At 46.0% G+C, this 230686-nt stretch carries 185 protein-coding genes and 5 tRNA genes (2 of these 190 running past the window's edge); 118 read left to right on the top strand and 72 right to left on the bottom strand.

The window, feature by feature from the left end; translation table 11 throughout:
* Positions 1-946: the 5' portion of a glycosyltransferase family 4 protein gene (locus tag ACMVP2_RS07605; RefSeq protein ID WP_416867263.1), read on the bottom strand. The gene continues 128 nt to the left of window position 1, outside the view; only the first 946 of its 1074 coding nucleotides appear in the window; its start codon is at positions 944-946; the stop codon falls past the left edge of the window.
* Positions 947-1093: 147 nt separating this feature from the next.
* Between ACMVP2_RS07605 and ACMVP2_RS07600 the strand changes: the two genes are divergently transcribed.
* The 16 genes from ACMVP2_RS07600 to ACMVP2_RS07525 all read left to right on the top strand — a co-directional run bounded on the left by ACMVP2_RS07600 (position 1094) and on the right by ACMVP2_RS07525 (position 18613).
* A complete protein-coding gene (locus ACMVP2_RS07600; RefSeq protein ID WP_416867262.1) occupies positions 1094-2410 on the top strand; it encodes a hypothetical protein in 1317 nt (438 codons plus the stop codon).
* On the top strand, positions 2410-3234 hold the full coding sequence (locus ACMVP2_RS07595) for an ABC transporter permease (RefSeq protein ID WP_416867261.1): 825 nt from the start codon (positions 2410-2412) through the stop codon (positions 3232-3234). Before ACMVP2_RS07600 ends, ACMVP2_RS07595 begins: the two co-directional genes overlap by 1 nt.
* A 6-nt stretch (positions 3235-3240) precedes the next feature.
* Positions 3241-4458, top strand: coding sequence for an ABC transporter ATP-binding protein (locus ACMVP2_RS07590; RefSeq protein WP_339787999.1), 1218 nt, complete (start codon positions 3241-3243; stop codon positions 4456-4458).
* Entirely contained in the window at positions 4440-5366 is a 927-nt protein-coding gene (locus ACMVP2_RS07585; RefSeq protein WP_416867260.1) for a class I SAM-dependent methyltransferase, read from the top strand. Before ACMVP2_RS07590 ends, ACMVP2_RS07585 begins: the two co-directional genes overlap by 19 nt.
* Position 5367: 1 nt before the next feature.
* Positions 5368-6432, top strand: a complete 1065-nt coding sequence (locus ACMVP2_RS07580) for an NAD-dependent epimerase/dehydratase family protein (RefSeq protein WP_339787993.1) — start codon at positions 5368-5370, stop codon at positions 6430-6432.
* Positions 6433-6444: 12 nt separating this feature from the next.
* A complete protein-coding gene (locus tag ACMVP2_RS07575; protein WP_339787990.1) occupies positions 6445-7515 on the top strand; it encodes an NAD-dependent epimerase/dehydratase family protein in 1071 nt (356 codons plus the stop codon).
* A 127-nt stretch (positions 7516-7642) separates the two neighbouring features.
* Complete coding sequence (locus tag ACMVP2_RS07570; protein ID WP_416867259.1) at positions 7643-8704, top strand: hypothetical protein; 1062 nt, start codon at positions 7643-7645, stop codon at positions 8702-8704.
* A 224-nt stretch (positions 8705-8928) separates the two neighbouring features.
* Positions 8929-9732 carry a glycosyltransferase family 61 protein gene (locus ACMVP2_RS07565; protein WP_339787985.1) on the top strand — a complete coding sequence of 268 codons (804 nt, stop codon included), beginning with the start codon at positions 8929-8931 and terminating at the stop codon, positions 9730-9732.
* Between the two features lie 5 nt (positions 9733-9737).
* Positions 9738-10730, top strand: a complete 993-nt coding sequence (locus tag ACMVP2_RS07560; protein ID WP_339787982.1) for a glycosyltransferase family 2 protein — start codon at positions 9738-9740, stop codon at positions 10728-10730.
* A 2-nt stretch (positions 10731-10732) separates the two neighbouring features.
* Positions 10733-11650, top strand: a complete 918-nt coding sequence (locus ACMVP2_RS07555; protein WP_339787979.1) for a glycosyltransferase family 2 protein — start codon at positions 10733-10735, stop codon at positions 11648-11650.
* A gap of 59 nt (positions 11651-11709) precedes the next feature.
* Positions 11710-12789 (top strand): glycosyltransferase family 4 protein, encoded by a 1080-nt coding sequence (locus tag ACMVP2_RS07550; RefSeq protein WP_339787976.1) that lies wholly within the window; start codon positions 11710-11712, stop codon positions 12787-12789.
* A 188-nt stretch (positions 12790-12977) separates the two neighbouring features.
* Positions 12978-13682 (top strand): FkbM family methyltransferase, encoded by a 705-nt coding sequence (locus ACMVP2_RS07545; RefSeq protein ID WP_339787973.1) that lies wholly within the window; start codon positions 12978-12980, stop codon positions 13680-13682.
* Positions 13683-14564, top strand: a complete 882-nt coding sequence (locus ACMVP2_RS07540; protein WP_416867258.1) for a glycosyltransferase family 2 protein — start codon at positions 13683-13685, stop codon at positions 14562-14564.
* 13 nt (positions 14565-14577) lie between these two features.
* A complete protein-coding gene (locus tag ACMVP2_RS07535) occupies positions 14578-15498 on the top strand; it encodes a class I SAM-dependent methyltransferase (RefSeq protein ID WP_339787967.1) in 921 nt (306 codons plus the stop codon).
* Positions 15499-15556: 58 nt separating this feature from the next.
* On the top strand, positions 15557-17410 hold the full coding sequence (gene asnB / locus ACMVP2_RS07530; protein WP_416867257.1) for an asparagine synthase (glutamine-hydrolyzing): 1854 nt from the start codon (positions 15557-15559) through the stop codon (positions 17408-17410).
* On the top strand, positions 17411-18613 hold the full coding sequence (locus tag ACMVP2_RS07525) for a glycosyltransferase (protein WP_416867256.1): 1203 nt from the start codon (positions 17411-17413) through the stop codon (positions 18611-18613).
* Positions 18614-18629: 16 nt separating this feature from the next.
* Here ACMVP2_RS07525 and ACMVP2_RS07520 read toward each other — a convergent pair whose 3' ends face one another.
* Positions 18630-19529: a class I SAM-dependent methyltransferase gene (locus ACMVP2_RS07520; RefSeq protein WP_339787959.1), complete on the bottom strand. Its 900-nt coding sequence runs from the start codon at positions 19527-19529 to the stop codon at positions 18630-18632.
* A 164-nt stretch (positions 19530-19693) separates the two neighbouring features.
* The gene (locus ACMVP2_RS07515; protein ID WP_416867255.1) at positions 19694-20410 is read right to left on the bottom strand and encodes an FkbM family methyltransferase; all 717 of its coding nucleotides are present in this window, start codon (positions 20408-20410) and stop codon (positions 19694-19696) included.
* A 456-nt stretch (positions 20411-20866) separates the two neighbouring features.
* On the opposite strand from ACMVP2_RS07515, the gene ACMVP2_RS07510 reads away from it, so the two are divergent.
* The 6 genes from ACMVP2_RS07510 (at position 20867) to ACMVP2_RS07485 (ending at position 33755) form a co-directional block, all read left to right on the top strand.
* A complete protein-coding gene (locus tag ACMVP2_RS07510; RefSeq protein ID WP_416867254.1) occupies positions 20867-22414 on the top strand; it encodes a TylF/MycF/NovP-related O-methyltransferase in 1548 nt (515 codons plus the stop codon).
* Positions 22415-22417: 3 nt separating this feature from the next.
* Positions 22418-23320, top strand: a complete 903-nt coding sequence (locus ACMVP2_RS07505; RefSeq protein WP_416867253.1) for a class I SAM-dependent methyltransferase — start codon at positions 22418-22420, stop codon at positions 23318-23320.
* Positions 23317-24504 carry a glycosyltransferase gene (locus ACMVP2_RS07500; protein ID WP_416867252.1) on the top strand — a complete coding sequence of 396 codons (1188 nt, stop codon included), beginning with the start codon at positions 23317-23319 and terminating at the stop codon, positions 24502-24504. Before ACMVP2_RS07505 ends, ACMVP2_RS07500 begins: the two co-directional genes overlap by 4 nt.
* Positions 24505-24556: 52 nt before the next feature.
* Positions 24557-32515 (top strand): PKD domain-containing protein, encoded by a 7959-nt coding sequence (locus ACMVP2_RS07495; protein WP_416867251.1) that lies wholly within the window; start codon positions 24557-24559, stop codon positions 32513-32515.
* Positions 32516-32748: 233 nt separating this feature from the next.
* On the top strand, positions 32749-33231 hold the full coding sequence (locus tag ACMVP2_RS07490; RefSeq protein WP_317488324.1) for an Lrp/AsnC family transcriptional regulator: 483 nt from the start codon (positions 32749-32751) through the stop codon (positions 33229-33231).
* 2 nt (positions 33232-33233) lie between these two features.
* Positions 33234-33755 (top strand): phosphoribosyltransferase family protein, encoded by a 522-nt coding sequence (locus tag ACMVP2_RS07485; protein ID WP_416867250.1) that lies wholly within the window; start codon positions 33234-33236, stop codon positions 33753-33755.
* Positions 33756-33800: 45 nt separating this feature from the next.
* Here the strand turns inward: ACMVP2_RS07485 and ACMVP2_RS07480 are convergent, their stop codons facing one another.
* The 5 genes from ACMVP2_RS07480 to ACMVP2_RS07460 form a co-directional block, all read right to left on the bottom strand.
* Positions 33801-34892: a glycosyltransferase family protein gene (locus tag ACMVP2_RS07480; protein WP_416867249.1), complete on the bottom strand. Its 1092-nt coding sequence runs from the start codon at positions 34890-34892 to the stop codon at positions 33801-33803.
* An 18-nt stretch (positions 34893-34910) separates the two neighbouring features.
* Entirely contained in the window at positions 34911-35741 is an 831-nt protein-coding gene (locus tag ACMVP2_RS07475) for a UDP-2,3-diacylglucosamine diphosphatase (protein WP_416867248.1), read from the bottom strand.
* Positions 35742-35805: 64 nt separating this feature from the next.
* Positions 35806-36066 (bottom strand): acyl carrier protein, encoded by a 261-nt coding sequence (gene acpP / locus ACMVP2_RS07470; protein ID WP_152001041.1) that lies wholly within the window; start codon positions 36064-36066, stop codon positions 35806-35808.
* A 69-nt stretch (positions 36067-36135) separates the two neighbouring features.
* Positions 36136-37506 carry a sensor histidine kinase gene (locus ACMVP2_RS07465; RefSeq protein WP_317488319.1) on the bottom strand — a complete coding sequence of 457 codons (1371 nt, stop codon included), beginning with the start codon at positions 37504-37506 and terminating at the stop codon, positions 36136-36138.
* Complete coding sequence (locus tag ACMVP2_RS07460; RefSeq protein WP_317488318.1) at positions 37496-38881, bottom strand: sigma-54 dependent transcriptional regulator; 1386 nt, start codon at positions 38879-38881, stop codon at positions 37496-37498. Before ACMVP2_RS07460 ends, ACMVP2_RS07465 begins: the two co-directional genes overlap by 11 nt.
* 223 nt (positions 38882-39104) lie before the next feature.
* Between ACMVP2_RS07460 and ACMVP2_RS07455 the strand changes: the two genes are divergently transcribed.
* On the top strand, positions 39105-39530 hold the full coding sequence (locus tag ACMVP2_RS07455) for a peptidylprolyl isomerase (protein ID WP_317488317.1): 426 nt from the start codon (positions 39105-39107) through the stop codon (positions 39528-39530).
* A gap of 64 nt (positions 39531-39594) precedes the next feature.
* Here ACMVP2_RS07455 and ACMVP2_RS07450 read toward each other — a convergent pair whose 3' ends face one another.
* Positions 39595-40131 (bottom strand): hypothetical protein, encoded by a 537-nt coding sequence (locus ACMVP2_RS07450; RefSeq protein ID WP_416867247.1) that lies wholly within the window; start codon positions 40129-40131, stop codon positions 39595-39597.
* A 469-nt stretch (positions 40132-40600) separates the two neighbouring features.
* Between ACMVP2_RS07450 and ACMVP2_RS07445 the strand changes: the two genes are divergently transcribed.
* The 3 genes from ACMVP2_RS07445 (at position 40601) to ACMVP2_RS07435 (ending at position 43134) form a co-directional block, all read left to right on the top strand.
* On the top strand, positions 40601-41839 hold the full coding sequence (locus ACMVP2_RS07445) for an efflux RND transporter periplasmic adaptor subunit (RefSeq protein ID WP_416867246.1): 1239 nt from the start codon (positions 40601-40603) through the stop codon (positions 41837-41839).
* Between the two features lie 38 nt (positions 41840-41877).
* Positions 41878-42591: an ABC transporter ATP-binding protein gene (locus ACMVP2_RS07440; RefSeq protein WP_152001035.1), complete on the top strand. Its 714-nt coding sequence runs from the start codon at positions 41878-41880 to the stop codon at positions 42589-42591.
* Positions 42592-42714: 123 nt separating this feature from the next.
* The gene (locus tag ACMVP2_RS07435; RefSeq protein ID WP_416867245.1) at positions 42715-43134 is read left to right on the top strand and encodes a hypothetical protein; all 420 of its coding nucleotides are present in this window, start codon (positions 42715-42717) and stop codon (positions 43132-43134) included.
* Between the two features lie 79 nt (positions 43135-43213).
* Here ACMVP2_RS07435 and ACMVP2_RS07430 read toward each other — a convergent pair whose 3' ends face one another.
* Positions 43214-43693, bottom strand: a complete 480-nt coding sequence (locus ACMVP2_RS07430; protein ID WP_339790325.1) for a hypothetical protein — start codon at positions 43691-43693, stop codon at positions 43214-43216.
* Positions 43694-44398: 705 nt separating this feature from the next.
* Here ACMVP2_RS07430 and ACMVP2_RS07425 point away from each other — a divergent pair.
* A complete protein-coding gene (locus ACMVP2_RS07425) occupies positions 44399-47521 on the top strand; it encodes a VPS10 domain-containing protein (RefSeq protein WP_416867244.1) in 3123 nt (1040 codons plus the stop codon).
* Between the two features lie 197 nt (positions 47522-47718).
* Here ACMVP2_RS07425 and ACMVP2_RS07420 read toward each other — a convergent pair whose 3' ends face one another.
* From ACMVP2_RS07420 to ACMVP2_RS07395, 6 genes are all read right to left on the bottom strand, one after another.
* Positions 47719-48285, bottom strand: coding sequence for a TIGR00645 family protein (locus ACMVP2_RS07420; RefSeq protein WP_416867243.1), 567 nt, complete (start codon positions 48283-48285; stop codon positions 47719-47721).
* A 115-nt stretch (positions 48286-48400) separates the two neighbouring features.
* The gene (locus ACMVP2_RS07415; protein ID WP_339790317.1) at positions 48401-48793 is read right to left on the bottom strand and encodes an RDD family protein; all 393 of its coding nucleotides are present in this window, start codon (positions 48791-48793) and stop codon (positions 48401-48403) included.
* 16 nt (positions 48794-48809) lie between these two features.
* Complete coding sequence (locus tag ACMVP2_RS07410) at positions 48810-49583, bottom strand: TMEM175 family protein (protein WP_416867242.1); 774 nt, start codon at positions 49581-49583, stop codon at positions 48810-48812.
* An 86-nt stretch (positions 49584-49669) separates the two neighbouring features.
* Positions 49670-49966: an SCP2 sterol-binding domain-containing protein gene (locus ACMVP2_RS07405; RefSeq protein WP_416867241.1), complete on the bottom strand. Its 297-nt coding sequence runs from the start codon at positions 49964-49966 to the stop codon at positions 49670-49672.
* 12 nt (positions 49967-49978) lie between these two features.
* Positions 49979-51070 carry a glutaminyl-peptide cyclotransferase gene (locus tag ACMVP2_RS07400; RefSeq protein WP_416867240.1) on the bottom strand — a complete coding sequence of 364 codons (1092 nt, stop codon included), beginning with the start codon at positions 51068-51070 and terminating at the stop codon, positions 49979-49981.
* A gap of 3 nt (positions 51071-51073) precedes the next feature.
* On the bottom strand, positions 51074-51634 hold the full coding sequence (locus ACMVP2_RS07395) for a DsrE family protein (RefSeq protein WP_416867239.1): 561 nt from the start codon (positions 51632-51634) through the stop codon (positions 51074-51076).
* 134 nt (positions 51635-51768) lie between these two features.
* Here ACMVP2_RS07395 and ACMVP2_RS07390 point away from each other — a divergent pair, with 134 nt between their 5' ends.
* The gene (locus ACMVP2_RS07390) at positions 51769-52614 is read left to right on the top strand and encodes a universal stress protein (RefSeq protein WP_339790303.1); all 846 of its coding nucleotides are present in this window, start codon (positions 51769-51771) and stop codon (positions 52612-52614) included.
* A 78-nt stretch (positions 52615-52692) separates the two neighbouring features.
* Here ACMVP2_RS07390 and kbl read toward each other — a convergent pair whose 3' ends face one another.
* Positions 52693-53883: a glycine C-acetyltransferase gene (kbl, locus tag ACMVP2_RS07385; RefSeq protein ID WP_416867238.1), complete on the bottom strand. Its 1191-nt coding sequence runs from the start codon at positions 53881-53883 to the stop codon at positions 52693-52695.
* Positions 53884-53889: 6 nt separating this feature from the next.
* A complete protein-coding gene (locus ACMVP2_RS07380; protein WP_416867237.1) occupies positions 53890-54150 on the bottom strand; it encodes a hypothetical protein in 261 nt (86 codons plus the stop codon).
* A gap of 166 nt (positions 54151-54316) precedes the next feature.
* Here ACMVP2_RS07380 and ACMVP2_RS07375 point away from each other — a divergent pair, with 166 nt between their 5' ends.
* Together ACMVP2_RS07375 and ACMVP2_RS07370 are read left to right on the top strand one after the other, a co-directional pair.
* Positions 54317-55255, top strand: a complete 939-nt coding sequence (locus tag ACMVP2_RS07375) for an NAD-dependent epimerase/dehydratase family protein (protein ID WP_416867236.1) — start codon at positions 54317-54319, stop codon at positions 55253-55255.
* A gap of 232 nt (positions 55256-55487) precedes the next feature.
* On the top strand, positions 55488-58346 hold the full coding sequence (locus ACMVP2_RS07370) for a T9SS type A sorting domain-containing protein (RefSeq protein ID WP_416867235.1): 2859 nt from the start codon (positions 55488-55490) through the stop codon (positions 58344-58346).
* A gap of 528 nt (positions 58347-58874) precedes the next feature.
* Here ACMVP2_RS07370 and ACMVP2_RS07365 read toward each other — a convergent pair.
* Positions 58875-60044, bottom strand: coding sequence for a T9SS type A sorting domain-containing protein (locus tag ACMVP2_RS07365; RefSeq protein WP_339790288.1), 1170 nt, complete (start codon positions 60042-60044; stop codon positions 58875-58877).
* 396 nt (positions 60045-60440) lie between these two features.
* Here ACMVP2_RS07365 and ACMVP2_RS07360 point away from each other — a divergent pair, with 396 nt between their 5' ends.
* From ACMVP2_RS07360 to ACMVP2_RS07280, 17 genes are all read left to right on the top strand, one after another.
* Positions 60441-61223, top strand: coding sequence for an enoyl-CoA hydratase/isomerase family protein (locus ACMVP2_RS07360; protein ID WP_416867234.1), 783 nt, complete (start codon positions 60441-60443; stop codon positions 61221-61223).
* 18 nt (positions 61224-61241) lie between these two features.
* Positions 61242-62750 carry a lipopolysaccharide biosynthesis protein gene (locus ACMVP2_RS07355; RefSeq protein WP_416867233.1) on the top strand — a complete coding sequence of 503 codons (1509 nt, stop codon included), beginning with the start codon at positions 61242-61244 and terminating at the stop codon, positions 62748-62750.
* 21 nt (positions 62751-62771) lie between these two features.
* Positions 62772-63206, top strand: a complete 435-nt coding sequence (dut, locus tag ACMVP2_RS07350) for a dUTP diphosphatase (protein ID WP_416867232.1) — start codon at positions 62772-62774, stop codon at positions 63204-63206.
* Between the two features lie 92 nt (positions 63207-63298).
* The gene (locus ACMVP2_RS07345; protein ID WP_416867231.1) at positions 63299-65062 is read left to right on the top strand and encodes a tetratricopeptide repeat protein; all 1764 of its coding nucleotides are present in this window, start codon (positions 63299-63301) and stop codon (positions 65060-65062) included.
* Positions 65052-65819: a DUF4292 domain-containing protein gene (locus ACMVP2_RS07340; RefSeq protein ID WP_416867230.1), complete on the top strand. Its 768-nt coding sequence runs from the start codon at positions 65052-65054 to the stop codon at positions 65817-65819. The genes ACMVP2_RS07345 and ACMVP2_RS07340 overlap by 11 nt, the downstream gene beginning before the upstream one ends.
* Complete coding sequence (locus ACMVP2_RS07335; RefSeq protein ID WP_416867229.1) at positions 65806-66999, top strand: murein hydrolase activator EnvC family protein; 1194 nt, start codon at positions 65806-65808, stop codon at positions 66997-66999. Before ACMVP2_RS07340 ends, ACMVP2_RS07335 begins: the two co-directional genes overlap by 14 nt.
* A 95-nt stretch (positions 67000-67094) precedes the next feature.
* Positions 67095-67307 carry a Sec-independent protein translocase subunit TatA/TatB gene (locus ACMVP2_RS07330; RefSeq protein ID WP_152001014.1) on the top strand — a complete coding sequence of 71 codons (213 nt, stop codon included), beginning with the start codon at positions 67095-67097 and terminating at the stop codon, positions 67305-67307.
* Positions 67304-68737 carry an Asp-tRNA(Asn)/Glu-tRNA(Gln) amidotransferase subunit GatA gene (gene gatA, locus ACMVP2_RS07325; RefSeq protein WP_317488294.1) on the top strand — a complete coding sequence of 478 codons (1434 nt, stop codon included), beginning with the start codon at positions 67304-67306 and terminating at the stop codon, positions 68735-68737. Before ACMVP2_RS07330 ends, gatA begins: the two co-directional genes overlap by 4 nt.
* A gap of 10 nt (positions 68738-68747) precedes the next feature.
* On the top strand, positions 68748-70184 hold the full coding sequence (locus tag ACMVP2_RS07320; RefSeq protein WP_416867228.1) for a LysM peptidoglycan-binding domain-containing protein: 1437 nt from the start codon (positions 68748-68750) through the stop codon (positions 70182-70184).
* 78 nt (positions 70185-70262) lie between these two features.
* On the top strand, positions 70263-71360 hold the full coding sequence (locus ACMVP2_RS07315; protein WP_416867227.1) for a DUF4837 family protein: 1098 nt from the start codon (positions 70263-70265) through the stop codon (positions 71358-71360).
* A 63-nt stretch (positions 71361-71423) separates the two neighbouring features.
* Positions 71424-73703 (top strand): NADP-dependent malic enzyme, encoded by a 2280-nt coding sequence (locus tag ACMVP2_RS07310; protein WP_339790260.1) that lies wholly within the window; start codon positions 71424-71426, stop codon positions 73701-73703.
* A 1-nt stretch (position 73704) separates the two neighbouring features.
* On the top strand, positions 73705-74301 hold the full coding sequence (ruvA, locus tag ACMVP2_RS07305) for a Holliday junction branch migration protein RuvA (protein WP_416867226.1): 597 nt from the start codon (positions 73705-73707) through the stop codon (positions 74299-74301).
* Positions 74302-74414: 113 nt separating this feature from the next.
* Complete coding sequence (gene sprA / locus ACMVP2_RS07300) at positions 74415-81503, top strand: cell surface protein SprA (protein WP_416867225.1); 7089 nt, start codon at positions 74415-74417, stop codon at positions 81501-81503.
* A gap of 58 nt (positions 81504-81561) precedes the next feature.
* A complete protein-coding gene (gcvH, locus tag ACMVP2_RS07295; RefSeq protein WP_339790253.1) occupies positions 81562-81942 on the top strand; it encodes a glycine cleavage system protein GcvH in 381 nt (126 codons plus the stop codon).
* A gap of 1 nt (position 81943) precedes the next feature.
* Positions 81944-82333 carry a VanZ family protein gene (locus tag ACMVP2_RS07290; protein ID WP_416867224.1) on the top strand — a complete coding sequence of 130 codons (390 nt, stop codon included), beginning with the start codon at positions 81944-81946 and terminating at the stop codon, positions 82331-82333.
* 64 nt (positions 82334-82397) lie between these two features.
* A complete protein-coding gene (locus tag ACMVP2_RS07285) occupies positions 82398-83072 on the top strand; it encodes an energy transducer TonB (protein ID WP_317488287.1) in 675 nt (224 codons plus the stop codon).
* 160 nt (positions 83073-83232) lie between these two features.
* On the top strand, positions 83233-84075 hold the full coding sequence (locus ACMVP2_RS07280) for an energy transducer TonB (protein ID WP_416867223.1): 843 nt from the start codon (positions 83233-83235) through the stop codon (positions 84073-84075).
* A gap of 15 nt (positions 84076-84090) precedes the next feature.
* Here the strand turns inward: ACMVP2_RS07280 and ACMVP2_RS07275 are convergent, their stop codons facing one another.
* The 3 genes from ACMVP2_RS07275 to ACMVP2_RS07265 are packed head-to-tail and all read right to left on the bottom strand — an operon-like array spanning position 84091 to position 89336.
* Positions 84091-84969: a YicC/YloC family endoribonuclease gene (locus ACMVP2_RS07275; RefSeq protein ID WP_416867222.1), complete on the bottom strand. Its 879-nt coding sequence runs from the start codon at positions 84967-84969 to the stop codon at positions 84091-84093.
* Between the two features lie 45 nt (positions 84970-85014).
* Positions 85015-88269, bottom strand: a complete 3255-nt coding sequence (locus tag ACMVP2_RS07270) for a translocation protein TolB (protein ID WP_339790241.1) — start codon at positions 88267-88269, stop codon at positions 85015-85017.
* Positions 88266-89336, bottom strand: a complete 1071-nt coding sequence (locus tag ACMVP2_RS07265) for an NAD(P)/FAD-dependent oxidoreductase (protein ID WP_416867221.1) — start codon at positions 89334-89336, stop codon at positions 88266-88268. Before ACMVP2_RS07265 ends, ACMVP2_RS07270 begins: the two co-directional genes overlap by 4 nt.
* A gap of 56 nt (positions 89337-89392) precedes the next feature.
* Here ACMVP2_RS07265 and ACMVP2_RS07260 point away from each other — a divergent pair, with 56 nt between their 5' ends.
* The 8 genes from ACMVP2_RS07260 to ACMVP2_RS07225 all read left to right on the top strand — a co-directional run bounded on the left by ACMVP2_RS07260 (position 89393) and on the right by ACMVP2_RS07225 (position 98842).
* Positions 89393-90040, top strand: a complete 648-nt coding sequence (locus ACMVP2_RS07260) for an MBL fold metallo-hydrolase (RefSeq protein WP_416867220.1) — start codon at positions 89393-89395, stop codon at positions 90038-90040.
* Entirely contained in the window at positions 90037-90729 is a 693-nt protein-coding gene (gene pssA, locus ACMVP2_RS07255) for a CDP-diacylglycerol--serine O-phosphatidyltransferase (RefSeq protein ID WP_416867219.1), read from the top strand. The genes ACMVP2_RS07260 and pssA overlap by 4 nt, the downstream gene beginning before the upstream one ends.
* A 74-nt stretch (positions 90730-90803) precedes the next feature.
* Positions 90804-94193: a type IX secretion system sortase PorU gene (gene porU / locus ACMVP2_RS07250; protein ID WP_416867218.1), complete on the top strand. Its 3390-nt coding sequence runs from the start codon at positions 90804-90806 to the stop codon at positions 94191-94193.
* Positions 94194-94203: 10 nt separating this feature from the next.
* On the top strand, positions 94204-95475 hold the full coding sequence (gene porV / locus ACMVP2_RS07245) for a type IX secretion system outer membrane channel protein PorV (protein ID WP_416867217.1): 1272 nt from the start codon (positions 94204-94206) through the stop codon (positions 95473-95475).
* A 15-nt stretch (positions 95476-95490) separates the two neighbouring features.
* Positions 95491-96759 (top strand): M16 family metallopeptidase, encoded by a 1269-nt coding sequence (locus ACMVP2_RS07240; RefSeq protein ID WP_416867216.1) that lies wholly within the window; start codon positions 95491-95493, stop codon positions 96757-96759.
* 101 nt (positions 96760-96860) lie between these two features.
* A complete protein-coding gene (locus tag ACMVP2_RS07235) occupies positions 96861-97562 on the top strand; it encodes an HAD hydrolase-like protein (protein WP_416867215.1) in 702 nt (233 codons plus the stop codon).
* Positions 97559-98122 (top strand): phosphonate degradation HD-domain oxygenase, encoded by a 564-nt coding sequence (locus tag ACMVP2_RS07230; RefSeq protein ID WP_416867214.1) that lies wholly within the window; start codon positions 97559-97561, stop codon positions 98120-98122. Before ACMVP2_RS07235 ends, ACMVP2_RS07230 begins: the two co-directional genes overlap by 4 nt.
* A 63-nt stretch (positions 98123-98185) precedes the next feature.
* Positions 98186-98842: a hypothetical protein gene (locus tag ACMVP2_RS07225; RefSeq protein ID WP_416867213.1), complete on the top strand. Its 657-nt coding sequence runs from the start codon at positions 98186-98188 to the stop codon at positions 98840-98842.
* On the opposite strand, the gene ACMVP2_RS07220 is transcribed toward ACMVP2_RS07225, so the two are convergent.
* The 3 genes from ACMVP2_RS07220 to ACMVP2_RS07210 all read right to left on the bottom strand — a co-directional run bounded on the left by ACMVP2_RS07220 (position 98831) and on the right by ACMVP2_RS07210 (position 101957).
* Complete coding sequence (locus ACMVP2_RS07220; RefSeq protein ID WP_416867212.1) at positions 98831-100153, bottom strand: DUF5690 family protein; 1323 nt, start codon at positions 100151-100153, stop codon at positions 98831-98833. The two genes, ACMVP2_RS07225 and ACMVP2_RS07220, sit on opposite strands and share 12 nt — an antisense overlap.
* Before the next feature lie 3 nt (positions 100154-100156).
* The gene (locus tag ACMVP2_RS07215; RefSeq protein WP_416867211.1) at positions 100157-101287 is read right to left on the bottom strand and encodes a TIGR03364 family FAD-dependent oxidoreductase; all 1131 of its coding nucleotides are present in this window, start codon (positions 101285-101287) and stop codon (positions 100157-100159) included.
* A gap of 85 nt (positions 101288-101372) precedes the next feature.
* On the bottom strand, positions 101373-101957 hold the full coding sequence (locus ACMVP2_RS07210) for a helix-turn-helix domain-containing protein (protein WP_416867210.1): 585 nt from the start codon (positions 101955-101957) through the stop codon (positions 101373-101375).
* Between the two features lie 457 nt (positions 101958-102414).
* Between ACMVP2_RS07210 and ACMVP2_RS07205 the strand changes: the two genes are divergently transcribed.
* The 6 genes from ACMVP2_RS07205 (at position 102415) to ACMVP2_RS07180 (ending at position 119062) form a co-directional block, all read left to right on the top strand.
* The gene (locus tag ACMVP2_RS07205; RefSeq protein WP_416867209.1) at positions 102415-105660 is read left to right on the top strand and encodes a SusC/RagA family TonB-linked outer membrane protein; all 3246 of its coding nucleotides are present in this window, start codon (positions 102415-102417) and stop codon (positions 105658-105660) included.
* 37 nt (positions 105661-105697) lie between these two features.
* Positions 105698-107254: a SusD/RagB family nutrient-binding outer membrane lipoprotein gene (locus ACMVP2_RS07200; RefSeq protein ID WP_416867208.1), complete on the top strand. Its 1557-nt coding sequence runs from the start codon at positions 105698-105700 to the stop codon at positions 107252-107254.
* Between the two features lie 84 nt (positions 107255-107338).
* Positions 107339-108436: an alkaline phosphatase family protein gene (locus ACMVP2_RS07195; RefSeq protein ID WP_416867207.1), complete on the top strand. Its 1098-nt coding sequence runs from the start codon at positions 107339-107341 to the stop codon at positions 108434-108436.
* A gap of 492 nt (positions 108437-108928) precedes the next feature.
* Positions 108929-109672, top strand: coding sequence for a hypothetical protein (locus ACMVP2_RS07190; RefSeq protein WP_339792197.1), 744 nt, complete (start codon positions 108929-108931; stop codon positions 109670-109672).
* Between the two features lie 4 nt (positions 109673-109676).
* Positions 109677-117890: a fibronectin type III domain-containing protein gene (locus tag ACMVP2_RS07185; RefSeq protein WP_416867206.1), complete on the top strand. Its 8214-nt coding sequence runs from the start codon at positions 109677-109679 to the stop codon at positions 117888-117890.
* Complete coding sequence (locus ACMVP2_RS07180; RefSeq protein ID WP_416867205.1) at positions 117887-119062, top strand: caspase family protein; 1176 nt, start codon at positions 117887-117889, stop codon at positions 119060-119062. Before ACMVP2_RS07185 ends, ACMVP2_RS07180 begins: the two co-directional genes overlap by 4 nt.
* A gap of 181 nt (positions 119063-119243) precedes the next feature.
* On the opposite strand, the gene ACMVP2_RS07175 is transcribed toward ACMVP2_RS07180, so the two are convergent.
* From ACMVP2_RS07175 to ACMVP2_RS07145, 7 genes are all read right to left on the bottom strand, one after another.
* Positions 119244-121955, bottom strand: coding sequence for a formylglycine-generating enzyme family protein (locus tag ACMVP2_RS07175; RefSeq protein WP_416867204.1), 2712 nt, complete (start codon positions 121953-121955; stop codon positions 119244-119246).
* 79 nt (positions 121956-122034) lie between these two features.
* Positions 122035-123123 (bottom strand): hypothetical protein, encoded by a 1089-nt coding sequence (locus ACMVP2_RS07170; RefSeq protein WP_416867203.1) that lies wholly within the window; start codon positions 123121-123123, stop codon positions 122035-122037.
* 195 nt (positions 123124-123318) lie between these two features.
* Positions 123319-124659 carry an IS4 family transposase gene (locus ACMVP2_RS07165; RefSeq protein WP_416864363.1) on the bottom strand — a complete coding sequence of 447 codons (1341 nt, stop codon included), beginning with the start codon at positions 124657-124659 and terminating at the stop codon, positions 123319-123321.
* 166 nt (positions 124660-124825) lie between these two features.
* Positions 124826-125281, bottom strand: coding sequence for an RES family NAD+ phosphorylase (locus tag ACMVP2_RS07160; protein ID WP_416867202.1), 456 nt, complete (start codon positions 125279-125281; stop codon positions 124826-124828).
* The gene (locus tag ACMVP2_RS07155; RefSeq protein WP_416867201.1) at positions 125281-125775 is read right to left on the bottom strand and encodes an antitoxin Xre/MbcA/ParS toxin-binding domain-containing protein; all 495 of its coding nucleotides are present in this window, start codon (positions 125773-125775) and stop codon (positions 125281-125283) included. The genes ACMVP2_RS07160 and ACMVP2_RS07155 overlap by 1 nt, the downstream gene beginning before the upstream one ends.
* A gap of 106 nt (positions 125776-125881) precedes the next feature.
* On the bottom strand, positions 125882-126352 hold the full coding sequence (locus ACMVP2_RS07150; RefSeq protein ID WP_416867200.1) for a DUF1456 family protein: 471 nt from the start codon (positions 126350-126352) through the stop codon (positions 125882-125884).
* A 54-nt stretch (positions 126353-126406) separates the two neighbouring features.
* Positions 126407-126820 carry a DUF6157 family protein gene (locus tag ACMVP2_RS07145; protein ID WP_416867199.1) on the bottom strand — a complete coding sequence of 138 codons (414 nt, stop codon included), beginning with the start codon at positions 126818-126820 and terminating at the stop codon, positions 126407-126409.
* Between the two features lie 263 nt (positions 126821-127083).
* Between ACMVP2_RS07145 and ACMVP2_RS07140 the strand changes: the two genes are divergently transcribed.
* The 8 genes from ACMVP2_RS07140 (at position 127084) to ACMVP2_RS07105 (ending at position 133120) form a co-directional block, all read left to right on the top strand.
* Complete coding sequence (locus ACMVP2_RS07140) at positions 127084-128469, top strand: sulfatase (RefSeq protein ID WP_416867198.1); 1386 nt, start codon at positions 127084-127086, stop codon at positions 128467-128469.
* Positions 128470-128973: 504 nt separating this feature from the next.
* Positions 128974-129056, top strand: a tRNA-Tyr gene (locus tag ACMVP2_RS07135).
* Between the two features lie 169 nt (positions 129057-129225).
* Positions 129226-129297, top strand: a tRNA-Phe gene (locus ACMVP2_RS07130).
* Between the two features lie 5 nt (positions 129298-129302).
* Positions 129303-129375 (top strand) — tRNA-Lys (locus tag ACMVP2_RS07125).
* A gap of 233 nt (positions 129376-129608) precedes the next feature.
* Entirely contained in the window at positions 129609-129755 is a 147-nt protein-coding gene (locus tag ACMVP2_RS07120; protein WP_416867197.1) for a hypothetical protein, read from the top strand.
* Between the two features lie 294 nt (positions 129756-130049).
* The gene (locus ACMVP2_RS07115; protein WP_416867196.1) at positions 130050-131150 is read left to right on the top strand and encodes a slipin family protein; all 1101 of its coding nucleotides are present in this window, start codon (positions 130050-130052) and stop codon (positions 131148-131150) included.
* A gap of 42 nt (positions 131151-131192) precedes the next feature.
* Positions 131193-131717 carry a tetratricopeptide repeat protein gene (locus tag ACMVP2_RS07110; protein WP_416867195.1) on the top strand — a complete coding sequence of 175 codons (525 nt, stop codon included), beginning with the start codon at positions 131193-131195 and terminating at the stop codon, positions 131715-131717.
* Positions 131699-133120 (top strand): RtcB family protein, encoded by a 1422-nt coding sequence (locus ACMVP2_RS07105; protein ID WP_416867194.1) that lies wholly within the window; start codon positions 131699-131701, stop codon positions 133118-133120. The genes ACMVP2_RS07110 and ACMVP2_RS07105 overlap by 19 nt, the downstream gene beginning before the upstream one ends.
* A gap of 27 nt (positions 133121-133147) precedes the next feature.
* Here the strand turns inward: ACMVP2_RS07105 and ACMVP2_RS07100 are convergent, their stop codons facing one another.
* The 8 genes from ACMVP2_RS07100 to ACMVP2_RS07065 form a co-directional block, all read right to left on the bottom strand.
* Positions 133148-133810 (bottom strand): hypothetical protein, encoded by a 663-nt coding sequence (locus ACMVP2_RS07100; protein ID WP_416867193.1) that lies wholly within the window; start codon positions 133808-133810, stop codon positions 133148-133150.
* Between the two features lie 83 nt (positions 133811-133893).
* On the bottom strand, positions 133894-135171 hold the full coding sequence (locus ACMVP2_RS07095; RefSeq protein ID WP_339792170.1) for a Xaa-Pro peptidase family protein: 1278 nt from the start codon (positions 135169-135171) through the stop codon (positions 133894-133896).
* 273 nt (positions 135172-135444) lie between these two features.
* Entirely contained in the window at positions 135445-135660 is a 216-nt protein-coding gene (locus tag ACMVP2_RS07090; RefSeq protein ID WP_416867192.1) for a hypothetical protein, read from the bottom strand.
* Between the two features lie 104 nt (positions 135661-135764).
* Complete coding sequence (locus tag ACMVP2_RS07085; protein WP_416867191.1) at positions 135765-136022, bottom strand: hypothetical protein; 258 nt, start codon at positions 136020-136022, stop codon at positions 135765-135767.
* A 444-nt stretch (positions 136023-136466) separates the two neighbouring features.
* On the bottom strand, positions 136467-137207 hold the full coding sequence (locus tag ACMVP2_RS07080) for a 3-keto-disaccharide hydrolase (RefSeq protein ID WP_416867190.1): 741 nt from the start codon (positions 137205-137207) through the stop codon (positions 136467-136469).
* 123 nt (positions 137208-137330) lie between these two features.
* A complete protein-coding gene (locus ACMVP2_RS07075) occupies positions 137331-138098 on the bottom strand; it encodes a 3-keto-disaccharide hydrolase (protein WP_416867189.1) in 768 nt (255 codons plus the stop codon).
* Positions 138099-138260: 162 nt separating this feature from the next.
* Positions 138261-140261 (bottom strand): cation:proton antiporter, encoded by a 2001-nt coding sequence (locus tag ACMVP2_RS07070; RefSeq protein WP_416867188.1) that lies wholly within the window; start codon positions 140259-140261, stop codon positions 138261-138263.
* Between the two features lie 147 nt (positions 140262-140408).
* The gene (locus ACMVP2_RS07065; RefSeq protein ID WP_416867187.1) at positions 140409-143123 is read right to left on the bottom strand and encodes an MGH1-like glycoside hydrolase domain-containing protein; all 2715 of its coding nucleotides are present in this window, start codon (positions 143121-143123) and stop codon (positions 140409-140411) included.
* A 57-nt stretch (positions 143124-143180) separates the two neighbouring features.
* Between ACMVP2_RS07065 and ACMVP2_RS07060 the strand changes: the two genes are divergently transcribed.
* Together ACMVP2_RS07060 and ACMVP2_RS07055 are read left to right on the top strand one after the other, a co-directional pair.
* Positions 143181-144611: an ATP-binding protein gene (locus ACMVP2_RS07060; RefSeq protein WP_416867186.1), complete on the top strand. Its 1431-nt coding sequence runs from the start codon at positions 143181-143183 to the stop codon at positions 144609-144611.
* Between the two features lie 3 nt (positions 144612-144614).
* A complete protein-coding gene (locus ACMVP2_RS07055; RefSeq protein WP_416867185.1) occupies positions 144615-146279 on the top strand; it encodes an FAD-dependent oxidoreductase in 1665 nt (554 codons plus the stop codon).
* Positions 146280-146295: 16 nt separating this feature from the next.
* Here the strand turns inward: ACMVP2_RS07055 and ACMVP2_RS07050 are convergent, their stop codons facing one another.
* The 9 genes from ACMVP2_RS07050 to egtB all read right to left on the bottom strand — a co-directional run bounded on the left by ACMVP2_RS07050 (position 146296) and on the right by egtB (position 153309).
* On the bottom strand, positions 146296-146904 hold the full coding sequence (locus tag ACMVP2_RS07050; protein ID WP_152000068.1) for a hypothetical protein: 609 nt from the start codon (positions 146902-146904) through the stop codon (positions 146296-146298).
* Positions 146905-146908: 4 nt separating this feature from the next.
* Positions 146909-147397 carry an RNA polymerase sigma factor gene (locus ACMVP2_RS07045; protein WP_152000067.1) on the bottom strand — a complete coding sequence of 163 codons (489 nt, stop codon included), beginning with the start codon at positions 147395-147397 and terminating at the stop codon, positions 146909-146911.
* Between the two features lie 145 nt (positions 147398-147542).
* Positions 147543-148421: a kelch repeat-containing protein gene (locus tag ACMVP2_RS07040; RefSeq protein ID WP_416867184.1), complete on the bottom strand. Its 879-nt coding sequence runs from the start codon at positions 148419-148421 to the stop codon at positions 147543-147545.
* A 191-nt stretch (positions 148422-148612) separates the two neighbouring features.
* Positions 148613-149065 (bottom strand): arsenic resistance N-acetyltransferase ArsN2, encoded by a 453-nt coding sequence (gene arsN2 / locus ACMVP2_RS07035; RefSeq protein ID WP_339792865.1) that lies wholly within the window; start codon positions 149063-149065, stop codon positions 148613-148615.
* 87 nt (positions 149066-149152) lie between these two features.
* Positions 149153-149758, bottom strand: a complete 606-nt coding sequence (locus tag ACMVP2_RS07030) for a carboxypeptidase-like regulatory domain-containing protein (protein WP_416867183.1) — start codon at positions 149756-149758, stop codon at positions 149153-149155.
* A 2-nt stretch (positions 149759-149760) separates the two neighbouring features.
* Entirely contained in the window at positions 149761-150813 is a 1053-nt protein-coding gene (locus ACMVP2_RS07025; RefSeq protein WP_416867182.1) for a M42 family metallopeptidase, read from the bottom strand.
* Positions 150814-150898: 85 nt separating this feature from the next.
* Positions 150899-150982 (bottom strand) — tRNA-Leu (locus tag ACMVP2_RS07020).
* A 73-nt stretch (positions 150983-151055) separates the two neighbouring features.
* Positions 151056-152036 carry an L-histidine N(alpha)-methyltransferase gene (locus ACMVP2_RS07015; protein WP_416867181.1) on the bottom strand — a complete coding sequence of 327 codons (981 nt, stop codon included), beginning with the start codon at positions 152034-152036 and terminating at the stop codon, positions 151056-151058.
* 7 nt (positions 152037-152043) lie between these two features.
* On the bottom strand, positions 152044-153309 hold the full coding sequence (gene egtB / locus ACMVP2_RS07010) for an ergothioneine biosynthesis protein EgtB (protein WP_416867180.1): 1266 nt from the start codon (positions 153307-153309) through the stop codon (positions 152044-152046).
* Between the two features lie 181 nt (positions 153310-153490).
* Between egtB and ACMVP2_RS07005 the strand changes: the two genes are divergently transcribed.
* From ACMVP2_RS07005 to ACMVP2_RS06990, 4 genes are read left to right on the top strand one after another with little or no spacing between them, the layout of a single operon-like run.
* On the top strand, positions 153491-154174 hold the full coding sequence (locus tag ACMVP2_RS07005; RefSeq protein ID WP_339792857.1) for a TetR/AcrR family transcriptional regulator: 684 nt from the start codon (positions 153491-153493) through the stop codon (positions 154172-154174).
* 12 nt (positions 154175-154186) lie between these two features.
* Positions 154187-155932 (top strand): peptidase domain-containing ABC transporter, encoded by a 1746-nt coding sequence (locus ACMVP2_RS07000; protein WP_339792855.1) that lies wholly within the window; start codon positions 154187-154189, stop codon positions 155930-155932.
* Between the two features lie 4 nt (positions 155933-155936).
* Positions 155937-157292: an HlyD family secretion protein gene (locus ACMVP2_RS06995; protein WP_339792853.1), complete on the top strand. Its 1356-nt coding sequence runs from the start codon at positions 155937-155939 to the stop codon at positions 157290-157292.
* A complete protein-coding gene (locus ACMVP2_RS06990; RefSeq protein WP_416867179.1) occupies positions 157289-158689 on the top strand; it encodes a TolC family protein in 1401 nt (466 codons plus the stop codon). Before ACMVP2_RS06995 ends, ACMVP2_RS06990 begins: the two co-directional genes overlap by 4 nt.
* Positions 158690-158789: 100 nt before the next feature.
* On the opposite strand, the gene ACMVP2_RS06985 is transcribed toward ACMVP2_RS06990, so the two are convergent.
* Positions 158790-159329 (bottom strand): dihydrofolate reductase family protein, encoded by a 540-nt coding sequence (locus ACMVP2_RS06985; RefSeq protein ID WP_416867178.1) that lies wholly within the window; start codon positions 159327-159329, stop codon positions 158790-158792.
* Positions 159330-159721: 392 nt separating this feature from the next.
* On the opposite strand from ACMVP2_RS06985, the gene ACMVP2_RS06980 reads away from it, so the two are divergent.
* The 5 genes from ACMVP2_RS06980 (at position 159722) to ACMVP2_RS06960 (ending at position 164702) form a co-directional block, all read left to right on the top strand.
* Positions 159722-159943, top strand: a complete 222-nt coding sequence (locus ACMVP2_RS06980) for a hypothetical protein (protein WP_416867177.1) — start codon at positions 159722-159724, stop codon at positions 159941-159943.
* 107 nt (positions 159944-160050) lie between these two features.
* Positions 160051-160614, top strand: a complete 564-nt coding sequence (locus tag ACMVP2_RS06975; RefSeq protein WP_339792845.1) for a TetR/AcrR family transcriptional regulator — start codon at positions 160051-160053, stop codon at positions 160612-160614.
* Between the two features lie 57 nt (positions 160615-160671).
* On the top strand, positions 160672-161238 hold the full coding sequence (locus ACMVP2_RS06970) for a carboxymuconolactone decarboxylase family protein (protein WP_416867176.1): 567 nt from the start codon (positions 160672-160674) through the stop codon (positions 161236-161238).
* Between the two features lie 214 nt (positions 161239-161452).
* On the top strand, positions 161453-162208 hold the full coding sequence (locus ACMVP2_RS06965) for a haloacid dehalogenase type II (protein WP_416867175.1): 756 nt from the start codon (positions 161453-161455) through the stop codon (positions 162206-162208).
* A 307-nt stretch (positions 162209-162515) separates the two neighbouring features.
* Positions 162516-164702: a hypothetical protein gene (locus ACMVP2_RS06960; RefSeq protein ID WP_416867174.1), complete on the top strand. Its 2187-nt coding sequence runs from the start codon at positions 162516-162518 to the stop codon at positions 164700-164702.
* A gap of 72 nt (positions 164703-164774) precedes the next feature.
* Here the strand turns inward: ACMVP2_RS06960 and rapA are convergent, their stop codons facing one another.
* On the bottom strand, positions 164775-167606 hold the full coding sequence (rapA, locus tag ACMVP2_RS06955) for an RNA polymerase-associated protein RapA (protein WP_416867173.1): 2832 nt from the start codon (positions 167604-167606) through the stop codon (positions 164775-164777).
* 527 nt (positions 167607-168133) lie between these two features.
* On the opposite strand from rapA, the gene ACMVP2_RS06950 reads away from it, so the two are divergent.
* The 7 genes from ACMVP2_RS06950 (at position 168134) to ACMVP2_RS06920 (ending at position 174021) form a co-directional block, all read left to right on the top strand.
* A complete protein-coding gene (locus tag ACMVP2_RS06950; RefSeq protein ID WP_416867172.1) occupies positions 168134-168928 on the top strand; it encodes a DUF2971 domain-containing protein in 795 nt (264 codons plus the stop codon).
* 106 nt (positions 168929-169034) lie between these two features.
* The gene (locus tag ACMVP2_RS06945; RefSeq protein WP_416867171.1) at positions 169035-169565 is read left to right on the top strand and encodes a hypothetical protein; all 531 of its coding nucleotides are present in this window, start codon (positions 169035-169037) and stop codon (positions 169563-169565) included.
* 495 nt (positions 169566-170060) lie between these two features.
* On the top strand, positions 170061-170522 hold the full coding sequence (locus ACMVP2_RS06940) for a hypothetical protein (RefSeq protein WP_416867170.1): 462 nt from the start codon (positions 170061-170063) through the stop codon (positions 170520-170522).
* A gap of 255 nt (positions 170523-170777) precedes the next feature.
* A complete protein-coding gene (locus ACMVP2_RS06935; protein ID WP_416867169.1) occupies positions 170778-171227 on the top strand; it encodes a helix-turn-helix domain-containing protein in 450 nt (149 codons plus the stop codon).
* Complete coding sequence (locus ACMVP2_RS06930) at positions 171227-171796, top strand: PIN domain-containing protein (RefSeq protein WP_416867168.1); 570 nt, start codon at positions 171227-171229, stop codon at positions 171794-171796. The genes ACMVP2_RS06935 and ACMVP2_RS06930 overlap by 1 nt, the downstream gene beginning before the upstream one ends.
* 214 nt (positions 171797-172010) lie before the next feature.
* Complete coding sequence (locus tag ACMVP2_RS06925; protein ID WP_416867167.1) at positions 172011-172580, top strand: class I SAM-dependent methyltransferase; 570 nt, start codon at positions 172011-172013, stop codon at positions 172578-172580.
* A gap of 322 nt (positions 172581-172902) precedes the next feature.
* On the top strand, positions 172903-174021 hold the full coding sequence (locus ACMVP2_RS06920; protein ID WP_416867166.1) for a fatty acid desaturase family protein: 1119 nt from the start codon (positions 172903-172905) through the stop codon (positions 174019-174021).
* A 63-nt stretch (positions 174022-174084) separates the two neighbouring features.
* Here ACMVP2_RS06920 and glgP read toward each other — a convergent pair whose 3' ends face one another.
* On the bottom strand, positions 174085-175737 hold the full coding sequence (gene glgP / locus ACMVP2_RS06915; RefSeq protein WP_416867165.1) for an alpha-glucan family phosphorylase: 1653 nt from the start codon (positions 175735-175737) through the stop codon (positions 174085-174087).
* Positions 175738-175869: 132 nt separating this feature from the next.
* On the bottom strand, positions 175870-176496 hold the full coding sequence (locus tag ACMVP2_RS06910; RefSeq protein ID WP_416867164.1) for a redoxin domain-containing protein: 627 nt from the start codon (positions 176494-176496) through the stop codon (positions 175870-175872).
* Positions 176497-176630: 134 nt separating this feature from the next.
* Between ACMVP2_RS06910 and ACMVP2_RS06905 the strand changes: the two genes are divergently transcribed.
* From ACMVP2_RS06905 to ACMVP2_RS06880, 6 genes are read left to right on the top strand one after another with little or no spacing between them, the layout of a single operon-like run.
* The gene (locus ACMVP2_RS06905; protein WP_416867163.1) at positions 176631-178616 is read left to right on the top strand and encodes a vWA domain-containing protein; all 1986 of its coding nucleotides are present in this window, start codon (positions 176631-176633) and stop codon (positions 178614-178616) included.
* The gene (locus ACMVP2_RS06900) at positions 178613-179887 is read left to right on the top strand and encodes a dihydroorotase (RefSeq protein WP_416867162.1); all 1275 of its coding nucleotides are present in this window, start codon (positions 178613-178615) and stop codon (positions 179885-179887) included. The genes ACMVP2_RS06905 and ACMVP2_RS06900 overlap by 4 nt, the downstream gene beginning before the upstream one ends.
* 6 nt (positions 179888-179893) lie before the next feature.
* Positions 179894-180415 carry a DUF4199 domain-containing protein gene (locus ACMVP2_RS06895; protein WP_317488225.1) on the top strand — a complete coding sequence of 174 codons (522 nt, stop codon included), beginning with the start codon at positions 179894-179896 and terminating at the stop codon, positions 180413-180415.
* 4 nt (positions 180416-180419) lie between these two features.
* Positions 180420-180938, top strand: a complete 519-nt coding sequence (locus tag ACMVP2_RS06890) for a DUF4199 domain-containing protein (RefSeq protein ID WP_317488223.1) — start codon at positions 180420-180422, stop codon at positions 180936-180938.
* Positions 180938-181906 carry a glycosyltransferase family 2 protein gene (locus ACMVP2_RS06885; RefSeq protein WP_416867161.1) on the top strand — a complete coding sequence of 323 codons (969 nt, stop codon included), beginning with the start codon at positions 180938-180940 and terminating at the stop codon, positions 181904-181906. The genes ACMVP2_RS06890 and ACMVP2_RS06885 overlap by 1 nt, the downstream gene beginning before the upstream one ends.
* A gap of 9 nt (positions 181907-181915) precedes the next feature.
* On the top strand, positions 181916-182908 hold the full coding sequence (locus ACMVP2_RS06880) for a glycosyltransferase (protein WP_416867160.1): 993 nt from the start codon (positions 181916-181918) through the stop codon (positions 182906-182908).
* A 1-nt stretch (position 182909) separates the two neighbouring features.
* On the opposite strand, the gene ACMVP2_RS06875 is transcribed toward ACMVP2_RS06880, so the two are convergent.
* On the bottom strand, positions 182910-183677 hold the full coding sequence (locus tag ACMVP2_RS06875) for a class I SAM-dependent methyltransferase (RefSeq protein ID WP_416867159.1): 768 nt from the start codon (positions 183675-183677) through the stop codon (positions 182910-182912).
* Between the two features lie 147 nt (positions 183678-183824).
* Here ACMVP2_RS06875 and ACMVP2_RS06870 point away from each other — a divergent pair, with 147 nt between their 5' ends.
* Both ACMVP2_RS06870 and ACMVP2_RS06865 read left to right on the top strand, forming a co-directional pair.
* Complete coding sequence (locus ACMVP2_RS06870) at positions 183825-184274, top strand: hypothetical protein (RefSeq protein WP_416867158.1); 450 nt, start codon at positions 183825-183827, stop codon at positions 184272-184274.
* A gap of 153 nt (positions 184275-184427) precedes the next feature.
* Positions 184428-185108 (top strand): 3-keto-disaccharide hydrolase, encoded by a 681-nt coding sequence (locus ACMVP2_RS06865; protein WP_416868195.1) that lies wholly within the window; start codon positions 184428-184430, stop codon positions 185106-185108.
* Positions 185109-185359: 251 nt separating this feature from the next.
* Here the strand turns inward: ACMVP2_RS06865 and purB are convergent, their stop codons facing one another.
* The 3 genes from purB to ACMVP2_RS06850 all read right to left on the bottom strand — a co-directional run bounded on the left by purB (position 185360) and on the right by ACMVP2_RS06850 (position 187745).
* The gene (gene purB, locus ACMVP2_RS06860) at positions 185360-186703 is read right to left on the bottom strand and encodes an adenylosuccinate lyase (protein WP_416867157.1); all 1344 of its coding nucleotides are present in this window, start codon (positions 186701-186703) and stop codon (positions 185360-185362) included.
* 107 nt (positions 186704-186810) lie between these two features.
* Positions 186811-187209: an SRPBCC domain-containing protein gene (locus ACMVP2_RS06855; protein WP_416867156.1), complete on the bottom strand. Its 399-nt coding sequence runs from the start codon at positions 187207-187209 to the stop codon at positions 186811-186813.
* A 224-nt stretch (positions 187210-187433) separates the two neighbouring features.
* Positions 187434-187745, bottom strand: a complete 312-nt coding sequence (locus ACMVP2_RS06850; RefSeq protein ID WP_339792432.1) for a hypothetical protein — start codon at positions 187743-187745, stop codon at positions 187434-187436.
* A 157-nt stretch (positions 187746-187902) separates the two neighbouring features.
* Here ACMVP2_RS06850 and ACMVP2_RS06845 point away from each other — a divergent pair, with 157 nt between their 5' ends.
* The 7 genes from ACMVP2_RS06845 to ACMVP2_RS06815 are packed head-to-tail and all read left to right on the top strand — an operon-like array spanning position 187903 to position 194638.
* Positions 187903-188523, top strand: coding sequence for a TetR/AcrR family transcriptional regulator (locus ACMVP2_RS06845; RefSeq protein WP_339792434.1), 621 nt, complete (start codon positions 187903-187905; stop codon positions 188521-188523).
* A 1-nt stretch (position 188524) separates the two neighbouring features.
* A complete protein-coding gene (locus ACMVP2_RS06840; RefSeq protein WP_416867155.1) occupies positions 188525-189796 on the top strand; it encodes a TolC family protein in 1272 nt (423 codons plus the stop codon).
* 12 nt (positions 189797-189808) lie between these two features.
* Complete coding sequence (locus ACMVP2_RS06835) at positions 189809-190705, top strand: HlyD family secretion protein (RefSeq protein WP_416867154.1); 897 nt, start codon at positions 189809-189811, stop codon at positions 190703-190705.
* Between the two features lie 4 nt (positions 190706-190709).
* Positions 190710-191639, top strand: a complete 930-nt coding sequence (locus ACMVP2_RS06830) for an ABC transporter ATP-binding protein (RefSeq protein ID WP_416867153.1) — start codon at positions 190710-190712, stop codon at positions 191637-191639.
* On the top strand, positions 191636-192361 hold the full coding sequence (locus ACMVP2_RS06825; RefSeq protein ID WP_416867152.1) for an ABC transporter ATP-binding protein: 726 nt from the start codon (positions 191636-191638) through the stop codon (positions 192359-192361). Before ACMVP2_RS06830 ends, ACMVP2_RS06825 begins: the two co-directional genes overlap by 4 nt.
* 27 nt (positions 192362-192388) lie before the next feature.
* A complete protein-coding gene (locus ACMVP2_RS06820; RefSeq protein ID WP_416867151.1) occupies positions 192389-193495 on the top strand; it encodes an ABC transporter permease in 1107 nt (368 codons plus the stop codon).
* Between the two features lie 12 nt (positions 193496-193507).
* Positions 193508-194638 carry an ABC transporter permease gene (locus ACMVP2_RS06815; protein ID WP_416867150.1) on the top strand — a complete coding sequence of 377 codons (1131 nt, stop codon included), beginning with the start codon at positions 193508-193510 and terminating at the stop codon, positions 194636-194638.
* Positions 194639-194667: 29 nt separating this feature from the next.
* Here ACMVP2_RS06815 and ACMVP2_RS06810 read toward each other — a convergent pair whose 3' ends face one another.
* The 7 genes from ACMVP2_RS06810 to ACMVP2_RS06780 all read right to left on the bottom strand — a co-directional run bounded on the left by ACMVP2_RS06810 (position 194668) and on the right by ACMVP2_RS06780 (position 199552).
* A complete protein-coding gene (locus ACMVP2_RS06810) occupies positions 194668-195285 on the bottom strand; it encodes a nucleotidyltransferase family protein (protein ID WP_416867149.1) in 618 nt (205 codons plus the stop codon).
* Complete coding sequence (locus ACMVP2_RS06805; protein ID WP_416867148.1) at positions 195242-196444, bottom strand: XdhC family protein; 1203 nt, start codon at positions 196442-196444, stop codon at positions 195242-195244. The genes ACMVP2_RS06810 and ACMVP2_RS06805 overlap by 44 nt, the downstream gene beginning before the upstream one ends.
* Positions 196445-196547: 103 nt before the next feature.
* Positions 196548-197012, bottom strand: a complete 465-nt coding sequence (locus ACMVP2_RS06800) for a CBS domain-containing protein (protein WP_317488206.1) — start codon at positions 197010-197012, stop codon at positions 196548-196550.
* A 159-nt stretch (positions 197013-197171) separates the two neighbouring features.
* Positions 197172-197564 carry a (deoxy)nucleoside triphosphate pyrophosphohydrolase gene (locus ACMVP2_RS06795; protein WP_416867147.1) on the bottom strand — a complete coding sequence of 131 codons (393 nt, stop codon included), beginning with the start codon at positions 197562-197564 and terminating at the stop codon, positions 197172-197174.
* A gap of 3 nt (positions 197565-197567) precedes the next feature.
* Complete coding sequence (locus ACMVP2_RS06790; protein WP_416867146.1) at positions 197568-198005, bottom strand: hypothetical protein; 438 nt, start codon at positions 198003-198005, stop codon at positions 197568-197570.
* Between the two features lie 153 nt (positions 198006-198158).
* Positions 198159-198683 carry a DUF2911 domain-containing protein gene (locus ACMVP2_RS06785; RefSeq protein ID WP_416867145.1) on the bottom strand — a complete coding sequence of 175 codons (525 nt, stop codon included), beginning with the start codon at positions 198681-198683 and terminating at the stop codon, positions 198159-198161.
* 74 nt (positions 198684-198757) lie between these two features.
* Positions 198758-199552: a hypothetical protein gene (locus tag ACMVP2_RS06780; protein WP_339792453.1), complete on the bottom strand. Its 795-nt coding sequence runs from the start codon at positions 199550-199552 to the stop codon at positions 198758-198760.
* 220 nt (positions 199553-199772) lie between these two features.
* Here ACMVP2_RS06780 and lepA point away from each other — a divergent pair, with 220 nt between their 5' ends.
* Genes lepA through ACMVP2_RS06765 form a run of 3 tightly spaced genes read left to right on the top strand, consistent with a single transcriptional unit; the run spans position 199773 to position 203068 of the window.
* A complete protein-coding gene (lepA, locus tag ACMVP2_RS06775; RefSeq protein WP_416867144.1) occupies positions 199773-201560 on the top strand; it encodes a translation elongation factor 4 in 1788 nt (595 codons plus the stop codon).
* Between the two features lie 10 nt (positions 201561-201570).
* Positions 201571-202449, top strand: a complete 879-nt coding sequence (locus tag ACMVP2_RS06770; RefSeq protein WP_416867143.1) for a bifunctional 5,10-methylenetetrahydrofolate dehydrogenase/5,10-methenyltetrahydrofolate cyclohydrolase — start codon at positions 201571-201573, stop codon at positions 202447-202449.
* A gap of 37 nt (positions 202450-202486) precedes the next feature.
* Positions 202487-203068: a 7-carboxy-7-deazaguanine synthase QueE gene (locus ACMVP2_RS06765; RefSeq protein ID WP_416867142.1), complete on the top strand. Its 582-nt coding sequence runs from the start codon at positions 202487-202489 to the stop codon at positions 203066-203068.
* A gap of 11 nt (positions 203069-203079) precedes the next feature.
* On the opposite strand, the gene ACMVP2_RS06760 is transcribed toward ACMVP2_RS06765, so the two are convergent.
* Both ACMVP2_RS06760 and ACMVP2_RS06755 read right to left on the bottom strand, forming a co-directional pair.
* Entirely contained in the window at positions 203080-203766 is a 687-nt protein-coding gene (locus tag ACMVP2_RS06760) for a hypothetical protein (RefSeq protein WP_317488198.1), read from the bottom strand.
* 175 nt (positions 203767-203941) lie between these two features.
* Positions 203942-204625 (bottom strand): hypothetical protein, encoded by a 684-nt coding sequence (locus ACMVP2_RS06755; protein WP_339792457.1) that lies wholly within the window; start codon positions 204623-204625, stop codon positions 203942-203944.
* 90 nt (positions 204626-204715) lie between these two features.
* Here ACMVP2_RS06755 and ACMVP2_RS06750 point away from each other — a divergent pair, with 90 nt between their 5' ends.
* From ACMVP2_RS06750 to ACMVP2_RS06725, 6 genes are all read left to right on the top strand, one after another.
* The gene (locus tag ACMVP2_RS06750) at positions 204716-206641 is read left to right on the top strand and encodes an OmpA family protein (protein WP_416867141.1); all 1926 of its coding nucleotides are present in this window, start codon (positions 204716-204718) and stop codon (positions 206639-206641) included.
* A 27-nt stretch (positions 206642-206668) separates the two neighbouring features.
* On the top strand, positions 206669-210733 hold the full coding sequence (locus tag ACMVP2_RS06745; RefSeq protein WP_416867140.1) for a VPS10 domain-containing protein: 4065 nt from the start codon (positions 206669-206671) through the stop codon (positions 210731-210733).
* A gap of 262 nt (positions 210734-210995) precedes the next feature.
* Positions 210996-214328 (top strand): SusC/RagA family TonB-linked outer membrane protein, encoded by a 3333-nt coding sequence (locus ACMVP2_RS06740; RefSeq protein ID WP_339793289.1) that lies wholly within the window; start codon positions 210996-210998, stop codon positions 214326-214328.
* 28 nt (positions 214329-214356) lie between these two features.
* Entirely contained in the window at positions 214357-216090 is a 1734-nt protein-coding gene (locus tag ACMVP2_RS06735; protein WP_339793288.1) for a SusD/RagB family nutrient-binding outer membrane lipoprotein, read from the top strand.
* 18 nt (positions 216091-216108) lie between these two features.
* Entirely contained in the window at positions 216109-217068 is a 960-nt protein-coding gene (locus tag ACMVP2_RS06730) for a hypothetical protein (protein WP_339793287.1), read from the top strand.
* 224 nt (positions 217069-217292) lie between these two features.
* On the top strand, positions 217293-218594 hold the full coding sequence (locus ACMVP2_RS06725) for an aryl-sulfate sulfotransferase (RefSeq protein WP_339793286.1): 1302 nt from the start codon (positions 217293-217295) through the stop codon (positions 218592-218594).
* 54 nt (positions 218595-218648) lie between these two features.
* Here the strand turns inward: ACMVP2_RS06725 and ACMVP2_RS06720 are convergent, their stop codons facing one another.
* Positions 218649-219716 carry a hypothetical protein gene (locus tag ACMVP2_RS06720; protein ID WP_339793285.1) on the bottom strand — a complete coding sequence of 356 codons (1068 nt, stop codon included), beginning with the start codon at positions 219714-219716 and terminating at the stop codon, positions 218649-218651.
* 320 nt (positions 219717-220036) lie between these two features.
* Here ACMVP2_RS06720 and ACMVP2_RS06715 point away from each other — a divergent pair, with 320 nt between their 5' ends.
* Positions 220037-221038, top strand: coding sequence for a sulfotransferase (locus tag ACMVP2_RS06715; protein ID WP_339793284.1), 1002 nt, complete (start codon positions 220037-220039; stop codon positions 221036-221038).
* Here the strand turns inward: ACMVP2_RS06715 and rfaD are convergent.
* Positions 221035-222000 carry an ADP-glyceromanno-heptose 6-epimerase gene (rfaD, locus tag ACMVP2_RS06710; RefSeq protein WP_416867139.1) on the bottom strand — a complete coding sequence of 322 codons (966 nt, stop codon included), beginning with the start codon at positions 221998-222000 and terminating at the stop codon, positions 221035-221037. The two genes, ACMVP2_RS06715 and rfaD, sit on opposite strands and share 4 nt — an antisense overlap.
* A gap of 114 nt (positions 222001-222114) precedes the next feature.
* Here rfaD and ACMVP2_RS06705 point away from each other — a divergent pair, with 114 nt between their 5' ends.
* Together ACMVP2_RS06705 and lpxB are read left to right on the top strand one after the other, a co-directional pair.
* Complete coding sequence (locus ACMVP2_RS06705; RefSeq protein ID WP_416867138.1) at positions 222115-222534, top strand: 6-pyruvoyl trahydropterin synthase family protein; 420 nt, start codon at positions 222115-222117, stop codon at positions 222532-222534.
* Between the two features lie 47 nt (positions 222535-222581).
* A complete protein-coding gene (lpxB, locus tag ACMVP2_RS06700) occupies positions 222582-223700 on the top strand; it encodes a lipid-A-disaccharide synthase (protein ID WP_416867137.1) in 1119 nt (372 codons plus the stop codon).
* Here the strand turns inward: lpxB and clpX are convergent.
* The 4 genes from clpX to ACMVP2_RS06680 form a co-directional block, all read right to left on the bottom strand.
* Entirely contained in the window at positions 223697-224929 is a 1233-nt protein-coding gene (gene clpX / locus ACMVP2_RS06695; RefSeq protein WP_152000686.1) for an ATP-dependent Clp protease ATP-binding subunit ClpX, read from the bottom strand. The genes lpxB and clpX overlap by 4 nt on opposite strands.
* Before the next feature lie 19 nt (positions 224930-224948).
* A complete protein-coding gene (locus ACMVP2_RS06690; RefSeq protein ID WP_317488187.1) occupies positions 224949-225635 on the bottom strand; it encodes an ATP-dependent Clp protease proteolytic subunit in 687 nt (228 codons plus the stop codon).
* A gap of 85 nt (positions 225636-225720) precedes the next feature.
* A complete protein-coding gene (gene tig, locus ACMVP2_RS06685) occupies positions 225721-227055 on the bottom strand; it encodes a trigger factor (protein ID WP_416867136.1) in 1335 nt (444 codons plus the stop codon).
* Between the two features lie 76 nt (positions 227056-227131).
* Positions 227132-227213 (bottom strand) — tRNA-Leu (locus ACMVP2_RS06680).
* A 95-nt stretch (positions 227214-227308) separates the two neighbouring features.
* Between ACMVP2_RS06680 and ACMVP2_RS06675 the strand changes: the two genes are divergently transcribed.
* The 4 genes from ACMVP2_RS06675 to ACMVP2_RS06660 form a co-directional block, all read left to right on the top strand.
* Positions 227309-229534: a bifunctional (p)ppGpp synthetase/guanosine-3',5'-bis(diphosphate) 3'-pyrophosphohydrolase gene (locus tag ACMVP2_RS06675; RefSeq protein ID WP_339793279.1), complete on the top strand. Its 2226-nt coding sequence runs from the start codon at positions 227309-227311 to the stop codon at positions 229532-229534.
* A 33-nt stretch (positions 229535-229567) separates the two neighbouring features.
* On the top strand, positions 229568-230044 hold the full coding sequence (locus tag ACMVP2_RS06670; protein WP_317488184.1) for a transcriptional repressor: 477 nt from the start codon (positions 229568-229570) through the stop codon (positions 230042-230044).
* A gap of 62 nt (positions 230045-230106) precedes the next feature.
* Positions 230107-230451, top strand: a complete 345-nt coding sequence (locus ACMVP2_RS06665; protein WP_339793278.1) for an STAS domain-containing protein — start codon at positions 230107-230109, stop codon at positions 230449-230451.
* Positions 230452-230455: 4 nt separating this feature from the next.
* Positions 230456-230686, top strand: partial view of an adenylosuccinate synthase gene (locus ACMVP2_RS06660; RefSeq protein ID WP_416867135.1) — the 5' portion only. It continues 1044 nt past the right edge of the window; 231 of the gene's 1275 nt are visible here — the first part of the coding sequence; it begins with the start codon at positions 230456-230458; the stop codon falls past the right edge of the window.

Here is a 230686-nt window from a genome sequence, read left to right as displayed (position 1 = left end):
CAAACACCCATTCTTCTGTATTGGTAGCCATCAGTCCATTGATTCCGTCCTTTATGATATCCGTATTCACCCCAACAGGCGAAGCGACGGTGGAGATTTCCAATGCCATGTATTGCAAAGCCTTGAAACCGCACTTACCCTTGCTCCATTTGTCGTCTGTAAGTGGCATCACTCCAATGTCCATGGCAGCCAGATCGTCTATTTCTGTTTTTTTGTTCCAGGCTAAAAACTCCAGCCACGGGTAGTTAGCCAACGGTGGCTGGTTGGAGATTACCCTGAAAGAGAATTTTTCATCTTTGGCAAGCTGCTCAAGCACTGGCCAAAGCATATCGAGGTAAGGGAGAGTGGAGTGGCTGCCCGTCCAGCCAATAAGGATAGGATCGTTGTTGGGCTTTGTTTTTTTGTTAACCTGGTGGTGATGCTCTGTGTCGATGGTAGTAGGGTTGATCACGACGTTGTCATTGAACTGCTTCGCATAGTGGGCCAGGTAAGAGTTTCCTGCAGAAACTTTCCACGACCATCGGCATATGCTCTCTGTTTTTGAATGCCATTTTAGCCATCCAGCGATTTTGTTGCTTTCGCTCGTATTGGGCAGCCAAATGGCATCATCGAAGTCAAAAATGACCTTCTTACTGAAAACTTTGGTTATTAGCCATTCAAAGATGGGAGGGCCTAGCGGCGTAAGTTCCCGGTGGATAAAAACGAAATCGGCGGAAGACACTCTGCCAAGCACTTTGAACCGTCGGGCAAACCCATTGAGTAGCCCCCATGCTTTTTGCAGTGTATTGCCTTTTTTGTAGAGCACCTTCCAGTAGTATTCCCCCCAAAACGATTGGCTGTCTATAGAATATCCCTGTTTGAGCAGTGCAGCAAAGTACTGTTCGAACCGAAAGCGTTGCGACGGTGCTTGCTCTAAAGGGTAGGGAAAGAGGAAAAGAATTTTCACCCGGTGAAATTAGTGCAAGATTGCCTTATGATAAAACCTCGCTTATCCCCAATTGATGGTTATTCGTCGAAATGCTGACTTAAGAGGAGGGTACGAAGCGCAGGTGTTCCGATATAATTAGTAATTTGCGACCTGTATTTAACCTTTATGGGCCTCCAAGACCTTATAGTCACACCTATTTACCTCCTCCTCTTGTATGCTCTGGCCTACTGGATCAGGCCCAAAGTGACCAATCGAGACACCCGCAAGTATTTCATTCCCGGGTTGACTGTGAAGTTCGTCGGAGCTATTTCGCTGGGACTGATTTATCAATTTTATTACGGTGGAGGAGATACCCTGAATTATTATAACTGGGGTGCCAAAATTGTTTGGGAGGCATTTCTCGATTCGCCGACAAAAGCGATTAGCTTGATAACTGCAGGTGCAGAGTACCCGGCGGACGCTTTTCAATATGCATCAAGGATTATCTTTTTTGGTGATTTGCCGTCATACAGCATTGTAAGAGTGGCCGGTTTGCTGGCCATTTTTACGCTTAACTCCTATTATGCGATTTCAGTGTGTTTTGCGGCTATCAGCTTTTCTGGCACATGGGCACTTTTTTTTGCACTCTATAAATATTGCTCACCTATTGTTCACAGGACAGCCCTTGCCGTACTATTTATTCCATCAGTATTTTTCTGGGGATCTGGCATTCTCAAGGATACAATTACATTTTCGGCTTTGGGTTTTTTCATTTTCTCGTTGCTCGAAATAGTGAGATGGAGAAGAGTAATCCCGCTAAATTTTTTCATTTTATTTATTTCATCTTACTTACTCTACCATATCAAGATTTATATTGCATTAAGTCTCATCCCAGGAGCCGTGCTATTTATGTACATTTTTTATTTTTCACGAGCTGTGAAAAACACGGTTTTGAAAATTCTTTTGACCCCAATTCTTCTGGTGGGGGTGCTTTACAGTATGTATTTTGCCGCGCTGAAACTTGGTGAAGATAATAGGAAATATTCTCTCGATTCAATGATTGAAACCGCCAGGGTGTCGGCAGAGTGGCTTTACCATGTGAGCCGTGTCGAAGGTGGGTCAGGGTATAGCCTGGGTGACGACGACTTTAGTCCTCCGGGCCTCGTAAGGAAATTTGTTCCGGGTGTTTGGGTGTCTCTTTTTCGTCCTTATATATGGGAAGTGCGAAATCCTGTAATGCTTTTGACTTCGCTCGAAAGTATCGCATTGTTTGGACTGTTTAGCTATGTTGTTTTGAGGGTTGGTGCACTTCAGTTTTTACAAGGGCTATTGAAAGATCCTCTGATTTCTTTCTTCATTATTTTCACCGTCGTTTTTTGCTTTGCAATCGGCGTGTCGACATTTAATTTTGGTTCTTTAGCCAGGTACCGGATACCGGTGATCCCGTTGTTCGCTTACAGCCTCTTTTTTATTCATTTCAAACGAAGGGAACTGAAACGCTGATGAATAAAAAGCATTTTACTTTAATCTCAAGTAGCAGGCCCTGGTGGAGGATTGACCTGAAAGAATTGCTCGATTATCGAGATCTTTTCCTTGTGTTGACATACAAAGATATCAGAGTGCGTTATGCACAAACTTTCCTTGGACTTGCCTGGGTTATTGTGCAGCCAGTAGTAACACTCATAATTTTCACTCTTATCTTTGGGAAAGCCATACAGGTGGATACTGGAGGAGTGCCTTACCCGATTTTTGCTTTGGCGGGCATGAGCGCCTGGAATTACTTCGCTTTTGTGATGTCACAGAGTGGCGGTTCCATTATCGGAGCTCAGGACATGGTAAAGAAAATTTACTTCCCCAGGCTTGTGCTCCCACTAAGTAAGGCGTTGGTTGGTCTTGTAGATTTTGTAGTTGCGCTGGTTTTGCTTGCCGTTTTGATGGTTTATTATCGGCAACCGATGGGTGACAACTTCGGTTATGTGTTTGTATTTATTCTCCTCAACTTGTTTTGCTCACTCGCTGTCGGCATCTGGTTGAGTGCACTTACCATCAGATTTCGTGATTTTCAGCATGTGGTTCCATTTATGGTGCAGATTGGATTGTATGCCACTCCTATTGCCTACCCCTCATCTATGATTCCGGACAAATGGCAGCTATTATATCATTTGAACCCGATGGCGGGAATTGTAGAAGGAATGAGGTGGAGTTTGCTGGGAGCTGGAGAGCTGAATGAGTACACCTTCCTTTCTTTCATTGTAACCTTTGTCCTGTTTCTTACCGGGGTATTTTATTTTCATCGGACTGAAAGAATTATTGCCGACATCGTCTAAAGAGATATGAGCAGAGCTATCGAAGTCGAGGGAATTTCAAAAAGATACGAGCTTGGTCATCAAAAAGCCGGTTCGCTCAGCGAAAGTCTCAAAAGTAAGTTTAAGAGGAGTAGTTTGAAGGTGCAGCGTGAGTTTTGGGCCCTTAAGGAGGTGAGTTTTCAGGTAAATGAAGGAGAGGCAGTAGGCATAATTGGTAGAAATGGTGCTGGAAAAAGTACTCTGCTTAAGATACTCAGCCGCATCACGTATCCTACTAGTGGAAATATCAAAGTATTCGGTCGGGTATCATCTCTATTGGAAGTTGGTACCGGATTTCATCCAGAGCTGTCGGGGAGGGAGAACATCTACCTTAATGGCACCATCCTGGGGATGCGTCGCTCAGAAGTGAAAGCCAAGTTCGAAGAGATTGTTGAATTTAGTGGCGTAAGTAAATTCATTGACACTCCTATCAAGCACTACAGCAGCGGCATGAAGGTTAGGCTTGCATTTGCTGTGGCTGCTCACCTGGAGCCGGAGATATTGATTATTGATGAGGTGTTGGCAGTTGGCGATGCCGAGTTTCAAAAGAAGTGTTTGGGTAAAATGGAGGAGGTGGCAGGGCAGGGGAGAACCGTGTTGTTTGTTAGTCACAACATGCTTCAGGTGCAGGCACTCTGCCAAAAAGGGATACTACTTGACAACGGTGAAATTTCTTTTGAAGGAACCGCCAACGCAGCTGTTAATTATTACTTGAAAGGTTTAGGCAAAACCGGGGACGACATTGACGTGACTACTATGGCACGAGCGGGAACAAAACATCATGCGATGACAATCAAATCCGTATCGTTACAGGATGGTAATGCAGATGGCACCTTTAACGAAGGGGAGACTGTAACCCTTTTGATTAAATTTGAGTTGCTGGAACCGATAGAAAATTTGATTATTGGTTTTTCTTTATCTACCTCTACAAATGGCGACTTGGTAGAATGCAGGTCTACGGCTTCTTTTCCTAACTTATCTTTGAACACCGGGCAATTTAGTGTCAGGGTAACGTCCAAACTTTCGCTCAAAGCTGGATCTTACATGCTAAACTTGGGTGCCAGAAGCTTAAAGGGGCACCTTGAATACATTCCTTCTGTGACAGTGCTAAATATTGTTCCAAATCAGCCGACTGAAACTGCCGAATGGAGCAACTCGTCAGCGGGTGTTTTAATCACTTCATCTCATTGGAAATTGTTAGAGTAACTATGGTTTCAAGATTTGCAACTAAGGAGGAGATATTTGAAGAAGATTTCTGGAAGATTAACCAGGAGCTTTTGACAATCAATGAAAAATATTTGCTGCCTGATCATCATGAAATCAACTTGGCAAGATTCGGTTGGTGGAAGGATGCTGGCATCGCACCAAGCTACTATGGAGCACGGTTTTGGGAATATCCCTTTGCGCTAATTGCTGCCGACTTGGAGCAAGGGCTAAAGTGTGCAGATGTTGGTTGCGGTACTACACCTTTTACTGCGTTTTTGGCCGACAAGGTGGGGGCCAAAAACGTGACAGGATATGACCCCGATCTTGTAGAAAGTAGTAGTGATGAAAGACATTCAGCCTTTGGCGTCAGAAGGCAGTTTTTAGATAAAATTGGAATTAACTTCGCTCAGGATGACTTATTAAATTTATCAGCCCCTAATGATTATTTTGACAGGGTATTTTGCATAAGTGTTTTGGAGCACATTGACGACTTTGAAACTCAGGTTAGGGGATTGAATGAGATGGTAAGGGTGCTCAAACCTGGGGGAAGGCTAATATTGACAATGGACGTGGGAATTGACACGATCCTTACTCATCCGCTGGATATGGTGCGGTACTCTGGATTATCTCCTCTTGGCTTGATAGACTACCGATGGCCGGAACAAAGATTTGTAAAATATGGTGATGCTACCATGGACGTTTTTGGACTTGTTCTAGAAAAATCCTCGAAATTGATTAACGATGACTATGAAGGGAGCAAAACCAGGGAGTTATACCAGGCAAACAAAAAGTATAAGGTATTACATGACCACTATTTGATGAAGTATAATGAGGCACTTTTTATAAAAGAGAAAAGGAAAAATTCGATAAAAGCGATAGCCAAACTACTTTTGGGTAAGTACAAGTGATATGAAGATAGTAGTGACAGGAGGTGCGGGGTTTGTTGGGTCAAATCTCGCCATTTTTTTAAATGAGAAAATCTCAAATTGCGAGATTGTTTGTATGGACAACCTGAAAAGAAGAGGTAGTGAGTTAAACATTCCTGTCTTGAAAAGTAGTGGCATAGAGTTTATTCACGGAGATATAAGAAATCCAGAGGATTTATCGACTATTGAGTCTGCTGATTTTATCATTGATGCGTCGGCAGAGGCGTCGGTACTTGCAGGCATACAATCACCTGTCTATCCATTGATAAATACCAACTTTAACGGCACGATTCATTTACTGGAGTTAGCCAAAAAGCTGAATTCAAGATTTATTTTTCTTTCTACTAGCCGGGTTTACCCTGTTCAAGCCCTCAACAATATTAATTGGAAGGAAGAATCTACCCGGTTTAGTATCGAAGAAAAGCAGTCAATTGGAGGGGTATCTGCAAAAGGCATAAGTGAGGAGTTCCCACTGAAGGGTAGTCGTTCTTTTTACGGATCCAGTAAACTTGCTTCCGAACTTTTTATTGAAGAATATACAGCTTATGGCGGTTTGAAGGCAATTGTCAACCGCTGTGGAGTAATAGCGGGGCCAGGCCAAATGGGTAAAGTTGACCAGGGAGTATTGACTCTTTGGGTGGCGAGACACTTCTGGAAAAAGGAATTGTCGTATATCGGCTTCTCTGGGTCTGGTAAACAGGTGCGAGATATTCTTCATATTGATGATTTGAAAGAATTGATCTTACGGCAAATTGTCAATTTTGAAAAATGCAGCGGCCAACTTTTTAATATCGGGGGAGGTAAGGAAAATTCTATATCACTTGCCGAGTTAACATCTATTTGCCAATCGGTCACAGGCAATAAAACAGTCATTGCAAAGATTGAGGAAAACAGAGAAGCGGACATCAGAACGTATATTACTGACAATAGTAGAATTTCAGATCGACTTGACTGGAATCCCGCCAAGTCTGTGCAGGCCACCGTCGAAGACATATTCTCTTGGTTAGCAGCGAACGAATCGACTCTTAAACCTATTCTAGGGCAATAGTATTTTAAGCAAATGAAAATAGCAATTGTAACGGGCTCGGCAGGATTGGTAGGAAGCGAAGCTATAGGATTTCTGGCAGACAAATTCGATAAGGTAATAGGAATTGATAATAATTACCGAGAAGTACTTTTTGGTAAGGACGCTTCGGTTTCCTGGAATATGGCAAGGCTAAAGAACAACTATGCGAATTATATACACTATTCCATTGATATTAGAGATAGGCCCGCTTTGGAAAGGCTTTTTGATAAATACCGGTCAGATATTCACTTAATTATACATGCAGCAGCTCAGCCAAGCCACGACTGGGCTGCGAAGGATCCCTTCACTGACTTTTCGATCAATGCAACGGGCACGCTAAACTTGCTTGAGTTGTGCCGTTTGAATTGCCCTGAGGCTGTTTTTATCTTTACGTCCACGAACAAGGTTTATGGGGACAGGCCAAATCATTTGCCACTTGTGGAGTTGGAAGAACGTTGGGAAGTGAAAGAAGACCATCTTTACTTCGAAAAGGGCATTGACGAAATGATGAGCATTGATCAATCGACACATTCTTTGTTTGGAGCATCCAAAGTAGCTGCTGATGTGCTTTGCCAGGAGTATGGAAGGTATTTTGGGCTCAAGGTTGGTGTGTTTCGAGGTGGGTGCCTTACCGGGCCCAATCACTCCGGCACCCAGTTTCATGGGTTTTTATCGTACTTGATGAAGTGTGCAATTAGTGGCGAACACTACACTGTTTTTGGGTATAATGGAAAGCAAGTCCGGGACAATATTCATAGTTTTGATTTGATCAATATGTTCTGGCATTTCTACCAAAACCCGAAGCACGGAGAGGTTTATAACGCCGGCGGTGGGCGCCATTCCAATTGCTCTATGAAGGAAGCCGTCGCACTGTGTGAAAATATCACAGGTAAGAAAATGAATATCTCCTACTCAGATAAAAATCGGGTAGGAGATCACATTTGGTACATTAGCGATGTGTCAAAATTCAAAAGCCATTATCCCGATTGGGACTGGAACTACGACGTGCCGGACATTCTGACGCAAATTTTCCAACAGTTTTCAACCAGAAACAGCTTTGCATAACAGGATAATTGCTGTTGTAGATCCTTTGAAGGGTGGGCATCATGAGGCTTTCCTTGAACTCTTTTGCAAGGCTTTCCTGGAAATGGGCTTTGAGGTTTGGGTTTTTTCACCTATGAATACCGGATCTTTGTTGAAAAATGAGCGATTGAAAGCATCGCATGCGAATGGGCTAATTAAGTTTGAATTCTACGAAGACAATTTGAAAACGACAAAAAGCTTTGGCAGGGCAAGCAGAGCTTTGGACACACTTCAAAAATGGCGACACTTGAATCGTTCGATAAAGGCAATGGAAGCGACTTCAAACACAAAAGTGGGTCTGGTTTATTTTGCATGGTTGGACTCATACCTGAATAATTATTTGCCCGGGTTTTTTGTTGATGCTTTCTTCAGTTATCGTTGGTCAGGGCTATATTTCCACCCTAGACATATGCGACTTGAAGTGCAACCGCAAAAGGCCAGCTTTTCATCAGTCGACGGTGTTTTGCTGGCTCGAAACTGCGTAAATGTGGCAGTACACGACCCAGCCATTTGCGACAACTACAAAATACGACTTGGAGGAAAGGCAGTGTATGACCTTCCGGAACTATCAGACAATTCAAAACCAACTGAAAACCATCCAGTTGCTGTTGATATTGGGAAAAGGGCGGGGGGTAGGACGGTGGTAGGTATGATAGGCCTGGCGCCGCATCAAGGACTTCAGCTTTTCTGTAATTTGGCTGTTGCATGCCCAAGTGATGAATTTTTCTTCGCATTTATTGGCAGTGATCCAACTGACACACTTGGTGCTGAAAAGTCCGATTGGCTCAAGGTGCGTTACAGCGATAGAGAAAATTGTTTTTTCCACCTGCGTGCACTTCAGGAAGGCCCTGAGTATAACGCCGTGTTTAATGCCATGGATATCATATGGCTGGTCTATCCCAATTTCACGAGCACAAGTAATCGGCTCACTAAAGCTGCCTACTTTCGGAAACCCGTACTTGCAAGTGGTGGGTTTATTCTTGGTGAGTTGGTTGAAAAATTTGGCCTCGGGATAACTCTGGATGATCAAAATCTGGAAAATGCAGTTGCTGCGCTAACACTACTGAGCAAAGATCAACTTTTGGAGCGTGAAGCAGATTATGAGGGATACCTAGCTTTAAACAGCTACCGACGATTTGTGGAACAACTTACATTGAGTACTACAAGATGAATTCTTTGGAACGAAATGGCGATAGGGCACTGGCAAATAGCATTAAGCTTGCAAGAAAGCCCCCTGTCAATATTGTTCCCGAGGACGAACACCTGTTTCAGGGGGAGTACACCAGGGACATTCCTGCCTTTACAATTGATTCTTTGGGTGCGTGCTATATTGACGAAAGTCTTTTCATTTTTGAAAGACTCAAAATTCATCATATATCGCTAGAATTGAATCGGATGAATAAATTGAGCCTATTGGGCTGCGTCAGCTTCTTGGTAAGATCATTTTTGTTTAAGAAAGCGATCCATGTTGGCGGTCGAGCCTTCGTAGTCACTGATAACTGGAGTGCAGGCTTTTTCCATTGGATGCTTGATGTGATCCCCAAGATTGCATCACTTTACAAGATGCATCCGGAATCTGTGTTTGTGGTCTCTGAAGACACCTACCGTCTTGCATATGTGAAAGAGTCTATGCATCTCATGGGGATAATGAATTTATGCATACTAAAAAAAGGCCGTATCTATTATTTTGACCAATTGGAGGTAATTTCTCCAGTTGCGTATACCGGGAATTTTCACCCGAAAATGATTGAAATTTCTCGGGGCTTTTTCAATGAGATACTGAATTTTAAGCCCGAAAGGTTCTTATATGTCAGTAGAAAAAAGGCGTCTCGCCGAAGAATTGTGAATGAAAACGAGGTTATCAACTGCTTGGCCAATAAAAATTTTGAGGTTATATGCCTAGAGGACTACAGCCTCGAAGAACAAATTAAATTTATTTCCATGGCCAGAATGGTTATTTCAGTTCATGGAGCGGCACTTTCTCATTTGATGTTTATGCATTCAACATCAAGAGTACTGGAAATTCGATGTGCCAGTGATGCAATTCGGAATTGTTATTTCTCCCTGGCATCTGTGTCATCGGTAGACTATTACTACTACTTGGCCAAAGAGGCTGACGAAGGAGGCGACGGAGACTTGGTAGTTGACTTAAGTGCGTTTGAGGTTTGTCTCGATACCTTTGTGAAGGGTGGAGAATGATAAGTATGAAAGGATCGAAAGCCAGAATTTCTATTGTTACTCCTTCTTTCAACCAGGGCCAATACCTCGAGCAAACTATTTGCTCTGTGCTCGATCAAAATTATCCACAACTGGAATACATGATTTTCGATGGCGGTAGCACTGACGGTTCGGTAGCTATAATTAAAAAATATCAGAAGTATTTGAGCTATTGGGAAAGTTCGCCAGATCGGGGACAAAGTCATGCTATCAACAAAGGCCTGAGCCGTGCCACCGGCGAGGTCTTCAACTGGCTTAATTCAGATGACCATTTGGAGCCTGGTGCATTAAAGTCAATTGAAAGGTGCTTCGAAAATCCTGCGACCAAAGTCGTTTGTGGCCGCTCTCGTATTTTTCGTGACTCAGACCAGACAATAAAGTATTCTTCTGGTACCGATGTGTATCTGAACAATCTTGCAAAAACAATCGGTTGGGCAAGAATTGACCAACCCGAAACATTTTTTAGACTCCAAAGCTACAGGACAGTTGGCCCATTGAACGAGTCTCTACACTACCTTATGGACAAGGAATGGTGGATGCGGTACCTTTGCGAATTTGGGCTTGACGGCATCGTTTCAATTCCTGACACGCTTGTTAATTTCAGACACCATTCACTATCAAAAACAGTTAGTCAACAAAACGGTTTTGAAGAGGAGGTGCTACTTGTTATCAGTTCGTTTGCCAACTCTTGCAATTATCCGAATACCTTTAAGTTTTTTGAAGATCAAAAACCATCGATAAATTACTCATTCAAAACAGTCGATCAAAAATTGCTAGAGGCTTCCGTTTCTTATATGCTACTTTTATTATCTGATTACTATTACTATCAGAAAATGGACAACTCCCGGGCTAAGCTTTTCTTGCAGGGTGTGATCGAAAAGCACCTTGAAACTGAAGATACGTTGCTCTTTCGAAGGCTCAAGGTCAGGACAAGATTTCTTCCTCCATTTCTGAGAAAAATTTATCGCACCTTGAAATGACCATGTCTGTAATAATTGCCACGTACAACGGCCGACATAAAATTGAAAATATTCTTTCATCGCTTGAAAGCCAAAGCGTGAAGGATTTTGAACTTGTCGTCGTTGTAGACGGCTCATCAGATGGTACGGCGGCATTTCTACAAGAGCGTATGTCCTTGTTAAAAGACTTAAAGGTAATTGAGCAAGTAAATAAAGGCCGGGCAGGAGCAAGAAACGCTGGGGCAAAAATGGCAAATGGTGACCTCCTGATTTTTTTTGATGATGATCTGATTTTGGAGCCCAATTGTATGGAAGAGCACCTAGGCCATCATAAAAGTTCTCCCGAATCGATAGGTGGAGGGAGGCCAGTGATGGTATCAGAACCCGAGAGTAGTTATTTCCATAAGTACCGCTCCGATTTGTCGAGCAAGTGGGAGAAGCCTTTGCTTGAAGCTGTTGGGCCTGTGAATAAGTTGCAGCCTTTTTTTACTGCGGCTAATTTTTCCATTCCTCGGCTACTTTTCGAACAACTCGGGGGGTTCAATGAGTCGTTGACCGATGCTGAAGACCAGGAAATGGCCATTAGGGCCGACCAGTCAGGCGTACCGATATATTACCTTTCCAAAGCGGTGGCATATCACGTCGACGAACTTTCTATCACAAACTATATAAAAAGGCTGCGCCAGTACCGGGAAGCCCACCTGGAATTGTTGACTCGGCTTGATGGAAAAAATGAGAACTATCTCGCCAGAGCAGTCCCATTTTCACAGCCGGTCAGTCTCTTGAGAAAAATAGTTTATCGTTTTTTTGGGCAGGCTATTTTTTTGCGGTTATCAGAGAACGACAGGCTGATGGGAGTTCTGCCGGAATCTATACGGCATAAATTTTTTGATTGGGTTACGACGGCCTATGGCATTTACCACATGAGGTTACCATTGTGAAAAGGTATCGCATCATCTATATTTTGTCTAAAATTGACTCAGCTAAACAATTCGAGTTGGTGGCGGAAGGCCTTAGGGCTGATGGACTAGAGATTGAATTTATTCTCCTAAATAGCAGAAAAAGCCCTATTGAGGGATTTCTTAAAAGCAAAAAATTTAGTGTTGTAAGACTTTACCTTACCGGTAAGCTGTCTCTATTACTTAGTTTTGTTTCCTTGTTAGGTATTTTTCTCACAAGAAGGCCCAGAATCGTGCACACCCACTTGATGGAGGCCAATTTGGCAGGTCTTGCCGCTGCCTGGCTCACATGTGTCCCCATGAGAGTTTATACCCGTCATCACTCCATCATTCACCATCAGTTATTCCCTGAAGCAGTCAAGTGGGACAGATTTTGCAACTGGCTTTCAACTCATATTGTCGCACCGTCGGAGACGATCGCCAACGTATTGAAAATTAGAGAGAGAGTAGATGACAAAAAAATCTTCCTTATCCATCATGGGTTTGATCTGAGCTCTTTCAGAGATGTAGCAGATACTCGAATAAGCACTGTTAGGGAGAAATATGGTATATTCGAAGAAAAGGGGCCAGTAATCGGCTGTGTTGCCAGATATACGGAATGGAAAGGAGTCCAATTTATCGTTAAGGCGTTTCAGAAAATTTTACAAAAGTATCCTAATGCACTGCTTGTGCTATGTAATGCTCAGGGTGATTATAGGGCTACAATAAAGGAGCTGCTTGCCAAGCTCCCTTCACACTCTTTTTTGGAAATTCCTTTCGAAGAAGATATGCCTGCTCTTTATAAGTCTTTCAATATTTTTGTACATGCGCCCACGGGTCCGGAAGATGAGGCTTTTGGCCAAATTTATGTTGAGGCTATGGCAGCTGGGGTTCCAACAGTATTTACGATGTCGGGGGTGGCGAATGAGATTGCCAGGGATCGATATAATACCATGGTAGTTGACTACAAAGATGCTGAAGGAATAGCGAGATCTATTGATTTTCTGTTGAGTAACCTGAAAGACACCAATGGGTTAACATTTAACGCAGCAAATACAATTGACGACATTTTTTCAATGAGTAGAATGCGGGCTAAGTTAATAAGTTTATATAGCAATACGCCGAAGGGCGGACAGGATTGAAAAAAGTATTAATCACTTTAATACATCAAATAGTTCACAGGCTTTCCCTTGAGAATTTAATTTATCATATGGGTGGGACTAGGGCAATTTTTTGGAAATTTATTCCACCGCCTTCATTTTATCGGGGAAAAAAAAAGCATTTGATCTCGAGGAACGGGGCTCGTTTCCTTATAAATCGAGCCGACTATATGCAATGGCATATATTTACTGGTTTACCAGATAATTCGTGGAAGCCTGCCACTGCACGCCTTCAAAAGTCGAACGCTCAAAACCACCTTCATGTTTTTGATGTTGGGGCGAACTGCGGAGCGTTTACGTTGAAGCTCGCCGCTTGGTGTTATAAAAAGGGACTGAGTCATGTAACTATCCACGCATTTGAACCTAACCCAAATGTGGTACAAGTTTTGACTGAAAACATTGAGCTAAATCCTACCCTAAAGAGTATAATACAGATTCATCCATTTGGATTGGGGGCAGCAAATGAAATGATTCCTTTTCACAGTAATGAAGAAAACTCAGGAGCAGGTACATTCAGCGGCTTTGGAAAAGCGGTGCTGGGCGAGTTAATGATACGTAGGATGGATGATGTAGTTTCAGATATCAAATCTGGGGTGGTGTTTTTTCTAAAAATTGATGTAGAAGGCTTTGAGCCAGATGTGCTGATGGGTGCGCAGCAGACCATTTCTAAGTTCAAGCCAGGAATTTATATCGAAATGACTGATCAGTGGTTTAGGGAAAAAGGCAGCTCTAGCCTCAAAATTTTGAACTATTTTTGGGAGCTGGGTTATGACGTGTTTTTGGACGCTGACCGACATTTTGAGCCAATTGGGAAGGACAATCATGATCGACTAAATACCTTATTTCAGTACAATGTGTTGGCCGAATTGAATTAAATGAATCATACCCCCTTTTTCTCTATTATCATCCCCACCTACAACAGGGCAGCCTTCATAGAAAGTACGATCAGAAAGCTTCAAAAGCAGAAGTTTCCCGACTTTGAAATTGTGATCGTTGATGATGGTTCGGCTGATGACACAAAATCTATCGTTGAAAAGATAGAGGACAGTCGAATCGTTTACACGTATATCAAAAATGGCGAGAGAGGGGCCGCCAGGAACAAGGGGGTTAATCTATCCAGAGGCAACTATATCACTTTTCTGGATTCTGATGATGAGCTTCTACCACATTTCTTGCAGACTGCTTATGATTTCATCTGCGAAAACGAGGAAATCCCTATTTTTCATATTGCATACGAGGTCAGGGATTCGAATGGTAAGGTTCTGTCAAAGGTTATATTGCCGAGAACTGTCAATCACCTTTTGGTTGAAGGCAACCCGTTAAGCTGTATAGGTATTTTACTTCGCAGAGACGTTGCAGTGGACAACCCTTTTTCTGAGCAAAGGCAATTGGCTGGGTCAGAAGACTGGGTGCTTTGGCTCAAGCTGGCTTCCCGCTTTGCCTTTCCTCATATCCCGACTATTTCAGCGTACCTGATACAACATGACCAAAGAAGCGTCATGCAGACCGATGTGGAAGCACTTGAGAAAAGAATTCGACTTGCCGGCGAGTTAGTGATGAAAGATAGTTTTGTAACACAGAAGTTTTCTGGAAAGGAAGGTGTCATTTGGGCCCATCTGTACTTGTATGTGGCGCTTCACGGAGTTCTTGCCGGGAGTAGAAAGACTGGCTTGCGTTATGTTTGGAAAGCTACGCAAAAGCACTGGCCATCCTTATTCACAACCAAGGTACTTGTTATATTTGCAAAACTGTTTTAACGCTAGTGATTCAATGAGTGTTGACATCAAATTACCAAAGGGGCAGAAAGAAAATTTTGTTAACGGAATTTACAGGTATGCTGATGATGCGAACTACTCAGAGTCATTTGGCTTTCAATGGAATAAATTTCAACGCACACAAATTGATCAGTTTGAAAAGGGGCTGGTTCAAAGTCGGCTGAGATTGTTTGCTGAAACTGCCTGGAAACCTTCCGAATTAGCGAATTTGAACATCCTTGAAGTAGGCAGCGGAGCCGGAAGGTTTACCAGAGCGCTGCTCGAAAGTACAGAGTCAAACGTTTATAGCGTCGATTATTCGACGGCAGTGGATGCCAATCTGGCCAATAACTCCCGCTTCGGGAGTCGCTTAAAAATCTTTCAGGCAAGTATCTACGACCTCCCATTTGCTCCGGAACAATTCGACAAAGTAATATGCATTGGCGTGCTGCAACATACTCCTGATTTCAAGAAGTCTGTTGCCTGCCTGGCTGCAATGCTGAAAAAGAATGGTGAGCTTGTTATTGACTTCTATCCAGTCACTGGCTGGTGGACAAAGATCCATGCCAAGTATATACTGCGACCAATTACGAGGCGTATGCCACATGCTCGACTTCTGGCCATAATTGAAGCAAATGCTGGTTGGCTTATTAAGACCTACTTTTTTTTCGAAAGAATAGGTCTCGGTCGAATTTTGAATAGGTTCTTGCCAATATGTGATATCAAGAATACTTTACCCGAAGGTCTTTCTTCTGAAGAACTCAAGGAATGGGTTGTGCTGGATACTTTCGATATGTTTTCGCCAAGATATGACCAACCTCAGAAACCCGAAGTAGTTAGAAAGTGGGCTGAAGAGTCTGGTCTTGAGGCTAGTTTTTGTGGGTATGTGCCACTCGAAAAGGGTAGTGCGGCAGTGGTTCGGGCCATAAAAAAATGATAATTGCTGGTAGTTTATTTTTGGCAGGTCGTTAAGTTGATGCTTAAAACAATCTGATATGTGTGGCATTTTTGGTGCAGCGGTAGACGGAAGGCCACTTGATCGGGTGTTATTTCAAACTGTGTCAGGTGTTTTGGCGCACCGTGGGCCTGATGCCGAAGGCTTATTTTTCTCCCCCGACGGTAATCTGGGGCTGGGGCACAGGAGACTTAGCGTGATTGACTTGAGGGACATTGCCAACCAACCCATGTCGACTCCTGATGGAAGGTGGACCATTGTTTACAACGGCGAAGTATACAACTACAGGGAAGTTAGGCAAGAACTCGCACTCGAAGGAGCTGGGCCTTTCCTGACGGATTCTGACACTGAGGTAATTCTTCTGGCCTGGAGGCAGTGGGGACCACAAGCCGTCAATCGATTCAATGGCATGTTTGCCTTTTCCATTTGGGACCAGCAGGAAGAAGAACTTTGGCTTTGTCGGGATCGTTTGGGTATCAAGCCGTTGTTTTATTCGATAACTAATGGGCTGGCATTTGCTTCCGAGCTGAAGGGAGTTCTTCCTTTGTTATCCCGGAAGCCTACAGTGTCAAAACATGCCGTAAAAACGTTTCTTCATTTAGGATTTATACCTGAGCCGGGAACAATTTTTGAGGAGATAAGCAAGTTTCCCTCAGGACACTACGGCCGATACAAGAACGGACATTTGGAGCTGACTGCTTATTGGCATCCGGATCGCCTTATCCAAGAACTATCCAGTGCTAGTGAGGAGGAAGCTATCCAATCCTTTCAGGAAGGACTATATTCTTCAGTAAGGTACAGAATGATAGCCGATGTGCCTTTTGGTACGTTTCTTAGTGGTGGAACAGACTCTTCACTGGTTACGGCGATTGCCTCAGATTTATCTTCTCAACAATTAAAGACATTTTCGATTGGATTCAAGGAAGCTAAGTTTGATGAGAGTCAATTTGCAGCAAAAGTAGCCAGTTGCTTAGGAACAGATCATACTTCCGTTATGCTGGAGGAGAAAGATGCTATGCCCTTGCTTTTAGAAATGATGGCTACTTTTGATGAACCTTTTGCCGATACCTCTGCCATTCCCACGATGCTTGTGTCACAGCTGGCCCGGGAAAAAGTTACCGTTATTTTGACAGGCGACGGTGGTGACGAGCTGTTTTTGGGCTACGGAGCACATGATTGGGCGAAACGGCTAAGTGCAAGCCTGGCCAGGCCAGTCGCCACTCCTGTGAGTAAGTTACTGGCTCACGGAAACTCTCGGTTCAAAAGAATAGGACATCTGTTCGAAGGAGCCGGTTTTGAGTCCATAAGAGACCATATCTTCTCCCAGGAGCAATATTTCTTTTCGAACGCAGAGTTGGCCAGATTGCTCAAAGACGCTTACCAAACAGAGCCTTATTCGTACAGCGACCCAGTGGACCTGGCGAGGCAGCTGACGGCAGCTGAAAAACAGGCGCTGTTTGACTTAAAGGTATACCTCAAAGATGATCTTTTAACGAAAGTAGATAGAAGCTCTATGAAATACGGCCTCGAGTGCCGTGTGCCCTTGCTGGACTACAGGCTCGTGGAGACGGCGCTGAATATGCCAGTTTCTTTAAAAAGACGAAATGGTGAGAGAAAATGGATACTAAAAAAAATATTGGAAGATTACCTTCCAAAGGAGCTTGTTTACCGCCCCAAGTGGGGGTTTTCAGTGCCGTTGGCCAGCTGGCTCAGGGGAGAGATGTTTTTCCTTATAGAAACTTATCTGGATGACGACCTTGTTGATGCTATTAGCGTGGTGAATAAACAAGTTGTTAATGACTTGATTAAGAGATTCCTTAAAGGAGAGGATTATTTGTACCAGCGTCTTTGGGCGTTGATTGTAGTGCATCGTTGGATGAAGGAAAACCAATAAATGGCGAAAAAGATACTATATGTCACATACGATGGGTTAACAGATCCCCTTGGCCAGAGCCAGGTGTTGCCGTATCTGTTGGCTTTGTCAAGAAGTGGAACCGAATTTCATATTCTGAGTTTCGAAAAGAAGGAGCATTACAAAAGCCAAAAGGTTTTAATAACGTCTGCCATTAAGGATAGTCCTATTGTTTGGCATCCACAGGTCTACCATCGGCATCCTCCAATAATTTCGACTATGTTTGATTTATGGTGGATGACGTACCAGGCTAGGACTTTGCACCGGAGGCATGTTTTCGACGGAACCTGGTGCCGAAGTTATATTCCTGCGCTGGTTGGCTTGGCGTTGAAAAGGAAATCTAACCTTTCTTTTATTTTTGATATGCGAGGTTTTTGGCCAGACGAAAGGGTAGAAGGAGGGTCGTGGCCGCAAGCTAACCCGGTGTTTCGGGTAGTATATAACTACTTTAAAAATAAAGAAAGGCAACTTTTAGCGGAAGCAGATCACGTCGTGGTGTTGACGAACAAGGCCAAGGAGCTTTTAAAAGCCAGATCGCTGCATAATAATCCAATCCCAAAACACATTTCTATAATACCCTGCTGTGTAGACATGAATTTGTTTGATCCTGCGAAAGTAACTATAGCCCAAAAAAACAAGGCAAGGCACGAACTAGGGGTAATGCCGTCAGACAATGTCTTGGTCTATGCAGGTTCCTTGGGTACTTGGTATATGATGCGAGAAATGTTGCAATACTTTGGGGAGCTAAAAAAAACGAAACAAGGATGGAAATTTTTGTTTCTGACCAAAGATAGCCCCGTGTCGTTGCTGCAAGATGCCAGGCTGACAGGGCTTACCGAAAGCGACGTACTTATCAAATCCTGTAGCAGAAGTGAGATGCCTGTTTATTTATCGATTGCAAATATGGCCATTTCGTTTATCCAGCCGGTTTTTAGCAAGCAAGCATCGTCGCCTACCAAACTAGCGGAATATATGTCGATGGGACTGGCAACCGTGTGCAATAGTGGCGTAGGGGATGTCGATCTTTTGATGCATGATGCTTATTCCGGTGTTGTTGATCCAGCATCCTTTTCAACCTCTAATTTGGATAAACTAGCAAAGGAAGGTATTCGCTCCGTTGCTGAGAGAAATTTCTCTCTGGCCAGTGGGGTGAAAATTTATGCTGGAGTGGTAAATTCCCTTTAAGCGATTGCTGGCAAGGTCATACAAATGGGTTTCGTGGCAGAGAATCTACCCTAAAGCCATAAGCCTCTAAGGCTTTTTTTGTTTCTGTATCGATTTCTACTTTGAATATAATGGCAATCAACAACCCGTAATTTTTCACCCCCCTTTTGGATAAAGACTCGGCCTTAGAGATGCTATTTTTTACTTTTTTGAATAGAGGGCCATTGTCCGCCACTTTCTCATATTCAACCCCTTCGAGATAATGGTCATCCATGCCCTTAAAGGCCACGGCCGGTAAATTGATACCCAACGCAATTTTTTCGACCTCCCTTTCGGAAATAGAATATACGTAGTTGCCATCCGGCTCGTAGTTACCATACTCATAGTAAATGTGGCGACCTGTAGCTAACTTAAATTCATTTTTGAGTGCTTGCCAAAGATTAACCATCGAAGAGATTAATCTATGCTTCGTGTTGCGAATGGCATTGTCGTTGGGCTCAATTAGAATCAATCCTTTTTTTGCTATTCTTAACATCTCATACATAGCGATGCCAGGACGTGGAAAGTGATGATAAGCTTCTTTACACAAAACAAAATCGAACGCTTGGTCTCCAAAACTTAGGCATTCTGCGTTTTCAACGCTGTATTTGTCAATATACCCGTCTTCCAGAGCAGCTTTTAGAGTATTTTCAGAAATATCCGTAGCCAGCGCATCAATCCCGTATGTTTTAAGGTAGTGCGCATCAGTTCCGTATCTCCCGTCTCCGATGGTGACCCATTTTGAGCGGGGATGTCGACGAATTAAAGGTTGGATATTATCATATATTCTAGAATGTCTCCAATAATCGACAGTACCGTTTTCTTTCCAAGTGCCAAGTTTGTTTTTGTCGGGGATTTTTTGAGCGTGCTTTCGGTAACTGGAATTATGAAAAGCCATATCTAAATGCTGTTTTGTAAAGAGTATTAAAAGAACATTGTACTGAGAGTTTCCAGAGCGAAAAACAGGCGATCCACGACAATTGTTCTAGCCGAAAATAGCTCCAAATTAATTCCAATTACCGATTTTGAAGCATTAAAAAGCGAACAAAATAAAGACATTCCTTAGATTACTTTTTGTTGAGAAGTCAGATTTTTATTCACAAACAGAGCGTTTCCGTAATTTCCGATTCCGTAGCCCCTGTAGTCATAAAGTGCGTGAAAAAAGTATCCGAACTTTTCTAAATATTTAACAATGTCAAAAAGGTGGGAATGCCTTTTGTCTTCGGCATACAATCCGATTTCGACATAAATAAGACTTATTCTATTTTCACTCAAAGTCCTTTGCGCTCCTTTCAATACTGCCAGATCAAACCCCTCAGTGTCGGTTTTTAAGATGCTAATTGAGCGTATGTCTTTCTCGAAAACGTAGCTGTCAATGGTACTTAATTCGATCGTCTCTGTTTTGGTGGAGTTCTCGGTCGGAATTATTGAATTCCATGTGCTATGGTCTTCAATAAAAATTTGTGCAGTTTCTTTTTTGCTGCCAAATCCGATATTCTCAAAAAAAACGTTTTTGAAATTTTGATTCATCCGATATAACAGATCGAATGTGGATTTTACCGGTTCGAAGGAGTAAACTGTTGCAGTTGGAAAATGTTTTTTGAAATACTTTAAAGACTGCCCCTCATTTGCCCCTACGTCAAAAATCACATCAATCTTGAAATCCATTTTTTCAAGGTCGATAATTAGGTCAATCCCATTTGGAAGATGCCTCCTTTTGTATATCCAATATCCTGTGATAGATTCAACTATTTTTTTTAGGTTATGAATAATGTTCATTATTAATCACGACATTTTGATGCGCCATTTTTAGTATCACAAGAAATAGGTAAAAACTATTATCGAGTCTGACTTACTCGTTTTTTGTAAATATATGGTTTTTGCCCATCTGCGAGAAATCCCAAAACAATGAACACTTAAGTGAGGTTGGGCGTGGGTAACAAGTTTTTCTCACCGGACTTTTTGCAGGATTAAGAGCCGAAGTATTCGTACTGTCATCGTTTCGGGAAAAAAAGCCAGCATCGAAAATGCGTAACCAATGCCTGTTCGGTGCACAGTATTTTGTTTAAATGAATTTTTTTTGAGGTATTGGCCAAATTTAAAACCTTGTGAGCTTAAGAGATAGCCGAATATGTTAGTCTAGCTTTTTGCCATTACTATCGAAAAATTCGAACTGCTAACGCTCCGAGGGTTATCTTTGAGATGAATTTTCATAAGCCAGTACCAAACCAGCGCATGTTTAACACTCCAGTACTATATCTCATTTTTAATCGGCCGGATTTGGTGAGAGTTACCTTTGAAAAAATCAGAGAGGTTAAGCCCAGGCAGTTATTTGTTGGCGCTGATGGGCCCAGAATAACGCATCCGGACGACAATAGAAAATGTGAGGAATGCAGGGAGCTGGTATTGAGTTTGGTTGATTGGGAATGTGAGATTCACACGCTGTTCAGAGACTCGAACTTAGGATGTGGAAAGGCTGTGAGTGAGGCCATTACATGGTTCTTTGATCAAGTAGAAATGGGGATAGTTTTGGAAGACGATTGTGTACCGCATAAGAGTTTTTTTACTTTCTGCGAAGAATTATTGCTGCATTTCAAAGATGATGATTCAGTGATGCACATCAGTGGTAACAATTTTCAAAATGGGCATCAAAGAGGTGATGGTTCATACTATTTTAGCAAGTATTCCCATTCATGGGGATGGGCCACTTGGTCGAACGCTTGGAGAAATTTTGAAAAGGAGATTGATTTGGCTTGGCTGAAAAAGCACTTACAGGGACATTTTTCACGAGATGAACGTAAATACTGGAATCAAGTTGCTGAAGGATTATTAACAAAACGATATGACGCATGGGACTATCAATGGATGTTTTCAATTTGGAAGAACCTCGGAGTTTGTATTTTACCCAACACAAACTTGGTTAATAACATTGGGTTTGGGAGAGACGCAACTCACACAAAACAAGTTGGAGGTCTTGGAGATCTTAATGAGAGCAGGAGCATTGATCAAATGATATTTTTATCAGGCGAGAAGGATATCAACACACAAGCTGATGAGTTTACATTTTCCAACCATTTCCATCAAAGCCCTAATATGACGAAACAGCTAAAACAAACTTTGTTTCCCTATCTTGGCTGGGTAAAACGTCTTTACCGAAAATCCGTTTTCATAAGGTATTTTGGCCAGTTTAAAGAGTTTAGCATGATTCCAAAGGAATTTTATTTGGCAAACTTGGAACTTTGTTACTCTGTCGGCAGCACCAAGGGAGATGTCGTTGAGTGTGGTACCTGGAAGGGTGGGATGATTGCAGGTATTGGCAAAGTATTGGGCAATAGTCGAAAATATCACCTATTTGATAGCTTTGAAGGTCTCCCAAATGCCAAGAGTATTGATGGTGAAAGCGCCTTAAAATGGCAGAAGGACACAGACGGAGATACATATTTTGACAATTGCTACGCAAAAAGGGAAGATGCCGAAATGGCAATGAATAAGGCAAGTTTAACCAACTATACAATTTACAAAGGTTGGTTTAATGATACATTAAGTAACTTTCCGGCAACTCAAAGCATAGCAATTCTAAGACTTGATGGTGACTGGTATGATTCAACGATTACATGTCTTCGTGCATTTTTCCCAAAGGTAAACCCAGGAGGAATAGTAATAATTGATGATTACAATACCTGGGATGGCTGTTCAAAAGCAGTCCATGACTATTTGTCGGAAACTAAGTCAAATGCTCGAATTAATGTCTATAAGGGAGTGTTTTACCTCATAAAACGATAATAAATGCAAGAGATAAAATGTCCTTTGGATGGGAAAAGCAAGACCAGGTTGATCAAAACCATTTCTACAAGTACAATTTATTCCCAGTACCAGGCTCTCCTTGACATAAATCTCGATAGAAAGTTACTTCAACAAGAATTTATTTCTCTTTACGAATCTATTGATACAGGATATAAGTTCTTTCATCCTTTTCAGGTGGCTGGCGACGCTGATTTTTATTATCAGCTAAGTAAAATTGATTGGTACTACCTTTCCTGGAAGTGGGAGTATGTAGTGGCGTTGGAAATTATCGAAAAGGGAACCTCCGTTTTGGAGATTGGGTGTGGAGAAGGAGACTTTTTGTTCCACCTTGACCAAAGCGTGCAAAGTTTGGGCTTGGAGATCAATTCAAAAGCAGTCGAAACTGCAAATAGTAGAGGAATATTAGCTTACAAATCAACCATTGAAGACTTTGCGTTGAAGGGCGAACGATTTGACTATGTATGTTTTTTCCAGGTACTTGAGCACATCTCTGATGTCAATAGATTCATCAGCTCATCTCTTCGGTGCCTTAGGACAGACGGTAGCCTGATTTTGTGCGTGCCAAATAATGATTCATTTATAAAATTCGACCGTGACTACCTTCTCAATATGCCTCCCCACCACATGGGTTTATGGAATGAAAAGGCTTTAAAGAGTTTGGAGAAGGTTTTTAACCTACAATTGATTCAGCTAAAAAAAGAACCGCTGCAAGAATATCATCTTGATTGGTTCGTCAGGGTTTGGCTAATTAAATTATTTGGGGGGCGGATATTTTGGAGCCTAATAGCTCCATTGAGGCTCCATTATTTGGTGAAACGGGTTGTTCGACAAAGAATGGACAAAATCGATGGGCACTCTATTTTTGCTGTTTACAGGAAATTATGAAGGTTTTACACGTATGTACACACGATCAGGGCGGTGCTGCCGTTGCTGCCCTTCGTCTTCATGAAGCGCTAAAGCAAAACGGTGTTACCTCCAAATTTTTGGTTTTGTATAGGAGTGATTTTACCAATGATTCAATTGAATTCAAGCCCTCAAGATTTGGCTTTTTTTTTAGGAAGGTGAAAGCCAAGGTTTTTAGGCTATTTGGTAAAAAAAAACAAGACCTATCAGGTTTTGAGATATTTTCCTCACCCAATACTATTTACGATGTTAGAAAGTCTACCGAATATCAGCAGGCTGACATCATACACCTGCATTGGATCGCAAATTTTGTCGATTTTTCAACCTTTTTTCCGCAGGTTAATAAACCAATTGTATGGACTTTTCACGATTTGAACCCAATATTAGGAGGTTTTCACTACCTTATTGACAAGAATAATGCTGATACTCACTTGAGTGAAATGGAACATCAGTACTCATTAGTTAAAAGTGAATACCTAAATAATCGTTCCGTCCATGTGATTGCCCCGTGCGAATGGATGAAGCGAATGGCTGTTGAGTCTGGGATTCAGTTTGCCAGTGTTCGCAAAATCAACTATTGTGTGAATACTTCAATTTTCAGGTTCCTGTCAAAAACCGAAGCCAGAATAAATCTTGGTCTGCCGCAGGACAAGCACCTTTTTCTTTGCGTTGCTTCGGATATCAATGTTGAAAGGAAAGGATTTAGGCATATTTTGTATTTAGCGGATGAGTTTGAGGAAAATCAGGGGGTTACTTTCTTAGTAGTTGGTAAATCTGCTACCGAATTCAATCGTAAGAATATTGATTTTATTGGTGTTGTAAGCGAACCAGAGTTATTGCGAGCATACTATGCGGCCGCTGATGTGCTATTATTACCCAGTGAAGAAGATAATTTACCAAATGTTATGCTTGAAGCACAGTGCGTGGGGTGCCCGGTAATTGGTTTCAAAGTTGGTGGAATTATAGACGTAATAACTCCTGGCGTGAATGGTCTTCTTGCCAATCAAGTTTCAAGTGAAGGCTTTTTATCAGCGTTAGCAAGTTTTTTAGAAGGTAAATATTTGCCCAACAGGGAATTGATTGCGAAAACGGCGCAAACCCTGTTTTCTGAAAAGAAAATCTCCGAGGAGGTTACCAACCTCTATAAAACTATAATAAAGGTATAGCTACAATAACTTTATGAGATTGTTAAAGCTTAAACTTTTTCCGTTGGTGATAATGCCTTTTCTATTAGGGTCAATAGATGGTGTATCCCAAACCGTATCCTTTTCAGTCCCCTCGGATCCATGCATAGACCAAAGTATTTATCCGGTTAATAATTCTGTGGGAATTGACTCCTACACCTGGGACTTTTGTAGTTCGGACTTAACGTCAAGCCCGGAGGCGACGACTGTGGGGTCGATAGTGTCTTCTGTTACGTTGATCAGCATGACGATGGTTAGCACTACAGATGGGTTATGGTATGGCTTTGGAGTGAGCCGAGATAATAATAATGTATATCAATTTTCGTATGGAGGGAGCCTTTTGTTTGAGCCGACGGCAGCAGTTGAATTAGTGGTGGGTGGAGCGAGTTTTTCAAGTCCTTACGACATGTCTGTGGTGGAGCAGGGAGGCAATTACTATGGATTTGTAATCAATGGTTCTGGCAGTTTGGTAAAGCTTGACTTTGGGAGCGATTTGGGCAATACCGCCGTTACTGGCACCAGCTTTAGTGGTTTGGGGCTATCGACGCCGAGAAGCATCGAAGTGAGGCAGGAAGGAGGGAGTTTCTATGGTGTGGTGAGTAATTTTGGTGACTCTAAGCTGACGATCATTAATTTGGGTAGTGACCTGAGCTCGGTTAGTCCTACGGTGCTTGATATTGTGATTACAGGAGGTTCAGGGCTTTTGGGATTAAGTATAGAGAAAGAAGGATCTACCTGGTATGGCCTTGTATCGTCGTTTTCCAATTCGAAGTTATTCAGGGTAGACTTTGGGAATGTGTTGAATGATGCAGTGACATCAGATAATGTCACCGATCTGAGTGCTCATGTTCCTGGTTTGTCACAGCCAACGGACGTAGAAATACTTGGATCGGAGGGGATAGCTTTTCTGCAGCAGGATGGAGTGAACGGGCTTCGCAAGTTGAGCTTCGCTAGTGGGCTATCGGGTGATCCGACAGCCAGCCTGGTAGGAGGTCTGCCGTTAGGGTATACCAATGTTTATGGGATTGATTTTTCGTTTCAGGGGACAGACTGGGTGGGGATTGGAGCCAACTATTCGAGCAAGGATTTTTATCGCATAAGTTTTCCCAGGATTTGTGAAGGTAGCTTGGGGAGTGTTGATGTAACAGCCTCCGAGCCGACTGGGGTTAGTTACACGAGTTCAGGAACGAAGTATATCAGGCTTACTGGTGAGCATAGCGGTGGGAGTAAATCATCGATTGTGAAGAGTTTGGAGGTGGGCAGTGGAGTTTCTCCTGATATTGATTTTAGTTATGACAACATATGCGTTGATAATCCTGTAAATTTTATTTCGATCAACGAGTCAGATGATATCGTGTCCTATGACTGGTTTTTTGATGGAGTAGCAGGCCCCTCGACGCAAGACGCCAGCACGAGTTTTTCGTCTACTGGGGTTCACACCATTCGGTTGGAGGTGAGCAATGGTTCGTGTACCAATGAATTAGAGAAAGAGATTACTATTTATCCAGCGGTTACTGCTCCCTCGTTTACCTCGTCAGGAAGTTTATGTACCAATAATCAAATCAACTTTACCAACACAAGTGATGATAGTGGTTATCCTGCCGGAGTAGTGAGCTATAAATGGTATGTGAACGATGAGCAGGTTTCAATAGAGGCTTCTCCCATGCTAACTTTTTCATCGGCAGGTGATTATACAGTAAAAGTAGAACGAATAATTCCTGGTTGTCAGTCTGAGTATAGCGAATTATTTAGTATTGCTGAAGGGCCAACAGTTTCGTTTAGTTACAATGGGGGCTGTTGGGATACAGCCACCAGTCAAGCACTTGTTCAATTCAGTAGCGCAGTCAGTTCAGCAGATGTAGTGTATGATTGGGATTTTGGGGACGGTCAAAGCTCTGGATTAGCTAGCCCCGAGCACACATATACATTGGCTGGTGATTATGAAGTATTCCTCGAAGTCACAGATAATGTAAGTGGTTGTATCATCACTACTACAGGGCAAACTGTCACGATTACAGACCAACCATTGGCCGATTTTACACCCACAACAGGGGTCGAAAATATAGCAGTACAATTTATTGGAGTTGACCAAACAGGTGAGGGTGATGCGATAAGTAGTTGGGCCTGGGATTTTGGAGGTCAGGGTTCTTCGACAGATCAATCACCTGCTTTTGCATTTTCTTCTCCCTCTACCTATGATGTAGCATTGACAGTGTCTACAGCGAATGGTTGTGGTTATACCCTGCACAAAGACGTTGAGATAGGGGCATCCACCAAGGCAGAGCTGAATATTACTGTTCCTGCCGAGATTTGTATCGGGGAGGGCTTGCTTATTGAGAACAACTCAGTCAATGCAGTCAGCTACACCTGGGATTTTTGTAGTTCGGACTTAGCGTCAAGCCCTGAAGTGGCGATTTTAGGATCTATGGCGTCGTCTGTCACCTTGATCGGTATGACAACTGCTAGCAGTACAGATGGGTTATGGTATGGCTTTGGAGTGAGCCGAGATAATAATAATGTATATCAATTTTCGTATGGAGGGAGCCTTTTGTTTGAGCCGACGGCAGCAGTTGAATTAGTGGTGGGTGGAGCGAGTTTTTCAAGTCCTTACGACATGTCTGTGGTGGAGCAGGGAGGCAATTACTATGGATTTGTAATCAATGGTTCAGGCAGTTTGGTAAAGCTTGACTTTGGGAGCGATTTGGGCAATACCTCTGTGATAGGCACCAGCTTTAGTGATTTGGGGCTATCGACGCCGAGAAGCATAGAGGTCATGCAGGAAGGAGGGAGCTTCTATGGTGTGGTGAGTAATTTTGGCGACTCTAAGCTGACGATCATTAATTTGGGTAGTGACCTGAGCTCGGTTAGTCCTACAGTGCTTGATGTTTTGATTACAGGAGGTTCAGGGCTTTTGGGATTAAGTATAGAGAAAGAAGGATCGACCTGGTATGGCCTTGTATCGTCGTTTTCCAATTCGAAGTTGTTCAGGGTAGACTTTGGGAATGTGTTGAATGATGCAGTGACATCAGATAATGTCACCGATCTGAGTGCTCATGTTCCTGGTTTGTCACAGCCAACGGACGTAGAAATACTTGGATCGGAGGGGATAGCTTTTCTGCAGCAGGATGGAGTGAACGGGCTTCGCAAGTTGAGCTTCGCTAGTGGGCTATCGGGTGATCCGACAGCCAGCCTGGTAGGAGGTCTGCCGTTAGGGTATACCAATGTTTATGGGATTGATTTTTCGTTTCAGGGGACAGACTGGGTGGGGATTGGAGCCAACTATTCGAGCAAGGATTTTTATCGCATAAGTTTTCCCAGGATTTGTGAAGGTAGCTTGGGGAGTGTTGATGTAACAGCCTCCGAGCCGACTGGGGTTAGTTACACGAGTTCAGGAACGAAGTATATCAGGCTTACTGGTGAGCATAGCGGTGGGAGTAAATCATCGATTGTGAAGAGTTTGGAGGTGGGCAGTGGAGTTTCTCCTGATATTGATTTTAGTTATGACAACATATGCGTTGATAATCCTGTAAATTTTATTTCGATCAACGAGTCAGATGATATCGTGTCCTATGACTGGTTTTTTGATGGAGTAGCAGGCCCCTCGACGCAAGACGCCAGCACGAGTTTTTCGTCTACTGGGGTTCACACCATTCGGTTGGAGGTGAGCAATGGTTCGTGTACCAATGAATTAGAGAAAGAGATTACTATTTATCCAGCGGTTACTGCTCCCTCGTTTACCTCGTCAGGAAGTTTATGTACCAATAATCAAATCAACTTTACCAACACAAGTGATGATAGTGGTTATCCTGCCGGAGTAGTGAGCTATAAATGGTATGTGAACGATGAGCAGGTTTCAATAGAGGCTTCTCCCATGCTAACTTTTTCATCGGCAGGTGATTATACAGTAAAAGTAGAACGAATAATTCCTGGTTGTCAGTCTGAGTATAGCGAATTATTTAGTATTGCTGAAGGGCCAACAGTTTCGTTTAGTTACAATGGGGGCTGTTGGGATACAGCCACCAGTCAAGCACTTGTTCAATTCAGTAGCGCAGTCAGTTCAGCAGATGTAGTGTATGATTGGGATTTTGGGGACGGTCAAAGCTCTGGATTAGCTAGCCCCGAGCACACATATACATTGGCTGGTGATTATGAAGTATTCCTCGAAGTCACAGATAATGTAAGTGGTTGTATCATCACTACTACAGGGCAAACTGTCACGATTACAGACCAACCATTGGCCGATTTTACACCCACAACAGGGGTCGAAAATATAGCAGTACAATTTATTGGAGTTGACCAAACAGGTGAGGGTGATGCGATAAGTAGTTGGGCCTGGGATTTTGGAGGTCAGGGTTCTTCGACAGATCAATCACCTGCTTTTGCATTTTCTTCTCCCTCTACCTATGATGTAGCATTGACAGTGTCTACAGCGAATGGTTGTGGTTATACCCTGCACAAAGACGTTGAGATAGGGGCATCCACCAAGGCAGAGCTGAATATTACTGTTCCTGCCGAGATTTGTATCGGGGAGGGCTTGCTTATTGAGAACAACTCAGTCAATGCAGTCAGCTACACCTGGGATTTTTGTAGTTCGGACTTAGCGTCAAGCCCTGAAGTGGCGATTTTAGGATCTATGGCGTCGTCTGTCACCTTGATCGGTATGACAACTGCTAGCAGTACAGATGGGTTATGGTATGGCTTTGGAGTGAGCCGAGATAATAATAATGTATATCAATTTTCGTATGGAGGGAGCCTTTTGTTTGAGCCGACGGCAGCAGTTGAATTAGTGGTGGGTGGAGCGAGTTTTTCAAGTCCTTACGACATGTCTGTGGTGGAGCAGGGAGGCAATTACTATGGATTTGTAATCAATGGTTCAGGCAGTTTGGTAAAGCTTGACTTTGGGAGCGATTTGGGCAATACCTCTGTGATAGGCACCAGCTTTAGTGATTTGGGGCTATCGACGCCGAGAAGCATAGAGGTCATGCAGGAAGGAGGGAGCTTCTATGGTGTGGTGAGTAATTTTGGCGACTCTAAGCTGACGATCATTAATTTGGGTAGTGACCTGAGCTCGGTTAGTCCTACAGTGCTTGATGTTTTGATTACAGGAGGTTCAGGGCTTTTGGGATTAAGTATAGAGAAAGAAGGATCGACCTGGTATGGCCTTGTATCGTCGTTTTCCAATTCGAAGTTGTTCAGGGTAGACTTTGGGAATGTGTTGAATGATGCAGTGACATCAGATAATGTCACCGACCTGAGTGCTCATGTTCCTGGTTTATCACTTCCCACGGACGTAGAAATACTTGGATCGGAGGGGATAGCTTTTCTGCAGCAGGATGGAGTGAACGGGCTTCGCAAGTTGAGCTTCGCAAGTGGGCTATCGGGTGATCCGACAGCCAGCCTGGTAGGAGGTCTGCCGTTAGGGTATACCAATGTTTATGGGATAGATTTTTCGTTTCAGGGGACAGACTGGGTGGGGATTGGTGCCAACTACTCGAGCAAGGATTTTTATCGCATAAGTTTTCCCAGGATTTGTGAAGGGAGCTTGGGGAGTGTTGATGTAACAGCTTCAGAGCCTGCAGGTGTCAGTTATACCAGCTCAGGAACGAAGTATATCAGACTTACAGGTACGCATAGCGGCGGTAGTAAAGCGTCCATTGTGAAGAGTTTGGAGGTGGGTAGTGGAGTTTCTCCTGATATTGATTTTAGTTATGACAACATTTGTCTCTCAGCCCCCACCACCTTCACCTCCACAAACCTATCCGGCGACATCACCACCTACTCCTGGGACTTCGACGGCGATGGGATAGAAGATTCCACCGATCCTAATCCGACTTACCAATTCTCATCAGCCGGAGAATATGAAGTAATTCTCACCGTACAAAATGACGGTGGGTGCTCCAACACGGCCAGGCAAACCATAGGCATTTACGACATCAGCGAACCTGATTTTAGCCTCACCTACAATGGAGGCCTTTGCAGCAACAACACACTTTCCTTGAAAGACGGAACTCCCGATCTCCCGCCCGACAGCCTCGTCACCTGGACGTGGGACTTTAATGGTGAGGCCACCATCCTGGGAAAAGACACCACCTATGCGTTTGCTACAGCTGGAGAAAAAATCATTACGCTAACCGTTGGCATACCGGGCTGCGAAGCGTCGGTGAGCAAGACAATAAACCTATTAGAGGGACCGACAGTAGGATTTACCGTGGGCAGCAACTGCATTAGCCCCACAACGCAGTTCAATAACACAACCACCGGTGACGGAATAACCGGCTACACTTGGGATTTCGGGAATGGCTACACAAGCTCAACAAAGAGCCCTGAAACATTCTTTAAAACTATCGGTGACTACCAGGTAAGTCTCACGGTACGCAATGATTTAGGCTGCGAAACTACCCTTACCAAGAAAGTGGCGATAAGTGCAATACCCAAACCTGACTTCAAACATGATCTTGCTTGCAGCGGTGCAGCGGTGCAGTTCACTGATCAAAGCACTGCCGAGAATGCCAACATCACAGAGTGGAGCTGGGATTTTGCAGGTCTTGGTACGTCCAATGAGCGAAATCCGATATTTGAATTCCCAACTGCGGGAAAATATACTATTAAACTGTCTGCTAGCTCGAATTACGGCTGTTCCAAAATACTTACCAGAGAAATAGATGTGCTGCCATCACCAACTGTCGCATTTTTAATCAACACTGGTTGCGAGGGACAGGCCACAACATTTGTTGATCAGTCTGCCGGCAGCGCCAACAATCCAATTGTTGACCGCTTGTGGAGTATCAATAATCAGTTCTATAGCGCCCCAACCGTCAATGAGGTTTTCAAAAATCCGGGGAGCTACGACGTTACGCTGCAGATAACTACGAAAAATCTCTGCACCATTTCATTGACAAAAACTTTGCAGGTCAATGAATTGCCATCAGTTGACTTCGGATTCATTTCTGCTTGTGTCAACGAATTAACAGAATTCAGCGATTTAAGCACCAGTCCAGATGATCCTATTATCAGCAGGAAATGGGATTTTGCCGGACAGGCCTCTGCAAACGGCCCCAAGGCCTACTACCAGTTTAAGCAAGCAGGAAACTATAACGTAAGCTTGTTTCTCAAGACTGAGAAAGGATGTGAAATATCCATCAGCAAGAATGTGACGATTAATAACTCACCAGTGGCGGCCTTCAGTCATTCATTGTCTGTAGGTCAACTGCCGGTGAAAGTTAATTTCACGAATGAATCAAATGGAGCGACGGCTTATTCCTGGTTCGTCGGTGACGGTGTCGCTTCTGTAAGCAACGAGCAGGATATCAGTCAGGTGTTTGATAAGGAGGGCGACTATTTAGTAAGCCTGGTCGCCTATAATGAGTTTGGTTGCTCCGACACAACCAGCACGGTTGTCACTGTTGCTCTTCCAAAAGTAGACCTGCAACTTCGGTCGGTTAACTACACCGACACAGAAGGGAAACTGAAGTTTATTTTGAATATCGCCAATCGGGGTAGTATTGCGCAGACGAACTTCCCCATCGAAATTGTAGTTGATGACCGGGTCACCATTTCAGAAAAATACAGCGGAACAGTAGCGCCAGGTAAGTCGGTTTCTCATTCTTTGCAGTTTGAGTTGGTAACAACCAACAATCCCGTGGAAAAGGTATGCATCAAACTTGTACCCATCCTGAAGGACACCGAGTTTGAGTTTTCACCTCATGACAACACAAATTGCCTTTCATTTACTGAAGGGTTTCTCGTTAACAACCCATACCCTAACCCAGTCGATGACCGTCTTACATTTGAGCTGATTCTCCCGGAAGCTGGGGATGCCGAAATTACGGTGTTAAGCATGACGGGCCAGCCGATGTTTTCCGAAAAATACTATACGCTAAAGGCCGGCTTAACGGCTGTGTCACTTCAAATGGCTCACTACACGAAAGGTATCTACCTGCTTAGAGTGCAAAGCAAGGGAAATGAAGCAGTTAGGAGAGTCGTAAAAAGGTAAAGTGCAGATTGCCTTTCCATCCATAGTGGTATTCAACCTTTCAGTAGTTTAAGGAATATTATTTGGAATAGGTCAAATTGACAGAAGTTCCTTTTGGTGACAATTTATTGCAAAATTTTATACGCAATGCCAAATTCCTTTAATAAATTACTGGTAAATGACAGATAACAAGAAAATTTTAGAATAAAGTATATTATACTTAGCTTTGTAGCAAATTTTATTTGGCAACCCATATGATGAGTAACCTGAATGTTAAACTGGATAAGACTGATCGAAAGATTTTGGAAATTCTTCAGTCTAATGCCAAAATTACTAACGCCCAACTCTCCAAGGAAATTGGACTTTCTCCCGCTCCGACACTTGAAAGAGTAAAGAAGCTCGAAACTTCCGGGCTTATCAAAAGCTATCACGCAAAGCTTGATACAGAAAAAATTGGTTTAGGGGTTAGCACTTTTGTGCAAGTAACTTTAAAAGGCCACAACAAGAGAAATATAGATAAATTTCTCGACGAAATAAACAGGATTGAAGATGTGATTGAGTGCCATCACATTACTGGAAGCGGCGACTTTATTTTGAAAGTAATCGCCAAAGACATTGCCTCCTATCAAAAGCTCATGCTGGAGAAGGTGAGCGAAATTGAAGTAGTCGACAGCCTCCAATCCATGGTAATTCTTGCTACCTTTAAGGACAGTAAAGTTCTACCAATTCCTCAGTAAGAATGCCTAAGATTCAGCAGACGGCTACCCGCCGTAACATGATATTGGACAAGCCACAAGTGCTTCAAAAGCTTCGAAGAATGGCTTTTGAGATTGTTGAGTTCAATCTTGACGAAAAAGAAATAGTGCTTGTTGGCATATATGACAAGGGGTTTGAGATTGCCAAAAAGCTGCTTGAGGAAATGGAAGGCATAGCAAAAATGAAGTTAAGCCTGGTCAGGCTCGACATAAATAAGGACGATCCTTCCGCAGGTGAGATAAAACTCAACTGTACGCCAGAGAGCCTCAAAAACAAGTGCGTGGTGCTGGTGGATGATGTGCTTAACAGCGGGCGCACCATGGCCTACGGAATGAGTGTTTTACTAAATGCTGAAATCAAAAGGCTTGAAACTGCCACGTTAGTTGATCGTAGCCACAAAAGATTTCCCATTAGTGCCAATTACAAGGGCTTCGAACTCTCCACCACAATAGACGAACATGTAGAGGTGGTGCTGGGCAAAGGGATGGGTGTTTATCTTTACTAAAATTTTTGCCCAGCGGCTACCAAAGACAGCGGGAATCAAAAAAATCTAGCCCAGGAGCTCCTGTAAAATAAGCTCTTCACAACGATCCGTCCACTCTCTGAACTTGCCCACTATCGGTTGATGATTAGGTAGATAGTCGATGACCTTGGTCAGGTTAAACGACTCCGAACTTACGCCAGCTCCTGCCTGAACGGCATCCAGCGCATTGCAGGCTTGCTCATAATGGCCCTGCACAGGCACCATCATTACGGGCTTGCCAAGGTACATGGCCTCGCAAATAGACTCGAAACCTGCCGTGCTGACATATGCTTTGCACTGGCTCATAAGCTGGAGAAACATGGTATCGCTCAATTGATGGAAAGTGAGCGTGTCGTCTACACGATGAGGATTTGGCATTCCTTTTTTGTCCCAAAACGACTGAACCTTTACCGACGGGTTGCTGGCATGCCATGACTCTATTTCTTTGCTATAGCCATCATTTACCATATAGGTGAGAATGAAATCGCCTTCAGTTGGTTCAAGCTTCATTACCTCTTTCCTGAGCAACGGCGGAACCACCACCACACCACTTTTTTTGTCTTCCGGGTAGGCGGCAAATGACAAAGCCAGCAGCTTTTTAGCTCCCCAGGCGGTCAGCTTGTTGTTGTTAAGCAACAAGTTTTTGTTGAAGCCCTGTTTATTTGGAAACGGAAAGTGATTATGGTAGGCCAGATACTGATGGCCAATGCATATGTATTCGGCCTTTGGCTTGTAGAGTCCATTATACAGGCCACCAAGGAAATCGTAAAAGTTTATAATTACGTCTGGCTTTGTCTCTTTAACTATGTTGTTGAGCATTTTTAGGCTCTGCACATAGTTGGAAAAATGAACGAGGTTGTGAGTAATGGTTGGGCCTATTTTTACCGATTTGTTGTTTTTGTCTGCTACAAAATTTGGGCTGGAGATACCGGTGAGCGGGCAGGTAATTCTGTTTTGAAAAAATGAGGGCATTTCTCGCCGGGAGCTTCTCCCAACTACTACATGCACAACTTCTTGGCCAGCGGCGGTTAGCATTTCAAACAATGAAATGGCCTGCGTCATATGACCACGCCCTTCACCCTGGACAATAAAAAGAAACCTTTTCGGACTGGTTGGCATTCAGGAAGTGATCTAAAATTACAGATTCAGAAATCCACTCCTCAAAGAAGGATAAATGTTTAAGTATTTCAAGCCTTTTTCTTCATTTTCCAGTTCTTCATACAAGGCTCTTTGAGATTCGGTGTAGAACACATGTTTCCATTCACCGTTGGGATATTCAACCAGCGCAGATCCAGATGAAAGCCAGTCGCCTGAATTCATGTAAACCATCCCATCTATCGTCTTGATAGCGGGTATATGCAAATGCCCACAAATAATACCGTCGTAGCCGCCGTTTTTTGCGAGCTGACAAAGCGATTGCTCGTAAATTTCAATAAACCTGCTCGCTATTGGCAATCTGCTATTCACCTTTTCGGAGAAGGGCATGTTTCTCATACCAATCGCAGCTTTTAGCTTGTGCACCTGATGGTGAAACCAAAAGAGCATGCCATGGGCTTTTTTGCCAAGGCTGGCAAGCCACCTGAATTGCCCCTTATAGGTGTCGAAAATGTCGCCGTGAACGACAAGAAATTTCTTGCCATTTGACTCGTACTCCAATCTATCGACCAGTTTCAAAGCTCCCATTTCGAGTGGAAGCAGGTCGTTCGGCAACTCGTCGCTATTGCCTTTAACAAATGTGATGGCGGTGTTATGCTCGGCTACCTTTTGAGAAAGCGCTTTTATAAACCTCCAGTGTCTTTTTTTCCAAAGCTCTGGTTTATTATAGCTGAAGCGGTCTACAATGTCGCCGTTTAAAATCAGGTTCTCACAAATGCTCTGTTTCAAAAAACTGATCACATCTTTGTGTCTGGAACCTCTGCGCCCCAGGTGAATATCAGAAAGAACAATGGTTTTATAATAATCCTTCACACTCCCACCTTTCCTCAAAGGTAGGATTGGGCAATTACTGCACCTTTATGTGCACTTTATCAAATCAATAATTTGAGAGCCCTTTGCAGGCCTTGATCCGGCGGTTGATGTAGTCAATTACCTGGCTAACTGTGGTAATTCTTGAGGCTTCTGAACTGGGAATGGTAATATCAAACTCTCTTTCCAGCTCCATTACCAGCTCCGCATAGTCCAGCGAGTCTATCCCAAGGTCTTTATAGAAAGACGCATCAGGCGTTACTTTCGACAACGGGCAGGCCAGCTTGTCAGCTAAAATAGAACGTACGGTCTCCAGAGTGCTTCCCATTTCAATTAGGGTGAATAGTAAATCTATCCATTATGGAGCAAAAACGAAACTGAAAATGAGATTTTTGGATTAGCTAAACCTCAGCACAAACTCAGTGCCCTGGTTGATGACGGACTTCACTGAGATCGACCCCTTGTGCTGCCTCATGATCTGTTTTGACAAGCTTAAACCAATGCCGGAGCCACTTTTCTTGGTGGTAAAGAAGGGGATAAAAATCTTTTTGAGCGCATCTTCTTCAATGCCGGGGCCATTGTCGGTAATGGAAATTGACACGCTGTTGTTTTCAAGTCCGTTGGCCGAAATGATCAAAAGTTTTTCCTTGTCCATTTCATCGTTTTCCTCAAGCGCTTGAATAGCATTTTTCACCAGGTTGATCAATACCTGCTCAATTTGCTCTTTGTCCACCAGCACTTCAAGGTTCTTGGGTTCTACCTTGTAAGTGAGTTTTATTTCTCCCCGTTCTATTTCATATTTTAAAAGCATGAGTACATGGTCGAGCAGGTCACGCACCTTGGTTTGGGCCAGCTTGGGCATGGTGAGCCTCGTCAGGTTTCGGAAATCAGAAACGAACTTAATCAAGCTGTCACTTCTCCGGTGAATAGTTTGCACAGCCAGGTACAAGTCCTGAATTTCTTCATTGGTGATCCTGTTCACGTCATCACCATTTTTCAGCTGGTGGCCAAGCTCCGACTCGACAGTGCCTGCAAGCGAGGAAATAGGTGTCACGCTGTTCATTATTTCGTGCGTCAGCACCCTGATCAGGTTCTGCCAGGCCTCCATTTCCTTTTCTTCCAACTCACTTTTGATGTTCTGAAGCGAAATAAGCTTGAACTCCTCTCCCCGCATGGTCAGCTCTATGGCATAAATAGCCAACTGCACTTCCTCTCCATTGCGCTCGATTTTTATCAGATCTCTGCCACCTGTTTTTAACATAAAAAACCCGTCAACAAGTACCTGGCTAATACTTTTCAGGTTCGAAATATTTTTTATTTGCCCAATCTGGAGCAGGTTTTTGGCGGCGGTATTGAGCATTTGAATTTCGCCATGTTTGTCAAACGTGATGATGCCAATGCCCACGTGCTGAACGATGGTTTTATAATAGGTATACTGCGCTTCCTTTTCGGCTCTGATGTCCCTGAACTTCTTCATTACATTATTGAATTGCTCATAAAGCAAGTCAATTGAGCCACCGGTATTTCTGTATGTATAGGTGTTGGAGAAGTCGTCGTATTGGATGGAACTGAGAAAGTTGGCAATCTCCCTGTTTGACTTATCCAGATAGTGGAAAAGAGCATATACCTGATAGCCAATCATTCCGATAACCAACGCTTTGGTCAGGTCGTAGGAATCGTTGTAATACAAGTGTGTAAGCAGGAAGATTGAGCCAATCAGCAGCACAACCCTAATAATCAAAGCAGCTTTGAAGCTTTTAAAGGCCATGCTTCTCCATTCTTCTGTAAAGGGAAGCCCTTGTTAATCCAAGTTCCTTGGCTGCCTTTGAAATATTGCCTCCGTGCCGGTTGATGGCCTTTTGAATCACCGACTTTTCTACATCGTCCAAATTGAACGTTTCGGGCTCACTTTCTGCTTTGCTCTCGGCTTTCTGATTCAAAAAGAAAAAATCGTCAGGCGACAACATATTGGAGTCGCTCATGATAATGGCTCTTTCCAGCGCATGTTGCAGCTCCCTGATATTACCTGGCCACTGGTATTTTTGCAGCTTCTTGAGAGCGATCGGCGACATTTTTTTGATTGGCTTTCTGTACTTGCCGCAATACATCTTAATAAAGTGGTCGCAAAGCAGCGGAATATCGTCCATTCTTTCTCTCAGCGACGGCAGGTGTATTTCAACAGTATTGATCCGATAAAGCAGATCTTGACGAAATGTGCTCTCTTCCACCATTTCGTAAATAGGCATATTCGTGGCACTGATCAGGCGGATGTCCACAGGAATGGACTTGTTGGTGCCAAGCCGAACTACCTCTCTTTTTTGCAACACAGTCAGCAGCTTGCTCTGAAGCTGCATACTCAGGTTTCCAATTTCATCCAGGAACAACGAGCCTCCGTTCGCAGCCTCAAACCTCCCAGCCCTGTCGTCTTTGGCATCAGTGAAAGCACCTTTTTTGTGACCAAAAAGCTCGCTCTCAAACAGTGTTTCCGTAATAGCGCCCATGTCAACCCCGATAAACACCTTGTCTTTTCTCAGCGACTTTTGGTGGAGTGCCCGGGCTATAAGCTCTTTCCCGGTTCCGTTCTCGCCGAGGATAAGGACATTGGCATCCGTTTGGGCCACTTTGTCAATGATGTTAAATACCTGCTTAATTGCATCGCTTTCCCCGATTATGTCCTTAAAAGGCTGATTGATTCCTTCTTCTAGCGCCTGCTTTGCCTGTTTTAGCTGCGTAACCTCATTTCTTGATTTCTTCAGCTTTGCTGCCGAAGAAAGTGTAGCAATCAGCTTCTCATTTTGCCATGGCTTCAACACAAAATCAGTGGCCCCTTCCTTAAGTGCCTTCACAGCCATTTCTACATCGCCAAAAGCAGTGATAAGAATAACCACCGCCGTTGGCTCCCGTTCAAGTATTTGTTCCAGCCAATAAAAGCCTTCTTTTCCACTGGTTATGTCCTTGCTGAAATTCATGTCCAGAAGGATCACGTCGTAGGTGTCGTTGTTGAGCAGAAACGGTATTTTCTTTGGGTTTTTTTCTATGATCACGTTTTCCGCATGCTTCCTGAGCAGCATTTTGGCCGCAAGCAGCACATCTTCGTCGTCATCAATGATTAATATCTTTCCAAGTTCTTTATCTGATTCCATAAGTTGTAGTTATCCGCTCTGTTAAATACATAACCAGTACTGTGCCAAAGGTAAAAGTGCTGATTATTAAAATGTTAGGAAGTTTTAAAGGGGTTTTTATGTACGAATATGAACATTTTCTGTCCATAATCATAACATTACCCGGCATAGATTTTCATCAAAACCATATTTCCATACCTTTGAATTAAATCATAAAGAATTAGCAAACAGAAAAAAGGAAGACATGTCAGTAGCAAAAAATGGACATCCGGTAAAAGTACATTATACAGGAAAGTTGGAAGACGGGTCGGTGTTCGACTCTTCGGAAGGTCGTGATCCTCTTGCCTTTACTTTAGGGCAGGGGCAAATGATCCCAGGTTTTGAACAAGCCGTGCTCGGAATGGCTTTGGGCGAAGTAAGGGAAGCAAACATCCCCAGCAAAGAGGCCTATGGTGAAAGGAGTGACGAGCTTTTGGTGGAAGTTCCAATAGCCCAGGTGCCTGCTGACATAAAGCCGGAAATTGGAATGCAACTCGCTATCAACGATGGAGATAAATCACGGCCTGTGGTTGTTACCGCTGTTGAGCCAGATAAGATAGTGTTGGATGCTAACCACCCTCTGGCTGGCAAAGACCTTACTTTTCAGATAGAATTGGTCGAGATAGGCTGAGTGGCCTGTTTAACTTGAATCATTAATACGAATAAAAGCCCTGTAGAAATACGGGGCTTACTTTTTATATGGTGGTTACCTTCTTGGTAAGGTTGTGCTTCTGGTTGCCCACCTCAACAACAAACAGCCTCATTTTCTCGTCAGAAAAATTATACTTTTTGGTAAACGAAGCCCCTGGTTTTGCTTCTTCTTCGGCTATGAGATTGCCTATGATATTGTAAATCTTGATCTTCACAGGGTATTTGTAGGGGTTTTCGAATGCCAATTCGAATTCACTTCTGCCGGTAGGGGTAAGCGAAAAGTCAAGCCTTGAATCAGTAATCAGCCCCTTATGGCTGACGGCCTGCTCCACAATTTGCGAACGAACTTTGTTAGAAACCCGACCGGAATCTAAACTGGCTGCACCATTTTGGTCCTGCATTGGTTGTGCCGTCACCAGGCCACCTGAATAAATGGCCAGCAGTGCCAGGACAAATCCCAGTAGTAAAATGAATCGTTTTGATATCCGTAGCTTCATATAAGTAGTGTGCTTTCGCAGTACAGTTGCAAAAATACTGCCAGTATCGTCAACAACCTTCAGTTTCTGTACCTTTTTTAGCATCACAGCCTCAGAGAGTCTAATGGAGCTTTTTTGAGAGGATGTCTGGAGATGTACATTTCGGCAGCAGGCCACTTTTCAATACTGAGTCAGGCCTTAGGGGTATTTGGGCGACAAAGACTATTTGGCAAATGACCAAAGCCACACGACTAAAAATTCAAAATTTAGGGGGAAGGAATTTTATTTTAGAGCCGATTGTTTTATATTCGTGTGTTGTTGTGGATTAAGATTTGATTAGTCCTTTTTATTTTGAGTTTTTGACCTTGAGATTCAGGCGAATGCCTGAATCTTTTTTTTTGCCTGTTCTTTAATCCTCACCTTTTGCTCAATAGCGAACACCCACTGCCCCTAAGTGTACATAATCGAACTATTTCGTAAAACCAATCAAATCGTAATTTATTGATAATCAGTATTTTATAATTTGTGGCATTTTTGTTGGAGATACTGGCACGGACTTGAAATATCTTAGCAAATGGATCGTGTAATTAAAAAGAAAACGTTTACTCTTAAGAAAGTCGCCATTTATGGGCTTAGTGGCGCATTTGTACTTTTCGTTATTTACAGTTTTGTTTTTGCCGACCGGAGCTCCAAGCTCAATGTGTCTGTTGATAAAATAAACGTAGCTGAAGTACAGAACGGAGAATTCAGGGAGTTTATTCCTGTCGATGGGCAGGTCATGCCTATCAAGACTATCCGATTGGATGCGATAGAGGGTGGTATTATTGAGAAGAAATACTACGAAGGTGGTATTCAGGTAGACAAGGGTGATACTATTTTAAAGCTGACCAACAATAATTTGTTGCAAAGCTTCATAAGGGAGGAAACTCAGGCGTTCATATTGATGAACCAGCTTCAAAACACAAGGTTGCAGATGCAGCAGAGTTTGTTCCAGCTACAGCGCACACTGATTACGCTCGACTACCAGATTGCTCAGGCGAAGGATCTATATGAGAGAAGCGAGCAGCTTTTCAAGGAGAAGGTAATTTCAGAACAAGAGTTTTTGAGGGCTAAGCTTGACTATGAAAGGCTGATTAAAACAAGGGTTGTTGAAGTTAAGTCTCAAAAGGTAGACTCTTTGAACGCTGAAAACACTATCAACAACTCCCAGGCATTGTTGCAGAGAACAAACAACAACCTTAACATGATTCGCCAGAACCTGGAGAATTTGTACATAAGGGCCCCTATTTCGGGACGTTTGTCAACAGTAAATGGTGAAGTGGGTGAGTCAATTTCTCCTGGCCAAAACATTGGCCAGATTGATGACACGAATGGGTTTAAGGTAAGGGCGCAAATTGATGAGCACTACCTGGCCAGAATATACGAAGGGTTGAAAGGCACATTCGACTTTGCGGGAGGGACTTATGAGCTCACAATCATGAAGAACTACGGCGAAGTAAGAAATGGCCTGTTTGAGGTGGATATGTATTTTGAAGGAGACGTGCCAGACGGCATTAGAAGAGGGCAAACCCTTCAGATTCGCTTGCAGTTGAGCGAGAACATTCAGGCGATACAGATTCCAAGAGGAAGTTTTTATCAGACCACAGGTGGCAATTGGATATTTGTAGTGGATGCGAGCGGCGATTTTGCGACACGCAGGAACATTAGATTGGGACGTCAGAACCCACGGTTTTACGAGGTGTTAGAAGGGTTGCAACCAGAGAGAAAGTTGTTGTCTCTTCCTACGAGGGTTATCAGGATAAGGATCGATTAGTTTTTAAATAAATAAACCAATATTCTAACCATATACATATGGAAAATGCTAAAACTGTCATTAAAACAGTAGGACTGAAAAAGTTCTACTACACAGATGAGATTGAAACAACTGCCTTAGCTGGAGTTAATCTTGAAGTACGTGAGAGCGAATTTGTAGCTATCATGGGCCCGTCTGGTTGCGGTAAGTCAACTTTGCTTAACATCATTGGCCTGCTTGACAACCCGTCTGAAGGCGATTTCCACTTCATGGGTCAGGAGATTTCGAAACACTCGGAACGCCAGAGAGCGGATTTGAGAAAAGCTAATATTGGATTTGTGTTCCAAAGCTTCAACCTGATCGACGAACTCACAGTGTATGAAAACATCGAACTTCCGCTTATCTACCTGAAATATTCTGCAGCTGAGCGCAAGAAGAGAGTAGAGGAAGTAATGGAGTCGATGAAGATCATGCACAGAAAGAACCACTTCCCTCAGCAGCTTTCTGGTGGTCAGCAGCAGCGTGTGGCGATTTCGAGAGCGGTGGTGGCAAAGCCTAAGCTGATTCTTGCGGATGAGCCCACTGGAAACCTTGACTCTGCCAATGGCCAGGAAGTTATGAACTTGCTGAGCGATTTGAACGAGGGAGGAACTACAGTAATTATGGTGACTCACTCTCCTATAGACGCAGAATATGCTCACAGAATCATTCACTTGTTCGATGGTCAGATCGTTTCTGAAAACATCAATGCCAAGGACAAGGCAATGGTATAAATCAAAGTTAAAGGACTAATACGAACTAGGCAGGATGGTTTTTACCTTCCTGCCTTTTTATTTTAGTGGGGCAAGCACCACGTAGTTGATGCCTATCTTTGTCGGAGGAACTATATTACTCGTATGTTGCAGCTATTTTTGGGTGTTGCTCTTTTTGTATCGCCGCTTCAGAACCCAAACCTCTGGAAAGTCTTCGAAGGGGTGAGATTTGAGAGTAAGTATATTGATGAAGAGAAAGCGGTGTTCTATGTGCCTCAATTTGGTGACGAGCTACTTAGAATGGAGGGGCAGAAGTATGTTATCAAAGGCTTTTACCTTCCAATCGATCTGTCGTCTGAAGGGATTGTGTTGTCCAGGTATCCTATGGCAACCTGTTATTTTTGTGGCGAAGCAGGGCCTGAGTCGGTGATGATGGTATTCCCAGCGAAGAAGTTGGAGGGAATAAAAATGGATGATGAACTTACTTTTGAGGGCACACTTGAGCTAAACGACGATGATGTGTACCAGCTTACCTTCATCCTCACAGACGCAAAACGGCTGTAAATGAACAAAGGGGCATTCACCCCTTTGTCTACGATTGATCGATAGTAGTAAAACCCTCTTACAGGTTATCTTGAATGTCTTAGAACTCTAATTTAACCTTCTTGGTGTAAAGTAAAGCAATCTCTGATTCTTCTTTTAGTTCTCTAAGCTTGTCTTCGAAAGCAGCAGTTTCCTGATATCTGATAAACAGTGCAATATCAAGTGCCTTCACAAATTCTTCTCTAGCGGCTTCCTCTGTTACATTACCCTTCTTAATCGCCTTTTTGTAGTACTTATCCAGCTTTTTAAGAGAGTAATATATCGCTGGTTTTTCAACAACAGTTTTTGTGGTTGGGCTATTTGGAGTGCCTTCTTCTTTCCATGTATATGAATCTTTCAGAAGCTCTAACTTAACTGCGATGTCAGATCCCATATAGTGGCTGCCAACTGCTGCCATATTTACACTGCTGTCGTCAAGTTTGTCCTCCACAAAATTAAAGGAAAATACATCCGATTCCTGTGAATACCCGGAAAAAGACATTCCGATGAACATCGTGGCGAGAAGTAGTCCTCTTTTCATAAAGTTTTTAGTTTACGGTTTAACATCAATAACAACCGGCTAAATATGATTTTCGCCTGAAGTCTTTTACAAATATCGTTAACCAAATCTTAAATAAAAAATATTGGCAGTAAATTGCATATAAGAAAAGTATTATTTCAGTCATTTTTGAAGACTTCAAAACGAAAACGTTTGTTGTGAAGCCTGTTTTATATATTGTCTAATATTCCTGACGTTCTATTGATTTTTTGATACTAATCCAGATAATTAATTAAAACTGGCAACAATGAGTACTCTGGTTTGTTGACGATGAAAGCAAATTCCCATCTTCCGTTTGTTGAACGATATAATATGAAAAATACAATTTTTTACCCTGTAACCATTCCCGCTTGTTGTAGAGGGCTTCTTCCTCACTGTGACCTGATTCAGAATATGTTTCTGCGTTTTGTTGGCATTTCCTTGCCTGGATAGTAGAATACAGGCATTCTTAACAACGCTGCAAAATTATATTCTTCGTGATTAGGCAACTTCCTGAGCACTGGCTTTGAGCTTCCTTCTTCGAATGTTTAAATTTTCAATTAGCACTCCCCGCCGTAAGTAACTGGCGAACAGAAAAATACAGTGTGCAGCGGTAGCATGTCCGACGCACCACTCGTATAAATACTTTTTTTATAGGCAGGGGATTGGTATTTACTTGGCCGTATATCAACTAACTCAATCAATATTATGCGGGATAGAATTTTCTTTAGGTTAAGCCTGATGCTACTTTTTTTGCCAGGGCTAATTAGTGCGCAGGCTATCAATAGTGAGTTGTTCCAGGATTTGTCGGCACGAAGCATCGGCCCTTCTGGAATGAGTGGGAGAGTAACGGCCTTCGATGTGGACTTATCCAATCCAGACATTATCTATGTTGGGTCGGCCTCTGGTGGTCTGTGGAAATCAGAGAACGGAGGCTATAAATGGACACCGATCTTTGATGGTCAGCCGGTAACCAGCATCGGTGCAATTAGCATCTACCAGCGAAATCCAAATATTATTTGGGTTGGCACGGGAGAGGGGAATCCCAGAAACAGCCATAACTCGGGAAATGGGGTATACATGTCGAATGACGGTGGCACCACCTGGAAGCACATGGGGTTGGAAAACACCCGCAATATTCACCGGATTTTTGTTGATCCTTTCAACCCCGACGTGGTGATCGTCGGTGTGCAGGGGTCTGCCTGGCAAGACACACCCGACCGAGGTGTGTACAAGACGACGGATGGGGGCAAGACTTGGAGTAAAATTTTGTACGTAAATGAAAGAGTGGGAATAGGTGAGATGGTACGTGATCCAACCAATCCCAATAAATTCATTGCCAATATGTGGGAGTTTCGCAGGTGGCCCTGGTTCTTTAAGTCTGGCGGTGCCGGCTCAGGAATGTATGTAACGATGGATGCAGGAACAACTTGGAAAAAGATTACCAGTGAGGATGGACTGCCTGAAGGCGAGCTGGGCAAAATGGGATTGGCAATAGCACCGGGAAAGCCGCAGGTTGTTTACGCAATTGTTGAGGCAAAAAAGAACGGGTTCTACAAGTCGGAGGATGGTGGGTTTACCTGGAAGCTGGTAACCACCAAAAATATCGGAGACAGGCCGTTTTATTATGCGGAGATTTATGTGGATCCATCAAATGAGAACAGGATATACAATATTTTTAGTGGCACGACAGTAAGCGAGGATGGCGGAAAGACTTTCAAGACCTTCACAAATGTTGGTCGGCTCCATGGCGACAATCACGCCTTTTGGATTCACCCCGACGACCCAAGCTTCATGCTTATCGGAAATGACGGTGGAATGGGTGTGACCAGAGACAAAGGTGTTACCTGGTATTATCCTGAGAATCTGCCTTTAGGACAGTTTTATCACATCAGCGTGGATAACGACATTCCGTTCAATATATATGGTGGTTTGCAGGACAATGGATCGTGGACGGGGCCGAGCAGTGTGTATGTCAGAGGGAGGGGTGACAATAATAACCTCATATATAACTCTGAGTGGACCCGCATCGGCGGAGGCGACGGTTTTGATGTGATTCCGGACCTGGAAAACTCACGGTACGGATTTGCTCAATCGCAAAAAGGAAATATTCAGCTATATGACAAGGTAACAGGCGACTCTGAGTTTAGGCAGCCTGTGCATCCTGAAGGCACCTTTCTCAGATTTAACTGGAATGCCGGTGTAGCAAGGGATCCGCACAACGCCAACGGCGTTTATATGGGAAGTCAGTTTCTGCATTATTCGGCAGATAAGGGGAAGACCTGGGAGATTATCTCGCCCGACCTCACCACCAATGATCCTGCAAAGCAAAAGCAACTCGAAAGTGGGGGCATCACCTATGACGTGACAGGCGCAGAAAACCACACAACGATTTTGGCGGTGTCGCCAAGTAGCCTCAGCAAGGACATAATATGGGTGGGAACCGACGACGGCAATGTTCAGCTAACGAGAGACAAGGGAAAAACCTGGACTAACGTTGCGACGAACATTAAAGGAGTTCCTGCTGGTTCCTGGGTCAATCAGGTGCACGCATCCAGCTACAATGAAGGGGAAGCTTTCGTGGTGATTAACAACTACCGGAGAAACGATTGGACGCCATGGGTGTTTCAAACGAAAGACTTTGGAAAGACCTGGAAGCGCCTGGTAAATGAAAACTCCGTAAGAGGGTTTGTTCATTCCTTTGTACAGGATCCGATTGAGCCCAGGCTTATGTTCGTCGGAACTGAATTTGGGCTGTATATGACGGTTGATGGCGCCGCCAATTGGGTTGAGTGGAAAAATGGCTACCCAACGGCATCGACAATGGATTTGGTCATTCATCCGAGGGATCATGACCTGGTGATTGGCACGTACGGGCGTTCAGTATATGTGCTCGACGATATTCGTCCGATGAGAGCGCTGGCCACGCAGGGAAAGCAACTGCTCGACAAGCCGTTAGCGTTATTTGATGTGCCCGATGCCTATGCAGCAAGCACCACGAGAGGGGCTAAGGGATACAGCGCCACTGGTGACGGGCTTTTTGCTGGTGAGAACAGACCTTACGGAGCCCTGATTTCCTTTTATGTGAAAGAGGCGGCCGGAAAAAAAGATAGTGTTAGGATAGAAATACTCCAGGAGGGGCAGGTTGTTCGTACGCTGTATGCCGATGCCAAAAAAGGATTCAACCGAACCTCGTGGGATCTTCGGTACAAAGAGGTAAGGGAACCAGACTCATCAAAGCCAAAGCCGGGAGCTGCCGATGGTGGTGGCTTTACCGCTGTGCCCGGCACTTATACTGTAAAAGTTGTTCATGGTGAAGACATAGCGACAACAGAGGTAAAAGTTCTTAGCGACCCAAGAGTAACACCAATAAATCCTCAGGAACGGGAGAGAAAGCTGGCTATGATCAAGCGGTGGGAGGCTTCCGTGACCCAGCTAACAATTGCCGTGGATAACCTCAGGGAGGCGTTGGCTGCCGTTGAAAGAGTTGATAAGCTACTGGCGGATAGAGAAGATGATGCGTCTAAAGCGCTTAAAAGTGCCGGGAAAGACATCAAAGCAAAGGTGAAAGCATTAAGGGAGTCTATTTTTGGTAAAGAGGACATGCAGGGAATCTATAGAGATCCCACAACTGTGGAGGCGATCATCAACCTGGCGGCCAACCACCTTGGAGACACCTATATGATTGCCACCCCGACGCAGGAGACGATTTTGAGCCAGGCCGAAGAGGCCGTGAAAGCGCCGATAGCCAACATTGGTAAGTTTGTGCAGACTGATTGGAGCACCTATAAAGAAAAAGTAAAAGAGGCACAGATTCAGCTGATAGAATGAGGATACAGCCTCCTGGTTGAGTAATAACCCGAGAGGAAAACGAGTTGGGTTATTTCGGATATTCAATAATTTACCTAAATTGAATAGGTATTTAACCAACCTAATCTAAATGAGAGCCACCGAAAGGTGGCTTTTTTTGTGAAAAAGAAAGGGCGCTGAAGAATTCAGCGCACTGACAAATATTTTACAATGAGTTCTTATTGGTGGCTGTCACCACCCTCAGCAGCGCCATGACCGTGGTATGAGTGCTGGATTTTCTCAGTGTAGGCTAAAAGCAAAGCGGAAACGATGAAAGTTAGGTGGATAGCGATTTCGACTATGATACCTTCATTGCCTTCCATGTCTCTCGCACCTCTCACATCAATAAAAGTTTTGAGCAGGTGAACACCCGAAATGGATGCCAGCGAAGAAGCCAGCTTAATTTTCAACTTGCCAGCATCAAGGTCTTCAAGCCACTGAGGCTTATCTTCGTGGTGATCAACGTCAATTTTACTGGTAAAAATGGAGTAGCCACCGACAATGACCATCACAATTAGGTTCATTACCATGCTAATGTCAACCAAACCCAAGATGCCAAGCATCACCTGAGCCTCTGTATAGCTAACCACCCCGTCGTAAAGGTGATAGAGTTCTTCGAAGAACTTATAAAGGTACATGAAAGAACCGAAGATAAGCCCCAAATACATAGGTGCCTGTACCCAGCGCCCCCAGAAAATGATCTTTTCAAAAAACTCTTCAAATTGCTTAACGCCTGATCTCGCCATGGTGAATAGATTTATTCCTTATATAGGTGGGTCGTTTAAACCACACCGAAACTACGTTGTTTTATTAAATTTATCCAACTAATTATTTTACTTTTTGATTTGGCTGTTTGGGCGGTTAATTGGAACCAGACACCACTTTGCTTTTGGAGATGATGTCGTGAAATGACCTGGCATCACGCCGTAGGTAGATCATAAAAAAGCCAGCTGAAATAGGCAACAGCGAAATCCATTTGCACAAATTTCTCACAACTGCATTTTTAAGGCCAACAGGTCTTTCGTCGTCCATTCGTACGCTCAATCCCGCCATTTTTTTGCCTACTGTGGCCTTGAGCGCCGATGCCTCCATTCCCACGGCATAGCCATGGTACAATAAAATGCAAACTGCCCAAAACCAGTTAGAGTCCGTCTCCCAAAGCCCGTCGAGTATGAATAGAAAAGGGAGCAGGAAGGTGATATCGATGGACTGAGCAAGCAGCCTTTGATCAAATGTGGCGGGGACAATAGACATAGTGAGAGGTACCCACCTAATTACTTGTGGTGCCTGAAGGAGGCTTATCATATTTACGTCCTATGAAATAGGAGACGGGCCCAATCAAAGCGTAGATAACCCCGGCAAAGAGCCCGGAGAACTTCCAGTCGATCAGGAAGCCGAGTAAGGCAATGAACAATGAAATGAGGCCGATAGCGACTATACCGGTGTAATGAGCGATAATGGATTTAGTGGCATGCACCTCCGCTTCATTCAAGTTCAGCGGATGGCTATTTTTGATAGCATGCCGATACATTAGAACGAAGGTTATGTATATCGACAGAAAGCCGCAGTCATAGATAATCATCAGCTCGGGCATATCACTCCAGGGGATCATCTGTGTCCCCATTTGGTTCAGCTCTCTGAAGTATTCATTGCTTATCAGCAACGCTTTGACAAGAAAGGTGAAGTAGGAAACCAGCCAGGTGCTGAGGAATTTGAGGGGATATATAAAGAACAGTACAATGAGCATCATAAAGGTGTTCAGTACAATGATTCTCATGTCTCTTAGCCCATAACGCATAAAGAACTGGTAATGGCCATGCCAAATCCACATGACCGCTACCATACTCAACGTAAACGGAACTACGTCTGAAATAAACAGCGTCAACTCGTCGAAGTTTCGGGGCGCCTGGGTAGACAAAAGAGACATAGTAATAGCCAGGGCAAACACGCAGTCGCTTAGCTGCTCCAGCCGGGAGGCATCACGACCTCTTGCCGTGAAAATACCGTACATCGGTTCTCCTTTTTTCTTGACTAATTGTCTCATTTAACTATTGGGTTGGTTATTCTTCAAAATACAACGCCCCGTCCACTTTGTGCCGAAAGCTTTCAAGCAAACTTTTCGGCCAATTCTTAAAAAAGTGAGGTCAATTTCATGGCAATGGTCATATCGCCTTCAATTTTCATCATACCTCCCATAAATGCACCCATCGGATCCAGGTCTCCGTCAAGTAGCTTCACAAAGTCTTTAAGTTCCATTTTAATGGTACACTGCGCATCAGTGTCGTCATTTGAAACTTTTGTTGGGCTCACAGTATCATCCAAAAGAATGACTCCTTCTTGAAAAACAAATTTTACTGAATTACCAATGGCTCCCCCATTTTCTTTTGCCATTTCCACTACCCTGGCAGTTGCTGTGTCTAGACTCATAATTTAGTTAATTTATGATTGAATTTTGAACAGTTCAATTTGATACAATTTGGGCCACCATTTGCCGGTAACAAAGAGTCTTTTCTCTTTTTCATCCCAGGCAATTCCGTTCAGCACGTCGAGCCTTCTGCTGTACCCTTGCTTGTTGAAGATTCCTTCGAGGGAAACGTCGCCTACCACCGCACCGCTGGCCGGATCAATCATCACGATCACATCTGTTTGGTACACATTGGCGTAAATTAAGCCTCCCACTACCTCAAGTTCATTCAGGTACAATATCTTTTCCTGGTGATTGTATACCTGAATCCGCCTTGTTTCTGCCAGCGTTACCGGATCAAGAAAATAGAGGTACTCCGTGCCATCGCTCATCACGAGCTCGGTGTCGGTCGATGCGAGCCCCCAGCCTTCAGTAGGGTAGTTGAAGGTTCTCTTTTGTTCGAAGGTTTCTATGTCGTACACAAAACCGATGTTTGATGTCCAGGTAAGCTGGATCAGGCTGTTGTCCCAAAAAGCAAGCCCTTCGCCAAAGTATCTGCTATCCAGCGGTGTTTGCTGCAGCACTTTCCCTGTTAAAATGTCGACTTTTCGAAGCGTGCTCTCACCCCTTGTCCCTGTGCTTTCATAAAGAAAGCCTCCATGATAAAGGAGACCTTGTGTGTAAGCATCGGGGTCGTGTGTGTATGTTTCCAGCTTTCTGAAATCAAATTTTTCCGGTGGCGTTTCTGCAAGCAAGGTCAGGGGAAGGGCGTGCTGCTCCGTTCCGCCATTGTTCAGAAATAGCTTCGCTGTTAGTGTTTGTTTACCCAAAGGAAGCGGTGCCAACGGCGCAGAAAGGCTCGTTGCTTGCGAAGAAGCAAGACGGACAGATTCAAAAAAAATGACGACGGAATCAAGTTGTACCGAGTCACCCGTGATTGACACGGAGACTTCAAGGGTGCTTTGGGGTGTTAATGGCCCCTGTGAAGTAGAGATAGACGTGAGTGGGGTTGGTTTGGCGGCGACTGGTTGGCTAGCTGATTCCTCGCTGGATTTATTAGGGCCACATGAGCCCAGCATTGCTACCAGTGCCGGAATGAGCGTAGTGGTTAAAAAAAACTTCCGCATAGGCTAGTAACTAAGCACAGCATAGCCTTTCAGCTGATAGGTCGTCACCAAAGTTACGGCAGAAAGGCTGACGGCTATGCCTGGAGTTAGCTCTCTGGCATCAATTTTCCTTGCTTTCAGCGATTGCCCGCACACAAATAGCTTAACTCCGCCTTCTAAAAGAGAACGAATAAGGTCGGTGTTTGGATTGGGCGTTCCGTATCTGTTTTCGTGAGAAATATCAGACAGAATAGATATGGTCGCCTCTCCGTGTATAACTGCCACAATATCAATATTCTCTTTCGGCACTCCCCCCATTCCGTGCAGGTTGGCAATTCTGGCCAGGTTGTTCAGCGATGCGTTGATCGATTTGTGGCCACCGGCTCCCTCTTTGATATCTACGACAATTTTGTACTGTAGAGTAGGGTCAGGAAACTCTGTTGCTTCCTGAATGTCAAAGATTCCGCCGTGACCTTTCACAATGGGATAGTGCGCTTCTTGAGCAAAAGCAGCAATAGACAGTAGATTGGCAATTAAAAAGCAAACAAAAGATTCCAGGTAATAGCTTTTTACAAAATTCTTCATTTGCCAAAAATAACTATCTTAAGATATTTTCAACCCCGATTAAATGATAAAGTTCAGGAGGTCAGCCGGGTGAATGTCATAAATGCGAAATATTACGTTATTTAGCTTTATGCTTTGCAATAATTGACACTATCATGAAAAAGATACTCATCCCAACTGATTTTTCTAAAGAAGCAACCTTTGCCTTAGAGTCGGCCTATCCCTTGGCACAAAAAAAAGGCGCTGAGATAGTCCTTGTCAATGTAATAGAAGATCCGCACGACTATAGTTTTAACACAATGGGTATTGCCGGGTACTCCCCTGAGGAGAACATCTATATTGTTCAGCTGATAAGAAAAACCGAGGAACGTTTGAAGGCATTGGTGGCCGACCCTGCCTACGCCGGGGTTTCTATGAGCTTCGAGGTTAAAATTGGGAAGACTTTTGACAAGATTTTTGAGGTGATTGAGCGCCTGAAGCCTGATTTGGTAGTGATGGGCTCCTCAGGTGCCTCCGGCCTCGACGAGGTTTTTGTGGGCTCTAATGCAGAGAAGCTAAGCCGGTTTTCCAGTGTGCCGGTGATAACCGTGAAGGCCAGGCGTGATTTGGTAAATATCAAGAATATTGTTTATGCATCCGATTTGCGGGAAGAGCAGGGCGTTATCATGAATGACCTGAAAGCACTACAGAAGTTGTACGGAGCAAAACTTCATATATTAAAGGTGTTTGAGCCTGTTTGGGTCAACGACCAAGAGGTGAAAGAACGAATTCAGAAGTTTGCCGATCACTTTCAACTTGAAAATTACACAGTTAATACGTTTCATGATCCCGACGAAGCGGAGGGTATTCTGTTATTTGCTGGTCAAAACAATGCCGATTTGATTGCCATGTCCACTCACCCCCGCAAAGGGCTTGGGGTGCTACTTGGAGGAATGATCTCCAAAAATGTAATCAACCATACGCAGATTCCTGTATGGACAAAGGCTATAAAGAAAAAATAGCCAAGGCTAGTGTAAAACCAAGAAAGCCGACCGTTCCAACGATCGGCTTTCTCAGTTATGAAGTTTTCGAAAAAGGCCTTACTTCAAAACACCCAATTCTTTTCCAACTTCGGTGAAAGCGGCAATGGCTTTGTCGAGGTGATGTTTTTCGTGAACGGCAGAAATTTGCACCCGTATTCTTGCCTTTCCTTTGGGCACCACGGGAAAATAGAACCCAATAACATAGATGCCTTTTTCGAGCAGCTTTTGGGCAAATTGTTGTGAAAGCACAGCATCATAAAGCATAATGGGCACAATGGGGTGCTCGCCAGGCTTGATGTCAAAACCGACGGCGGTCATTTTCTCACGGAAATATTTGGTGTTGGCCTCCAGCTTGTCTCTCAGCTGAGTGGTTTCAGAAAGCAAGTCGATAACTGCGATGGAGGCACCGGTAATGCTTGGCGCCAGCGTGTTAGAGAACAAGTAGGGCCTGGAGCGTTGCTTCAGTAGCTCAATAATCTCTTTTTTCCCACTGGTGAAGCCGCCCGATGCTCCGCCAAGAGCTTTGCCTAAGGTGCCGGTAATAATTTCGATGCGGCCCATCACTCCTCTGAATTCATGTGTGCCACGCCCTGTTTTTCCCATAAAGCCGGTTGAGTGGCATTCGTCGATCATCGTGGTTGCCCCGTACTTGTCGGCCAGGTCGCAAATTTCATCCAATTTGGCAATGGTGCCATCCATTGAGAAAACACCATCGGTCACAATAATTTTGTTTTTGCATTCCGCTGCCGCTTTCAGTTGCTCCTCGAGATCGGCCATGTCGTTGTTCTTGTAGCGAAACCTTTGCGCTTTGCACAGTCTCACTCCGTCAATAATAGAGGCATGATTGAGTTCATCCGATATAATGGCATCTTCCGGCCCAAACAAGGGCTCAAAAACACCACCGTTGGCATCGAAAGCAGCGGCATAGAGAATAGTGTCTTCAGTGCCCAGGAATTCCGATATCTTTTTCTCCAGCGTTTTATGGATGTCTTGTGTGCCGCAGATAAATCTGACTGAAGACATGCCAAAGCCATGCGAGTCGATGCTTTTTTTGGCCGCTTCCAGTACTTTTGGGTGCGCTGACAGCCCCAGGTAGTTGTTGGCGCAAAAGTTGATCACCTCCCGGCCGTCTTGTGTTTTGATATCGGCTCCCTGAGGAGTGGTGATGATTCTTTCTGTTTTGTAAAGACCAGCCTTTTTGATCTCTTCAAGTTCGGCAGTCAGTTTTTCTTTCAATGAATCGTACATAGTTTCTTATTCCTTATTTTTTGGGGTAATGCTAAGTTTGGGCTTCATCATTTTTGCTTTGGGCACTTCTTTCTTTGCTTCCTCAGCCGTTTCCACAATGGGATATTTTCTTCTTATTCCATTGATAAGAAATATTTTTTGTGCAGTAAAGCTATCCGGATGAACCTGATCAAAGATATTTTTGAGTTCCATGAAACGCTCCGATTCGCCCAGAGCGAATCCTTTGGCGTCTATTTTTTTTGAAGTCAGGTACTCTTTGAAAGTCATGGTTTTTCCTTTGGGCAAATATAAGTGCTTTCGGTGGCTACAGGAAACTTTTCAGCAAAGGCGGCAGGTAATTGACAATGGTTAAATGTGTTTGTTGAAAGCGCTTTTGCTTGTACTCAATATTACTAATTTTGCCGACAGAACATTAACCCTTCAAAATCTACGAATGAGTACGATCCTTATTATAGGTGCCTGCGGCCAGCTTGGCACGGAGCTGACGGAATCGCTGAGAGCCAGGCATGGAAACGACAAGGTTATCGCAACCGATGTTTCGGCACCAAAGGAAAGCCTGCTATCGGGGCCTTTTGAACACCTGGATGCCATGGACGGCAAAAGGCTTGAGGAGCTGATAGCGAAATACAGGGTCGACCAGATTTATCACCTGGCGGCAGTGTTGTCGGCAAAAGGTGAAGCCGATCCCATGTTTGCCTGGAACCTTAATATGACCAGCCTGCTCACAGTGTTGGAAATAGCGAAAGAACGAAAGCTGGAGCGGATATATTGGCCAAGTTCAATTGCCGTTTTTGGCCCCAATTCTCCCATTAATCATACACCCCAAAACACCATCATGAACCCGAATACGGTTTATGGGATCAGCAAGCTGGCGGGCGAAAGGTGGTGCGAGTACTACTTTTTAAAATACGGGGTCGATGTTAGAAGTATCCGTTACCCGGGTCTTATCGGCTACAAGGCCAAGCCAGGCGGTGGCACCACCGACTATGCAGTTGACATTTACTACAAGGCCAAGGAAGGCAAAGACTTCAATTGCTTTTTGAGGGAGGACACGTTGCTGCCTATGATGTACATGACGGACGCTGTGGATGGCACCATTCAGCTAATGGAGGAGGAGTCTTCAAAGATCAAAATCAGGTCCAGCTACAACCTGCATGCCATGAGCTTCGCCCCAAAAGACATCTACGAAGCTATAAAATCAGAAGTGCCTGGGTTCAGCATTTCGTACGAACCTGATTTCAGGCAGAAAATTGCTGACTCCTGGCCCAACAGCATTGATGATAGTCATGCAAGGGCTGACTGGGGATGGGAGCCGAAATATGATCTGCAGCGAATGACCAAAGAGATTCTTGCTAACCTCGTTTTGTATTAGTTATTACGTTTGACAGAGAGGTGCGAGGATTGGGGGTCAGCTTTTGATGCCCATGACATCCTTGTGGAGAGATTTTGTGCGAAATCTCCAGAATTAGTTAATAATAGGACTTTTCATCGAAGGAATTGTGTGCTTCGTAGAAAGAAGTGGCGTTTTTTGCCAAAATTCACATGATTTCTTCTTCATGTGTGCTATCTTCCAAATTGTTAACTTTTCAAAAAAGCGCTTAACAATGAGGATTTTGACCTGCTTCAGCCTTTTGGGAATCTTTTTCACGTCGGCTACATACGCTCAAACTGCCATCAACGCCTACGGAAAGGTAACTAGTGTTTCAGGAGGCAGTACACTCACTCTTTCGAATGTCAACGAAATTTACGATAAATTTGAGGCCGGTGAGAACGTCATCATTATGCAGATGCAGGACGATGTGTTGGGGGCCAACACTGCTGATGATGAGTCATTTGGAGACATAGGCGATATAGGTAGTGCTGGTCTTTTTGAGCCAGCGACCATCCAAAGTGTAAGCGAAGCCTCCCAGACAGTCGACATTTGGTGCGAGACCTTCGAGGATCTGAGCGAGGGAGATGCTGACGACGCTGGGTTGACAGCCTGGAGCGCTTCCTGTGGAAACTGCGGTGGATTCAGGTACTTTCAGGTACGCCAGGATGCCACGCTGGGCGGTGGCTATTTGTTTGGGGGGCGTCAAATGACTTCCGGAGGTACCTGGACATCTGACCCAATTTCAATATCGGGGTACACGAATGTAAGCCTGTCGGTCGACGTGGCTCAAAGCGGGTTTGATGATGGAAACGACAACATCACAGTAAGTTACAGACTCGACGGGGTTGGTGGATTTACCACTGTGGGTTCCATGCAGTCAGGCGCTTTCGCATCAACGACGCTTTCGGTTAGTAGCCTGTCTGGCACCTCCATTGAGGTAAGGGTGGTCATCAATAGCAATCAATTTGGAGATACAGGGTTGTTTGATAATGTAAAAGTGAGTGGTGACACGCCCCTGCCTATCTCAATTACCCTGACCGAACCTTTGGAAAATAGCTATAGCACCGGATCCAATGCAAGCCTGCAAATTATTTCATTCCCTGAGTTCGCCAATTACACCACTGCCTCCGACTTGACAGCTCTACCCTGGGACGGAAATGTGGGGGGCGTTTTTGCCATCGATGTGACCAATACCCTTACGCTACAAAATGACATCACTGTAGATGGGACAGGCTTTAGAGGGGGGATTAACGACATTCCCGAAGGCAACAACTACAATACTTGTAATAACGCTGTGTACCGTACCAACAATACCAATTTTGCACTTAAGGGTGAGGGCACCTATAAGATAACTGACTCAAACTATGAACGGGGTAAAGGCCATGTAGCCAATGGAGGCGGAGCCCCAAATACTTACAAAGAGGGAGGGGCCGGTGGAGGCAACTTCACCGCTGGTGGGTATGGTAGCATCGGTGAGTGCTACGACATCAACGTGATTTGGCAGGAGGATTTCGAAACAGGTTACGGAGGTGGAGAAACCTCAGGGGCTAATAACAACACGGCGAATGGTGCAAACGATTGGACGACGTCGATTGGCGGCGGCACCTTTCAGGTTCAGAATGCTGCTATCGCAGACAATGGAAACGTGTCCGGCTACTACTTCTATTCCGACCAGACAACGGGTAGTACCTGGACTTCTGAATTGATCAATATTTCCGGTTATACCGACGTAGCACTTTTGATTGATTTTGACAACAATGGAAATCTCGATGGAGCCGATGTAATGGATTTTGAGTATAACCTGGACGCTGCGGGATGGGTAAGCTTTGCCAACTACGGGAGTCTGAGCGACGATGGTCTTTTTGAAATTGACGGATCAGGCACGGCAGAACAGTTTGGCCTCAGCGGAACAAACGTGCAAATAAGGGTGACCGTTACTGTTGCCAACGCAAACGACAACTGGCTTTTTGACAATATAAGAGTGGGTGAGGTTATCCTTGAAGACAATGCCCCTCGTGGAGGAGCCGACCTTAGTAACTATATAAGTCCCTCGAGAGTGTTCATGGGGGGCGGAGGTGGTGCCAGTGGTGATGATCAGGACAACGGAGGAGGAGGAAATGGTGGAGGCATCGTTTTGATCAGAGCTTCCATGATCGACTATGTTTGTGGCAGCTATACGATCTCTGCCGACGGAGAGCCAGGCTATTCCGCTGCCGGGGTTTTAAGGGACTCAGGATCCGGCGCCGGAGCCGGCGGTTCGGTAGTGTTTCAGGTCGATAACTGGACGACAGAAACCTGCATGGTGGTTTCAGCAAGTGGGGGCGACGGAGGCGACGTAACCTATTTGAACAACCCCAGCGGCATGGCTGGTGGCGGTGGTCGGGGAGTGGTTATCTTTTCCTCCGCAGTGCCGGGCATTACCATAGATACTAGCCAGGGAGCTCAAGGTACTAATAATAACGGTGCCAGCGGGAGTGCCTCGGAGGGATCAACAACTCCCGAGAACCCCAGTGCACCAGCAAACGGCGTTTTTGAGTCTTCGCCAGGCGTTTTGCCGGTTTCGCTTTTATACTGGAATGCTAAAGCTGAAGGAAGCAAGGTTGTATTAAGCTGGGCGACGGGCAAAGAATTGAATAACGACTATTTTACTATTGAGCGTTCCAGCGATGCTGACAACTGGCAACTGCTGGCAACAGTAAAAGGAGCCGGCACTACCAACAGCAAAAAGTACTATGACATGGATGACAGGCAACCCCTGCCTGCAGTCAACTACTACCGACTATCTCAAACCGACTATGACGGAACTAAAGAGGTGTTCGACATCATTGCGGTGGAAATGGAATCTTTTGGAGGGGATTTGGTAGCCTACCCCAATCCCAATAGAGGACGATTTAGAGTGAAGCTACCCAATCAGGATTGGGGAAGCCTAAATCTTACAATGCTGGACATTACAGGACGGGCGGTCAGTGCCGAATTTAGGGTGGAGGGAAATGAAATAATTGTTTCCTGCAGGTCACTTCAGCCGGGAAGCTACTTCGTAAAAATTGTTGCGGGTAATGTTCACCAAACCCTGAAAGTAATCATCGACTAAGCCAATTATTTCGCTATAGCACCATAGCAGGTTACCACATATGTGTTATACAACGCCAGCTTTCACTTGAGTTTGATAGTGATTGGCCGAGTCGATACCTTGTCATTTTTCAGTTGGGAGAACGAATAGGTTAGCTCTTTGATAGCTTGGAGCCGGGGGCTTTATGCGAGACACATCTATTGTCTTATTTCGTTCCCCTGTCGTGAAAACTCCGATGGGCGTCAGAGTTTTGATTAATTCTTTTGAAAATCTCCGCTGCCATAGCCTGGCGGAAAGTTGCAGTCTTACAGCCTAATGGTGCCAATGATAAATAGTACGAGGGTAAATAGGAGTCGGACACAAAAAGGAGGCATGAAAAGAATGACGACTTGGAACAGGCGGTTGACTTCATACAAGTGTGAGTTGTATAAGGAAAGAAGCAAATAGGCCTGGCGTCGCAGCAGGTAGTCCGCCAGAAATAGTCAATTCCCCTACCTTAATTGCAGGGGAATATTTTCGGGCTAACGATAATCTTAAATCGAACACAGATTAATTAACCAACAGTCTGTATGAAGACGAGTATTTGCCGGCCTGGATGGTTACCAAATAGATTCCCGTGGACAAGGCTTGGTCAAAGGTGGTAGAAACATGAGCCGAAGTGATTTCGCTGGCTGTTACTACCCTGCCCTGAAGATCTGATACAGTCATTGTCACACTATAAGCTGTGTAAAGAAGCTCCTCAGGGATGTTGAGCTGCAATTCGGTTCCGTTGTTAGGATTGGGGTACATGGTCACAGCGCTGAAGTCAGGAGCAACCTCTACAGCGATTGTTTCAAATATTTCTGAAGAACCATCAAAGTCAATGGCATTCAAACGATAATAGTTGATGCCCATCTCAGGATCATTGTCAGTAAATGAATATTGGTGTTTTTCAGAAGTAAAACCATTTCCTTTTTCAGTAGCAATTACTTCAAACTCTTTTCCGTCAAATGATCTTTGTATTTCGAAGTGGTCGAAGTTTTCTTCTGACAGCGTTTCCCACGAAAGCTTAACCGCATTTTTCAGGTTTACACCTTTGAAGTAGCTAAGTACGATAGGTAGGGGAGTAGAGCCACCGCCATTAACGAAATTTTGGATTGATTGGGGCTTAGAACTTAGCGAAGAATTATCTGCTGAAGCAGCCGCAGTATCTCCATTTCCGCTGATTGTGCCGGTTACTACCAGATTGCCAACTCCACCGTTGTTGTCAGTATATTCCTGATTTCCGCCAGTCAGTGTCATGTTGCCGTCAATGATCAAAAGTCCTCCGTTGTCCAGTGTAACTTTGTTGGCTGCCGAAAAATCTCCAAAAACGATCAGTACTGCTCCTGATAGAAGTTTTAGACTATAGCTGTTTGTGTCAAAAGTCATATTGCCATAAACCACCAGCGTGTCCTTGATAACTATTTCCTTGCTGTTATTTCCGATATTGCGGAAAGAAAGAGATCCATTTCTTGTAATATATTTTTCAATTCTTATTTGCTCATCGCCCCCTGAATTATATGTATTTCCAATATTGGAAACAGGAACGGCCACATTGTCTGTCCAGTTGGCATTGGTTGTCCAAAGGTAGAAGCCATTGGTTTTAGTTTGAGCTCTCGTTACTTTTTGAGCGGTGGCCAACGAACAACTCGTGGTTATGATGATCAGAGATAAAACGATTTTTAGTGTGTTTTTCATAGCTGTTAATTCTTCTTCCTTTCGGACAATACAAAGGTCAATCATTGCTTTCAGATCACAAAATTTCTTGTGTGAGGTATAAAGGCGTTTATCGACTTTTTGGGAGCATTCATAGAAAGGCCTATTTTCTGAACCTCATTTTAACATACGCAGAAAGGTGTTTGGCCGGATTTAGCTGCCCTTTGCCTGATGTAAGATTTATGGAGAAATTGAATAAAAACCAACTTTTTGTTTGGGTGGCGCAACTGTTTGGTACACGGTGTTTTTGCAGTACCCAATGAGCCTGTGGGAGTGTCGCTTAGCAGTGCAGATTTTGAACTTTGGCAAAAAAGTAAATTATTTGATGTCCGATACAGCCGGAAATGCTTCGGAATTTGAAGCCTAAAATGGAAACCTATGAGTAGTTATAAAAATATACTAGTTGAGCAGAGCGGATCAGTAAAGACCATCACTATTAACAGGCCCGACAAACTGAATGCACTTAATCAGCAAACCATGGAGGAGCTGAAACAAGCTTTTCAGGAGATTAATGATGCCAAAGATTTGAGAGGTGTTATTGTCACAGGTGCGGGAGAGAAGGCATTTGTGGCGGGTGCCGACATCAAAGAGTTTTCGGAAATAAACGAACTTAATGCCCGTAAATTCGCTGAAAATGGTCAGGAAACCTTCGACCTCATACAGAATTGCCATATTCCGGTCATTGCAGCCGTTAATGGTTTTGCCCTTGGGGGTGGCTGCGAACTGGCCATGGCATGCCATATGCGAGTCGCTTCAGAAAACGCCAGGTTTGGACAGCCGGAAATCAACCTTGGCATCATACCGGGCTACGGCGGCACCCAACGGCTGACCCAACTCATTGGCAAAGCAAAAGCAGTCGAACTCATGCTAACCGGCGATATGATCTCTGCAGCTGAGGCGCTCACTTTGGGTCTTGTAAATTATGTGGTTCCTGCCGATAAGGTGATGGAAAAGACCAACAGCCTGATGGCGAAAATTCTTGAAAAGGCGCCTTTGGCAGTCGGAATGGTTATCGACTGCGTTAATGCCGTTTACAATGCTGATGAGGATGGCTATCAGACAGAGGCTAATTCTTTTGCCAGGTGCTGCGGCACTGAGGACTTCGTTGAAGGGACAACTGCCTTTCTTGAAAAGCGCAAGCCTGCTTTTAAAGGCGAATAAGGTAACTTCGGGCTTTATATGGGCCAATTGAAAAAACTTGCAGGCCAAACTGCGATATACGGAGTCAGTAGTATTGTAGGCCGCCTGCTTAACTGGCTGCTGACGCCATTTTACACAGGTATTTTTGAACCAGGCGAGTATGGGCAAATGACCATACTCTACGGTTACTCTGCATTCCTGCTTGTTATTTATACTTATGGTCTGGAAACAACCTTCTTTAGGTTTTCCACGAGAGACATTACTAACGGGCAGAACACATATGGTCAGGTAATGACCATGATAGTGCTGACTACCTTGATTTTCACAATTGCGCTTTGGGCCTTTGCTCAGCCAATAGCTTCATTTATTGAATACCCGAATCATTCGTCATGGATAAGGTGGTTTGCTGCGATACTGGCGGTAGAAGCTGTTATGTCCATTCCCTTTGCCAAGCTTCGGCTGGAGAACCGGCCAATCAAGTTTGCCAGTATTAAGATTCTCGTCATCCTGGTCACTATCCTGCTAAATATCTTTTTGCTTGTGGTCGCTCCGGCAGTCATTTCGGGTGAGTCTTTCGTTTTCATGAAACCCCTAGTAACGCCATGGTACGATTCCTCTCTTGGCATCGAATACATTTTTATTGCCAACTTCCTGGGTACGTTCTTACTGGTGCCGTTGCTGGCAAAGGAGCTTATGGTTGCCAGGTTCAACTGGAACCGTAAATTGATCAGACAAATATTGGCGTACAGCCTGCCAGTGGGAGTAATGGGCTTGGCGGGCACGGTCAACGAAACCTTTGGCCGGTTGATGATCAAATACCTGTTACCAGATGGTTTCTACGGTAGCGGCGGCGCTGATTATGCCACAGGGGTTTATGGCGCCTGCTTTAAGTTGAGTGTGTTTATGAACCTGGGTATCCAGGCCTTTCGGTACGCCGCCGAACCCTTCTTCTTTTCAAGTGCCGCCGATAAAAACTCTCCTGAGCTGTTCAGCAAAGTGATGAAGTGGTTTGTCATTTTCGGGGCGTTGGTGTTTTTGGGCATTTCCGTCAATTTAAATTGGCTGGGGCTTCTTCTTCGCCAGTCGGAGTATCGTGAAGCGCTATTTATTGTGCCCTTTTTGCTTATGGGTTACCTGTTTCTGGGTATTTATTATAATCTTTCTGTGTGGTATAAACTCACCGACCAGACATACTATGGTGCCTATATTGCGTTGCTTGGGGCTTTAATTACTGTCGTCGGAAATGTATTATTGATCCCTGTTATTGGGTATTTGGGCAGTGCAGTCGTTACCACCCTCACGTTTCTGGTAATGGCGGTAGTTAGTTTCTATTTGGGGGAAAAATACTACCCTGTTCCCTATAAAGTATCCAACGCATTTTTCTATCTGATTCTTTCATCTGGCCTGGTTTTGGGTGTAAGCCAACTGCACTTAGGCTCATTTTTGCTCCAGGTGCTTGCCAACAATCTGGCTGTGCTGTGCTTTATTGTTGTCGTTGTAATCAAGGAAAGAGCGGATTTGCCTCGACCTAAGCGTTTTATTTCTTAATTTTGCAGCCTTGTTTTACTTATGAAGGTAAAAATAGTTAACAAATCGCCATTTTCACTTCCTGAATATCAGACTGAGTTATCGGCTGGGCTCGACTTGAGAGCTGTTTTAGAAGACGGTGTCAGGCTTGCTCCTTTGGAACGAAAATTGGTGGCAACCGGTCTTTATATAGAGTTGCCTGCTGGGTTTGAGGCGCAGATTCGCCCCCGAAGCGGCATGGCATTTAAGCAGGGAATTACCGTTCTCAACTCGCCTGGTACCATAGATGCAGATTACAGAGGGGAGTTAAAGGTGCTTTTGGTAAATTTGTCGAATCAGGAGGTTGTCGTTGAGCATGGAGACCGTGTGGCTCAAATGGTTATAGCAAAGCACGAAAAAATAGAATGGGTTGAAAGCGAGGCCTTAACTGAGACAAAAAGGGGTGAGGGCGGATACGGAAGTACAGGTAAAAAGTAATAGATGCCTGCGAAAAATATAAAGATCAAGATACCCAAAGATCAAATTTCGACGTATTACAGATTCCCGGCGTCCGTTTTGAAGCAAAGAATATGGTAAATGCAGATCACATAGTTAAAAGAGTTATCGCCACAGGGGCCCTTGCGCTTCTTTTGGCATCGCTTTCCTTTGATTTGCAAGCTCAGGGAAAAAAGAAAAAGTCGAGAGACGGTGTGCCCAATGAGATTTCTGAAAACGACAGGTTTCAGGCAGAGTATTACTTCGTAGAAGGGGAAAAATTTTTTATGCTGGAGGACTACGCCAAAGCCTATGAGCTGTTCAGTCTCTCCAACGACATTGACCCGAAAAGCTCCGGTGTTCACTACAAGATGGCACAAATTCTGGCCGAGTCCGGCGACTTTGAAAAAGCGCTTACCCATGCCAATGAGGCCATTAAGCTCGACGGTGATAACAAATACTACTTCCTTTTAGCAGCCGAGATTTACACCAACATGTCCAACTTTCAGGAGGCAGCCAGCCTTTACGAAAGAATGATAAGCACGCTGCCTAACAACGAGTCGTATCTTTTCGATTTGGCGGCATTGTATATCTATCAGGATAAACTTGATAAGGCCCTCGATGTATACAACAGGGCCGAAGATTTCTTTGGTGTACTAGAGGAAATTACCTATCAAAAGCAGCAGATTTTTATTCAGCAGGGGAAGATAGATTTGGCCATCGCAGAAGGTCAAAAGCTGATCGAAACCTACCCCGACGAGTCGGACTATAAGCTTACGCTCGCTGAAGTGCTTATTTCAAATCAAAAAGAAAAGGAGGCAATCCCGTATCTGGAAGCAGTGCTGAGAGACAACCCGTCCAATGCGCAGGCAAGTGTCCGGTTATCCGAAATTTACAGAAAGAGCGGGCAGACGGAGAAGGCCATGGAGTCGCTGCACAATGCGTTTTCTAACCCGTCGCTTAATGTAAATGCCAAGGTACAGCTGTTGGCTGGTTACATCGCTCAGCTTCCTAATCCCGAACTTGAAACCGCTGCCAAGGAGCTGGCTGTAGATTTAATTGAGGCCCATCCCGACAATGTAGATGCGCAGGCCATTTCGGGTGACCTGGAGTTCAGGCTGGGAAATAAGGAGAAAGCCAGAGGTTTCTACCTGAAAGCCCTCGAGCTCGACAACACCAATTACAACCTTTGGCAAAATGTGATTTCCATTGAAATGGAACTGGAGGACTATCTGGGTGCTGCACAGCATGCTGAGCAGGCTATCGAGATCTTCCCCAATCAGGCGCTGCTTTATTATTTTGGGGGCACAGCCTACCTTGTGAAAAAGGACTATAGAAAGGCTGTTAATAACCTTGAAGCAGGAAAAAAGTTGGCAATGTCCGACCCCGACCTTTCAGGCTTCATTATCGGCCAGCTTGGCGATGCTTACAATGGCCTGGAGGATTATCCTAAGTCTGACGCAGCCTATGAAGAAGCATTGAAAATCAATTCTGACAACGACTATGTTCTCAATAACTACAGCTACTATCTTTCTTTGAGAAAAGAAAAACTGGACAGGGCTCTTGAACTATCGAAGCGTTTGGTAGAGAAGAATCCTGATAATGGGACTTATCTTGACACTCATGCCTGGGTACTGTACGTGAGAGGTGATTACAAGGAATCGAAATTTTACCTTGAAAAGGCCCTGGCTGACAGTGAGAATGTTAGTGGCACAATCGTTGAACACTATGGTGATGTACTTTTTCGATTGGGTAAGATTGATGATGCGGTGGAGCAATGGAAAAAAGCAAAATCAATGAAGGACACCACCAAACTAATTGATAAGAAAATTGCCGACCGGAAACTATATGAAGAATAGACTGCTGCCCCAAGCAGGTTTAATTGCCCTGATCCTTTTCGTTTCCTGCAATAAAAAGCTGGCCTACTTTGACTTTTTGGAGAGGAACAAGCTGGACGTCCAGGAAATAAACTTTGATTACTTCTCCACTAAAACTAAGATCAACTACACAGAGGGTGACAATAAAATCAACGCCAGCGCCAATATCAGGATAAGAAAAGACAGCATTATTTGGTTTTCGCTTACTCCTGCATTGGGGATAGAAGCTGCCCGGGGCATTATCACCAAAGATTCACTTGTGGTGGTGGACAGGCTCAATAAGGTGTATTTTGTGTACACCTATGCAGCACTCAGTGAGAAATATAATTTCAATATTGACTACGAGTTGCTGGAGTCGATTTTTTTGGGTAATCCACCCAGAAATATCAAGGAAAATGAAAGGGTGGTGAGAGAGACCGATTATGCCATGGTGGAGCAAAAGGAGGGAGAGGTTACGTTTAACAACTACATTTCTACCAAAACCTCCAAGCTGGAGAAGCTGTCTATTGTTGACCTGCCTACCACCAACACGTTGAATATTACTTACTCTGATTTTCAAGTAGTTGGTGAATTTCATATTTTTCCGTTCCAATCGTTGATTTCATTGGTGTACAATAAGCCAGGCACGTCGGAGGCTTTCAATACACAAATAGAAATTGAGCACAATAAAGCGGACGTTGAAGACGGTAAAAAAATGAAGTTCCCGTTTAATATTCCCCAAAAGTATGAGCGGAAGTAGTCGCTTGTCAATCCTGTTGCTCCTGGCGCTGATTTTCTCAGTGCAGGTCTCATTTTCTCAAAAATCGAAGAGCCAGTTAGAAAAAGAGAAGCAGGAAAACCTCAAGCGAATCGAAGAAGCTCACTCTATTCTACAGGAAACAGAAACGCAGAAAAAGAGCACATTTGGCCAGTTGAGCGCTATTTCAAGGCAAATAGAAGCCAGGGAAATGCTGATTGGCTCGATATCGGAGGAGGTTAACCTGCTGGGCTCTGACATAGACGAATTGAATCAGGTTGTCAAATCACTGGACGCTGACCTCAAAGCACTTAAACAAGAGTATGCTTCCATGATCTATGCCGCCTCCAAATCACGGCATGGGTTCGACCGGATCACTTTCCTGTTTTCCGCCCAAACCTTTAGTCAGTTTTTACGTCGGCTTAGCTACCTTTCTCAGTATGCCGAGGCACGAAAAACACAGGCGGTTCAGATAAAAAGGGTGACCGAGGCACTAAATGGCCAGAAAAGAGAGTTTGAAGCTAAGCGAACCGAACAACAGAAATTGCTGGCCAGTCAGGTGGCTGAAAACAAGAGCTTACTTGCCTTAAAAGACAAGCAGAGCTCGGTAATAAAGGACTTGAGTAGCCGGGAAAAGCAGCTAAAAAACGAGCTGGCGCAGAGGAAGCAGGCCATCGACAAACTGGATAACCTTATTGCGGAGCTGATCAAAGCAGAGCTGGAGAAGGAGAGGGCAGCCAAAAGCCCGGTTACTTCCCCGCTGATTTCCTCAAATTTTGAGGGCAGCAAAACCAAATTGCCATGGCCTGTCTCGTCGGGGTTCGTTTCCTCACGGTTTGGCAGGCACCCACATCCCGTGCTGAAAGGCGTGGAGGTTGACAATCAGGGCATTGACATCCAAACCGGCCAAAACGAAATCGTAAAATCGGTTTTTGATGGAACTGTAGCCACCGTTGCTTTTGTTCCAGGAATGAACAGTGTGGTGATCATTAAGCATGGAGATTACTATACCTTGTATGCCCGGCTGAAAAAAGTAAATGTCAAAAAGGGACAAGAAGTCAAAATTGGTGACATAGTCGGGGAGGTGTTCACCGATACCGATGGGATCTCCGAGATACAATTTCAGGTTTGGAAGAACAACCAGAAGCTAGACCCTGAAAAATGGCTCATGACCAAAAAGTGAGGGGTGCGGTTCTTTAAATATTTCTAGTATGAACCCTTGATCCCAAATTATTCTCTTTAACTTTACGTTATTACAATACACTAAAAAATAATATTATGAACACAATTTTTGCCTTTGGGATGCCTGGTGGCTGGGAGTTGATAGTTATAGTGTTCATCGTCCTGATTTTCTTCGGAGCTAAGAAGATTCCTGAACTTGCGAGAGGCCTTGGAAAGGGAATTCGTGAATTTAAAGATGCGACAAAGGAGATCAAAGATGAGATTCAAGAAGGAGTAAAAGAAGTAAAGGAAGATAAGCCTAAGTCTTGAAAACATATAGATCGCTAGCCGAGATTCAGAAGGCGATAGCATCTGGAAACATCACCTGCAAGCAGCTGGTAGAACAGTACTTGCAGGTAATCAACGAAAAAAGTCACCTCAACGTCTTTCTTGAAGTTTTTGCTGAAGAAGCACTAGCCAAAGCAGATGTCGTCGATGAAAAAATCCGTGCCGGAAGGCAGGGTCGCCTGGCAGGTATGGTTATCAGCCTAAAGGACGTGCTGTGCTATAAGGGGCATAAGCTCCAGGCAGGTAGCCGTATCCTTGAAGGGTTTGTTTCTCAGTTTACCGGCACTGCCGTGCAGAGGTTGCTCGATGAAGATGCAATTATCATTGGCAGAACCAACTGTGACGAGTTTGCTATGGGTTCTTCCTCGGAAAACTCCGCATATGGCCCGGTTGTGAATGCTGCCGGCGAAAAGCGGGTGCCAGGAGGTTCTTCCGGAGGTTCGGCCGTTTCTGTGCAGTCCGACATGTGCCTGCTGTCACTTGGCACTGATACAGGCGGCTCGGTGAGGCAGCCGGCGTCTTTTTGCGGCATTGTAGGCTATAAGCCCACCTATTCCAGAATTTCCCGGTATGGGCTTTTGGCATATGCCAGTTCCTTTGATACCATCGGTACCTTCGCCCACACCATTGAAGATACAGCACTTGTGTTGGAAATAATGGCTGGCCACGATGACTATGACAGCACAGTGTCGCATGAACCGGTGCTGCCCTATTCCACACTGCTTTCCAACAATAAAAAATACAAAATAGCCTATTTAAAGGAGCCGTTGGCTTCGCCGGAAATAAGTGCACCGGTAAAAGGTGCTGTGGAGGACGCTATTACCTGGCTGAAGAAGGATGGTCACACAGTGGAGCCTGTCGAGTTCAATTACCTCGACTATGTGTTGCCCACCTATTACATCCTTACCACGGCCGAAGCAAGCTCTAACCTATCCAGGTACGACGGTGTAAAATATGGCTACCGGAGCAAATCGCATGTGAACCTCGAGACGATGTACAAGAAATCGAGGTCAGAGGCTTTTGGCAAAGAAGTGCAGCGAAGAATTTTATTAGGTACCTTTGTGCTAAGCGCCAGTTACTACGATGCCTTTTATACAAAAGCATTGAAGGCACGAAAATTGATTCAACAAGCAACTAGAGATATACTTAAGGAGTACGATTTTATTATTTTACCTACATCCCCGACCGTTGCATTCAAATTGGGTGAGCATACAAAAAATCCGTTGGAAATGTACCTTGCCGACCTCTTCACCGTGCAGGCATCGGTAGCTGGAGTGCCAGCTATTTCGATTCCGTATGGCGACGACGATGAGGGAATGCCCATTGGCTTGCAACTAATCGCTGACGCTTTTCAAGAAGAAAAGCTTTTGGCGTTTTCCCGGCACATTCTTGATGCCAGGAACAAGGGATAAAAAAATTTGTATGAAAAAGCTATTGACCATTGTTTGTGGACTTTCTATCAGTCTGTTGGGCTACGCCCGGCAGGGTGATGTTGAATTTGGAGTAGTTGAGGCTGATACCCTGTCTTTGGATGTGGTCGACACAAGAACTATTCTCCCCTACGATTACTCTCCTGATTTCACCTACGAAATGGTGGAAGAAAGACTTGCCGGTCTGAATTCAGGAGTGCCAATTCAGTTGAATGAAAGGGTCTTTTCTTTTATCGATTATTTCACTGTTCGCAACCGGGACTACATCAGATCGGTACAGCAAAGAGCAGAGGTTTATTTCCCTATTTTTGAAAAATACCTCAAAGAATACGACCTCCCTGAAGAGCTTAAATATCTTTCCATTGTAGAATCGGGATTGAGGACCAACGCCATCTCAAGGGTTGGTGCAGGCGGTTTGTGGCAGTTTATGCCCGCCACAGGTCGTTTTTACAAGCTGCATCAAGACTGGTACATTGACGAGAGAATGGATCCCGAGAAGGCCACAGAGGCGGCTTGTAAGTACTTGAAGCAGTTGTATGGGATGTTTGGGGATTGGGATTTGGCACTTGCTGCCTACAATTCGGGTCCCGGAAACGTAAGAAAGGCCATCAGAAGATCGGGCTACAAGAAGACGTTTTGGGAAGTGTACCGCTATCTGCCAAGAGAAACACGTTCTTATGTGCCTCAGTTCGTAGCCATTCTCTACACAATGAACTTCAATGAGTTTCATAACCTGTATCCTGAAGAAAAGGAATATATGATGGCTTATGACACTGTCATGATCGATCAGTATTTGCACATTGAAACTTTTGCCAACCTCACAGGTTTGTGCGCCGACGATATTCTTAAGCTGAATCCACATTTGATCAGGGGTGTTATTCCTGAGACAGTCAGCAACTATCCGTTGAGAATCCCATCCGATAAAATGGAATTTGTCTATGAAAACATGGACTTCCTGCTTGATTCGGCCGGTAAAGTTGGAAAAGAACACTTAGAAAAACTGGCGCAGAATATGCCCGGCAGCACCTATGGAAGAGAAAATGTCCGGTACCGGGTGCAATCTGGTGACGTATTGGGCACTATTGCACAACGATATCACGTTAGAGTTTCTGACTTGAGGGAGTGGAACAGGATTTCAGGGAATATGATCAGGGTGGGACAAACCCTCAACATTTGGGTGCTGCCCAACTATCAATCGAAGCCCAACCTTTATACGCCATCTTCCACAATCGCCAAAGTACCTACGCAGTCCACAGTTATATCGGCATCGGTGGGCGCCGACGGGTCAAAGTACCACATGGTGCAATCGGGTGATACTTTGTGGGACATCTCAAAGAAGTATGGGAATGTGTCCATTGAAAAAATTAAGCAACTCAACAATTTGAGTTCAAGTAAAATACATGTTGGACAAAAACTATTGATTGAGTAGTCCTGGGTAGCGACGAAAAGTTTATAATTGTTAATTTAGAGGGCCGCAAGGCCCTTACGAATTTTAATAGAATATCTCATGACTCGTACAGTTCCATTTATATTCACTTGTTTTCTGTTTTCAGTCCTGTTGTCTTCCTGTGGTTCAAAAGACAAGTCTGATAACGGCAACTCTCTTCTTCCGGTAGCTCGTGGCGATGCAGCAGAAATCATTCTCGTGATGGATAGTGCTCAGTGGAACGGGCCGCTGGGATCGGAGATGAGGCGAACCTTTGAATTGATTATTCCGGGGTTGAATAGAGCGGAACCACTTTTTGATCTAAAGCAGGTAGCGCCAAAATCGCTCAATGGGGTACTAAAGAGTGCTAAGAACATGATTTTTGTCACCACGCTCAATAATAATACAAGGGCAGGAAAGATCATGAAAGGTTATTACACAGCAGAGTCGCTGTCGAAAATAAATGAGGATCCGAACCTGTTCTATTTTACGAGGAAAGACAATTACGCCCGGGGCCAGGAAATACTCTACTTGTTCGGCAAAGACGATGAATCACTGATCCGTAAGCTCAGGGAAAATGGCGACATTTTGAGGCAGTACTTTGAGGACGTAGAGAACAAAAGGCTGCAAGCCAATCTTTTCAAGATTCAGGAGAGGGATCTGGCGGATGTGCTTTATGATCGCCATAATTTTAAGCTCAAAATCCCTTATGGTTACGAGTTAGCACAAGATAAAGGAAACTTCGTTTGGCTGAGGGCGCTGGATTTAGAAGTGGACAAGACGATCTTCGTTTACTATGAGCCTTACACTAATCAGGAAGTGTTTAAAGATATCACTGCGTTGAGATCGAGAATTACAGAGAAGTATTTGCGTGACATTGAGAAAGACAATATCTACATTACCTACCAGGATGTACTCCCATTTATTACCAAGGACATCAATTTTAAAGGGAGCTACGCCGTGGAGACCAGGGGCCTGTGGAAGACGAGCGATTCGACCAATGGGGGGCCTTTTATCAGCTATACGTTCGTGGACGAGGTACTGAATAGGCTCTATTATATCGAAGGGTATGTGTATGCACCTTCCAAGGACAGAAAAAGGGACTATATCAATGAATTTCAGGCGATATTGCAGTCTTTTCAACCCGCCCAATCAGCGGCACCTGCTGCTGGTCGTTAATTGTTTATGTAGATAGCCCCTATTAGCTTTGTTTTTTACCCATTAACCTGACACCTAACTTTTATGGCCATTAAAATTCGCAAGGAAGACGCCCTTGAATACCATTCTTCCAGCCCCGCCGGAAAAATTGAAATACGTCCAACAAAGATGATGAGCAGCCAGGTTGACCTGGCTTTGGCTTATTCGCCCGGCGTAGCAGAGCCGTGCAAAGAAATAGCAAAAAATAAAGAGGATGTTTATAAGTACACCGCCAAAGGCAACCTTGTAGGGGTTATTTCCAACGGAACGGCTGTGCTTGGACTCGGCAATATTGGCCCGGAGGCTTCAAAGCCCGTGATGGAGGGCAAGGGGGTTCTGTTCAAGAAATTTGCCGGCATTGATGTCTTTGATATTGAAGTGGACGAAGAAGACCCCGACAAGTTTATTCAAATTGTGAAGGCACTGGAACCGACCTTTGGTGGCATCAACCTGGAAGATATAAAGGCACCCGAAAGCTTCAAAATAGAAAGAGTGCTGAGGGAACAAATGAAGATTCCTGTCATGCACGACGATCAGCATGGCACAGCCATTATCTCAAGTGCAGCCTTGCTCAATGCGCTGATTGTTGTAGGCAAAAAGATTGAAGAGCTAAAAATAGTAGTCAACGGAGCAGGTGGAGCTGCAATGGCATGTACCGATTTGTACGTGGGGCTAGGTGCTCGCAAGGAAAACATCGTGATGCTCGACAGTAAGGGCGTTCTCAGGAAGGACAAAATCGACCCTGAGTCAATGAAAGCCAGGTACGCTACTGACAAGAAAATTGACACCCTGGATGAGGCGATTGTTGGGGCGGACATGTTTTTGGGTCTTTCCACCGCCGACGTGTTCACGCCAGACATGCTGAAGAAAATGGCCAATAAGCCTATTGTTTTCGCTTTGGCTAATCCCGATCCGGAGATTCCCTACCAACTGGCCATGGACACCAGAGATGATGTTGTGATGGCTACAGGTCGTTCCGACCACCCTAACCAGGTAAACAATGTGTTGGGCTTCCCCTATATTTTTAGAGGAGCACTTGATGTAAGGGCTACGGCCATTAATGAGGAAATGAAACTGGCAGCCGTGAAGGCGCTGGCGGAGCTGACCAAAGAAGCCGTGCCTGAAATGGTCATCAAAGCTTATGGCAATAAGCCAATCACCTTTGGCAGCGACTACCTGATTCCGAAACCGTTGGATCCAAGGCTCATCACTACGATTTCTCCGGCTGTGGCAAAGGCCGCCATGGACTCAGGCGTAGCGAGAGTGAAGATTGACGACTGGGAAGCTTATAAGGTGGAGCTTCAGAGCCGCATAGGTATTGACAATCGTTTAATGGCGAGAGTGATCGCCAGGGCTAGGAGAGCTCCCAAGCGGGTTGTGTTTGCAGAGGCCGACCATCCCAAGATATTGAAAGCTGCTCAAATGGTGATTGACGAAGGAATAGGCTACCCAATTTTGCTGGGTAACAAAGCCAGAATAGAAGCTTTGGTGCTAGAGAACAAACTTGACCTTCGTGACACGCCAATCATTGATCCTTATCATGAAGCCGATACAAGGCACGAATATGCGGCCATGCTTTTTGAGAAAAGAAAGCGAAAAGGCATCACCATGGTCAATGCCAGGCAGCTGATGTACGACCGCAACTATTACGGCGCTATGATGGTTGAAACCGGGGCTGCGGATGCGCTTATCTCTGGCCTAACGAACGATTATCCGAAGACCATTCTTCCGGCACTTCACATCCTGGGCGTTGAGGAGGGTATTAACCGGGTGGCGGGCATGTACATTATCAGCAATGCCAAAGGCACCTATTTCTTTGCTGACACCACAGTGAATCTTAACCCTACGGCTGAGGAATTGGTTGAAATCGTTGGTCTGGCAGCGAGGGCTGTGAAGTATTTTGACTACGAGCCCAAAGTGGCCGTATTATCATATTCTAATTTTGGATCGTCGAGAGGTGGTGTGCCTGAAAAAACCAGGAAGGCAGTTGAGTTGGCGAAGAAAAAATACCCGGACCTTATCATCGATGGGGAGCTTCAGGCCAATGTGGCGTTGAATGCAGAGCTGCTTAGCGAGGTGTATCCATTCTCTTCTCTGAATGGGCACTCGGCAAACACACTTATTTTCCCCGACCTGGCATCAGGTAATATTGCCTATAAACTGTTGATGGAATTGGGTGGAGCAGAGGCGATAGGGCCGATTCTGGTAGGTATGAACAAAGCCGTCCATGTATTGCAGGTGGGTAGCTCTATCAGAGAGATATTTAATATGGTGGCTATTGCCGTCATAGATGCCCAGTCGCAAAGCGCAAAAGCCCAACAATAGGATGATTACATACCTTAAAGGCAAGTACATCGAAAAGGAGCCGAATCACACTGTGATGGAGGTGAACGGCATTGGTTATGAAGTAAGAATCTCATTGAACACCTTCAGCCAGATCAAGAACCTGGACAGCGGCATCTTACAAACCCATCTCCAGGTGAAGGAAGACGCCCACATTCTCTTTGGGTTTGCCGAAATGCAGGAAAAGCAACGGTTTCTGGATTTGATCTCTATCAACGGCGTGGGGCCTGGCACGGCATTAATGATTCTGTCTTCCCTTACGCCGTCCGAAATTCACGAGGCGATTGTGAGTGAGGACGTGAATTTGATCCAGAGAGTGAAGGGTGTTGGGGCCAAAACTGCACAACGTATCATCCTGGAACTTAAAGATAAACTCAAGAAGGAGGACGTCTTTGAAAAATCTCCTTCCGGCATGGGTGTGCGAAGCAATAGTTTGCGAAATGAAGCGTTATCAGCTTTGCTGGTTTTAGGTTTTCCTAAAGCACAGGCAGAGAAAAATATCGATCTGATCATCAAAGAAAAGGGAGGAGGAGTTACTTTAGAGGAGTTGATCAGATTGGCCTTAAAAAATTCCAGATAGGTTTTACCATTTTACCGTTTGAGGAGGAGATTTTTAAATACTACTCTAGTACTCTTGTGTATTTCGCTTGTGCTCAGCGCTTTACTTGCTAATGCTGAGCGCTCTTTTTTTTATTGGAGGACGCCGACAAGTATTTTCTCTTCAAGCAGGACACCATACCAGACTCACTCAAAGGGCCCTACCAACCATCAAAGACGCCTACATTCGAACCTATTGACCGATTTGGTGACCCTTTTTCTAACAAAATAAGCCCTTCCCCCCTTCAGTTAAAAAACCCCGCAAGCCTCACACTCGATGCAGAAATTGACACGTCGATGAATTACACCATCTATGAAAGGATAGGGGATGTGAATTATCGGCCAACCACCACCATGACGTTCGAGGAATTCAGCAAGTGGAAGGAAGAAGAAATGCTGCGGGAGTATTGGAGAAGCCGGTCAAGGGGCCTCGATGGAGAAAGTGCAGTGAGTGGCAGGAGGCTTATACCTAAGCTGTATACCAGCCCTCTGATTGACCGGATTTTTGGTGGGAGCTACGTCGATATTCAGCCCAATGGTTTCGTAACGCTGGATTTTGGTGGCAGGTGGCAGAGGATCGACAATCCGCAAATACCAATCAGACAGCAACGAAACGGCGGGTTTGAATTCAATCAGCAGATAAGCCTTAACCTGGTCGGCAAGGTTGGCGACAAGCTCGCTATCACAGCCAACTTCGACAACAACAACTCTTTTGATTTCCAGAATAACCTAAAGATGGAGTACACTGGTTATGAGGAAGATATCATCAAGAAGATCGAGGTGGGTAACGTGAGCATGCCCATCAGCAACAGTCTTATTTCCGGCGGGCAAAGCTTATTCGGTGTGAAGACGCAGTTGCAGTTTGGGAAGCTGTTCGTAACAAGTGTTGTTTCCCGCCAGCAAGGACGAAATGATGTCATTACCCTGGAAAGCGGGTTTCAGGGACGGGAATTTGAAGTACGAGGCTCCGACTATGATGACAACAGGCACTTTTTTCTAGGGCATTTTTTTAGAGACAATTATGAAAAGTGGCTGGGCAGCTTGCCTCAGGTAATATCGGGCGTGAATGTAACCAGGGTCGAGATTTATGTGCTGAAAAGAAACGGAGATACCCAAACATTGAGGAGTTTGCTAGCCTTTCAGGATCTTGGAGAAAGCGATAAAGCCTTCCGCAAAGACAATCCTAATTTGAGTCCCGTTCAAACCAGTTATCCGGCGAGCAACGATGCCAACGGCTTATTCAAGTCCCTGAAGGCGAACAGCGCAATAAGGGACGCCAATCAGGTCGATGGCATTCTGGAGTCGAGTTACAACTTTATGAACTCTGTCGACTATGTAAAAATCACCTCTGCCAGAAGACTTGATGAAAAGGAATTTGTGCTGAACAAACAGCTTGGTTATATCTCCCTTCTTAGAAAGCTGACAAATGACGAAGTGCTGGCAGTAGCCTACGAATACACCTACAACGGCCGAACCTTTAAGGTAGGTGAATTGATGGAAGACTACCAGAATTTGTCGGAAAATGAGCTGTTGCTACTGAAAATGCTCCGCCCTAATAAGATCAACACATCAACTCCAACCTGGGACTTGATGATGAAAAACATCTACAACCTGAACGCCAGCCAGGTGGATAGGGAGGGGTTTACACTGAGAATCCATTATCGTGATGACTTGACGGGTATCGACAATCCAAGTTTGCATGAGGGGGCCCTTACGAAGGACCAGCCGCTTATCCACCTTCTCAAGCTTGACCAGCTCAACCCCAACAACGACCCGCAGAGAGACGGCAACTTCGACTATATCGAAGGAGTTACCATCGACTCGAGGAACGGAACCATTATCTTTCCTGTGCTTGAGCCATTTGGAAAAACCCTAAAAACATACTTCGACAAGGACAACGAGCAAAACCTTATCCAGAAGTATGCTTACGACACCCTTTACCGAACAACAAAAGCTGATGCTGAGCAGGTATCGTCCAAAAACAAATTTTTCATTTTGGGTAAGTTTCAGGCGGGAGCATCCAACGAAATCGTGTTGCCGGGCATTAGCATTTCACCCAATTCTGTTGTAGTCACTGCTGGCAACACACTGCTGACCGAAGGTTTGGATTATACGGTCGACTATAACCTGGGAAGGGTGAGGATCATTAACGAAGGCATACTTAACTCCGGGAAGCAGATCAATATTTCATACGAAAAAGCTGATGTTTTCAACTTTCAAACCAGGTGGCTTACCGGAACACGGTTTGACTATAAGCTCACTGAAAACTTAAACCTGGGGGCTACATGGCTCCACCTGAACGAACGTCCTGGCGGCATTACCAGGTATAGCGTCGGCAACGAGCCGACAAAAAACTCGCTGTACGGCTTCGATTTAAACTGGAGCAAGGAGTCGAGGTTCCTGACCAAAATGGTCGACGCACTCCCGTTCGTAGATACAAAGGAACCTTCCCGAATTACCTTCACTGGCGAGGTGGCCCAAATCAACCCCGGCACTTCCAATGAGGTAGGGGGCGAAGGCACATCCTACATCGACGACTTTGAGTCGGCGGTAACACCCTACAACATGGGTAATTTCCAGGCCTGGAAGCTTGGGGCCACTCCGCAAACACCCGGGAACCGGTTTGACCTAAGCAACCAAACTGGTGACAAGCTTGGCTCCGCTTTCAAAAGAGCAAAAATTGCCTGGTATATCATCGATAACGTTTTTTATCGGAACGGAGGGCCGAACTCTCCCCCTAACATTACAGAGAATGACAAGGACAACCACTACGTCGCTGGCATTATCCCTCAGGAAATCTACTCGCAGAGAAGCCGGAATATAGTTAACACCAATGAACCGATATTTGACATCGCCTATTTCCCTTCAGAAAGAGGACAATACAATTACAACCCCGACCTGGACACCGATGGCTTGCTCAAAAACCCGGAATCAAACTGGGGAGGTATTACCAGGGCAATTACCTCTGATGTGGACTTTGACAAGACAAACGTCGAATACATTGAATTCTGGATGCTGGATCCATTTATCGACGACAATGACGGAAGAGGCAGGGTACTCGACGGGTTGTTTAACCAGCCTAATACTACCGGTGGCGAACTGATCTTCAACCTGGGTAGCATCTCAGAAGATATAATCAAAGATGGACTCCATGGGTTTGAAAATGGAATGCCTGCCGATGGCGGAACGGAAAAATTGACAACAACTGAGTGGGGAAGAGTAACGCAGCAGCAATACCTCACTGACTATTTTGACAATCGTGCTTCGGCAAGACCCAATCAGGATGTTGGTCTCGATGGTCTTAAAAATAGTGAAGAAGCCAGTTTTTTTAACGACCGTTTTATAAGTAAACTACAAGTTTCGGGCACCGCAAGAAACAAGATCCTTGAAGACCCCTCGGGTGACAATTTTCAGTATTACTTAGGTGCCGAGCAGGACGCCCGGGACGCAAAGATCCTGGAACGCTACAAAAACTACAATGGCATGGATGGCAACACCCCCGTCCAAACTGCCAGCGGAGAGAACTTTACACCATTGGGCAGCGCCCTGCCTGAGAACGAGGACTTGAACAAAGACAACACTATCAACGAGTTGGAGGAGTATTACGAATACAAAATCCCACTAAAAAAAGGACAGCTTGAAGTAGGTAAAGGATATATAGTTGACCGGGTAGTGGGTGGTGAAGGTGGCGAACGTACCTGGTATCTTTTCAGAATCCCTGTTCGAAACCCCAGTAGAATTCAGGGCGATATCTCAGGGTTTAAAAGTATTAAATACATGAGGATGTATTTGACGGGCTGGAGGCAACCAGTCGTATTGAGGATGTCCAAATTTCAACTGGTGGGAAGCCAGTGGCGGAAGTTTACTGAGAGCCTTTATGACAGAAGCTACAACGAAGTTCCCGAGCAGTACACTTCGGATTTTACCATTTCAGTGGTGAGCATCGAGGAAAACAGCAAAGCCAGCGAGGGCAAGTCGCCTTACACTTTGCCTCCCGGAATCAATCGTGACCGAGACAACACCACTGTTATTCAGCGCCAAAATAATGAGCAGTCAATTCAGGTTTGCGTGGATAACCTTGAGGACAGGGACGCCAGGGCTATATTCAAGAACGTCAATTTTGACCTGATCAACTACGGTAAAATCAAAATGTTCCTGCACGCAGAAGGAGATGGGCTGAACGATGATGATGTTTCCGGCTTCATTAGGTTCGGAACGGATTTTGACCAGAATTACTATGAGATTGAGGTGCCCTTGAAGGTAACACCTTCAAATGTGGAGGGCTCTTCCGGCGAAGCACTACAACGACTTGTTTGGCCAGCCGAAAATGAAATAGATATTGAATTTAATCAGCTTTATGCTGTCAAGTCGGCCAGAAACCGTTCGAAGTTCAACGTGGAACTGCCCTATACCGAGCAGGTTGGGAACTACAAAGTGACCATTGTAGGAAGACCGGATATGAGTTCTGTGCTTACCATGATGATTGGTGTGAAAAACCCGGAGTCGCCCGACCAGCAGCCTAAATCGGTCTGTATATGGGCCAACGAGCTGCGGGTAACCGACTTTGATAATACCAAGGGGTGGGCAGCCAACACCAGGTTGAATGCCCAGCTCGCTGATTTTGCCACCGTCTCAGGTTCAGCCAGAATCACGACGGTAGGCTTTGGAGGGATTCAGCAGCGGATTTCGGAAAGAACAAGGGAAGAAACAATCAGCTATGATGTTTCAGCCAATGTGAATGTGGATAAGTTGCTGCCGGGCAACACAGGCATCAAAATTCCTATGTTTGCCAGTTACGAAAACACCGTGGCCACACCCAAATGGGATCCGCTCGATCCGGACATTCCTCTGGAAGCCTCACTTCTTAGCATTGACACCCAGGAAGGGCAGGACAATTACAGGCAAATAGTGGTGGAGCAAGCTACACGACGAAGCTTGAATTTTACAAATGTGAGAAAGGAGAGGGTAAACCCTGACGCCAGGCAGGACTTTTACGACATAGAAAATTTCTCCGTTAACTACTCCTATAGCGACGTGACGAGCAGTAACGTGAATACGGAGAGTTATTTATTGAAGAACTATAGGGGAGGCGTTGGGTATAACTACTCGACGCAGGGGCTGGTGCTGGAGCCGTTCAAGGACTCGGAGGCTTTAAAAAGCCCTTACCTGAAATTCATAAAAGACATTAACGTATCTCCGCTGCCTAACAATATTTCCATCAGGGGTGATTTAGACAGACGGTTTGCCAGAACGCAGCTAAGAAATGCCAACCTAACCACGGTAGGCCTCGATCCATTTTATGAAAAATACTTCACCTTCAACAGATCATATAGTGTTCGATGGAGTGTTTTCAAAAGTCTTACGCTCGACTATAATGCCAGAGCAAGGGCCATTATTGATGAGCCCGAGGGTGATATAAGCACACAGGCTGCGAAGGATTCCATTTGGACCAATTTGAAGAACCTTGGCCGGATGAAGAATTTTGACCAGAATGCCAGTGCCAACTACAGGCTGCCCTTCGACAAGTTTCCTGTCACCGACTGGGTAAGTGCCGATTTGCGTTATGCTGTTGGCTACACATGGACGGCCGGTTCTGTCACGCAAGCCGATACGCTGGGTAACCTCATCCAAAATACAAGGGAAAGGGCTCTGAATGGAAAGGTTGACCTGGTAGGCTTGTATAATAAAGTACCGTATTTCAAGACGATAAATGCTCCACCAAGACGACGACCGACAGGTCCTGCTCCCAAAGGACCAAGGACAAAAGTTGACACTACTGAGGCAAAGAAATCTGAAAATAAAGCTTTTAAGGGGCTTTTGAGGCTCTTGATGTCGGTCAGGTCAATCAATGGTACCTACAGCATTAGGGAGGGTACCATGCTGCCGGGCTTCAGGCCAAGGGCATATTTATTTGGCCTGGACAGCGGCTTTAATGCGCCTGGTACCGACTTCATTTTCGGTAGCCAGGATCCCTCCATCAGATACAGAGCAGCGGAAAACGGCTGGATCGCCAAGAGCACATCGCTTTCGGCGCCTTTTACTCAGAACAACACCACAGATTTGCAGCTAAGAGCTAATATTGAGCCATTCACGGACCTCAAAATTCAGCTTGACGCAAAGAAGACTGTCACGGGTAATTTTCAGGAAATATACCGATACGACGATGAATTGGAGAGCTTCCGTTCGCTGACACCATCCCGATCGGGTAGTTACAATATTTCTATTTTAACTATCAACACTGCCTTTATAAAAGACGACACCGCCAATATTTCGTCTGTTTTCAAGCAGTTCGAAAACAATAGGGGCATTATAAAAAGCAGACTCGACGCTTCAAACAGTGCAGGAGAGTATGCCCTCAATTCCCAGGATGTATTGATTCCTGCGTTTTTAGCTGCCTATACGGGTCATTCCGCCAACGATGCCTCGCTGTCACCTTTCCCGAGGATTCCAATACCTAACTGGCGGGTGGATTATGCCGGCCTGTCACGAATACCGAAACTTGCGCAGGTATTTTCATCCATTAACCTTACCCATGCCTACACCTCAAGTTTGAGTATCAACAACTTCAGCAACACACTGGCTTACACTGATTCGCTATCGCCACTTAATGCAGATAATTTTGACCTTACTAATCAGATAGAGAATTATCCGATGGCCTCTCTGAACGGAGAGAATGGGCTGATCCCTATATATGTGCTTGGCCAGGTGTTGGTGTCCGAGCGGTTTGCCCCCTTTTTGGGGATTAACTTAAGAACTAAATCGAGGGTAACGGCCAGGATAGAGTACAAGAAAGAGCGGAACCTCGCACTCAACCTCTCCAACAGCCAGGTAACGGAGCTCAAAAGCAACGACGTAACACTGGATTATGGAGTCACGAAGTCGGACTACGAATTGCCGTTTAAGGTACAGGGAAGGACAGTGACCCTTAAAAACGATATTACTTTCAGGGTGGCAGTGACCGTCAGAGATACGAAGACATTACAAAGAAAAATTGACGATGAGCCGACCATAACGGCGGGAAATATCAACTATCAGGTACGACCAACCGTGAGTTATATGCTCAATGACCAACTCAATCTTCAGTTCTATTTTGAACGAAATCTTAACCAGCCCAGGATTTCGAGCTCCTTTAAGAGGGTGACAACTGCCTTCGGGGTGCAGCTCAGATTTAGTTTGGCGCAATAATTTTTCACTTAAAACAGAAGAGTGTACTTTTGCTCACTTTAAAATAAAAGAGATATCCATGAACATTCCCGAGAATTTACTTTACACCAAAGACCACGAGTGGGTTAAAGTTGACGGAGATATAGCCACTGTTGGCGTCACTGATTTTGCTCAAAGCGAACTTGGTGATATCGTGTACGTCGAAATAGAAAAAGAAGGAGAAGAGGTAGCCATTTCTGAAGTATTTGGCACCGTTGAGGCTGTAAAAACTGTTTCTGACCTGTTTATGCCATTGAGTGGAGAAGTGACCGAAGTAAATGCGGCATTGGAAGCGCAGCCAGAGCTTGTAAACAGCGATCCGTATGGCGAGGGCTGGATGATCAAAGTAAAAGTGTCGAATATTTCGGAGAAAGAAGAGCTTTTGTCAGCGGCTGCTTATAAGGAGCTTATCGGGCAGTAAGGTGTTAAGACTTTTTCAAAGCCTTAAGTATATATGGGTGGCTTTGATCCTCTACCTGACCTTAAGCCAGGGCGGCGGCAGTGGGTGGTTTGAGTTTCTTAAATACCCAGGGGTTGATAAGATTGGCCATTTTGGTCTGTTCTTTGTTTGGGCCCTGCTTTATTTCCCGGAACTTGTTGTGCCGGAGACATTGTTGATAAATGAAAAGCCAGTAAGATTTTGGATTGTTGCAACTAATTCCTTAGTTTTAGGAATACTGATTGAGATTGCTCAAAGCTTCATCCCATACAGGAGTTCAGAATGGCTTGACTTGCTTGCGGATGTTTTGGGCTCGGCGACTGCTTTGTTGGCAGTAAATTTTGTGCGGCGAAAGAAATCTAATTTGAATTAAATTTCTTAATCGCTACATTTGAAATTACTACGAATAGATTAACTAACTACTAAATTGATTTTCAATGGAGGCCAAAAAGAGCGAGAAAGCAGATCTTGAGAGAAAGACCGGACTGTTTTTCAACATAGGCCTGGCTGTGAGTTTACTTCTTGTCATTACCGCTTTCGAGTGGAAGTTTTATGACGATGGTAACTTGGTTGACCTTGGTCAGGTGGATGATAACTTTGAAGACTTAATGGAGATACCTCCAACCGAGCAGCCACCACCACCACCACCGGTGATTCAGCAGCCTGAGATTATTGAGGTGCCTGACGAGGAGGAAATCGAAGAGGAAATTGAGGTAAACCTTGACGTTGAAATCACTGAAAACACAGTGATAGAAGACGTGGTGTTCGAAGAAGCACCTGAAGAAGAGGTTGCTGACGAAATATTCACGATTGTGGAAGACCAGCCAGAGCCTAACGGCGGTATGGCAGCATTCTACGCCTACGTTGGAAAGAACATGAAATACCCCAACCAGGCAAGAAGAATGGGTGTTGAGGGTAAAGTGTTTGTTCAGTTTGTTGTTGACAAAGATGGATCAATCACTGAAGTTCAGGCGATAAAAGGTATTGGAGCTGGTTGCGATGAAGAAGCCGTAAGGGTGATTCAGGAAGCGGCTAAGTGGAAACCTGGTAAGCAGCGTGGACGCCCCGTGAAAGTAAGAATGATTCTTCCTATTACCTTCAAGCTTGGATAATTGAGGACATAAGCTATAGAAGAAAAGCCCCAATATTGGGGCTTTTTTTATGACTAAAATCAGAGGACGGGGCTCTTATAGATCATATCTATTTAGCTGAAAATGGAGGACTTTGGTATTGAAGTTTGGCGGATGGCCAATCAATTTAATACCCAAAGCCATGAAAATTTCACAACCCATACCCGCAGAAAGCCGTGATTCAAGCAGCAACATTCGAGGCACGGTAGATACCCCCGAAAACTATTTCCTCAAGTCACCAAAGGCAGATGCCCTTGTCAGGAAGCAGAGGCAGGCAAATCTGATCGGTGAGCTATTGGACCACAAAAGGAGTAAAGCATTAAGAGACCACGATTTGAGCAATCTTTTCTTTGTGCTGGGGCTCGCTATTTCGCTATTGCTTGTTATAGTAGCATTTGAATGGAAATTCTACGACTCAGGCGATCAAATTGAGTTGACAGGTCTTACGGGAGATGAATTTGAGGATTTGATAGAAATTCCACCAACTGACCAACCTCCTCCACCTCCCCCGCTACAAAACCAGCCGGTAGTTATCACAGAGATCAGCGATGAAATTGAGCTTGAGGATATTGATCTCGACCTGGATGTGGAGATCACCCAGGATATGCGGATTAGTGACCCTCTGCCTACAGTGATGGACGAGCTGCCCGAAGAGGAGGCTGAAGAAATATTTGTCATTGTGGAAAACAAGCCTGAGCCAAAGGGTGGCATGCAGGCGTTTTATAAGTATTTGGGGGAAAATCTGGTTTATCCCCAAAATGCCAGGAAAATGAACATTTCAGGGAGAGTTTATCTCCAATTTATTGTGGAAAAGGACGGCTCGATCAGCAATATTGAGGTGGCTAAGGGGATTGGCGGCGGTTGCGATGAAGAGGCTGTTAGGGTATTGTCAGGAGCGCCATCATGGAATCCTGGAAAGCAGCGAGGCTTGCCGGTGAAGGTAAGGATGACTATACCCATCTTTTTTAGCCTTGGAGAGGAATAGTAAACCTAAAAGGAGCTAGAGAATGTTAAGGAGTTGTTCTTTGATTTTCTCCAGCTCTTCCTTCATTTCTATTACAAGCCGTTGCACGATGGCATCGTTGGCTTTGGAACCGATAGTATTTATCTCTCTGCCGATCTCCTGTGAAATGAAAGCCAGCTTTTTGCCGTTCGAATCGGGACTACCGAGTGCTTCAATAAAAAAGTTGAGGTGACTCTCCAGCCTGACTTTTTCCTCGGCTATATCGAGCTTTTCTATGTAGTAGATCAATTCCTGCTCGAAACGATTTTGATCCACCTTTTCCTTGCCCACCACATCAGTGAGGTTCTTTTCAATTCTTTCCTTGATCCCCTTGATTCGTTCAGGGTCTCTTTTAGCTACTTCGGCAAGGTTGTGACGGATGATGCCGATGTAGGATTCGAAGTTGCCATAAAGTACCTCACCCTCCTTGTCTCTGAATTTATCGCAAGCCTCAAGCGCCTTTCTCATCGTTTGAAGAACTTCTTCCAGTGAAATTCTCGCATCTTCTGTGTCTTCCTTTTGCTGCAGCACCTCGGGCATCTGCATAGTTTGTCTGAAAAGTGACTCATCAGAAACAGCCAGATTTGCTGAAATGCTCTTTAACTGCTGGAAGTATTGTTCGAAGAAAACGCTGTTGACCGTGTACCGAACCTCTTCCTTTTTATTCTCTTCGTACTCAAAGTTGATGTTGACTTTCCCTCTGATGAGGATTTCTGAAATCAAGGTCTTCACCTCCATCTCGTACTCCTGAATGGCCTTTGGAAGCTTCAGCGATAAATCCAGAAATTTAGAATTAAGGGTTTTTACTTCGATGGATAGCTTACACTCACTGTTTTCAAAGGAGGCACTTCCGTACCCGGTCATGGATTTTATCATCCCGAAATTTATGACAATTATCTAAAATGATAAGCTTTTAACTTCTTAAAAGTCGAATCCGAGTGTCAGGTAAAATCTCTTTTTCTGAACCTCGTAGTCTTCAATAGGGTAAGCCATGTCAAGTTTAATGTAGTATCCCAGCAGGTAGGTTCTCACACCAAATCCGTAGCTGGCCAGCCATGCCGATTTCGAATTGCGGATTACAGCCTGGAACGGAGATCCGGGAACCTTGTACGTAATGGTGTTTACGTTATTGTTTTCGTTAAAAGGAGAAGCGCCAGTCCAGGCCGAGCCAAGGTCGTAGAAAGAAGTAAATTGGAGGTTTCTGAGAAAGTTAGATGAAATCGGTCCCCGGTGAAAAAAACGGACGACGGGGAATCTAAGCTCTGCGTTGAACAGCAATACATTGTTCCCATTTAGCTTGTTGTAATTAAAACCTCTCAAGTTAGTGACGTAGCGCAAAAAGAGAATATCGCTATTGTCTACTCCGTACATGGGTAGTATAGGGTCACGCTGACCGGTGGTATCGGTTCTGTTGAACAGCCAGTTGTCCATACCGCCCAAAACGTATGTTTTGGCATCGTTGCCAAAAAATCTTCCATACATGAAACGGGTAGCAAAGATCAGCTCCCGGTAAATCTTCTGGTAGTGCCTTACATCTACCTCAATGTTGTTGAAACTTTGCGCCGTAGAGCCCAGGTTTTGCGAGAGGTTAAATGCAACTTTTGCTCTTGTCCCCTCAATGATATTTGTGCCATGCGAAATCGTGTTATCAAACACTATTTCCGACTTGAAGCCGGCATAGGATGTGCTTATGTCGGTGGGGAAGCTAGGTGGAGAGGTGCTGAGCGTCCGGTAGTCCAGCTCCAGAAATCTTGTGGTAGAAAAGAAGGGTTGAAACGCTATCCGTGTATATACACTCAGCGGCAGACTTGCACCAACCGTGTATGTGTTAAGTACATATTTTTGGTTGGCGGCTTCCAGCTGATTATTTCCATTGGATTCTCTGCGAATGACTTTTCTGTCATAGCGCATCTTAAAGTCGACTCTGTATTTCAGGAACTGGTACTCGCCAAAAATGTCGCCTTGCCTCAGGTTGGCAATGGCCAGTGCACCGCCATAGAAATGATGATCCTCGGTCATGTCATTCATGCGGGTTTCGAGCAGCATGCCAAACTTTCTCAATGGATCAATGACAAACGAAGTTGTCACGTTGTTGGCGCTGAAACGTGGCTCGTATGGAACTGGCCCCAGAATCTTACTTTTTCGTTCGACTCCCCTGAAGTTGGAAAGGAAGGAGCTCGACTCACTCCTTTGCTTAATCACATCGTTGTCGAATTGGTAATTTTCAGTATCTATGAGGTCTGACCTTCCGGCCAGGGCTGGGTCATTCAAAACGCTTTTTTTCTCAGCCTCTTTTTGGATTTGTTCTGCTTTTTCAGTCTTGACGCTATCCACTATTTGTTGCTGAGCTGCCCTTCGTTCGCCCAGTCGTTGCGTTAAAAAGCGAGCCTGCTGAACATCTTGCCGCAGTGTTTGCCTGGTAAAGGTTGGGGTTCGGTAGTCGAAGCCTTCAGCCTTATAAATTTTGTCTACACCATCATTCAGCATGATGGCCGTCAAAGTTTTGCTTGCTGGATCAACGTCGTACGACTTAATGCTTGTGTTGAAATTTGACACCTGGCTATAAATACTGTCCTCCCTGTTGTATCTGTAAAGGTTAACTATCCCTTTTTGATCACTTAGGTACAGGATGTTGTAAGTATCAAGCGGCTTGGGAAGGTAGTTGCTGCTAATGTTGTTTGTCAGCCTCACCACCACATTTTTGGTAGTGTCAAGGTCGTACAGGAACAGGTTGTAGTGGCTTGGAAGGTCTTTTAAAGTTTTAGATGCCGACTTCAGAGAATCTGTTGGTCGGTTGCTGCTGAACACAATGGCATCCGTGCCAGGCAGAAAGCTCGGCGTTATGTCGTCCCACACGTCGTTGGTAAGGCGCCTTAGGGCGTTTCTGGTGAGCGACACCAGGTAGAGGTCGTTTTGTCCGTTAATGTCGCCGCTGATGACAGCCAGCTTGCCGTTGCTGTTGAAGGCAATATTGTGAACCTGCGAGAACCTCTCCAGCGGTCTTCTGATCAATGACTTGCCGAGGATATCGTACTGCACGTACTCATAAAGGCCAAACTTGACATCCACAATTCCCAGCGTCACATTGTCCACCCAGTTGAGCATCGGCACTTTCAGGTCCACATCCTGATTGATCATTCTGTAGCCACCGGTCATTACTCTTGTGGATTTTCCAGTCTCCAAATTTTTGACAAAAACCCGATACTTGCCATTGTCATTAATCACATAAGACAGGTGCTTGCCGTCGGGGCTGATTGAAACGGTGGTAAAGTCTTTGTCTTTTTTGCGGTGAGTGATAAAACTGTCTTCCTCGGGCGACCGGTACTCACCCTCAATGGTGGTGTTAGCATTCAGGTAATAATTCTGCCAGTCGGAGAGAAAGGTTTTGAAAGGCACGCCTAATGTGCTGGCAATACTGTTTTCCTCATTCCGAATGATTCTGGTGAGGTTCAGGATGTTGGAGATATTGCTTCGGCCGTATTTTACTACTATGTAGTTCCAAATCGACTGCCCAATGAGGCCCGCCTGGTCGTAAGAGTACTTGTTCAGCTTTTTGAATCGTCCGTTTTTCTGCTGGAAGTCACGCATGAAGTCGTCCATTTCGATGGACCAGCCATTGGTCACATACATGGCGGCACCTTCGATAAACCACTCGGGCAAGCTGAGCAGATAGGTGTTTTGGAACATGTCGGTAAGGCTCCCGCCAAACATCATGTCTTTGATGAGCATGCGGGAAATTTGATGCAGCAGCTCTTCTTTAAAGCCCAGCATGGTGCCGGGGTAAGCGACCTCCACCTGTAGCTTGATGAAATTGGTTTTGCCGCCGACTGCAAAGGTCTCGTCATTGACGCCAATATTGCTTTGCTGAAGGTCGGCTACTGAGTTGTAAAGGAAAATTTTTGTTTTGGCATAAGGCGCATAGCCCAGAATGTCGGTAAGCTTGTCGAACTCAACTTCGAGAAACTCCGCAGCTGCTTTGGCGTAGTCTTCACCACCCTGGTAGAAATAAATATCAAAATTTTCGGCGCTGTAAAAAAACCACTCGAAATTTTTGTACTGAACCCTGTTTTTCCCGAATCCACCCGAAATATTCTGGGCTGAGAGATCAGAACAAAAAAGAATAAAGCCAATTAATAAGCCAATTTTCCAATAGCGCTCCAGTTGCCTGTTCATCATCCTACATTTCTCTCAAAATATAAAGAAAAATATCTTTCAATACTGACTTCCCTGCTCAATGGTTTTTGGCCGACAAGGTAGTCTGCCATTTCCCTGGCAAAAAAGGGACTTAAAGATACGCCTTTTGTTCCTAACCCATTGAAAATATGAATGTTTTCATGAGCAGGATGTTTCCCTAAAAAAGGACGCCTGTCTTTGGTAGAGGGCCTTATCCCTACCATGTGGTTGGTTAACTCAACATTCCCTTTGTATAAGTGGTTCAACTTTTCCAATATCTCCTTTTTTCCTTGTTCAGTTGGCAAATAATCCGGTTGCCGCCAATTGTAAGTCGACCCCACTCTCCAACGTTCATTACCTGCTGGTAGCATGAAACAACCCCGGTTAAAAATGGTGTTGCTGCCAAGGGAGGTGCTGACTTCGAGAATTTCCCCCTTTAGCTCATGTAGTGGCAACCATGAGAACAAATTTCCACGTTGCGCCCCAACTCCCTGCGCCAAAACCAAATTGCCCGCCTTCAGGTCTTTATAACTTATACCTGTGTTTGTGATAGAAAGGTTGTCTTCATGAAACATTTCTTCTGTGAAACACCCTTTAGCTTGCAGGTATTTTTTTGAAGCTTCCAAAAATATTGTGGTATCGATAAATCCAGCCTTCCTGAGATGAACCCCGCCGTATGGATCGTGAAACAGCTGAGAGTCGTGAGGTTGGCTGGTCACTTTGACAACGTAGGCTGAGAACTGTGGATCGGCTGACTTGGCCATCCAGTCATTTTGCTCATCGATGGAGGTAAAAGGCCGGTAGATGCCGATTGGGTGAACAAACTTTACGTCGAGCATGGACTCCAGGCTTTGATAGTAGGACTCAACAATGTCAAAAAGTGAATCTGCCTTCCAGGTTTTTACCAGCCTGTTGCCTGTTATGGGATTGTAAAGTCCCGCTGCAACTTTGGAAGCACATGGCTGCTTTGAGTCTGCCATCACCATTACTTTCTTACCTTTGCCCAGCAGTTCAAATGCCAGCGTAGTGCCCGCCAGCCCCTGGCCAATAATAAGAAAATCAACTTCCATCAATTTTGTATTTTGAGCCTCAAACCTACAAATTTGCCACCTAAAGCAAACCTCGCATGCTCAAAATAAAAGCCTTTGCCTTCAACCCGTTTCAGGAAAACACTTATGTGTTACACGACGAGACAAAGGAATGTGTAATCATCGATCCGGGCTGCTTCGACACATCCGAAAAACTCGAGCTGACCGATTTTATTGCTTCTAATGGACTAAGACCAGTTAAGCTACTCAATACCCATTGCCATATTGACCACGTGTTGGGTAATGCTTATTGTAAAAGAAATTTTGGCATTGAGCTGTATGCCCACAAAAAGGACGAGCCTGTGCTCAGGGCCGTAAAGGCATATGCCTCCAATTATGGGTTTGCTGGCTACGAGGAAAGTGAGATCGACCACTATATTGATGAAGGCGATGTTGTGGAATTTGGCTCGACTAGCCTGGATGTTCTTTTTGTGCCTGGCCATGCACCTGGCCATGTGGCATTTTACCACGCCGATACCAAGCAGCTCATGGGAGGGGATGTACTTTTTCGTCAGAGCATAGGAAGAACCGATCTTCCCGGAGGCGACCATAATACGCTCATCAAAAGCATTCATGAAAAGTTATTTACCTTGAGTGACGATGTGGAGGTTTTTCCCGGCCACGGCGAAACGACCACTATCGGATATGAGAAAGTTTATAACCCTTTTTGTGGCTTGAAAAGATGAAGATAAAAGCCCAGGTACCTAATATTCTCACCGCCGGCAACCTGGTTTGCGGCTGTATAGGCATTGTGATGGTGCTGTCAGGTAAAGTGGAAATGGCACCCGTTGCCGTGGTGCTGGCTGCGGTATTTGATTTTTTCGACGGCTTTGCTGCAAGAGCACTAAAAGTGTCGAGTGCCATTGGCAAGGAGCTGGATTCTCTGGCGGATATGGTAAGTTTTGGTGTATTGCCCGCCGTCACTGTTTACCAACTGCTTAAAACAAGTCAGACCAACGAGTTTCTCCCCTACATCGCATTCTTAATTGCCGTTTTTTCGGCCTTTAGGCTGGCTCAATTTAACATTGACACCCGGCAGTCGGACAAGTTCATTGGTGTGCCCACGCCGGCAAATGCGCTTTTTTTCACTTGCCTGGTTTGGACGGCTAGTGCCTTCCCAATCGTTGTTAATACATATGTGCTCGTTGGGCTGACACTGCTTTTTTCCTGGTTGCTGGTATCACCTTTTGAGATGATAGCACTCAAGTTCAAAAGCTTTGGCTGGGCTGGCAATCAACCGAAATACCTTGTCATTCTAATGGCCATGCTGGTGATTGTTATTGGTGGCTATACGCTACTTCCGCTGGCCATTTTGCTGTATGTTCTAACATCCATCCTGAGCCATTTATTTCAAACTAAGTCGCCTGCAGGCTAATTTCTTAGCTGAATGCTTTTATTTTTGGAGAATAATTTCGCTGAGCCAGCGTTTCTCCATGGCCTAAACGCCCAATGAAAAAACCGATCATCCTTATTGCCTCACTGATTACTATCCTTGCCTGCCATGTAGGCTTTGGGCAAAGTGTGCTCAGCGAGGGGCAGTGGCTAAAAATTGGTGTGACGGAGAAAGGGGTCTATAAGTTCGACCGTGACTTCCTTCAAAAGGCAGGTGTTGATGTGTCGGCGATTGACCCGAGGAAACTTGCGATGTACGGCAATGGAGGCGGGGGTATGTTGCCCCAAAGGAATGCTACTCCCCGACCTTTCGATTTGATCGAAAACGGTATTCAGGTGATAGGCGAGGGGGACGGGCGTTTCGATGCCTCTGACTACCTGCTGTTTTATGGCAACTCTCCCCACGAATATTCTTTTGAAACTGGATGTGCCTGTTTTCAATATGAAAGAAATCTATATTCAGACACCACCTACTACTTTCTCAGGATTGATGGCGCTGTAGGAAAACGAATGCTCACCCGGGAGTCGCTCGAATCTCCTGGAGTGAAAGTTGATGCCTACGACGACCTGTTTGCGCATGAGGTTGACATCAATAAACTTGGGAAGTCGGGCAGGCATTGGCAGGGTGAAATTTTTAGCTCATCGGGCAACGCCACCTTAACCTTTGAGGGAGGAAAGGGCGCTTACCTGCCAGGCACTGAGGTAACGATGATTTCCTCAGTTGTCACGCAAAGTTTTGGAGCCAGCTCTTTCGATATCAGGGTAAACGGAAATGCCATTTTCAATCAGGCTGTTGGCGCCAGGGGAGAAGGCGACTATGACCCATTGGGGGTTCAGAGGGTTGATACAATCCGGCTGCCTGTTTCTGCTATTGGTTTGGCGGAGAATACCTCAGTTGAATATACTTACAATCGTTTTTTTGGTAAGACGTCGCTGGGATACCTCGACTACTTCTTTTTGCAGGGGAAAAAGAAGCTCAATTACCGTCAGGGTGGGCTGGTATTCAGAAATAAAGACTCTCAGAGCACTGCTTCTTACAACCTTGGCAATGCTGCGGCGGTGGACAGAATTTGGGATGTGACCGATCCTACGCAGCCAATCAATCAGCAGTTCAGCAAGGAGAATGGCGTGGCCAGCTTTACAGTTGATCAAACTAAACCGCTTGAGTTCATAGCAGTTGATCCGGCCTCGCTGAAATCACCTGCCTCTGCCAAAAAACTATTGAATCAGGAGCTGAAAAACGGGCAGGTTCCGGATCTGGTAATTGTCGCACACAAGAACTTTTTGTCGGAGGCGAACCGGCTGGCCAACTTCCGGCGGTCGAATGATGGTTTGGATGTGAGGGTTGTTACTGTCCAGCAAGTCTACAATGAGTTTTCATCGGGTATGCAGGATATTTCAGCCATCAGGGACTATATGAAGTACTTGTATGATGCGGTGCCGGGAAAGCTGAAGTATCTATTGCTTTTTGGAGACGCTTCTTTTGATTACAAAGCAAGAACCGAAAATCACAACTTTGTGCCTGTGTACGAATCCAGGGAATCGCTGGATCAGATTCTGAGCTTTTCTTCTGACGACTACTTTGCATTTCTGGACGACCATGAGGGTGAATGGGTTGAGCAAACCAGCGGAGACCATATAGCCGATATAGGCGTGGGGAGGCTGCCAGTGTGGACGGCGAAGCAGGCTGCGGAGGTGGTTGATAAAATTATTGGCTACAGCACCGATCCCGCCGGGGTAGGCAGCTGGCGGAATGACCTCTACTTTGTGGCAGACGATGGCGACTTCAATATCCATCTTCGGGATGCAGACAGGTTGGCGGACTATGTGGACACTGCCTATGTTCAGTTCAACATAAAAAAGATTTACCTGGATGCCTTTAAGCAGGTATTGATAGAAAGCAAACCCCGCTCCCCGGAGACTTACGAGGCTATCAGACAGGCCGTGGACAACGGGGCTTTTATCATCAACTACAGTGGCCATGGCAATGCAACGGTGCTGACAGATGAGAGAATAGTTGTCTACGATTCGCTGGTCAAATGGAAGAACGGCTCAAGATTAGCTTTGTTCGTGACCGCCACCTGTGAGTTTGGCAGGTACGACGACCCAACAGTTGCCAGCGGGGCTGAGGAGTTGCTACTCAATCCGCAGGGAGGAGCGATTGCTTTGCTTACTACCACCCGGCCAGTGTATGCTCACACCAACTATGTGCTGAACCAGGCTTTTTACCTTTCCATATTCTCAAAAATAAATGGAGAGTATCCACGCCTGGGCGACGTTATCAGGGAGACCAAGAATAACAGTCTCCGGGGGCCGGTCAATCGCAACTTTGCGCTCTTGGGTGACCCGTCTATGAGGCTCAACTATCCGGCCTATAACCTAAAAATAACCGAACTGAACGGTGTGCCAATAGATGGCGTGCCCGATACTGTGTCGGCAATGAACAAAGTAGTGGTAAAAGGAATTGTGGAGGATGGATTTGATCAGAAGGTAACCGATTTTAATGGGAAGCTGACGGTCAATATGTACGACAAGCCGACCACGTTTGCCACCCTGGGCGACGAAAGCCAGCCGACGAATTATGAGCTATGGAACAATGTAGTGTACAGAGGAAAGGTGTCAGTCACGCAGGGGGAGTTTTCATACGAATTTGTTGTACCTAAAAATATTTCATACCAGCAGACAAGGGGAAAAATTACTATGTATGCCCAACCCGAAAGCGGCCTTTTGGATGCGAACGGTGCTACAATTGACTTTTACCTTGGAGGGTCGAAGCCCCCAGCTTTTGCCGACACTAAAAGTCCGGTAATACAGGCTTTTATCAATGACGATTCGTTTCGGTCCGGCGACAGGGTAAATGCTAATCCGTTGCTGATGGTAAAATTGGCAGATGAGAGCGGAATTAATATTTCAGGGAAGGCCATAGGGCAGAACATCACTTATCAAATAGACGAACAGGAGCCAGTTATCCTGAACGACTATTATGTTTCAAATCTGGATGATTTCACCAGTGGAACAGTCCTCTATCCTCTTGGAACACTAACCAAAGGAAAGCATCGCCTCAAGGTGAGAGCTTTTGATACTTTTTCCAATGTTGCTGAAAATATCATAGATTTTGTAGTTTCGGAGGACACTAAAGTGAGGATAAAGAACGTTCTGAGTTTTCCTAATCCGGCCACAGAATCCATTACCTTTAGGCTGGAACATGACCGGGGCGATCATTTGTTGAGCATAAGCATGGAGTTGGTGGATCAACGTGGTGCGGTAGTCGACAAAATGGAGTGGCAGGCCAACAATTCAGGGGGTTTTGTCGAAAGCCCGGAGTGGAACAGGAACTATAATGGCCGAAGAATCGAAAATGGTATTTATATTTACCGACTGATTGTGGTTGACGAGGAAGATTTAAATCAAAATATTGCTTTTGGCAAACTAATACTCACCAATTGATTTTTATACATTGAAGATACATACAATAAAAAAGCCTTCCCTGAATTCTTCCAGGCACGTGAATGCAGGTGTATTTGTTGCTTTTGGCTTAATGTTTTTGAGTTTTTATAGCTATGCACAGCCTGGTGCAGTCATTTCTGGGCAGGATACCAGCCGTCGTGTCATTTCTACGGCCGTACCCTTTCTTGGGTTTGCGCCTGATGCAAGAGGAGCTGCCATGGGTGATGTTGGGGTAGCCACTTCCGCAGACGCCAACTCAGTACACTGGAACAACGGTAAGCTTGCCTTCATTGAGCAGGACATGGGTTTTGCCATTTCTTACACTCCCTGGTTGGCCAAAATTGTGAACGATATGTCGCTGTCGTACCTGTCGGGTTATAAAAAAATAGACCGGGTGCAGACTGTGGCGGTAAGCATGCGGTATTTTGATCTTGGGGAGATACAGTTGACTGACAATACAGGCGCCCCTCTTAATACCTTCAATCCGAGAGAGTTTGCAGTAGATGCCACCTATTCAAGGAAGCTGAGTGAAGAGCTGGGGCTGGGTGTCACAGGCCGTTTTATTCACTCTAATCTATCAGGAAGCTTTTCTTCGTCACAAGATGCCAAAGCAGGTACCAGTGTGGCTGTGGATGTAGGTTCCTATTATACAAAGGATCTGGTGCTAAGCGGCCGTAACTCCAACATATCGGCAGGTGCTCACATCTCGAATATCGGACAGAAGCTGACCTACAGCAGTGTCGACAACGAAGATTTCATTCCTATCAATTTCCGTTTGGGTGCGGCCTTTAAAACCGATTTGGATGCCTTTAATACGATTACCATTGCTTTGGATTTCAACAAACTGATGGTTCCTTCTCCGCCGATTTATGAAACCGATGGCGATGGCAACTTCATTGCCGATCCCAATGACCCTAGTAAGTACAAGATCAAAAGTGGTAAAGACCCCTACCGCCCCCTGTTGAGCGGCATGTTTGGGTCGTTTAGCGACGCCCCTGATGGTTTCTCAGAGGAAGTAAATGAGATTATCTCTTCAATAGGAGTGGAATACTGGTACAAGGATGTGTTTGCCGCAAGGGCAGGTTACCACTACGAAACCCCGCAAAAAGGCGACAGGAAGTATTTCACAATGGGTATTGGCTTCCGCTATCAGGTGTTCGGAATCGACTTTGCCTATCTGGTGCCCCAGGTGCAAAATCACCCGTTGGCTGAAACTCTTAGGTTTAGCTTGCTGTTTAATTTCGACAAAGCAGCACCCACTTCCACCACTCCTGACTCCTGATTCTCCAAGTTTTTGATGTTAGACAGAACCGCAGCGCCCGAATTTCATATTCCTACCCGCACCGATTTAAAGCATGTTACAAGCAGTACGCTTCGTAACGGTATTCAGTTCCACGATCTGGTTCTGGGAGACCAGGAAGTTTGCAGAATAGAGCTAGTCCTCCAGTCGGGCAGCTGGTTGGAGGAAAAGGAGGGTGTTTCCTATTTCACAACCAAAATGCTGCTTGAGGGAACAGAGAAGCTCTCAGGTCGGCAAATTGCGGACAGGCTTGACTACTACGGAGCGTATTGGGAAGTAACCTCGGGAATGGACTTTGTGACCCTTACAGTTTATTCCCTAACCAAGTACCTCCAGGAGGTGGTTCCCTTCTTTTTGAGCGTCGTTGTTGATGCCTCGTTTCCGGAGAAGGAACTTGAGACCCTTAAAAAGGTGCGAATACAACAGATAAGGGTAAACAAGCAAAAAACATCTGCGCTTGCATCGTCAGGGTTAAGGCACCTTCTTTTCGGTCGGAACCATCCTTATGGTAAGGAGCTTTCGGAGGAAGAGGTTGGCAAAGTGACCTCCGCTGATTTGAAGGAATACCACAAGAACAGGTTGTTGAGCCGGGCAGAAGTGTTTGTGTCTGGCAAGCTTTCCGGTGAGGAGCTTTCGAAGCTAAAAGGTTTTTTTGGAGACTTCCCCTCAAGAGCTGTTTCGTTGCCAAACTATCCGGTGGTTACCGCCCCTGCGGTGAGGGAGATACTGCCGGTGGATGAGTCGGTGCAGGCTTCGCTTCGGCTGGGAAAAATGGCTCATGACAAACATCATCCTGACCACTACCATCTGATGCTTCTCAATGAGGTTTTTGGCGGATACTTTGGTTCACGGCTAATGAAAAACATCAGAGAGGACAAAGGATATACATACGGTATTTATTCTTCGCTTTCCTACCTCCAAAATGCTGCTTTTTGGGTGGTTGGAACCGACGTGAAACGAGAAGTGGCTATTGCTTCCATCGACGAAATTCTGAAGGAGATGAGGCTGCTCAGGACTGTGCCCATACCCTTTGAAGAACTTGAAACAGTGAAGAACTACATGATAGGTACCTTCTTGTCAAGTATCAGCACCTCGTTCAGCCTGATGGACAAATTCAGGTCCATTCATTTCGCCGGATTAGATTATGAGCACTACAACAGGCTGCTTACCTCCATTCGGACTGCCACTTCTGAAGACCTGTTGAGAGTAGCCAATGATTCTTTTAAGGAAGAAGATTGGCTTCAGGTGGTTGCTGGAGGTATATAGCCTTCAGATGCCATGCTGCCTCCATTACAAAACTTAACCATATCTTAATCCCCAGCTTACTTTGAAACGGGTGTTCGGTTGTAAAATTGACGCTTGAATCAATGCAAAGGATGGGATCAATTCAGCTAGTAGTTTTTGACCTGGCCGGCACCACCGTTCAGGACAATCAGGATGTACAAAAGGTGCTCAGAAAAACGTTGCAGCGCCAGGGTGTTTCAATTACCATGGCGGAGGCCGCAAGGGTGATGGGCATTCCAAAGCCGGTGGCATTGCGACAACTTCTTGAGTACCACTTGCCTGAGAGCATCAAAGTAACTGATGACATGATTGATGAGCTCCACGAAGCCTTCGTCTCGGATATGGTTAGCTTTTATGAAGAAGATCCGTCGGTGCGGGAGATGGCCGGAGCCTCTGATGTATTTAAAGCGCTGAAGGAATCAGGTATCAGTGTGTACGTTGACACGGGGTTTGACCGGAAAACGACAAATGCGTTGATTGAACGACTTGGATGGTTGAAAAAGGAACTGTTGGATGGCAGCGTGACCAGCGATGAGGTGGAGAGCGGCCGACCCTATCCTGATATGATTTTCAAGGCCATGAAGCTAAGCAAGGTGACAGAAGCTTCTTTCGTAGCAAAAGTGGGAGACACCGCATCCGACCTGGGTGAGGGCACCGCTGCGGGCTGCGGGCTGGTAATTGGAGTGACAACCGGCGCCTACAGCAGAGAGGATTTGGAGAAGGAGCCACACACGCATATCGCTGACAGTCTACCTGAAGCTTTACAAATAATTCTTGAAAAATGAGTGCCCAACAAATAGCGAAAGAGATTTTTGATTTGTACCGGACTTACGGAGACGAAGACTATATAGGAGAACCTGTTTCCCAGGTTGAGCACATGGTACAAGCTGCTTTGCTGGCAGAAAAGGCCGGCTACGATGAAGAAGTCATTCTCGCTGCATTTTTTCACGACATCGGACATATATGCGAAATGGATGGTCAGATCGAAAAAATGGGGCTTTACGGTGTCAAAAGCCACGAAGAGATTGGGTCGAAGTTCCTCAGAGGAAAAGGCTTTTCCCGAAAAATCTGCCAGCTGGTAGAAAACCACGTGGCGGCCAAGCGGTACCTCACTTTCGCTGATGAGTCTTACTACAACAAACTTTCTGAGGCCAGCAAAAAAACACTTGAGTACCAGGGCGGTCGAATGACCGCCGATGAGGCTGCTGCCTTTAAGAGTGATCCACTATTCGAGCCAAGCATAGCGCTCCGCCACTGGGACGAAGAGGCTAAACTCGAAAACCAGCCTATGCCTCCGTTGAGCCATTTCGAGGAAATGGCGGTTCGGCACCTCCTGAAAACTTAACATTGGAAATGACAATGGTGTGTTAAATTAATGTTAACTTAGTTAACGCTTATTTAACACCCAATGAAAATACTGGCAACAGTATTTATTGTAGTATTTTCCTGCTTACACTCTTTTGCAGACCAGAAATGGTCTCAGGGGGTTGTTGTATTAACGTCAGGAGAAGTGAAGGTGGGACTGCTCCAGTACCACCCGAGGTGGGATGCTGTGTCATTCAAGGGAGAAGAGAAGGCGGGTGCAGTTGAGACTTTCCCCGCTAACAAGCTATCTCAATTCAGTTTTTTTGATGACCATATTGAGGTATGGAGAAAGTTCTACACTTATATCGCCAATAAAAGGGGATTTAATCAGCCGGTTTTCTACGAAGTTGTCATCAAGGGCGACTATGGCTTACTGAGGAAAGAGAAATCCATTGAGCCTGTTTATGATGATATAGCATCATCTGCCAGTTCAATCAACGATCGAATGCTAAAGGAGCAGGTAGCAGGCTTTGACTTCTTTTTCTGTCACAACAATAACATAGTGCCTCTTGGTAGTTTCAAAAAATACATGAAAGGGCATGGTCTGTTTGAAGATTTGGACAATTTTGCAGATACACACCGACTAAGCTGGAGGGACAGCTACGACATAGTAATGATGATTAACTTCCTAAATTGCTCTTCAGGAAGCACCGGATGTCAGGAAGGCCTTGAACTGACTCGGTTGGCCTCATCTAACTGAAAGAACGGCAACACCATCCCTGCTCTCATATTTCCTTCTGAAATAGACCATACAAATTCCCATCAGTACGGTTCCCGAAATGGAGACTACATAAATCGACTGTGTGAAAAACTCAAGCCAGCTCAAATTGGCAAAGCCGAAGTTCTTGTAGAACAGAATAACCACGCTGCCCAGGTAACCGAACGAATCGGCCAGGTAAATAAGAAACCCGACATTTCCAGTCACCTTAAAAGCTGCGATGAGCCTGTCAAAAAGGATGCTGTTGAAAGGGACATAGCCAAGGTAAAGGCCGAACCCTACCAAAATCATCCAAAGAGGAGGGGAAATCAGATGGTTTTGGAAAAGCAGCGTGCTGATGCCACTAACCGCAAAACCACCGATGATGATCAGGTAGTTCGCATTTAAAGCCTTATAGTTTTGCTTGATCCCCATCATAAGACCAAGTAGCACAAGCACAGCTATGGAGACTGGAATTTCTGTTAGCGTAAAAATTTCTGCGTTGTCGCCATAGCCAAGCACCTGCCATATTTCAGCAGAAAAGTTATCTCTGAAGTCACGGAAAGCTGTGAGCAGGATGTAAACCAGTGTGAGTAGAAACATACCGCCGCCAAAGTGTACTAAAAACTGGCGCCGCTGACTCTTACTCATGGGCTCCCGTTTGGTTCTCATTGCCACATCCTCGGGACTTGGCTCGGGAATTCGATCAAGCAGCCAGACAAATCCGAGCAAAGGGATAAGAAACAGACTTCCGGTAACAAAAGGCATCCAGTCTTCACTCACGCCCCAGCTAAGCATTACCACCTTGCCGACAGTTTTTACAAAACCGGAAGAGAAGATAAAGCTTACCGAAAGACCCGCACCGAGCACCTCGGTAGTTTGCCTGCCCTCAAGAAAGCTGAAGACCAGGCCCCACACCATGCCTAGTGGCAGGCCGTTGAGAAAAAGAAAGAGGATGCCCCATGGGGCAGGAGCCAGAGCAAAGCCAAGGAGAGCCAGTGCAGCGGAAACGATCAAAAGAAGAATGAAAATGGATCTTCGGTTATTTTTCATCTCCGAGATTACCCGTATGCCTATGAACTTCGATAGTGTATAACCAATCACTTGTGCGGTAATCAATAGTATTTTATAGTCAATCCCCCAGAAGGCTTCATCTTCGAAGGTGGCTACCGCAAAGGGCTTTCGGAAAGCATACATGCAGGAGTATGTGCAGAACGCCGCCAATATACAGAAGACAGAAAATGCAATCTTATTGGTCGACTGGAGCCAGGTCGTCACTTTGGCTTCAAGATGCTTGTTGGTGGAGGAGGTCATTGGCTACAGGGTGTTTGTAAGCTCCTCTGCAAGACCAAACGACAATGTCATTCCGGCTCCACTCAGCCCGTTAACTATGGTGGTGTGGTCGCTCACCGTGGCAACGAATTCAGTTTTGCCCGCCAGTTTTGGGTAAATCCCGTGCCACCTTTCGTTAATAGCCATATTGGGTGCTTCAAAGAATGTGCTCAGGTAAGACATGATAAGCTCGTTGATTTCTTCCCTGTCGAAAGGAGAAAGGGATAAACCGTATTCGTGGGAGTCGCCCAGCACCAGCTCCCCGTTTCCGTTTTGAGACACCAACACATGGATGCCCCACTTGATCAGGTCGGGCAGATCCGTTTGAGCTCTGGCTTGCAAAGCAGGGAGGCTCTTGCAATCTTTGAAAGCACCGTAATGCAGAAGAGTGAGCCCGGCACACAGCGAAGGTCCTATTTTCCAGGCATGAGGTTGAAAGCCTGTGCGCATCATTTGCAGTTTGCATTTGGTGATGCCGCTTTGCTGGAAGGTTTCCGGAAAGAGCGTTTCAAAGTCGGCGCCGCTGCATACAAATATTTGCTCAGCCCGCCAGGTAATTTCAGCCGTCGCAACCCGGTCTTTTTCTATCTGTGTCACGGCGGTGCCGAACACCATTTCAATTCCGTATTTCTTCTCAAGGTAGCCGGGCAATTTGCTGATTGCTTCTCTTGGGTCAACTGTGCACTCAGTGGAACTGAGCAACCCGCCTTTTAGCCCCGCAGTCTTAGTCCCCGGGCTTAGCTGCTTTGCTTTGTCAGCGGCAACTACCTCTATCTGGAAACCTTCGTTGGAATTTGTGCTGTAAAATTCGTTGATGACATCCCATTCGTCCTGATGATGGGCCAGCTGGAGGGAGCCATTTTGATGGAGCCATATCCCTGCTTCCCCGGCTACTTCCAGCCAGGTGCTTCGGCTTCGCAAAGCCCGGTCGAGCAGTTGTCCGCTCGGCTGACCAATTGGCCAGATCAGACCGAAGTTTCTGATGCTGGCTCCCTGGGCCTGTTGCGACCGTTCAATAACGACAACTTTCTTCCCTTTTTTGGCTGAGTGAAAGGCCATCGCCAGGCCTACAATGCCAGCGCCCACCACAATTACGTCCGCACTTTTCTCCTTCATTCTCTGAGTTCGTTAGAACTTCTAAAATGAAAGTCAGCAGTGAAGACATGATGAAGCTGCCTTTATCTGTTTATTACGAAGTGCCCTATGATGTTAGCTCATCATTAAAGAAAAAGTAGACCACCAGCATTGTGCATGGCAAGTCTGAGGGATTGGATGGAGCATGTGGAGTCTTCCCGTTGAAGTAAAGACTATTGCCTTCTTCCAGCACCACAGCCTCATTCCCAATATGATAAAGAGCAGACCCACTGATCATGTATTTAAATTCAAAAGCATCGGTAGTGATCATTTCTCTTTCGGCCCCAGGCTCCAGGGTGAGTAGGACGGTCTCGACCGTGATAGCGGGGATGGTGCGTGTTAGAATATGGTGGTACTTGAAGCCCTTGGTGCCTTCTTTTTCAAATTCATTGTACTCATCTTTTTTGAGCAGTAGGTAAGGCTTTTCCTGCATTCTGTAGATGTCGTGAAAGAATGTGCCCACTTCTTCCTTAAGGGCATGAACTATTGAGATAAGGACAGGCAGCGATGGGATGGTACGTCCGTTTTCAATCCTCGATAGCAAACCCTTGCTCACATGGGCTTCGGCCGCTACCTCGTAAAGCTTCAGTGCTTTTGATAGGCGGGTCTGCTTCAGCTTGCGTCCGAGCCGCCCAATAATGTTATCTGTCATGATTCAAGCGGTTGAAGGGTCAAAAAAACATGCACCGTTTTTAAAAGCAATAAATCGGTGGGGGATGAAGGAAAGATAACGATGAGGTTAACATTTGATAACCAGCAAGAATTGCACTTTGTGCTGCATTTCTGAAATTTAGTCCAACAATTCCACTCCCCGATCTATTCAGCCAGCAATTTTGCTATTTGTTTACTATGTGTAAACTACTTGGTAATAGATGCTAATATTTAACAATGAATTAAATATTAGTTTAATATAGGTAAATATCGCCCACCTACCTTTGAAGGATCGAAAAAGGCAATTCGATTGCCTGAGGCCGATAAAAAAAGTAAGCCGGAAATGCGCCAACATTCCCGGCCAATAACCTCTTCCTAACGTCCGCAAAGACTTTCCCGAAAGGGAAGGGAGTTGAGGCATTGTGCTAAAACGAAAATCGTCTTAACCATTTAAAACTATGAAAAAACCATTACCAGAAAAAAGACCTAATCAAAAAGCTTTAGGGAGCGCTTTTCTTTCCCTGCTTTTGTTGATGGCTTTTTCTTTCAATGCACTGGCACAGTCACGTACTGTAAGCGGTGTTGTGAAAGATGAAGCTGGAGAGCCGCTTATTGGGCTCACCGTATTAGAAAAGGGTACCTCCAACGGAACCATTACAGGGGTAACTGGCGACTATCGCCTCGACCTGATTACTCAGGAGCCAACCTTAGTTTTTTCATTTGTAGGTTACACCTCACAAGAAGTTGCCATTGGCAGCCGGTCGGTGATCGACGTAGCCATGCAACTCGATGTAAAAAGCTTGTCAGAGGTTGTTGTAACCGCACTTGGCGTCGAAAGAGAGACCAAGGCGCTTGGCTACTCGGTGCAGCAGGTAAACGGCGAGGACATTACCGAAGCTCGTGAGACTAACGTGGTTAATTCTCTCTCAGGCAAAGTAGCCGGTGTGCAGGTGTCTAACGCTGCTGCTGGTGTGGGTGGTTCCGCCAGGATCACTATCCGTGGCGAGTCTTCTTTGAATATCAATGCCAACCAGCCTTTGTTCGTGGTCGATGGTATTCCAATCTCCAACCAGGTGAATGGCGCTTCAGGTTCAGGTAACCTCGAAGTCGATTATGGTAATGCAGCCGGCGAAATCAACCCCGACGACATTGCTTCAATGACCGTATTGAAAGGGCCTGCAGCAGCGGCGCTTTATGGCTCTAGAGCCGCTAACGGAGCTATCCTGATCACTACTAAATCAGGTAAAAGCCAAAAAGGAATCGGAATAGCGGTTAACAGCAATTTAACTTTCGAAAACCCGCTTGTAATGCCCGACTGGCAAGACAAATATGGCCAGGGTAACAACGGTCAGTTTTCATTTGTTGATGGAGCTGGTGCGGGCATTGCCGACGGTGTGGATGAGAGCTGGGGTCCCGAATTGAATGGCCAGCTTATTCCTCAGTTCGATTCCCCAAGAAATGTTCCCGGCTTTCGTGGTGGTGATCTCAATGCTCCTGCGGGAAGCACTATTACACCCACTGCCTGGTCACCACATCCTGACAACATCAATGATTTCTTCGAAACTGGTGTAACTCGTACAAACAATATTGAATTCAGTACTTCCAATGACTGGGGCAATGTTCGTTTGTCGTACACCAATCTGGATCAGAAGGGTATGGTGCCTAATACCGACCTGACAAGAAACTCTGTATCGCTAAAAGGCGGACTGAACCTGACAGACAAACTTTCCATCAATTCCACAATTAACTATATCAAAAGCCAGAGCGACAACAGACCAGCGATCAGCTACGGAACTGAAAGCTTAATGTACCTGTGGATTTGGTATGGTCGTGGAATTGATACCAAAAACCTCGCTAACTACTGGATGCCAGGGCTTGAGGGAATTCAGCAGTTCAACTACAACTACAACTACCACGATAACCCTTATTTCACGACTTACGAGAACACCAACGGACAGGACAAGGACAGGATTTTTGGCAACCTCTCTGCTACCTATAAGTTTACGAAGGAGTTGAGCCTGTTGGTACGTACCGGTAACGACCTGTATAACGACCTGAGAGATCGCCGCAGGGCATTCTCTACTCAGAGATTCCCATTGGGGATGTACAGAGAAGATGCGGTGTATTTTCAGGAAAGAAATACTGACTTCCTTTTGTCTTACAACAAAAATGTGAATGACGACTGGGCCTTTACCGTGTCAGTGGGTGGTAACCAAATGCGTCAGAACAACAGGTTTCAGTCAACAGTGGCACCTCAGCTACTGATCCCTGGCATCTACAACTTCTCTAACTCCGCCGTGCAGCTTCAGGTAAGTCAAAGCAGGTCGGAGAAGAGAATCAACAGCCTCTACGGCTACGGTCAGGTGGCCTTCAAAAACATGATCTTCCTGGACGTTACCGGCCGTAACGACTGGTCCAGTACGCTGCCTGTTGACAACAACAGCTATTTCTATCCTTCAGTAACATTGAGTGGGGTAGTAAGTGATATGTTCACTATGCCCAATTTCCTTTCTTTTGCCAAAGTAAGAGCGGCTTATGCTGAGGTGGGTAACGACACCGACCCATATAGCCTTTCTAATGTATATGGCTCTGGAACTGCCTGGGGATCGGTGCAAACCAAGTCAGAATCTTCTGTGCTGAGAAATGCTGAGCTGAAGCCTGAAAGGACTTCGTCTTACGAAGTGGGTGTTGACTTACGGTTCTTTGAAGGACGCTTAGGAGTCGATTTCACTCATTACGACAACAAAACGAGAGACCAGATTATCCCGATTACTTTGGACATTGCCACTGGGTATTCCAGCAGGATTATCAACGCCGGTGAAATCCAAAATTACGGACAGGAATTGATGTTGATGGGAACACCTATTAAGAAGGATAATGGCTTCAAATGGGACGTAAGTGTAAACTTTACCAGCAACCGCAGCAAAGTGATCAAGCTGGCTGAGGGTATCGAGGCTTATACTTTAACAGAGAGAAATGGTGCTTATATCCAGGCTCGTGAAGGAGAAAGAATGGGCAACATTTACGGTGTTGGCTTTGCCAGGGTAGAAGACAAAAACAGCCCCTATTATGGCCAGATCATCCACTCGGCTGAAGGTACTCCTTTGAGAGATCCGGAATTGAAGCTACAAGGCAATTACAACCCAGACTTTATGGTGGGTATCAACAACAATTTCTCTTACAAAGGCATTTACGCTGGCTTCCTGTTCGATATCCGTCGGGGTGGCATTGTGGTGTCAAGAACCAAAACAATTGGTAGTACTTCAGGCCAGCTGGAGGAAACACTGTACGGACGTGCCAATGGTTATGACCTTTCTTTGGAAGGCAACGGCATTGTTAGCCCGGGTGTGATTGATACTGGAGATGGAAACTACATCCCTAATAAGATCAAAATACCAAGCCGTGACTGGCATAACCGTTACTACGAGCGTAACAACGTTGAAGCTGCCAAGTACGATGCGTCTTTTGTGAAGCTTCGTGAAGTGAGAGTGGGATACAGCTTCCCTAACACTATGATGGGTCGTCTTCCTTTCAGAGATGTTCGCTTCTCTGTGGTAGGCAGAAACCTGATGCTTTGGACTGAAAACCCTCACTTCGACCCGGAAACACTTTCCATGTCAGGTGGTACACTTCAGCCAGGTGTTGAAAACATGGCTTATCCTTCGGCCAGAAGCTTTGGCTTTAACCTGAGCTTCAAACTTTAAGATGGTTCATCTTTTAAAACTTCAAAGGAAAACAGAAATGAAAATCAATAGCAATTCTATAAAATCAATAGCACTGCTGACAGGTCTTTTTGTGGCTACATCATGCGACAAGGACTTCCAGGAGGTGAACACCAACCCGAATGACCCTGAGTCAGTGCCAACAGCACTCCTTCTGCCTACCATCATCAGAAACCCGGTGAACGAAGTAGCCGGACTGGCGTGGGGATATGGTAACGTGGTGATGCAGTATTCGGCAAAAATTCAGTTCACCAGCGAGGACAGATATCTGTGGGGTCCCGAAGGTGACCCTTACAACAGCTTCTATAATGCCATGCGTGATGTGAATAACATCATCATTCTGTCAGAAGAAGCCGGGCAGCCGCAATACATTGGCATCGCCAAAATCATGAGATCATGGATGTATTCTTTCATGACAGATGCTTACGGCGATATTCCTTATTTTGAAGCAACAAGCGCAAAAGAAGGTACCAACCTTCCAGTATTTGATACACAGGAGTCTGTTTATCAGGGAGTGCTGGCTGAGCTGGCGGAAGCCAATACCATTCTGGCCAGTGCTACTGGTTCGGTAAGTGGCGACATCCTTTTTGGTGGTGACTTGATGAAGTGGAGAAAATTTGCCAATTCACTGCGCCTCAGAATCTACATGCGTTTGTCTGATAGAACGGATCCATCGTCAGGCATGCAGGCTATCCTTAGTAACCTTGATGCCAACCCGATTCTTGAAGGCAACGACGACAACGTAGCGTTGGAGTACCTGTCAGATGCGCCTAATCAGCAGCCGCAGTATACCAATCGTTCAGGCTCTTTTGATGAGTACAGACTAAGTGTTAACATGGAGACCATTCTGAAAGACTTGAATGATCCAAGATTATTTGTGTATGCTCAGCCTACCAACGACTCAGGTGCAGGTGTTGTGGGCAGCCATGCTGACTATGCAGGCGTGCCTAACGGCTTAGCTGATGCCCAGGCTTTGGCCTATTCACCAAGTGGTGACCCTGAAAAAGTTGGTTCCAATTTTATTTCAAGAATTGGTTTAATGTTCGCATGTCGGGCCTGTAACCCTGACAGAGCATCGCCAACGGCCGCTGAAGCGATACTAATGAGCTATTCTGAGCTTCAGTTCATTTTAGCGGAAGCCAGGGAACGGGGCTTTATCTCAACAGGTACTGCTGAAACCTACTACCTCAACGGCATAAATGCCTCTTTTGACTACTACCTCGAGAGGCTTGCAGTAGGTAGCTATCCTGAAATTATTGACGTGGCTTCACCTGATGCGGCTTATTTCGCTCAGGCTGAAGTTGCTTACACTGGCACGACAGCTGAAAAATTGCAGAAGATTGGCACGCAAAAATGGGTCGCTCTTTTCTTCAATGGCATGGAGGCCTGGTTTGACTGGAGAAGGACAGGCATACCAACAATTACACCTGGCCCTGGTGCTGTGCAGCCAACTGTACCGGTTCGCTTTATGTACCCAGGCGACGCCCAGGCACTGAATGCCGACAATTACAAGGCCGCTGTTGCCCGCCAGGGCGTTGATGCAATTACCACCCGTGTTTGGTGGGATGTAAACTAAATAAGAAGTAATTTTTGCCTCAAACCTATCTGGAAGTCAGGGGGACGTTTGTCCCCCTCAACTTTTGGAGCAACCCGATTGACAATGAAAAACACCTTACTTCTTATTGCCGGTTTAGCGGCTTCCCTGGGCACTTTTGCTCAAAAGAAAGACCTGAAAACAGAGAATGTCTTCATTATTACCTTTGATGGCCTTCGCTGGCAGGAGCTCTATGGAGGAGCCGACGCAGAACTGATTGGCGATAAAGACTATGTGGAGAATGTAGAAGGTCTGAAGAAAGAATTTTGGGCAGAAGATGCGAAGACACGAAGAGAAAAGTTATTCCCTTTTTTCTGGTCTGAGATTGCCACAAAGGGGCAGATGTATGGCAACCGCAATGAGGGAAGCAAAGTAAACTGCGCTAATGGCATGTGGTTCTCTTATCCCGGCTACAACGAAATTTTATCCGGATTTGCTGATGACAATAGGATTAGCAGCAACGACAAGATTCCCAACCCTAACAAAACTGTGCTGGAGTTCGTCAACAACCAGCCTCAATACAAGGGCAAAGTTGCTGGCTTCGGATCATGGGATGTTTTTCCCTACATCATCAATGCTGAGAGAAGCGGTATTCCAGTGAATGCAGGATTTATGAAAGCAACCGGAAGCACCCTGACAGACAGAGAAAAGTTTTTGAACCAACTACAGGACGAAATCCCCGGCCCCTGGGGAGGAGTGAGGCTTGACGCCTTTACCCATCATTTTATGATGGAATATGTAAAAAAGAACAACCCAAGACTTGTGTACATCAGCTATGGTGAGACTGACGACTGGGCCCATGATGGCGAGTATGATGAATATCTACATTCAGCCCGCCGCACCGACCAGTTTATTAAAGAGCTTTGGCAGTACATCCAATCCAGCCCCAAATACACAGACAAAACCACCCTGCTGATCACAACCGATCACGGAAGAGGCACAGTGCCGAAAGACACATGGAGAAGTCATGGTAGCCAGGTCGAAGGTGGCGGAGAAATTTGGATGATGGCGATTGGTCCGGATACGCCAGCATTGGGCGAGGTGAAGCAGGATGGGCAGCTGTACCAGAATCAGGTAGCAGCCACTGCAGCTACCTTACTGGGGCTTAAATATGTTAATACTCCTGAGCCAGGAGCAGTTGTTGGCTCAATGATCACTAAGTGATGGATTTCAAAAGGGTAATTGTGCTCCTGTTGCTGGTTATTGCCTGGCTGTGCCGGGAGATGATTGCAAAAGCTATGATACCTTCATGAACCCGATGCCCCGGCTATGAAATATAACTACAAAACCCCGGTTTCATTTTGAACACAATAAAGTGTCAATTGTAGAACAGATTGAGCATTATTGTGCCGGGGAGCACCTTGCAAAGGTCGCATGCATGTAGCTTAGCTCTGGTTATACGGGTCAAGCCTGTCAGGCAAGGTCATCTTTTACCGCCCTGCAGTCTCCCTACGATCAAATGCACTGCCAGGCAAACTGGGCTATCCCCTTCAAAAATATACCTGCTGGTAAGTATTGCTTTTTGAGTTACTTATGGCGAATTTTCGTCAATTTCAGTCACGCCGTTTCGTCAGCTGTTGTTCATTTTTTGTTGCACTATTTTTTTGCAAAACAGACGGGACAGGAGGATCATTTGACTTTCTTTTGGATAAACGTATGGCTAAAGTGTTTCGCAGTTTTGTGGGATTCGTCATGCTACAGTGCGCTACCACTGATTATTTGAGCGCTCAGGAGGTAGTAATCACCAAAATTCAGCTAAAAGATCATGAGGCGATTATCAGCTATGATTTGAAGGACGACATTCTTGAAAGAAGATATGCACTTTTTCTTTACTCCTCTCATGATAACTTCATTCAGCCGCTGGAAAAGGTGTCGGGTGATGTTGGGGTGAACCTGTCGGTCGGCGGCAACAAAAAGATTGTCTGGAGGCCAAAGGAGGAGTTTGGTGATGACTTTATCGGAAACCTTTCATTTGAGTTAAAGGGAAGTGTATATGTGCCATTCATTTTTCTCGATGGGTTTGAAGATTACAAGGAGCTGAAGAGAGGAAAGCCTTACGACCTAGTATGGTCTGGGGGGCGGGGCGATAACGTGCTCAACTTTGAGTTGTACAAAGGAGAAAACAAAATAGCGGTTTTCGAAGAGCGTCCTAACGTAGGCAATACCAAGCTGACGTTGCCCGTAAAAGTGAAGCCCGGCAAAGACTACCGCCTGAAGATCAGCGACAAGCGAAACCGGGACGAGGTGGTTTTCACCAGTGAATTCACCGTAAGGAGGAAGATTCCGCTGGCCCTTAAGCTTGGCGCATTTTTCACGGTTGGCGTAGCCACAGGGCTGTTAATTAACCAGCTGACTCAGGAAGATCCCATTATCCCTGCCCCTGGTCTCCCCACCCGCTAGCGCCATGAAGAAGACAGCATTATGCCTTATTAGCTTCGCTCTTGGCCATGCTTTGGCGGCCCAAAATGCCCTGTACAAGTGGGCGAGTGGAGATTCGCAACCCTCCAGGGGGTCAGTGGTACAAACAACCGGAATTGGCGCCCGGGAAAACGGCACCTCGTGGGTCGATGAGGAGGGTAACCTTTGGATTTTCGGTGGCTACGGGTACGATAAAAATGGAGACGAAGGTTACTTCAACGACATGTGGCGGTATTCTATCAGGGACAAAGAGTGGACCTGGATGCATGGCGCCAACTATGCGGGCGCTATTGCTGACTACGAAGCTGATCTTTCGCTTCGTTTTGATGGTCTGGACGATGTAGTTGAAATGGTTGGGTTCAAGGATTACCATATGGACTTTACCTGGGAAATATGGATAAAAACAGAAGCGGAAGAAGGCACGGTGCTGGAATATGCGGAATCGACTAAAACGGGAGAATGTTGCTCTGGGGTAGGTAATATTTCACTTGCGATCAACGACGGATATGCAAAGGCTTTTACTGAGGTCGTTAGCGACACCTACGCCCAGTCGTTCACAAGGATTAACGATGGGCAATGGCATCATCTTGCGCTTACCTTTAAGGCCAACCAGTCGGGCAATCAGGAGCTGGTTACGCTTTTCGTTGATGGAACAGAAGAAGCGTCCTTTCTGAAGAATTTTGACCAGGTGATTCCACATGGTGTCGGCAGTGCCTATGTTACCAAGCTGGGCAACGGTTTCAATGGCCCGCTTAATGCCGCTTTTGATAATTTCAGGGTGTGGAAGTCGGCGAGAACATCAGAGGAAATACGCATCAACCTTGTGGAGAGGTTATCAGGTAGCGAAGATGATCTGATTGTTTACTACGCATTTGATCAGGGGATTGCCAACGGCGACAACCAGACTGAAGTCGACGTATTTGACCAGACACCCAATGGGAACAATGGTACGCTCGACGAGTTCATCAAGTATCCCAATCTCGACGGTGAGGTCACCTTTTCGAAAATATGGAGTATCGCTAAGTCAGCCGCTGCTATAGAGGCCGAGATGGCCACGGCGGATCCGGGAGACCCAGGCCTCTTAATGTACTACGACTTCCGACACGGCAGCGCCGGGGGAGACAATACCTTCCATACATCTGTTAATGATCATTCAAGCAATGGCAACCACGGTACGCTGAACAATTTCGATTTGATAGGTGACGCATCCAATTATCTGGAAGACGCAATTTCTCCCTTTTTTACAAATAACCTTTCCATCATTTATTCTGACGATTTTGAGTTGGGAGGTGGGGACTGGACGCCCGACGGACCCTCCGACGGATTTGAGTGGGGAGTGCCGACCTATGGCATTCCCGCCGATTATGACAATTCCTGGGTGACCGATCTTGATGGTGATGCCACCGAGCTTAGCGGCACTTTCTATCTCACCTCTCAGCTATTCGACTTTAGCACGACTGCTTATGCCTATATCTCTTTTGACCTGTATCTTGAACTGTGGGGGCACGACGACGTATTGTGGCTGGAGGGAAGCCTGGATGGCACTAACTGGGAGAGGATTGGCAACTCGGAGACAGGGGTTAATTGGTACGACGGCGTTAGTGGCCTGTTTGGTGAGGAAGGGTGGCATTATAGCAATGGTTGGAGAACCGCCTATCATGAGCTCAGTAGATATAACTATGAGTCCCAGGTCTACTTCCGATTTGTTTTTTTAACGGACGGATGTTGCGCAGAAGAACTTGCAGGGATTGCCATTGACAATATTTCTGTTTTTACCAACAGCGAATATATACTATCCTTTGATGGTATTGACGACTATGTCTCCGTTCCCAACGTCAACCAGTATAACTCAGACTTCACGTGGGAAACCTGGGTAAAAACCGATGATGACGCTACTATTTTCTCGTACTCCAACCCTACATATTCCGAACCAGCAGAGGCCGGCGCTATTGCGCTTTACATCCTCGACGGCCAGTTGATTTTTGAACAGCATTCAAACGCAGCTGTCGGAGCGTACTCTCTGCGACTTGATGATGATTTTTGGCACCACGTTGCCGTGACGGTTGCTCATGATGCAGACGGATCCCTCGACCAAATAAGCTTATACGTTGATGGCGAGCTGGCTGGCAGCGACCTGGTAGAGTTGCAGGCGATACCAGTATCTGGCATGGCCACCCATATCGGGCAAAGTAATTTTGACTTCCCTCTTGTTTCAGGAGGGCTTGGTGTCGGCGACTATTCTAACTGGATTGACGATACGGTGCTGCCCAAATCAAGTATCGGGGGGCGGGCTCAGGCCCTTGGACTTACCAACTCAGATGGCGATTTCTTTATGTTTGGGGGCTACGGCCTCAATGAATTTGCCACAGCCGGGCAGCTCAATGCGATTCATCAATATGACAGAGAGAACAACAGGTGGATTTTGGTGGCCGGTTTGGAGAGTATTGACGAGCCTGGTGTGTATGGAGTTATGGGAGTGGCAAATGTCAGCAACTACCCCGGAGGCCGCTCTTACCCAAGCGGGTGGATAGACTCAGACGACAATATCTGGATTTTTGGAGGGTATGGCTACGATGCTTATGGCACACTTGGACACCTGAATGATCTTTGGAAGTACAATTCACAGACCGGGAATTGGACGTGGATGGGAGGGGAAGATTACAAGGGTGTCGGCGGCACCTATGGTACCCTGGGTGAGGGCAGCACCAGCAATATGCCTGGTTCAAGAGCCAACGCAGTTACCTGGACTGATAGCAATGGAGACTTTTGGTTGTTTGGGGGGTATTCTGAAGATTATGACCAGTACTTCAATGACCTTTGGAGGTACAATATTGAGTCGGGCGAATGGACCTGGGTAGCGGGCAACGACTTTCTCGGCGAAGATCCGGTGTACGGCACGCTCGGTGAGCCCTCAGATGAATCCCTTCCCGGAGGACGAAGTGGTGCTGCCGCATGGTATGGCGACGACGGTAAGCTATGGCTTTTTGGTGGCCATGGCAAAGACAACTACAATTTCCGCTGGTGGATGAACGACCTTTGGAGCTTTAATCCCACGACGGGACAGTGGGCCTGGGAGGGGGGGCCTACTTACGGTGGCAACTCAGGCATCTATGGGTCACTCGGTGAAGCCAACATCGACAACAATCCGGGATCAAGAAGAGACGCCGCCGTATTCAAGTCGTCCGACGGAAGCTTCTGGCTGTTTGGCGGCTCCGAACTCGGCTATTACAACGATCTGTTCCAGCTCAACCCCTCATCGCTGGAATGGACCTGGTGGGGTGGCAATGACAAGCCGATAAAAGAAAAAAGTGGCGACTACGGCGTGCCTGGGAATGGCCATGTGCCAACTCCTGGTGGTAGAATGGGCGCTATCGAATGGGTTGACAACGACGGGGACTTATGGCTGCTGGGTGGTACAAACGACCCGAATGAAAAGCTTGGCGGTACGGATGACCCCTACAAAAAAATAAATGGTTTTTTCAATGATCTGTGGACTTACGACCAGTCCACCCAAAGCTGGAAATACCTGGGAGGCAGCCTGCTGCTCGACAAAACCTCGGGTAACTATGGGGCCAAGGGCATCAGCAGCTCATCCAATATACCCCCGCCACGACTCAATGCATCCTCATGGTATGGTAGCGATGGAAATCTCTGGTTCTTTGGGGGTAAATCGCCGTCATCAGCACGGAACGACCTCTGGAAATATGATCCGGACGAAAACACATATACCTGGATAGGCGGCAGTAGTGTGGAGGGACAGCGGGGTGTTTATGGCACTAAAGGTGTTGAGGGCACATCTTCGCCGGGCGCCCGGTATGGAGCGGCCTCCTGGGTCGACAACGAAGGGATGTTTTGGCTATTCGGCGGAGCGGAGCGGGGCAACTGGTGGGATAAAACGTTCAATGACCTGTGGAGGTACAATCCTGCCACCAATAAATGGACGTGGTTTTCAGGCTTCAAAAGCTCGGAGCTACCGGGAATTTTCGGCCAAAAGGGCGTTCCTGCAGGCAAAAATGCCATTGGCTCTAAAGCATACGCAAAGGCATGGATGGATAGCGCTGGCAATATTTGGGTGTTTGGAGGCTTTGGGTGGGATATAGCAGGCAATATCGGAGCCATGAACGATCTATGGATGTATAATATTGAATCAGGCGTTTGGACGTGGGTGAGTGGAAGTGAGGGGGTGTATGATTATGGATATTACGGAACCCCTGGAGTGGCCGACCCGGCAAATGTGCCACCTGCAAGGTATGATTTCGAAGCATGGACAGACGATGCGGGAGATTTCTGGCTTTTTGGTGGCACCGACGGCTTTAATCCCTACAACGATCTCTGGAAGTACGACCTGCAAGTGGGCGGATGGGCGTGGATGGGCGGCGCCGACTTTACCGGAGCGCCTGATGAGTACGGCAGCAAGGGAGAGCCGGATCAGCTAAACGTGATTGGTGCCAGACACGGGCATAACGCTTTTAAAGGCGTGGACAAAAATTTATGGGTTTATGGAGGAAAAACACTGGAAGGGTTCAAAAACGACCTTTGGGAAATAAGTTTTGTGCCAGGCACGCCAAGAGTAGACGATGCCACAGCGATTGAACAAAGCGGATTTGATGTTGCGTATGAGGAGGCGTGGGCGCTCACGTTTGACGTCGAAATATCAGAAAGCGAGGATTTTCTTCCATTGAAGGCTTCGTTCAGCGAATCGGCAAGGATACTCAAAGTATCGGCACTTGAAGCAGGCACCAGGTACTTTTTTAGGGTAAAAGCATATAGCGACAACGGAGAATCGGACTATTCTGCAACAAAGCAGGTACTTACATTACCGGTGACGCCGATCTTTCCGGATCAGGCGGAAGATAAGTTGAGCAACATATCTCAATCGGCTTTTACAGCCCACTGGATAGCGCCGCCGGGAATTTTTGAGGGTTACTACCTCGACGTTTCCACGGAAGGCAGCTTCGAGAGCGAGGAAGCTTTCGTGCCTGGACATAATGCCCAACTGGTTGACGCAGAGGCGACATCGATTGAGGTTGGCGGGCTCTCATCCGGCACCGAGTATTTTCTTCGCCTGCGGACTTTCAATGAGTCGGGTCAGTCTCCATCTTCGGAGGTAATTCGGATAGTAACCACTCCCGATACGCCGGGTTTGGCCGATAACAAGGGTATCTCGGAGCTATTGCAGACGTCGGCCAGCATCGGGTGGGAGCCTGTCCAGGGAATCTTCGATGGATTCATTTTTGATGTTTCTACTGACGGAAGCTTTGCCAGCGAAGAAGCATTTCTCGAAGGATATCATAACAAATTGTTGTCAAAAACCACTGCGGTGGAGTCACTCGCCGGGCTTCAGCCTGGCAGCCGGTACTATGCAAGGGTTTTTGCCTACAATGAGTCGGGAAGCTCGAACCCTACCGAGACAATCACCATATTGACATTGCCGGCGACACCAATTTTCACGGGCAGCGATTTCCTAACCGATATTTCGCAGACCTCGGCCCGGCTCAAGTGGTCGGTAGTACCGGAAGTATTGAACGGATACCACCTTGAGGTTTCGACTGACTTTAATTTTACTAACTCTGCATTTGCTCTGGCCGGTTACGGATCGGGCGGTGTGTTGAAAAGTATTCATAAGGATACAGTGTTCCATCAGCTAACCATTTTGGAGGCCGGCAAGACTTATTTTGCCAGGGTGCGGGCGTACAACTCATCAGGAAATTCACCCTATTCAAACGTAATCACCATTCGCTCGATACCCAGGGCACCAGTACTCAATGCGGTCAGCAACATTACTCAGGTGTCGGCTATTTTAAGCTGGTCGGTGCCCGATGAAGCAACTTCCTACCTGGTCGACCTCAACACAAATCAGGAGTTCGAAAGCTCCGGAAGTGTTTTAAAAGACTTCCCCTCCGCCGTCCCTTTTTACTCGCTTGAAAAACTGCTTCCCGGCCAGGATTACTATGTAAAAGTGCAGTCGGTGAATACCAGCGGCAGAAGCGGACAAGGTTCAACGCCGGACTTCGGAGTTACTTCGTTCATCACTATTCCCAATGCGCCCCAGCTGCGCCCCGCAGCAAATATTGGGCAGTCGGTAGCAACCTTGTCGTGGCCGCCGGTGAAAGGCGCACAAGGGTACGAAGTAGACGTGTCAAACAATGGATTTCAAACGCTGGTGTCGGAATTCAACGGACTACCTGTAGCAGATACAATGCTGGTTCTTTCAGGGCTTGAAGCAGGCAGGGTATTTCAGGCTAGGGTGAGGTCGGCCAACGGGTCGGGCAAGTCACCCGTGTCGAATATTCAAAACGTGCTGATGGTACCTCCAACTCCGATTGCAAGAGATGCTTCGTCTATTACTCCCACGTCGTTCCGGGCCAACTGGGATCCAGTGACTGGTGCTACAGGTTATCTGCTGGAGGTATCCGGCGATGGCTTCGCAACCTTCGTGTTCCAACAAAGTTTGCTGAATGCTAACCCGGTCGATATTATAGGTTTAAGCCAAGCAAATGTGCTTACTTACCGGGTGAGTTCGTCCAATGAGTCCGGTGTTTCTCCGTATTCCAATGTAGTAACTGTTTCTCTTAGCCCGCCCCCATTGCCGGTGGCTATCAATAGCCTATCGTTTAGCGCTACGTATAAAAAGGGCCAGCAGCAATCTTTGGTAAAGGTGGCTGCCACGGGAGGTAGTGGCGAGCTCACGTCGAGGCTGACATACAGGGGCATCGCACAAAATCAGTGGTCCGAGGCGCAGAGCATGTTGCGTGACTCAAATGACGACTTTGTATTTGCCATTACTGCCGAACTACTTGATGCACTGGGACTGGAATTTGAAATAGAGGTTTCGGACGGGTCTACAAGCATATTCAGGCGGGAAAACTTTATTTTTTGGGAGTTTGACGACACACAAAGCGATACGATCCCTTTCTCTGTTTTTGGAGGCAAAAAGTCGGACTGGCAGATGTTCTCGATTCCTTACGTGCTGAAAGATAATTTTATAGAAACCATATTCAACGAAACTGGCCCGTTGCGATACAAAGTAGACTGGCGGATTTTGCACTACGAAAGCGACGGAAAGGGCAGTGGGAAGTACTTGGACAAAGGCGAGGGTATCAACAAAATAGAGCTGGGAAAAGGCTACTGGTTCAATGCGGTAAAGCCGATTAAGATCAATATCGGTTCGGGACAGGTGAATGCGGAAATTCCATTCCAAATCAGTCTTACCAAAGGTTGGAATCAGATTGGCAACCCATTCAACGTACCCATTTCCTGGGACGAAACAATAGCGTCCAACAATTTGTCGGGGACGGTAGAAACACTCAAAGTGTTCGACAACACCAGTTTGACCTTTATCGATGGCGATTTGGTGGCACCATTCTCTGGCGGCTTTGTGTGGGCGGAGGAAAACTCGGTGGCTCAGGTCTCGCCGTTCACCAGCCCTCCTGGCGGTCGGCAGTTGGCTCAGAAAGAGATCAAAACAGCCAATCTGAACATCGACGGCCCCGATTGGGCTATACCGTTCAGCCTGCAGGGTGGTTTGTATTCTATCGGTGGTTTTGGGATGCACCCAGATGCTTCCCATGGAAAGGATGCGCTTGACAAAATGCTGCTGCCCCGATTTGTTTTCTACAATGAGCTATACACGAGGCATGAAGACTACTTTTATGCCTGGTTTGCCACGGATATAGCCACTACCGCTCAGGCACACGTTTGGGAGTTCAATTTCAGGTCTAACACCAACTCTCGGGTGGCGGATCTCACCTGGGACAACACTGGCATTCAAAGCCGGACTGCCTCGCTTTATCTTCTCGATAGGTCGTCAGGCAGCCTGATCGACATGAAAAAGCACAGCGGTTTTACGGCGAAACTAACTGACGGGGCTGCCAGTTTCGAAGTCTACTATCAGGCCGATGGCAGCCTACCTGCATTCAACCAACTGATTCTAGGAACAGCCTACCCAAATCCGGCAACCTACCGCACCACCATTCCCGTTTTGCTGCCGACAGGCCCGCAGCGGGATATGCATATCGACGTTTTCGATTTGAACGGCAGTCGTGTGAAAAGAGTGGTGGAAGGTTCCTTTGGCCCGGGCTTTTATGAATTTGACTGGGAGATTGCCCGACAGGATATTCCACAAGGTTTATACATTTATCAACTAGTGATTGAAAATAGTGATATGGCGCCACTTCAAAAGAAACTATTACTCCGATGAAAGCATCTACACAATTTATTTGCCTCCTGCTAGTGTTTCTTGCCAGCCCGCAGGTGCATGGGCAAGTGGTAGCCACCCGCACCAATCAGGTTCATTTTGATGTTACCAAATCATCGAGCCCAACTACGCTACCCCGAATAGTCTGGGAGCTTCCACGTCTTGAGTACACAAACAGTCAGGAAAACAGGGTCGATGTAAAGGCCACGGTAGTTAGCTCCGAGCCTTTAAAGTCGGTGAGACTGGCCCTGAAGAGCTCAAACGATGGGGAGCCGTCGGCGACAAAAAACGTTGAGCTTGAGAGCCCGCTTATGACCACCGTTCAGCAAAATCTCTACCTACCCGACGGACAAAGCTATATCGAAATTATAGCCGAAACAGAACATGGAGGTGTTGTATCCGATTTCCGGTCGGTGGTGGTAGGGATGAATGCGTTGAAGGATGCAGTGGCCATCGACCGAAAGGACTATGCCCTCTTTTTTGCTACCGACCAATACGACAACTGGGGGGATCTGGTGAATCCAATCTACGATTCAAAGGCCATTGGTAAAGAACTGGAGGAGCGATATGGATTTGAAGTGAGGATTGTGGAAAATATTGATCAAAACGACGTTTTCACCATCTTGAGGGAGTATGCACTTCGCAATTACAAGCCACAGGATCAGCTGTTTATTTTTTTTGCCGGGCATGGTCAGTATGACGAAACTTTCGGGGAGGGCTATGTCGTAGCACGAAATTCAATAGCCAACGATCCGGGAAAAAACACCTACATCTCGCACAACCGGCTAAGGAATAATATTGATAATATTAAATGCGATCATATATTCCTCGTGATGGACGTCTGTTTTGGTGGGACATTTGACCCGGTACTTGCGAGCTCCCGCAGCGTATATTCAGAAATAGACAACGTTGAGTTTATGGTTAAGAAGCTGGCAGTGCGCACCAGAAAGTACCTTACCAGCGGCGGCAAGGAATATGTTTCGGACGGCATTGCAGGGAAGCACTCTCCCTTTGCCTCACGTTTTTTGGAAGCACTAAAGACCAATGGAGGCGAAGACAGGCTCCTTACCCTGACAGAGCTTAATTCTTTTATGGAGCGACTGCAAACCACTCCACGATTTGGCGCTTTCGGCTCTGACCAGGAGGCCAGCGACTTCTTGTTCATTGCTAAATAAGGTCAATCCAGAGCGTTTACGCCAATGTTTAAGACCTAAGTTTTTAGGCAACTTTTGACAGTATGAGACATATTCTTCGTTTCCTGTTTTCAATAGGATTGTCGTTGTTACTCGCTCGTGCTCAAATCAATGACCATAACGTTAATATTTACGTTTCTTAATAAGATTTTTCGGCGAATCACTACTGACTTTTCTCCTCCACCACACACCTAAAACCAACCGTAGCGCTCCTCTCAAATCCCGGCGAAACACGTAGCAGCATTTGCCGCCAGGGAAGGGGCTGGGGGCCTCCTTTTACGTACCACCAGCTGGAGGTGGGGTTGAAATAGCTGCCGCCTTTCAGGATCACAAATTCGCTGGTACCATTGAAGTAGACGTCGTTGGTTAGTTGCCACACATTGCCTACCAAATCTTCAAGACCCAGCGTATTCTTTCCTTCCGGGTATTGCCCTACAGCATAAGGCTTGCCATCACCACGACTGGTTTTGGTGCTGTCCATGTCAGCGCCCCACGGCCAGGTATTGGAAGGGTCTCCGGCTTGTGCGGCATACTGCCATTCCAGCTCCGTTGGAAGCCGGGAGCCTTTCCATTCTGCATAGGCCCGGGCATCTTCAATGTTGACGTAGACTACCGGAAAGTCTTCCTCTCCCTTTTTTGGCTTGCCCCCAGGCCAGTGTTTGAGAAAATTGGTGTCGTCGTTGGGTCGGTAGCAGGTGGCGACCAGGAAGTCGTAGTACTGCGCATTCGTCACCGGATAGCGATCCATCCAGAAACCGGCCATCAGTGTGTCCTTCTCAGCTTGTTTGGGATAGGGGATAAATTCTCCTTCTCTGGAATCCACTTTGTAGTGATAGTTGCTGCCGGGCACCCGTACCGAGGTAGGATCGACGTTGTTGCCCGCTGTGTTGGTGGAGCTGGAGATCAGCCAGGGATCCGAAGCTTTTAGCTCAAATACCACTTCATCCATCAGCTCGCCATTGGTGAGATATTGGATGACCACACTACCTTCCTGCCAGCCAAACGTCTTTCTAAGTGACAGGCTATGCTTTCCTCCTTCCAACTCATAGGGCTTTTTGTCATAGCTGGGGCCGTTGATCGACAAGGTGATCTTTCCAGGCGGGCTTTCTATAGATAGTTCGTCGCCTCGTCGGCTGATCTGCAACACTTTGGGAAATACCGCTACCACGCTCACAGTGCCCTCGTTGTTGGTGCCCAAGTCTCCCGGGACAAAACCGTCGATGGAAACAAGCGCTTTTCCACCGTCCACAATTGCCGGTTGGTGCGTCCACAAGTTGACAGCGTGATGGGTGTCGGGCAGTTCCAGGTCAAACAGGGGCCCCGTGTAGCCTTCAGGGTTGGCGTTGTAAATAGTGTAAATAGTTTTGGTGTCGCTTTTCCACTCGTTCACATACACGCTGTCCCGAAGAGTTGGAACTAGCGGAGTGAGGGCGCTGTAATTGAAAGCATTGCTGTTGCTGCGGAGCACCATCAGTATCCTGCCCAGGTGTTTATACTGCTCATCTACCCATTCAGGCCGGCCAGGTTGAAACTGGTTGATCTCTACGCCGTGACCATTTAACAGGCTGAGGTTGTATTCCCGCAAAATGGGCTCATAGGCCAGCTCTGCCACTCGGAAAATGGAGAAGTCGGGCTTGATGAATTTGTTGAGGTTGAGCAGGGGAGGGTATACCAGCGCATTGTGCACCCGTCCGGATATAATGCCTGGCATGTCTTTGGGAATGGCCATGCCTTCGCTGTACATGATCACGCCTTCTTTCGCTGCATCTCCTGCCCCCTGTATCTCGGCACTGCTACTGCCCCGGGTGTCGAGCACCACGCCGTCGGTGTCTGTGGCTTTAAGCATGTCTGTCATACCGGCCATTTGCTCTGCGAAGGTGGTGGCTGTGGTACTTTCATCCCATGGATTGTAGCACAAAAAGATTTTGGTCCCGGCTTTGTGCGCATCGGCGGTGATTCGCTTCAGCTCTTTCAGGCCTCCCGGGAGATTGCGAAACATGTCCCACTGGTTACGCTGGTCGAGGCCCAGGGCTGGCCAGGTAGGCCAGAAGCCGATGACGTCCCAGCCGCCGAGCAGAGGCTTTGCCTTTTCGATGGTTTTGGGCAGGTAGTAAATGCCGTATCGTGGGTTGTAAAAGTCCTTATCCCAGGCCATCATCAGGTTGATGGCATAGGCCTTTCTGATCCAGGCCAGGTCGGGGCGGTCGAAGAGGCTGTTGTCGAACTGCTCCAGGTCAAACAGGAAATGCTTTTGTAACATGAGGCGCAGGCCTTCCTGCCAGTTGCCAGTGAAAGGCTCGTACCAAAGCTCGTAAGTGACCTCACCACCTGGGTAAATAACTGTTTCGAATCGTTTGCGTTGTGCCTTCTCCCAGCTTTTGCGGCGAGCCAGGCCAGCGACAGCATTCCCGTCTGGCAGTGGCAGAATGCCAAAGCCCAATTCCCAGGCATTGTCGGGCAGGATGACGCCGATGGGGCCAAATCCCGGCCGGTAAATCACACTGCGTGACAGCCGGTGCTCGCCCAGGCCTGTTATGTACACATGGTCAGGATTCTCCCCAAAAGGCACCACGTTTTCGATGGTGAGGGTGTCGGACGAGGTGGCGTTTTTGAGGGTGAAAGTGACCTTGTAAGGCAGGTAAGACTTGGACAGCGGATGCGTGTAAACAGTTTCAAATCTTTTGTCGTCGCTTTCCTGTGTGGCACTGCTGATTACCTCACCATTGACCCGAAAAGAGATAAAGGGATGTTGTACCTGGTACTTGGTGCCGGACGACAAAGACACTCGTTGAATACCATTATTGTTGTATTCAAACAGCTGGCCTTTGGCAGAAAAAGTAGCCAGCAACAAAAAAAGAATGAGCAGTTTTCGCATGCTGTAATATCGGGAAGATTTAAGAAATGAGGAGGGTAATATGGTAAGCGCAAACACTAATCAGAGAAGGGTAATTAACTTATTGTATCAAATTTTGCGAATCTTTACCAAAAAGGTCGCCTATAATCTCTTTGACGGTCTCCTGATCTAGGAGTTTATCGATTCCTAGCCGTATGAGCCTGCCGACAACCATGTCTTTGAACGTTTTTTTTGGCATTGTACCCAGATACTCCTTCAAAGGCTGAATCTCGTCGTAGATTATTTCTTGCCCAAACTCTAACCTTTCAAGTTTGAAAATTATGTGGTCAAACTTTTCGGCTAATTCGTCGATTTCCTGTTGAGATGATGCCTCCTTACTCCCTTTTTGGTGATCATCACGCTTCCTGAGATTCTTAATGTGGCCATGATAAACCTTTAGTGCTTTGGCGTAGACAAGCCCACGATGGAGATAAATCTGCTTGCCAATTTTGTTTTTTTGATTTGGATTAATTATCACATCGTAGTTGTATTCACCTTTTACCATTTGCGAATAGAATGCCCTAATGTTTTTTGATAACTCTGAATCAAATTCGATTTTGCCAATGCTGTAACGTTTGGCAAGTTGGGAATTTGTCTCCAGCAGTCTGTCGATAGTGACCGATTCACTTTCAATAAATTTTTCAGGATCAATAGAGCTTTTCAGTCCAGACTCGAGTCCTTCGATAAGAAGTGAGGTTTTGATTTTAGACTCCTCTTCAAATATACGTTGTTGGTGCTCGGCTATTTTTGCGAGGTCATTTTTCGGCAGGTTAAGGTACATACTAGGCCGCCCTGGCAGTTTACCCTCTTTCCAATCTTCATAGCTTTTTGTCGGAAACGACTTTTGATAGTCTGATCCGGTAAAATAACTGAGAGTGTCAGTATATATTACATAAGGATCATCTTTTGAATTTATTATATCCTCTCTTAAATCGATTTGCGTTGCAGGGTTGGATAAAAGGGCTTCCATATTGCCATCGCTAAGGGAAGATCCCGTAATACGGATTTGCTTATTGCAAACCCCCTTACATAAGTAATCATAGCAATCTTGGCCAGAGTCTCCAAGAAGCGGAGTTATATCTGAGCTGCACGCAACGCAACGAGTCGTTGGCAGTTGTCCTTCAAATTGATGGAGGTTATATAATCCCATTATAGAACAGTATTTTTTGGCAATATTTAAATCAAAAACCAGAGCCTAAAAACCCCTGTTCGTGAAGACACCATAGCCGTCAACCTAAGAAATAATTGGTGGATATGGCAAGGCCATTCCGCATGGCCGAGTTTTATTTTCCATGTTTTTTGAAAGCCATTTATCGGAATGGCCGACCGTTTTTGTTGATCTAATTTACTGGTTTAAGACTACATTTAAGTATGTTTTGGTAAGAATATCTGATACTTTTTTTTGCCCTTTTTTATACTCTTTTTCATGAAATGCGTTGCTGATTCGATACAAATCCGTCAGCCATTCGATGAGTCGGTGACTGTTTTGCAGCACAGGTAATGTTAACACTTTAGATCGCCCTTGTAGCGTACTGACTAGCTTATGAAAGCTCAAATCCTTTTGGGTTAAATTCTTTAAGTGATTAAGAAAAGTCCAGTTTAACATTACCCACAGCAGCTTGATGAGAATGATGCATTCTAAACGGGTCGCATTCACTGGGTGTATTTTATGTAATCTCATCACACTTTTCCAGGTTTTAAAGACAAGTTCTACCTGCCATCTCAATGTGTAGAGATCATAAATCTGAGAGGCGGTACATTTTTCCCTTTCCACGTTGGTTACAAATAGATTCAAGCCAATGGCCTCTAACACGTCAGTCCCTAATTTTCTATTCGCTGATTTCTTCCTTAAGCGTTTCTGCTTTTGTTCTTTTGTGAGCAAATTAGCCACAAGCCGTACCTTAGTACGAGTTTTTTCGCCAACATATACATCCATGTCCAGATACCTTTCTTTCTTTTCCTTTAATAAGCTGATAATAGAGGCTGTTGGAAGTAATGAGTATTCTCCCTCCTTGAGGATATAGAAATTCCATTGTGACTTTGCCCTGCTGATAAAGTAGATGTCTTTGCTGCTTAGCTCTTTAAATGCCTTAGGAGAAAAATACCCTAAATCTCTTAGCAATAATGTTTTGGGAGGTACCTTCTCAATATTCTTCATCCCCTCAATGCTATCAGAATCTCGTGATGAGCCAATGGAAATCTCGGTTACCTTAGAGCCTAGCAACTGATACTCAAATTGGATTTGAACACTGGCTTCCCTTCCCTCTCCTCCATACCCAGGAAAAGTATCTGCTACCTTTTTGGATACTTTAAATTCTGAACTATCCATGATACGGATATCAGTAAACCAACTGGAGGGAATGCTTTCTTCTGAATTATGGGCCATTTGCTGTGTCAATACCTCTTGGAGAAGTCCTGCAAGCATCTGTTTTGTGTTTTTATTGAAACGCTTATCAAGAGCTTGTTTAGAAACACTCACGCCATGATGATGTGCAAGATCTATACTGTATTCAGATAGAGAAGGGCATTTGCCATTATTGCTAAAAAAAACCACGTCCAGAAATGCCTTTGGCGAAATGACCGACTTACGCTTTTTGAATGACGATGCTTTTGCAATGGCCTCAATACGCTCATCAGAAACAAATTTTGAGAGGTATTTTGAGAAATTCCTGATTTTTCGGCACAAAATCGAGTTCAGTTTCTTTTCCTAGCCCTTTTTCGCTTAGGTTGACGGCTATGGTGGGACACGAACCAAGGAGATATGTTTTGAATGGCTGTGGCCTATTATCGTGAAGATTTGGGAAAATTGAGAAGCTGTTTACCGATGTGGATTTCGAAACAAACTGTGAGGCCTATTTTAATCGTGGATCAAAGTATTCGTCTGTTTCATCCAATTTGGACACATACCTCCCGAACTCCGGATGTTCGGGAAATAATAGGATATTTTTCTCTCTGGGTGATTGGATCGATGGAACAACCACACCAACATACAATTGGCTATCCATTATATCTTTCACTATCTCCGCTAGTTGTTTTGGGTAGGGGTAATCGTGCCAGTTTTGAGGCAGGTCATTAACGGTTATTTCTGCCAGTGGAGTGTCATCGTCTATTTCAAGCGTCAATACGAACCTGTTCTGAGGTATTCTCGACCCGCTGTTAGCCAGTGTTTCCAATTTGGCAAGGGCGATGTTTTCTGAGGTATACACCACCCACATATCTCTGGTGCTCCAGCGGCCGTTTGCAAAACGAGAACCAAGAGGAGGGTAAGTAGACTGGTATTTCTTCTTTTCTATTCTAAAAACCAGCATTAGCCATACACTCCATACTCTACCCGGTCAATAGCTTCCAAAACAGCTGTTCTACCACTCTCGGTCATCAAAAGGTCAATCGGATGCTGATCCCCCAGGTTGGCTATCTTCGATTGAAGCCACTCTTCAAACGGCTCCAGCCCTTCAAAGGCTTCCATTCCTCGCTGGTAAATTTTGAACAAGCTTGAAAGTCGATCCACCGTGCCCATGTCAAGTTCCGGCTCATCTTTGGCCCTGTAAAAAGTAGTTTTGCTCATGTCAAGCAGCTCTGCCACTCTGGCCACGGGCAGGTTTGTTAAGCCGGGAACCTCACCAAGAAATGAGCCTTGCAACCGAAGCGTGCCTACACCTCCATAGCCCAGGAGTTGATCAATTCCGGCTTGTACGTCATTGCGGCTGGCCCGCCATTTGTTCGGCTGAACATGCTGATGCTTTCGTTGAACGGCACCATACCTAGTGACGTTTTTTAATACCGACCGCTCTTTTTGTTTCATTTGGTACTTTCAACTTCCTATTTGAAACTCAATTTAAGAACAATCATTGATTATTTAAGGTTCGGGTGTACAATTTTGTGGTCAGATAGCTGCTTATTCAGCCCTCTCACTCTTCTTCCGCTGCCCTATACTTTATCTGCATGCCACTCAAAAAGTACCGCAGATATTGATCATTGCATGGCCGGTACTGGCTTTGCTTGGGGTTGCGAAAAAAGGCGCTCAGCTCGTGGGGGCCAATGCTTTTGCCTTTTAGCTTGAAAATAGCCTGGATGTCTTCTGAGCTAAGGCTGAAGGCAATCTTGAGTTTTCTTAGGATGATGTTATTATTAAGCTGCTGCTCTGGTGCCGGTTGATCGCCCTCTCTTGTGCCTCGTTTCTCGTTGATGAGTCCGTTGAGAAAAATCGCCAGTTTTATGTCAGGCATTTCCTGATAAGTTTCCTCATCTTCTCTTTTCATGTAGTCGCTCACTTCAGCCCGTGTTACATGATGACCAGCCTGTGCGAACAGATTGATCATTTGCGAGTCATCGGCATCGAGGAGGTAGCGCAATCGGCGGAGAATATCATTGTTGGTCATATCGACTACAAATCTAAAAGAAAACCATTGCCAATAGGACTGTCACTGGAAAACTCAGGCCCTCTTTGACCTCATGGCCTTCACTTTTTTGATAGCATCGTCTGCCAGGAATTTTTTGTACTGTTCGGTTTCAGCTCCGTAAATGGCAATCTTTCCTTCAGCATTGGCGTGCACTCCCCAGCCATACTGTTTGGTAAGTGGAGAGGCCCGAAAGCAGGGCTGCCCTTTCGAAAAATAGTGCTCACGTTGCTCGTCCAGCTCGCTGGGTTCGAACTCCTTTCTCAGGGCAAATACACCAAACAGCACCTCGTCGGAGGTGTACTTGTAGGGATTGTCATACACCATGTCGAATTGCATATTGGCAACCGACTTTTTTTCTCCTTTCAATGGCGGCACGGCAGCTTGCTCGCTGGGGCTGTCCTCGGCAATTTCTATAAACGTATTGTAGTAGTTGGTGGTGTGCTTCATCGTTCTCTGTCGCAATTTGTCCTTTTGAATTTAAATGTAGCGAGCGGGAGTGTCAACCCTATGTCATTGGTTTTAAAAAAATGTCTGAGACTCAATCCGAATGAACCCGTCTTCAATTGGTTTGTGGATAGTTTTTATTGGAAATGTAGAAGCCCTTTCATAGCCCATGGATTAAACCCGGGTCTATGATAGGCGCTTGAGCTGCGGCAGCCGTTGGGCAAGCTATTCCTTCCTAAAGTGAAATAGGATGGATATATTTAGTCATGACTTACCAATTCAGATCTCTCGTTATTCCATTCCTGGGTGCTTCTTTGGTTTTTTCTTGCACACCAAAAGAAGCACCAACCGGCCCCTCCAACGTCCTTTTCATAGTAGTTGACGACTTGCGGCCGGAGCTTGGGTGCTATGGTCATCCCCTTGTGCAGTCACCCAATATGGATCAGCTGGCAGGAGAGGGAGTACTCTTCAAGAATGCTTTTTGCAATATTCCGGTTTGTGGTGCGTCAAGGGCCAGCTTTCTTACCGGGCTGAGGCCAATGCAAAACCGCTTTCTCACCTACCTGACCTATGCCCAGGATGATGCGCCGGGAGCAATTTCGCTGCCTCAGTATTTCAAAGACAATGGCTACACTACCGTGTCCAATGGCAAGGTGTTTCACAATGAAGACGACCATGCCGCTGCCTGGGACATCAACTGGCGGCCAACCGACCTGCTGGACTATCAGACCGAAGCGAACAGCGGCACAGATTTGGCCAACAGGGGAAGGCCTTACGAGAGGGGTAATGTGCCGGACAGCGTTTACAATGATGCAAAGATTGCGGCTAAGAGCATTATCGACCTAAGGACACTGGCGGCGGCCGGTAATCCCTTCTTCATGGCGGTTGGTTTCCTTAAGCCACACCTGCCGTTCAATGCACCCGAGAAGTATTGGCAGCTATATGATGGCAAAGTAACCCTGCCAGATAATAACTATGTGCCGACAGGTGCTCCGGCACGCTCCGTTCACAACTCAGGTGAGCTGAGAAATTATGCTGAAGTGCCAAAAGAAGGTCCGGTGAGCGACTCACTGGCGCTAACGTTGATTCAAGGTTATTATGCCAGCGTGAGTTACGTCGATGCCCAGATAGGAAGGGTGCTCGACGAGTTGAAAGCACTGGGTCTTGATGAAAAAACACACATCGTGCTGATTGGTGACCATGGCTACAACCTGCTGGAACATACTATGTGGTGTAAGCATTGTAACTACCGCAACTCCCTCAGGTCTACCATGATTTGGAAATCGCCAAAGGCAAAGGCTGGAAGCATCTCCAATGCCATCGTTGAGTACGTCGACATTTTCCCCACCCTGGCTGACCTCGCTGGACTTCCAAAACCAGCACAGTTACAGGGGGAAAGTCTGGCAGCCGAACTGGCAGCACCTTCGCTGTCTCCCGCTGGCTTTGCCATTTCCCGATGGACGAACGGCTACACCATCACCACGCCAGACTATGCTTACACGGAGTGGGTGAACGACAGCCTGCAATGGGAGGACGAAATGCTGTATGATCACCGAAGCGACCTGGAGGAAAATGAAAACATTGCCGCAGGCCAGTCGGCAATCGCTGATAGTCTTAGCAATATGCTTAGGCAGCATTGGGGGTTGCAATGAAGGAGAGGGGGGTACACTCAGCACCAGAGCGTGATTTAGACTCATAATAAATAATGTCGTTTCAAAAATTATTTTAGTATTGTATTTTGTATAGACAAAATTTATTCAGATCATTGCAAACCAAAATTAAAAGCAAGTGAAGAAACGCATATTACATATCTCAATACCGAGCAAAAACGATTGGTTTTGCCTCTATGAGGATGTTATGCTATGGCCTGAAAAAGACAATTGACTGGATAGTTCCCAGCAGTGTTTTGACCCAGGCCGTAAAGTCTGGGTTTTTTGTTGTGAAAAAATGTAAAAGACGCATATGATAAAGTGCTTGAATATACATATGGGGCCGACAGGACAGGAGCGGGATAGCTATCTCAGCTTCGTGGGAAACCTACGTCATCGGCGAAGGATCGGGAGGATATTTTTGTGACTATTCGTTAAGAGTATTTCATGAGAAACCCGGTTCCGCAAGGCCGGGTTTTTTTGTGCCCAAAAAGAAAAACAGGAAAAGGGGATACGCCAGAGTTGGAGATCTGGGCCGGTCTGTAAAACCGGGGCTGACAGCTTTGAAAGTTCGAATCTTTCTATCCCCACAAGGCTGAAGGAGGGGCAAAATGGGTGCCTCCGAACGGAAGAATGGTTAAAGGCCATAAGCAGGATTCCATTTGTTCTGTGATGTGCGAAAAAGCTTTCGTTCTGTCAGCAGTGGTCGCCTGGCGTAGGGGTTTTCAGGCCTGATGTCCCGATGCAGGTGGCCAGTTAGGAAGGGTAGCTCCAATGGTAGAGCAGCGGTTTGAAGCACCGCCAGTGTTGGTTCGATTCCAGCCCCTTCCACATATGTGTCTGTAGCTTAACTGGTAAAGCTCCGCACTCTTAATGCGGACAATGGGAGTTCAAGTCTCTTCGGGCACACAAACCCAGCAAAGGCTGGTAAAGATCTTCGGGGCTGGGAGTATCCCGCCCTGAGGCAGGGAAGGTAGAAGAATAAAGGACCTGACGAGAGTTTCTGTATAGCTCCGTAGTGGTGAGCCGGTAGGCCACGCCATGCTGCCTTGTTCATTGAGGGTTCCCTCAAGCTGTGGGTAGGGGGTTCGATTCCCTCATGCGGTTTACCGCTTTAGCTCATTGGTAGAGCAACAGTAAGGATGCGCAGGTTCGAATCCTGCTCCGTCAATTGGCGGATAGCTCAGTGGTTAGAGCACTACGCTGTTAACGTAGAGTATGGAATGAAAATCCATGACCTGGAGATGCCAACTCCCAAAATGGCACTTGTGAAGGCAGTGAGGGGCTGAGCCCCACATATCACCCCTCGGGGAATATGTGGTAGCGCCAGCGCATGGCTTTGAAAGAGAGAGGATACCGCTGAACACGTTCAGCTACTTTGCTAAAAGCACTTGGTCGGAAAAATGGCAGGCAATGAGCTGCCGGCTTCCAGGCAGGCACTTTTGACGAACTGGCAGGGCATTGTTCCGCTCAACATCTCTTCCGCTGTGAGTTGAAGGCGACGCCCTCACCGCCTTCTTTTTAGATGAAATTATTGGGCCGATAATGATAAATGATGGTTGAACAAACAAATTTTTAAACCAATGCTAACAGTTAGAATTAATACTGGCAAAGTGGGTTTGGTCTTTCGGAGAGGTGACTTCAAGGACGTCATCAGCGAGGGTAACTACTGGTTGATGCCTTACGAGGCGGTGATGCAGTATGACCTGGCCAAGCCATTTTTTCCTCCTGTCGAGCTCAATATTCTCCTGCGAAACGAAAAACTGGCGAATATGCTGAGTGTGGTGGAGGTCAAAGACAATGAGATTGTGTTGCAGCACGAAAACGGTAACCTAAAAAACGTGCTGACTCCCGGTAGGTATGTCTACTGGAAGGGTTTAGTAGTGTACAGCTTCGTTACAGTAGACCTTGGCAAGTACGAGGTCACAGAGGCAATCGATAAAACGACCCTCCAAAGGCGAGACGTGCTGCCGTATGTGAGGGTATTTGTCGTGGAATCGTACGAAAAGGGCATCCTCTTCGTCGATGGGGAATTCACCAGGGTGCTTGGCACAGGGGTGTACTACTTCTGGAAGACGCCAACGGCTATTTCGGTAGCTAAGGCCGATACCAGGTTACTACAGCTGGAAGTATCCGGTCAGGAAATGCTGACAAAAGACAAGGCAGCACTGCGGGTGAACTTCTATGCACAGTACAAGGTAGTGGATATCATCAAGGCATTGATTGAAAGCAAGGACTATGAGAAGCAACTCTATGTATTGCTGCAGTTGGCCCTGAGAGAATACATTGGTACACTGACCCTGGATGAATTGCTTGAAAAAAAGGAATCGATTGCCAACTATGTGATGGCAACTGTTTCCGGCAAGGCAGCCGAGTTGGGTGTTGCCATTAAAGACAGCGGTGTAAAGGACATCATCCTTCCTGGTGAGGTGAAAGAAATCATGAACCAGGTGTTGGTGGCACAGAAGAAAGCGCAAGCCAATATCATTACCAGGCGGGAAGAAACTGCTTCCACAAGAAGCTTGCTGAATACTGCCAAATTGATGGAAGACAACGAGATGTTGTTTAAGCTGAAAGAGATGGAATATGTCGAAAAAATTGCTGAAAAGATCAACAGTATTACGCTTTCGGGTGGTAGCCTGGTGGTCGATCAGTTGAGAGACATTTTTTCTCCCAGGAAGTAAATTGAGGCTGTCGGGAGTGGCAGCCTCTTAAAAACTACAGACATGAAAATGATTGACATTTACCTGGAGAAGGTAATTACGCAAGCCGAAAATATGATATGGGACGGTGACCACTTTGAAGGCAAAGACATGCTGGAAAATGTGCTTACCTACGAGCCTGGTTATGCCAAAGTGCACAACCTATTGGGCTGGTTACACCTTTATTATATCGAGGACGACGAGTTAGCTGAGAAGCACCTGAAGTTGGCGGTCAAGTTTGAACCCAACTGGAAGGTGCCTTACATTCACCTGACGACGCTTTATATGCGTAATGAAAATTTCGACAAACTTGGCGAGGTGATGATGAAAGCCAGAGAGATCGAAGGGATCAGCAAGGCGCTGGTCTTTGAAAGGCTGGCCATGGTGGAGGAAGCGAAAGGAAGATACACGGCGGCCATCAGGCTTTACAAGACTGCGATCTTCCACTCAATGGACAATGATGCCATTGAAGAGATGCGCAGTAATATCAAAAGATGCAGATTTAAGAGACTAAGATTTGTAAGACAAAAATGGCAACGACAAAAATAACAGGAAAAGAGCTGAGAGCGCTGGGATACCCTGAGGGTCGTGCAATTGGTTCGGCCATGGAGGTGATGGAAGCCCATTACAAAGGGAAATCTAAAAGGCAGAAGCTTGAGTTATTGGCCAGGGTGTTGCAAACTCCGGGCCTCTACGCAAAGCACGAGACGCTTGGGCCGGTGGCAACGAGTCTGATTATCAAAACAGAGCACAATCAAGCCATTGAGCTAAATACCAGGCGACTGGAGTACAGCATTTATGGTGCGGAGGCTATTGAGCAGGGCGCAATCCATCAAATGGAAATCGCCATGAAGTTGCCCGTGACGGTGGCGGGTGCTCTAATGCCAGATGCGCATCAGGGTTATGGCTTGCCAATAGGTGGTGTTCTGGCGACAAACAATTCGGTGATCCCCTACGGCGTGGGTGTCGATATTGGCTGCCGGATGTGTATGACACTTTATGATATCCCTGCTTCATATGCCAGTCACCGAGCCGACGAGCTGAAAATGTTGTTGATGGAGCACACGAGGTTTGGGAATGCCGGCTTTAAGCGGCCTGAGGACGATGCGGTGCTTAGCCGGAGGGAATTTGGCGAGATCAATATCCTGAAGGCAATGAAGGACCGTGCTCACAAACAACTGGGCACTTCGGGAGGAGGTAATCATTTCGTGGAGTTTGGAGTGGCGGAATTGCTGGATGAAAACAATGAGTTTGGCCTACCCATTGGTAAATATCTCTCAGTACTCTCGCACTCCGGCTCGAGAGGGTTGGGAGCCAATATCGCTCGCCACTACACCAAATTGGCGATGGATAAGTGCAAGCTTCCTGGAGAAGCCAAGCACCTTGCCTGGCTCGATTTGGACACAGAGGATGGGCAGGAGTACTGGTTGGCAATGAATTTGGCTGGTGACTACGCTTCAGCATGCCATCACCAAATTCATCAAAGGCTGGCAAAAGCCCTGGGCGAGCAACCGTTGGTTATGATTGAAAACCATCACAATTTCGCATGGAAGGAGAAGGATGCGGCAGGAAATGACATTATTGTCCACAGAAAAGGTGCAACACCAGCTGGAAAAGGAGTCCTTGGAATTATCCCCGGATCCATGACCTCTCCGGGCTTTATCGTGAGGGGAAAAGGAGAAATGGCTGCCATCAACTCAGCTTCTCATGGAGCGGGCAGGTTGATGTCCAGGACGAAGGCCAAGCAGACACTTTCGAAGCAAGAAGTGAGAAAACACTTAAAAAAAGCTGGTATTGAGCTGATTGGCTCCGGGCTGGATGAAGCACCTATGGTGTACAAAGACATCCACAAGGTGATGGCCTTTCAGCAAGAGCTGGTCGATGTCGTTGGGTCGTTTACTCCTAAAGTGGTGCGTATGTGTGGCGATGAAAGGTTCGCCGAAGTAGACTAAAAACCTCCCAATGGGGAGGTTTTTTTCTTACATGCCGAGTAGTTCTGGAGAAAACCGGAGAATGAAGGCAATAGGAAAGGTGATTGAACCGATTATAAGCATGTTTCGACCATGTTTTCTGTCACTTTCTGAATAGGTACTTACCTTCTCTCCATTAGGCAACACCTTGGTAGCTTTCCACATATACCAACCTATAAAAACGCCTAAAAGGCCACCAAAGACTGAGGTAAAGTACCCTGTGTAAATCCATATCTTCTGGCTCTGTTCAGGTTTGCTGAGGTCGTCAATCCGCTGTCTCCGCAGACTGTTGATGAGTTCAAGGTTAATGGTCTCTCCTCGATCTTTTAGAATTTTTTGGGTTAGTAAATAATCGAACTCTCCCCATTCATCTGGTTTTAGCAGAATATCGTAGAGTTCGTGGTTAGTAAAATCGAACAGGTAATGATCCTTCGGGATGCTTTCCAAATTGTCTTGAACAGAAGCCGTAATTAAGGAAGCTACCTTTTCGAAGTCTTTGCTTTGCAAATGAATCTCATATTTTGGGAACACCTCCCCTCCACCAAAATTTGTATCAAGCGAGCTTTTGAATTTTATCAGCTCATACTCAATATTATAGACACCGAGTAGTTCAGTCAGAGACTCGGCTTGCTCTTTTGTAAGGCTTTTCCGAAAGGGCAGAAATTCGCTCATACTGGTGTAGGATAAATTGGAGGTGTGTCTTTGCGTATCCTCAACTCTTGGGTGTTGCAGTGTATGTCTTCAAACCCATCCAATTAAACCCCAAACGGCTCTTCAATACTAATACTTTGCGGCGTGAACAGCTGGCCTCCGTCTTCGGTCACATAGAAGCAGTCTTCCAGGCGCACACCAATCTCTCCGTAGATGTAGATGCCGGGCTCGTCGCTAAAGCACATGCCGGGTTGCAGTTTCAATTCGTTGCCTTTCACAAGGTAAGGCCATTCGTGTCCATCCATGCCAATGCCGTGGCCCAGGCGGTGGAAGAAGTTTTTGTAGCCTGGCCCGAAGCCGGCATCCTCAATTACTTTGCGGCCTACATCGTCGATGGAACCACAAGTAGCACCAGGCTTCACAGCTGCCATGGCGGCTGTTTGTGATTCTTTTACTTTGTTCCAGATGTCAGTTTGCCGCTGTGTGGGCTTGCCGAAGATCGTGGTTCGGGTAATGTCCGATGAGTAGTCGTGCAGATTGCAGCCCCCGTCCATTAATACGATGTCGCCTTCTTTCATGCTTTGAGCCGTTTGGCTGCCATGGGGGTAGGCCGCCCACTCTCCAAACATCACGCTGGCACCGCCGGACACTCCCAGCTTTTTGAATGCCGCAGAGATGTTTCCGCTGAACTCGTATTGTGACATGCCATCTTTCATGACAGCAATCGCAGCTCTATAGGCTTCAATAGTGATTTCATTGGCTCTTTTCATCAACGCCAACTCAGTCGGAGATTTAATCATGCGGCAGCCAGCTGCTACCGGAAAGGCATCTACAAACTGAATCTGCGGCAGCTCTTTTCTTAATCCGTCGAAAAGGAAAAACCGCACAGATTCTTCAACACCAATTTTGCCAGTACTAATGCCATTGTCTTTTAGAATGCTGCCTACAAGTTTGTAAGGGCTTTCGTGCTCCTGCCATACCCTCAGGTCGTTGCCAAACAGAATTCTTTCTTTCAGTCTCTCCTCTTCAAACGCTGGACACACATAGGCCAGTTCTCCCTTGGCAGGGATAATGGCGGCCATCATCCGTTCGCTACGTCCCCACTTAATGCCTGTGAAGTACACCATCGTAGAGCCTGACTCCAGGTATAGAGCGTCGATTTTATTCTCCACCATCAGCCGCTGCGCTTTTTCTATTCGCTGCTTCCTTTCTTCATTGCTGATCGGCTTCATGTCGTCCACCATCGACTTCAGGTAGTCAAACGGCCCTGCTTCTGATGCTGTTTCTTTGGGCTTGTCTTCAGTTGCGCAGGCAGTGAGGCCAACGGCGGCTACGGCACCAGTTGCTTTAATGGATTGGTCGAAGAATTTACGTCTATTCATGGATGGTTGGGTTAGATGAAGCGTTAAGATACTTCGAAATAGAATCTGGAAGGAAAAAATTTATACAGAGGGCTGAAGAAGTGGTTTGCCGTCTTCTTATAGGTAGATCGAAGAACGTGAAAGGGTTGTTTTCAGTACAATGCAACAGTAAGCTACTCTGTCGTGCGAAAAAGGAATGTCTTAATAGAGAATCGAAGGGTTCGCACGAGCGCTTTTTGCCATTGTCAAGCACAACAGATTGACCTATGGGTTAACATCTGAGAAGTGGATTTACTATGTGCTTCTGGCAGCCATCGTTTTAACATCTTTCTCCGTCGGAAAAAAATCAGTAACGTACACTTTCGTCTCATTTTCCTGGATGTAATAGATAATCTTGATGTCTGTTCTTTTTGTTCGATTGAAAAGAAGGAATCGATATTCGTGTTTCAGGCCAGCCAGCCACATTTCTTTAGCTCCACGATGTGGATAATAGGCTAAACTCTGGGCCATTCTCTCTAGTTCATCTGCTAATTGCTCTGCTCGTTCCAGTGAGTAGTGTTCGTATAAGTATTCCAGAACTTCGTAAAAATGAGACTGTGATGTGAGCGTAAATTCTACTTGGTACTCAGACGTTTCTCTTTTTTCCACTGCTGAAAGTCTGTATTAAATTGTTCGGCACTAATCGTTTTTCCTTCGGCGATTTCTTTCTCAGATTGCTCTGCCCTTCTGTTCATCTCGAGCTTCTGTAAATTCTCCGATTGGCTTCTGTTTTTTTTCTCTGCCTGAACCATGCTGTGTACTAAAGCCAAAAACCTTTCGTCTGCACGATCTACATACTCGTGGATTTCCTTGCGTACTGTCGAAGATTTCATTCTAAATGACATTTAAATCAAACTACAAAGTAACGATTTTTAGTTATTGTTCTGCCCATTAAGGCATGGTTTAACTTAAGTAAAGTAAATTGAATCAGTACTTCTTTGATGCAGTCAAGCCTTGGGCTCAAAAAGCCCTGGGCCGGGGGGCTGCGGCGAGATAAGCCTTTGTGTGCTCGCTACTGGCCGACGCTGCGGCCCTGGCTAGAAGGACAAAAACTCACATGTTAACTGCCATTGTGGAGTTTGCTTGGTCAGATAGGTAGGTAAGAAAAAAACATACTAAGGGCTGAAGAAATGGTTTGCGGTGGCTCGGCCGACGAGCCATTAAAAATGAACGTCACCTCGATTCACGTAGAAGGAATGGTTCTCCCAAACATAGACTGAGTCCAGTTTGGGAGATCGTCACTTCGCTTGCGCTGCGGATCGGGGTGACGTTTTTAACTACATCTCCCGAATCCAGATATTCCTGAAGCTCACCGGATTGCCATGATCCTGCAGCATGATCGGGCCTTTGCCATGGGCTTTGTAGGTTGGCGACCCGATATAGGCCGTGTTTCCCCAGATGCGGGTATGGTTTTGAGTGACCACGCCGTTGTGCAGCACCGTTACAGTTGCTTCGTGCACTACTTCCCCCTTGTCGTTGAAAACAGGAGCAGTGTAGATGATATCATAGGTTTGCCATTCGCCTGGCGCCTTTGTGGCGTTTACGAGCGGAGGCGATTGCTTGTAAATACTGCTCGCCTGACCATTTGAATAGGTGCGGCTTTCGTAGCTATCGAGCACCTGCACTTCGTAAATGCCCTGCATGAACACACCGCTATTGCCCCGGCCCTGGCCTTCGCCTTTTATTTCGGAGGGAGCACGCCACTCAATGTGAAGCTGATAGTTGTCAAATTTCTGTTTAGTTTGGATTACTCCTTTGCCGGCCGCTACGGTCACAGCGCCGTCGGCTACCGTCCACTCTGCCGGGCCGCCTTTTCCAGATTCCCATTTATCGAGGCTTTTCCCATCAAAAAGGACGATGGCATCTGACGGCGGGGCACCGTACTCTTTGCCGGGAGTTATTTTCTTCACGGCTGGCTCCCAAACTTCTGTTGTTTTTGGGTCTTCACCCTCTTTCACCTGTGCGCAAGCCCCAAAGGCTACCAGAAAGGCTAAAGCGCTGACTAATATGTTTTTCATAGTTAAAATATTTTTTGTGTTGATCAAAAATTGCGCTGCGTGGCGTCTTGCAAAATTCAGTGGTGCCGCCAACTAGTGCTATGGGCACCATTTCAACCTTCCGCCTCCGGTCTTCTGTGCTTTTTACAACTCTCTTATCCAAATGTTTCTGAAACTGATCGGCTTGCTTGGGTCGCCATGGGCCTGAAGTTTGATAGGCGAAGCACCATGCTTTTTGTAAGAAGGCTGTCCGATGTAAACAGTACCACCTTTTAGCTCAAAATTATTTTGAACTAACACACCGTTGTGAAAAGCAGTCACTCTTGCAGGGCTTTTCAGTGAACCGTCACTATTAAAGCGGGGAGCCGTCCATACCACGTCATAAACCTGCCACTCCCCGGGCTTCTTACACGCATTGGCAAGTGGCACGCCCTGTTTGTAAATACTGGCAGTTTGGCCATTTACGTAAGTCGCATTATTGTAGCAGTCAAGAATTTGGATTTCGTAGCCATCGTCGCCAGGGCCGGTGCTGGCCAGGAAAAGACCACTATTGCCTCTGGCTTGTCCGGTTTCGGTGATGCCCACTGGCTGATACCATTCCAGGTGCAATTGGTAATCCATAAAGCTTCTCTTGGTCTGGATATTGCCCTGGCTTTTGTCCACAGTGATTACACCACCTAAGCTCGCCCAGCCAGCGGGCTTCGAAGGGTCATTGGTGCTTACCCATTCGCTCAAGTCGCTCCCGTTATAAAGAACTATGGCATCAGACGGAGCATCGGATGGAGCATCGCCAGGAGTGACCACCGGTGGCACTGGCTCATAAAATTCTGTGAGCTTTGGATCACCTTTTTGTTGGGCGTAAGCCGACATGGCAACGAAGGCAGCAAGGGCGCTGAAAAGTATCTTTTTCATGTGTCTATCTTTTAAAATCGATGTTTAAGTAGTTTTTTGGGAATATAAGGAATTCTGAAATAAACCGTTAGCTGAAAGTGATGAAGGTGGGCGTCGAATACCTTGCTAAACAGGTTTTCAAAGGGTTAGCTAAAGTCATTTTTAGCGATAACTTTTGTGGAATTACTGTGCGGGATAAACGATAATAATATTGGTTGATGAAAACTGCGTGGTGATCATCTCTGGCAGCGAATCAAATTCTTTCTCGTAAGAGATTGAGCCTTCTCTGGCGCCTATCAAAACGACCATGTCCTGTGGAGTAATTAGCTGAAAAAAAGACTGCGTATCAAGGCGACCTTCGGGGACACTCCAGTTTATCGAAACCTTGGTTTTGTTTTTTTGCAACAGTGACTCAATGGAGGCTTTGCAGGCGTGGCTGCCTGAGATAAGCAAACTCGCTTCGGTATGCTTCGCCATACGAATGATTTTTAGCATGATATCTTCAAACCCTTTCTCAAGCTCAGCATTTTCCGGTATAAAGAGCTTTAGCCGTTTAAAAACATTGAGCGGCGCCACCAATCGGCAGACGAAGAGCGTCTGACCGGTTTGTTTCAGCAGGCGGTCAAGCGTGGTTCCAAATATTTTGTCCGCTGTTCTTTGCTTCGAATGCCAGCCGATCACAATGTCGGTGATGCCAAGCTCCCTGGAGGCCCTGCTGATGGCACTTGATGCGTTGACGTCGATTCTGGTGACCAAATTCACCAGGCTGTTGCTGGCCATTGCGTGTTTCGCTGCCCTGTCAAGTATTTTTCGGCTGTTTTCCAGATTAGTGTGGGCCTCGTCATTATCATGCACAACTGCAAAGGGCACTACCGGCTCTATCGAAGTCGGAGTTTTGACCATCAAGGCGAAATCTATCAGGTATTCAATGGTAGCGGGATTTGAAATTGGTACTAGTATTCGCTCCGTCAAGGGCGCTGTGGATGTAGCGCTGGGTAAATTTTTGATGGCAATTTTTTTTCCTGCTCGGGCAGTAACCAATGATGCCAAAAGGCAGGTGATAAAAATGAGGAGTATGGTTGCGTCCAATACATTTTCACCAATGATACCAAGGCGAAACCCAACTAAAATCACAGCAATAGTAGCTGCGGCGTGGGAGCTGCTTAGCCCAAAAACCAGGTTTCGTTGGTCTTTTTGCAGGTCGAGTATTTTTTGTGTAAACAAAGAGGCTATCCACTTGCCGAGTAGCGCCACCAATGTCAGCGTGACAGCGATGGTAACAGTCTCCATGCTCGAGGTAATGGCGGGTATATTGATCAGCAGGCCTACGCTGATCAGGAAAAAGGGAATAAAGAGTGCATTTCCCATAAAATCAATCCGGCTCATTAAAGGTGAGCTTTTGGGAATTAGCCGATTGAGGGAAAGGCCAGCCAGAAAGGCGCCTATGATGGGTTCTACGCCAGACAACTCAAAGAGCAAAGCGGCGATAAAAACCAGGGTAAGCACAAAAATATAGTGTGAGACTTTCTCTCCTTCTATTCGATGAAAAAACCACCTGGCCAACGCAGGAAAGCCCATCAAAACGATAAGAGACGACGCAATGAAAAGCCCGCCGAACTTTACCCAGGCCATGACGTCTGATTCACCACTGGCAGTGGCGGAGATTACCGCCAGCAGAACGAGCACCATAACGTCGGTGATGATGGTGCCTCCGATGGCAATGATCACCGCTTCATTTTTAGTGATGCCCAATTTCTGAACGATCGGGTAGGAGATCAGCGTGTGGGTGGAGAACATACTAGCGATGAGCAAAGAGCCAAGAAAATTGTATTCCAGGAGGTAGTAGCAAACCGGGAAGCCAATGGCCAACGGAATGGTGAACGTGAGCAGACCAAATGTGAGGCTCTTCATCCTGCTTTGTCTGAATTGGTTCATGTCCATCTCCAGCCCAGCCACGAACATTAAATAGAGAAGGCCGACTGTGCCAAAAAGCCGAAAGGCCGCATTGTTCTCAAGCACATTGAGCCCATAAGGGCCAAATATCACTCCGGCAAGTATCATCCCGACGATTCCGGGCATGCGAAGCTTTTCCATGACCATTGGTGCAAGGAGAATAATCAGCAGCACAATGGTAAAGACCAGCACTGGATTGTAGCCTGAGGGCAATAACTCCGCTAAGATCATGGGATCTGGTTAATTACTACTAGTTAGAAGTAATTAACCAGACTTGGAATAGCACGACACCGATTTAATGGCTTTTTAATATGAGCGCTGTTCACTGATAGTTCCTATCAAGCTTGGGGTCGTGATGTTCGGGGCTGGGCTTACTCTTCACTTGTGCACATCCCACATCATTCGGTTCACAATGCCCGCCCAAATATAAGTGCGGTGATAACCTGCCCAGGGCTCGTCTGGGCTGTAAAACTCCCACAGGTTGTGGTTCTCCTTTAGCTGATAGATCATACTCGCCGAAACCCTATCTACTAATTCCCTTGCTTCAGCGTCATACCCGTAGTTCTGCAATCCACGCTGGATCAGATAGTCCCACTCTACCCACACTGGCCCGTTCCAGTAACCTTTGTCGTTGTAAAAAGGGTCATCTGCCGCAAGGCTCGGCACGCCATAAGGCCGCCAGAACTTTTCTGGATTGGTCAGATGTTCGAGGAGTCGGGCAGCCTGTTCTTTTGAAGCAATGCCAGCCCACATTGGCAAAAAGCCAATAATTTCCATGCGCTTCAGGTCGTCGGTTTTTTCAAAAGTAAAGTCCTTATCCACTTTGTCGGCATTGTAGTAAAAGCCAGTGGTCTCATCCCAGAAAGTAGCATTGATGAGTACGGTTCTTTGTTCGTGGTCAGCTTTCCATCGGGCTGCCTCGTCTGTTTTTCCCAAAGCGGCTGCCATTTGCTCCAGCGACTTCGCTTCCATCACAAGCATGGAGTTGAGGTCAACGGCTTCGAAGTTCGCAGGCCAGCCCACTTCGTCCCATACGGCCACATCGGCATCCCGCACCGACTCCAATATGGCGTGCCCGCCCCACTCGCAAAGCCCATCGCGGTCTTTGTCACGGTTGGAAACATAGAACTCGTAAAACCTTTTGCTCGACTCATACATTTCCGCCAAAAATGCTTTGTCCTGCGTGATTTTATATACTTCCCAGTTGATCCAGGCATACCACGGCGCCGAGGAGGTGAGCTCACCCTCGTGCTCGATGATTTCATCCAGATAGCCACCCGTCCGGTAGTTGATATAACCGTTCTCATACTGCCGTTCTTTAAACACCCTTTGGGAATTCATGGCCAGTTCCGGATCCTGTAGTGCCAGCGCCAGCATGGTCAGGCTTTCGTGAAACACCTGCCCTCCATGGCCCCAGCCCCACACGGGCTCCCGGCTGAAGACGTAGTACGGATAACTGCTTTTTCCCTCCGCCGGATAAAACACCTGCTGCATCATGTTCCAGCCCGACAGGTATAGCAACTGTTGGTCGGCTGAAAGGCCTGGCAACTCCGGCATGCTTTCCAGGTAGGCCAGCCTGCCTCCCATGGCTAGGGTGAAGTCTTTGTTCAGGAGCATTTCGGCCTCTTTCCAGGCCGTTTTTTCCTTCAAAGGCGCCACTGACCTTGCTACCCGAATGCTGGTCGATTCGCCGGGATTTAGTGTAATGCTTTTGCTGTACGCCGCTATTTTGAAGTATTTCAGGCTGTCATCTTTCCAGTCATTGGCCACAATTGCCTGTTTGAGCGAATGGCCAGACAGGGTATTCCGTTCCAGGGTGTGCATCCCAATTTCTCCACCTGTGCCAGCACCCACCGCCACGAAGCAATAGATATCATCGGTAGGCAGCTGCACCATCAGGTTGGTGGTAGATAGCGGCCTGGTAAATTGCGTGTAGTAGCTGTCGTTTTCCTTTTTCCTATAGATGATAACCTGGCTGCCATCCGATGGTTTGGTCCAGCTGAGCGCCGCTCTGTTTTTTTCCGGCATGACCACATCGAATCTTTGAGGCGAAGCCGGTAGTTTGATATTAGTAGGACGCAGACTACTTGAAAACTGGGTACGTGCCGACGGGATGGAGTCGGTTCGCTGCGCAACGATGCCCAATGTTTCGTCGACAGCGGTAAGTGTGTATTGTGAAGCCCCGCCAGCGCCCGGTAGTTGACTGAGCTCCATGCGAAAATAGCCGTCTGAATTCAGTGCGCCCTGCAGGCTCCCAAAGACGGGGCTGCTTTCCGTCAAAAGATGTTTTGTGTCATTGTCAACATACGCCTGGAGTCTCACCTCAGGAAGTTGCGTCATTACCCGTTGGCCACCCTCGTTGTACAGCCTGCCGTTTACTTCTGTCACGGGCTTTTTGCCCGGTAAAACTTTCCAGGGTAAATAGCTGGCTTCCCCTGAAAAAGAGCTGAAAGCACCAAGCTGATCAGGCCCTGCCGACATTTTGAAAAAATTTTGCAGCGAATCGGTAAATGGTACTTTATGACCAACCGTCCAGGTGTCTGGGAATTCCTCGTGGTTAAAGTGTAGTGCTCCGTCCACGACCCTATAGCCATTGAAAAGTCTGCTATTTCCCTGAACAAAAGGGATGTAGTCAAAAGAAATGGTAGAATCGGTATTGTTGGTAAATGTGCTTTCCAGTACAGCAGACGCAGAGCTGTACACTAGAAACTTACTCTTTACTTGAATTCCATTAACAGGCGAAAATGAAAAGTTCACTTCATCAGGAAACGACGAATCGATGACTGGTTTTTGTGCGTAGTCACCCGTTTTATAAATCCAACTGTCCTTTGTTGCGAAAGAAAACCCAATTTCTCCACCTGTGTCTGAAGTAAAAACAGGGGATGTTTCGTCATCATTAAAAACGAACTCATAGCCTTCATCGAGGACAAAGGCGGAGCGATCTCTGGCGGCAGCGTAGGTGGTGTAGATTGGTGAGGAGGCATCTGCATTAATTCCGGGTATGTTTTCGCTGACAGGCTTTGGGGTTTCGCAGCTGTGGAGGAAACAGACAGAAAATATAAGAAATGGAACTAAAGAATCTCTTTTTAGCATTTTGGTGATATCTTTTGTGAAAGATACCAAATTGAAAGAAGCCGCAAACCTTGTTCAATGCCAAAGGTGTCTTTCGAACCATCATTTATCAATATGGATTTATTAAAAGCACTACAGGAGAACCCCAGCCTCCAGGGGGTGTCGGATGACCAGTTGCAGTGGCTGATCGACAATTCTGAACGCAGGGATTTTCGGGAAGGCGAGTTTTTGTTCAAAAAGGGAGAACCTACAGATCATATGATGATTGTCCTTTCTGGAAAGGCAAGGGCTTATTCTACACAAAATAACCAGAAGCGGGAGCTTTTTGAGCTTGAGCCACCAGATATCAGTGGTCTTCTACCATTCTCAAGGCTAAAGACTGCTATTGGTTCGGCAGAGGTGATGCAGCCAACCACTGTGCTTTTTACTTCCAGAGAAAAGTTGAAAGAGCTTGTTTGTACACACTATGATTTGACCGAGAAGCTCGTGCAGCAAATGACCTCCAGGGTACGTGAGTTTACTTCTATGCAGCGGCAAAATGAAAAGATGATGGCCCTTGGTAAGCTTTCTGCGGGCCTCGCCCACGAGCTGAACAACCCTGCCGCAGCAATTGTCAGAAGTTCCGATGAACTCAAAAAGCACCTGGCCTACACCCCGGAAAGGTTCAAACAGGTGATATCGATGAAGCTTGAAGAGGAGCAAGTAGATGCCGTGAATGCTATTCTTTATGAAAAAGCCAAAGCGGGGCGTCAAAACCTGGGCTTGAGAGAGAGAAATAAACAAGAAGAAGACATTCTGGACTGGTTCGACGACAATGACCTGGAAGGGGGAGACGACCTTGCAGAAAACTTTATCGAATATGGAATAGGGCCTAAAGAACTGGATATGGTTCGGGAGTATATTCCGGAAAAAGAGCTTCTGCCTGTGCTGTTCTGGCTCGACAATGTATTGACTACCGAACGCATGGTTGGCGATATCAACGAGGCCTCCACCCGCATTTCCAAACTGGTACAGTCGGTGAAATCGTACTCTCACATGGATAGAGGGCACGACAAAGCGCCAACCAATATCCACATTGGCATCAAGGATACGCTCACGATGCTTGACCACAAAATCAGGAAAGCCAATATTTCGTTGGCCATCGACGTGGCTTCAGGAATTCCTCCCATTAATCTGCTGGCTGGAGAAATGAATCAGGTGTGGACAAATATTATCGACAACGCCATTGATGCGCTGGAGGGAGTGCCTTCGCCGATGCTAACAGTGAAGTCAGTAAAGGATGGAGAATTTGTGAAGGTGCATATCATCGATAACGGCCCTGGTATCCCTGTTGATCTGCTAGGTAAAATTTTCGACCCATTTTTCACGACCAAAGAGGTGGGAAAGGGCTCAGGACTCGGGCTTGAAATAGCCAAAAATATTGTAGAACAACACAATGGCACACTAAAGGCCACCTCCCGTCCGGGTGAAACTATTTTTACCGTATGTATCCCATTGAAAGACAAGTAACCAATGAAGAAGCCAGTTATTTTTTCAGTTGATGACGACCCACAAGTGCTAAAAGCGATACGCAGAGATTTGCGCAACGAGTTTCGTGACGACTACAGGATTATGAATACCGAGTCGGCCAATGAAGGGCTGGAAGTACTGCTGGATATAAAAAAGGCAGGGGAGGAGGTGGCCCTGTTTATTTCCGACCAGCGCATGCCCGAAATGGAGGGTGTAGCTTTTCTTGAAAAGGCCAGGGTAATTTTTCCTGAAGCAAAACGGGTGTTGTTAACCGCCTATTCTGACACCGACGCCGCCATCAAGGCCATCAATGATGTGCAGCTCGACTACTACCTGATGAAGCCCTGGGATCCACCTGAAGAAAAGCTTTTTCCGATCCTCAACGACCTTCTGGACGAGTGGCAAGCGGGCTATATCCCGGATTTTGACGGATTGAGGATCCTTGGTTACCAATTCAGCCCTAAAACCCACTCACTGAAGGATTTTCTTTCCGGCAACCTGTTTCCCTTCCAATGGCTGGATGTGGAAACCAATGAGAAAGCCAAAGAGCTTATTGCCCTGCATGCTTTGGTGGCGCAGGATTTCCCCGCTGTGGTTTTGGACAATGGCACGGTGCTGAAGGGAGTAACAGCCGAAACTTTGGCTGAAAGTATAGGCCTGAATCCCCGGGCTAAGGAAGAGCTGTACGATGTGGTGATCATCGGTGCCGGACCGGCTGGCCTCGCAGCCGGGGTTTACGGAGGCTCGGAGGGCTTGAAAACCCTGCTGGTGGAGAGACGTGCCCCGGGCGGACAGGCGGGTACCAGCTCGAGAATAGAGAACTATCTCGGCTTCCCAAGCGGGCTGAGCGGAGCTGACCTGTCGAGGCGAGCAATCACACAGGCCACCCGGTTTGGGGTGGAATTTTTATCACCCCAGGCAGTGAATAAGGTGGAGGTGAAAGATCCCTACAAAATTATCACGCTGGCCAATGGAAGCGTCATCCATGCGAAGAGCATAGTGATTACTACCGGTGTAGACTACCGTAAGCTGGATACCAAAGGGCTGGAGCAATTCACCGGAGCGGGGGTCTATTACGGAGCTGCCACCACCGAAGCTGCGGCCTGCAAAGACGGCGATGTGTTTGTGGTAGGCGGAGGCAACTCTGCCGGGCAGGGCGCCATGTATCTTTCAAGGTTCGCAAGAAAAGTATTCATTGTTGTTCGGAAGGAAGACCTTACTTCCACCATGTCATCTTACCTCATCGATCAGATCAACGCAACACCAAACATCGAGTTGGTGCCATGCACTGAGGTTACAGAAGCTTTCGGTGAGAATGAGCGGCTTACCCACCTTGAGCTATCCAATATTTCGAATGGCCAGAAAAACAAAGTCGAAGCAAGGGCGATCTTTATTTTCATCGGTGCCAAGCCTTACACAGAATGGTTGGGCGATCTTATCATCAAAAATGACAAGGGATTTATTGCCACAGGTCGTGATTTGGTGCAGTTTCCTGATTTTAAAAAGAAGTGGAAACAATCAAGAGAGCCATTTGCGCTGGAAACTTGCCAACCGGGCATTTTTGCTGCCGGCGATGTGCGGATGAATGCGATGAACAGGGTGGCGTCAGCCGTAGGAGAGGGGGCTATGGCCATCAGCTTTGTGCACAGGTACCTGGAGGAGATCTAGTGTGCGATGAGGAGTGCTACTCTTTTTCGAGCTCGGCAATATGTGACTCCAGCTCATTCAGGTATTTACCGAATGATACCTTGTTCATCCACCGGGCCAGCAGGTGGCTGAGTGGGGTGAGCACGATCCAGCAAGCGATAAGCAGAATAATAGCCGTGCGACTTTCGAAAAACTCATCAAGCGTTGCCTGAGTCGTAAAGCCCAGAAGAAAGCCTGCTGTAAGAGCGACGGGATAGATAAAGAGTGCAATCCGTTCCTCCTGTCGCAGCACTTTACTCACAAATGCATGGTAGTTTTTCAGGTTGGTCAGCAGACCTTCGTCCATGGGAATGCCCGCCTTAATTCGTTTGTTCTGGCTTAAGAATAGGAAGAAGGCAGTGAAATAAACGCCCGCCATAAAAAACTGCAGGCCACTCACCAGAGGCTCTTTTATTTTGATGCCGATGTAAAGGAAAATAAATGTAAATACAACAATAAAGGCCAGTTTGATCGTAAATCCGGTTTGTATTTTCTGGACAGGGCCGTGCGATTTTTTGTGCATGGCTTCCAGAATATCCTTGTCGTCCAGTATCCCCATGGAGAACTGATCCATTTGCATTTTATCCCATGTTTTTTTCAAGTCCATACCCTTAGCCGTTTAATTTTTTGGTCAATTGCTGCTTGATCCTGTGGAGTTTGACCGCCACATGATTCTTAGTCAAACCGGTGATCTCGGCTATTTCCTCATTTTCATAACCATCCAGATGGAGAGAAACGATTGCCCGATCCGTTTCTCCAAGCGATTTGATGGCCATCATGAGCATTTCTGTATCATCATTTTTGTCACCAGGCAATGCGTAGCCTGACGCCTTTTCTAAATCATCAGTAGGTATTCTGCTGTTTTTTCTCCTGAATGTGAGCACTGTATTGAGGCTCACCTTGTACAGCCAGGTAGAAAATTTTGAACGCCCGTCGAACCTCGTAAAGGAATGCCATGCCTGGAGAACGATCTCCTGGTACAGGTCCTTTTGGTCTTCAGTATTATCAATATAAAGTCGTATGACCTTATAGATAATGCCGGCATTCTCTTTTACCAGCGACATATATTGCGCCTGAAGATCCGACTGAAGGTGGGGCATTAGGTTGATTTGGTTTGGGTAATAGGTATTGGCTCTTGAGCTATAATTACAGGGTTCCTTAATTTTTACGCAGAAGGTAAGCTTATTTGCGCTGAGAGAGCATAGAGGACAGAATTGTTTTATAGACTAGGGTAGTTGTTTACAATTACTCCTCCACCATCAGCTCCGTCAAAGGTATTTTGAAGGTTTTGTTGCTGGCAGTTCGTCCGTCGTCCCAGCTTCCTCCGAAGATGTATAAATAATCACCTACTACTGCTGATCCTGGCGAGACGATTGTCATCCAGGTTTCAAACTCTTTGAACGAGCCATCTCTGATGTCTACCCGGCCGATAATGTTGTTTTCTTGGCCTACGTTAGAAAGGAATATGTATGGGTACTTTGCAGCGACGGAGAAATGGCTGGCAGCATAAGGCAAGTATCCCACGGTTTCCCAAAAGTCTCCTTCAAAATCGTAGCGCCATATGTCTGCGTATGTGTGTTCGTTATCAAAACCACCGAAAGTATACAGGCTATTGCCAACGACGGCTCCGTAGGTGACTCGTGTGGAAGGCATCGGTGCCAGGTCTTCCCATTCACCGGATGCGGGATTGTAGCTTAGCATGCGATTTGAGAAATGGGTGGATCCGTCTTCCTCGAAGGCTATTCCTCCAAAAACATAGGCTTTCCTATTCCAGTGAACTATCTGGCTTCCCTGAGCCCAGTGGGGGTTGCTTCGCAGGTAGTCGATATGATAGTCTCTAAGGTCAAGGATTTCCAGGGGAAAAGTGTAAAAATCACCTTTCTGAATGTCAGTGAAGCCGGTAGAAACTATAATATTGAAATCTGGCAGGTACACGCTGTTGGTATGCCCTTTTACCAGCGGTTTGTCGTTGAAATGAGCCTTTTCCCACCCTCCTGCAAATGGTGAAAACAAATAGACTTCCCCGACCGATTGCCTTCCTCTGCCTAAAAAAGTGGTTCCCCCAATAGAAAAGATAATTTTTCCATCGGTGGCATAGCCCATCTCAAATATGCCCGTTGGCATGCTCGGGCCTCTCAGAATTTTAACGGAAGATGGTAAGCGAAGGCTTTTGCAACCGCAAGCAAATATGAGAAGAAAGATGAGTAGGCTTTTGGGCAATTGGCTCAACATAGAAAGAATGGGAAATCAATATGCTTATTTAGCTAATTTCGGCGGATTCCCCATGAGAAATACGATTAGTTATCGTCTTCAGACTACAAACGAAGTGTTTTATGCATAAAAACAGCTGAGGAGGGGCATAAACCTGAAAATTCTGAAGTATTTTTTATAGCATCGGATGCAGTATTCCTATCGGCCACTTTATATCCTATTCTCTCAAAAAATTTGCTGGCTGTGGTGGTAAGCAAGTACAGCTCAGTGATTCCGTTCCCGCCTGCATCATTTTCGAGGGCCTTTATTATCTGCCGTCCATAGCCTTTCCCTTTTTCTTTTGCAGACACACAAACTGAGCGCAGCAGTGCCTCGTTCTCAAATACCTCAAGACCTGCCAGTGCCAGTAGGTTATTGTCACTAAAAAGGCCAAATAGCTTCACTTTTTCCGAAATGTCGGAAACAATAAGTGAGGCCTGTTCCAGTAGCGCTGTGGCTACTGCCAGCTCACTTGGTTTAACTAGCCGGAACTGAATGGAGGATTGTGTAGTATTCACAGCAAAGCCATTTTTTACGCACAATGTACCAGCATTTGGCGAATGAATCCAGATTTACCGTCGGTGTTTCGCCTATCTGCGCTTCAATTATTTTCTATTTTTCGCTCGCAGCTCCTCTATAAAGTCCAGCCATCTTACCGGGTCAAGAAAATGATTAGGGGGGATTTGGCCTGTCAGCTGATAGATTTGCCGGTTCCTAAGCTGCTCGTCGTAGTATTTTTCCGACTCATAGGAGTTTCTCATCGTGGCCTCGAGCTCTTTCTGCATCTTATTGGTTTTGTCCTGCTCGGTTGGTGGGAGGGTAACACCAAGGAAGGCGGAATGGAATTGTGATGCAGAGGGCCACGGATACACTTTAAGCTCTTTGAGCACTACAGTCGACTTTTCCATTAACTCCAGCATGGCATAGCGGCTTTCGGTCATGCCTGCGGGAATGACAAGCTCCGAGGTTTTGTAACCTACCATCGAAAACTGCACCGTGTCGGTGGGGTGGACGAGCAAGGTAAAGAGGCCCTGAGAACTGGTGATAGTGCCGTGGAAAGAGCCTTTCACCAGCACTGTCGCAAAAGGAAGCGGCTCCAGGCTTTCTTTATCGAGCAGGCTACCGGTAATTTGCACGGTGGCGGGCTGCTGGGCAAAGCCGCCAGACATAGCGCTGCTTACTAAAAACAGCAAGAGAAATAGTCTTTTCATAGTTAGTGGCTCCAGTTGTACTGGTCTAACTCTGATAACGCAGAAGAGAGCAAATTAATGCACGATTGTACGTCTTCTTTGTGGGCCATTTCAATTACTTGATGCAAATGGCGGGTAGGGATGGAAATAGCACCTGAAATAGCGCCGTTTTTACCCATTCTCTGCACGTAGGCCGTATCGGTGCCGCCTGCGGTAAGAATTTCAGGCTGCCATTTTATTTTATTTTTATCAGCTGTCTTTTTCAGGTAGTCCACCATTCGGTAGTCGCAGATAGCTGATGAATCCATGATTTTGATGGCGGCACCTTTCGAAAGTTCCGTCACCTTTTCATGGGCTTGCGCTCCTGGCACATCGAAGGCAATGGTGGTGTCGAGCGCCAGGCCAAAATCGGGATTGATGGAGTGCGCCGCTATCTGGGCACCTCTGAGGCCAACTTCCTCCTGAACTGTAAACACCCCATAAATGTCGTGAGGAAAATTTTTGATGTTTCGGAGTGTCTCAATCAAAATGAAGACGGAAATTCGGTTGTCAATCGACTTACAGTTGACGCAGTTTCCCATTTCAATCAATTCCCTCTCCCGGGTAACGGAGTCGCCAATGCTGATATATTTTACCACTTCGTCTTTGTCCATTCCCATGTCGATGAAGAAATCGGTGGTCTCCGGGAGCTTCTTTTTTTCTTCAGCGCTCATTACGTGCACCGGCTTGGTGCCCATTACTCCAATCAGGTCTTTCTTGCCGTGAACGATGACTCTTTGGGCAGTCAGTGTCTTTGGATCGAAGCCGCCGAGCGTATGAAAACGAAGGAAGCCGGCATCGTCAATATGCTTCACAATGAAGCCTATTTCGTCCATGTGTGCGGCAACCATTACCTTTTTATTATCCTTGTTATTTTTAGCCTTTTTTACACAGACGATATTGCCGATGTTGTCAACCTCCACCGTGTCCACCAAAGGAGTGACCTCTTTGATAACCAAGTCTCTGATCCTTTTTTCGTATCCTGGAGCACCGGGAGTTTCACATATTTTTTTTAGAAGGGGAATATCTATGCTCATTTCACAAAGAATCTGCGTGTTATTTATCGCACAAATATGCGTGAAAATAGTGAATAATAAAAGTTTTGGGAAGATAGAAAAGAAGTGCGCAAAGGGGGATTCGAACCCCCACGGGCTAACGCCCACTACCCCCTCAAAGTAGCGTGTATACCAATTTCACCACTTGCGCATTAAAACTTCAATTGGGAGTGCAAAGATAGACGAGCGTTAATTAATCACAAAGGATTTTCTCCGGTAAACTATCAGGTAGCCACCCACAGGGAATCAGTGAAATATTCATCCGTGTCCCGGAGGTTTTTTACAACACCAAACCCACTGCTGGCAGCCAATTCATCGATTGTTTCGAAATCAAACTTCCTGGAGATCTCCACATGAATGGGCTCCCATTTTTTGAAGTAATAAGTGGCCTCTGTCGCCTGAACGGTCACTTCTTGTTCGGCAAGGCTAATTAAATAGCTCTTGCACTCACCTGACTGCGGGTCGTACGACTGATAGTGCTTGAATTTTGTCAAATCAAAATTGGCACCCAGCTCTTTGTTGAGCCGATTTAGCAGGTTCATATTGAAATCTCTCGTCACACCCCAGGGGTCGTCGTATGCGTCCCTGATTACATGCGGATCCTTTTTCATATCGAAGCCGATAAGTACCATGTCGCCTTCGTTCAGGCTTGCCCTGAGTGAGGAGAGGAAACTGATGGCTTGGTGCTGCCTGAAGTTGCCAATATTTGACCCCAGAAACAGCACCACCTTTCGCTGCCCGTCGGTCTTTTGCATTTGGTTCAGCACTTCGAAATATTCGCCTTCCATGCCTTGTACCTGCAAAGCCGGGAGCTCTGTTTGGAGAGAGCTTTCCAATTCCTGAAGCACATTGCCTGATATGTCGATGGGCCGGTAGTCGAATTTTGCGTGTTGCTCTGTGAAGTGACGCAGCAGCACCTTGGTTTTCCAACCATCCCCAGCACCAAATTCCATTAAATGAAAGGCAGTTCCCTGGTCGGCAAAATATTGAAGAAGCAGCTCCTTGTGTTCTTCAAATATGGCATACTCAGCCCTGGAGAGATAATACTCATCCAGTTGCATGATTTTTTGAAACAGCCTGTCTCCTTCTGCATCGTAGAAATACCGGGAAGAAATGGCTTTGGGGCTTGCTGAAAGGCCCGAATCTATTTCGGACGCAAAGGTGTCGGTTGGAAGCAATACTTCCTCATTAAGTTCTTTTTCCATAGATGGTTTAGATGTGTTTGGCGAGCCTGATGCCAGTGAACTGCCAGCGCAAATTGGGCTGAAAGAAATTACGATAGGTGGCTCTGATGTGGTTGGCAGGTGTGGCGCATGACCCACCCCGCAGCACCATTTGGTTGACCATAAATTTCCCGTTGTATTCCCCCACAGCGCCTTCTTCAGTTTTAAAATACGGGTAGGGCAGGTAGGCACTTTGAGTCCACTCCCAGGCATCCCCAAAGAGTTGTAAGTTGCCCGGCTTTTGGGCTACCGGGTGGTAGCGCTCGCTTTCCACAAAATTGGAAGTGGAGGGAGCCGAAGGACTTAGCTGACGAGATGCGGCCTCCCACTCAAACTCAGTAGGTAGCCTTAGTCCAGCCCAGCGGGCAAAAGCTTCTGCTTCATAATAATTTATGTGCGTGACAGGAAGGGAGGGGTCGATTGGCTGAAGGCCGCCGAGTGTGTATTGGTGCCAAACGCCATCGATTTTGTGCCAGTACATAGGCGCCTCTGCCTTTTCAGTATTCACCCAGGCCCATCCGTCCGACAGCCAGAACCGGAAGTCCTGATAGCCGCCTGCTCTGATGAACTCCAGGTATTCGCCGCAGGTAACAAGGCTGTTGCGAATGGCAAAGGGGTGAAGGAAAACCTTGTGCACGCCTTTTTCATTGTCGAAGTGGAAGCCCTCTCCCTGGTAGCCAATGGTGTGCATGCCCTCCTGTACCTCAGAAAAAGAGACGTCATTGGCAGCAGTCGATTTTTCAGCCACCGATGGCCTGTAGAGTGGTTGCAGTGGATTGTTACCCAGAATGTACTTAATATCCGTTAAGAGCAGCTCCTGGTGCTGCTGCTCATGATTGAGGCCAAGCGCCAGAAGGGTGGCAGCCCGCTCCGGTATGCTTTCGCTGTTTTCCAGCCAGGCCAGCATGTGCGCATCCACATGTTTTCTGTAGGCGAATACGTCGGCCACCGTTGGCCTTGAGAGATTCCCTCTGTCGGTTCGCACCACCCGCTTCCCAACGGACTCATAGTAGCTATTGAAAACAAAATTATAGCTATCGTTGAAGAGCTGGTAGCCTTTTACATAGGGTTGCAAGATAAAGGTTTCGAAAAACCAGGTGGTGTGACCCAGGTGCCATTTGGGTGGGCTCACGTCCACAACCGGCTGAACGACAAAGTCTTCCGTTTGGAGTGGCTCGCAAAGTTTTTCCGACTGTGTTCTTACCTGCTGAAATGAATCTATTAGTTGAATGGATGGGCTTTCTATCAGTTCCATAGATGAATTTTGGTATTGCTTTAAAGTAAAACCATTTTAATCAGCTATGGTTCCTGCGAAATAGAAGCGTCACGACATTTTACCGAAAAAGTGCCAAAGATTTTTTTCGCAAATAATTAAACAATTCGGAGTTTTATACGTAATAGTAATACTATCGTTACGGATACTCTTACTTTTGCACATGTCAGTGATTACTATCCAAATTGGAGAGAGGTATTACAGTAAAGATCCCCAGTCTACTGAGCTCGGGAGAAAAATCATTTCAGCGAGCATCGAATTGCTTGACCAGTTGGGATTTGAAGAGTTTACCTTCAAAAAGCTGGCAGAAAGCATTGGGTCGACCGAAGCATCGATTTACCGGTATTTTGAAAACAAATTGAAGCTGTTGGTATACCTCACTTCCTGGTATTGGGCTTGGCTGGAATATATGATCGACTACAAAACCCATCATATTCAGGACAAAGCACTCAAGCTCAAAGAAATCATCAAAATTCTTTGCCATGCCGACCAGAGTAACCTGAGCATGGATTTGCCAGGCGTAAACACAGTTAGCCTGCGGCATGTGGTGGTGAGCGAGGCAGACAAAACCTACCTCACTAAAAAAGTGGATGAGATCAACAACCAGGGGCTCTTCATGGGATTCAAATCGCTCTGCCACAAAATTGCCTTGACTATTTCGGCCATTAGCCCGTCATTCGAGTATCCCCATGCTGTTGCCACCACAATTCTCGAAGCGTCACATCAGCAAGCTTTTTTTGCGTTGCATTTGCCTTCTCTCACCGAGATAAGGAGAGACGGCGAAGAAAGTGTGGAAAATCAGGTGTACCGCTTTATTGATGTATTGATTTCTAAATTGCTGAAGTAAAAAATTTCCAAAATGAAAGGTGACGGCCTCAAGATAGAAAATAAGAGTATAGGTGATGAATCAAAATTATCACCTGTCAAGCGTTTGTTCAGAATGCTGTCGCTCGACAAGCGGGAGATTTTCGTTATTTATGCGTATGCGATTTTCTATGGCCTGATCAACCTTTCTCTGCCCCTTGGCGTTCAGGCGATCATCGGTTTTGTCACCAGTGCTGAATTTTCATCGTCCTGGGGGCTGCTGATATTTATCGTTGTGCTGGGCGTGGCTACCGCCGGCATCATACAGATTCTTCAATTGTCGCTTACTGAATTGCTTCAGCGCCGCATTTTCACACGGGCGTCTTTCGAGTTTGCTTACCGGATTCCCAGGTTCAAAATGGAAGCCATCTCCGGCTTTTACCCACCGGAACTGATGAACCGTTTTTTTGATACACTGAACGTTCAAAAGGGACTTCCCAAGATCCTGATAGACGCATCCACGTCGGTACTACAGATTTTCTTCGGGTTGATTCTCTTGTCTTTTTACCACCCTTTCTTCGTTTTCTTTGGTATTGTACTCATTGGCCTGATGTCCCTCATTTTTCTTGTCACAGGATCCAGAGGGCTAAAGACCAGCATTATGGAATCGAAGTACAAGTACCAGGTGGCCCATTGGCTTGAAGAGTTGGCCAGGGTGATGGGCACTTTCAAGCTGGCCGGAAAGACGAGCCTGCCCATCGATAAAATGAACTACTATGTGAGCAACTACCTCAAGTTCAGAAAGCAGCATTTCAACATCCTCATCCTGCAGTTTTCGAATATTGTAGCCTTCAAAACGATTGTTACTTGCGGCATTCTAATTCTGGGCAGTATTCTCGTCATCAATCAGGAGATCAACCTGGGGCAATTTGTTGCTTCTGAGATCATCATTCTTTTGGTGCTTAACTCATCTGAGAAGCTGATTCTCAGTATGGAAACGGTGTATGACGTGCTTACGGGATTGGAAAAGCTAGGGCAGGTAACTGATATCGAATTGGAGAGTGACGAGGGCATTGATTTAAATGAAATCGCCAAAGGGAAAGGTATTTCTCTGGAAGTGACTGGGCTTACTTACCAATTTCCGGGTACTGACAGACCTGCTGTGAATGGCGTAGACCTAAAGGTCGGCGTGGGCGAAAAAGTGTGCATTACAGGAGTCAATCAATCGGGTAAGTCCACATTACTGGCGTTGCTCTCAGGTTTGTACAATGACTATAGCGGTTCGATCCACTTCAACGGCATACCACTGGGCGACATCAACATTATGAGTTTTCGTTCTTTTATTGGCGACAACCTGGGTATGCAGGATCTTTTCTACGGCACATTGGAGGAAAATATTACTGTTGGAAAGGAAGGCATCAACCTTGACGATATGCTTTGGGCCATAGAAGAGGTTGGCCTCGGGGAGTATTTCAGGTCACTTCCCAAAGGGCTCAATACCATGATTCAACCCGAAGGCCAGGGGCTGTCGACGAGCACCCGACAGAAAATCATCTTGGCTCGGACCATTTCAGAGAAACCTAAGCTGATTGTGATGGATCACACAATGCATGGACTGGACTTTGAAGACCGAAAGCACATTAGTTCAATACTGACGGATCCGGAGGCTAAATGGACATTATTGGCAGTTACCAGTGACCCACTCATGCTCTCAAAATGTGATAAAGTAGTTACCATGGAGTACGGGAAAATAGTGGACATAGAAACCAGGGCTAAAGCGACGAAGCCTAAAAAGAAGTAGACCAATGTTAAACATTTCAAATAATTCGATCAACCGTGATGAGGTGCTTAAGGACCAATCGGCCTATCAGGATGTGATGGAAACATCTGCTTCCCGGAGGTTGGTCTACCTGTTGTCGGCGCTTCTCTTTATTTTTCTGGTGATATTGTTTTTCCCCTGGACACAAAACATCAGGGCCCGGGGCAAACTCACTACGCTGCGCCCCGAAAACAGGGAACAAAACATCCATTCGATGATTACCGGACGAATAGAAAACTGGTTTGTTCGTGAGGGGCAACTCGTGACCAAAGGGGACACCATCGTATTTATTTCGGAAGTGAAATCAGAATATTTGGATCCCATGCTTATTGAGCGATCGACTAATCAAACGGATGCGAAAAAGGCGTCTATCGATACTTATGTGAGCAAAGCCCAGGCGCTGGCTGAGCAAATTGCGGCCCTGGAGAAAAACCAAATATTGAAAACAGAGCAGGCAGAAAACTACTTCAATCAGTCGAGACTGAAAGTGCTATCGGACAGCATCGATTTTGAAACGGCACTGGTAAATTATGAAATAGCGCAAAGGCAGTTCGACCGTCAGCAGACGCTATACGACCAGGGCCTGAAGTCTTTGACGGAGCTGGAACAGAGAAAGCAGAAGCTCCAGGAGGCTTTGTACAAAAAGATTTCGATAGAGAACAAGTGGCTGGCCAGCAAGAATGAGTTCATCAACGCAAAGCTTAATTTAAGTGTAGTGCGAAATGAGTTTTCGGAGAAAATTGCGAAAGCAAAATCCGACCGCATGTCGGCGCTCTCCGACGCTTTGCAAGCTGAAGGCGACTTCAATAAGCTCTCGATACAGCAGTCCAGTTACACAAAGAGGTCCGGTTTTTATTACATCACCGCTCCTCAGGATGGTTATGTAACGAAGGCAAGGATTACCGGTATTGGGGAAACAGTGAAAGAAGGAGAGGCTGTTTTTAGTTTCATTCCCGTCAACTACGACCTCGCAGTAGAAATGTATGTGCGGCCAATTGACCTGCCATTGATTGAAGAGGGGCGTAAGGTGCAGCTGCAGTTCGACGGATGGCCGGCCCTTGTTTTCAACGGGTGGCCAGGTATGTCTTTTGGTACCTATTCTGGCCGCATTGTGGCTTACGACAGGGCCGCCAGCCCCAACGGGCAGTTTCGGGTGCTTGTTGCTCCCGATCCCAATACCGCAGAGTGGCCGCAGTTGCTGAGGCTTGGTTCTGGCACCTATGGCATAGCCCTGCTTAAAAAAGTGCCGGTTTGGTACGAGCTATGGAGGAATTTGAATGGGTTCCCTCCCGATTTCTACAAAGAGGAAGAAGCCTACAATCCCGACAAAAAATCAAAATGAGACAACTGAGGTTATTTATCATATTAGCGCTTTTGTCTGTTGCACACCTGGTGTGGTCTCAGCCTGCGGATGGAGGCTGGCTGAGCCTGGAGGAGTTTTATGACCTGGTGAATAAGTACCATCCCATTGCCAGGCAGGCCACACTGCTCAACACACGGGGAAGCCTGGCCGTCAATCAGGCCAGGGGAGCTTTCGATCCGAAGCTTGTGTCCGACTTTAGCCGAAAAAACTTTGACGGGAAAAACTACTACGACATTTGGAACACCTACGTGCAGGTGCCCACCTTGCTCAACGTAGACCTCAAGGCGGGTTACGAACGAAACAAGGGCTTGTACCTCAGTCCCGAAAACACTGTGCCCACGGACGGGCTCTACTATGCGGGCGTTTCGGTGCCTGTGGGGCAGGGGCTGATCCGAAACGAGCGAACCATTGGGCTACAGAGAGGCAAGTATGAAGCGCTGGCGTTTGAGAACGAGGCGAACAATGTGCTCAATAATCTTTTTCTGGATGCCAACTATGCCTACTGGTGGTGGTACGAAAACCACAAAAAGAGGGAGGCCATGCAAACCAACCTGAGGCTGATCAGGCAGAGGTTTGAGGGGATCAGGCAGGGAGCAATCAGTGGAGAAAATGCCACGATCGATAGTGTGGAAATGCTGATACAAGTGCAGCAATGGACCAACGAACTCCGGGAGGCGGAGCTTAACCTGCAAAACAGCACCCTGCTCATGCAAAACTTTGTTTGGGCCGATAGCCTCGACGTGGTGGCACTGCGCCCTTTTCATGAGGATAGCACCACTGCTCCGGACCTCGACAGCTACCTCGACTGGGCTTTGGCCAACCACCCTGACCTCAAGAAGCTGAACATAGAAAGCAGCGTGCTTGAGCTGGACAGGAAATTGAGCAGCGACCAGCTGAAGCCTGTGATTGATGTCAATTACAATATGTTGTTTGCCGGCCAGAACGATTTGGAAATTGCCAACTACGACAACAACTACAAGCTAGGGGTAGATTTTGTCTTTCCGCTGCTTTTAAGAAAGGAAAGGGCAAAGCTGAAAATAGTCAAGATCAAGCAGCAGGAGTATGACCTGAAGATCACACAAAAAAATAGGGAAGTCATCAACAAGATTCAGCAGAGCTACAACAAGGTATATACGCTGGACGACATGATTGATCAACAGCGGCAGATCCAGGTTAACTACGAGCGCATGCTGCAGGCCGAGCTCACCAAATTCGAGAATGGGGAGAGCTCCATTTTTCTTGTCAACAGTCGGGAAAACAAAAAGCTACAGGGCCAGATCAAGCTGATCGAGCTGGAGGCGAAATACAACCGCTCCCTGGGAGAGCTCAAGTGGGCGACAGGCAAGCTGTATGAGGAGATTGGAGGAGTGGAATAGGTAGGTGAAGCATGCCTGGTTTTTAGCAAAAAGAAACACCACGGCATAAACAGGTTAAAATGCTGCCGTGGTGCTGACTTCGGTGGTGTTTAACAATTGCTTACAGGTAGTCTATTTCATAGTTCAAAAGAAAAACCCCGCCCTCATAGGCAATTGAATTAAGCTCACGCAAGCGATATGTTTCCTCACAGCCTTCGAATAGCTTGATGCCCTCCCCAAAAAGCACCGGATTCAGCTTGACCTTAACCTCATCTATGAGCTTGTGGCCGAGCAGAAAACCAGCAAACTGCCCACCGCCACAGAGGTAAATCGGCGACCCGACTGTCTCCTTAAGTTCCTGCAGAAAGTCGATTGGGTTATCGCTTATTACTTTCACTTGATCGTGGGCCTGCTCAAAATGCAGCGAACTGGAGAAAATGTAGTGCATCATATGAGGGTAGGCTGGTTGCCCGGGGTTCAGGCCGTAGTTGTAGCCATATTCGTAAGTGTGCCTGCCCATGATGACAGTGTCGTACTCCTTCAGGCTTTCCAGATAGTCGGAAACATGTTCTCCTTCTTCAAGGAAACCCTGAGTGGTGCCGTCTTTGTGGGCAATGTAGCCATCGAGCGTTGAGGCTACGTGGTATATTATTCTTCGCATGGAATGTCAGTTTGAATGAAAAAATAGTTGAGCTGCCGATATTGAAACTGGCGCATCAGATTTTAATAGTTTCCGGGTTGCCCTATGCCCTGTAAATGACTATGCTACACGCTGAAGCAAAGTGGATATATTTCGTCGTAATAGGAACAACCCCGATCGGAAACCTGATGTAATGGGAGTGGCGGGAATGTGCTTTCTGAGCAAATTCAGGAAGCAATGTGTGCCACGGGAAGATGTGAAAAAATTATCTGATCATGTTTGAAAGTCCCTCAGTTTGCACCGAAGCCATGGCAAATATAATGTGATAGTTCCAAAATTTAAAAATCGCTCATTCAACACTAACCCCGATTCTGATCTCAGTATCACATATTTCATCTTAGGTTTGGTATTTTTTGTCAAACGACATTGTGCAGCAACGCTCCTCATCGAATGCAATCTTCAGTTTTCGTGATCAGAATATTGTTGAGAAAGCCGGAGAAACAAGCGCCACGATTTTTGAACGAGACATCGACGAGCTTATGGAGGCAGAGCGCCGCCATAATGAACGGGAAGACAAAGTCTTTTCGCAACCATCAAGGCGATACCAACAGGTAAAAAAGAGAAGTGGGGGCTAAAATAAGCAGCACATCGGGCGCCGCATTTTTGGTGACCCGAGAATAAATTACAGATAATCCATTTATTTCTAAACGATTGTTTAGTTTTGTCGTATACACCCTAAAATATGGCAAGGAAAAAGGCATATACAGAAGAAGAAGTTATTGAAAAGGCGATGAACCTATTTTGGCGCAATGGGTATGAAACGACATCCATGCAAATGCTGGAAAAAGAAATGGGAATTAACAAATTTTCAATTTATGCGAGCTTTGGAAGCAAGAATGGCGTATTCCTTGAAAGTATAAAGTGCTATAGGGAGCGGCTGGGGCAAATTACGAGCAAACTGAAGGCCTCCTCCAATGGTATTGAAGGATTAAAGCAATACTTCTACGATTTTATCGATTTTTCCAGAGAAACGACGGTCGGCAGGGGTTGCCTCATTACTAACACAGCAAATGAATTAAGCCAGGATGCTGACCCCAAAATCCGAAAGGAAGTGTCAAAATTTACTGAGGAAATACGGCAACTGTTCATTAATAACCTGGCGCAAGACCTCACAAAAGACGCAGCAACCGTGAATGAGCAAGGAGACTATTTGATTATTGCCATGGTTGGACTGTCCTCTGCCTCAAGGTTATTCGACAAACCACAATTGAGAAACTACATAGAAAACACGTTTAAGAATCTTTAATTTTTTTAACCAATTTCTAAACAATCGTTTAGAAATAACTCAAATAAACAGAAAATAATGAGTACACTGAAAATTCACAACTTAGAAACGGCACCGGAAGAGAGCGTCCCTTTTTTAGAGCGTTCGCTAAAAGCCAATGGAAGAATACCTGGCCTACATGGTGTATTAGCTGGTGCCCCCGGCCTGCTTGAGGCTTATCAGACACTACACAGGCTTTTCACATCATCGTCATTTAACAAGGAAGAGCTCACAGTGGTGTGGCAAACCATTAATGTGGAACACGAATGTCATTATTGTGTGCCAGCCCATACTGGTATCGCCAACATGATGAAAGTTGACCCGACGATAACTGAGGCCTTGAGGAACGGCCAACCAATGCCAACCGAAAAACTACAAGCTCTGCACGCACTGACACTCTCAATTGTCCGCAACCGGGGTCATGTGTCTGACATGGAACTGGAAGCATTTTATGCCAACGGATATGAAGAACGTCAGTTGCTGGAAATAATTCTGGGGTTGTCTCAAAAAGTGATCAGCAACTATGTAAATCATATTGCCGGAACCCCTGTTGACACTGTGTTCGAAAAATACAAGTGGGATGCTGCAACAGCCCAAACCAACTAATCAGGCGGCATACACAGTACGTGGAGGATAAATGCGGTGAGTAAGACGATGTAGCCAAAAAGGTAGTATTTGATTGGCGTATTGCTCGGTAGGTCTGATTTCTTCCCTTTGCCATGCCAGCAGAAATTTTACCCTTTGAATTACGGGCTCCCCTCATGGCTATAGTATGATGGCTATGGTCAGCCTGAATATTTACTTTTTAAGAAATAAATAGATGACGAATAATAGAAGAATGTTTATGAAAAAGGCCGCTATGGCTGGAATAGCCGGATTGACAGCTGCAAAGGCGACGGCAAGTTCAAACACAAGGCCGGAAGAAGCAAACCCGGTGATGATATCCCTTGCAAGGCCCAAAGTACTGTTCTTTGATGTAAACGAAACATTACTCGATCTCACAGCCATGAAAAAGCACGTAGGCGATGTATTAGACGGGAGAGAAGATTTACTTCCGCTTTGGTTTACGACGATGCTACAATACTCGTTGGTGACAACAGCTGGCAGACAATATGAACATTTTGGTTTCATTGGTGCGGCAGCATTGCAAATGGTGGCTGCTAACAATGGCATTTCAATATCGCAAAAATCCGCCAGGGAGACTATTGCCGAATCGATGAGCGCATTGCCTGCTCATCCGGAAGTAAAGGCCGCATTATCTCAATTAAAAGGAGATGGGTACAAATTGGTGTCATTTACTAATTCATCAAATGCTGGAGTAAAAAAACAATTTGAGTTTGCAGGCTTGCTCGACTTCTTCGAAGACCGGCTAAGTGTGGAAGATATTGGGAAATTCAAGCCTTTTGCAGATACGTATGACTGGGCTGCAAGAAAAATGGGAGTAGCTCCTGCCGACAGTATGCTCATTGCAGCGCATTGCAGCGCATGGCTGGGGCACTTTGGGCCGGTTGGCGGGCAGCTTTTATTGGCAGACCCGGGCAGCAGCCATTCCCGCTTGCGCCGGTTTCTGAAATAGTGGCTCCTGATTTGCAAAAAGCTGCCGATATACTGGTTAGTTACAGGTAAGCAGTTTGCGTTTGATCACCCGGTTGTGCCCTTAACTGGCGCCCGGTTAAAGGTTTAACAGGTACCCAGTTAAGCGCTTAACTGGAAAGGCCCTGCTTCATAGGGTAAAAAGACAAAGATTAGACGGACGAAAATTGTTAGATTAGGGGGGGTAATTCCAATTGGTTGGGGTTATTGTATAGCACTGCAAATAGAAACAGATTAGAATGAACCCTACACTATATCAAATTTCTTGTCAACCAAGACATTTACGATACATGTATTTCGTAGATGAAGAATATGATTATGAGGAACTATTAAAACTTATACATGTAAACCAGTCCATTTGGGGTGGTAGGTATAATCCTATTGTTCCTGTACAGAAAAACAAGATTTCTACAGAATATCAACAATTAATTAAGCACTACGATCCTGATTACATTTTCTATTCGAAAGGCGTTGATCCCAAAACTATTCGTGAATTGCGACTATTTAATCCAGCGGGTTACTATTGCCTAGATGATAAGCCAAGAAAGGAAGATATTTCGGGAGTAAGTTCAATTTACTTCATCTCAAGCTTTGACCCCAATACCAAAATAATATTGGTCGGGGACTTGTGGAGAAGCAGAAGTCAGCTTCTTTCTTTTTACGAAACTAATTTCGGACTAAGTAAGAATGGGTATCGCTTTGAATTTGAGTTAGCCAAGCATTACCCGCAGACAATAATTGACTCAAAGAACGTTGGTGAATTAAACAAAATTATTCACCATGATAAACCGATCAATCAAGCCAGTCTGTCAAAAAAGAACCTCAACACCCGGATTGTCAGAAATCTTGAAGAAGCATCTTACGACTCGGTCGAAATCGTTGTATCCAAAGACAAATCCTCAAATCAAGACTTACTATATTTCTGGAATCGGCATCTGTTCGAATGCTCAAACATTCTATATGTAACTTTGGATGAACTTGAAGAACTATGTAATGATAAGTTCTTCGGTGGAGTGCTATACGATCAAAGCACTAAGAATACAATTGAAATTATTTCCTTTTCACTAACAGAGGATGAACTAAAATCTCTAATAGAAACCAAATTCAAACCAATTGCTTTTAATACAAGGTTCATTCACAAGCCAATAGAATCATTTCCATTTGAAGTCTTAGATGCAAATGGGCTTTTCGAGAGAAATTATGGTGAATCAACATCTACACAAACCTTGGTTTCTGACGAAGGGCTTATTCAACTCCCCAAGTTGAGCTTCACAGATAAGATCGGGTTCTTCCCTCAAAAATGGGCATTAGATGTGATAATAAAAAAAGGGTCTACGAATCATCTTGCGTATAAGCAGTTTCCATTGACAACGCAGACCCATAACATCATAAAAGGTGTAGTGGGGCGAGTGAACCTAAGGAGAAACATTTCTGTCTTTATCCATGACCAAACAAATATCGAAAGCACATTAGAAATTATTGTTCCGAAATTCCCTGACCTTATAAGGCAACTAATACAAAGACCAGTTATTCATGGAGAACCTAGGAATTCGAAATTTCTTACCGTTGGTTCACATGATGACAGCAATAGACTTGCAGCGTTTATCAAAACTTTCAATAGTAGATTCGATACCATTGATGACTTTTTTACTGATAAATTTTGGGTTGATTTAATCGAAGATTTATGCGTTACAAAAAGCCCAGCAGGCCCAACAATAACTTTTAAAAAGTTGGTATCCAGATGCGAAGAAATACTGAAAGAGAATGGAGTAACGCTTGGTGAAAGAGAAAAGACCTTTCAAAATATAGAGAACCTTGAAATTGGTTTGAAAATAACCCTTAGCGAATTGTGTAACTACAAAGTCTTTCTGAAAGGGTTCACCATTAAGTGTACCAACTGTTCCTCTCATTTCTGGTATCCGTTGACGGAGATTGATCATGCTATTAATTGCAAAGGGTGTTTAGAAAGTTTTGACTTTCCGGTCGAACCTGAGTTTTCCTACAGGCTGAACGATTTGATTAAGAACAATATTTTCCAATCGCCAACGCAAAGAGATGGGAATTTGGCAGTTATTAGATCCTTAGTCAGTATTCGAATAAGAAGTCACAGTAGTTTCGAATATAATCCTCAGCTGAATTTATATAGTGATTATAATTCAAATAAGCCTTGTTCTGAAATTGATTTGTTGGCACTTTCTGACGGGAATTTTATAATCGGAGAGGTAAAACACAACAGTAAGGGGTTTTCGGAAGACAAAAACAAGGCATTGGAAGGCTTAGTTGAAATTGCAAAAGAAATTTACCCTGACAAAATAATCCTGGCCTGTTATGAAGACTCAAATGACAAATTAGAAAAGGCTAAAACAGGATTAATTCACCTATTTAGAAAATGGGAATATCAACCAGAAATAGAAACATTACAGCTTTTTATACCGGATTATTTCCCTATTGAAGGGTATAGATATTTCTATTATTAATTGAGAAAAAATGGAGACCCCTGGATACTGGGAGCGACTGGCGCTTGAACTATTGACCGATTCTGAGCAAAATCAATCGCCCTCTCTCACAAGCTGCACGGCATCCATTCTGATGCGGGCATCTTTGATGAGCGACGAAAGTTTGGCCCGTTCTTCGAGGGCCAGCTCAATTTCTTCGGGCCTGACATTCTCGTTTTTGGCATGAAGTGCCGTCAGTCGCCCGATTTCATGGTCCATGGTCAGCCTCATTTGCTGCAGGCCGTTTAAGATTTCGTCGGCTCTGAGCTCTTCTGCCAGGGCTGTTGCGGCCTTGATCATGTTCGGGAGAATGACATCCACCAACGTGTCATTTTCCAGCATGTCGTCAATTTGGCCGGGCCTCAGCTGCTGATCGAACAGTTCAGTAGGGTAGTCATCCGTTACATCCTCACCACTATGGTCAACCACTACCCTCAGCGGAGTGGCAGGAAGAAAACGGTCGACATGGATGCTTTTTCCACCCGACGTTTCCAGCACAAAGAGCACTTCCAAAAGAATGGCTGACTCTCCGGTTCCCCGAAGCACGCCGTAGCTGGCCGCTCCTGCACCATCGCTGAGCACCAGGTCCATGGCGCCTGTGGCCATGGGATGGTCCCAGCTAATGAAGCTCATGTCTTCCCTGGCCAGTGCCCGTTTCCGGTCGAACGTAACGGAGATGCCCTCATCGGGTAGCGATGGGAACTTGTATTTGTTGGCCTGGGTAGGGTGCAGCAAATAGGTGCGGGGGCCGAGGTCTTCCATGTCGATAGAAAAATGATGAAAAACCTGCACCATGTACTTCTCCAGACTTGTATCGAGGTCTGCCTCACCGATTTGCTCCACCAGTTTTTTCGCCACGGCCGGCCGAAATGAGTTCATTTCGAGCAATCGATCCCGGCCATTGGCGAGCATCTTTTTGAGGTCTTGCTGAAAAGCAGCCGTGTCAGCAATGAGCGACGCCAGGTGCCTGTCCGCCTCGGGTGACCCAACCGACTGTGTGGCCTCCTTCAACCGCTCGCCAAACAACTGCGCCAGCTGGTTGCCACCTTCCAGGTTTTCTTCAAAAGCATTGAGGCCTTCATGAAACCACCTGACAAGCACTTCCTGAGGGCTTCCCGTTAGGTAAGGCACATGAATCTGGATGTCTTCCGTTTGCCCTATCCGATCCAATCGCCCGATCCTTTGTTCCAACAATTCTGGGTGCGCTGGTAAATCGAACAAAATGAGGTGGTGGGCAAATTGAAAATTCCTGCCCTCGCTGCCTATTTCCGAGCAAAGGAGCAAGCGGGCACCATCTGGTTCGGCAAACCAGGCCGCATTCCTGTCTCGCTGCACAATGGTGAGGTCTTCGTGGAAAACGCCCACTTTGATGCCGCTGAGCTTCCCAATAGCTTCCTCCAGGGCCAGTACTTTTTCTTTGCTCCGGCAAATCAGCACTGCTTTTGCTGGCTTCAGCTTCTTCATCAGCTTCACCAGCCAGCTCACCCTTGGGTCTTCTTCAAACCAAAACTTTTGCAATGGGCCATCAGTCGCTGATTTCTCTGAGTCGAGGGCATACTCCTGCGACAACCGCTGTGCCCACAAGTCAGGCTGCTCAGCCGCCTTGATAGGCACAAGATGGGCTATTCTCTTTGGGAACCCAGTCATTGCCGACCGGGTATTTCTAAAGACCACCCGGCCCGGGCCATGCTGATCGAGCAAATCTTCGATAAGGTTGTTCTTTGCCACCTCTCCGCCTTTGGCAAGTGCTGCTATCCTTTCCTTGCCAAACATCGATTCCAGCAACTGGGTATTGGCCGCCTGCAAGGGTTTTCCTGAAGAGAGTGCTTCCACCACATTGGCAATCGCTTTATAGTCCTGCGATTCATTTTTGAAGGTGTCATAGTCGGCGTACCTATCCGGATCCAGCAGCCGAAGCCTGGCAAAATGGCTTTCTACGCCCAGTTGCTCCGGGGTGGCCGTCAAAAGCAGTAGTCCTTTTGCTACCCGGCTCAAAAGCTCCACAATGCCATATTCAGGGCTGACTTTGTCCACCGACCATTCCAAATGGTGGGCTTCATCTACCACCAGCATGTCCCAACCGGCAGAAAGCGCCTGACTGGCCCGCACTTGCGAACCAGCTAAGAAAGAAGTGCTGCAAATAATCAGCTGGTCGTCGAGAAACGGGTTGCCATCGGGGGCACCGCCATCGAGTGAAGCACAGCGCACCTCGTCGTAAATATGGAACCATAGATTAAACCGCCTGAGCATTTCCACAAACCACTGGTGAACCAGTGAATCAGGCACGAGAATCAGCACCCTTGAAATACGCCCGGTCAACAGCAGCCGGTGCAAGATCAAACAGGCTTCGATGGTTTTCCCGAGCCCTACCTGGTCCGACAGCAGCACCCGGGGGGCGTGCCGTGCGCTCACCTCATGGGCGATGTACAATTGATGAGGTATCAGGTCAATCCGGCCCCCGACAAACCCATTGATGGGCGAAATTCTTCTATTGTGGTCATAGTAAAGCGTCTTCCTGCGCAAGGCAAATAGTTCGGGTGTATCGACATCCCCCATAAAAAGCCGGTCGTCCACACCGTGCTTTACTGTTACATCACCAAGGTCAGCCTCCGACAGCTGCCTGCCCTGACCGATATAGATAAATAGGTGCCCGTCCGCTTCCACACGCTCCACCACCAATGGACGCTTGTCCTTGTCGGCAATGGCATCGCCGGGTTTGAAAACCACCCTGCGCAGAGGAGCATTCTCCACGGTGTATTGCCTTACTTCGTCAGCGAGGGGAAAGTGTAGCTTTACACGGCCTTTACTGGTCTCAGTCACGATGCCCACGCCCAATTCGGGCTCGCCTGCACTTGTCCATCGTTGATCGGGGAAGAAGTTTTCCAAAGGTTACTAATTGTTCGGTGAATAGAGCGCTGCCCCCGGGTGAGGGCGCCTCATGGTATTAAGACTGCAAAGGTCTTCAATTTTTGGTTATGATGGTATATGTATATTGAGTACCCAGGAATACTGGTCTTTTTGCCGTTGTTTTTGTGCGATTAATTAACGCAGGCCGCTTCGGTTGTTCAAATGCCCTTTTTTCCAGCAGCCCAGCGCCAACTCGTTTGCTTCGTAGCAACCACCCCATTTGCTGTGTAGCAGACCTGAGAAACACAGCTATCTTTTCGGTCAAACATAGCGATGTTTTGACATAGGGCCGCTTTCAATGGGAACTGAGCTTTCGTATACCAGGCAGAGCAGGAAGGGTCAGTGGTATATAAGATTCATAGTATGCAGATGTAAGCGGGTATGCTGGCTTCGCTTGGGTTATTCAGCTATTTTGATCATTGAAGCGGAAAAATTGTTATAATTGGTATATGGCTATTGGGCATACGGAATTGTTGTGTGTAATGTCGCATTTGAGACTCTAGCAAATGGAAAAGAACATCGTAGACTTACCCGACTTAGATCAAAAGATCTATAGAATCTTTAAGTTAGAGACGTTTATAAAAATTCTGACCAACAAAAAGCTGCGCCTTGTAAGACCGAAAGAATGGGATGACCCATTTGAGGATATTTTTTATAAATCCAACCTGGTAAATAATCATGGAGAGGTTATAAGCCAAATTTATGAAAGAGACAGACTATACGGACAATGTTGGACACTTAGGTACGAATCAGACGCTCTTTGGCGAATATATTCTGACAAAGATTTATTAGATGGAATAAAAGTTCAGACTACTGTTCGAAAACTATTCAGTTGCTTTTACAATAGCTTGATTGAATATCAAGACAAGAGATTTTTTATCGGCCGTATCCAGTATTTAACAATCGATCAAATAAAAGAGAAGCTTGAGGACGAAAAATATGTTCATAACATTCAATTTGACAGTACAAACCTAGAGGGAGCAAAAACACTTTTAATTAAGCGAAAAGAATTCGACCACGAGGAGGAAGTCAGGCTGATTTATTTCGAACATCAACGACATGAAATTGGAAAATATCCTAGTTACTATGAATTTAATTTTGACCCAGCCGACATTTTTGAAGCCTTTGAACTAGATCCTCGACTAGATGCAGATTCCTTTGAGGAATTGCGGGCTGGGCTAGCAAAGTATTATCATGGAAAGATTTCAAGGTCACGACTTTATGAAAATCCTACAATTACCCCAAGAATAAACATAGGACCGAAAAGTTTGAGAGAATTGCAGAACTCCATAGTAAAGTAGATTAAAAGCACCACACACAACACGACGATGTGTGAAGAACTATCGTAATCACCTATTGGTCCTCTTTTAGTTATGTGTGGATTTTTTTCACCATCGTAAATGCCCCATGAATCTTAAATCTTTTTGTGCTATTCATAAAATTGGAGTTGTGAAGCTTGATCCAGATGGCAAATTTTATACTACGTATTTTTCCAAGGATGAAATTAATCGCCTTCATGGTCTTAAAGCTTTGTTTTATGTTGATAGCGGGGCACTCGTATTAGGCAATTCTCACGCAGATGGCGGCATTCAACTACTCCAGCCGTACAAGAAAGAATTTTATGTGTCTGGAGAAATGGAAGGTTATGAGTATCTGTCGAATCCCTTTTATAAAAACTCATATATACAGAAGGCGTCATCAATAAACAGCAATAGAACTGCCGGTTGGACTCAAATACCAACAGTACCGGCCCGATGTTCCGTAATAGATACGAGGGGTTCAAATTGTCCTTTTTTGATGCTTTCGAATCCTAATTTTGGACGCTACATTTATAACAGATATGCAACTTTTGAGTACTTGAACGAAATCCTTGACTTAGACGAACTGCTTAGTAAACAACGACCGTCAATGTTTGGTAGACTTTTCAGACGAAATTGAAAAACACACAACACAGGCCTACGAATGCATGGGGTGTCAGCTGTTATACGGTATGATCGTGGGGTTGCAATCCCCGCCACAAGAGTTATCTTTATCATCGGTGTGGCTACTTTGCGAGGAGACGATTGCGCATTGCAATCCCCACGCATCATAGCCAGTCGTTGAGCGCAATTGCACTGCATGAGAAAACTTTGGCTGATATTTCTAGCGACGTGTACTTTTTCCAGTCTTTATTCTCAGGAGTGGAAAATCGGAGTCATCAACGACCCGGACGGATATACCAACATTCGAGCTGGCAAGACAACCAAGTCTGAAGTTATCGGTAAGCTTCTTGCCAACGAACTCTTTCGTTTTGCGGATTCAACAGCTGAGCAATGGCTGATGATTAAGATGACAAAGTGTAATTGTGAGACCTCCCAGCACGAGAGTAGGCAGATTACAGGGTTCGTCCATAAGATTAGAATTCGAGATGTGAATAACCTTGGCAACCAAGAGATGACAAACTTGTTAGACGGGATATTTCGAACCGAGCTTGATTTATACAACCAAATGCTGAAGGTGGTGGATCGAACTTCAGAAGAATTCAAACGACTGAATAGGAAATGGACAGTATTTCATGAAGAACAGTTTGATTTATCTCTCGGGCAATTCACAAACTATGTCTGCGGATCGCAAGATGTATCTCTTACCAATAAATTCCTGAACATCATGGAAGTAGAGGACGGATCTGCAGACGAAGCACCTACATTTGCTCTGGGTAGACTATTTATTTGTCGTCCCGAGTGGACATTCGAACAAATCCGACAACATTTAACTCTAATGGATCAACTTGAGTGGGGGCTAGTGAACGTGGTATTTAATATGACAGACGACGAGGCCGATGTCTACAAGACAAAGTACAACGAGCTTCGGAAGTCTGCAGGAATGGCCGAAGTTGACCTTTCCAAGTACGAATAAATGCGCTCAACACAACCTTCCACGCAGGGGGCCAGGCTTGATGCAATCAGAAGCTCGCCGGAATCTCCGCCACAAAAGTTAATTTAATATCGGCCAGTCTCCGCTAAAGCTGCGGTTAATAATGCGTGGCTAGTTGGCTAGCGAAGTCTATTAAACAACTCTAATCGCCAATGGTTAGCAGCAATCGCCATACTGTTTCGTATAAAACATTTGTTTCGAATATTTCGTTTGTATATTTGTAGCAAACTGTTAGGCATGAGCACGGTTAAAAAACAGATTACTAAAAAGGAGCAACAGATGGCTTCGGAGTCGGTTGCAAGGCTTTCTCAATTTGCAGGGAGGAGAAAATCTTCTAAGTCGAATGAGGTAAGGATAACCCTTCAGGGAGAGGATATAATGATCCCAGAAAAGGCATTAATCCATCTTATAGAAGTGCTTTCTAATATGTCGGATGGCAAATCGGTAGATATAGTAGCGGAGGATGCTGAATTGTCTACCCAAAGGGCAGCTGACATACTGAATGTTTCCAGGCCTTTCATCATCAAGTTATTGGAACAAGGACGGATTCCTTTCAAAAAAGTGGGCAAACATCGACGGATACTGCTTCACGATGTTTTACGTGTAAAGGAACAGCAGAATAAGGTTAGGGAATCACAGCTTGGAAAACTTGTGAAGGATTCTCAAATCCTGGGATTAGGTTATTGATGGCCAAACAGAGAATTGTCAAAGCAATATTGGATGCTTGCGTCTTGTATCCGGCACCCGTAAGAGACATCCTATTGTCATTTGCTGGGGAAGGATTATACCAACCAAAATGGACAGGACAAATTCAGGAGGAGTGGATACGTAACCTGCTGATCAACAGACCCGACCTGACCCGCATTCAACTCGAGGGGTTGGTTCGAACGATGAATGCGGCTTTCCCCGATGCAGATGTTCGTGGATATGAAGATCGGATAGCGGTAATTGAACTTCCAGATGAGGACGACCGGCATGTGGTTGCGGCTTCATTGGTGTCAGAATCGGAACTGATCATCACATTTAATCTAAAGGATTTCCCTCCGGGAAGGCTAAAGGCATTTGGAGTAGAAGCTCAGCATCCGGATGACTTTCTTGTGGAGTTATATAAACTTGACAGACGCAGGGGATATCAAGCTTATATAAAACAATTGAAGAGATTGAAAAACCCACCTATCGAATCGGACGAATTACTGAGGATTTTGACAAAAGCAGGGCTTCCCAAAACGGCCGCACTCCTACAAGACGGCCGTTAACACTTCGGTGCTATGAAAGTCGGCTTCGCTTGCTATGAGGGGCAACTCGCTTGGATTGTCCGCCACATCGGTTAATTTTATCATTGGTCAGCCTTCGCAAAAGCTACGGTTCGCAAAGCTTGGCTATTGTGGAGAAAGGCGGTAGTTCTTATCAATCCCGATGCTGCATGACCTGTCGAGCGCTGAACGCCAGTCCAAATCAGGAAATCAATAAATGGCTGACAACGACAAATACAACGAGACTGAAAATCTATTTGGAGGACCATATACCGAGTTGGTTGAGTTTTTCAAAAACCACGAACCCAAAGGAAACCTACTCGACTTAGGTTGTGGACAAGGCCGGGATGCCATAGCCCTGGCAAGACTCGGATATGAGGTAACCGGAGTCGATAATTCAAAAGTCGGCATTGACCAGATGATTGGCATATCCAACGCAGAAAACCTGAAAACCACTGGGTTGGTCAGTGATATATATGATTTTGATAACTACGGGGATTTTGACATTGTATTGCTCGACTCCATGTTTCATTTTGAACAACGAGACAGGCAAAAAGAAATTTCTCTGATCAATAAAATTGCCAACGACCTAAAGACCAATGGCTTGATTTGCGTATGTGTACAGGATACCGGTTCCAAAGTCAGGATTTTAAAGGGAGCAATAAGCAATTCAAAACCAGATTTTGAGACGGTAAATGATTCATCCCTGGTTTACAGGTACGAAGATGACGAATCAGGCCATAAGTCAACCACTAAGTATTGTATGTATATTGTGAGAAAGAAATGAGAAATGCATGATTGCCCAACATGTTCGGGCAAAGTTGGCGCTATTGAAATCGAAAATTGGAGCATGTTGCACCCCTGCCACATCTGTCGGAAGTTCAGCATAAGGTAACACCGACGGCATTTTTAATTCTTTAAGTAATTTTCCGCCTGCCAGATATATCAGATTTGTGTAGCTATGCAGGGTTATAAGGGCTATATTGCAGATGCCGTCCCGCATTATTTTCATTCTTACCAGCAATTTTCCATTTATCTAGTCTAACATCGCTGCTCTTCATTGGATCACTCATTCTAGCGAAGGTCACTTAAACACCAATAAAAGCTACATGAGCCAATCCATTAAATTTGTGTCGAAGGAGTACGACTTTTTCACTACTCTGAATCACCGAGTCAACCAGTACTTCAAAACGAAAAACATTAGCCGCAATGCCAACTCTGCCATGGTCTTCAAGACTATTGCCATGTTTACGCTGTATTTCGGCCCCTACGCACTCATTGTAGCAGGCTCTTTTTCAAGCCTCTACGTGTTTTATGCCTTGAGTGCCATTATGGGGTTTGGCCTTGCGGGCATTGGCATGTCGGTGATGCACGACGCCAACCATAGTGCCTATTCAAAAAAGAAATGGGTAAATACGCTGCTCGGCTACTCCCTGAACATGGTAGGCGGAAATGCATTCAACTGGAAGGTGCAGCACAATGTGCTCCACCACACGTTCACTAACGTGGACGGAACCGACGAAGACATTGAACCACGGGGTGTGCTTCGTTTTTGTCCCCACACCGACTGGAAGCCCTTCCACAAGTTCCAGTTTATCTATGCATGGTTTTTCTATGGTCTTCTGTCGTTTATCTGGATTGTGTTCAAAGACTTTGAGCGCCTGACCAGGTACAAAAGAGCCTGCCAGATAAAAAAACAAAAGACGACTGAGCTGAAGGAATGGTCAGTATTGATATTTACCAAAATTGCCTACTACGCCTACATCATCGTAATACCCATGTTGGTATTGCCCTTCGCCTGGTGGCATGTGCTGATAGGCTTCTTTGTGATGCACTACATCGCCGGCTTCATTTTGGCGGTAGTTTTTCAGCTGGCGCATGTGGTGGAGGGCACCGAATATCCTGTGCCTGACGAAACCGGCAATATCTACAATACCTGGGCGGTCCACCAGCTGCACACCACGGCCAATTTTGCTCAGCACAACAAGTTACTCTCCTGGTATGTAGGAGGGTTGAACTATCAGGTGGAACACCACCTGTTCTCCAATATCTGTCATGTGCACTACCACAAACTTTCCGAGATTGTGAAAGAGACTTCGGAGGAGTTTGGGCATCCGTATAAGTCGAAGCGCAGGCTTCGGGACGCAGTGGCGAGCCATTTCAAAGTACTGAAGGCCCTTGGCAAAAAGGACGCCTCACCCGTGCTGGAGGCTGTATTTGTGCCCTAAAGCCTTTTTAAGTTCAGTTGAAAAAAATAAAGGCAGTTGATCCAATCAACTGCCCCAATTGCTTTATGAGTAAAGCTTTTCGTAGTACTCGTCGGCCATTCTGTGGCTGCTGAAATACGGCACCACATCCCTCATACTGTTTTTCATCACTTCCAGCCACTTTTCGGGCTTGTCGTAGTAAGTAGGAAGAATCTCCTTTTCAAGGATTTTGTACATCCCCTCAAAGTCCTCCTGGTCCAGCTTTGGATGGTCGTTGAAGTCGGTGCCATCAGGAATCAGGTAGCTGTTTACGCCATGTTTGCCGAACTCCGGAATCCAGCCATCCTGAATCGATAAATTCACGCTGCCATTCATGCTGGCTGTCATGCCGCTGGTGCCCGAAGCTTCTCTGGGCTTTCTGGGCGTGTTCAGCCAAATGTCGCTGCCGTTTTTCAGGGAGCGGCTCAGTGCCAGCTCATATCCAGTTAGCACCGTGCAGTTAGCAAACTCTTTGGACACCCTCACGAGGTGGTTAAAGATGTCGATGGCGCCGTAGTCTTTGGGGTAGGGCTTGCCTGCCCAAATGATTTGCACGGGTCGTTTGGTGTTGGTGACCAGCTTTCGGAACCTGTCGAAGTCTTTGAGCAGCAGGTCGGGCCTTTTGTAGGCAGCAAACCTTCTGGCCCACACGATGGTGAGCACTTCGGGGTCAAACAGCTTGCCCGATTGGTCGGCCACGATTTTGAAAAGCTCGCTTTTCATCTCCTTCTTTCTGGCCATCAAAGCCTTGTCATTATTCTTCTCCAGGGCGACGTTCAGCTCTTTGTCGGCCCAGTAGCTCACATTTTGAGAGTTGGTAATGGGGATGATTTCACACGTATCTTTAAATGTGCCCCACATTTCTTTCGACACCTTGGCGTGGATTTTTGACACCGCATTGGCTTTTTTTGCCAGCCGCAACGCAGCCACTGTGTAGCTCACTTTGCCCGATTTGTCCGTGATCCAATCTACTTCTTCCTGCTTCCAGCCAGTAGGGAAAAAGCCAATTTTGTTCAGCAGCTCAAGGGAATGTTCTTCATTGCCGGCTTTTTCCGGTGTATGCGTAGTGAATACGCATTTGCTCTTCAGCTTCTTTTTATCGGCTGCCTGCGCATACATGTGAGTGAAGGCCGGCAATCCGTGGCCTTCGTTGAGGTGGTAAATGTCGGCACCGCCCAGGGCTTCAATCACCTTGTAGCCACCCACGCCCAACACCATGCTTTGCGCAACCCTTGTCAGCTCGTTGTCTTCGTAAAGCCTGTGGGTAATCGTGCGTGACAGGTAGTCATTCTCTGGAATATCGGTGCTCAGCAGATAGATGGGCGCACTGCCAAAGGTGTCAGCCTTGAGGGCATACGCCTTGGCCTTTACACTGCCATTGTCGAAAATGGGAACATCGACAATGATTCCCGTGTCTTCCAGAAAGCTGTAGTTTTTCTCTGTCCAAACAGCGCCCAGCGACTGATCCATGTTGCGGGTTTGGTCGTAGTAGCCGTATTGCCACAGTATGCCGACTCCGACCAGATTTTGCTTGAGCTCATAAGCACTGCGCATATGCGAACCTGCCAGAAACCCAAGGCCTCCGGAGTAAATTTTCAGTGCCTGGTCAATGGCAAATTCCATGCTAAAGTAGGCTACCTTTTTCTTGTATTTAGCATCGTATTTATAGGGGTGAAACCACTTACTATATTGACTCATAATTGATTGTACTTGTTTTGGTGAGCGAAAATAGGCAAAACAAATTTAGGACGGCAAGAATGAAACTGCCGATTTCGCCGAACTGGTTTGTGCAAAGGGTAGCGGGGAAATTAGGGGCTATTTCCCAGCCGATTAGTGATGTTTCATACTCATGTTGAGCATGCAGCCAATTGGCTCCGTTTTGTTTGGGTTGATGGCTTTGCCGGCAAAAGCGGCGGCAATGGCATCATCAAGGTAGTGCTCGGTGACGACGTTTCGGTACTTGCCCAGCTCATAAAACCAATTGTCTATTTTGCCCCTGTAGAGCAGGTCGCCCGTTTGATTGAAAAGAAAAACTTCAGGAGTTACTTTGGCTTTCAGAATATGAGTGACCACCTGGTGGCTGTCGAGCAGAATGGGGAAGTCGAATTTGTATTTGGCAGCAAAAGCCGCAGCGGTTTCTTTGGTTTCTCCTTCGCTGGGAGCAATGCCTATCACGCTAAGCCCCTCTACTTGCGCCAGCTCCCTGAACTTGCCGGTGTACTGCTGGCAGATGGGGCAGTCGTGTGCCATAAGGATCAAAAGAGTGAGCTTCTGGTGCTCAAATGTTGAAAGGGAATAGGGCTGGCCGTCGTAGTTTTCCAATTCAATTTTCCTGAGCGACTCACTGAAATTGCCAAGGTCGGTGGGAATAGTTTGCGCCAGCACACCAATGCCTACTAGCTGACTAGTAATCAGCCAAATGAGGGTTAAGAAGCTTACGTACCGCCGATTGTTCATACCTTAAAGTTAGGGCTTAATACCCTTGATAGAAAAAATATGACAAAGCTTTCCATTATCTTTCCAAATCATCGGCAATCCTTCTACTTTGGATTCCGTTTAGAGATTAACAAAAAGAAGAAGACAGTCATTTCATGAATTTTCTATTTCCTCAATTCCTTTGGGCTCTTCTTGCACTTTCTATTCCGATCCTCATCCACCTGTTTAATTTTCGCAGGGCGAAAAAAATATATTTCTCCAATGTGAACATGCTCAGGCATGTGAAGCAAACGAGCAGCTCCAAGCTAAAGCTGAAACATTGGCTGGTGCTGTTTTCGAGACTGGCGGCCGTGTTTTTCCTTGTCATGGCCTTTGCGCAGCCTTTCCTGCCTTCCAACGACGGCAAGCAGCTGAGCGGCGACGTGGTGCTGTACCTCGACAACTCGCAGAGCATGAGCAACCTTACGGGCACCGAAGCGCCCGGGCTGGACATAAGCATTGGCATGATCAGTGAAGTGCTCAAGGCTTACCCAAGAGAAACACGCTTTCAGCTTATCACCAACGATTTTGCACCGTTTTCCAATCATGCCAAAAGCAAGGTGGATGTGGAGGAGTTGCTTACCGAGCTGAGCTACTCATCTATCGTGCGATCGCCCGATGAGATCATTGGCCGAATGGAGCTGGGCGCCACTGAAAAAGACATTTACTGGATCAGCGACTTTGCCTACAGTCCTGAGCAGCCGGTATCGGATGGCGACTCTGTCAATAATTTTAAGCTGCTGCCAATTGCCTTTCCTGTTTCCGCCAATATTTTCATCGACACGGTGTACCTCGAAAGCCCTTTCCTGATCGAGGGTCAAACCAACACCCTTTTCGTTTCGCTGCGCAATACGGGTGAGGAAATAAAAACCGATATGCCGGTGAAGTTTTTCGTCAACGATATTCAGGTGGGGGCGCTCACCACCGACCTGGTACCCAATGGGCAAACCACCCTTTCATTTGAACTCAACATGGCGCTTGAGGACTTCAACCGGTGTCATCTCAGTATCGACGATTTTCCTATTCTTTTCGACAATGAGTTCTACCTGACGCTGAACCAGTCGCCCAGGGTGCGCATCATGGAGATTCGGGGCAGGACAGCTTCTTCTGCCATTGGCAGGGTGTTTGCCAACGAGCTTTTGTTCGATTTGCAGTCCTTCGACGCTGGCAATATTGACTACGGGAGCTTTGAGGATGCCGAGCTGCTGGTGATCAACGAGGTGGATCAGCTAAACAGCGGCCTGGAAGCTTTTATCAAGAGCTCGCTCGATAATGGGAGAACGGTCTTGATCATTCCATCATCCCAAAGTTTTGATAGCGGGTGGGCGAATATCTACAGTGGGCTCAGGCAAAGTGTGCAAACCAACCTGCAGGAGATTGCTCAACCCGATCTCAATAACCCATTCTTTAAAAACATTTTTGAGGCCTCTTCCGAAAAAATGGAAATGCCGGCCGCTGCCATGCAAATGAGCTGGGGCAACAATGGCGATCATTTGCTGAAATACAGGTCAGGAGCCCCCTATTTGACCCGAGCAAATGCCTCTTCGGGGGTTTTGTACCTGCTGGCTTCTTCTCTGGCGCCCACCAGCAGCACGTTCTCCAACAACGCTTTGTTTGTGCCCATCATGTACAAAATGGCTATCGGTGCCCGAAGCACAAAGGGCCGGCTTTACTATACGCTTGACGAAATACTGCTCACCGTCAATGGGTCGGAAGTAACTGATACCGACCTGTACAAGCTCAGCGGCAATGGGCAGGAAATTGTGCCGGGTCAGCAGTCGGTGGGGGCCAATGTAAGGCTGGAACTGCCCAGGTTTATGATGCAGGCTGGCTACTACGACGTGAAGTTCAGAGACGAACTGGTGGATGCCCTGGCGTTCAATCTGGAGAAAGGCGAATCGCAACTCAAACCTTTGCCGGAAGAGTCGGTGTTGGAGTTGTTCAACACGGTGGAGAAAAAAGAGATTATCAATGTGCTCTCACCGGAAGATCTCGAAAAGAATTTGAACGAACGCTTCAATGGAAAGGAATTGTGGAAATATGCCTTAATTTTGGCGTTAGCATTTTTACTTATTGAGGTCTTATTACTTCGTTTCCTATGAGTAGCCTATACCTGAAAGGTGTAAAACTGATCAACCCCTCCTCGGAATTCCATCTGAAAAAAGTCCACCTTTCCATAAAGAATGGAAAAATCGACTACCTGGGCTTGAAGGAAACCACTGCTGCGGGAAAGGTTGTAGAAGGCAAAGACCTGATCGTAACGCCAGGCTGGTTCGATCTGCGGGCTAATTTTTGCGACCCGGGCATGGAGCACAAAGAAGACCTCAACTCCGGATTGAAAGCTGCCGCTGCAGGAGGTTTCTCCGATGTATGCCTGCTGCCGGATACACACCCCACCATACAGTCGAAGAACGATATCGAGTACCTAAAGTCAAAGGGACGAGGCAAAGTGACCACGGTTCATCCCATGGCTGCCGTTACACTTGGGCGCAAAGGGGAGGAGCTGAGTGAAATGATCGATCTGCACCATGCGGGTGCTGTCGCTTTTACCGATGGCCACGACCCCATCTGGAACACGGATATTCTGTTGAAAACCCTGCAATATCTACAGCCGCTCAATGGTTTGCTGATGAACAGGCCGGAAGACAAGTGGCTCGCAAAATTTGGTGTGATGCATGAAGGAGTGCAAAGCACCAGATTGGGCATGAGAGGAGTGCCGGTGGCTGGCGAAACCATCATGGTGGAGCGGGACCTGAGAATACTGGAGTACGCTGGTGGAAAGATCCATTTTTCGCAGGTGTCATCCGCTGAGGCTGTCGACATGATCAAAAAAGCCAAAAAACGTGGCCTGGCAGTAACTTGCGATGTGTCGGTACACCACCTTTGTTTCAACGACACCTACCTCAGCACTTTCGATACCAACTACAAAGTGTCACCTCCCTTCCGCACCGAAAAGGACAGAAAGGCGCTGATTGCCGGCGTGAAGGATGGCACCATCGATACCATTGTGTCGGCGCATGAGCCGCAGGATGAGGAAAGCAAAAAGCTGGAGTTTGACCTGGCCGAATTCGGCATCACAGGGCTTCAAACACTCTGGCCTGTGCTCAACCAACTGGACCTCAAAGGCGAGCTTTCGCTGGAGCAGTCGCTGCCGGCTGTTTTCGACGGGCCGAGAAAGGTGCTGGGCTTGCCAGCTATTGCTCTGAACGTGGGCGCTGACGCCTGCCTGACAGTGGCCAGCACGTCCACCAGGTGGATACTCGATAAAAAAACCAACCTTAGCAAATCTGTCAACAATCCATTTTTTGGAAAAGAACTGACTGGCATGGTGGCAGCGGTAGCCAATAATGGCCTTGTTCAAATCATCAACTAAGCAGGCATGAAGAATCCGTTGATCAAGGTACCCCTGAAGTACGGGATAGCTGGAGGCTTGCTGGTGGTGCTGGTTTTTGTGGTGCTTTTCCTGCTGGGCGAAAACCCTCTTTTAATGCTGCAGCCCTTCGATTTTATGCTGTTGCCATTGTTTCTGTTTGTGAGCATCCGTGAATTCAGAGATGTGCACAATGGCCGTTTGATGTTTTTTTGGCAGGGAATGACAGTTGGTTTTTTCTGCTATATAATCATTGCGCTGGTGTCCAGTGTCTTTATCATTTTGTTTCTCGAGTTTTGTGACTGTAATCTTTTGGCAGAATTCATTACCAATAAGGTAGAGATACTTGAAAGCGGCAAAGCAAGGGTAATTGAAGAAATGGGGCAGGCTACCTACGACAAAACAGTAACAGACGTAGAAGCTACCACTGCCTTTATTGTCTCCTTAGACAATCTATTGAAGAAATGCATCCTTGGCCTTTTGTTTACTATCATGTTATCTATGATATTAAGAACGAAACCTAAAAACTAAAACCATGGAACAACAAGTAACAACAAGAGGAGTAGGTTTGCAATACGGCGTTATTGCTGGTGTGGTAATGATTATTTATGGCCTTGTCCTTCAATTGACGGGGCTGGTATTTGAATCATGGGCATCATGGATCAACTACATTTTTTTAGCAGTTGTCATCTTTCTTGCTCATAAGAAATACAAAGAGGACGGAGACGGATTCCTTTCATTTGGCCAGGGCCTCGGAATCGGGTTTTGGATATCACTGGTTGGCGGGGTGATTAGCTCCGTTTTCAGCTTTATATACATAACCTTTGTTGATCCAACGTTTGTGGAAACTATGATGGAAAAGGCAAGGTACAATATGGAAGAGCAAGGCACGCCAGATGCACAGATTGATCAGGCGATGGCCATTACGGAAAAATTCATGAATCCGGGAATGATGTTTGTCTTTGGTATAGTGGGCGTTTTGTTTTTCGGCTTTATATTGAGCCTGATTGTGTCTGCCATTACAAAAAAGACCGATCCACAACTTGAAGTTTAATGACCGAAAATAAGCCAGATATTTCTGTAGTGGTTCCTCTCAAAAATGAAGAGGAATCATTGCAGGAATTGTGTGAATGGATACAAAAAGTGATGCAGGAAAACCAGTTTACCTACGAGGTGATACTGGTAGATGACGGGAGCACCGATGCCAGCTGGGTAACTATCCAGGAGCTAGGCATAGGCAATAGTTGTATCAAAGGCTTACGGTTTAATAGAAATTACGGGAAATCCGCTGCCCTGCACGAAGGCTTTGCAGCAGCGGAGGGCAAAGTGGTCATCACCATGGACGCCGATCTTCAGGACAGCCCCGATGAAATTCCCGAGCTCTACCGCATGATCACGGAAGATGGCTACGACCTGGTGTCGGGCTGGAAAAAGAAGCGGCACGACCCCATTGGCAAGACCATTCCATCCAAATTTTTTAATGGTGTTACCCGCATCATGTCGGGCATTCCGCTGCACGATTTTAACTGCGGCCTGAAAGCCTACAGGTCTGTGGTGATAAAAAACATCAAGGTGTACGGCGAAATGCACCGATACATCCCGCTCATTGCCAAATGGAACGGGTTTTCTCGCATAGGTGAAAAAGAGGTGCTGCACCACGCCCGAAAATACGGCAGCACAAAGTTTGGGCTGGAACGCTTCATCTTCGGCTTTCTCGACCTGCTTTCTATTTCATTTGTTACCAGGTTCAAAAGGCGTCCAATGCACTTCTTCGGTACTTTGGGCACACTCACTTTTGTGTTTGGAGCCGGTGTTACCGGGTTTATGGCACTTGAAAAGTGGAACAACCTCCGGCTCAAACTTCCGGTCAGGGAAATTGTCGATCAGCCATTGTTTTACATCGCTCTGCTGGCCGTAGTGGTGGGCGTTCAGCTTTTTCTGGCTGGCTTCTTAGCCGAAATGATGACAATCACGAGCAATAAGAATGAAGATTATCTGGTCATTGAGAGGTCAGGTTTATAGCTTTGGCCCATGGCTAAGCCCAAATACTCATTCATAGTACCGGTTTACAATCGGCCGGACGAACTCAGGGAGCTTCTTTCCAGTTTATGCGACCAGCAGGCAACTCACTTTGAGGTGATCGTTGTTGAGGACGGCTCGGAGCAAAAGGCTGACAAAGTGGTTGAGGCCTTTGCCGGCAGGCTTGACCTCACCTACCTTTTTCAACCCAATTCCGGGCCTGGAGCTGCCCGAAACAATGGGGCTTCGCAGGCCAAGGGCCAGTGGCTGATCTTCCTGGATTCGGATGTGATAGTGCCGCCGGGCTATATAGCGGCGCTCGATGCAATGGTAAAGCTGCCATCGTTGTTTGGCGGACCCGATAAGGCTGCCTCCGATTTTTCTGCCACGCAAAAGGCCATCAACTACTCAATGACCTCTTTTCTAACCACGGGTGGCATTCGTGGAAAAAAGAAGGCGATGGAAGCGTATAAACCACGTAGCTTTAATATGGGCATCGAAGCCACACTTTTTCATAAGATTGAAGGCTTCAGGGCGATGCGATTTGGCGAGGACATTGACCTGAGTTTGAGAGCAGAAAAAGCGGGAACGAAGGGTGTGTTGGTGGAAGAGGCATGGGTGTATCACAAACGCAGAAGCAATTTCCGGCAGTTTTACAAGCAGGTGTTCAACTCGGGGGTGGCACGCATTCATCTTCACTTGCTGCACCCCGGCTCTACAAAAGCCGTGCATACTTTTCCGGCCTTGTTTGCGGTCGCAGTCATTTTTCTGGCAGTGTGGGCCCTGCTGTTCAATGCCAACCGACTCCTTCCTCTTCTGATCTATTCCACCTTCATTCTGGTTGATTCAACAATAAAAAATGGGTTGCCCGCCGGCATCTTGTCAGTGCCTGCTGCTTTTGTGCAGCTGGTGGGGTATGGCCTGGGGTTCTTAAAGGCAGGATTTGAGGTGTATGCACTCAGAAGAAAGCCTAAGTTTGGGTTTGCTGAAACCTTCTACAAGTAGCTTATGCCTTTTTACAAAAGAAAATAGTCTCGTCTTTTGGCAGCGCATACCTGGTAACTACGTCGCCCGGTAATTCCTTCACGTAGTCATTGGCATCAACAGTAAACCCGGCGCTGGCCAGCCTTTCTGCATAGTCCTTTCCGTACTTTCTCACGTGGTCGTCCTGCCCAAACCTGCGGTAGCGTTCCTTTGGGTCGGTGATGGTGATGTCTTCAACCGTTTTTTCTTCGAGCGGGTAAAAGAACGGCACCTGGATAATGGCCCACCCACCCGGCTTCAGCACTCTGTGCAACTCGCTCATAGCTTTCAGGTCGCTGTCTACATGTTCCATTACATGGTTGCAAAAGGCCACGTCGAAGGTGTTGTCGTCAAACGGCACCTGATGGATATCCATCTTCACTTTTGCCAAAGGCGATTCTATGTCGGCTGTGATGTAGTCGTCTTTATGAAGTTTTTCAAATGCCTCAATAAAGCAGATTTCCGGCGCTACGTGAAGCACTTTCAACTTATCGGTAAAAAAGTTGGTCTTGTTCTTGAGAAACAGGTACATCAGCCTGTGTCGCTCCAGTGCCAGGCAGTTGGGGCAGAGCGCATTTTCACGGGACTGCCTGCCGTAGGGCAAGAACTTTCGGAAGTGGGCGTTGCATACAGGGCATTCCACTTTGTTGCCAGTATAAAAGATGGAGACCACCTTGAGCACCCAATGGCTGAAAAGCTGCAGGTATTTTCTGGGTACGGTGCGTAGCAAAAAACTAATGATGTGCTTCAAAACTATAGCGATCTGGTTCCGAAATGCCTGCAAATATAGTAGATTCGAAACCCAAACCAGCTTGGAATCGAAATAAGGAAATATTGATTGAGGAGAATAACCAGTATATTCGAAACCATGCGTCTTAGGCTTCCTATTTTTTTAATAATGCTGACCACAGCTTTCTATCTGGGGAGCTTGTGCACAGCAGCAGCCCAGTCGAAAGAGAGGCCTATTAACAAGGATTCCCCATCGTGGGTGCTGAAGCAAAAGAAGAAGAATGACGCTAAGAAAGACTTTCCAAAGCAAGAGTACCCTCGCTATATTATCATCACAGAAACAAAAGGGGTGCTTTACGGAAACCCTTGCGCCCTCCAGGAAACGCACAAGATGGGCTTTGAGTACGTGTTGCTAAAGGAAGGACAGCCGGGCTACGAGACCATGTGGAAGAAGATGACCAACAACTTTTTTGTAAAAACGGGGCTGGTTTTTCGAAAATCTCCCTTTTGGAAACTCATACTGAAGCACAGGATCGAAGACTGCCGTGTCAATACAGGCGACTTTATTGGAGACGCTTCCACTACTGAACCCCACTATATAGCGGCCATCTCTTTTTGACCTTGCCCGCTTCACAACCAAAATTGACCATGTGCCATTCATTCGGTACATTTAGGTAGATTCACTAGGTAAAAAAATAAAATCATTTCTACTTAGGGTTTTGAAGTTGAACAACGCCTTTTGGGCACAAAACACATCAATATGAATAAAGTAATGAAAAGCTTAAGCGTCATGGCTATGGTGATGCTTTCTTTTTCCTTTGCTGCCAATGCGCAAAAAGGAAAGTGGGTTTCTCTGTTTGACGGGAAAACCATCGATCAGTGGCATATTTACAACAAATCAGGAGTTGACCCAAAATGGCAGGTGGAAGATGGCGCCATTGTGCTGACTGCCGGCGGCGCTGGCGACCTGGTTACTAACAAGGACTACGGCGATTTTGAATTAGAGCTTGAGTGGAAAATTTCTGAGGGAGGCAACAGCGGCATTATGTTCCACTGTATAGAAGATGCAAAATACAATGCTCCTTACTACACAGGCCCCGAAATGCAGGTGCTTGACAATGAGCGCCACCCGGACGCCAAGCAAGGCAAAAATGGTAACCGTCTCGCCTCGTCTCTGTACGACATGATCCCTCCAAGCGACCCCTCAGCTTACAAGCCAGCGATGGAGTGGAATAAAGTGAAGTTGGTGATTAAAGACGGCAAAGCCACTCACTACATGAATGGCAAGAAGGTAGTTGAATACCCTACCAGCGGCCCTGTTTGGGACAAAATGGTCAGCGAAAGCAAGTTCGCCAAGTGGGAAGCTTTCGGAAAGTCATCAACAGGCAAGATTGCCTTACAGGATCACGGCAACAAAGTGTGGTTCCGTAATATCAGAATCAGGGAATTGTAGAAAGTTGTTGACCGCTGGCAAAAAGCCAAGGGTCAATATCTTTTTGACGTGAGTTCGATATAAAAATGTAACAAAAACATCACCGAGGGGCGTCATTGCGGAAATTTTCTTCAGATATTTTTCTCATCTGAAGAAAATTATCCGCAATCTCCGCCACAAGACATTTGAGATTCCGGATAAATATTGGCCCATTTGAATTTTAGGCCAATATTTTCCGGAATGACGGCATTGTTATATCGAACTCACGTTTTTTAGATTCCCGTGAAACTGAAAGGGCTGATTAATCTCAGCTCTTTTTTTATGTCTTCGCTTACCTTCAGCTCATCAATAAAAGTGCTGATGCTTTCTCTGGTGATTTTGGTATTGGTGCGGGTGAGCGCTTTCAGTGTTTCGTATGGATTGGCAAAGCCTTCTCTGCGAAGCACCGTTTGAATAGCTTCAGCCACCACTGCCCAGTTGTCCTCCAGATCGGCATCAATGGCTGCCTGATTGAGCTCCAGCTTGCCAATGCCTTTTGCCAGTGAGAGCAGAGAAATATAGCTGTGCGCAATAGGCACACCAATATTTCTTAATACCGTTGAATCCGTAAGATCCCTTTGTAGCCTTGAAATGGGCAGTTTCGCTGAAAGGTGCTCGTAAATGGCATTGGCCATGCCAAGGTTGCCTTCGGCATTTTCAAAGTCGATTGGATTCACTTTGTGGGGCATGGCCGATGAACCAATCTCGCCGGCTTTGATGCGCTGCTTGAAGTAGTTCATGGAAATGTACTGCCACACGTCCCTCGAAAAGTCGATCAGGATGGTGTTGATGCGCTTCAACCCGTCAAAAAGAGCCGCCATGTGGTCGTAGTGCTCAATTTGGGTGGTGGGAGAGCTCCTTTTCAGTCCAAGACTATTGCTTACAAAACCGTTGGCAAACTCAGCCCAGTCGTAGGTGGGGAAGGCCACGTGATGGGCATTGAGGTTGCCGGTGGCGCCACCAAATTTGGCCGCAAACGGTATGTTTTTCAATCCTTTTATCTGCTCCTCCAGCCGTACCTGAAACACCCTGATTTCTTTGCCAAGACGGGTAGGCGAAGCGGGCTGCCCGTGAGTTTTTGCCAGCATAGGTATTTTCTCCCAATCTGCGGCCATAGCTGCCAGCAAGGCAATTATTTCATTCAATTTGGGCAGGTAAACCTCCTGCAAAGCCTCTTTCAGGCTTAGAGGAATGGCGGTATTGTTGATGTCCTGCGAGGTGAGACCAAAATGGATATATTCTTTATAGGCTGAAAGGCCGGCAGCATCCATCTTCTGTTTGATGAAGTATTCCACCGCCTTCACGTCATGGTTGGTCGTTTTCTCTATTTCCTTGATGGCCAGCGCATCTTTCTCTGAAAAATCTTTATAGATGGCTCTCAGCTCGGCGTACCGGGCTTTTGGGAAAGTGCCAAGGGCAGGCAGTGGGATATCACAAAGCGCTATGAAGTATTCGACTTCTACCTGAAGTCTGTAACGAATCAGTCCCCACTCAGAGAAATAGGGAGCCAATAAAGCGGTTTGTTTTCTATAGCGACCGTCGACCGGCGATATGGCCGTTAAATGTGTTAAATCCATGCGAAATGAGTTAGCTGCCAAAAGCAAGCCGCAAAATTACGGAATTATGGCCATAACTAAGGACAAGAACAGAATAAAGCTGAAAGAGGCGAGACTGCCAGGGTTACCTAGTCCTCAAAATACGCCTTCAGAGGCTCCCAGTAATAGTCGATCCAACCCTGGTCAATGCTGTCGGCCACTTCTTCGGGCACGCCGAGCTGTTTGAAAGTAAGAAGCGTGCCGCCAGGAACTGCCGTAAACTCGTAGATGACCCTGGAGAAGTGATCTTCCGGCCAGCCATCTTCATCGGCTTGCCAGGTTTGCACAATGCGCTTTCCATAAGAGAGCTCCACGTTTTCACCAAAACAGTAGCCGTCGAAAGCGCTGTGTTCTCCGCCTACTTTGCCGTCGTTTTCTGCGGGACTATCAGTAAAGTCACTATGTTTTTTGGGGTCAAGAATGGCTTCATAAGCCTGATTGGGTCCTGTTTTCAGGATCACCTTGTGGTGTATGTCACGAGTTTCCATTTTTCATTCCAGACGGGCTGGAGTGTTTTGTGTTGGTTTGGTATTACTTTAATTTTTCAGGTGGGAAAATTAGAAAAGCTTTCAAAATATCTTCTCAACCCTGTTGTTTTTTTTCACTAGTAAAATACGAAAACATTGAGAAAAAACCATGGAAACAGGTCTTTTAGATGAGCCAAAAAGAGCACTGTGAAAATCGAAATATTTTAGTGGCAACCGTAAATAGGTCAGGATTGCTTTTCTATTGACCTAAGCAGTTTCACAACATTTCCTGTTAGTTCCGATGAAAGCCGCACATCCACCAGCACCTCCTGCAGATGCTCAATAAAAATATCTCTTTCTTCCTGAGATCTGTGAAGTGGTATTTTTTCGATCAGCTCAATGAGTGAGTCGAGTCTTTCATTGGCCAGTCGGCTGTCGAGAAGAATTTCCCTCACCTGAATAAGCAGTTTGTACTCGGGGAGCACAGGCATTTTGGCGAGCTTTTGCTTGAGCTCAAATTCCGTCCACGGCCTGGTGAGTATTTTGTCTGACATCATAAATCATTAAAGGATTAATCTAATCTATTTTTGCCAGAAAATCGAAACTTTATTTAAAGTGCTGTTAGACAATGACATACGATTAAGTCTCATTTGTTAACCAAAAAATTTAACCAATTGGTTAAACCTTTCGGTTAAGGCTTCGTATATTTGCATCATGACGAAGGATGTAAGCACAGAAAGAAAGATACTGGAAGCCGCCAGGGAAGTATTCATTCAGCAGGGAATGGTGGGAGCGAGAATGCAGGAAATTGCTGACAAGGCCGGCATCAACAAAGCATTGCTGCACTACTATTTCAGATCCAAAGACTTGCTTTTCGAAAGGGTTTTCATGGAGACACTCCAGTCAAATGGCCCGGCCCTGTTTGGTATTCTTGGGAAGGAAATGCCCCTAAAAGAAAAGTTGATGCAGTTTGTCGAGCATTATGTGGAGCTGATGAAGAACAATCCCTTCATGCCTCTTTTCGTCATTAACGAAATTTCAAGGAACCCCGAGAAGCTGTTTGGCAAAATTGGTTCGCAAGTTTCGCAGGTGGCGATGGGGCTGGGTTTGCAATTGAAGGCTGAAGCGGCTAAAGGTACCATAAGACCTATAGAACCAGTGGATCTCATCAGCTCTATCATGGGGCTGTGCGTTTTTCCTGTCATTGCAAAACCTATTCTCAGGCCGGTCTTCGGACTTAGTGAAGAAGACTATAACAAATTTCTTGAGAGAAGAAAAAAGGAAGTTCCGGTGATCATTTGGAACTATTTAACTGACAAATCAACAAACGAATAATATGAAGAGGTTTGTATTAACAATGAGTGCAATGGCGATGGTGGCCGGGGTGTACGCCCAGGAAACCATCAGCCTGCAGGGCTGTTACGAGCTGGCACTTCAGCACACACCGCTTTCGGGGCAGGCAGCTCTTTATGGAGAGTTGGCAGCTTCTAAAGGGGAACGGCTGGGCCTGGCGTATCGTCCGCAAGTGAGTCTGAATGGGCAGTGGAGCTATCAGAGCGACGTGTTTTCATTGCCATTCAGTATTCCAGGCGCTGAAACGCCGGAAATTCCAAAAAGCCAGTACCAGGCTACGGTGGGCATCGAACAGAGTATTTACGACGGCGGCATGGTCAGGCAGTCGAGAGAAGCTTCCAAAAGAGAACTGGCGGCCAATCAGCAGAAAGTGGAGGTTGACCTGTACAAGGTAAAGGAGTCTCTGAACAGCTTGTATTTTGGTATCCTCAGGATTCAGGAAGCTGAAAAAAACCTTGAAGCTGCAAGGAATACTTTGCTGGAGAGAAAGAAGGTAATTGACGCCGGGTTTTCTACCGGAGTACTTTTGCAGAGCGACAAGTCCGCCTTCGAAAAGGAAATCCTCTCCATCGAACAACAGCTTGTAGCGGCGGAGGCCGAAAAAGAAGGGCTTGTAGCCATGCTGGCCGACAAACTTGGGCAGCAGCTTTCGGTAGATGCAGTATTGACCCTTCCCGGCGGCACCATTCCACTGGAGGGTGAAGCAACGATCAACCGGCCGGAACTCAGCTATTTGAGTGAGCAGAAAACTGTGCTTTCTCAGGCAGGGGAGCTCATTGCTGCGAGAACTAAGCCGAAGGTAAGTGCTTTTGCCAGAGGTGGCTTTGGCAGTCCCAATCCTTACAATTTCTTTAAAACCGACCTTAGCGGGTTCTATATGGCGGGAGTAAGGCTTTACTGGCCACTATTCGACTGGGGAGCCAGCAAGCAGGAGCGGCAAGAGCTGCAAATTCAGGAGCAGTTGCTCGAAAATAGCCGCAGCGATGCCATGAGCCAATTCGAAAATGGCACCCTGCAATGGAGAAAGAAATGGTTGGCATCTGACGAGGTAATGAAAAGAGACGCTGAGATCGTCAGGTTGCAGGAGTCAATTGTCAGGGAATACGCTGCCAGGCTCGAAGGCGGAACTGTCACCTCTTCCGACTATATCACTGCGCTGGATCAACTTACAAGGGCAAAAATTACGGCCCGCATGCACGAGATCGACAAGGCGTGGTATCAGGTACAATACTTTACACTTACAGGAAATCTTTAAGGAACTATAGCAATGAAAATTTTCACATACACAGCAAGTGCATTGCTGCTGATCGGGTTGGCAGGATGCAACAAAAATGAAGACAGGTCGGATGCTTATGGCAATTTTGAGGCGACCGAAGTGCTGGTTTCTTCGGAAGCTACCGGCAAGCTCCTGCAGCTAAAGGTGGAGGAGGGCAGCCAGGTGAAGGCGGGTGCTGCCATTGGACTGGTGGATACCCTTGGCCTCCATTTGAAGAAAAAGCAACTCATAGCCTCCAAGCAAGCGATCAGAAGTAAGCTTCAAAACGAAAAAGTACAGATCGACGTGCTGCTTGAGCAGAAGGAGAACCTCGAAAGGGAGATCAAACGGGTGGACAAGCTGTTCGCCGAAGGGGCAGCGACTGCAAAGCAGCGGGACGACATTCATGGAGAACTGAAGGTGCTCAATAACAGGATCGACGCCACCAAAAGCCAGCTAAGCACAGCCAACAGAGGCTTATTGTCGGAGTTGGCTCCGCTTGAGGTGCAAATGGAACAGATAGAAGACCAGATTCAACGCAGTGTGCTGGCAAGCCCGCTAGGAGGAACGGTGCTGTCAAAATATGCTGAAGCAGGTGAGATCGTCACTTTTGGCAAGCCGCTTTTTAAGGTAGCCGACCTGAAGGAATTGACACTGAGGGCCTACGTAGATGCACCGCAGTTGGCCTCCATCAAAATTGGCCAGAAGGTAAGAGTGCTCACTGACGGCAGCGACGGCAATTTGAAAGAGAATGAAGGAACGGTGTCATGGATCTCGTCATCAGCCGAGTTTACGCCGAAAATCATCCAAACAAGGGAAGAGAGGGTCAATTTGGTATATGCCATCAAAGTAGTGGTGCCCAACGATGGGGCATTGAAAATAGGAATGCCGGGTGAGGTTAAATTCTAAGGTCATGGAAAAGCAAAACGCAGTTATTGTAAAGAACCTGGTGAAAACCTATGCCCATGTGGAGGCATTAAAGGAAATTTCTCTGAATGTTAAGAAAGGAGAGCTGTTCGGGGTAATTGGCCCCGATGGTGCCGGCAAAACTTCACTTTTCAGGATCATGTCTTCGCTGTTGCTGCCCGATAGTGGCGAAGTAAATGTGCTGGGCATTGATGTCACCAGAGACTATGCTTCAATTCGCAAAAAAATGGGCTATATGCCTGGTCGGTTTTCTCTTTATCAGGACCTGAGCATTGAAGAAAATATCAATCTTTTTGCCTCCATATATGACACCACACTGGAGGAGAACTATGACAATATCAGGTATATCTATTCTCAAATAGAGCCTTTTAGAAAACGCAGAGCCGGAGCACTTTCGGGTGGGATGAAGCAAAAGCTGGCCCTTTGCTGTGCGCTAGTGCATAGTCCCGAAATCCTGTTTCTCGATGAGCCCACCACTGGCGTGGACGCTGTTTCGAGAAGCGAGTTTTGGGAAATTCTTCAAATGCTGAAAAAACGTGGGATGACCATTTTGGTATCCACTCCTTACATGGACGAAGCCAGCCTTTGCGACCGGGTGGCGCTTATGCAAGACGGCCGCATTCTTTCGGTAGATACACCGGTAAAAATTACTGATGCCTATGCCTATTCCTTGTTGGCCATCAAAACAAACGAAAAGTACAACATGCTTTCGTCGCTTCGAATGCTGGAGCAGGCCACGCTGGTGTATCCTTTTGGCGAAAACATTCACGTGGTGTCCGACAAAGGCAAGCTGACGAGTAAAGAGCTAACCAAATACCTCAGCGCTCAGGGGATGGAGAACTGGGAGATAGTGGAGGTAGCACCAGATATAGAGGACTGCTTTATTGCGTTGATGAATCAACATGTAGCGGCATGAGTAGTTCTATCATAGAAGTAGAAAATCTCACCAAGAGATTCGGCACCTTCAAGGCCGTCGACTCCATTTCGCTCGAAGTGAAGCAGGGAGAAATCTTCGGGTTTCTGGGAGCCAATGGTGCGGGCAAAACCACCGCCATGAAGATGCTCTCAGGCTTGCTCAGCCCCACTTCCGGCAAGGCAATGGTAGCTGGTTTCGACGTGTTTAAGCAACAAAACCAGATCAAAAAATCCATAGGATACATGAGTCAACGGTTTTCGCTCTACGACGACCTGACCATCAAAGAGAATATCCGGTTTTATGGCGGTATTTATGGGCTGAAGAGAAAGCAGTGGAAGGAAAAGGGAGAGAGCCTTATCAAAAGACTGGGCCTCGACGAAGTGGAAGGCAAGCTTCTGAAGGACTTGCCTTTGGGTTGGAAACAAAAGTTGGCTTTTTCCATAGCCATTCTTCACGATCCCAAGATTGTTTTTCTTGATGAGCCCACAGGCGGAGTAGACCCCATTACCAGACGACAGTTTTGGGAAATGATTTACGAAGCAGCCCACGATGGCATCACCGTGTTTGTAACCACACACTACATGGACGAAGCAGAATACTGCGACAGGATTTCGATGATGGTGGATGGCAGGGTGGAGGCCTACGATACACCAGAAGGTTTGAAAAAGCAATATGGTGTGAAAACCATGAACGAAGTATTTATCAAGGTGGCCCGGCCTTAGGGCGGCCAAAGAAGATAGCATTTCACTATGAAAAGACTGACTTCACTTATACGAAAGGAGTTTTACCACATCTTCAGAGACAAGCGAACATTGCTGATTCTCTTTGGAATGCCTGTGGTGCAAATCCTGCTTTTTGGCTACGCCATTACCAATGAGATCAAAGATGCTCACATTGCCATCCTCGATCAGTCGAACGACGAGGTGTCACGCAGGTTAGCTGATAAGCTGGTTGCCTCCGGATACTTCCTCCCCGACGGGCAGGCTGAAAGTATAGACGACGTTGAGCAGCTGTTCAGAGAGGGCAGGATAAAGATGGCTGTGGTAGTTGAGCCTGATTTTGCAGACAAGCTCCAGCATGAAGGAAAAGCATCGGTGCAGCTGCTGGCCGACGCCACCGACCCGAACATGGCCAATACGTTGGTTAATTACGCTACTGCCATCATCCAGAATTTTCAACTGGAACTGAACCAACCCGGACAACCCCCCATTCTTGTGGGGGCTGAGGTGCGGCTGCAATACAACCCCAGCCTGAAAGGTGTGTTTCTCTTTGTTCCGGGGCTCATCACCATACTGCTGATGCTGGTATCGGCCATGATGACATCCATTTCGATAGCCAGAGAAAAGGAAACGGGCACAATGGAGGTATTGCTGGCGTCGCCAATGAACCCCGGTCAGGTGATTATTGCCAAGGTGGTGCCTTATTTCAGCCTGGCATTTCTTGATGCTGTGGTGGTGCTGCTGCTCGGCAGGTATGTCTTTGGCGTGCCTATTATGGGAAGTGTGCCACTTTTGCTGGCAGAGATCATGCTCTTCATCATTATGGCGCTGTCGCTGGGCATTCTTATTTCCACAGTAGCCCAAACTCAGCAAACGGCGCTGTTGCTTTCGCTGATGGGACTGATGCTGCCGACGATCCTGCTTTCAGGTTTCATTTTTCCTATTGAGAATATGCCCTTACCGCTGCAAATCATCTCGCACATTATCCCGGCCAGGTGGTTCATTGTTATCGAAAAGGCCATTATGCTCAAGGGTGTCGGTATCGCCTATTTCTGGAAGGAAACACTTATTTTGATTGGGTTTACCCTGTTTTTTATTGGGATGAGTATCAAGAAGTTCAATGTCAGACTTGGTTAAACTGAAAACGCCATGAGAATAATTCTTTACCTCGTACAGAAAGAGTTTTTGCAGATTTTCCGCAACAAGACCAACCTGCCCATTTTGTTCGTAATGCCGGTGCTGCAGCTGATTGTGTTGAGCTACGCTGCCGACTTTGAAATCAAAAACCTGAAGGTATACTGGATGGACAACGACCAGAGCAGCGCAAGCCGACAACTCTACCGTGATTTGACAGCCTCGGGCTATTTTACCATAGCTGGAACTGGTTTCGACCATGCGGAAGGGGCAGCAGCTCTTGACAAAAACGAGGCCGATCTGGTAGTGGAAATACCGGCGGGCATGGAAAAGAAGCTGGTTCGGAAGGAACCACAGCAGCTGCAGGTGATAGTGAATGCTATTGACGGCACTAAAGCTGGTCTGGCCAACTATTACTTTGGCAGAATCCTTGGCGACTATAATCAGCGGGAGGTGGCAGCGCTGCAAATGAGGGTGGTGGCCAGTGGGCAGCCGATTGCCCGGCAAGTGATTAATGTCGAGTCGTCTTTCTGGTTCAATCCAGAGCTCAATTACAAGACCTTTATGGTGCCCGGCATTTTGGTGCTTTTGGTCACGATGATTGGAGCATTTTTGAGCTCAATGAACATCGTGAGGGAGAAAGAGATCGGCACCATCGAGCAGATCAATGTGACGCCCATCCAGAAATACCAGTTTGTGATTGGCAAGCTCTTGCCTTTCTGGCTGCTTGGCCTCATGGTGTTATCAATTGGGCTTATCGTTGCGAAGGTGGTGTTCAATATCCCGTTTGTAGGTAGCGTAGGGCTTATCTATGCATTTTCCGCCGTCTACCTGCTTTTGATTCTTGGTTTTGGCCTGTTGATTTCTACGCTTACCGACACGCAGCAGCAGGCCATGTTCCTTGCCTGGTTCTTTCTGGTCGTTTTCATCCTGATGGGAGGACTCTTCACCGCCATCGAAAACATGCCTGGCTGGGCGCAAACCATCACTTTGTTCAACCCGATCCGTTACTTTATCGAGTTTGTGCGGCTTGTGATGCTCAAAGGCGCTGGCTGGCAGGAGACCAGGTTCTTTTTCGCAGTGATTTTTGGTTACGCTGTGTTGCTCAACGGACTAGCGATTTTGAACTATAAAAAGACGGCTTAAGTCAGGAATAGGTTGAAGCTATCGCTGAGTCAAAGCCCAATAGCCTTCAAATCCTCCAAAGTGTCAAGGTCAACGCTCGCTTCGGGCAGGGGATAGCTGAGGACTTCGGCGTCTGATAGATTCTTTAGAATTTTTCTCGCACCCTGGTCTCCTTTCAGTAGCAATAGTTGTTCGAAATAGCTGCGGGGGAAAATGGCCGGAACACCAATGACTCCGGAATAGGCCGCACCTAGGACTTTACTTTTATCGTTGAGCCATTTACTGACCATTTCTGAAAGGTGCTTTTCCGAAACAAATGGCTGGTCAACAAGCAAAAACATGACAGCTTCAGCATCTGTAGGAAGGCACGCCAGTCCGGCTTTTATCGAGGTACTCATGCCCTCGGAGAATTGGTCATTGTAAACTTCGGTGTACGAAAGCCCGGCAAGCTCAGTGCGCACTTCTTCCCGTTTGGCGCCGGTAACCACAAAAACGTTGTGTTCGTTTCCCAGCGCCCGTGTAATTGTAGCAACACGATGGCGCACCAGGGTGGTGTCTTTGAATGGTAGCAGCTGCTTGGCCTGCCCTAGCCGGGAAGACGAGCCTGCCGCCAGCAGAACGATGCTAAGCTTTGCCTTTTTTGGAACCTGTGGCATTGAGCTGCTCATAAATGTTGTTTAGCAGTCGGTCGTCGTAGGCACTGCGGTCGTGTATGGGGCCGTCAAGGTGTTTCAGGTAGCCGCCTTTGGAGTTGTTGAAAAACGCCTGAATCTCGGCAATGACCGACAAAGCAATTTCATCGGGTGTTTCTGCACCCAGATCAAGACCTATGGGTGAGTGAACGGTTGCTGCCCAGGCATCCCCCGGGTAAATACCCTCTTCCTTCAGCTGGTCAACCATTTTATCGAAGCGCTTCTTAGGGCCCATAATGCCCAGGTACGCCGGTGGGTTTTTGATCAGCTCTTTGAGCACGGCGTAGTCGTACTTATAGTTGTGCGACATGAGAATGGCGGCACTGAATCTTTTGAACACGATGTCGGTAGACACGTGGTCTCGCTGGCAGAGCGTCACATTTTCAGCATCAGGAAAACGCTTAGCGCCGAGGTGAGCAATGCAATCGTCGGTAACTGTCACTGCCCAGCCCAGATTTTTCGCCATCGATGTCACAGGCGCCGCATCGAAACCGCCGCCAAAAATTACCAATTGTATGCCAGGGTGCAGCGTTTCTACCAGCACTTCTACCATGGCATCATCCACTGTGTATTGGCAAATGGCCGGGCGGTTGGCCACAAAGGCTTTTTGAGCATCGGCAGCGATGAGCGCTTCTAGGTTTGCATGGCCGATAGTGCTGTATTTTTCACCCAAACCATTGAGTAAAAACCTCTGGCCCTGATATGGATTTTCAGCTATAGAAGAGTCGAATACAGTGGCCATTACAGCCAGCTCACCTTTCTCCACGAACTTTTCAAGGAGATGAATAGAGTTGAAAATATCCAGCTCATTGATAGGCTCAATCAGCACGTCAATGATGCCATTGCAGCCGAGGCCTACGCCCAAACTGGTGGCACTATTGTCGTCCATGGTGTCGTAAGTAACAAGCGAAGGACGATTGTTGAGAATTGCCTGACGAGCTTTGCGAAGGGCATCACCTTCCAGACAGCCACCACTGATGGCACCCGTCCAGCGTCCGTCGTCTGTCATCAGCATTCTGGCACCCGGCCTTCGGTAAGATGAGCCGTGCACCCGCATAACAGTGGCCAGCGCTGCTTTTTGAGTAGAAAAATTAACCTTTCTATAGGCTTCAATGATGCTTTTTGCCTCTTTCATAATATCACTCCAATTTACAACACTTCGTCAATTCATACCACCCATTCAAAAAAATAAACCCCATAAAGGGGTTAGTTAATACATATTTAAGACCAATCAAGTTTCACCAGGTGGTACCTTTTAAATCCCTGGCCGCCTTCATAATGTCTCGCCTGCTTATCTGGCCTTTCAGCACACCTTTGCTGTCAATTACAGGAAACCTGCGGAAATGAGTGGTAAGAAATTCATTCGCCACGTCAAAAATATCTTTGTCTACATCCATGGTTTTCACCTTTCTCGACATGTAATTTTTCACCTTCCCCTCGTGATTTGGATGATTGTGGTAGGCTGAATCAATAATAATTCTCAGACAGTCTTTTTCAGAAAGCATTCCTACCAATTCGCCAGCGTCGTTCAGCACCGGGCCACCTGATATCCGCTTGTCCAACATAAGGTCGATTGCTTCCTGAATATTTTGGTCCGGATGAAAAGTGAAGACATCCTTGACCATGTAGTCGGTAACGGGGGCGTATTTAATGGGTTCGACAGTCCTGGTAGTACCAGTTTCTTTTGGAGGAGTAAAATTCATAGTCAGTTGTTTAAGTGATGTGACAGGTTATTAACTACACCTGAATAAACCAGGAAGTATAAGTTACGGAACTATCGGGAGGAATCAAACTAGACGCTCGATGTTTTCTGTAAAATCAGTAGATTATTTTGACTGACCGTCATTTACAGTACAATATGCTTAAATAGGAGAATTTTCGATATAAGATTTTATTTGAGGGATAAGTAGTATATCGGCGCCGCTCAAGTCTATTGCGGTCAGGTCTTGCACTTCTACCCAGTCGAAAGCCAGGTGTTCGGTAAGGTGAATTTCTCCACTTAGCCACTGGCAATTCCAGGCCGTCAGGTTGATGCGGGGCACCTTTATTGCTACAGCACCGATTTTCTCAATAGGGCCCACTTCGATGGATAATTCTTCTCTGATTTCCCGGGTAAGGGCGGCTTGCTCCGTTTCTCCTGATTCAACTTTGCCCCCCGGGAACTCCCATTTGAGGCCCTCTTTTTTGTGAGCAGGGCGTTTTGTTACTAAAATTTTTGACCCGCGCATAATAATAGCACAAACAACTGAAAGCATGGGCTAGAAAATCTCTACTCTGCTGAGCAGCATGTCTGATTCAAAGGTGTTGTTTTGAAATGACAAGGTGAGGTCTTTTTTATCGAGCGAAATCTTGCCACCCAGCATATCGATAGCCGAATATTCTATTTCCTGCTTGGTTAAAATGTCAAGGTAGAAATCTTCGTTGGCACGTCTTATCTCGAAACTAAACTTTTGCACCAGTCGGTCTTCACGAAAAACCTCGGCGTTTTTACCGGAGATAAGTACCTTGTAGAGAATACCTGTTTTTAGCGTGCTGACAGTGATGGCACCAAATGGAGTGGGGTACTTGGTGTTCACCCAAATCCAAACACCACTCACCTCAGCATTCTTTTTATTGATGGCTTCTTCAATCGGGTCAACTTTGGAGCATCCGGCCAAAAGCACCAAAAATGTCAGAAAAAATAGCGCTTTTGTCATAGGATAAGCTTAGAGTAAATGCAATACGACGGAAGGCCAGACATGCTACCTCCATCAATTTAAGAAATAAACAGTTATAGTCCTCTGCATCCTTACCTGGCAAAACAAAAAAAAGCGAGCTGTGCCCGCTTTTTATTTTTGATTTCAGTCTGATTACTTTACGTTGAACGACACGTCCAGGTCGCCCCATAGCAAGCTTACCTTGCCCGACTTATCTATGGCATAAGTTAACCTTTCGGAGGCGGTAGCGGCTTTTTTCGACTTTACTTTTACTTGCAGAGCATCTTCTCCTTTATTTTTCTCATAGTCAAATGCACCCCAGGTATCCCAGGTTTTGTTGAAGATCAGTGTCCAGTCGTCGCCGTTTTTCAATGTAAAAAACGCATACTTTCCAGCTGGGAGTGCCTTGCCTTCTATTTTCACTTCTTTGTCGACTTCGAATACAGTGGCGTTGTTGGCCCCAGCTCTCCATACCTTGCCTTCCATTGGTTCCACGTCTTTCCCCATTGTTCTACCCTTCAAAGCAGGCGAGCTATAGTTGATTGATACGGTGGCTCCACTCTTTATCTTTTCTGATACCGATGCAGCTGGGCTTGGTTTGTCCTGGGCGACTAGGTCGCCAAAAGCAATGGTGAGCATTCCCATACAAAGCGCAAAAATTTTGTAGCTAGTTTTCATGGTGTGTGATTTAGTTAAAGGATATCACTGTAGACGGACTAGCTACCCAAAATGTTTTGGCCTGTATATTCGTTTCAATAAATGGTTCCGATCCAGTCAAATACGTCCACCTTCACATACTGCGAGTATTTGCCTCTGAAGTCTGATATGGCAATTTTCAGGTTGTTCCTGCTTACTGAATCTTCGTCGAGATAAAAAACGAAAGCAGACGTGCCAGCTGGAGTGGCGCTTGCCCGCCTGAGGGATACTTTGCTTTCTTCATCGATGAGAAAATAAGTATAGTCACCTTTCACCAGGGCGGTGTCGGCAAGCCCGTTGTCACTAAGGAGGTCAAAAAAGTTATCAACAAGAGTGTTTGACTGCTGCGATTCGGAATATTTCTGGATGCTACCCCAAAGTATGCCTTCGGGCATTCGGTAAACCTGGGGGTTCACAAACGCAAAGTCATCGCTTTCGGTCATGTCCAGCGTATAGCCAGTGTCGGAAATCACAAGTGTACCTGTAGAGGCTGGCTTGTCTTTCACTTTCAGGCTTAAGTTGTAGGTTCCATTTACAATTTTTGAAAAGGAATAAACATTGTAGGCAGGGCCGGTTTCGGAGCGGCAAGTACTGTTTTTGTAAATCTCATTGAATACGATATCAAGTTTGTTTTCCTCCGCATCTACTGTCATTAAGATGTTGTAATTGGAGCATTCGTACAGATTGGTCGACTCAAATAAGATTTGAAAGAAAGGATCTTTTGCGCTTACGTCCTCAAGCATTGTAACATTAATTTTGCTCGTGATAGGGCCCTGAAATTCGTCGCTATCCAGGCTGCACGAGAATAAAAACCCTAACCCCACCACTGCAATGATTGCAATCTTCTTCATACACTAATTTTTTTGGTATTAAGAGACAAATTTGGCAACAAATGGTTGGAATGCCGCACCGCAAATTTGCATTTCACAAAAAAATGTCGGTTTTACCTATCAGGAAATTGCAGATAGCTGAAATACAGTCTAGTTGATGTTCTCCAATCCCAAACTTTGTTTGCGCAGGCTCTTCAAATCATAAATTATTACCTAATTTTGCAGACTTTTAAAGGAACGTATGGATCACATCCGCAATTTCTGCATAATAGCACACATAGATCACGGTAAAAGTACCCTGGCCGACAGGCTCCTTGAGGCCACCCACACCATCACCGATCGGGAAAAGCAGAACCAGCTTCTTGACAACATGGATTTGGAGCGGGAGCGTGGCATCACCATTAAGAGCCATGCCATTCAAATGAACTACAAGAGCGGTGGCAAAGACTACGTACTTAACCTGATCGACACACCCGGCCACGTTGACTTTTCTTACGAGGTATCACGCTCCATCGCCGCCTGCGAGGGAGCACTCTTGATTGTTGATGCATCACAAGGTATTGAAGCACAAACTATTTCCAATCTGTACCTGGCTTTAAACCACGACCTGGAAATCATCCCGGTGCTCAACAAAATTGACTTGCCCGGGGCAATGGTGGAGGAGGTGAAAGACCAGGTGGTAGAGTTGCTGGGTTGTACCCGGGAGGAGATACTACTGGCCAGCGGAAAAGAAGGCATTGGCATCGACGATATACTGGAGGCGATCGTTCACAGGATCAAACCACCGAAAGGAGACCCTAACGGCCCTTTGCAGGCGATGATATTCGACTCTGTGTTCAACTCCTTCAGAGGTGTTGAGGTTATTTTCAGGGTGTTCAACGGCACCATGAAAAAAGGGGAGAAGGTAAAATTCATGAACATCGGGAGTATTTACGATGTGGATGAAATAGGCGTGCTGAAGCTTAAGCAATCACCGAAAGCAGAAATCAGTGCTGGTAATGTCGGGTACCTGATCTCTGGCATCAAAGTGGCCAAGGAGGTAAAAGTAGGGGACACCATCACCCATGTGGACAGGCCGGCAGCGGTCGCCATCAAGGGTTTTGAAGATGTGAAGCCGATGGTTTTTGCGGGTATCTACCCGGTAGAGACTTCGGAATACGAAGAGCTTAGGGCATCAATGGAAAAGCTGCAGCTCAACGACGCCTCGCTTGTGTGGGAGCCGGAGACATCAGCCGCTCTTGGCTTTGGCTTCAGGTGCGGATTCCTCGGCATGCTTCACATGGAAATTATCCAGGAGCGCCTGGAGCGTGAATTTGACATGACCGTGATCACCACGGTGCCTTCGGTGCGGTTTCATGCCACGCTCAAGGGCGGGGAAATGCTGAAAGTAAGTGCACCGTCGGAAATGCCTGATCCCATTGCTTTGGATTTCATCGAAGAGCCTTTTATCAGGGCTCAGATAATAAGTAAATCAGAATACATCGGCCCCATCATCTCTCTATGTATCGACAAGCGGGGCGAAATAAAAAACCAGGTATACCTTACCTCCGATAGGGTAGAGCTGACTTTCGAACTGCCGCTGTCAGAAATCGTATTTGACTTTTTTGACAAGCTGAAAACAATTTCCAGGGGTTATGCTTCTCTCGACTATGAGCTGATAGGTTATCGTCAGTCGAACATGGTGAAGCTGGATATTATGCTTAATGGTGAGCGGGTCGATGCCCTTTCGGCCATTGTGCACCGGGACAAGGCCTACGATTGGGGCAAGAAGCTCTGCGAAAAATTGCGTGAGTTGTTGCCACGACAAATGTTTGAAATAGCGATTCAGGCAGCCATTGGGGCTAAAATTATCTCCAGGGAGACTGTGAAGGCGATGCGTAAAAACGTATTGGCTAAGTGCTACGGTGGTGATATTAGTCGTAAGCGTAAGCTGCTCGAAAAGCAGAAAAAAGGTAAGAAACGGATGCGCCAGGTAGGCAATGTGGAAATTCCACAGGAAGCCTTTATGGCGGTATTGAAAATAGACTAAACCATAAGAGATGCCTCAGATACTTGATGGTAAAAAGGTAGCTGCAGAGATTAAGCAGGAGATTGCAGCCAAAGTAAACGAATTGGTGGCTCAGGGTAAGAGAGCACCGCATTTGGCCATCATTATTGTTGGTGATGACGGGGCAAGCCACACCTACGTGAATGGTAAGATCAAGGCTTGTAAGGAAGTTGGGTTCGACTTCACGCTTATGCACTTTGCCAAGACCATCTCTGAGGAAAAGCTCATCAAGCATATAGAGCAATTTAACGCTGATACGGATATCGATGGTTTTATCGTGCAGTTGCCTTTGCCGGAGCATATTTCAGTAGAAAAAGTGACTGAAAGTATTTCGGCCGAGAAAGATGTCGATGGGTTTACCAATCAAAACTTTGGAAGTATAGGCTCGCAAACCCCTTTGCTAATGCCTGCTACGCCTTTTGGGGTGATGGAGCTGCTGAATCGCTACAAAATTGAAACCAAAGGAAAGTATTGTGTGGTGGTAGGTGCAAGCAGACTTGTGGGGGCACCGCTGGGCATACTCATGACCCAGCAGGGACAAGCCACAGTAACACTTTGCCACAAATACACCGAAAACATTTCTCAATACACCAAAAATGCCGATATTCTGCTGGTGGCCGTAGGCAAACCACACCTTGTCACTGCCGACATGGTGAAGGATGGTGCGGTGGTTGTAGACGTTGGGACTACGAGAATTGATGATCCTACCAGGAAATCTGGCTTCAGGCTGGTGGGGGATGTGGACTATGAAAACGTAGCGCCAAAAACGTCTTACATTACGCCAGTGCCAGGAGGGGTGGGGCCAATGACTATTGCGTCATTGTTGATGAACACGCTTCGTGCCTACGAAATGCTTCTTGAAACAGCCTGATACCATATTGCCTTCAATAAAAACAGCTCTTCCGTTAATGGAAGCTTTCTACACCATACAGGGTGAAGGAGCTTTCCAGGGGCATGCTGCCTATTTCATCCGCCTTGGTGGTTGCGATGTTGGCTGCATGTGGTGCGACGTAAAAGAGAGCTGGGAAGCGTCGGCGCATCCAGACACAGAAGTGGCCAGGATAGTGAAGGATGCCTCGCATTTTCCAGCAAGAGTGGCTGTTGTTACTGGTGGGGAGCCTCTGATGTATGACCTCGGAGAACTGACCCGGCAGCTGAAAGACAAAGGATTCCGGACACATATTGAAACCTCTGGCGCCTATCCGCTCTCCGGGCACTGGGACTGGGTGTGTTTTTCCCCAAAAAAGTTCAGGGAGCCGCTTCCGGAGGTGGCTAAGGCGGCCGATGAGCTAAAGGTGATAGTCTACAATAAGTCGGACTTTAAATGGGCCGAGAAGTACGAAGCCCTCGTGGACAAAAACTGCCGGCTATTCCTCCAGCCCGAGTGGTCACAGCAGGAAAAGGTGACGCCCCTTATCATCGACTACATCAAAGCCAACCCGCAGTGGCAGGTTTCGCTGCAGGTGCACAAGTACCTGAATATTCCTTAATTCAGGGGTTTCTAAATCTGTATAAAAATCCTCCAGTGCCCTTCCCGGTAAATTTCAAAGTTCAGCTCGCAGTCGAGCTGGTACGAGTTGAAAGCGCTGGGCGCATAGAAATTAATAGTGGCATTGGTCAGCGGATACACCACCTTGGTGAAAGCCACGATAGTCTGGCTACTTTCAAACATAGGTGACTTGTCGGCCGAAGCTTGCAGCTGACTAACCCCAATCGGAAGCCCGTTTCGTTGAATCAGTATTTCGACCTGGTTGGGGGTGTCAGCCATATGCACAAACCTTGTTCGGAGAATATTCCGCTTTTGCCCCACAGTGTAAGAAGAAACGTATTCACCGACATACTTGTCTTTGTCCCAGTAGCCGGTTACGATGCTGTCAGGCACACCAAGTTTTCTGATATAAAGCTCGCCTTTGCCATCTTTGAGGCCATTTTTAAACTCTCCTTTATAAAGATTTCCATTCGACCAGGTGTAAGTGCCTACGCCGTCCGGGTAGCCTTTTTTGAAGCTCCCCTCATAGGTGTGAGAACCAAGCGCCTTGCCAATGCCATGAGCAAGCCCTTTTTTGCATTCGCCATCGTACTCAAGGGCCAGTGTTTCCATCAGCACTTCGCAGTCTTTTTGAACGACCGGGTCAGGCCTTAAAAAAAGAAGCAGCCCAGTAAAAAGTAGTGTAAAAAATGTGTTCATATTGAGTTTAGGTTTTAGTCTACAACATGTTGCTTTTGAAAAGCACTTACCGGAAGATACAATATAACCCAAACAGGGGGAGTAAATCGAGATGAAAAGCTGACCCGGAGGAAAAGGATTCTAGTTTTTTTGCTCAGCTACTCGCTAAAAGAGCTTGGGGAAGCTCGGTATTGCCTCAATAAACCTCGATTGTGATCAGCCACCTTGCTTTTTTGAATATATCGAATTCAACATGGTATTCTAAAATGGTTGAACCCACGGGTGCCTGGCTGCGGAAGTCCATTTTCGCTCCCGTAAATGGGAAGTCCAGTTTGCGCAGCACCGTGTATTCAAATTCCGACAACGGCTTAACCTCCTGATCGCTCACCAGCCTCAGCCCGTCGGCTACTATGGACTGCTTATTTCTGGCATAAACGATCATTATTTCAGAGCCGTTTTCAGTGATTTCTTCAATCATTACACTTTTGATATTGCTGGAATGCGATTCCCTGTAAGGCAAATTTGAAGCACCTACAAAAATATCTTTGATCCAATATCCCGCAAGGAGGCTGTCCTTTTGACCTTCTCTTTTCACCTTCATTTCCCCATAGCCTTCTTTCATGCCTTTCACGAAGTCGCCCGAGAAATAGTCCCCATTCTTCCAAATGTATCGCCCCTGCCCATCGGGGAGCCCTTTTTTAAACTCACCGATATAGGTGTCGACGCCTTTGGCTGTACCCGTTCCTTCAGCCAGCCCTTTTTTACAGTCACCGTCGTAAGTGCCCGAAATAGTTTCCAGAAGTACTTCGCAATCTTTTACAGGCGAAATAGCCTGATCGCCAAGAACAACAACCAGGAGAATGATAAAGCTTTTGATCATGATACTTTAATAGGTGTCAAAAGACAAATCTATGGCATCTGCCGTTATGTATTCAATTTTTTATAATAGGATAATAGCTAATTTAGTGTGATGATACGATTTGTTTCAATTTTGGTAGCAATACTTCTGTTCTGCGTAGCCGACCTGGCTGCTCAGTCGTCCTATACCACCGAAGATAAAAAAGCTATAAAATATTACGAACAATCGGCATTGCAGATCAGAGGCCGGGATTTCAATGGAGGCATCGAGTTATTGGAGAAAGCCCTGTTGCGTGACCCTGCTTTTATAGAGGCTCACCTGCGCCTTGCTTCAGCCTACAAAGTGCTTTTGAGATACGATCTCGCTGAGACGCAATACAGGGAAGCGCTGGCGGTGGACTCGCTCAGCAAGTTGAACTTTGACACTTACTTTGCTCTTGGCCTGATGATTTACGACAAAGGCGAGTACAAGGAGGCAAGGAAATACCTTTCAAGGTATATACAAACCAACCCAGCCAATGCTGGAAGGGAGGGTTTGGCGGCGGACTTGATCAAGAATATTGATTTTGCGCTTGACCTGATGAGCAAGCCGTTGCCGTTCAACCCCGAGCCGCTGCCTGCTCCACTCAACAAGTATGTGATGCAGTACTTTCCGGCTGTTACGGCTGATGGGAAGCAGCTTTTCTTCACAGTGCGAAAAGGCAACACAGCCAACGACGATGAGGATATTTATGTAACCAGGCAAAATGACGACGGTGCCTGGTCAGAGCCAGAGCCTATTTCCGATCTGATTAACTCACACAGGAACGAAGGAACCAGTTCTGTTTCTGCTGATGGCCGAATGCTGATTTTCACCTCCTGCCAGGCACCTGGAGGATTTGGGAGCTGCGACCTTTACTTTGTTCAGAAAGAAGGAGATACATGGGGCAAGCCTCAGAACATTGGCCAACCAATCAACTCTTCGGGCTGGGAGTCGCAACCATCGTTGTCGGCCGACGGTCGCACACTCTATTTTGTCAGCGACCGAAAAGGAGGGCAGGGGAAAAGAGATATTTGGGTAAGCACACTGTCGGCCCGTGACAATTGGATGGAGCCTGTGAACCTCGGCCCTGTTATCAACACCGAAGGCGACGACCTGTCTCCTTTTATTCACGTCAACGGCCAGTCTTTGTATTTCTCATCCTCCGGGCACATGGGGCTTGGTAAGTACGACTTGTTTCTGAGTGAAAAAAACGGGCTTGAATGGTCCCAGCCAAAGAACCTTGGCTACCCGATCAATACCAAAGACGATCAGGTATCGCTGGTCATCACTTCTGATGGCTCCAAGGCCTACTATTCCCACGAGGTTATCGGAAACAACCGGGATTTTCAAAGCTCACTGTACACCTTTGACGTGCCGGAAGAAATTCGGGTACAAAACAAAAGTAACTTTCTCACAGGTAGAGTAATGGACATTGAGACCAAAAAGCCGCTAGGGGCGTCCATTGAGATGTTCGACATCAACGATGCGTCGCTCAACTACAAAGTGACCTCCGACAAGGTGGATGGGAAGTATTTTGTTGTGCTTACCGAAGGAAAGGAATATTCTATTTACGTCACCCGCAAAGGCTATCTGTTTGAGAATCTTACCTTTAATTATCTTGAAAAAAAATCGAGGGAGCCTGAAGTCCTTGATATCTATTTGACGCCCATTAAAGCGGGAGCCACGTCGGTGCTTAAGAACATATTTTTCGATGTTGACCAATATGTCTTGAAAGAGAAGTCCAAAACAGAATTGGATGAGGTCATAAAGTTTCTGAAAGACAACGAGCAAATAAGAATGGAAATAGAAGGGCATACCGACAATACGGGAAGCACTTCTCATAATTTGGAACTGTCGACAAATAGAGCAAAATCAGTTTATGATTTTTTAATCAAGGCAGGAATCCCAAAGGAAAGACTTCAATATAAAGGGTACGGATCAACCAAACCGAAAGTTGATAATAGTACGGAAGAGGGGAAGCAGCTTAACCGAAGAATCGAGTTTAGAATACTTTAGCACATTAACCAGCAGATGGGTACCAAAATGAAGAGAGTTTTAACCGCAGGCCTTTGCCTTGTCGCCACATTGGCCGTCTTTTTAAAGCAGCAGGAGCCAGTTTCAAATAATATTCAGCCCAAACTTAGTATCGAACACCAAAGGCTGCTGGAGAAAATCAGCGAAGAAGGGGAGGGTGAAGAAAAGCAGGACGGATATTCCAGATTTGCCGAATTCCACCAATTGCTGCGAACGCCCGACAGCAAGGCGGGCCCCGAATATGATTTTAATTATAAGCTAAAGGAGCTGGAAAAGTCCACAGCGAGATTGGCCAATTTCAGAACACTGGGAACGGTGCTGGACTGGAAGTCCAGAGGGCCTGGCAACATACCTGGGAGAACAAGGGCACTTGTCATTATGCCCAACGATGCTACCGGCAATACATGGCTGGCTGGCTCGGCCGGTGGGGGTGTCTGGAAAACTACTGACAGCGGCGCCAGTTGGACAAATATGACGCCCGATTTACCTAATCTGGCAGTGGCTACGCTGGCGGTTTGCGCCACCAGTCCGGCAATTATTTATGCCGGTACTGGCGAAGGTTTTGGAAACCTGGACGGTATCGGTGGCGCCGGCATTTTTAAGTCGACCGACGGTGGTGCCAGCTGGTTGCAGTTAGCGTCAACAGTTGCCGACAATTCGTTCCGGGTAGTCAACAGGATCATTGTAGATCCCAACAACCCGAACCTGGTAGTAGTCTGTGCAAATACATCAACCAACACGTTCAACACGGCCACCTCGGGAATCTTCAGGAGTACCGACGGCGGAGCAACATGGACGAAGGTGTACACCTCCAACGAGCCTGTTCAGCAGGTAGTTGCGGCGCCTGGCGATTTTTCGGTGCAGTATGCTGCCGTGCGGGCGGTAGGTGTTTTAAGATCTACGGATGCAGGTGCTACCTGGTCAGCCACATCATCCAACCTTAAGTCTGCAGGAAGAATTGAATTGGCCGTGTCAGCAAAGAGTCCGCTGAAAGTAGCAGCCTCAGCCGAAGGAAGCCTGAGCGGAGAGGCAGGTGCCGATCTATTCATTAGTGAAGATGGCGGGACAAGCTGGGCTTATGTTTCCGAAAAGGACGACAACAACTTTGACTTTCTGGAACAGGGCGACTACGATAACGCTATCATGTTCCATCCTTTTCTCGACAATGTCGTTTACGTGGCAGGTGTCAACATCTTCAAATTCACTATCGACTCTTCTGCTCCTTCTCTCATCAAGTCTGTTGAGAAGTTCGAAAAAACGGGTACTTCATCGTTTATCGATTTCACACCGTTCAATGGTAACAACTTGCCCGGGCTGGAAATTGGAGACATTGCCGCTGAGGAGCTGGTGGATGTGGAAATAAGATTCGGGCCCGGCATCAACCAGCTTGCTGCCAGGTTCACCGTAAACAAGCAGGGTGCAGGAGTGCCTTCAGCCCAGTATCTGTACAAAGACTATGTGGAAGTCCCGTTTCAGGCATGGGACGTTACCAATAACAGGCAATTGATGGTGTCATTTAGGGATCAGCAGGAAGATGGAGAATTCACACTGATTGGATCCAACACCGAAGGAGACGGTAGCACGCACAGCAGAGAGTACCTCTTTGTTCATCTTGTCGATTATTCAACGACAGTAGATGCTGAGATTGCAAAAAATGGTGGTCATGAGTACCAGATGGAACTCAACCTTTGGCCGGTGCTGGCGAGTGGAGGTGCCTGGAGCCCCAAGACCCTTCCGGATTCAAAGCTGAATATCACATTTTCAAGTATCAGCAAGCTTAAAAAACAAGTCACTATTGTAGCTGATGGCTATGGGGAACACACCGAATTTTCTGGGGGGAGTGTCGTTAATCCTACTTCCTCCATCCATGTCGACCACCATTCATTGACAGCAGGATCAATTTCCACCTCCGACTCCACATTCAGAATAATTTCGAGTAACGATGGTGGCGTTTATCATTCAGCCACAGGCAAAGACCCTGGCACAGCCAATGGAGATTGGATATTTTCAGGAGCGGGCATGGTCACAGGTCAGTTTTATGGGGTAGATAAGCGACCAGGGGTGGATCAGTATATCGGAGGCCTTCAGGATAACTCGACCAACATTTCGCAGGAGGGTACTTCACCTGGCGGCAATGCGAGCTACACACGGGTGATTGGTGGCGACGGCTTCGATGCAGTTTGGAACTATGGAAATGCTGCGCAGGTAATTGGATCCGCTCAGTTCAATACATTTTTTAAGTCTTCCAACTTTGGCGCCCCTGGCAGCTGGACACCCGCCGTTTCTGGCTTGCCTCAGGACGACACAGAGACTGACTTCCCCTTTTTCTCAAGGCTGGGCAATGCAAAATCTGTTCCTGAAGTGCTTTTCTGTGTTGGCATAAATGGCGTGTACAGGTCAACCGACTTTGGCGATAAATGGGTTCCTAGCCAAATGGACGCCGATTGGTCATACAGAGGATCGTTCACCAATGTCGAAGTTTCTCAGGCCAACTCAATGATCGTTTGGGCTGGAGGTGCCATGTCCTCCAGTCAAACCTTGCAAGTATCCACCGACAGGGGAAAAACTTTCAAAAAAGTGAACAACTACACAGGCAATGTGCAGCTCAAAGGAGTGATCACCGGGATAGCTACTCACCCTGTGGAAGACAGTACAGCCTATGTGCTTTTTTCATTTGCTGGTTTGCCAAAAGTGGTAGTAACCGATGATTTGGGCCAAACATGGAAGGATCTTTCAGGATTCGAAAGTAGCACCAGCGGGGTAGCGGGCGTTCCCGACGTAGCGGTGTATTCCCTTTTGGTGCTGCCAAACGACCCATCGGTGATTTGGGCGGGGACAGAAATTGGCATTTTCGAAAGTGCTGACGATGGCCAATCATGGACACGTCTGGCTGGTTTACCAGCCGTTTCAGTTTGGGAAATGAAAGTGGTGGACGACCAAGTGGTGATAGCCACCCACGGAAGGGGTATTTACACAGCACAGCTTTCCAATGTTCCGGAAGTAACAATGGCTCCCTTCATCCAATCACTTGGCGTGAAGCCGTCCGGCCTAGTGAACCTGGAAGCCCAGCTGCGGTCGCCTTACGACAGCACACAGGTGCTCGTAAATAGCCAGGCAATCAAAACGCTTGGCCCCAATACTGCCGGAGCCACAAGTGTTGATTTTTTTATTGATGGGGCAACTGAGATTGAGGTGGCCCTTCGCTCATTTAAGTCAGGCAAAGAGTATGTTTCTATTTCAAAATCTGCAGTGTCGGATCTAAGAACTCCTTCATTGACCTATGCCAGCAATTTCGATGATCCAGTTGCTTCGGGTGATTTTACCGGAAACGGTTTTTCTTTGAGCAAGCCGATCGGGTTTCTTTCGTCGGCTATTCATTCAACGCATTCTTATGACGAAGACACTACGTACATCTACAAATTGCGAACTCCTATCATCGTTAGCGCTGAAAACCCCACTTTCAAGTACCGTGATATCGCCATAATTGAAACAGGTGAAGCCGGAACCGTTTTTGGTGATGATGAATTCTACGATTATGTGGTAGTCGAGGGTTCGGTAGACGGGACGGATTGGAAGCCCATTGAAGATGGCTACGATGCAAGCTACAATGCTGCATGGCTAACTACTTACGACGGCGAAGGCACGGGCAATGAAGGGCTGTACGTGCAACATACCGCTAATTTACTCGACACCTTTAATGCTGGTGACACCGTCATCTTTAGATTCAGACTTTTTTCAGACCAGCTTAGTAACGCCTGGGGCTGGTCCATCGACGACCTAAAGATTCAGACAGAAAGCGACAACACCCTGACTTCTGCGGGAAACAGCCTTGACGAATGGAGCTTATACCCCAACCCGGCTGGTAATTTCGTCACTCTGGGGCATCCTGACAGCGACAGGGGACTACTTGGTATAACTATCTTTAATATGGGTGGACAAAAAATGCTTCAAAAGGAAATGAGTGTTATTTCAAAGAGTACGGAAGTCAACCTTACCACTTTAGAACCGGGCATTTACGTGTTGATTGCCAATTTCCCCAACGGCGAAAAAAAATTCCGATTCCTGAAGGAATAAAAATTGATTATTCCAAGTTTACTTTTCTTAACATTCTCAAAATATTGTTCGGCGACCTCCCCCAATTTGCGTGATCTCGAAAAATTAAATTAAGCAAAACAGCATTTTATGTGGGTTTTGAAAATTTCACAACGCTTGATTTGATATAATGTGACGCCACGAAAGAATCTTAGATTTTTTTGAGATTTCAGCGAAAAACTTTAAGTTTGAGTTTACTTACAATCGAAAACTATTACCTATTTCCAACTTTAAACAAAACAGTATGAAGAGGATTCTACTACTATGTTTCATGCTGGTCTCGGTCTTCGTATCCGAAGTCTGGGCCCAAGACAGGGTGGTGTCAGGAACAATCACATCTTCGGATGATGGTTCTTCTCTACCCGGTGTGAACGTTGTACTTAAAGGTACAACCGTAGGTACCATCACTGACATTGATGGTAACTACAAAATCAGTGTTCCTGCAGCAGGCGGAACGCTCGTATTTTCATTTATTGGTCTCACCACTCAGGAATCTGAAATTGGTGCAAGATCAGTTATTGATGTTGCAATGGCATCTGACGTTAAGCAATTGACCGAAGTAGTTGTAACAGCTGTGGGTATTGAGAGAGAGAAAAAGGCACTCGGTTATTCCGTAGCCAATCTTTCATCTGACCAGGTATCTCAGCGTGCTGAGCCAGATCCTCTGCGTGCTATGCAGGGAAAAATGCCAGGTGTTAACATTACAGGTGGTAACGGAGCTCCCGGTTCTTCTACCAAAATTAACATTCGTGGTATTTCTTCTATGACTGGTAACTCTCAGCCTCTTTTCATCGTTGACGGTATTCCTTTCGACAACAGTGTAAATGGCGATGATCAACCAGGAAGAAACACAGTTACTTCTAACCGTGCATTTGATATTGATCCAAACAACATCGAAAGTATCTCTATCCTTAAGGGTGCTGCAGCGTCAGCGCTTTATGGTTCCAGGGCGACTAACGGTGTGGTTGTGATCACAACCAAAGCCAGCAAGAAGAACACCAAAAAGGGAATGGAGATCAGCTACAATGGCTCTGTTAACTGGCAGGAAATTTCCGGTATTCCTGACTATCAGGATGTGTACACTCAGGGATCTAACCAGGTGTACAACGGTGGTTTCATCGGTAACTGGGGCGCTCCTATGCCTGACTACGTTGATAAGATCAACGCTCAGTATGGTACTAATTACAAGAAGTATTATGGCGTGTACCCAGATAACGTATATGACCCAGTAACCGATACTGACTCTCACCCATACCCTAATGGAACTGCCCCGAACCCGATCAATAACCGTTATCCTGGCTTGTTTCCTGAATTTGTTCAGGAATATACAATGGAGGACGGCTCAACAAGAAACGTGTCAGCTCCTTACCAAATACAGCCACATGATATCATCGGCGGTTTTTTCGAGAGAGGTCGTGTTGTTGAGAACGGTGTAACTCTTTCTTCTGGCAGCGAAAAGGCAAGTATCAACACTGGTTTCTCAAGAATGAATCAGGAAGGTATTATACCAAACCAAACTGTAGACAGAACCACCTTGTTCTTTGGTGGTAACGGACAACTGGACAACGGTGTGTTTGTTTCTGGTACAGTGAACTACGTGAACACTAATCAGGTGTCTCCTCAATCAGGTGCCAGTGCGTTCAACGACTACTACGGTGGCGGCGGGGGTTCTATTTTCGCTCGTTTGTTTTACCTCCCAAGAAACTTCGACTTGAACGGGTTGCCATTTGAACACCCTGTTGATGGTTCTAACATATTTTATAGAGCACTTGACAACCCACGTTGGATTGCCAAGAACAACCTTTATGAAAGTAATGTAAACCGTGTTTATGGAAACATTACTGCCGGTTACGATGTTACTGAGTGGTTCAATGTAACATTCAAAGGTGGAGTTAACACCTACCACGAATTCCGTAGAGATGTGATCAGACCGGGTGGAATTTTCTTTCCAACGGGTGGCGTAACAACTGATGATATTGAGAATACAGAGCAGGATTATAACTTGATCATGACTTTCAGCAAGGACATCAACGAGGACCTTAGCTTCCGTGCTCTGGTGGGTATGAATGCCAACCAAAGGCAGTATAGCAGAAGAACGATTGGTGGCGCTAACGTTATTACTGCGAGCTTGTTGAAAACAAATGCTACTTCAACCCAGATTGTCGCCAGAGACTATGATCGATTGAGAAGATTAATTGGTGTTTATTCTGATATTTCTTTGTCTTACAAGGATTTTCTGTTCCTTAACGTGGTAGGCCGTAATGACTGGTCGTCTACACTTCCTCAGGGAGCAAACAACTATTTCTATCCTGGTGCAAGCCTTTCATTTGTGTTGAGTGATGCGGTAACTATGCCGTCATTTATCAACTTTGCAAAGTTGCGTGTAGCACAAACAAAAGTGGGTAGAGATGCTGATCCTTATCAGGTGAGAACAGTTTATGGGTTAGGTCTGCCTATTGCCTCTCCAAGGTATTCTGGTACATTCAATACCGCATCTTTGGGAAACACACTTGGAAACGCAGCGCTTAAGCCAGAATTTACTGACGAGTTTGAGGTAGGTGCTGAAGCCAGGGTTTTGAACAACATCATTGGTTTGGACGTGACGTACTTCTCAAGAAGTTCAACTGACCAGATAGCCAGTGCGGCCGTTGCTCGTTCAACTGGTTTTACTCAGGAGATTGTAAACATCGGAGAGTTGACTAATAAAGGTTGGGAAATCGGCCTTGACGTGACTCCTGTTAAGCTGTCGAATAGCTTTACCTGGAATTCTTACTTTGCTTTCACTAAAATCAAGTCTGAAATAGTTGACGCTGGTCCTACGGGTGAAATCTTCATCGGTGGTGCAGGTTCTACTTTTGGAACTATCCATAGAAATGGTGCTCCTTACGGGCAGATTTTTGGAACGAGCAATGCAAGGGATGATGAGGGCACTCTTCTGATTGACAAAAATACTGGTCTTCCTTTCCCAACGCAGACTTCAGGAATCATCGGTGATCCTAACCCTGATTTCACACTTGGTTGGACAAACACCTTCTCATTCAAAGGTGTCACACTGAAGGCGTTGATTGACTGGAAACAAGGTGGAGACTTCTATTCTTTCACAGCGGCATCTTTGATGCTACGTGGTCAGCTTCAGAATTCTGTTGATCGTGAAGGTTTGAGAGTGGTTCCTGGTGTTTACGGTAGCAACCAGACTTATGAGGCTGTACTGGATGAAAACGGCAACAAAATCAGAAACACTACACCAATTACTGCGTTTGACTCTCATTTCTCTAACGGATGGGGTGCTTACGGACAGGATGAAGTTAACGTGTATGATGGTACTGTAATTCGTCTGCGTGAATTAAGCCTTGGTTATTCATTACCCAAATCTATTTTGGAGAATACTCCTTTTGGCAGAGCCTCTATTTCTTTAACAGGTCGTAACCTTTGGTTTAACGCACCTAACGTTTTGGAAGGCCTAAACCTTGACCCAGAGCAGTTGACTACTACTGCTGATTCAAACCAGCAAGGTTTTGAGTATGGATCGACACCTACTACACGTCGTTATGGTTTCAACGTTTCACTTAGCTTCTAATAGTAGGGCTTTTAAAATGAAAGAACATATGAAAAAACTATATAGAAAAGGATTAGCTGCATTCTTGTCGCTAACACTTTTGTTCTCTGTTTCTTCCTGCGACATTTTCGATTTAGATGTCAATACGGATCCGAACAACCCGTCAGAGGCGGCAGTTGATCTTCTGTTGGCCAATGTGCTCTCGGACATGTCTTCCTCACTGGCAGGTGGATTCAACGGAACATCTACGGGTTTTATGGCGCAAACGACTGCAAGCGACGATTTCAATTTCAGCAATGCGTCATGGAATGGTACTTGGAATTTTCTCTACAGCGGACCTCTCAAGGATTTGAATGAGCTGGTGTTAGCTGCAGAAGCACAAGGAAACAATCCTCGTTACCTTGGGATTGGTCAGGTACTGAAGGCATATTACTTCAGCACTATGGTAGATTTCTTTGGAGATGTGCCTTACACCGAAGCGTTTCAGGGTGATGCTGATAGTCCAATCAAAGAGCCAGCTTATGATGACGATGCTGCCATTTATGCCGACTGTTTAAGTCTGCTGGACAAGGCCATTGCCAACTTTGCATTAACAAGCACGGTTGCGGTAAAAGGCGACCTCATCTACAATGGCAACATGACTCGTTGGAGGAAACTAGCTAAAACCATGAAGTTGAGGCTGCTACTTCAAACAAGGAACGTTAGCGATGTTGCTGGCCAGATCCAGGCACTTGTTACAGAGGGTGACTTGATTACCAGTTCAGCTGATGATTTTCAGTATGAGTTTCCAACTGCTATTACGCCCGATTTTAGGCATCCATGGTACCAGGCTGCATACGCTGGTGGAGAGGCTGGGTTTAGCTACTTTGGACACCAGTTCATGTACGAGATGTTGTTGAATGGTGACCCCAGGTTCCCTTTCTACTTTCATCGTCAGACTACAAATGTGCTAAATCCTGACGATCCGACTGACAAGCAGACGATTCCTTGCTCGCAGAGAACGGATTGTACTTATGGATACTTTGTGTTGAATCCTAACATTACCAATGCCTTGTTTGGGTCAGACCCCGATGGTCTTTCTTCATCTGAAGAGGCCTATTTGGCAGGTATATTCGGGAGGGACAGAGCTGATCCATCTGGAATTCCTAACGACAACCCTATCAGGACTATTCCCGGTTCTTATCCATCCGGTGGTGTGTTTGATGCTACAGCTGGTTCAGGTGGGGGCAATAGAGGGTCAAGTGTAGGTTTCTTTCCTATGCTCACAAGCTGGATGACGAAGTTCTATCTTTTGGAGGCGTCTATCACGTTGGGAACCGACATATCTAAGGTTGCTGCAAGCGAGACAGCGCTTCTTAACTCGGCGTTGACCGATCAGATGAACAAGGTTTGGGATTTTGGCTCTCGTGGTCAAAGTGTAGCTGCTGATGAGTCTACATGGGGCACTGTTTATAGTTGGCCAGTTACTTTCAAGACCAGAGCGGCTCTTAGGGCTGAGGTGATCGCCGCTTACCCTACAGGCGGAACTCCTAACGCCAGACTTGCCTATGTGCTGAAACAAGCATGGTTTGCTAACTTCGGGAATGGTATTGAGCAGTATAATGCCTTCCGTAGAACAGGGCTTCCAGCTGATATTCAGACACCGCTTCAGTTGCCACGTCAGTTTGCGCTACGTTTCCCGTATGCGCAGGATGAACTTAACCTGAATAGCAAAACTCCGGTTATCATTTATGACAATCCTTCGGCTGCAGTGTTCTGGGATACACTTAAGTTTCAGTTTTAATTAGTTAATTAGACAATTATGAAAAAACTAAATAAATATATCCTGGTGCTACTGGCGATGGTGGTTGTTATACCTGCCTGTAAGGACGAGGATTTGGTGATACTGCCCGAATGGGAATCAGCTGTCAATGCGTACACAGTTGTAGCTGAAGGCTCAAAAGGTGACTTTCTAAGTGGAAACGCTGCGCAGGATATTACTTTTGATATGCTGTGGAACTCTATTGACGGTAAAAACACAGTAACTAAAATAGAGATTTTTGCATATTTCAGCGAAGCTTACACTGATCCAGATGGAAACCCTGCTGTAGCTAACTATGGTGGTGCGGATGGTGTGTCGTTCTTGACTATAGAAGGAGCTGCAGTGCCTGCTAACAAGGTGACAACATCATTCTCTATCTCTCAGGATGATATGTATGAGATGTTTAAGGACTCTTCCTTTGATTACGATAAGGACGGCACAGCTACTCCAGTTTGGGGTAACCCTGACAAACCTAATAGAAGAGCCAGCAGCACAAACTTTAAGTTTGTACCGGGGGACTCTTTCTCAATTCGTTGGGAGTTGACCACCGCTGATGGTAGGTTGTTTGATTCATGGTCTCCTTCAGTTTGTACTGAGTTTCCTGGATCTAACTGCTCATATGCTTGGTCGATCGTTTGTGCACCGACTATTGTGAACCCTCAGGGAGATTATGTCTTGACATTGGTTGACTCATACGGAGATGGTTGGAATGGTGCCACACTTGTAGTTTACATTGATGGTACGCCAACAGTTTATACTGTGAGCTCTGCTCAAGGAGCTGGTGCTACTTATACTGTAAGCGTTCCAGCTGGCACAACCAGCTTGACGTTTGAGTATACTAAGGGAGACTGGGATTCTGAAGCTTCATTTACAATCAAGTCGCCTTCTGGTAACGTGATTGCTGCATGGGGCCCATCTCCTCCGATCGGTGCCGTTAAGCTTGATCTTTGTAACGAATAACATTTTGTTTTTGATAGTGAAAAGCCATCTAACTTGTTAGATGGCTTTTTTTTGCCTCAGTCGCTGAGCTTGTAAAAAAGTTAGACCAAAAATTTCTTACGGAATAAAGAAGCAGTCGCTTGCGCCTGCAAAGTTGAGTGCGATGTTAGTTGATAACGATGCCTCCTGTTTTGTAGGCAGGAGCAGCTTGTTTTGGGGCTATTTGTTAGCATAATTTCAAGGATATGAAAAGATTGGATATTTTGGCTGTTTTCAGCCTTATCGCAGTGATATGTGGTTGCCAGGGCTCTTCTGACACTAGTAGAGATGCTATCAATGTCATCCCACCTTTGGCCAGTACAGTTAAAGCCTATACCCCTCATCTAATAGACAGTAGTTCGGTTTTTGTGGTGGAAAGCGGAGGAACTTCGGCATATTTAATAAATAAGGCAGGTAAAAGGCTCTATACCTGGACATTTAATCTATCTCTGGGAGCTGATCTCGAGCTCCTTCCTAATGGCAAACTTCTGGGGATGTTTAAGGCACCAAATCCTGGCTTTAGTTTTGGCGGTGGATATGGGGGGGTAATTCAGATCATCAACCCCGATAGCTCCATCGATTGGGAATTCCAGTATGTCACTGATGATCTCCTGGCCCACCACGACTTGGAACTTTTGCCAAACGGCAACATTCTCTTTCTAGCCTGGGAGAGAATCGATTCGGTCACAGCAAAGAAGGCCGGGGCAAGTGTGAGCTATGATATTTTCCCGGAAATGGTAGTGGAAATTGACACGGCTACGAAAGAGGTGGTTTGGCATTGGCGCAGCTGGGATCACATTGTTCAGGATGCGATAGCGGGACAGCCTACCTATGGAGTGGTTGCAGAGAACCCAGAAAAGATAAATATTAATTATCTTCTACGCCCGGATGGTGATATAATGCATGCTAATGGTTTGGGCTACGACCCGGATAACGATTTGATTTTCATTAGTGTAAATTACTTTAGTGAAGTGTGGGTCGTCGATCACAGTACTAGTACCGCAGAGGCCAGGGGTGATAGTGGTGGCAAATTTGACAAGGGAGGTAACCTGATATATCGGTTCGGAAACCCTGAAGCATACGACAACGTGAATGGCACCAGATTGTTTGATAGAATACACTTCCCCAACTTGTTAAAAAAGGAAGGGCGACAGACGCCCAATGTGTTAATTTACGAAAATGGACTTACCGCCAAGCAATCGACGGTGTATGAGTTTGAAATGCCTGAAAAGCTAGGGCTTTTGCCTGACCACGATAATGAGCCCAAAGTTGTGTGGAGTTTTACCGATAGTCTTTTGTCATATGGAAGAATTTCCGGGGCTGTTAGGGCAAGTAACGGAAATACCTTGATTTGCGAGGGAGACTATGGTTTTTGGGAAGTAACTGTAGACGGTGAAGTTGCATGGAAGTACAACGATAGCAGCGCCACATTTTGGCGGGGATATCTTTTCTATCAAAACGATAAGGCTTTATCTTTTCTAACTGGAAAGGCCGATGAGAAGTTTTAGCATAACGACCGCTAAATAGAATCAGATCACAAGCGAACGATTACAGGGACCAGCTTATTTCTCCAGGTAGTAGAGAATCAGGTTCAACATTTCACTTGTGGTGTTCCACCCATACGTAACATCTTTTGGTGGAAAGGAAGGGTTAGCAGGATTTCCGGCAGTATTGTCAAATGTTGCCTGTACTGTTAAAAGGGAGCCTTTTGGGATCTCCACTAATTCCTTAAACTGATAGGTAGTTTGCCAGTTGAAATCCCACTTGTCAATTTTGATTAGCGGGATCTCTTTTTTGTCGGGTGTAAGAGCGAACGCTTTAAAATTCGCACCTATATAGTGCATATGAGGGTTTACGGCTATGACCTCAATGTCGCTTTCAATCGCATAAACTGCTTCAAAGTGTGGCTTTGTGTTTTTAGGGATGAAAAACTGCCTGTTGACAATATACTCCTCGGTTACGGTGATTGTCTTGACCTCTCTTTCTATTTTTCCCCGAGCCAAATATAGGTTGATCGTTGAAAGATCCTTTTCTCTTACCGACGACGGTGCGTAATGGATGTTGAGTATCAGGTCAACATCCTTGTTGATTTTTTTTCCTGTTCCTTTCGGAAAGAAAACAGGAAAGTTTCCTGGCACCCAGCCATAGAGAAAACGGTCCAAAGGTGGGTATTTGTTGAACTGCCAGATGGTGGAGTCATTGGCCGACAAACCTTCAATGTTTCTCACCATGTGACTGGTGTCGGTCATGATCCTGCTATGATGAACCAGTCTTTTATTTCCTGGCACAAACTCTATGGCTTCCAAATATGTATCTTCAGGTAGATTGGTTGGTATGTTAAAAAAACGATAGTCGTCAACTCCAGCATCGCTAACAGTAAATGGTTGCCTCATCGGGAATGAGAAGTCAGGCTCACGTCTTGGATAAGGGCCCTCCGGTATTTCTACCTCGTTAGCGCTATTTTTAACACCAGGTGGGGCGCCTTGGGAAACCCATTGCTGGATCTTGGCAATTTCCTCATCCGTAAGCCTGCGTTCATTCAGGTATGTTTGGTAGGTGTGGTCGGCCTGCCAGGGGGGCATGTAGCGGGTGCTGGTCACATATACGATGAAGTCTGCTTTGTTTTTCACATCTTCATAGGTGATAAGGCTGAATGGACCGGCCTTACCAGGTTGGTGGCAGGGGGCACAATTCTGATGTACAATCGGCTGAATGTCCTTATAGAAAGTTAGCGCTGGTTGTTTCTGGGCCAGCGAACAAAGGCTGCTACACCACAGAAATAGCGTGAGTAAAATAGATTTTATGAAAAGCAATACTGATTTCATGTAAGCCAAACGCAGATTTTGTCCCAACCTAACAAAAAATTACCATTAAAATTTCTGACTTTCTCTTTAAGGCGATGTTTAGCTAGATTGCGTCGTTTGAAGTAGAAGAGAAGTAGTCGACAAGGATGAAGAGAATACAAATAATAGGAACGCAACGCTCTGGTTCCAATTTGCTCAGGGTGATGTTGAACCAGCACCACAATGTTTGTGCACCACACCCACCCCATCTCTTGAAAACGTTTTACCCTTTACTGCCGAGGTATGGTGACCTGCAGTTTAAAGATAATTTCATCAGCCTGGTTGAAGATATGATCACCTGGGTGAAGTTAAATCCAGTAGCCTGGCAGGGTTTCAACCCGTCGCCAAATCAAATTATTGACAGATGCACGTCGCCTACGGTTTTTCAAGCTTTTAAGTCTATTTATGATTGGGAAACAAGCTTAAGCGGAAAAAGTGTATGGGTATGCAAGAGCATGACAAACTATGAGTTCGCTGATGATTTTGAAAAGGAGAACATATTCGACCATTACATTTTTCTTTATCGGGATGGGCGAGATGTTGCGTTGTCTTTTTCCAAGGCCATTGTTGGCCCAAAGTCGGCCTATTATTGTGCTGCGCAATGGAATAATGATCAAATAGCTTCCATTGAATTGCAAGAAAGACTTGGAGAAAAGGTGGTTGCGCTGAGCTATGAGCAACTAATTGAAAATCCAGAAGTCGAAGTCAAGCGGCTATTCGACGCCATTGGACTAGACATGCCAGAAGATATTTTTGGCTTTCCATCTTCGGTGGAATCAAGAGTTACCGCCGAAGCTGGAGAAATGTGGAAGAATGTGGTTCGGCCCGTAATACCGGACAATAAGCTTAAATATATTGACGAGATGAATCAGAGAGATCAGCAGATATATGAATCCGTAGCCGGCGCTGCACTGCATGCTTTGGGCTATCCCGTTTACTATTGGCCCAATCAAACTTTATCATTTTCGGAACAAGATTTAGATATGATGGCAGCGAAAGAGGCTAGCCTAAAAAAAGAAGCAAAATCGAGAACTCCGTTACACGACCTTAATCTTAGAAAAGGACAAGATGAATTCCTTTTGCAATTGAAACAGCCCAAGGCTGTTTAAAAATAGGTTTTTTTGGATAAATATAGCTGAACATAATCCGTAACCCCACTTTCCAGCTCTGTAAAAGGCTGATCATACCCTATAGACCTTAGCTTAGCCATATTGGCCTCAGTAAAGTACTGATACTTGTCCCTGATGTCCTCAGGCGTAGGTATGAACTCAATCTCAGGCGTTTTTTCCAGTGCGTTGAACACTGCCAGCACCAGGCCTTTAAATGTTCTCGCACGGCCTGATCCAAGGTTGTAAATGCCACTGTCCTTCCTGTGGTGCATCAGAAACAGGCAAATGCTGCACACATCCATCACATATACAAAATCACGCATTTGCTCACCGTCTTTGTAGGCTGGATTGTGCGACTGGAAAAGCTTCATTTTGCCTGTTTTCTCTATTTGATGGTAGGCATGAAGGATCACTGAGGCCATTCTTCCCTTGTGATATTCATTGGGGCCGTATACGTTGAAGAACTTCAGGCCAGCCCAAAAGAACGGTTTCTTCTCCTGTTGCAATACCCAGATATCAAATTCATTCTTCGACTCACCGTATGGGTTCAATGGTTTGAGCTCAGAAAGCCTCGATTCATCGTCGTCGTAGCCAATTTCCCCCAGGCCATAAGTAGCGGCCGACGACGCATACACCAGCGGAATTTGATAGAGCGCACACAACTCAAAAACCTTTTTCGAGTAGTTGGTATTCAGCTTCCAAAGAAGCTCTCTATCAAACTCGGTAGTGTCTGTGCGTGCTCCCAGATGAAAGATGAATTCTATCTGTTTTTGATTATTCTCGATCCAGCCGAAGAAGTCATCCCTGTCCACACGTTCTATTATTTGCTTCTCTTCGAGGTTTTTGTTCTTCTCTTCGTTGGAGAAATCATCAACAGCCACAATGGCCCGGAAGCCCTTCTTGTTCAGGCTTGAAATAAGGCAGCTTCCAATAAAGCCAGCAGCACCAGTTACTACGATCATTCAGAGTTATTTTGCCCAAATATAGGGCTAAATAGCAGGCCAATAAAGCCTAAAGACTGAAAGCCTGCGTAACACGCACACATTCTTCTTATATTTGCGAAAATTTGTTGGGGAATGATTTACGTAAGCAGAAAGGAACATTTTAACGCAGCTCATAAGCTATACAATCCGGCGTGGTCAAAGGAGAAAAACGAAGCAGTTTTTGGCCCCTGTGCCAACGAAAATTGGCACGGGCATAATTTTGGCTTGATCATAACAGTCAAAGGCATGCCCGATCCGGAAACAGGGTTTGTCATTGATCTTAAGAAGTTAAGTACGCTTATTCGCACAAGGGTGATTGAAAAAGTGGATCACAAGAACCTTAACCTGGATGTCGATTTTCTTGAGGGGAAAATGGCAAGCTGCGAGAACATAGTATTTGAATTCTGGAAGATACTCTTTCCGGGAGTCAAAGAAATTGCGCCAAACGCAACTTTGCATGCCATTAAGCTTTACGAGACGCCCCGTAATTATGTAGAGTATTTTGGAGAATAGCATCCATTGCCTGCCATACACTCACTAACCACCCAAACCCCGACCGAATGAAGTATTTTTTGATTGCAGGAGAGAGATCGGGCGATTTGCACGGGTCTTTCCTAATCAATTACTTAAAGAAACTCGATCCTGAAGCCGAAATAGTCGGGTGGGGTGGCGACTACATGAAAAAGGCGGGCGGCACTATCCTCAAGCACTATCGGGAGCTGGCCATCATGGGGTTTTGGGAGGTGATCAAAAACCTGAGAACCTTGGCCAGGCTTCAAAAAGAATGCAAAAACAGCATTTTGGAGTTCAATCCGGATGCGGTGGTTTTTATCGATTACCCGGGGTTCAACCTAAGAATTGCTGCCTTTACCAGAGCAAAGGGTTTTACGAACTTCTACTACATCTCCCCAAAAGTATGGGCGTGGAACCAAAAGCGGGCGTATAAGCTGAAGCGGCTGATCGATAGGCTTTTTTGCATTCTTCCGTTCGAAGTGGAGTTTTTCAAGAAATATGGGTTTGAGGTCTCCTACGTGGGAAATCCTCTGAAGGAGGCTATTAGGTCATATGATTTCGACGAGCAGTTTTTAGGTGCCTGGGCGGGCAAAAAAGTGATCGCCGTGCTGCCGGGAAGTCGGGCGCAGGAGGTAGCCAATGTGGTGGAAATGCTCAAGCAGATAGTCCCGGCAAAGCCAGACTTTCATTTTCTGGTGGCAGCAGTTGACAACCTTCCTGATAGTGCCTACGAAGCACTAAAACATAGCGGGGGAAACGTAGAGCTGGTTTACAACAAGACTTATGAAATCCTCAAACTGGCTGAGGCCGCTATAGTAACTTCTGGCACTGCCACCCTCGAAGCAGCCTTGCTAAAAGCACCACAAGTCGTTATTTATCGAACCAGTGGTATTTCCTACGCCCTGGCCAAAAGGCTTATCAAGGTGCCTTTCATTTCTTTGGTCAACCTGATAGCAAACAAGGAGGTGGTAAGGGAGCTAATTCAGGACGAAATGTCACCAGATAATGTGCTAAAAGAGCTCAATGCCATCGTCTCCGATAGCAGCGGATATAGAAAGGCCATGTTGCAAGGCTACGATTTAGTAGACTCGATTATTGGAGATCAGAACGCTCCGGAGCAGGCCGCCCGGGAAATGGTATCTTTCTTGAAACAAAAAAAGGCCTAAGCGGCCTTTAGTCTTTTGAACTTCGATTTGTTCATTTTCTCTTCGGCGTAATCCTTGCTGATAACCAGCTTGTCGATATCCTTCGATGAGGGAATTTCAAACATCGCATCGTTAACGATTACCTCGCAGATAGATCTTAGCCCCCTGGCTCCCAGCTTAAATGCCACGGCTTTGTCAACGATAAAGTTCAATACTTCATCGTCAAATTCCAGCTCCACGCCTTCCATCGCAAACAGTTTCTTGTATTGTTTGGTCAGTGCATTCTTAGGAGAGGTAAGTATTTTTTTAAGTGTCTCCTTATTTAAAGGATCCAGGTAGGTGAGTACCGGCATACGACCGATAAGCTCCGGAATCAAACCGTAAGACTTCAAATCCTGCGCCGTGATGTATTGCAGAAGGTTATCCTTGTCAATAAACACGTCGTCTTCCTTGTCAGCGCCAGCAGCAAAACCAACCGGTCTCGTCGTCATTCTGGACGAAATCATCCTGTGAATGCCATCAAAAGCACCGCCACAAATGAACAAGATGTTTTCTGTGTTCACTGTGATCATTTTTTGGTCGGGATGCTTCCTGCCGCCCTGAGGCGGCACATTCACCTGAGTACCTTCAAGCAACTTTAGAAGCGCTTGCTGAACACCCTCTCCGCTCACGTCACGGGTAATAGATGGGTTGTCCGATTTTCTCGCAATCTTGTCAATCTCGTCTATGTAAACGATCCCTCTTTCGGCCGCTTCCACGTCGTAGTTGGCAGCTTGCAGCAACCTCGTCAGGATACTTTCAACATCTTCTCCAACATAGCCAGCTTCTGTCAATACCGTAGCGTCAGCGATACAAAAAGGCACCTGCAAAATTTTGGCCAGAGAACGGGCCAGGTAGGTTTTACCTGTCCCAGTTTCTCCCACCATTATGATATTAGACTTTTCTATAACAATATCATCATCCGTCTTTTCCTGCGTCAATCGCTTGTAATGATTGTACACTGCCACGGAAATAACCTTTTTGGCTTCATCCTGGCCCACAACAAACTCATCAAGGTGATTCTTGATCTCAATAGGCTTGATGAGGTTGAACTTTGGCTTCGCTGTGCTCGTTCTTGTTTTTGTTTCTTCTTGCAAAATTTGCTGAGCCTGCGAAATGCATTTATCGCAGATATGAGCATGTATACCTGAGATCATCAGGTCGACATCCTTTTTGTTTCTCCCACAAAATGAGCAAGTTACTTGGGCCATCTTATCTTCCAAAAGTACTTTATTTAGATGATTTTCTCTGTAAAACTTCGTCAATTAAACCGTACTCCTTTGCTTCGGTTGGTCTCATCCAGTTATCCCTGTCAGAATCCTTCTCCACTTGTTCGTATGGTTTGCCAGTATGGTTCGAAAGAATGGTGTACAAATCCTTCCGCAACTCCTGCATTTGTCTCAGGGTAATCTCCATGTCCCTTGCCTGCCCTTGCATGCCGCCGCTCGGCTGGTGGATCATGATCCTTGCATGAGGCAATGCAGAACGCTTGTTTTTAGCACCGCCGGCCAACAATACCGCACCCATTGAGGCAGCCATGCCTGTGCAAATAGTTGCTACATCAGGGGTCACATATTGCATAGTGTCATATATCCCCAGGCCCGCATAAACCGAACCTCCAGGGCTGTTCACATATAGCAGAATATCTTTCTTTGCATCTACAGACTCCAGAAACAACAACTGGGCTGTGATAATATTACCTATATTTTCTTCTACCTGCATGCCGAGGAAAATGATCCTGTCCATGATCAGGCGGGAAAAAACATCTATTTCCGCAAATCTTGTTGGTCTTTCTTCGATAACCGACCGGGTCATATTCTCTACTCTGCTTGCATATTGATCGAAAACAGAGCCCGAAATCCCCTGGCCTTTCACTGCGTATTTCCTAAACTCTTCTTTTGAAAGCTCTTTATACATTTGACGTATTGTTAATGGGTTGACACAAAAATAAAAAAAAAGCCCTTCTGTGAAAGGACTTCAATTTAACCCAAAAAGTTGGTTCTTAGTTCATAGGCAGGTCACGGAAATCATCAAGACTAACTTCCTTCGACTTAATCGTCACCTGTGACTTGATGTACTCCATTACTTTCAGCGTTTGAACCTGATTGTGAACTTTCATGTAGTTGTCACCATTCTCCCCCTGAAGGTAGTTGTTAACAAACATATCGATGCTCGATTCAAACTGAGACCCCATACCACTGCCAGCCAGCTGCCTTCTGATCAACTTTCTGGCCTCTTCCATCACATCCTCGTGCTCTATTTTCAAATCCTGATCCTTGCTGATTTTGTTTCTGATAAGAGACCACTTCAATTCTTTGGTGTAAGCATCAAACTCTTTCTCGATATCTTCCGGGGTCAATTGCCCTTCATTCGTTCTCAGTAGCCAGCTTTTCAAAAAGCTGTCAGGAAGCTCAAGTTTCGTGTTTTTGATCAGCTCATTTCTGATTGACCTGTCAAGGAACATGTCTGTTTCTTGCTGGTAGTTTTCAGAAATGGTTTCTTTTATTTTTTGTTCAAACTCTTCGTTTGACTTAACGGCGTCTTTGCCAAACGTCTTGTCGAACAATTCCTGATTGACCTCGGCTTTAGCCACCCGGCTGATATTTTTTACTTCAAAAGTATATTTGCCCTTCAGCTTCTTGGCCTCATCTTTGGTAATGCCCAGAGCGATGGCCAAATCTGATTCTTCTTTGAAAAGCTTTTTGATATCCACGTCGACAATAGCTCCTTTAGCTAAGCCAACTAGTTTTTTCGCCTCTTTTGGCGAAAGTTTGTCGGCATAAAGCACAATGCTTTCCTCTTTAGCGTCATCTTCAGCTTTCAGAACACCGAAAAGGTTGTCTCCCTCGGCTGCAATTTCCTGATCGGTGGTATCGCCGAACTGGTTCTTTAGGTTCTCAACTGTTTCCGCAATTAGCTTCTTATCAACTTTGATCGAGTACGAAGTCACGCTGACTTTTTTGGACAGGTCAATTGAGAACTCATCAACCAGCCCGACATTGTATTCAAACTCAAAATCCTTTTGCACATCCCAGTCAATGTCTTGCGCCTTTTCAACATTAGGAAGAGGCTCGCCAATGATCTCCAGTTTGTTGTCCTTGATGTAATCTGACACTTTGTGAGAAAGCATATGGTTCACCTCATCTACAAGAATCGACTTGCCATACATTTTGCGAATCATGCCCTGAGGCACCTTCCCTGGGCGGAAGCCTTTAATGGAGGCCTTGCGACTATACTCCCTTATTTTTTCTTCAACTTTGGGTTGATAATCAGTTTCTGAAACCTTAATTTTAATTAGGGCTTCTGTCTTAGTAATCTTGTCGAGTTGAATATCCAATGTTGTAGAATTTTGTTGAGTCAATCCAATATAAAAAAACCCTCTCAGCAATTGCGTAGGAGGGTTTGTTTTTTAGTGCGGGTGGAGGGACTCGAACCCCCATGCCTTGCGGCGCTAGATCCTAAGTCTAGTGCGTCTACCAATTTCGCCACACCCGCTTTTGAAAACGGAATGCAAATGTAGAGAAATATTTTGTTTTGTCAACGTGTAGTAACAAAAATTTGTTTAAATAGGTATTCGTTAATAAAGGAACATGCAGGCGGTAGATATTGAGGAAGAGAAGCGGGAAATAATTAGGAGGTACAGGCGCTTGCTGCGACTGGCAAAGCCACTTCTGAAAGATGGAGATGCCAAGCTAATCAAGAAGGCATTTAATACCTCTATGGAAGCCCATAGGGAAATGAGGCGGAAGAGTGGTGAGCCGTATATTTTTCATCCACTGTCCGTGGCGCAAATTTGCGTGGAAGAAATTGGTTTGGGTACCACGTCTATTGTGGCAGCCTTGCTGCACGACGTAGTGGAGGACACCGACACTAGTATTGCTGATATTGAGCGGGAGTTTGGGCCGAAGATTGCCAAAATCATTGATGGCCTCACTAAAATATCAGGTGTTTTCGAATATGGTAGCTCTCAGCAGGCCGAAAACTTCCGAAAGATGTTGCTCACCCTTTCCGAAGATGTGAGAGTGATTCTCGTGAAGCTGGCCGACAGGCTTCACAACATGCGAACGCTTGGCAGCATGCCTCGCAATAAGCAACTGAAAATAGCATCTGAGACAATTTATCTGTATGCCCCACTGGCTCACCGACTGGGGCTCTACACAATAAAATCCGAACTTGAAGACTTAAACCTCAAATTTACCGAGCCCGATACTTATAAGTCTATTGCCAATAGTATCAGTCAAACCAGAGCGTCCAGAAACAAGTACATCAGATCTTTTGTGAGGCCAATTCAATCAGCCATTGAAAAATCTGGCTTGACAGTGGAAATCAAAGGCCGCCCCAAATCGATATACTCTATATATAATAAAATGCGCAAACAAAACATTCCTTTCGAGGAAGTGTATGACCTGTTTGCCATCCGAATTATTATTGACACCGAATACGAGAACGAAAAAGCCGCCTGCTGGCAGGTCTACTCTATTGTCACCGACTACTACCAACCCAACCCCGACAGGCTTCGTGATTGGATTTCCACATCGAAAGCAAACGGCTATGAGTCTTTGCATACAACAGTCATGTCACACCATGGCAACTGGGTGGAGGTGCAAATCAGGTCTCGCAGAATGGACGACATTGCCGAAAAAGGATATGCGGCCCATTGGAAATACAAAGAGAACAAATCAAACCCCCAAGAATCGGGGTTGGAGCAGTGGATCACCCGTGTGAGGGACATGCTGGAGCAAAACGATTCCTCGGCTATTGAGTTTGTCGATGATTTCAGGTCCAACCTCTTTCAGGAAGAAGTTTTCGCCTTCACCCCGAAGGGCGATTTGAGAACATTACCACATGGAGCCACTGCGCTCGACTTCGCCTTCGATATACACACCCAAATTGGTGCACGCTGTATCGGGGCAAAGGTGAATCAAAAGCTTGTACCCTTAAACCATGTTCTAAAAAATGGAGACCAGGTTGAAATCCTGACTTCCAGCAAGCAGAAACCAAATGAAGGCTGGCTCCGGCTCGTGGTTAGCTCGAAAGCCAAGTCAAAAATCAAGGATCTTCTAAAAGAAGAGAGGAAGGCCGCCGCCGCCGAAGGAAAAGAAATAGTGCTTCGTAAACTGAAGCAAATGAAGTTGACCCTTTCCAGCGAAATCCTGGACCAGTTGGTTGCATACTTTGGCGCAAAAACGCCTTTGGAATTTTTCTTTGAGGTGGGCAAAGGCAAGATCGACTCAAAGGACATCAAGAAGTTCAAAGACTTCAAGGAAGGGAATGTCCAAAAGAATGGCCACAAAATTCAGGACGCCCGTGCCTTTGAAAAGCAGATCACTGAAGTAAAGGGCAAAGACCACGACCTGCTGCTGATCGGCGAGGACATGGATGTGATTGACTACAAATTCTCCAAATGCTGTAATCCCATCCCGGGTGATGAGGTTTTTGGCTTTGTCACAGTCAATGAAGGTATCAAAATCCACCGCACTTCCTGCCCAAATGCACCTGAGCTTTTGTCCAACCACGGTTACCGGGTAGTGAAGGCAAAATGGGCGTCTCAGCAGGCGATTGCTTTCCTTACGGGGCTGAAAATTACCGGCACCGACAGAATGGGAATGATCAACGATATCACCAAAGTAATATCCGACGAACTCAAGGTGAACATGAGGTCGATAACTATTGACACCGACAATGGGATTTTTCAGGGTGGAATTAAGTTATATATCCAGGACACGAAACATCTTGACACCCTGATTCGGAAACTCGAGGAAATTAGTGATGTTTACAGCGTCTCCAGATACGATGACTTAGAGCAGCTTGACTAAGCCAGCTTTTACTATATTTGTGACTTTGAAAGTATGGTACTCAACGAAAAAATATTCTCAGAGGTAAAAAAGATATTTACAGCTTACCTCGAAAAAAAGGAGCTGAGGAAGACTCCCGAACGTTTTGCTATCCTGGAAGAGATCTACTCCAGGGGTGGCCACTTTGATGTTGAATCTTTATACATAAGTATGAAGAACAAAAACTACAGAGTGAGCAGAGCCACGGTATACAATTCACTTGACTTGCTTGTTGAATGCGACTTGGTCTCAAAACATCAGTTTGGGCAAAACATGGCCCAATACGAAAAATCATATGGCTACAAACAACACGATCATTTGATTTGCACCGAATGTCATAAGGTAATGGAGTTTTGCGATCCAAGAATCCAGAATATTCAGAATACCGTCGGCGATCTGTTGCACTTCGATGTCATGCATCATTCTCTCATCCTCTATGGCAACTGTACGAATGCCTCTTGCGGCAACAGAGAAGAGCTGGCCAAAACATAAAAAACGTAAAATTCACTTTCTAATTTTTAAACTGAGCTTTCTCCTTATATAATTGCGCCTGAATGAAATACACACATAACATAAGCGATAAAATACTTCATCTCCATTTTGAAGGCGACTTGATCGGCGAAAACAACGGAGCCGAGTTGGTAGAGATAGTCAAAGACGCTATCGATAAACAGGTCAGCCTTTGTGCGCTTTACATAGAAGATGTCAGGTATATCAACAGTAGCGGCATAGGCGTTTTGATAACGATACTTACAAAATTCAGAAACAAGGGTGGAGAGGTAGTGCTTGTTAATCCTTCTGATCATGTCAAAAAGCTACTGGTGATCACAAAGCTCAATGCTATTTTTTCTATAGTAGACAGCAAAACGGAGGCAATAGAAAAACTTAAAAAATCTTAAACAAATGGCGGTAGATGTACTTTTGGGCCTTCAGTGGGGAGACGAAGGTAAGGGAAAGATTGTGGACGTTTTGGCGCCCAAATACGATGTAATCGCCAGATTTCAGGGTGGACCAAACGCAGGCCATACTTTGGAATTCGATGGCATCAAACACGTACTCCATCAAATTCCATCCGGAATCTTCCATAGCTCCATAATCAATATCATAGGCAATGGTGTGGTGCTTGACCCTATT

Origin of the sequence: Imperialibacter sp., from assembly GCF_048007035.1 — a bacterium.
Taxonomy (GTDB): domain Bacteria; phylum Bacteroidota; class Bacteroidia; order Cytophagales; family Cyclobacteriaceae; genus Imperialibacter.
The sequence above is the reverse complement of the archived record's forward strand: the minus strand, read 5'-3'. Positions and strand labels throughout refer to the sequence as shown.

Coding starts and splice junctions, on each gene's coding strand:
- ACMVP2_RS06950 (WP_416867172.1), top strand. CDS start 168,134: ATGGAAAAGAACATCGTAGACTTACCCGACTTAGATCAAAAGATCTAT.
- ACMVP2_RS07040 (WP_416867184.1), bottom strand. CDS start 148,421: ATGCCAACGGGCATATTTGAGATGGGCTATGCCACCGATGGAAAAATT.
- ACMVP2_RS07345 (WP_416867231.1), top strand. CDS start 63,299: ATGGTAAATGCAGATCACATAGTTAAAAGAGTTATCGCCACAGGGGCC.
- ACMVP2_RS06960 (WP_416867174.1), top strand. CDS start 162,516: ATGTATTTCGTAGATGAAGAATATGATTATGAGGAACTATTAAAACTT.
- ACMVP2_RS07395 (WP_416867239.1), bottom strand. CDS start 51,634: ATGAAGAATTTTGTAAAAAGCTATTACCTGGAATCTTTTGTTTGCTTT.
- ACMVP2_RS06810 (WP_416867149.1), bottom strand. CDS start 195,285: ATGAGCAGCTCAATGCCACAGGTTCCAAAAAAGGCAAAGCTTAGCATC.
- ACMVP2_RS06800 (WP_317488206.1), bottom strand. CDS start 197,012: ATGAATTTTACTCCTCCAAAAGAAACTGGTACTACCAGGACTGTCGAA.
- ACMVP2_RS07355 (WP_416867233.1), top strand. CDS start 61,242: ATGGGCCAATTGAAAAAACTTGCAGGCCAAACTGCGATATACGGAGTC.
- ACMVP2_RS06815 (WP_416867150.1), top strand. CDS start 193,508: ATGAGAATAATTCTTTACCTCGTACAGAAAGAGTTTTTGCAGATTTTC.
- ACMVP2_RS06975 (WP_339792845.1), top strand. CDS start 160,051: ATGGCAAGGAAAAAGGCATATACAGAAGAAGAAGTTATTGAAAAGGCG.
- ACMVP2_RS07380 (WP_416867237.1), bottom strand. CDS start 54,150: ATGACTTTCAAAGAGTACCTGACTTCAAAAAAAATAGACGCCAAAGGA.
- ACMVP2_RS06765 (WP_416867142.1), top strand. CDS start 202,487: ATGGAAGCTTTCTACACCATACAGGGTGAAGGAGCTTTCCAGGGGCAT.
- ACMVP2_RS06795 (WP_416867147.1), bottom strand. CDS start 197,564: ATGCTTTCAGTTGTTTGTGCTATTATTATGCGCGGGTCAAAAATTTTA.
- ACMVP2_RS06840 (WP_416867155.1), top strand. CDS start 188,525: ATGAAGAGGTTTGTATTAACAATGAGTGCAATGGCGATGGTGGCCGGG.
- ACMVP2_RS07555 (WP_339787979.1), top strand. CDS start 10,733: ATGTCTGTAATAATTGCCACGTACAACGGCCGACATAAAATTGAAAAT.
- dut (WP_416867232.1), top strand. CDS start 62,772: ATGAAGGTAAAAATAGTTAACAAATCGCCATTTTCACTTCCTGAATAT.
- ACMVP2_RS07070 (WP_416867188.1), bottom strand. CDS start 140,261: ATGATCTTAGCGGAGTTATTGCCCTCAGGCTACAATCCAGTGCTGGTC.
- ACMVP2_RS07140 (WP_416867198.1), top strand. CDS start 127,084: ATGACTTACCAATTCAGATCTCTCGTTATTCCATTCCTGGGTGCTTCT.
- ACMVP2_RS06835 (WP_416867154.1), top strand. CDS start 189,809: ATGAAAATTTTCACATACACAGCAAGTGCATTGCTGCTGATCGGGTTG.
- ACMVP2_RS06730 (WP_339793287.1), top strand. CDS start 216,109: ATGAAAAAACTAAATAAATATATCCTGGTGCTACTGGCGATGGTGGTT.
- ACMVP2_RS06760 (WP_317488198.1), bottom strand. CDS start 203,766: ATGAACACATTTTTTACACTACTTTTTACTGGGCTGCTTCTTTTTTTA.
- ACMVP2_RS07050 (WP_152000068.1), bottom strand. CDS start 146,904: ATGGACTTGAAAAAAACATGGGATAAAATGCAAATGGATCAGTTCTCC.
- ACMVP2_RS07455 (WP_317488317.1), top strand. CDS start 39,105: ATGTCAGTAGCAAAAAATGGACATCCGGTAAAAGTACATTATACAGGA.
- ACMVP2_RS07000 (WP_339792855.1), top strand. CDS start 154,187: ATGAAAGGTGACGGCCTCAAGATAGAAAATAAGAGTATAGGTGATGAA.
- ACMVP2_RS07520 (WP_339787959.1), bottom strand. CDS start 19,529: ATGGCTTTTCATAATTCCAGTTACCGAAAGCACGCTCAAAAAATCCCC.
- ACMVP2_RS07315 (WP_416867227.1), top strand. CDS start 70,263: ATGACTCGTACAGTTCCATTTATATTCACTTGTTTTCTGTTTTCAGTC.
- ACMVP2_RS07220 (WP_416867212.1), bottom strand. CDS start 100,153: ATGACCTCCTCCACCAACAAGCATCTTGAAGCCAAAGTGACGACCTGG.
- ACMVP2_RS06925 (WP_416867167.1), top strand. CDS start 172,011: ATGGCTGACAACGACAAATACAACGAGACTGAAAATCTATTTGGAGGA.
- ACMVP2_RS06830 (WP_416867153.1), top strand. CDS start 190,710: ATGGAAAAGCAAAACGCAGTTATTGTAAAGAACCTGGTGAAAACCTAT.
- ACMVP2_RS06845 (WP_339792434.1), top strand. CDS start 187,903: ATGACGAAGGATGTAAGCACAGAAAGAAAGATACTGGAAGCCGCCAGG.
- ACMVP2_RS07060 (WP_416867186.1), top strand. CDS start 143,181: ATGCCAAAGGTGTCTTTCGAACCATCATTTATCAATATGGATTTATTA.
- ACMVP2_RS07155 (WP_416867201.1), bottom strand. CDS start 125,775: ATGAAACAAAAAGAGCGGTCGGTATTAAAAAACGTCACTAGGTATGGT.
- ACMVP2_RS07410 (WP_416867242.1), bottom strand. CDS start 49,583: ATGAGACAATTAGTCAAGAAAAAAGGAGAACCGATGTACGGTATTTTC.
- ACMVP2_RS07375 (WP_416867236.1), top strand. CDS start 54,317: ATGAGTACGATCCTTATTATAGGTGCCTGCGGCCAGCTTGGCACGGAG.
- ACMVP2_RS07445 (WP_416867246.1), top strand. CDS start 40,601: ATGGATCGTGTAATTAAAAAGAAAACGTTTACTCTTAAGAAAGTCGCC.
- ACMVP2_RS07360 (WP_416867234.1), top strand. CDS start 60,441: ATGAGTAGTTATAAAAATATACTAGTTGAGCAGAGCGGATCAGTAAAG.
- ACMVP2_RS06715 (WP_339793284.1), top strand. CDS start 220,037: ATGAAGAGAATACAAATAATAGGAACGCAACGCTCTGGTTCCAATTTG.
- ACMVP2_RS07240 (WP_416867216.1), top strand. CDS start 95,491: ATGTTAGACAGAACCGCAGCGCCCGAATTTCATATTCCTACCCGCACC.
- ACMVP2_RS06905 (WP_416867163.1), top strand. CDS start 176,631: ATGAATTTTCTATTTCCTCAATTCCTTTGGGCTCTTCTTGCACTTTCT.
- ACMVP2_RS07215 (WP_416867211.1), bottom strand. CDS start 101,287: ATGAAGGAGAAAAGTGCGGACGTAATTGTGGTGGGCGCTGGCATTGTA.
- ACMVP2_RS06890 (WP_317488223.1), top strand. CDS start 180,420: ATGGAACAACAAGTAACAACAAGAGGAGTAGGTTTGCAATACGGCGTT.
- ACMVP2_RS07595 (WP_416867261.1), top strand. CDS start 2,410: ATGAATAAAAAGCATTTTACTTTAATCTCAAGTAGCAGGCCCTGGTGG.
- ACMVP2_RS06785 (WP_416867145.1), bottom strand. CDS start 198,683: ATGAAAACTAGCTACAAAATTTTTGCGCTTTGTATGGGAATGCTCACC.
- ACMVP2_RS07420 (WP_416867243.1), bottom strand. CDS start 48,285: ATGGCGAGATCAGGCGTTAAGCAATTTGAAGAGTTTTTTGAAAAGATC.
- ACMVP2_RS07015 (WP_416867181.1), bottom strand. CDS start 152,036: ATGGAAAAAGAACTTAATGAGGAAGTATTGCTTCCAACCGACACCTTT.
- ACMVP2_RS07185 (WP_416867206.1), top strand. CDS start 109,677: ATGAAGAAGACAGCATTATGCCTTATTAGCTTCGCTCTTGGCCATGCT.
- ACMVP2_RS06675 (WP_339793279.1), top strand. CDS start 227,309: ATGCAGGCGGTAGATATTGAGGAAGAGAAGCGGGAAATAATTAGGAGG.
- ACMVP2_RS07210 (WP_416867210.1), bottom strand. CDS start 101,957: ATGACAGATAACATTATTGGGCGGCTCGGACGCAAGCTGAAGCAGACC.
- ACMVP2_RS07600 (WP_416867262.1), top strand. CDS start 1,094: ATGGGCCTCCAAGACCTTATAGTCACACCTATTTACCTCCTCCTCTTG.
- ACMVP2_RS07340 (WP_416867230.1), top strand. CDS start 65,052: ATGAAGAATAGACTGCTGCCCCAAGCAGGTTTAATTGCCCTGATCCTT.
- ACMVP2_RS07075 (WP_416867189.1), bottom strand. CDS start 138,098: ATGAAAAAGATACTTTTCAGCGCCCTTGCTGCCTTCGTTGCCATGTCG.
- ACMVP2_RS07025 (WP_416867182.1), bottom strand. CDS start 150,813: ATGAGCATAGATATTCCCCTTCTAAAAAAAATATGTGAAACTCCCGGT.
- ACMVP2_RS07480 (WP_416867249.1), bottom strand. CDS start 34,892: ATGCCAACCAGTCCGAAAAGGTTTCTTTTTATTGTCCAGGGTGAAGGG.
- ACMVP2_RS06995 (WP_339792853.1), top strand. CDS start 155,937: ATGTTAAACATTTCAAATAATTCGATCAACCGTGATGAGGTGCTTAAG.
- ACMVP2_RS06945 (WP_416867171.1), top strand. CDS start 169,035: ATGAATCTTAAATCTTTTTGTGCTATTCATAAAATTGGAGTTGTGAAG.
- ACMVP2_RS07545 (WP_339787973.1), top strand. CDS start 12,978: ATGCAATGGCATATATTTACTGGTTTACCAGATAATTCGTGGAAGCCT.
- ACMVP2_RS06940 (WP_416867170.1), top strand. CDS start 170,061: ATGACAAACTTGTTAGACGGGATATTTCGAACCGAGCTTGATTTATAC.
- ACMVP2_RS07065 (WP_416867187.1), bottom strand. CDS start 143,123: ATGCTAAAAAGAGATTCTTTAGTTCCATTTCTTATATTTTCTGTCTGT.
- ACMVP2_RS07030 (WP_416867183.1), bottom strand. CDS start 149,758: ATGAAAAGACTATTTCTCTTGCTGTTTTTAGTAAGCAGCGCTATGTCT.
- ACMVP2_RS07495 (WP_416867251.1), top strand. CDS start 24,557: ATGCCTTTTCTATTAGGGTCAATAGATGGTGTATCCCAAACCGTATCC.
- ACMVP2_RS07390 (WP_339790303.1), top strand. CDS start 51,769: ATGAAAAAGATACTCATCCCAACTGATTTTTCTAAAGAAGCAACCTTT.
- kbl (WP_416867238.1), bottom strand. CDS start 53,883: ATGTACGATTCATTGAAAGAAAAACTGACTGCCGAACTTGAAGAGATC.
- ACMVP2_RS07330 (WP_152001014.1), top strand. CDS start 67,095: ATGAACACAATTTTTGCCTTTGGGATGCCTGGTGGCTGGGAGTTGATA.
- ACMVP2_RS07285 (WP_317488287.1), top strand. CDS start 82,398: ATGGAGGCCAAAAAGAGCGAGAAAGCAGATCTTGAGAGAAAGACCGGA.
- ACMVP2_RS06750 (WP_416867141.1), top strand. CDS start 204,716: ATGATACGATTTGTTTCAATTTTGGTAGCAATACTTCTGTTCTGCGTA.
- ACMVP2_RS06930 (WP_416867168.1), top strand. CDS start 171,227: ATGGCCAAACAGAGAATTGTCAAAGCAATATTGGATGCTTGCGTCTTG.
- ACMVP2_RS07195 (WP_416867207.1), top strand. CDS start 107,339: ATGAAAAACACCTTACTTCTTATTGCCGGTTTAGCGGCTTCCCTGGGC.
- clpX (WP_152000686.1), bottom strand. CDS start 224,929: ATGGCCCAAGTAACTTGCTCATTTTGTGGGAGAAACAAAAAGGATGTC.
- ACMVP2_RS07430 (WP_339790325.1), bottom strand. CDS start 43,693: ATGAAAAGAGGACTACTTCTCGCCACGATGTTCATCGGAATGTCTTTT.
- ACMVP2_RS07335 (WP_416867229.1), top strand. CDS start 65,806: ATGAGCGGAAGTAGTCGCTTGTCAATCCTGTTGCTCCTGGCGCTGATT.
- ACMVP2_RS07225 (WP_416867213.1), top strand. CDS start 98,186: ATGAAAATACTGGCAACAGTATTTATTGTAGTATTTTCCTGCTTACAC.
- ACMVP2_RS07485 (WP_416867250.1), top strand. CDS start 33,234: ATGCCTAAGATTCAGCAGACGGCTACCCGCCGTAACATGATATTGGAC.
- ACMVP2_RS07540 (WP_416867258.1), top strand. CDS start 13,683: ATGAATCATACCCCCTTTTTCTCTATTATCATCCCCACCTACAACAGG.
- ACMVP2_RS07525 (WP_416867256.1), top strand. CDS start 17,411: ATGGCGAAAAAGATACTATATGTCACATACGATGGGTTAACAGATCCC.
- ruvA (WP_416867226.1), top strand. CDS start 73,705: ATGATTACATACCTTAAAGGCAAGTACATCGAAAAGGAGCCGAATCAC.
- ACMVP2_RS06805 (WP_416867148.1), bottom strand. CDS start 196,444: ATGAAAGAGGCAAAAAGCATCATTGAAGCCTATAGAAAGGTTAATTTT.
- ACMVP2_RS06920 (WP_416867166.1), top strand. CDS start 172,903: ATGAGCCAATCCATTAAATTTGTGTCGAAGGAGTACGACTTTTTCACT.
- ACMVP2_RS07460 (WP_317488318.1), bottom strand. CDS start 38,881: ATGGAATCAGATAAAGAACTTGGAAAGATATTAATCATTGATGACGAC.
- ACMVP2_RS07275 (WP_416867222.1), bottom strand. CDS start 84,969: ATGATAAAATCCATGACCGGGTACGGAAGTGCCTCCTTTGAAAACAGT.
- acpP (WP_152001041.1), bottom strand. CDS start 36,066: ATGGGAAGCACTCTGGAGACCGTACGTTCTATTTTAGCTGACAAGCTG.
- ACMVP2_RS07160 (WP_416867202.1), bottom strand. CDS start 125,281: ATGCTGGTTTTTAGAATAGAAAAGAAGAAATACCAGTCTACTTACCCT.
- ACMVP2_RS07425 (WP_416867244.1), top strand. CDS start 44,399: ATGCGGGATAGAATTTTCTTTAGGTTAAGCCTGATGCTACTTTTTTTG.
- ACMVP2_RS07110 (WP_416867195.1), top strand. CDS start 131,193: ATGAAAATGATTGACATTTACCTGGAGAAGGTAATTACGCAAGCCGAA.
- ACMVP2_RS07115 (WP_416867196.1), top strand. CDS start 130,050: ATGCTAACAGTTAGAATTAATACTGGCAAAGTGGGTTTGGTCTTTCGG.
- ACMVP2_RS07170 (WP_416867203.1), bottom strand. CDS start 123,123: ATGGGATTATATAACCTCCATCAATTTGAAGGACAACTGCCAACGACT.
- lpxB (WP_416867137.1), top strand. CDS start 222,582: ATGAAGTATTTTTTGATTGCAGGAGAGAGATCGGGCGATTTGCACGGG.
- ACMVP2_RS07370 (WP_416867235.1), top strand. CDS start 55,488: ATGAGGATTTTGACCTGCTTCAGCCTTTTGGGAATCTTTTTCACGTCG.
- asnB (WP_416867257.1), top strand. CDS start 15,557: ATGTGTGGCATTTTTGGTGCAGCGGTAGACGGAAGGCCACTTGATCGG.
- ACMVP2_RS07490 (WP_317488324.1), top strand. CDS start 32,749: ATGATGAGTAACCTGAATGTTAAACTGGATAAGACTGATCGAAAGATT.
- ACMVP2_RS07280 (WP_416867223.1), top strand. CDS start 83,233: ATGAAAATTTCACAACCCATACCCGCAGAAAGCCGTGATTCAAGCAGC.
- ACMVP2_RS07515 (WP_416867255.1), bottom strand. CDS start 20,410: ATGAACATTATTCATAACCTAAAAAAAATAGTTGAATCTATCACAGGA.
- ACMVP2_RS06665 (WP_339793278.1), top strand. CDS start 230,107: ATGAAATACACACATAACATAAGCGATAAAATACTTCATCTCCATTTT.
- ACMVP2_RS07095 (WP_339792170.1), bottom strand. CDS start 135,171: ATGAATAGACGTAAATTCTTCGACCAATCCATTAAAGCAACTGGTGCC.
- ACMVP2_RS06895 (WP_317488225.1), top strand. CDS start 179,894: ATGAAGAATCCGTTGATCAAGGTACCCCTGAAGTACGGGATAGCTGGA.
- ACMVP2_RS07310 (WP_339790260.1), top strand. CDS start 71,424: ATGGCCATTAAAATTCGCAAGGAAGACGCCCTTGAATACCATTCTTCC.
- ACMVP2_RS06985 (WP_416867178.1), bottom strand. CDS start 159,329: ATGCGAAGAATAATATACCACGTAGCCTCAACGCTCGATGGCTACATT.
- glgP (WP_416867165.1), bottom strand. CDS start 175,737: ATGAGTCAATATAGTAAGTGGTTTCACCCCTATAAATACGATGCTAAA.
- ACMVP2_RS06850 (WP_339792432.1), bottom strand. CDS start 187,745: ATGATGTCAGACAAAATACTCACCAGGCCGTGGACGGAATTTGAGCTC.
- ACMVP2_RS07090 (WP_416867192.1), bottom strand. CDS start 135,660: ATGGCCCAGAGTTTAGCCTATTATCCACATCGTGGAGCTAAAGAAATG.
- ACMVP2_RS06935 (WP_416867169.1), top strand. CDS start 170,778: ATGAGCACGGTTAAAAAACAGATTACTAAAAAGGAGCAACAGATGGCT.
- ACMVP2_RS07575 (WP_339787990.1), top strand. CDS start 6,445: ATGAAAATAGCAATTGTAACGGGCTCGGCAGGATTGGTAGGAAGCGAA.
- ACMVP2_RS06780 (WP_339792453.1), bottom strand. CDS start 199,552: ATGAAGAAGATTGCAATCATTGCAGTGGTGGGGTTAGGGTTTTTATTC.
- ACMVP2_RS07120 (WP_416867197.1), top strand. CDS start 129,609: ATGCGCAGGTTCGAATCCTGCTCCGTCAATTGGCGGATAGCTCAGTGG.
- ACMVP2_RS06790 (WP_416867146.1), bottom strand. CDS start 198,005: ATGACAAAAGCGCTATTTTTTCTGACATTTTTGGTGCTTTTGGCCGGA.
- ACMVP2_RS06705 (WP_416867138.1), top strand. CDS start 222,115: ATGATTTACGTAAGCAGAAAGGAACATTTTAACGCAGCTCATAAGCTA.
- ACMVP2_RS07590 (WP_339787999.1), top strand. CDS start 3,241: ATGAGCAGAGCTATCGAAGTCGAGGGAATTTCAAAAAGATACGAGCTT.
- ACMVP2_RS07105 (WP_416867194.1), top strand. CDS start 131,699: ATGGCAACGACAAAAATAACAGGAAAAGAGCTGAGAGCGCTGGGATAC.
- purB (WP_416867157.1), bottom strand. CDS start 186,703: ATGGATTTAACACATTTAACGGCCATATCGCCGGTCGACGGTCGCTAT.
- ACMVP2_RS07100 (WP_416867193.1), bottom strand. CDS start 133,810: ATGAGCGAATTTCTGCCCTTTCGGAAAAGCCTTACAAAAGAGCAAGCC.
- ACMVP2_RS07510 (WP_416867254.1), top strand. CDS start 20,867: ATGTTTAACACTCCAGTACTATATCTCATTTTTAATCGGCCGGATTTG.
- ACMVP2_RS06740 (WP_339793289.1), top strand. CDS start 210,996: ATGAAGAGGATTCTACTACTATGTTTCATGCTGGTCTCGGTCTTCGTA.
- ACMVP2_RS07175 (WP_416867204.1), bottom strand. CDS start 121,955: ATGCGAAAACTGCTCATTCTTTTTTTGTTGCTGGCTACTTTTTCTGCC.
- ACMVP2_RS06885 (WP_416867161.1), top strand. CDS start 180,938: ATGACCGAAAATAAGCCAGATATTTCTGTAGTGGTTCCTCTCAAAAAT.
- ACMVP2_RS07415 (WP_339790317.1), bottom strand. CDS start 48,793: ATGTCTATTGTCCCCGCCACATTTGATCAAAGGCTGCTTGCTCAGTCC.
- ACMVP2_RS07500 (WP_416867252.1), top strand. CDS start 23,317: ATGAAGGTTTTACACGTATGTACACACGATCAGGGCGGTGCTGCCGTT.
- ACMVP2_RS07180 (WP_416867205.1), top strand. CDS start 117,887: ATGAAAGCATCTACACAATTTATTTGCCTCCTGCTAGTGTTTCTTGCC.
- ACMVP2_RS06910 (WP_416867164.1), bottom strand. CDS start 176,496: ATGAACAATCGGCGGTACGTAAGCTTCTTAACCCTCATTTGGCTGATT.
- ACMVP2_RS07505 (WP_416867253.1), top strand. CDS start 22,418: ATGCAAGAGATAAAATGTCCTTTGGATGGGAAAAGCAAGACCAGGTTG.
- ACMVP2_RS07405 (WP_416867241.1), bottom strand. CDS start 49,966: ATGAGTCTAGACACAGCAACTGCCAGGGTAGTGGAAATGGCAAAAGAA.
- ACMVP2_RS07365 (WP_339790288.1), bottom strand. CDS start 60,044: ATGAAAAACACACTAAAAATCGTTTTATCTCTGATCATCATAACCACG.
- ACMVP2_RS06745 (WP_416867140.1), top strand. CDS start 206,669: ATGAAGAGAGTTTTAACCGCAGGCCTTTGCCTTGTCGCCACATTGGCC.
- ACMVP2_RS07270 (WP_339790241.1), bottom strand. CDS start 88,269: ATGATGAACAGGCAACTGGAGCGCTATTGGAAAATTGGCTTATTAATT.
- ACMVP2_RS06965 (WP_416867175.1), top strand. CDS start 161,453: ATGACGAATAATAGAAGAATGTTTATGAAAAAGGCCGCTATGGCTGGA.
- porU (WP_416867218.1), top strand. CDS start 90,804: ATGAAAAAACCGATCATCCTTATTGCCTCACTGATTACTATCCTTGCC.
- ACMVP2_RS07535 (WP_339787967.1), top strand. CDS start 14,578: ATGAGTGTTGACATCAAATTACCAAAGGGGCAGAAAGAAAATTTTGTT.
- ACMVP2_RS06735 (WP_339793288.1), top strand. CDS start 214,357: ATGAAAAAACTATATAGAAAAGGATTAGCTGCATTCTTGTCGCTAACA.
- ACMVP2_RS07230 (WP_416867214.1), top strand. CDS start 97,559: ATGAGTGCCCAACAAATAGCGAAAGAGATTTTTGATTTGTACCGGACT.
- ACMVP2_RS07145 (WP_416867199.1), bottom strand. CDS start 126,820: ATGAAGCACACCACCAACTACTACAATACGTTTATAGAAATTGCCGAG.
- ACMVP2_RS06670 (WP_317488184.1), top strand. CDS start 229,568: ATGGTACTCAACGAAAAAATATTCTCAGAGGTAAAAAAGATATTTACA.
- rfaD (WP_416867139.1), bottom strand. CDS start 222,000: ATGATCGTAGTAACTGGTGCTGCTGGCTTTATTGGAAGCTGCCTTATT.
- ACMVP2_RS06970 (WP_416867176.1), top strand. CDS start 160,672: ATGAGTACACTGAAAATTCACAACTTAGAAACGGCACCGGAAGAGAGC.
- ACMVP2_RS06825 (WP_416867152.1), top strand. CDS start 191,636: ATGAGTAGTTCTATCATAGAAGTAGAAAATCTCACCAAGAGATTCGGC.
- pssA (WP_416867219.1), top strand. CDS start 90,037: ATGAAGATAAAAGCCCAGGTACCTAATATTCTCACCGCCGGCAACCTG.
- ACMVP2_RS07400 (WP_416867240.1), bottom strand. CDS start 51,070: ATGCGGAAGTTTTTTTTAACCACTACGCTCATTCCGGCACTGGTAGCA.
- ACMVP2_RS07055 (WP_416867185.1), top strand. CDS start 144,615: ATGAAGAAGCCAGTTATTTTTTCAGTTGATGACGACCCACAAGTGCTA.
- gcvH (WP_339790253.1), top strand. CDS start 81,562: ATGAACATTCCCGAGAATTTACTTTACACCAAAGACCACGAGTGGGTT.
- ACMVP2_RS07320 (WP_416867228.1), top strand. CDS start 68,748: ATGAAAAAGCTATTGACCATTGTTTGTGGACTTTCTATCAGTCTGTTG.
- ACMVP2_RS07580 (WP_339787993.1), top strand. CDS start 5,368: ATGAAGATAGTAGTGACAGGAGGTGCGGGGTTTGTTGGGTCAAATCTC.
- ACMVP2_RS07200 (WP_416867208.1), top strand. CDS start 105,698: ATGAAAATCAATAGCAATTCTATAAAATCAATAGCACTGCTGACAGGT.
- ACMVP2_RS06755 (WP_339792457.1), bottom strand. CDS start 204,625: ATGATCAAAAGCTTTATCATTCTCCTGGTTGTTGTTCTTGGCGATCAG.
- ACMVP2_RS07005 (WP_339792857.1), top strand. CDS start 153,491: ATGTCAGTGATTACTATCCAAATTGGAGAGAGGTATTACAGTAAAGAT.
- egtB (WP_416867180.1), bottom strand. CDS start 153,309: ATGGAACTGATAGAAAGCCCATCCATTCAACTAATAGATTCATTTCAG.
- ACMVP2_RS07045 (WP_152000067.1), bottom strand. CDS start 147,397: ATGCCCCACCTTCAGTCGGATCTTCAGGCGCAATATATGTCGCTGGTA.
- ACMVP2_RS07465 (WP_317488319.1), bottom strand. CDS start 37,506: ATGGCCTTTAAAAGCTTCAAAGCTGCTTTGATTATTAGGGTTGTGCTG.
- lepA (WP_416867144.1), top strand. CDS start 199,773: ATGGATCACATCCGCAATTTCTGCATAATAGCACACATAGATCACGGT.
- ACMVP2_RS07560 (WP_339787982.1), top strand. CDS start 9,738: ATGAAAGGATCGAAAGCCAGAATTTCTATTGTTACTCCTTCTTTCAAC.
- ACMVP2_RS07440 (WP_152001035.1), top strand. CDS start 41,878: ATGGAAAATGCTAAAACTGTCATTAAAACAGTAGGACTGAAAAAGTTC.
- ACMVP2_RS06990 (WP_416867179.1), top strand. CDS start 157,289: ATGAGACAACTGAGGTTATTTATCATATTAGCGCTTTTGTCTGTTGCA.
- ACMVP2_RS06880 (WP_416867160.1), top strand. CDS start 181,916: ATGGCTAAGCCCAAATACTCATTCATAGTACCGGTTTACAATCGGCCG.
- ACMVP2_RS06865 (WP_416868195.1), top strand. CDS start 184,428: ATGAAAAGCTTAAGCGTCATGGCTATGGTGATGCTTTCTTTTTCCTTT.
- ACMVP2_RS06855 (WP_416867156.1), bottom strand. CDS start 187,209: ATGGAAACTCGTGACATACACCACAAGGTGATCCTGAAAACAGGACCC.
- ACMVP2_RS06870 (WP_416867158.1), top strand. CDS start 183,825: ATGCTGACCACAGCTTTCTATCTGGGGAGCTTGTGCACAGCAGCAGCC.
- ACMVP2_RS06820 (WP_416867151.1), top strand. CDS start 192,389: ATGAAAAGACTGACTTCACTTATACGAAAGGAGTTTTACCACATCTTC.
- ACMVP2_RS07150 (WP_416867200.1), bottom strand. CDS start 126,352: ATGACCAACAATGATATTCTCCGCCGATTGCGCTACCTCCTCGATGCC.
- ACMVP2_RS07260 (WP_416867220.1), top strand. CDS start 89,393: ATGCTCAAAATAAAAGCCTTTGCCTTCAACCCGTTTCAGGAAAACACT.
- ACMVP2_RS06690 (WP_317488187.1), bottom strand. CDS start 225,635: ATGTATAAAGAGCTTTCAAAAGAAGAGTTTAGGAAATACGCAGTGAAA.
- ACMVP2_RS07265 (WP_416867221.1), bottom strand. CDS start 89,336: ATGGAAGTTGATTTTCTTATTATTGGCCAGGGGCTGGCGGGCACTACG.
- ACMVP2_RS06900 (WP_416867162.1), top strand. CDS start 178,613: ATGAGTAGCCTATACCTGAAAGGTGTAAAACTGATCAACCCCTCCTCG.
- ACMVP2_RS07190 (WP_339792197.1), top strand. CDS start 108,929: ATGGCTAAAGTGTTTCGCAGTTTTGTGGGATTCGTCATGCTACAGTGC.
- ACMVP2_RS07565 (WP_339787985.1), top strand. CDS start 8,929: ATGAATAAATTGAGCCTATTGGGCTGCGTCAGCTTCTTGGTAAGATCA.
- ACMVP2_RS07235 (WP_416867215.1), top strand. CDS start 96,861: ATGCAAAGGATGGGATCAATTCAGCTAGTAGTTTTTGACCTGGCCGGC.
- ACMVP2_RS07085 (WP_416867191.1), bottom strand. CDS start 136,022: ATGAAATCTTCGACAGTACGCAAGGAAATCCACGAGTATGTAGATCGT.
- ACMVP2_RS07435 (WP_416867245.1), top strand. CDS start 42,715: ATGTTGCAGCTATTTTTGGGTGTTGCTCTTTTTGTATCGCCGCTTCAG.
- ACMVP2_RS06770 (WP_416867143.1), top strand. CDS start 201,571: ATGCCTCAGATACTTGATGGTAAAAAGGTAGCTGCAGAGATTAAGCAG.
- ACMVP2_RS06725 (WP_339793286.1), top strand. CDS start 217,293: ATGAAAAGATTGGATATTTTGGCTGTTTTCAGCCTTATCGCAGTGATA.
- ACMVP2_RS07450 (WP_416867247.1), bottom strand. CDS start 40,131: ATGCTAAAAAAGGTACAGAAACTGAAGGTTGTTGACGATACTGGCAGT.
- ACMVP2_RS07080 (WP_416867190.1), bottom strand. CDS start 137,207: ATGAAAAACATATTAGTCAGCGCTTTAGCCTTTCTGGTAGCCTTTGGG.
- ACMVP2_RS07205 (WP_416867209.1), top strand. CDS start 102,415: ATGAAAAAACCATTACCAGAAAAAAGACCTAATCAAAAAGCTTTAGGG.